The 230,686-nt window shown below is 72.5% G+C and carries 189 protein-coding genes, 3 tRNA genes and 2 riboswitches (2 of these 194 running past the window's edge); of the genes, 129 read left to right on the top strand and 63 right to left on the bottom strand.

Going from position 1 to position 230,686, the window contains the following annotated elements; all coding sequences use genetic code 11:
• The 16 genes from EV292_RS13930 to EV292_RS14000 form a co-directional block, all read left to right on the top strand.
• On the top strand, positions 1-13 hold the end of the coding sequence (locus EV292_RS13930) for a DUF6127 family protein (RefSeq protein ID WP_132909844.1). It extends 326 nt beyond the left edge of the window; 13 of the gene's 339 nt are visible here — the last part of the coding sequence; its start codon lies off the left edge, out of view; its stop codon occupies positions 11-13.
• Positions 10-597, top strand: a complete 588-nt coding sequence (locus EV292_RS23455; protein ID WP_347812595.1) for an HK97 family phage prohead protease — start codon at positions 10-12, stop codon at positions 595-597. The genes EV292_RS13930 and EV292_RS23455 overlap by 4 nt, the downstream gene beginning before the upstream one ends.
• A 247-nt stretch (positions 598-844) precedes the next feature.
• Positions 845-1,849, top strand: a complete 1,005-nt coding sequence (locus tag EV292_RS13940; RefSeq protein WP_132909845.1) for a phage major capsid protein — start codon at positions 845-847, stop codon at positions 1,847-1,849.
• Positions 1,850-2,038: 189 nt separating this feature from the next.
• Positions 2,039-2,560: a phage gp6-like head-tail connector protein gene (locus EV292_RS13945; protein WP_132909846.1), complete on the top strand. Its 522-nt coding sequence runs from the start codon at positions 2,039-2,041 to the stop codon at positions 2,558-2,560.
• Positions 2,557-2,745 (top strand): hypothetical protein, encoded by a 189-nt coding sequence (locus tag EV292_RS22680; protein WP_165927116.1) that lies wholly within the window; start codon positions 2,557-2,559, stop codon positions 2,743-2,745. The genes EV292_RS13945 and EV292_RS22680 overlap by 4 nt, the downstream gene beginning before the upstream one ends.
• A complete protein-coding gene (locus tag EV292_RS13950) occupies positions 2,733-3,137 on the top strand; it encodes a DUF3168 domain-containing protein (protein ID WP_243693778.1) in 405 nt (134 codons plus the stop codon). Before EV292_RS22680 ends, EV292_RS13950 begins: the two co-directional genes overlap by 13 nt.
• A gap of 128 nt (positions 3,138-3,265) precedes the next feature.
• Positions 3,266-3,667 (top strand): phage major tail protein, TP901-1 family, encoded by a 402-nt coding sequence (locus EV292_RS13955; RefSeq protein ID WP_132909847.1) that lies wholly within the window; start codon positions 3,266-3,268, stop codon positions 3,665-3,667.
• Entirely contained in the window at positions 3,664-4,008 is a 345-nt protein-coding gene (locus EV292_RS13960) for a GTA-gp10 family protein (RefSeq protein ID WP_132909848.1), read from the top strand. The genes EV292_RS13955 and EV292_RS13960 overlap by 4 nt, the downstream gene beginning before the upstream one ends.
• Positions 4,005-4,232 carry a phage tail assembly chaperone gene (locus EV292_RS13965; protein WP_132909849.1) on the top strand — a complete coding sequence of 76 codons (228 nt, stop codon included), beginning with the start codon at positions 4,005-4,007 and terminating at the stop codon, positions 4,230-4,232. Before EV292_RS13960 ends, EV292_RS13965 begins: the two co-directional genes overlap by 4 nt.
• Entirely contained in the window at positions 4,225-4,803 is a 579-nt protein-coding gene (locus EV292_RS13970) for a tail tape measure protein (RefSeq protein WP_132909850.1), read from the top strand. The genes EV292_RS13965 and EV292_RS13970 overlap by 8 nt, the downstream gene beginning before the upstream one ends.
• Positions 4,803-7,082, top strand: coding sequence for a DUF2460 domain-containing protein (locus EV292_RS13975; RefSeq protein WP_132909851.1), 2,280 nt, complete (start codon positions 4,803-4,805; stop codon positions 7,080-7,082). The genes EV292_RS13970 and EV292_RS13975 overlap by 1 nt, the downstream gene beginning before the upstream one ends.
• Entirely contained in the window at positions 7,079-7,906 is an 828-nt protein-coding gene (locus EV292_RS13980; protein WP_132909852.1) for a DUF2163 domain-containing protein, read from the top strand. The genes EV292_RS13975 and EV292_RS13980 overlap by 4 nt, the downstream gene beginning before the upstream one ends.
• The gene (locus EV292_RS13985; protein ID WP_132909853.1) at positions 7,903-8,304 is read left to right on the top strand and encodes a peptidoglycan endopeptidase; all 402 of its coding nucleotides are present in this window, start codon (positions 7,903-7,905) and stop codon (positions 8,302-8,304) included. Before EV292_RS13980 ends, EV292_RS13985 begins: the two co-directional genes overlap by 4 nt.
• Before the next feature lie 528 nt (positions 8,305-8,832).
• Entirely contained in the window at positions 8,833-10,929 is a 2,097-nt protein-coding gene (locus EV292_RS13990) for a phage tail protein (protein ID WP_132909854.1), read from the top strand.
• 144 nt (positions 10,930-11,073) lie between these two features.
• On the top strand, positions 11,074-11,574 hold the full coding sequence (locus EV292_RS13995; protein WP_132909855.1) for a DUF2793 domain-containing protein: 501 nt from the start codon (positions 11,074-11,076) through the stop codon (positions 11,572-11,574).
• A gap of 121 nt (positions 11,575-11,695) precedes the next feature.
• Positions 11,696-12,814, top strand: coding sequence for an OmpA family protein (locus EV292_RS14000; protein WP_132909856.1), 1,119 nt, complete (start codon positions 11,696-11,698; stop codon positions 12,812-12,814).
• 267 nt (positions 12,815-13,081) lie between these two features.
• On the opposite strand, the gene EV292_RS14005 is transcribed toward EV292_RS14000, so the two are convergent.
• Positions 13,082-13,822 carry a folate-binding protein YgfZ gene (locus EV292_RS14005; protein ID WP_132909857.1) on the bottom strand — a complete coding sequence of 247 codons (741 nt, stop codon included), beginning with the start codon at positions 13,820-13,822 and terminating at the stop codon, positions 13,082-13,084.
• A gap of 54 nt (positions 13,823-13,876) precedes the next feature.
• Here EV292_RS14005 and EV292_RS14010 point away from each other — a divergent pair, with 54 nt between their 5' ends.
• Complete coding sequence (locus tag EV292_RS14010) at positions 13,877-15,211, top strand: dihydroorotase (protein ID WP_132909858.1); 1,335 nt, start codon at positions 13,877-13,879, stop codon at positions 15,209-15,211.
• A 19-nt stretch (positions 15,212-15,230) separates the two neighbouring features.
• Here the strand turns inward: EV292_RS14010 and EV292_RS14015 are convergent, their stop codons facing one another.
• Positions 15,231-15,494, bottom strand: a complete 264-nt coding sequence (locus tag EV292_RS14015; RefSeq protein ID WP_132909859.1) for a hypothetical protein — start codon at positions 15,492-15,494, stop codon at positions 15,231-15,233.
• Positions 15,495-15,644: 150 nt separating this feature from the next.
• A riboswitch (glycine riboswitch) is annotated at positions 15,645-15,747 on the top strand.
• Positions 15,748-15,859, top strand: a riboswitch (glycine riboswitch).
• Positions 15,860-15,911: 52 nt separating this feature from the next.
• Between EV292_RS14015 and gcvT the strand changes: the two genes are divergently transcribed.
• From gcvT to gcvPB, 4 genes are all read left to right on the top strand, one after another.
• Positions 15,912-17,072 carry a glycine cleavage system aminomethyltransferase GcvT gene (gene gcvT / locus EV292_RS14020; protein WP_132909860.1) on the top strand — a complete coding sequence of 387 codons (1,161 nt, stop codon included), beginning with the start codon at positions 15,912-15,914 and terminating at the stop codon, positions 17,070-17,072.
• A 1-nt stretch (position 17,073) separates the two neighbouring features.
• Positions 17,074-17,445 (top strand): glycine cleavage system protein GcvH, encoded by a 372-nt coding sequence (gene gcvH / locus EV292_RS14025; RefSeq protein WP_132909861.1) that lies wholly within the window; start codon positions 17,074-17,076, stop codon positions 17,443-17,445.
• Between the two features lie 66 nt (positions 17,446-17,511).
• On the top strand, positions 17,512-18,870 hold the full coding sequence (gene gcvPA, locus EV292_RS14030) for an aminomethyl-transferring glycine dehydrogenase subunit GcvPA (protein WP_132909862.1): 1,359 nt from the start codon (positions 17,512-17,514) through the stop codon (positions 18,868-18,870).
• Positions 18,867-20,441, top strand: coding sequence for an aminomethyl-transferring glycine dehydrogenase subunit GcvPB (gene gcvPB, locus EV292_RS14035; protein WP_132909863.1), 1,575 nt, complete (start codon positions 18,867-18,869; stop codon positions 20,439-20,441). Before gcvPA ends, gcvPB begins: the two co-directional genes overlap by 4 nt.
• A gap of 86 nt (positions 20,442-20,527) precedes the next feature.
• On the opposite strand, the gene EV292_RS14040 is transcribed toward gcvPB, so the two are convergent.
• Entirely contained in the window at positions 20,528-21,433 is a 906-nt protein-coding gene (locus EV292_RS14040; RefSeq protein WP_132909864.1) for a DMT family transporter, read from the bottom strand.
• A 118-nt stretch (positions 21,434-21,551) separates the two neighbouring features.
• On the opposite strand from EV292_RS14040, the gene EV292_RS14045 reads away from it, so the two are divergent.
• From EV292_RS14045 to EV292_RS14055, 3 genes are all read left to right on the top strand, one after another.
• Positions 21,552-22,991: an MATE family efflux transporter gene (locus EV292_RS14045; RefSeq protein ID WP_132909865.1), complete on the top strand. Its 1,440-nt coding sequence runs from the start codon at positions 21,552-21,554 to the stop codon at positions 22,989-22,991.
• Between the two features lie 130 nt (positions 22,992-23,121).
• Positions 23,122-24,474, top strand: a complete 1,353-nt coding sequence (locus tag EV292_RS14050; protein WP_132909866.1) for a DUF6683 family protein — start codon at positions 23,122-23,124, stop codon at positions 24,472-24,474.
• Between the two features lie 52 nt (positions 24,475-24,526).
• Complete coding sequence (locus EV292_RS14055; protein ID WP_132909867.1) at positions 24,527-26,059, top strand: aminoacyl--tRNA ligase-related protein; 1,533 nt, start codon at positions 24,527-24,529, stop codon at positions 26,057-26,059.
• Positions 26,060-26,105: 46 nt separating this feature from the next.
• On the opposite strand, the gene EV292_RS14060 is transcribed toward EV292_RS14055, so the two are convergent.
• The 8 genes from EV292_RS14060 to EV292_RS14095 form a co-directional block, all read right to left on the bottom strand.
• Positions 26,106-26,297, bottom strand: a complete 192-nt coding sequence (locus EV292_RS14060) for a hypothetical protein (protein ID WP_132909868.1) — start codon at positions 26,295-26,297, stop codon at positions 26,106-26,108.
• A 98-nt stretch (positions 26,298-26,395) separates the two neighbouring features.
• Positions 26,396-27,739 carry a transporter gene (locus EV292_RS14065; RefSeq protein ID WP_132909869.1) on the bottom strand — a complete coding sequence of 448 codons (1,344 nt, stop codon included), beginning with the start codon at positions 27,737-27,739 and terminating at the stop codon, positions 26,396-26,398.
• On the bottom strand, positions 27,739-28,425 hold the full coding sequence (locus EV292_RS14070) for a hypothetical protein (protein WP_132909870.1): 687 nt from the start codon (positions 28,423-28,425) through the stop codon (positions 27,739-27,741). Before EV292_RS14070 ends, EV292_RS14065 begins: the two co-directional genes overlap by 1 nt.
• On the bottom strand, positions 28,422-29,150 hold the full coding sequence (locus EV292_RS14075) for a C39 family peptidase (RefSeq protein ID WP_132909871.1): 729 nt from the start codon (positions 29,148-29,150) through the stop codon (positions 28,422-28,424). Before EV292_RS14075 ends, EV292_RS14070 begins: the two co-directional genes overlap by 4 nt.
• Positions 29,147-29,527 (bottom strand): hypothetical protein, encoded by a 381-nt coding sequence (locus EV292_RS14080; RefSeq protein ID WP_132909872.1) that lies wholly within the window; start codon positions 29,525-29,527, stop codon positions 29,147-29,149. The genes EV292_RS14075 and EV292_RS14080 overlap by 4 nt, the downstream gene beginning before the upstream one ends.
• Before the next feature lie 60 nt (positions 29,528-29,587).
• Positions 29,588-31,000, bottom strand: a complete 1,413-nt coding sequence (locus tag EV292_RS14085; protein ID WP_132909873.1) for a hypothetical protein — start codon at positions 30,998-31,000, stop codon at positions 29,588-29,590.
• Positions 31,001-31,198: 198 nt separating this feature from the next.
• Entirely contained in the window at positions 31,199-32,353 is a 1,155-nt protein-coding gene (locus EV292_RS14090) for a response regulator transcription factor (RefSeq protein WP_132909874.1), read from the bottom strand.
• A 415-nt stretch (positions 32,354-32,768) separates the two neighbouring features.
• Complete coding sequence (locus EV292_RS14095) at positions 32,769-33,656, bottom strand: SGNH/GDSL hydrolase family protein (protein ID WP_132909875.1); 888 nt, start codon at positions 33,654-33,656, stop codon at positions 32,769-32,771.
• A 346-nt stretch (positions 33,657-34,002) separates the two neighbouring features.
• On the opposite strand from EV292_RS14095, the gene EV292_RS14100 reads away from it, so the two are divergent.
• The 6 genes from EV292_RS14100 to EV292_RS14125 all read left to right on the top strand — a co-directional run bounded on the left by EV292_RS14100 (position 34,003) and on the right by EV292_RS14125 (position 39,645).
• On the top strand, positions 34,003-35,229 hold the full coding sequence (locus EV292_RS14100) for a DUF1996 domain-containing protein (RefSeq protein ID WP_165927117.1): 1,227 nt from the start codon (positions 34,003-34,005) through the stop codon (positions 35,227-35,229).
• Between the two features lie 283 nt (positions 35,230-35,512).
• Positions 35,513-36,424 carry an alpha-L-glutamate ligase gene (locus EV292_RS14105; RefSeq protein WP_132909877.1) on the top strand — a complete coding sequence of 304 codons (912 nt, stop codon included), beginning with the start codon at positions 35,513-35,515 and terminating at the stop codon, positions 36,422-36,424.
• Positions 36,421-37,440 (top strand): LLM class flavin-dependent oxidoreductase, encoded by a 1,020-nt coding sequence (locus EV292_RS14110; protein WP_132909878.1) that lies wholly within the window; start codon positions 36,421-36,423, stop codon positions 37,438-37,440. Before EV292_RS14105 ends, EV292_RS14110 begins: the two co-directional genes overlap by 4 nt.
• Positions 37,437-38,165, top strand: coding sequence for an ATP-binding cassette domain-containing protein (locus tag EV292_RS14115; RefSeq protein ID WP_132909879.1), 729 nt, complete (start codon positions 37,437-37,439; stop codon positions 38,163-38,165). The genes EV292_RS14110 and EV292_RS14115 overlap by 4 nt, the downstream gene beginning before the upstream one ends.
• On the top strand, positions 38,162-38,827 hold the full coding sequence (locus EV292_RS14120) for a methionine ABC transporter permease (protein ID WP_132909880.1): 666 nt from the start codon (positions 38,162-38,164) through the stop codon (positions 38,825-38,827). The genes EV292_RS14115 and EV292_RS14120 overlap by 4 nt, the downstream gene beginning before the upstream one ends.
• 8 nt (positions 38,828-38,835) lie before the next feature.
• On the top strand, positions 38,836-39,645 hold the full coding sequence (locus EV292_RS14125) for a MetQ/NlpA family ABC transporter substrate-binding protein (protein ID WP_132909881.1): 810 nt from the start codon (positions 38,836-38,838) through the stop codon (positions 39,643-39,645).
• Here the strand turns inward: EV292_RS14125 and EV292_RS14130 are convergent.
• From EV292_RS14130 to EV292_RS14140, 3 genes are all read right to left on the bottom strand, one after another.
• Positions 39,615-40,340 carry a YafY family protein gene (locus EV292_RS14130; RefSeq protein WP_132909882.1) on the bottom strand — a complete coding sequence of 242 codons (726 nt, stop codon included), beginning with the start codon at positions 40,338-40,340 and terminating at the stop codon, positions 39,615-39,617. The two genes, EV292_RS14125 and EV292_RS14130, sit on opposite strands and share 31 nt — an antisense overlap.
• Positions 40,341-40,441: 101 nt before the next feature.
• A complete protein-coding gene (locus EV292_RS14135; protein ID WP_132909883.1) occupies positions 40,442-41,032 on the bottom strand; it encodes a glutathione S-transferase in 591 nt (196 codons plus the stop codon).
• A gap of 326 nt (positions 41,033-41,358) precedes the next feature.
• Positions 41,359-41,541: a hypothetical protein gene (locus EV292_RS14140; protein WP_165927118.1), complete on the bottom strand. Its 183-nt coding sequence runs from the start codon at positions 41,539-41,541 to the stop codon at positions 41,359-41,361.
• An 81-nt stretch (positions 41,542-41,622) separates the two neighbouring features.
• Here EV292_RS14140 and EV292_RS14145 point away from each other — a divergent pair, with 81 nt between their 5' ends.
• From EV292_RS14145 to EV292_RS14155, 3 genes are all read left to right on the top strand, one after another.
• Positions 41,623-42,564 (top strand): AraC family transcriptional regulator, encoded by a 942-nt coding sequence (locus EV292_RS14145; protein ID WP_243693779.1) that lies wholly within the window; start codon positions 41,623-41,625, stop codon positions 42,562-42,564.
• A gap of 142 nt (positions 42,565-42,706) precedes the next feature.
• Positions 42,707-43,654 (top strand): SDR family oxidoreductase, encoded by a 948-nt coding sequence (locus tag EV292_RS14150; RefSeq protein ID WP_132909885.1) that lies wholly within the window; start codon positions 42,707-42,709, stop codon positions 43,652-43,654.
• Between the two features lie 29 nt (positions 43,655-43,683).
• The gene (locus tag EV292_RS14155; RefSeq protein ID WP_132909886.1) at positions 43,684-45,000 is read left to right on the top strand and encodes an MFS transporter; all 1,317 of its coding nucleotides are present in this window, start codon (positions 43,684-43,686) and stop codon (positions 44,998-45,000) included.
• Here EV292_RS14155 and EV292_RS14160 read toward each other — a convergent pair.
• Positions 44,995-45,915, bottom strand: coding sequence for a LysR family transcriptional regulator (locus tag EV292_RS14160; RefSeq protein WP_132909887.1), 921 nt, complete (start codon positions 45,913-45,915; stop codon positions 44,995-44,997). The two genes, EV292_RS14155 and EV292_RS14160, sit on opposite strands and share 6 nt — an antisense overlap.
• Positions 45,916-46,004: 89 nt before the next feature.
• Between EV292_RS14160 and EV292_RS14165 the strand changes: the two genes are divergently transcribed.
• Positions 46,005-46,826 carry an SDR family oxidoreductase gene (locus tag EV292_RS14165; RefSeq protein WP_132909888.1) on the top strand — a complete coding sequence of 274 codons (822 nt, stop codon included), beginning with the start codon at positions 46,005-46,007 and terminating at the stop codon, positions 46,824-46,826.
• Positions 46,823-47,341: a lipocalin-like domain-containing protein gene (locus EV292_RS14170; RefSeq protein ID WP_132909889.1), complete on the top strand. Its 519-nt coding sequence runs from the start codon at positions 46,823-46,825 to the stop codon at positions 47,339-47,341. The genes EV292_RS14165 and EV292_RS14170 overlap by 4 nt, the downstream gene beginning before the upstream one ends.
• 51 nt (positions 47,342-47,392) lie before the next feature.
• Here EV292_RS14170 and EV292_RS22915 read toward each other — a convergent pair whose 3' ends face one another.
• Positions 47,393-48,562 carry a hypothetical protein gene (locus tag EV292_RS22915; RefSeq protein ID WP_207913434.1) on the bottom strand — a complete coding sequence of 390 codons (1,170 nt, stop codon included), beginning with the start codon at positions 48,560-48,562 and terminating at the stop codon, positions 47,393-47,395.
• 288 nt (positions 48,563-48,850) lie between these two features.
• Between EV292_RS22915 and rpoB the strand changes: the two genes are divergently transcribed.
• From rpoB to EV292_RS23355, 6 genes are all read left to right on the top strand, one after another.
• Positions 48,851-53,032, top strand: coding sequence for a DNA-directed RNA polymerase subunit beta (gene rpoB, locus EV292_RS14180; protein ID WP_132909890.1), 4,182 nt, complete (start codon positions 48,851-48,853; stop codon positions 53,030-53,032).
• Between the two features lie 160 nt (positions 53,033-53,192).
• A complete protein-coding gene (gene rpoC, locus EV292_RS14185; protein WP_132909891.1) occupies positions 53,193-57,482 on the top strand; it encodes a DNA-directed RNA polymerase subunit beta' in 4,290 nt (1,429 codons plus the stop codon).
• A gap of 149 nt (positions 57,483-57,631) precedes the next feature.
• Positions 57,632-57,910, top strand: a complete 279-nt coding sequence (locus EV292_RS14190; RefSeq protein WP_207913435.1) for a hypothetical protein — start codon at positions 57,632-57,634, stop codon at positions 57,908-57,910.
• Between the two features lie 6 nt (positions 57,911-57,916).
• Positions 57,917-58,300 carry a DUF2645 family protein gene (locus EV292_RS14195; protein ID WP_132909892.1) on the top strand — a complete coding sequence of 128 codons (384 nt, stop codon included), beginning with the start codon at positions 57,917-57,919 and terminating at the stop codon, positions 58,298-58,300.
• 193 nt (positions 58,301-58,493) lie between these two features.
• Positions 58,494-59,606 (top strand): hypothetical protein, encoded by a 1,113-nt coding sequence (locus EV292_RS14200; RefSeq protein WP_132909893.1) that lies wholly within the window; start codon positions 58,494-58,496, stop codon positions 59,604-59,606.
• A 34-nt stretch (positions 59,607-59,640) separates the two neighbouring features.
• On the top strand, positions 59,641-59,769 hold the full coding sequence (locus EV292_RS23355; RefSeq protein ID WP_279432429.1) for a hypothetical protein: 129 nt from the start codon (positions 59,641-59,643) through the stop codon (positions 59,767-59,769).
• Here the strand turns inward: EV292_RS23355 and EV292_RS14205 are convergent.
• The 3 genes from EV292_RS14205 to rplJ form a co-directional block, all read right to left on the bottom strand.
• Positions 59,751-60,614: an ATP-grasp fold amidoligase family protein gene (locus tag EV292_RS14205; protein ID WP_243693780.1), complete on the bottom strand. Its 864-nt coding sequence runs from the start codon at positions 60,612-60,614 to the stop codon at positions 59,751-59,753. The genes EV292_RS23355 and EV292_RS14205 overlap by 19 nt on opposite strands.
• Positions 60,615-60,812: 198 nt before the next feature.
• The gene (gene rplL / locus EV292_RS14210; protein ID WP_132909894.1) at positions 60,813-61,193 is read right to left on the bottom strand and encodes a 50S ribosomal protein L7/L12; all 381 of its coding nucleotides are present in this window, start codon (positions 61,191-61,193) and stop codon (positions 60,813-60,815) included.
• Positions 61,194-61,261: 68 nt separating this feature from the next.
• A complete protein-coding gene (rplJ, locus tag EV292_RS14215) occupies positions 61,262-61,777 on the bottom strand; it encodes a 50S ribosomal protein L10 (protein ID WP_132909895.1) in 516 nt (171 codons plus the stop codon).
• 402 nt (positions 61,778-62,179) lie between these two features.
• Between rplJ and EV292_RS14220 the strand changes: the two genes are divergently transcribed.
• Positions 62,180-64,705, top strand: a complete 2,526-nt coding sequence (locus tag EV292_RS14220) for a PhoX family phosphatase (RefSeq protein ID WP_132909896.1) — start codon at positions 62,180-62,182, stop codon at positions 64,703-64,705.
• 101 nt (positions 64,706-64,806) lie between these two features.
• Here EV292_RS14220 and EV292_RS14225 read toward each other — a convergent pair whose 3' ends face one another.
• On the bottom strand, positions 64,807-65,265 hold the full coding sequence (locus EV292_RS14225) for a TM2 domain-containing protein (RefSeq protein WP_132909897.1): 459 nt from the start codon (positions 65,263-65,265) through the stop codon (positions 64,807-64,809).
• Between the two features lie 141 nt (positions 65,266-65,406).
• On the opposite strand from EV292_RS14225, the gene ptsP reads away from it, so the two are divergent.
• From ptsP to ftsH, 5 genes are all read left to right on the top strand, one after another.
• Positions 65,407-67,674: a phosphoenolpyruvate--protein phosphotransferase gene (gene ptsP, locus EV292_RS14230; protein ID WP_132909898.1), complete on the top strand. Its 2,268-nt coding sequence runs from the start codon at positions 65,407-65,409 to the stop codon at positions 67,672-67,674.
• Positions 67,675-67,788: 114 nt separating this feature from the next.
• Positions 67,789-68,679, top strand: coding sequence for a helix-turn-helix domain-containing protein (locus tag EV292_RS14235; protein ID WP_132909899.1), 891 nt, complete (start codon positions 67,789-67,791; stop codon positions 68,677-68,679).
• Positions 68,680-68,978: 299 nt separating this feature from the next.
• Positions 68,979-69,860 carry a YbgF trimerization domain-containing protein gene (locus tag EV292_RS14240; RefSeq protein WP_132909900.1) on the top strand — a complete coding sequence of 294 codons (882 nt, stop codon included), beginning with the start codon at positions 68,979-68,981 and terminating at the stop codon, positions 69,858-69,860.
• 7 nt (positions 69,861-69,867) lie between these two features.
• Positions 69,868-70,860, top strand: coding sequence for a tRNA lysidine(34) synthetase TilS (gene tilS, locus EV292_RS14245; protein WP_243693781.1), 993 nt, complete (start codon positions 69,868-69,870; stop codon positions 70,858-70,860).
• A gap of 64 nt (positions 70,861-70,924) precedes the next feature.
• Positions 70,925-72,907, top strand: a complete 1,983-nt coding sequence (gene ftsH / locus EV292_RS14250) for an ATP-dependent zinc metalloprotease FtsH (RefSeq protein ID WP_132909902.1) — start codon at positions 70,925-70,927, stop codon at positions 72,905-72,907.
• Between the two features lie 88 nt (positions 72,908-72,995).
• On the opposite strand, the gene EV292_RS14255 is transcribed toward ftsH, so the two are convergent.
• The 6 genes from EV292_RS14255 to EV292_RS14280 form a co-directional block, all read right to left on the bottom strand.
• The gene (locus tag EV292_RS14255) at positions 72,996-74,963 is read right to left on the bottom strand and encodes a sialate O-acetylesterase (RefSeq protein ID WP_132909903.1); all 1,968 of its coding nucleotides are present in this window, start codon (positions 74,961-74,963) and stop codon (positions 72,996-72,998) included.
• 86 nt (positions 74,964-75,049) lie between these two features.
• Entirely contained in the window at positions 75,050-76,051 is a 1,002-nt protein-coding gene (locus EV292_RS14260; RefSeq protein WP_132909904.1) for a DUF2891 domain-containing protein, read from the bottom strand.
• Positions 76,048-76,947: a DUF979 family protein gene (locus EV292_RS14265; RefSeq protein WP_132909905.1), complete on the bottom strand. Its 900-nt coding sequence runs from the start codon at positions 76,945-76,947 to the stop codon at positions 76,048-76,050. The genes EV292_RS14260 and EV292_RS14265 overlap by 4 nt, the downstream gene beginning before the upstream one ends.
• On the bottom strand, positions 76,944-77,597 hold the full coding sequence (locus EV292_RS14270; RefSeq protein WP_132909906.1) for a DUF969 family protein: 654 nt from the start codon (positions 77,595-77,597) through the stop codon (positions 76,944-76,946). The genes EV292_RS14265 and EV292_RS14270 overlap by 4 nt, the downstream gene beginning before the upstream one ends.
• Positions 77,598-78,459: 862 nt before the next feature.
• Positions 78,460-82,020, bottom strand: a complete 3,561-nt coding sequence (locus EV292_RS14275; protein ID WP_243693782.1) for a hydantoinase B/oxoprolinase family protein — start codon at positions 82,018-82,020, stop codon at positions 78,460-78,462.
• A 144-nt stretch (positions 82,021-82,164) separates the two neighbouring features.
• Complete coding sequence (locus EV292_RS14280) at positions 82,165-83,598, bottom strand: hypothetical protein (RefSeq protein WP_132909907.1); 1,434 nt, start codon at positions 83,596-83,598, stop codon at positions 82,165-82,167.
• Between the two features lie 162 nt (positions 83,599-83,760).
• On the opposite strand from EV292_RS14280, the gene EV292_RS14285 reads away from it, so the two are divergent.
• Positions 83,761-84,213: a carboxymuconolactone decarboxylase family protein gene (locus EV292_RS14285; RefSeq protein ID WP_132909908.1), complete on the top strand. Its 453-nt coding sequence runs from the start codon at positions 83,761-83,763 to the stop codon at positions 84,211-84,213.
• Positions 84,214-84,231: 18 nt separating this feature from the next.
• Here the strand turns inward: EV292_RS14285 and EV292_RS14290 are convergent, their stop codons facing one another.
• A complete protein-coding gene (locus EV292_RS14290; RefSeq protein ID WP_132909909.1) occupies positions 84,232-85,395 on the bottom strand; it encodes an MFS transporter in 1,164 nt (387 codons plus the stop codon).
• Between the two features lie 13 nt (positions 85,396-85,408).
• Positions 85,409-86,443 carry an aldo/keto reductase gene (locus tag EV292_RS14295; RefSeq protein ID WP_132909910.1) on the bottom strand — a complete coding sequence of 345 codons (1,035 nt, stop codon included), beginning with the start codon at positions 86,441-86,443 and terminating at the stop codon, positions 85,409-85,411.
• Between the two features lie 89 nt (positions 86,444-86,532).
• Between EV292_RS14295 and EV292_RS14300 the strand changes: the two genes are divergently transcribed.
• The 10 genes from EV292_RS14300 (at position 86,533) to EV292_RS14345 (ending at position 102,610) form a co-directional block, all read left to right on the top strand.
• Positions 86,533-87,468 (top strand): LysR family transcriptional regulator, encoded by a 936-nt coding sequence (locus EV292_RS14300; RefSeq protein WP_132909911.1) that lies wholly within the window; start codon positions 86,533-86,535, stop codon positions 87,466-87,468.
• Positions 87,469-87,572: 104 nt separating this feature from the next.
• Positions 87,573-90,893: a hypothetical protein gene (locus EV292_RS23360; RefSeq protein ID WP_132909912.1), complete on the top strand. Its 3,321-nt coding sequence runs from the start codon at positions 87,573-87,575 to the stop codon at positions 90,891-90,893.
• 199 nt (positions 90,894-91,092) lie between these two features.
• A complete protein-coding gene (locus EV292_RS14310) occupies positions 91,093-91,845 on the top strand; it encodes a response regulator (protein WP_132909913.1) in 753 nt (250 codons plus the stop codon).
• Complete coding sequence (locus tag EV292_RS14315; protein ID WP_132909914.1) at positions 91,842-92,795, top strand: cytochrome c peroxidase; 954 nt, start codon at positions 91,842-91,844, stop codon at positions 92,793-92,795. The genes EV292_RS14310 and EV292_RS14315 overlap by 4 nt, the downstream gene beginning before the upstream one ends.
• Positions 92,792-95,173, top strand: coding sequence for a DAHL domain-containing protein (locus tag EV292_RS14320; RefSeq protein ID WP_132909915.1), 2,382 nt, complete (start codon positions 92,792-92,794; stop codon positions 95,171-95,173). The genes EV292_RS14315 and EV292_RS14320 overlap by 4 nt, the downstream gene beginning before the upstream one ends.
• A gap of 156 nt (positions 95,174-95,329) precedes the next feature.
• Positions 95,330-96,673 (top strand): type VI secretion system baseplate subunit TssK, encoded by a 1,344-nt coding sequence (gene tssK, locus EV292_RS14325; RefSeq protein ID WP_132909916.1) that lies wholly within the window; start codon positions 95,330-95,332, stop codon positions 96,671-96,673.
• Positions 96,649-97,989, top strand: a complete 1,341-nt coding sequence (gene icmH, locus EV292_RS14330; protein WP_243693783.1) for a type IVB secretion system protein IcmH/DotU — start codon at positions 96,649-96,651, stop codon at positions 97,987-97,989. Before tssK ends, icmH begins: the two co-directional genes overlap by 25 nt.
• A gap of 3 nt (positions 97,990-97,992) precedes the next feature.
• Positions 97,993-101,391, top strand: coding sequence for a type VI secretion system membrane subunit TssM (gene tssM, locus EV292_RS14335; RefSeq protein ID WP_132909917.1), 3,399 nt, complete (start codon positions 97,993-97,995; stop codon positions 101,389-101,391).
• Complete coding sequence (tagF, locus tag EV292_RS14340; protein ID WP_165927119.1) at positions 101,388-101,867, top strand: type VI secretion system-associated protein TagF; 480 nt, start codon at positions 101,388-101,390, stop codon at positions 101,865-101,867. The genes tssM and tagF overlap by 4 nt, the downstream gene beginning before the upstream one ends.
• Positions 101,864-102,610: a protein phosphatase 2C domain-containing protein gene (locus tag EV292_RS14345; RefSeq protein WP_243693784.1), complete on the top strand. Its 747-nt coding sequence runs from the start codon at positions 101,864-101,866 to the stop codon at positions 102,608-102,610. The genes tagF and EV292_RS14345 overlap by 4 nt, the downstream gene beginning before the upstream one ends.
• A 14-nt stretch (positions 102,611-102,624) precedes the next feature.
• Here EV292_RS14345 and tagH read toward each other — a convergent pair whose 3' ends face one another.
• From tagH to tssI, 3 genes are read right to left on the bottom strand one after another with little or no spacing between them, the layout of a single operon-like run.
• Positions 102,625-104,052 (bottom strand): type VI secretion system-associated FHA domain protein TagH, encoded by a 1,428-nt coding sequence (tagH, locus tag EV292_RS14350; RefSeq protein WP_132909919.1) that lies wholly within the window; start codon positions 104,050-104,052, stop codon positions 102,625-102,627.
• Positions 104,052-104,606: a hypothetical protein gene (locus EV292_RS14355; RefSeq protein ID WP_132909920.1), complete on the bottom strand. Its 555-nt coding sequence runs from the start codon at positions 104,604-104,606 to the stop codon at positions 104,052-104,054. The genes tagH and EV292_RS14355 overlap by 1 nt, the downstream gene beginning before the upstream one ends.
• Positions 104,603-106,525, bottom strand: coding sequence for a type VI secretion system tip protein TssI/VgrG (gene tssI / locus EV292_RS14360; RefSeq protein ID WP_243693785.1), 1,923 nt, complete (start codon positions 106,523-106,525; stop codon positions 104,603-104,605). Before tssI ends, EV292_RS14355 begins: the two co-directional genes overlap by 4 nt.
• A 116-nt stretch (positions 106,526-106,641) precedes the next feature.
• On the opposite strand from tssI, the gene EV292_RS14365 reads away from it, so the two are divergent.
• The 11 genes from EV292_RS14365 (at position 106,642) to EV292_RS14415 (ending at position 121,213) form a co-directional block, all read left to right on the top strand.
• Positions 106,642-107,640: a type VI secretion system ImpA family N-terminal domain-containing protein gene (locus EV292_RS14365; RefSeq protein WP_132909921.1), complete on the top strand. Its 999-nt coding sequence runs from the start codon at positions 106,642-106,644 to the stop codon at positions 107,638-107,640.
• 313 nt (positions 107,641-107,953) lie between these two features.
• The gene (tssB, locus tag EV292_RS14370) at positions 107,954-108,493 is read left to right on the top strand and encodes a type VI secretion system contractile sheath small subunit (RefSeq protein WP_132909922.1); all 540 of its coding nucleotides are present in this window, start codon (positions 107,954-107,956) and stop codon (positions 108,491-108,493) included.
• A 25-nt stretch (positions 108,494-108,518) separates the two neighbouring features.
• Positions 108,519-110,012 carry a type VI secretion system contractile sheath large subunit gene (gene tssC, locus EV292_RS14375; RefSeq protein WP_132909923.1) on the top strand — a complete coding sequence of 498 codons (1,494 nt, stop codon included), beginning with the start codon at positions 108,519-108,521 and terminating at the stop codon, positions 110,010-110,012.
• A 63-nt stretch (positions 110,013-110,075) separates the two neighbouring features.
• The gene (locus EV292_RS14380; protein WP_132909924.1) at positions 110,076-110,561 is read left to right on the top strand and encodes a type VI secretion system tube protein Hcp; all 486 of its coding nucleotides are present in this window, start codon (positions 110,076-110,078) and stop codon (positions 110,559-110,561) included.
• Positions 110,562-110,593: 32 nt separating this feature from the next.
• Positions 110,594-111,400: a type VI secretion system accessory protein TagJ gene (locus tag EV292_RS14385; RefSeq protein ID WP_243693786.1), complete on the top strand. Its 807-nt coding sequence runs from the start codon at positions 110,594-110,596 to the stop codon at positions 111,398-111,400.
• The gene (tssE, locus tag EV292_RS14390; protein ID WP_132909925.1) at positions 111,397-111,906 is read left to right on the top strand and encodes a type VI secretion system baseplate subunit TssE; all 510 of its coding nucleotides are present in this window, start codon (positions 111,397-111,399) and stop codon (positions 111,904-111,906) included. The genes EV292_RS14385 and tssE overlap by 4 nt, the downstream gene beginning before the upstream one ends.
• Positions 111,906-113,780 (top strand): type VI secretion system baseplate subunit TssF, encoded by a 1,875-nt coding sequence (gene tssF, locus EV292_RS14395; protein WP_132909926.1) that lies wholly within the window; start codon positions 111,906-111,908, stop codon positions 113,778-113,780. Before tssE ends, tssF begins: the two co-directional genes overlap by 1 nt.
• Positions 113,744-114,787: a type VI secretion system baseplate subunit TssG gene (gene tssG, locus EV292_RS14400; protein WP_132909927.1), complete on the top strand. Its 1,044-nt coding sequence runs from the start codon at positions 113,744-113,746 to the stop codon at positions 114,785-114,787. Before tssF ends, tssG begins: the two co-directional genes overlap by 37 nt.
• Complete coding sequence (gene tssH, locus EV292_RS14405) at positions 114,784-117,447, top strand: type VI secretion system ATPase TssH (RefSeq protein WP_132909928.1); 2,664 nt, start codon at positions 114,784-114,786, stop codon at positions 117,445-117,447. Before tssG ends, tssH begins: the two co-directional genes overlap by 4 nt.
• Positions 117,448-117,460: 13 nt before the next feature.
• Positions 117,461-119,569, top strand: coding sequence for a serine/threonine-protein kinase (locus EV292_RS14410; RefSeq protein WP_165927120.1), 2,109 nt, complete (start codon positions 117,461-117,463; stop codon positions 119,567-119,569).
• Between the two features lie 141 nt (positions 119,570-119,710).
• Complete coding sequence (locus EV292_RS14415) at positions 119,711-121,213, top strand: nucleoside hydrolase-like domain-containing protein (RefSeq protein ID WP_132909930.1); 1,503 nt, start codon at positions 119,711-119,713, stop codon at positions 121,211-121,213.
• Between the two features lie 30 nt (positions 121,214-121,243).
• On the opposite strand, the gene EV292_RS14420 is transcribed toward EV292_RS14415, so the two are convergent.
• Positions 121,244-122,782 carry an alpha-L-fucosidase gene (locus tag EV292_RS14420; RefSeq protein ID WP_132909931.1) on the bottom strand — a complete coding sequence of 513 codons (1,539 nt, stop codon included), beginning with the start codon at positions 122,780-122,782 and terminating at the stop codon, positions 121,244-121,246.
• A gap of 153 nt (positions 122,783-122,935) precedes the next feature.
• Between EV292_RS14420 and EV292_RS14425 the strand changes: the two genes are divergently transcribed.
• The 3 genes from EV292_RS14425 (at position 122,936) to EV292_RS14435 (ending at position 125,501) form a co-directional block, all read left to right on the top strand.
• Positions 122,936-123,709 (top strand): IclR family transcriptional regulator, encoded by a 774-nt coding sequence (locus EV292_RS14425; RefSeq protein ID WP_132909932.1) that lies wholly within the window; start codon positions 122,936-122,938, stop codon positions 123,707-123,709.
• A 66-nt stretch (positions 123,710-123,775) separates the two neighbouring features.
• Positions 123,776-124,795: a zinc-binding alcohol dehydrogenase family protein gene (locus EV292_RS14430; protein WP_165927121.1), complete on the top strand. Its 1,020-nt coding sequence runs from the start codon at positions 123,776-123,778 to the stop codon at positions 124,793-124,795.
• 262 nt (positions 124,796-125,057) lie between these two features.
• The gene (locus EV292_RS14435) at positions 125,058-125,501 is read left to right on the top strand and encodes a GntR family transcriptional regulator (protein ID WP_243693787.1); all 444 of its coding nucleotides are present in this window, start codon (positions 125,058-125,060) and stop codon (positions 125,499-125,501) included.
• Between the two features lie 6 nt (positions 125,502-125,507).
• Here EV292_RS14435 and EV292_RS14440 read toward each other — a convergent pair whose 3' ends face one another.
• Entirely contained in the window at positions 125,508-126,206 is a 699-nt protein-coding gene (locus tag EV292_RS14440) for an FCD domain-containing protein (protein WP_132909933.1), read from the bottom strand.
• A 107-nt stretch (positions 126,207-126,313) separates the two neighbouring features.
• On the opposite strand from EV292_RS14440, the gene EV292_RS14445 reads away from it, so the two are divergent.
• Genes EV292_RS14445 through EV292_RS14460 form a run of 4 tightly spaced genes read left to right on the top strand, consistent with a single transcriptional unit; the run spans position 126,314 to position 130,820 of the window.
• On the top strand, positions 126,314-128,287 hold the full coding sequence (locus EV292_RS14445) for an FUSC family protein (protein WP_132909934.1): 1,974 nt from the start codon (positions 126,314-126,316) through the stop codon (positions 128,285-128,287).
• Positions 128,281-128,475, top strand: a complete 195-nt coding sequence (locus EV292_RS14450) for a DUF1656 domain-containing protein (protein ID WP_132909935.1) — start codon at positions 128,281-128,283, stop codon at positions 128,473-128,475. The genes EV292_RS14445 and EV292_RS14450 overlap by 7 nt, the downstream gene beginning before the upstream one ends.
• 9 nt (positions 128,476-128,484) lie before the next feature.
• Positions 128,485-129,402 carry an efflux RND transporter periplasmic adaptor subunit gene (locus tag EV292_RS14455; protein WP_207913436.1) on the top strand — a complete coding sequence of 306 codons (918 nt, stop codon included), beginning with the start codon at positions 128,485-128,487 and terminating at the stop codon, positions 129,400-129,402.
• On the top strand, positions 129,402-130,820 hold the full coding sequence (locus EV292_RS14460) for an efflux transporter outer membrane subunit (RefSeq protein WP_132909937.1): 1,419 nt from the start codon (positions 129,402-129,404) through the stop codon (positions 130,818-130,820). Before EV292_RS14455 ends, EV292_RS14460 begins: the two co-directional genes overlap by 1 nt.
• A gap of 180 nt (positions 130,821-131,000) precedes the next feature.
• On the opposite strand, the gene EV292_RS14465 is transcribed toward EV292_RS14460, so the two are convergent.
• Positions 131,001-131,075 (bottom strand) — tRNA-Thr (locus tag EV292_RS14465).
• Positions 131,076-131,161: 86 nt separating this feature from the next.
• Between EV292_RS14465 and EV292_RS22685 the strand changes: the two genes are divergently transcribed.
• On the top strand, positions 131,162-131,311 hold the full coding sequence (locus tag EV292_RS22685) for a hypothetical protein (protein ID WP_165927122.1): 150 nt from the start codon (positions 131,162-131,164) through the stop codon (positions 131,309-131,311).
• Between the two features lie 271 nt (positions 131,312-131,582).
• On the opposite strand, the gene EV292_RS14470 is transcribed toward EV292_RS22685, so the two are convergent.
• A complete protein-coding gene (locus EV292_RS14470) occupies positions 131,583-132,068 on the bottom strand; it encodes a DUF6438 domain-containing protein (RefSeq protein WP_132909938.1) in 486 nt (161 codons plus the stop codon).
• Between the two features lie 84 nt (positions 132,069-132,152).
• Between EV292_RS14470 and rph the strand changes: the two genes are divergently transcribed.
• Positions 132,153-132,866 carry a ribonuclease PH gene (rph, locus tag EV292_RS14475; protein ID WP_132909939.1) on the top strand — a complete coding sequence of 238 codons (714 nt, stop codon included), beginning with the start codon at positions 132,153-132,155 and terminating at the stop codon, positions 132,864-132,866.
• Positions 132,863-133,489 carry an RdgB/HAM1 family non-canonical purine NTP pyrophosphatase gene (rdgB, locus tag EV292_RS14480; RefSeq protein WP_132909940.1) on the top strand — a complete coding sequence of 209 codons (627 nt, stop codon included), beginning with the start codon at positions 132,863-132,865 and terminating at the stop codon, positions 133,487-133,489. Before rph ends, rdgB begins: the two co-directional genes overlap by 4 nt.
• A 108-nt stretch (positions 133,490-133,597) precedes the next feature.
• On the opposite strand, the gene EV292_RS14485 is transcribed toward rdgB, so the two are convergent.
• The 5 genes from EV292_RS14485 to EV292_RS14505 all read right to left on the bottom strand — a co-directional run bounded on the left by EV292_RS14485 (position 133,598) and on the right by EV292_RS14505 (position 136,784).
• Positions 133,598-134,197 carry a CAP domain-containing protein gene (locus tag EV292_RS14485; protein WP_243693788.1) on the bottom strand — a complete coding sequence of 200 codons (600 nt, stop codon included), beginning with the start codon at positions 134,195-134,197 and terminating at the stop codon, positions 133,598-133,600.
• A 259-nt stretch (positions 134,198-134,456) separates the two neighbouring features.
• The gene (locus EV292_RS14490) at positions 134,457-135,740 is read right to left on the bottom strand and encodes a hypothetical protein (RefSeq protein ID WP_132909942.1); all 1,284 of its coding nucleotides are present in this window, start codon (positions 135,738-135,740) and stop codon (positions 134,457-134,459) included.
• Positions 135,737-136,093 (bottom strand): hypothetical protein, encoded by a 357-nt coding sequence (locus tag EV292_RS14495; RefSeq protein WP_132909943.1) that lies wholly within the window; start codon positions 136,091-136,093, stop codon positions 135,737-135,739. Before EV292_RS14495 ends, EV292_RS14490 begins: the two co-directional genes overlap by 4 nt.
• A gap of 159 nt (positions 136,094-136,252) precedes the next feature.
• Entirely contained in the window at positions 136,253-136,567 is a 315-nt protein-coding gene (locus tag EV292_RS22690) for a hypothetical protein (RefSeq protein WP_165927123.1), read from the bottom strand.
• Positions 136,568-136,697: 130 nt separating this feature from the next.
• Positions 136,698-136,784, bottom strand: a tRNA-Leu gene (locus EV292_RS14505).
• Between the two features lie 155 nt (positions 136,785-136,939).
• Here EV292_RS14505 and EV292_RS14510 point away from each other — a divergent pair.
• The 6 genes from EV292_RS14510 (at position 136,940) to gltB (ending at position 145,782) form a co-directional block, all read left to right on the top strand.
• Positions 136,940-137,869: a complex I NDUFA9 subunit family protein gene (locus tag EV292_RS14510; protein WP_132909945.1), complete on the top strand. Its 930-nt coding sequence runs from the start codon at positions 136,940-136,942 to the stop codon at positions 137,867-137,869.
• Positions 137,870-137,914: 45 nt separating this feature from the next.
• Positions 137,915-138,724: an undecaprenyl-diphosphate phosphatase gene (locus EV292_RS14515; RefSeq protein ID WP_132909946.1), complete on the top strand. Its 810-nt coding sequence runs from the start codon at positions 137,915-137,917 to the stop codon at positions 138,722-138,724.
• A 152-nt stretch (positions 138,725-138,876) separates the two neighbouring features.
• The gene (locus EV292_RS14520) at positions 138,877-140,316 is read left to right on the top strand and encodes an NAD(P)-dependent oxidoreductase (RefSeq protein ID WP_132909947.1); all 1,440 of its coding nucleotides are present in this window, start codon (positions 138,877-138,879) and stop codon (positions 140,314-140,316) included.
• Positions 140,313-140,900 (top strand): hypothetical protein, encoded by a 588-nt coding sequence (locus EV292_RS14525; RefSeq protein WP_132909948.1) that lies wholly within the window; start codon positions 140,313-140,315, stop codon positions 140,898-140,900. Before EV292_RS14520 ends, EV292_RS14525 begins: the two co-directional genes overlap by 4 nt.
• Positions 140,901-140,913: 13 nt before the next feature.
• Positions 140,914-141,063 carry a hypothetical protein gene (locus EV292_RS22695; RefSeq protein ID WP_165927124.1) on the top strand — a complete coding sequence of 50 codons (150 nt, stop codon included), beginning with the start codon at positions 140,914-140,916 and terminating at the stop codon, positions 141,061-141,063.
• A gap of 201 nt (positions 141,064-141,264) precedes the next feature.
• Complete coding sequence (gene gltB / locus EV292_RS14530; protein WP_132909949.1) at positions 141,265-145,782, top strand: glutamate synthase large subunit; 4,518 nt, start codon at positions 141,265-141,267, stop codon at positions 145,780-145,782.
• 9 nt (positions 145,783-145,791) lie between these two features.
• Here the strand turns inward: gltB and EV292_RS14535 are convergent, their stop codons facing one another.
• Positions 145,792-146,154 carry an STAS/SEC14 domain-containing protein gene (locus EV292_RS14535; protein ID WP_132909950.1) on the bottom strand — a complete coding sequence of 121 codons (363 nt, stop codon included), beginning with the start codon at positions 146,152-146,154 and terminating at the stop codon, positions 145,792-145,794.
• A gap of 75 nt (positions 146,155-146,229) precedes the next feature.
• On the opposite strand from EV292_RS14535, the gene hrcA reads away from it, so the two are divergent.
• The gene (gene hrcA, locus EV292_RS14540; RefSeq protein WP_132910068.1) at positions 146,230-147,282 is read left to right on the top strand and encodes a heat-inducible transcriptional repressor HrcA; all 1,053 of its coding nucleotides are present in this window, start codon (positions 146,230-146,232) and stop codon (positions 147,280-147,282) included.
• Between the two features lie 44 nt (positions 147,283-147,326).
• Positions 147,327-147,878, top strand: coding sequence for a nucleotide exchange factor GrpE (gene grpE / locus EV292_RS14545; protein ID WP_132909951.1), 552 nt, complete (start codon positions 147,327-147,329; stop codon positions 147,876-147,878).
• A 29-nt stretch (positions 147,879-147,907) separates the two neighbouring features.
• Here grpE and EV292_RS14550 read toward each other — a convergent pair whose 3' ends face one another.
• The 5 genes from EV292_RS14550 to EV292_RS14570 all read right to left on the bottom strand — a co-directional run bounded on the left by EV292_RS14550 (position 147,908) and on the right by EV292_RS14570 (position 156,597).
• Positions 147,908-149,086 (bottom strand): DUF885 family protein, encoded by a 1,179-nt coding sequence (locus EV292_RS14550; protein WP_132909952.1) that lies wholly within the window; start codon positions 149,084-149,086, stop codon positions 147,908-147,910.
• The gene (locus EV292_RS14555) at positions 149,083-152,880 is read right to left on the bottom strand and encodes a LamG-like jellyroll fold domain-containing protein (protein WP_132909953.1); all 3,798 of its coding nucleotides are present in this window, start codon (positions 152,878-152,880) and stop codon (positions 149,083-149,085) included. The genes EV292_RS14550 and EV292_RS14555 overlap by 4 nt, the downstream gene beginning before the upstream one ends.
• A gap of 14 nt (positions 152,881-152,894) precedes the next feature.
• Entirely contained in the window at positions 152,895-154,181 is a 1,287-nt protein-coding gene (locus EV292_RS14560; RefSeq protein WP_132909954.1) for an MFS transporter, read from the bottom strand.
• A gap of 44 nt (positions 154,182-154,225) precedes the next feature.
• Entirely contained in the window at positions 154,226-155,005 is a 780-nt protein-coding gene (locus tag EV292_RS14565; RefSeq protein WP_132909955.1) for a 2-keto-4-pentenoate hydratase, read from the bottom strand.
• Positions 155,006-155,118: 113 nt separating this feature from the next.
• Complete coding sequence (locus EV292_RS14570; RefSeq protein ID WP_132909956.1) at positions 155,119-156,597, bottom strand: altronate dehydratase family protein; 1,479 nt, start codon at positions 156,595-156,597, stop codon at positions 155,119-155,121.
• Between the two features lie 107 nt (positions 156,598-156,704).
• Here EV292_RS14570 and EV292_RS14575 point away from each other — a divergent pair, with 107 nt between their 5' ends.
• The 7 genes from EV292_RS14575 (at position 156,705) to EV292_RS14605 (ending at position 166,803) form a co-directional block, all read left to right on the top strand.
• Entirely contained in the window at positions 156,705-157,730 is a 1,026-nt protein-coding gene (locus EV292_RS14575) for a LacI family DNA-binding transcriptional regulator (protein WP_132909957.1), read from the top strand.
• 153 nt (positions 157,731-157,883) lie between these two features.
• On the top strand, positions 157,884-158,726 hold the full coding sequence (gene kduI, locus EV292_RS14580; RefSeq protein WP_132909958.1) for a 5-dehydro-4-deoxy-D-glucuronate isomerase: 843 nt from the start codon (positions 157,884-157,886) through the stop codon (positions 158,724-158,726).
• 8 nt (positions 158,727-158,734) lie between these two features.
• Positions 158,735-159,490 (top strand): 2-dehydro-3-deoxy-D-gluconate 5-dehydrogenase KduD, encoded by a 756-nt coding sequence (kduD, locus tag EV292_RS14585; RefSeq protein ID WP_132909959.1) that lies wholly within the window; start codon positions 158,735-158,737, stop codon positions 159,488-159,490.
• The gene (locus EV292_RS14590; RefSeq protein WP_243693789.1) at positions 159,487-161,034 is read left to right on the top strand and encodes a carboxylesterase/lipase family protein; all 1,548 of its coding nucleotides are present in this window, start codon (positions 159,487-159,489) and stop codon (positions 161,032-161,034) included. Before kduD ends, EV292_RS14590 begins: the two co-directional genes overlap by 4 nt.
• 229 nt (positions 161,035-161,263) lie before the next feature.
• Positions 161,264-164,236, top strand: coding sequence for a TonB-dependent receptor (locus EV292_RS14595; protein WP_132909961.1), 2,973 nt, complete (start codon positions 161,264-161,266; stop codon positions 164,234-164,236).
• Positions 164,237-164,245: 9 nt separating this feature from the next.
• Positions 164,246-165,244 (top strand): alpha/beta hydrolase, encoded by a 999-nt coding sequence (locus EV292_RS14600; protein WP_132909962.1) that lies wholly within the window; start codon positions 164,246-164,248, stop codon positions 165,242-165,244.
• Positions 165,241-166,803 (top strand): family 43 glycosylhydrolase, encoded by a 1,563-nt coding sequence (locus tag EV292_RS14605; protein WP_132909963.1) that lies wholly within the window; start codon positions 165,241-165,243, stop codon positions 166,801-166,803. Before EV292_RS14600 ends, EV292_RS14605 begins: the two co-directional genes overlap by 4 nt.
• 82 nt (positions 166,804-166,885) lie before the next feature.
• On the opposite strand, the gene EV292_RS14610 is transcribed toward EV292_RS14605, so the two are convergent.
• The 4 genes from EV292_RS14610 to EV292_RS14625 all read right to left on the bottom strand — a co-directional run bounded on the left by EV292_RS14610 (position 166,886) and on the right by EV292_RS14625 (position 174,001).
• Positions 166,886-170,017: a TonB-dependent receptor gene (locus EV292_RS14610; protein WP_243693790.1), complete on the bottom strand. Its 3,132-nt coding sequence runs from the start codon at positions 170,015-170,017 to the stop codon at positions 166,886-166,888.
• 200 nt (positions 170,018-170,217) lie between these two features.
• On the bottom strand, positions 170,218-171,210 hold the full coding sequence (locus EV292_RS14615; protein ID WP_132909964.1) for an MBL fold metallo-hydrolase: 993 nt from the start codon (positions 171,208-171,210) through the stop codon (positions 170,218-170,220).
• Positions 171,207-173,486 (bottom strand): PQQ-binding-like beta-propeller repeat protein, encoded by a 2,280-nt coding sequence (locus EV292_RS14620; RefSeq protein ID WP_132909965.1) that lies wholly within the window; start codon positions 173,484-173,486, stop codon positions 171,207-171,209. The genes EV292_RS14615 and EV292_RS14620 overlap by 4 nt, the downstream gene beginning before the upstream one ends.
• A 2-nt stretch (positions 173,487-173,488) precedes the next feature.
• A complete protein-coding gene (locus EV292_RS14625; RefSeq protein ID WP_132909966.1) occupies positions 173,489-174,001 on the bottom strand; it encodes a CHRD domain-containing protein in 513 nt (170 codons plus the stop codon).
• Between the two features lie 140 nt (positions 174,002-174,141).
• On the opposite strand from EV292_RS14625, the gene EV292_RS14630 reads away from it, so the two are divergent.
• The 7 genes from EV292_RS14630 to EV292_RS14655 all read left to right on the top strand — a co-directional run bounded on the left by EV292_RS14630 (position 174,142) and on the right by EV292_RS14655 (position 180,813).
• Positions 174,142-175,098 (top strand): cupin domain-containing protein, encoded by a 957-nt coding sequence (locus tag EV292_RS14630; protein WP_132909967.1) that lies wholly within the window; start codon positions 174,142-174,144, stop codon positions 175,096-175,098.
• A 23-nt stretch (positions 175,099-175,121) separates the two neighbouring features.
• A complete protein-coding gene (locus EV292_RS14635) occupies positions 175,122-176,990 on the top strand; it encodes a PQQ-binding-like beta-propeller repeat protein (protein ID WP_243693791.1) in 1,869 nt (622 codons plus the stop codon).
• The gene (locus EV292_RS23145; RefSeq protein ID WP_243693792.1) at positions 176,905-177,150 is read left to right on the top strand and encodes a hypothetical protein; all 246 of its coding nucleotides are present in this window, start codon (positions 176,905-176,907) and stop codon (positions 177,148-177,150) included. The genes EV292_RS14635 and EV292_RS23145 overlap by 86 nt, the downstream gene beginning before the upstream one ends.
• A 23-nt stretch (positions 177,151-177,173) precedes the next feature.
• On the top strand, positions 177,174-177,611 hold the full coding sequence (locus EV292_RS14640; RefSeq protein WP_132909968.1) for a cytochrome c: 438 nt from the start codon (positions 177,174-177,176) through the stop codon (positions 177,609-177,611).
• Between the two features lie 91 nt (positions 177,612-177,702).
• Positions 177,703-178,887: a CoA transferase gene (locus tag EV292_RS14645; RefSeq protein ID WP_132909969.1), complete on the top strand. Its 1,185-nt coding sequence runs from the start codon at positions 177,703-177,705 to the stop codon at positions 178,885-178,887.
• A complete protein-coding gene (locus EV292_RS14650; RefSeq protein ID WP_132909970.1) occupies positions 178,884-179,660 on the top strand; it encodes an enoyl-CoA hydratase in 777 nt (258 codons plus the stop codon). Before EV292_RS14645 ends, EV292_RS14650 begins: the two co-directional genes overlap by 4 nt.
• Before the next feature lie 7 nt (positions 179,661-179,667).
• Positions 179,668-180,813 (top strand): L-lactate dehydrogenase, encoded by a 1,146-nt coding sequence (locus EV292_RS14655; protein WP_132909971.1) that lies wholly within the window; start codon positions 179,668-179,670, stop codon positions 180,811-180,813.
• A gap of 154 nt (positions 180,814-180,967) precedes the next feature.
• Here EV292_RS14655 and EV292_RS14660 read toward each other — a convergent pair whose 3' ends face one another.
• Positions 180,968-181,540 carry a TetR family transcriptional regulator C-terminal domain-containing protein gene (locus tag EV292_RS14660; protein ID WP_132909972.1) on the bottom strand — a complete coding sequence of 191 codons (573 nt, stop codon included), beginning with the start codon at positions 181,538-181,540 and terminating at the stop codon, positions 180,968-180,970.
• Positions 181,541-181,588: 48 nt separating this feature from the next.
• On the opposite strand from EV292_RS14660, the gene EV292_RS14665 reads away from it, so the two are divergent.
• Both EV292_RS14665 and EV292_RS14670 read left to right on the top strand, forming a co-directional pair.
• Positions 181,589-182,764 carry an aromatic ring-hydroxylating dioxygenase subunit alpha gene (locus tag EV292_RS14665; RefSeq protein ID WP_207913437.1) on the top strand — a complete coding sequence of 392 codons (1,176 nt, stop codon included), beginning with the start codon at positions 181,589-181,591 and terminating at the stop codon, positions 182,762-182,764.
• A 177-nt stretch (positions 182,765-182,941) separates the two neighbouring features.
• Complete coding sequence (locus EV292_RS14670; RefSeq protein ID WP_132909973.1) at positions 182,942-184,555, top strand: NAD(P)/FAD-dependent oxidoreductase; 1,614 nt, start codon at positions 182,942-182,944, stop codon at positions 184,553-184,555.
• Here the strand turns inward: EV292_RS14670 and EV292_RS14675 are convergent.
• The gene (locus EV292_RS14675) at positions 184,527-185,837 is read right to left on the bottom strand and encodes an amino acid permease (protein ID WP_132909974.1); all 1,311 of its coding nucleotides are present in this window, start codon (positions 185,835-185,837) and stop codon (positions 184,527-184,529) included. The two genes, EV292_RS14670 and EV292_RS14675, sit on opposite strands and share 29 nt — an antisense overlap.
• On the opposite strand from EV292_RS14675, the gene EV292_RS14680 reads away from it, so the two are divergent.
• Positions 185,836-187,434 (top strand): sulfotransferase, encoded by a 1,599-nt coding sequence (locus tag EV292_RS14680; RefSeq protein ID WP_132909975.1) that lies wholly within the window; start codon positions 185,836-185,838, stop codon positions 187,432-187,434. The genes EV292_RS14675 and EV292_RS14680 overlap by 2 nt on opposite strands.
• Positions 187,435-187,441: 7 nt before the next feature.
• Here the strand turns inward: EV292_RS14680 and EV292_RS14685 are convergent, their stop codons facing one another.
• The gene (locus EV292_RS14685) at positions 187,442-189,094 is read right to left on the bottom strand and encodes an alkaline phosphatase family protein (RefSeq protein WP_132909976.1); all 1,653 of its coding nucleotides are present in this window, start codon (positions 189,092-189,094) and stop codon (positions 187,442-187,444) included.
• A gap of 49 nt (positions 189,095-189,143) precedes the next feature.
• Between EV292_RS14685 and EV292_RS14690 the strand changes: the two genes are divergently transcribed.
• From EV292_RS14690 to EV292_RS14705, 4 genes are all read left to right on the top strand, one after another.
• On the top strand, positions 189,144-191,168 hold the full coding sequence (locus EV292_RS14690) for a protein-disulfide reductase DsbD domain-containing protein (protein WP_132909977.1): 2,025 nt from the start codon (positions 189,144-189,146) through the stop codon (positions 191,166-191,168).
• 444 nt (positions 191,169-191,612) lie between these two features.
• A complete protein-coding gene (locus tag EV292_RS14695; RefSeq protein WP_132909978.1) occupies positions 191,613-193,115 on the top strand; it encodes a circularly permuted type 2 ATP-grasp protein in 1,503 nt (500 codons plus the stop codon).
• Positions 193,115-194,050, top strand: a complete 936-nt coding sequence (locus EV292_RS14700) for an alpha-E domain-containing protein (RefSeq protein WP_132909979.1) — start codon at positions 193,115-193,117, stop codon at positions 194,048-194,050. Before EV292_RS14695 ends, EV292_RS14700 begins: the two co-directional genes overlap by 1 nt.
• Entirely contained in the window at positions 194,050-194,850 is an 801-nt protein-coding gene (locus EV292_RS14705) for a transglutaminase N-terminal domain-containing protein (protein WP_132909980.1), read from the top strand. Before EV292_RS14700 ends, EV292_RS14705 begins: the two co-directional genes overlap by 1 nt.
• Positions 194,851-194,859: 9 nt before the next feature.
• Here the strand turns inward: EV292_RS14705 and thpR are convergent, their stop codons facing one another.
• Positions 194,860-195,405 (bottom strand): RNA 2',3'-cyclic phosphodiesterase, encoded by a 546-nt coding sequence (thpR, locus tag EV292_RS14710; RefSeq protein WP_132909981.1) that lies wholly within the window; start codon positions 195,403-195,405, stop codon positions 194,860-194,862.
• A gap of 122 nt (positions 195,406-195,527) precedes the next feature.
• On the opposite strand from thpR, the gene EV292_RS14715 reads away from it, so the two are divergent.
• The 4 genes from EV292_RS14715 (at position 195,528) to EV292_RS14730 (ending at position 198,669) form a co-directional block, all read left to right on the top strand.
• A complete protein-coding gene (locus EV292_RS14715) occupies positions 195,528-196,268 on the top strand; it encodes a Bax inhibitor-1/YccA family protein (protein WP_132909982.1) in 741 nt (246 codons plus the stop codon).
• 105 nt (positions 196,269-196,373) lie between these two features.
• Entirely contained in the window at positions 196,374-197,156 is a 783-nt protein-coding gene (locus EV292_RS14720) for a transglutaminase family protein (RefSeq protein WP_132909983.1), read from the top strand.
• Positions 197,157-197,228: 72 nt separating this feature from the next.
• Positions 197,229-197,522, top strand: a complete 294-nt coding sequence (locus EV292_RS14725; protein WP_132909984.1) for a hypothetical protein — start codon at positions 197,229-197,231, stop codon at positions 197,520-197,522.
• A gap of 595 nt (positions 197,523-198,117) precedes the next feature.
• The gene (locus tag EV292_RS14730; protein WP_132909985.1) at positions 198,118-198,669 is read left to right on the top strand and encodes a hypothetical protein; all 552 of its coding nucleotides are present in this window, start codon (positions 198,118-198,120) and stop codon (positions 198,667-198,669) included.
• Positions 198,670-198,849: 180 nt separating this feature from the next.
• Here the strand turns inward: EV292_RS14730 and EV292_RS14735 are convergent, their stop codons facing one another.
• The 3 genes from EV292_RS14735 to EV292_RS14745 all read right to left on the bottom strand — a co-directional run bounded on the left by EV292_RS14735 (position 198,850) and on the right by EV292_RS14745 (position 200,489).
• On the bottom strand, positions 198,850-199,551 hold the full coding sequence (locus EV292_RS14735; protein WP_243693793.1) for an extensin family protein: 702 nt from the start codon (positions 199,549-199,551) through the stop codon (positions 198,850-198,852).
• Between the two features lie 50 nt (positions 199,552-199,601).
• On the bottom strand, positions 199,602-200,372 hold the full coding sequence (locus EV292_RS14740) for an NUDIX domain-containing protein (RefSeq protein WP_132909987.1): 771 nt from the start codon (positions 200,370-200,372) through the stop codon (positions 199,602-199,604).
• 41 nt (positions 200,373-200,413) lie between these two features.
• Positions 200,414-200,489, bottom strand: a tRNA-Ala gene (locus tag EV292_RS14745).
• Positions 200,490-200,737: 248 nt separating this feature from the next.
• Between EV292_RS14745 and EV292_RS14750 the strand changes: the two genes are divergently transcribed.
• On the top strand, positions 200,738-202,033 hold the full coding sequence (locus tag EV292_RS14750; protein ID WP_132909988.1) for a DUF2171 domain-containing protein: 1,296 nt from the start codon (positions 200,738-200,740) through the stop codon (positions 202,031-202,033).
• A gap of 122 nt (positions 202,034-202,155) precedes the next feature.
• On the opposite strand, the gene EV292_RS14755 is transcribed toward EV292_RS14750, so the two are convergent.
• A complete protein-coding gene (locus EV292_RS14755; protein WP_165927125.1) occupies positions 202,156-203,913 on the bottom strand; it encodes a methyl-accepting chemotaxis protein in 1,758 nt (585 codons plus the stop codon).
• A 179-nt stretch (positions 203,914-204,092) separates the two neighbouring features.
• Here EV292_RS14755 and EV292_RS14760 point away from each other — a divergent pair, with 179 nt between their 5' ends.
• The 4 genes from EV292_RS14760 to EV292_RS14775 all read left to right on the top strand — a co-directional run bounded on the left by EV292_RS14760 (position 204,093) and on the right by EV292_RS14775 (position 209,669).
• Positions 204,093-205,883: a histidine kinase famiy protein gene (locus tag EV292_RS14760; RefSeq protein ID WP_207913438.1), complete on the top strand. Its 1,791-nt coding sequence runs from the start codon at positions 204,093-204,095 to the stop codon at positions 205,881-205,883.
• Between the two features lie 263 nt (positions 205,884-206,146).
• Positions 206,147-208,687, top strand: coding sequence for an EAL domain-containing protein (locus tag EV292_RS14765; RefSeq protein ID WP_132909990.1), 2,541 nt, complete (start codon positions 206,147-206,149; stop codon positions 208,685-208,687).
• Positions 208,688-208,815: 128 nt separating this feature from the next.
• Positions 208,816-209,226 (top strand): DUF805 domain-containing protein, encoded by a 411-nt coding sequence (locus tag EV292_RS14770; RefSeq protein ID WP_165927126.1) that lies wholly within the window; start codon positions 208,816-208,818, stop codon positions 209,224-209,226.
• A gap of 59 nt (positions 209,227-209,285) precedes the next feature.
• A complete protein-coding gene (locus EV292_RS14775) occupies positions 209,286-209,669 on the top strand; it encodes a DUF805 domain-containing protein (RefSeq protein WP_243693794.1) in 384 nt (127 codons plus the stop codon).
• Positions 209,670-209,676: 7 nt separating this feature from the next.
• Here the strand turns inward: EV292_RS14775 and EV292_RS14780 are convergent, their stop codons facing one another.
• Together EV292_RS14780 and EV292_RS14785 are read right to left on the bottom strand one after the other, a co-directional pair.
• Positions 209,677-210,627: an aldo/keto reductase gene (locus EV292_RS14780; RefSeq protein ID WP_132909992.1), complete on the bottom strand. Its 951-nt coding sequence runs from the start codon at positions 210,625-210,627 to the stop codon at positions 209,677-209,679.
• A gap of 64 nt (positions 210,628-210,691) precedes the next feature.
• Entirely contained in the window at positions 210,692-210,985 is a 294-nt protein-coding gene (locus EV292_RS14785) for a hypothetical protein (protein WP_132909993.1), read from the bottom strand.
• A gap of 288 nt (positions 210,986-211,273) precedes the next feature.
• Here EV292_RS14785 and EV292_RS14790 point away from each other — a divergent pair, with 288 nt between their 5' ends.
• From EV292_RS14790 to EV292_RS14815, 6 genes are all read left to right on the top strand, one after another.
• Positions 211,274-212,224, top strand: a complete 951-nt coding sequence (locus EV292_RS14790; protein WP_132909994.1) for a metalloregulator ArsR/SmtB family transcription factor — start codon at positions 211,274-211,276, stop codon at positions 212,222-212,224.
• A complete protein-coding gene (gene metF, locus EV292_RS14795) occupies positions 212,221-213,162 on the top strand; it encodes a methylenetetrahydrofolate reductase [NAD(P)H] (protein WP_132909995.1) in 942 nt (313 codons plus the stop codon). Before EV292_RS14790 ends, metF begins: the two co-directional genes overlap by 4 nt.
• A 248-nt stretch (positions 213,163-213,410) precedes the next feature.
• Positions 213,411-214,457, top strand: coding sequence for a homocysteine S-methyltransferase family protein (locus EV292_RS14800; protein ID WP_132909996.1), 1,047 nt, complete (start codon positions 213,411-213,413; stop codon positions 214,455-214,457).
• Positions 214,458-214,711: 254 nt separating this feature from the next.
• Complete coding sequence (gene metH / locus EV292_RS14805; RefSeq protein WP_132909997.1) at positions 214,712-217,405, top strand: methionine synthase; 2,694 nt, start codon at positions 214,712-214,714, stop codon at positions 217,403-217,405.
• A 105-nt stretch (positions 217,406-217,510) separates the two neighbouring features.
• Positions 217,511-220,885 carry an autotransporter domain-containing protein gene (locus tag EV292_RS14810; RefSeq protein WP_243693795.1) on the top strand — a complete coding sequence of 1,125 codons (3,375 nt, stop codon included), beginning with the start codon at positions 217,511-217,513 and terminating at the stop codon, positions 220,883-220,885.
• Positions 220,886-221,111: 226 nt separating this feature from the next.
• Positions 221,112-223,199: a catalase gene (locus tag EV292_RS14815; RefSeq protein ID WP_132909998.1), complete on the top strand. Its 2,088-nt coding sequence runs from the start codon at positions 221,112-221,114 to the stop codon at positions 223,197-223,199.
• A gap of 347 nt (positions 223,200-223,546) precedes the next feature.
• Here EV292_RS14815 and EV292_RS14820 read toward each other — a convergent pair whose 3' ends face one another.
• Entirely contained in the window at positions 223,547-223,693 is a 147-nt protein-coding gene (locus EV292_RS14820; protein ID WP_132909999.1) for a DUF2256 domain-containing protein, read from the bottom strand.
• 113 nt (positions 223,694-223,806) lie between these two features.
• Here EV292_RS14820 and EV292_RS14825 point away from each other — a divergent pair, with 113 nt between their 5' ends.
• The 4 genes from EV292_RS14825 (at position 223,807) to EV292_RS14840 (ending at position 226,674) form a co-directional block, all read left to right on the top strand.
• The gene (locus tag EV292_RS14825) at positions 223,807-224,877 is read left to right on the top strand and encodes a glycosyl hydrolase (RefSeq protein WP_132910000.1); all 1,071 of its coding nucleotides are present in this window, start codon (positions 223,807-223,809) and stop codon (positions 224,875-224,877) included.
• A gap of 155 nt (positions 224,878-225,032) precedes the next feature.
• The gene (locus EV292_RS14830; RefSeq protein ID WP_132910001.1) at positions 225,033-225,515 is read left to right on the top strand and encodes a glycine zipper 2TM domain-containing protein; all 483 of its coding nucleotides are present in this window, start codon (positions 225,033-225,035) and stop codon (positions 225,513-225,515) included.
• A gap of 192 nt (positions 225,516-225,707) precedes the next feature.
• On the top strand, positions 225,708-226,358 hold the full coding sequence (locus EV292_RS14835) for an SOS response-associated peptidase family protein (RefSeq protein WP_132910002.1): 651 nt from the start codon (positions 225,708-225,710) through the stop codon (positions 226,356-226,358).
• Between the two features lie 121 nt (positions 226,359-226,479).
• Positions 226,480-226,674 (top strand): hypothetical protein, encoded by a 195-nt coding sequence (locus EV292_RS14840; RefSeq protein ID WP_132910003.1) that lies wholly within the window; start codon positions 226,480-226,482, stop codon positions 226,672-226,674.
• 34 nt (positions 226,675-226,708) lie between these two features.
• Here EV292_RS14840 and EV292_RS14845 read toward each other — a convergent pair whose 3' ends face one another.
• A complete protein-coding gene (locus tag EV292_RS14845) occupies positions 226,709-227,389 on the bottom strand; it encodes a tRNA (guanine(46)-N(7))-methyltransferase TrmB (protein ID WP_132910004.1) in 681 nt (226 codons plus the stop codon).
• A 57-nt stretch (positions 227,390-227,446) separates the two neighbouring features.
• Here EV292_RS14845 and EV292_RS14850 point away from each other — a divergent pair, with 57 nt between their 5' ends.
• Together EV292_RS14850 and EV292_RS14855 are read left to right on the top strand one after the other, a co-directional pair.
• Positions 227,447-228,208, top strand: a complete 762-nt coding sequence (locus tag EV292_RS14850) for a hypothetical protein (RefSeq protein ID WP_132910005.1) — start codon at positions 227,447-227,449, stop codon at positions 228,206-228,208.
• A gap of 128 nt (positions 228,209-228,336) precedes the next feature.
• Complete coding sequence (locus EV292_RS14855) at positions 228,337-228,960, top strand: phosphatase PAP2 family protein (protein WP_165927128.1); 624 nt, start codon at positions 228,337-228,339, stop codon at positions 228,958-228,960.
• A gap of 75 nt (positions 228,961-229,035) precedes the next feature.
• Here the strand turns inward: EV292_RS14855 and EV292_RS14860 are convergent, their stop codons facing one another.
• Positions 229,036-230,686 carry the 3' portion of a TonB-dependent receptor gene (locus tag EV292_RS14860; RefSeq protein WP_132910007.1) on the bottom strand. It continues 959 nt past the right edge of the window, so 1,651 of the gene's 2,610 nt are visible here — the last part of the coding sequence; its start codon lies off the right edge, out of view — the gene reads right to left on this strand; it ends in the stop codon at positions 229,036-229,038.

Here is a 230,686-nt window from a genome sequence, read left to right on the forward strand (position 1 = left end):
GGACGGCAAGTGAGCGGCGGGCTGGGCTGCGGCGGCTATGCCGCGCTGTGGGACCGGGTCGACCGCGCCGGCGACGTGCTGCGCGCGGGCGTGTTCGACCCGGTCCGGCCGGTGCCGCTGCTGTGCCAGCATCGCGGCGGCGCGGTGGGCGTGCTGCGCCTGATCGCGGCGGACGCGCGCGGGCTGCTGGTGGAGGCGCGGGTCGACGACGCCGCGGTGGCGCGCGCGGTGCGGGGCGGCGCGCTGCCGGGCTTCTCGGTGGCGTATCGCGCGCGCCGCGTGCGCCAGGGCGCGCACCGCGCGATCGTCGCGGCCGAGCTGGTCGAGGTCAGCCTGGTGGCGGTGCCGATGCAGCCCGGGGCGCTGGTCGACTGGTGGGCGGACGAGCCGCCGGTGTCGACGGTCGATCAGGAGGTTCACGCGAAGACGCGAGGACGCGAAGCGGGCGCGCTCCGGGAACGGGTGCTGGCGCCGGATCGCGCCGGGCTGGATCGTGTTCCGGTGGACGCCGGAGCACATCGCTTGTTCGAGGACATGAACCGCAGCGCGAAGATGCGACGATGGCCACGCGCGGGCGCCGAGCGTCACGGCGCGTAGCGCCAGCAGGATGCTCGCGCGGAGGCGCGGAGGCGCGGAGGGTCACGGCGGCAACCGTCGCGCGCCCGCACCGCGGTGACACGAGGGAGCGCTGCCGCGCTCGACCCCTCTCCGCGCCTCCGCGCCTCCGCGTGAACAACCCTTCTTCTTCGCGTCGTCGCGTCTTCGCGTGAACCTTCCTCCACGCGGCGCGCGAGCGCGGCCCCGGCTGCCCCCCCCCTCACCCTTTCACCGAAGGAGACCGACCATGACCGACACCGTCGACGCGCGCCCGCTGCTGGAGGGCGCGCGGCCCGAGCGCGACGCCGGCTTCGCGCGCTACATCCGCAGCGGCGCCACGCTGGAGACCAAGGCCTTCACCGGCACCACCGGCGAGGGGGGCGGGGTGGCGATCCCGACCCAGCTCGACGACAGGATCGACGCGCAGCTCGTCGGCCTCAGCCCGATCCGTGCCATCGCCAACGTGGTGCAGGTCGGCAGCGCGGGCTATCGCAAGCTGATCACCAGCGGCGGCACGCCGTCCGGCTGGGCGGGGGAGACCGACCCGCGCCCCGTCACCGCGACGCCGACCTTCCACGAGCTGGTCCCGCCCGGGGGCGAGCTCTACGCCAATCCGAGCGCGAGCCAGGCGATGCTCGACGACGCGCTGTTCGACGCGGAGGCGTGGCTCGCCGCCGAGATCGCGACCGAGTTCGCCAAGGCCGAGGGCGCGGCCTTCGTCGACGGCAGCGGGGAGGGGCGGCCGCGCGGCTTCCTGCGCGCGCCGCTCGGTGCCGCGCCCGACGGGCGGCGCGCGTTCGGGACGCTGCAATATCTGCCCAGCGGCGCGGCGGGCGATTTCGCGGGGGATCCGGCGGAGCGGCTGATCGATCTGGTCCAGGCGCTGCGCGCGCCCTATCGCCAGGGGGCGTGCTTCGTGATGAACGCGGCCACCGCGGCGCGGGTGCGCAAGGTGAAGACGCGCGACGGCCAGTTCCTGTGGCAGCCCGGGCTGGCGGCGGCGCAGCCCGCCACCCTGCTCGGCTATCCGGTGGTGGAGGCGGAGGACATGCCCGACGTCGCGCCTGACAGCCCCGCGCTGGCGTTCGGCAACTTCCGGCTGGGCTATCTGATCGCGGATCGCGGCGAGACCGCGGTGCTGCGCGACCCGTACAGCAACAAGCCGTTCGTCACCTTCTACGCGACCCGCCGCGTCGCGGGCTGCGTCGCTGACAGCGATGCGATCAAGCTGCTGAAGTTCGCGGAGAAGTGAGGGGCTAGATCCTCCCCGCAAGGGGGGTGGCAGGCCGCAGGCCTGACGGAGGGGTGGCGCCGGTAGTGAGGTTATGGGCCCGCACCGATGGCGACACCCCTCCGTCGCGCTACGCGCGCCACCTCCCCTTGCAGGGGAGGATCGGCCGCATGGCGGACGCCCCGCCCAACAAACATCAGGAGACCCGTCATGCCGATCCTCAGCGGCGCGCCCGGCGCGGTGGCGCTGGGCGCCGCCGACCGCGCCGCCGCGCTCGCCGCGCTGCGTGCCGAGCTGCGCGCCGCCGCCACCGACGACGACGCGCTCGCCGTCGCGCTGATCGAGACCGCGCTCGGCGCCGCCGAGCTGTTCCTCGGCGAGGTCCTGATCGTGCGCGCGCTGGTCGTCGCGGTGCCGGGCGCGGCGCGTTGGCAGCCGCTGCCCGCGCGCCCGGTGCGCCAGCTGCTCGCCCCCGCCGACGCCGCGGTCGCGCTCGACATCGACGGCGACGCCACCGGCTGGGTCCGCACCGCGCGCGCCGCCGAGCTGACCGTCACCGCCGGGACCGCCGCCGATTGGGGCGCGCTGCCGCCCGCGCTGCGCCACGGTGTGGTGTTGCTCGCGGCCTATCTGTTCGCCGACCGCGGCGCCGCCGCGCCGCTGCCCGCCGCGGTGAGCGCGCTGTGGCGACCGCATCGCGCGCTGCGGCTGCTCGCCGGAGCGCATGCGTGAGCGCCGCGGTGGAGCGGATCGCGGCGCGCCGGGTCGACCGGGTCCGCGCACGCGTGGCGGCGCGGCTGGCGGCGCTGCTGCCCGGCGCGCGGGTCGAGCCGGTGGCGGAGGGCGTGGCGGTGAGCGCGCGCGGGCTGGTGCGCCGCTGGCTCGCCGACCCGCGGCTTGGCTGGTGGCGCCCGTGAGCGCGGCGGAGAGCGCCAACGCGGCGCTGCGCGCGGCCGCGCTGGCGGCGCTGCGCGACATCGGCGTGACGCGCGTGTTCGACGGTCCGCCGCCGCGCGCGGCGGTCCCCTACGCACTGCTGCGCGAGCTGGCGGCGACCGACTGGGGCAGCAAGACGCACGACGGGCGCGAGCTGCGGCTCGGCGTGACGATCCGCGACGAGGGCGAGAGCGGCGCGCGCGCCGAGCGGCTGGCCGCGGCGGCGGAGGCGGCGCTGCTCGCGCTGCCCGCGGCGGCGGGGGCGTGGCAGGTGGTGAGCGTCGCGCCGGTGCGGCTCGCGCTGGTGGCGGAGGCGCCGGCGCGCTGGAGCGCGCTGGTCGACGTCCGCGTGCGGATGCTGCGGTCGGGGTGACGCCGTGACCGAGATCCTCCCAGTGCCGGAGAGGATTTTGTCACCCCACCTCGAACCACCAGGTCGACAGCGCGCGCGGCCCGCCCGGCGGCGCCCCCTTTCCACCCTCATCAACCAGGAGAACCGACATGGCAGCGGAGAGAGGCAGCGCGTTCCTGCTCAAGGTCGCGGACGGCGGCGGCGGTTACCGTACCGTCGCGGGGCTGCGCACCACCCAGCTCAGCGTCAACGGCGAGGCGGTCGCCATCACCAACAAGGACTCGGGCGGGTGGCGCGAACTGCTCTCGGGCGCGGGCGTGCGCTCGGTCAGCGTCGCCGCCGCGGGGATCTTCACCGGCTCCGCCGCCGAGGCGCGCCTGCGCGCCAGCGCGCTCGCCGGGACGCTCGACGATTATCGGCTCACCTTCGAGAGCGGCGAGGCGATGCAAGGGCGCTTCCTCGTCACCAAGCTCGACTACGCCGGCGATTACAACGGCGAGCGCAGCTATACGCTGGCGCTGGAGAGCTCGGGCGCGGTGGTGGCGGCATGAGCGCTGCCGCGCACTCCGCGCCCGCCCATCCCGCGCCCGCCAATCCTGCGCGGGGCGAGGCGGCGATCCGCGTCGCGGGCGAGACCCTGGTGCTGCGCCCCAGCTTCGCCGCGCTGGTCGCCGCCGAGCAGGAGCTGGGGCCGCTGTTCGCGCTGGTCGAGCGCGCCGCGGCGGGGCAGCTCGCGCTCGCCGAGCTGGCGGCGCTGTTCTGGCATTGCCGCCACGACGCGCCGCCGGCGCTGACGCGCGACGCGCTCGGCGAGGCGCTGGTCGCGGGCGGGCTCGCCGCCGCCACCCCCGCGCTCCACGCGCTGCTCCGCCAGGTGCTGGCGGGGCGATGAGCGCCGCGCCCCCGCCCGCCGTGCCCGAGGCGGCGTGCTTCGCCGCCGCCGCGACGCGGCTCGCCGGACTGGCCACGCTCGCGCTGGGATGGCGGCCCGACGACTTCTGGCGCGCCACCCCCGCCGAGCTGGCCGCGCTGGGTGCGGCGCTCGCCCCCGGCGACGCCCCGCCCCCCGATGCGGCGCTGCGCCGCCGCCTGCAGGAGATGTTCCCCGATGGATGAGGAGATCGAGCGGCTGGTGATCGGCGTGCGCGCCGACACCGCGGGCTTCGCGCGCGACGTCGAGACGATGCGCGGCCAGATCGAAGGGCCGCTCGCCACGGGCGCGACCCGCGCCGCGCGCGGGCTGGAACAGGCGCTGGGCGAGGCGGTACGCCGCGGCAAGATCGGCTTCGACGAGCTGCGCGGCGTCGCGCTCTCGGCGATGGACGCGGTAGCGCGCGCGGCGCTGCGCGACGGCGTGCGCAGCGTCGTGGGCGGCGGCGTCGCGGGCGGGATGCTCACCGCTCTGCTCGGCGGGCTGCTCGGCCTGTCGGGGCACCGGCACGCGCACGCGTCGGGCGGCCGCGGCGCGGACGCGGGGGCGCCGCCGCGCTGGCCGGGGCCGGGCGGCGCTCTCCCCGGTGCGGACGGCAGCGACGGCGGCAACGGCGCGCGGGGCGTGGGTGCGCGCGGCGCGCTCCATCTCGCCATCTCGGTCCATGCCGCGGCGGGCGAGGCGCCGCGCGCGCTGGAACGGTCCGCGCGGCAGGTGGCGCGCGCGGTCCGCGCCGCGCTGGAGGAGGCCGAGTGATGCCCTTCTGGCTCGCGCGCGGCCGCGACGAACAGGAGGCCGACGTGCTCACGCGCTTCGACCCGCGCTTCTGGACGGTCAACTTCCCGCGCCCGATGATGGCGGCGGCGACCAACCCCGCGCCCGACGTGCTGCGCGTCGACGCGGTGTTCTATCGCCGCGACGATCTCGCCGGGATCATCTGGGAGAGCGTCGACCGCCACGATCATCCGCTGCTCGGCTATGACACCGCGCGCGACTATCGCGGCTGCACCCTGTCGTTCCGCTGGCGCTCGGCCGGGGTGCGCGCGCTCGACCAGGTCGACGGGCCGACGCTGACGATCGAGGGGCGCGACGCCGCGGGCCGCGCGCGCGCCTGGTACGTGCGGCTGTGGAACTATGCCGCGGGCGCGCCCGAGGATGCCGCGGTGACGCTCGACTTCGCCGCGCTCGACGGCGGCTTCGCGCTGCCGGGCGAGCGCGACCCGGTCTGGGCGGGCGACGTCGACCGGCTGTTCGTGTCGCTCGTCGCGCCCGGCTATGATCGCGGCACGGGCGCGCTCGACGCCCCCGCCGAGGGCTGGGCCGAGCTGAGCGCGATCCGCGTCGACGGGGTGGGCGCGGTGCTGGCGATCGGCGACGTGATGCTGCCCGCGCACGACCTGCGCGTCGCGAGCGGGTATGACGACCATTACCACCTCACCCCGGCGCGGCTGCTGCGCAACGCGCTCCAGCTCGGCTATCGCGGCGCGATCGACCATTTTGTCGGGATGAGCCATTATTTCCGGCTCGAGGCGGTGGCGGCGGGCGAGCGGACGCGCTGGCTGGTGAGCCGCCGCGGCGGCACGCTCAACGCCCCCTGCGCGGCGTGGCACGCCGATCTGGCGCGGCGCGCGGCGCGGCTCGGCTATGACCTGATCTGGTCGGTGTCGTTCGAGCTGCTCGACCAGCATTGCTGGGACGATTGGAAGCAGCGCGCCGCCGACGACAGCCCGGCGTTGACCGGCTGGGATCCGCCCTCCACCCTGCTGTCGCCGACGCATGCGGGGGCGATGGACTATCTCCAGGCGGTGGCGCGCGCCTTCGTCGCGATCGGCGCGGGCGCGGGGCTGGTGCCGCGCTTCCAGGTCGGCGAGCCGTGGTGGTGGATCACCGCCGACGCGCGCCCGTGCCTGTACGACGCGAGCGCGCGCGCCGCGCTCCAGCCGGTCGCGATCGCGTCGCTGCGCGCCGTCCCCGCCGCGGATCAGCGCGCGACGCTCGACCGCGCCGCGGCGGCGCTGGCGCGCGCCACCGCCGCGCTGGTGGCGGCGGTGCGCGGCGACTGGCCCGCGTGCGTCACCTATCTGCTGGTCTATCTGCCGACCGTGCTCGATCCCGCGATGCCGGGGGCGCGGCGGCTCAACCTCCCGGCGGACTGGGCGGCGCCCGCGTTCGACGTGCTCCAGCTCGAGGATTACGCCTGGGTCACCGCGGGCGACACCGCGGCGAGCGCGCACGGCGTCGCGCTGGCCACCGCGCTGCTCGGCTATCCGCCCGCGCGGCAGGAATATCTGGCGGGCTTCGTGCGCGACGCCGCGGCGCGCGCGGGCTGGGGCGCGATCGTCGCCGCGGCGGGCGCGGCGGCGCGGCGCGGGGTGGCGGCGCGCTATCTCTGGGCGCTGCCGCAGCTGCTGCGCGACGGGCTGGTCTATTGGCAGGGGGAGGATGCGGTGGAGGCGTTCGACGACGTGCTGTTCCCGCTCGCGCTCGGGCGCGAGGCGGAGGTGGTGCCGGGCTTCTCCACCGCGGTGACGGTGAGCGCGGGCGGGCACGAGACGCGCTGCGTCGAATGGGCCGAGGCGCGCACGCGCTACGACGTCGGCCCGGGGGTGCGCAGCGAGGCCGATATCGCGGCGCTGCTCGCCTTCTTCCGCGCGCGCCAGGGACCGGCGCGCGGCTTCCGGCTGCGCGACCCGTTCGACTGGCAGGCGCGCGACGTCCCGATCGGCACCGGCGACGGCGCGACGCGGACCTTCGCGCTGGTGACGCGCTATGACGCGGCGACGCGCCGGATCACGCGCCCGGTGGCGGGGACGCTGCGCCTGCGCGTCGCGGGCGTGGAGCGCGCGACCTTCGCGCTCGGGCCGCTCGGGCTGGTGACGTTCGACGAGGCGCCCGCCGCGGGCGCGGCGGTGACCGCGTCCTTCGACTTCGACGTGCCGGTGCGCTTCGCCGAGGACCGGCTCAGCGTCGCGCGCGCCACCTATCTGGCGGGCAGCGCGGCGAGCGTGCCGCTGGTGGAGCTGCGCGAGGCATGAGCGACCGGGTGATCGCGCTGGCGCTGTGCTGGCGGCTCGAGCGGCGCGACGGGGTGACGCTGGCGCTGACGTCGCACGACCGCGACCTGGTGGTGGTGCCGCCGGAGGGCGACCTCGCCGACGCGCTGGTGTATCGCGCCGCGCCGGGGCTGACGCCCTCGGCGGTGACGCTGGGGGAAGGGCTCGACGCCGATACGATGGAGGCCAGCGGCGCGCTCACCGCCGCCGCGATCGCGGCGCGCGACCTCGCCGACGGACGCTGGGACGGCGCGCGGCTGGTGTGCCTCGCGGTCGACTGGAGCGATCCCGCCGCACCCGCGCGGCTGCTGGGCAGCGGGCGGATCGGGGCGGTGAGCGTGCGCGAGCATGATTTCACCGCCGAGTGGCTCGGCGAGCAGGCGCGGCTCGACCGGCCCGCGGTGGAGACGACCTCGCCGACCTGCCGCGCCGCGCTGGGCGACGCGCGCTGCCGCGTGATGATGGCGGGGCGGCGGCGCTACGCGCGCGTGGTCGCGAGCGCGGGGGAGGTGGTGACGCTGGACATGGCCGAGCCCGAGTCGGGCGCTTATGGCGGCGGCACGCTGCGCTGGTGCGACGGCGCCGCCGCGGGGTCGCGCGTCGCGCTGCTGGCCTCGGCGGGCGCGACCGTGACGCTGGCCGAGCCGCCGCCGCACCCGGTGGCGGCGGGGACGCTGGTGGAGCTGGTGGAGGGCTGCGACAAGCGGCTCGCCACCTGCGCGCGGCGCTTCGGCAATGCGGTGAACTTCCGCGGCGAGCCGTTCGTGCCGGGCACCGACCTGCTGACGCGCTACCCGGCCGGATGAGCGCGGGCGCGGCGCCGGGGGCGCGGCTGGTCGCTGGCGCGCGCGCGGTCGTGGGGGCGCGGTTCCGCGCGCAGGGGCGCGACCCCGCGCTGGGGCTCGACTGCGTCGGGGTGGTGGCGGTGGCGGCGGCGCGCGCGGGAGCGCCCTTGGCCTTGCCGGGCGCGTACCGGCTGCGCTGCGGCGAGATGCCGCGGCCGGTGCTGCCGCCGGGCTGGCGCGGCTGCGACGGCGCGCGACCCGGCGACGTGCTGCTGCTGCGCGTGTCGGCGGCACAGCTCCACCTGGCGGTGCGCAGCGAGCGCGGCATCATCCACGCCGACGCCGCGGCGGGGCGCGTGGTGGAACGCCCCGGCGCCGCGCCCTGGCCGCTGCTCGCGGCGTGGCGGTGGGACGGGTGAGCGCCGTTGGGGGCGCTCGCTGCGCGTCGGTGGCGTGGCCCGAGCTGGATGGCCGCGGCGGCCACACTCGTCGTCCCGGCCCCTTCGACGCCGCCTGCGGCGTGGCTCAGGACAGGCTTGCGCCGGGATCCATGGGTCCGGACTCAAAAGCGGCTGGCGGCTGGCTGGTCTCAGCTGTCGCCGATCCGCAAGCGGATTATCCACCGCCATGACGGACAGCCCCTCACCGTCATCCCGGCCTCGAGCCGGGATCCATACCTCCGCGAGCGCAACGCCGGTGTTCCTCGCGGCACCATGGATCCCGGGTCGAGCCCGGGATGACGGTGGGGCGAGCGGCGAGCCTGTGTTCCACCCATTTTGAACCAGCGGAGTGCTCCTGCGGACGCAGGAGCACGGGGTCATGCGGGGTGGATCAGACTCCAGCGCGACCTTGGAACCTTTGGGTCCGGATGCGCAACCGGGGCGACCGCCTAGGCCGCCCCCGACGTGCTTTCCCCGCCCTCGCTCCCACAAGCACCGGAGGCAGTCATGGCCACGCTCGTCCTCTCCACCCTGGGCCGCGCGGTTGGCGGGCCGATCGGGCGCGCGATCGGCGGCGTGATCGGGCATCAGATCGACCGCGCGCTCTTCGCCCCGCGCCGCCGCGCCGGGCCGCGGCTGTCGGACCTGCGCGTGCCCGACGCCTCCTATGCCGCGCCGCTGCCGCTGCTGTTCGGCACCACGCGCGTCGGCGGCACGGTCATCTGGTCGACCGAGCCGGTCGCGACGCACCATCGCGCGCACGGCAAGGCGGGCGGCGCGGGCGAGAGCTATGCGGTCTCTTTCGCGGTGGCGCTGTCGGCGCGCGCGATCGTCGATGTCGCGCGGATCTGGGCCGACGGGCAGCTGCTCCGCGGCGCCGCGGGCGACTGGAAATGTGCCACCGGCTTCCGCCTCCACCGCGGCGCCGAGGACCAGCCGCCCGACCCGCTGATCGCCGCGCTCGAGCGCGACGCGCCCGCCTTTCGCGGCATCGCCTACGCGGTGTTCGAGCAGCTGCCGCTCGCCCCGTTCGGCCATCGCCTGCCCGCGCTGTCGTTCGAGGTGATCGCGGACGCGGCGCCGGTGCGCGTCGGCGACGTCGCGCGCGCGATCGGCGCGGGTGCGATCGTCGGCGCCGGCCCGGACGCCACCGTCGACGGTTATGCCGCCGCGGGCGACAGCGTCGCGGGCGCGCTCCAGCCGCTGGCGGCACTGTGCGGCGGCTGGTTCGTCGCGGTGCCCGGCGGAGTCGCGCTGGCGGACCGCTGCGGCGCGGCGCGCGTGATCGACGATCCGGTCGCGCGCACCGCGCTGCGCCGCCCGATCGAGACCGTGCCGCGCGTGGTGACGGTGGCGCATTACGACCCCGCGCGCGACCATCAGCTCGGCGCGCAGCGCGCGCGGCGCGAGGGCGCGGGCTGGCGCGAGGACATGATGGAACTGCCCGCGGTGCTGGGCGCCGGGCGCGCCGCGACGCTGGCGCGCGACACGTTGCGCCGCGCCGTCGCCGCGCGCGTCACGCGCACCGTGACGTGCGACGCGCGCGCGCTCGACGTGCGCCCGGGCGACGCGGTGCGGCTCGCGGACGAGGCGGCGGCGTGGCGCGTCGCGCGCACGCGCTTCGAACGCCACGCGGTGACGCTGGAGCTGGCCGCGCTCGACCGCGCGCCCGCGGTCGCGGCGGCGGGCGACGCGGGGGCGGCGCGGCGCGCGCCCGACCTGCCGCCGGGCACGACCGCGATCGTCGTGGCGGAGCTGCCGCCGCTCGACGACGCGCCGCCCGCGGGCGCGACCGTGACCTTGTTCGCCGCGGGCAGCGCACCGGGCTGGCGGCGGGCCGCGCTGCTGCTGAGCCGCGACGAGGGCGCCTCGTGGGACGACGTCGGCGACAGCGCGCCCGCGGCGACGATGGGGGTGCTGGTCGCGCCGCTGGCGCACGCGCCCGCGACGCTGGTGGATCGCGGCGGCGCGATCGAGCTGCTGCTCGCACATGACGCGATGACGCTCGAATCCTGTCCGCCGCGCGCGCTGGATCGCGGCGCGAACCTGGCGCTGCTCGGCGACGAGCTGATCCAGTTCGCGCAGGCGGTGCAACTCGCGCCCTGTCGCTGGCGGCTGACGCGGCTGGCGCGCGCGCGGCGCGGCAGCGCGGCGGCGGCGCATGCCGCGGGAACGCGCTTCGTGCTGGTCGAGCGCGCGCGGGCGGTGACGCTGGCGCTGCCGGGCGCGCGGGTCGGCGAGGCGGTGCGCGTGCTCGCGGCGGCGGCGGGCGACGCCGCACCGGTGGCCGCGCGCGTGACGCTCGACGGCGCCTCGCTCGCGCCGCCCGCGCCGGTGCATCTGCGCGCCAGCGCCACGCCGGACGGCGGCACCTCGCTGCGGTGGACGCGGCGCAGCCGCTACGGCTGGGACTGGGACGCGGGCGTCGCGCCAGTGCCGCTGGGCGAGGAGCGGGAGATCTATCGCGTGGCGCTCGATGACGCGCGCACGGTGACGGTGACGGTGCCGCGGCTGCTGCTGCCGCCGGGCCATGACGTGCGCCGCGTGGCGGTTCGGCAACAGGGCACGTTCGCGCTGTCGCGCGCGGCGGAGCTGGCGCTGTGACAGCGCCTGCCGGGCGCGCGGCGGCGACGCGGACGCGCTCGCGCCGTCGCTTTAGCGCCGGGCGCGCGGCGATCGGGCTGGGCGCGCCGGTCGCCCGCGGCGGCCGGGCCGGCGCGGCACTCCCTTCATCATCGGAGCGACGACATGGACGACGAGACGAGCGCGCGGCTGCGGCTGCCGCTGCTGGTGACCGGGCAGGCGCAGAAGGAGGAGACGCACAACGAGGCGCTCGCGCTGATCGACCTCGCGATCGGGGCGGCGGTGGAGGCGGTCGGGATCGACGTGCCGCCGGACGCGCCGCTGCCGGGGCAATGCTGGATCGTCGGCGCCGCGCCGCAGGGCGCGTGGGGCGGGCAGGCCGGCGCGCTGGCGGGCTGGACCGGCGCGGGCTGGTGCTTCCTGCCGCCGCGCGACGGGATGACGGCGTGGGACCGGGCGCGCCAGCTCGGCGTCGCGCGCGTCGCCGGAAGCTGGGAGAGCGGCGTGGTGCGCGCCGCGCGCGTGCTGGTCGGCGGGCAACAGGTGATCGGCGCGCGCGCGGCGGCGATCGCCGATCCGGGGCAAGGCGAGGGCGACGGCGCGGCGCGCGCGTGCCTCGCGCAAGTGCTGGCGGTGCTTCGCGCGCACGGCCTGATCGCGGGCTGAGCCACGCCGGCATCTGTGGCTTTCGCGCAACAGCGCCGACGATTTGTCAGCTTGTTCGGAAACCAACATGCCGATAGTGAGTTTGCGCTGTCCGTAGTGACACCATGGAAAGGGGATTATGATGCGTAAGCTTGCCATGATCATGGCGCTTGCCTCCACCGCCCTCGCCACGCCCGCGCTCGCGCGCGACAAGGCGTGGTATGTCGGCGTTGAGGGCGGCGCGATGATCGTCGAGGATATCGATTGGGATATCCGCGGCGCCACCACCTCGCTGACCGGCACCGGCACGACCGACCATGATTACGGTTGGGACGTCGACGGCATCATCGGTTACGACTTCGGCGCGTTCCGCCTGGAGACCGAGGTCGGCTATCGCCGCGCGACGGCCGACAGCTTCCGGACCACCGCGGGCGTGCCGATCAGCGGCACCGGCCAGCTGCCGGCGGGCACCTATGACGTCGGCGGCCGTACCTCGGCGCTGAGCTTCATGGTCAACGGCCTGCTCGACTTCGGCGAGGACGACGGCCTGCAGGGCTTCGTCGGCGGCGGCGCCGGCGTGGCGCGGGTCCAGGCGCGCCTGAACCCGACCAATTCGTACACGCTGATCGACGACTCGGACACGGTGTTCGCCTGGCAGGCGCTCGCGGGTATCCGCGCGCCGCTCAGCGACCACCTCGACGTCTCGCTGAAGTATCGCTTCTTCAACGCGGACAACGTCGAGCTGTTCGACGCGCGTGGCAGCGGGTACGAGGGCCGGTTCCGGTCGCACAGCCTGCTCGGCGGCGTGACCTACAACTTCGGCGCACCGGAGGAGGCTGCTCCGCCGCCGCCGCCGCCGCCGCCGCCGCCGCCTCCGCCCCCGCCGCCGCCGCCGCCGCCCGAGGTGGTCTGCTCGCCGGGTCCGTTCATCGTGTTCTTCGAGTGGGACAAGTCGGACATCACCCCGGAGGCCGCGTCGATCCTCGACAACGCCGTCACCCAGTATCAGAACTGCCAGAACGCGCAGGTCATGCTGGCGGGTCACGCCGACCGCTCGGGTTCGGCCAAGTACAACGTGGGGCTGTCGCAGCGCCGCGCGGACTCGGTCAAGGCGTACCTGACCTCGAAGGCGATCCCGGAGACCGTGATCAGCACCGAGGCGTTCGGCGAGAGCCGCCCGCGCGTCGACACCGCCGACGGTGTCCGCGAGGTGCAGAACCGCCGCGTGGAGATCACCTACGGTCCGGGTGCGGGCCAGTAAGGTCGATCGCTACGGCGAACGAGACGGGGAGGTCGGCGCGAGCCGGCCTCCCTTTCTTTTTGGGGTGAGTTGAGGCTGGTTCTGGGAGCTTCAGCGTCGCGGAGACGTCTTGCCTCGCCCGTCATCCCGGGTTGACCCGGGATCCATGGTGCGGCGCGCACCGCCGGCGTTACTCTGGCGGCAGAATGGATTCCGGCGCGAGGCCGGGATGACGGTGGAGACGTCGTCCCTTCACCGCGCGCGCTTACCCGCCCGCCGCCGCCGCGCTCACCCCTCCGCCGCCAGCGCCGCGTCCAGCCACGCCGGCCGCCGCGCGTCGCCGAGCGCCTCGACGCGGCGCAGCGTCACCATCAGCCCCAGTTCCGGATAGAGCGCGCGCGCCTTCGCCTCCTCCGCGGCGAGCGGCGCCACCACCAGCCGGCGGTTGACCTTGCTGCGATGGTGCATCCGCGCGGTATTCTCCTGCCCGACATAGCAGCCCTTGGTGAAGCTCACCCCGCCCAGCTCGCGCGCGTTCGCCTCGAGCCACAGCGTCTCGCCGTCGCCCAGCTCGGCGCGGCCCTCCGCCACGCCGAGCGCCAGGCGATGCGCGCGCCATCGCGTCGAGGCGTCGCCGCCGTCGACCGGCGCGAGCCAGCGCCAGCCCAGCGCGGCGAGCCGCGGGTCGTGCACCGCGTCGACGTCCGCGGGCCGCTCCGGCGACCAATGGACCGCGCGCGTCTCCTCCGGCGCGATCGTGATCGCGCGGCGCAGCCGGTACATCGTCAGCCGCCGCGCCAGCGCGTCGCGCGCGTCGCGCTCGACGTCGAGCAGCAGGTCGGCGCCGTCGGCCCAGACGAGGAAGTCGAACAAAGCCTTGCCCTGCGGCGACAGCAGCCCCGCCCAGCACGGCAGCGCGCCCGCCATGTCGTTGGTGACGAGCCCTTGCAGGAAGCCGCGCGGGTCGTCGCCGGAGAGCCGCAGCAGCGCGCGGTCGGCGAGCAGGGTGGCCGGTCTGGTATCGCTCATGCCGGCAAGGTAGGGAGGCGCCACACACGGTGAAAGACCCGGAAAGGACGGACCATGGCGAGCTACGATCTCCTGCTGAGCGGCGGCACCGTCCACACGCCCGGCGGCCCGGTGCGGGCCGACGTGGGCGTGAGCGACGGCCGCATCATCGCGATCGGTGCGAGCGGCGACGCGGGGCGGCGGATCGACTGCACCGGGCTCGACATCCTGCCCGGCGTGATCGACACCCAGGTGCATTTCCGCGAGCCCGGGCTGGAGCATAAGGAGGATCTCGCGAGCGGCAGCGAGGCCGCGGTGCGCGGCGGCGTCGTGGCGGTGTTCGAGATGCCCAACACCAAGCCCAACACCGACTCGGCCGAGGCGATCGCCGACAAGCTGGCGCGCGCGCAGGGGCGGATGTGGTGCGACCACGCCTTCTACGTCGGCGCCACCAACCACAATGCGCGCGAGCTGGCGGAGCTGGAGCGGCTGCCCGGCACCGCGGGGGTGAAGATCTTCATGGGCGCCTCCACCGGCGACCTGCTGGTGAGCGAGGATTCGCGCCTCGCCGAGGTGCTGGCGCACGGCGTCCGCCGAGTCGCGATCCACGCCGAGGACGAGGACCGCATGAACGCGCGCGCCGGCGAGCGCATCGCGGGTGATCCCTCATCGCACCCGGTGTGGCGCGACGACGAGAGCGCGATGCTGGCGACCACCCGCATCCTGCGGCTGGCGCGCGCGGCGCGGCGGCGCATCCACGTGCTCCACGTCACCACGCCGGCCGAGCTCGAACTGCTCGGGCGCAACAAGGACATCGCGACCTGCGAAGTGACGCCGCAGCATCTCACGCTGGCGGGCGAGGAAGCCTATCCGCGGCTCGGCACGCTGGCGCAGATGAACCCGCCGATCCGCTCGGGCGCGCATCGCGACGGGCTGTGGCATTGGCTCAACCAGGGCGTGCCCGACGTGATCGGCTCGGATCACGCGCCGCACACGCTGGAGGAGAAAGGCAAGGAATATCCGGCGAGCCCGAGCGGCATGCCCGGCGTGCAGACCTTGCTGCCGCTGCTGCTCGACCATGCCGCCAACGGCCGGCTGTCGCTCCAGCGCGTGATCGAGCTGACCAGCGCGGGTGCGCAGCGCATCTTCGGGCTGGTCGGCAAGGGGCGGATCGCGCGCGGCTATGACGCCGACTTCACGGTGGTCGATCTGCGCAAGCGCTGGACGATCGGGGACGAGTGGCTGGCGTCGCGCGCGGGCTGGTCGCCCTTCACCGGCATGGAACTGACCGGCAAGCCGATCGGCACGATCATCCGCGGCGAGGTGGCGATGTGGGAGGACGAGCTCGGCACCGCGCCGCAGGGCCAGCCGCTGCGCTTCGAGGCCAGCGAGTTCCCGGGCACGCGCTGACCCGCGCCGCGGCGGCGGGTCACATGACGATGCCGGGCCTGGCCTCCTCGATCGCGGCGAGCACCATCCGCTCCCAGATCGCGACGTCGCCCGCCGCCGCCATCGCGGGGCTGGGCGCGCGCAGCGTGTGGAGCACCGCGATCGCGTCGTCGCGATAGTCCCGCCAGGTCGCGGCGACCTGCGCCGAGGCGGATTCGGACTCGCCATGGCCGTTGGCGCTGAGATGCTGGCCGGCGAGCACCCGCGCGATCCGGTCGACGGCGGGCGAGGTGGCGGTGTCCATGCGTGGCTCCTTTTCTCCTGCGCGGTCAACGTCCCGCACGCCGCGCGGCTCCGCGCCTCGCCACCGGGCCGGCGCGGCGCGCCGCGAACGCGATTGACTCGCGCCGCGCTTGCCGTAGAGCGGCGACACGTCGATGCCGGGCGACCGGCATGGGCAGGCGCGGGAGAGTGCGGCGGGCCTTGCAGGCCCGGAACCGCCGCCGAAGGAGCAACCACCCCGGAATCTCTCAGGCAGCAGGGACCGCGCCGGCCTGTATCGACACTCTGGAAAGCGGCGGCGCATGCCTCGGGCAGGCGCCTCCCACCGAAGGGGTAACCCGCGCGTGCGCGGGGAAAGCTCTCAGGTCCCGTGACAGAGGGGGAAACGGATCAGGCCGGGCGACCGGCGCGATTCGCCCTCGCACGTACGGACATGATGATGAGCGACTCCGTTCCCCCATCGACCGACCTCCCGATCGACGACGAGCTCGAACCGATCGAGATCCTCACGCTGCCGCTCGACGCCTGGCACCGCCAGCGCGGCGCGCGCATGGTCGAGTTCGCCGGCTATCACATGCCCGTCCAATATGAGGGCATCATGGCCGAGCATCTGTGGACGCGCGAGCATGCCGGGCTGTTCGACGTCAGCCATATGGGCCAGCTCGGCATTACCGGGCCGAACGTCGCGACCGCGCTCGAGGCGCTGATGCCCGCGGCGATCAGCGACGCGCCGCGCAACAAGGCGCGCTACTCGCTGCTGCTCGACGATCAGGGCGGCGTGCTCGACGACCTGATGCTGACGCCGCAGGGCGAGGACCGCGTCTATATGGTCGTCAACGGCGCGACCAAGTATGACGACGTCGCGCATATGATCGAGCGGCTGCCCGACGACATCACGCTCAACCTGATGGAGGAGCATGCGCTGCTCGCGGTGCAGGGGCCGGAGGCGGTCGTCGCGGTGGCGCGGCTGATCCCCGGCGTCGATGCTTTGGTGTTCATGCAGGCGGGCGCGTTCGACTGGCAGGGCCACAAGCTGTGGATCAGCCGCTCGGGCTATACCGGCGAGGATGGCGTCGAGATCTCGGTGCCGGCCGAGGCGGCGGTGGCGCTGGCCGACGCGCTCGTCGCGCAGCCCGAGATCAAGCCGATCGGCCTCGGCGCGCGCGACTCGCTGCGGCTGGAGGCGGGGCTGCCGCTCTACGGCCATGACCTCGATCCCACCACCACGCCGGTGATGGCCGACCTCGGCTTCGCACTGGCCAAGCGCCGCCGCGAGGCCGCCGACTTCCCCGGCGCCGCGCGCGTGCTCGCCGAGCGCGAGGGCGGGCCGGCGCTGCGCCGCGTCGGGCTGCTCGTCGAGGGGCGCCAGCCGGTGCGCGAGGGCGCCACCGTGGTCGACGCCAGCGGCGCCACCATCGGCCGCGTCACCAGCGGCGGCTTCGCGCCGAGCGTCGGGGCGCCGATCGCGATGGCCTATGTTCCCGCGGCACTCGCCGCCCCCGGCACCGGCGTGACGCTGTCGCAGCGCGGCAAGCCGCACCGCGCGACGGTCACCGCGATGCCGTTCGTTCCCCACCGTTACTTCCGAGGAGTGAAGTGAGATGAGCCGCTATTTCACCGAGGACCACGAGTGGATCGAGGTCGAGGGCCAGACCGGCACGGTCGGCATCAGCGACTATGCGCAGGGCCAGCTCGGCGACATCGTCTTCGTCGAGGCGCCGGACTCGGGCCGTAGCCTGAGCAAGGGCGACGAGGCCGCGGTGGTCGAGAGCGTCAAGGCAGCGTCGGACGTCTATGCGCCGGTGTCGGGCACGGTGACCGAGGGCAATCCCGCGCTCGCCGACGAGCCGTCGCTGGTCAACTCGGACCCGGAGGGCGAGGGCTGGTTCTTCAAGCTGACGCTCAGCGACCCGAGCGAGCTCGAGACGCTGATGGACGAGACCGCCTACGCCGCCTTCGTCGCCAAATTGTGATGTGACGCCCCTCCCGCGCGGGAGGGGCGGAACCCCTCCCTGAGGGGAGGCGGGAGAGACCAGATCATGCGCTACCTTCCCCTCACGCCGGCCGACCGCAGCGACATGCTCGCGGTGATCGGCGCTTCCTCGATCGACGAGCTGTTCGTCGACGTGCCCGAGTCCGCGCGGCTCGACGGTCCGGTGCGCGACCTGCCGCTCCACGCCAGCGAGCTGGCGGTCGAGCGCCACATGACCGCGCTGGCGCGCAGGAACACCGTCGCGGGCGAGGTGCCCTTCTTCCTCGGCGCCGGCGCCTATCGCCACCACGTGCCCGCCTCGGTCGATCATCTGATCCAGCGCGGCGAGTTCCTCACCGCCTACACGCCCTATCAGCCCGAGATCGCGCAGGGCACGCTGCAGATGCTGTTCGAGTTCCAGACGCAGGTCGCGCGCCTGCTCGGGACCGACGTGGCCAATGCCAGCATGTACGACGGCTCGACCGCCTGCTGGGAGGCGATCGGCATGGCGCGGCGGATCACGCGGCGCGGCAAGGCGCTGCTCTCGTCCGGGCTGCACCCGCATTACGTGTCGGTCGCCAAGACCATGGCACGCTACACCGGCGACCTGCTCGAGACCGGCGCGCCCGCGCTGAGCGCCGAGACCGACGTCGACCAGCTGATCGCCGCGATCGACGCCGACACGTCGTGCGTCGTCGTGCAATATCCCGACATCCTCGGGCGCGTCGCCGACCTGACGCCGCTCGCCGAGGCATGCCAGGCGAACAAGGCGCTGCTGATCGCGGTGGTGACCGAGCCGGTCGCGCTGGGGGCGCTGCGCGCGCCGGGCGAGATGGGCGCCGACATCGTCGTCGGCGAGGGCCAGTCGCTCGGCGTCGGGCTCCAGTTCGGCGGGCCGTATGTCGGGCTGTTCGGCTGCAAGGACAAGTACGTCCGCCAGATGCCCGGCCGGCTGTGCGGCGAGACGGTCGACGCCGACGGGCGCCGCGGCTTCGTGCTGACGCTGTCGACGCGCGAGCAGCATATCCGCCGCGAGAAGGCCACCAGCAACATCTGCACCAACTCGGGGCTGTGTGCGCTGGCCTTCTCGATCCACATGACCCTGCTGGGCGAGGCGGGGCTGCGCCGGCTCGCCGGGATCAACCACGCGATGGCGTGCCGCGCCGCCGACCGGCTCGCGCAGGTGCCCGGCGTGCGCGTGGTCAATGACGCCTTCTTCAACGAGTTCACGCTCGACCTCGGGCAGGAGGCGCGCCCGGTGGTGCGCACGCTGGCGGAGCGCGGCGTGCTCGCGGGCGTGTCGCTCGGGCGGCTCTACCCGGGCGAGCCGGCGCTGGCGAACGGGCTGGTGGTGGCGGTGACCGAGACGGTGACCGACGAGGATATCGAGGCGCTGGCGACGGCGCTGACGGAGGTGCTGGCATGACGATCAACCAGAGCGGCTGGAAGCCGACCGCGCCGGCGGACCGCGGCGACGCGGCGGGCGCGACCTTCACCGGCAACAAGGCGCTGATGCTGGAGGAGCCGCTGATCTTCGAGATCGGCGACGACCAGACCACCGGCGTCGACTTCGCCGCGGGCGATGTCGCGGGCTCGCGGCTGGGCGGCCTCAGCCGCAAGGATCCGATCGGGCTGCCCGGCCTGTCGGAGCCCGAGACGGTGCGCCATTACACCCGCCTCAGCCGGCAGAATTACGCGATCGACCTCGGCCTCTTCCCGCTCGGCTCGTGCACGATGAAGCACAACCCGCGGCTCAACGAGAAGATGGCGCGGTTGCCGGGCTTCGCCGACGTCCACCCGCTCCAGCCGATCGACACGGTGCAGGGCGCGCTGGCGGTGATCCACCAGCTCGCGCACTGGCTGGTCACGCTCACCGGCATGCACTCGGTGGCGATGAGCCCCAAGGCCGGCGCGCACGGCGAATTGTGCGGTATCCTCGCGATCAAGGCGGCGCTGGCGAAGCGCGGCGAGGGGCATCGCAAGGTGATCCTCGTCCCCGAATCGGCGCACGGCACCAACCCCGCCACCGCGGCCTTCGCGGGCTTCAGCGTGGAGGACATCCCCGCCACCGCCGAGGGGCGCGTCGACACCGCGGCGCTCACCGCGCGGCTGGGACCGGACGTGGCCGGGGTGATGATCACCAACCCCAACACCTGCGGCCTGTTCGAGCGCGACCTCAAGGCGATCTCGGACGCGGTCCATGCGGCGGGCGGCTACGTCTATTGCGACGGCGCCAATTTCAACGCGATCGTCGGCCGGGTGCGCCCGGGCGACCTCGGCGTCGACGCGATGCACATCAACCTGCACAAGACCTTCTCCACCCCGCATGGCGGCGGCGGGCCGGGCTCGGGGCCGGTGGTGTTCTCCGAGGCGCTGACCCCGTTCGCGCCGCTGCCCTTCGTCGAGCGCGACGGCGACCAGTTCCGTCTGGTCGAGGAGGAGAATGCCGAGGAGCATCACGCCGACAGCTTCGGCCGCATGGTCGCCTTCCACGGCCAGATGGGGATGTTCACGCGCGCGCTGACCTATATCCTCAGCCACGGCGCCGACGGGCTGCGCCAGGTCGCCGAGGATGCGGTGCTCAACGCCAATTACGTGCTGCGCCGGCTGGAGGACACGCTCGACGCGCCGTTCGCCGGCTCGGGGCCGTGCATGCACGAGGCGATCTTCTCCGACCGCGGTCTGGCGCCGGGCTTCTCCACGATCGACATCGCCAAGGCGCTGATCGACGAGGGCTATCACCCGATGACCATGTATTTCCCGCTGGTCGTCCACGGCGCCATGCTGGTGGAGCCGACCGAGACCGAGAGCAAGGCGGCGCTGGACCAGTTCATCGGCGCGCTGCGCTCGGTGGCGGAGCGCGCCAAGGCGGGCGACGCCGCGCTCAAGACCGCGCCGCATTTCGCCCCGCGCGCGCGGCTCGACGAGACGCTGGCGGCGCGCAAGCCGGTGCTGGTGTGGAAGCCGACCGCGGCCGAGGCGCAGGCGGCGGAATAGCCGGCACGTCGCGGCCGGGCTTCGACACGCTCAGCCCCTCCCCGGCACGAACGGAGACTGCCCCGCTCCGTTCGTGCCGCGGCGTCTCACCCGATGCCCTGTGCCATCGCCTGGCGCGTCTCCTCGCGGCGACGGACGTGCTCGCGCCAGACGATGTACAGCCCCGCGGCGACGATCACCGGCGCGCCGACCCAGGTCGCGCGATCGGGCAGATGGTCGAACACCAGCCAGCCGAGCAAGGTCGCCCACAGCAGCGACGTGTAATCCATCGGCACCACCGCCGACACCGGGCCGAAGCTCAGCGAGCCCGTCATCGCCACCTGCGCCGCGCCGCCGAACAGGCCGCACGTCACCAGCACGAGCCAGAGCCACGGCGTGTGCGGCTGTGCCCAGATCGCATAGGCGATGCCGAGCGGCACCAGCGAGAGCGTCGAGAACCAGAAGACGGTGGTGAGCGGCTTCTCGGTGCGTCCGATCGTGCGCAGCAGAATCGTCACCACCGCGGTCAGCACCGCCGCGACCAGTCCGCTGAGCGCGCCGTGGAGCGGCACCTGATGCCCGCCCGGCTGCGCGACGATCACCACCCCTGCGAAGCCCACCGCTACCGCCGCCCAGCGGCGCCATCCGGTCGGCTCCTTGAGCACCAGCGCGCCCAGGACCGTGGCGAAGATCGGCATCGAGAAACCGATCGTGGTCGCTTCCGCCAGCGGCAGCACGGTGAGCGCGTAGAAGGTGAAGGCCATCGAGATCAGCCCCACCACCGCGCGCGCCAGATGTGCGCCGAAGCGCCGCGTCGGCAGCGTCGCGAAGCCCGGCCCCACCCATACCACCGCGGTGACGAGCAGGGCGGCGCCGCACTGGCGCCAGAACAGGATCTCGGCGAGGTGCGCGCCGCCCGCCTCGGCGAGCTTGATGCAGGTGTTCATCAGCGCGAACAGCGCCACCGAGGTGAGCCGCAGCGCGACGGCGAGCAGGATGCGATCGGGAACCACCCGCGTGCCTTAGCCGCATTTCGCGCCGCGTGGGGCGCGAAGCGTGCCCCGCCGCGACGAAAGGTAGGAAGCCGCGCCGTTCCGGCCTACAGCGCGGCGATCCGCAGGGGAGAGGCCGATGGCGCGCGCGCCGCAACGTGATCTGACCGAGGGACCGATCGGGCGCACGCTGTTGCTGTTCGCGCTGCCGACGCTCGCCTCCAGCGTGCTCCAGTCGCTCAACGGATCGATCAACGCGATCTGGATCGGGCAATTCCTCGGCGAGCGCGCGCTGGCCGCGACCACCAACGCCAACATCATCATGTTCCTGCTGGTCGCCGCGGTGTTCGGCTTCGGCATGGCGGCGACGATCCTGATCGGGCAGAACATGGGGCGGCGCGACATGGACGCGGTGCGGCGCGTGCTCGGCACCTCGGTCGGGCTGTTCGCGCTGCTGTCGCTCGCGACCACGGGGGTGGGGTGGCTCGCCGCCCCCGCGATCCTGCGGCTGCTCGCCACACCGGCGGAAGTCTATCCGCTCGCGCTCGCTTATCTGCGCGTGATCTTCGTGGCGATGCCGCCGGGCTTCCTGTCGGTGCTGCTTACCATGGCGCTGCGCGGCACCGGCGACTCGATCACCCCGCTCAAGTTCATGGCGCTCGCCGCGCTGCTCGACGTCGCGCTCAACCCGCTGCTGATCCGCGGGCTGGGGCCGGTGCCGGCGCTGGGGATCGCGGGGTCGGCGCTGGCGACGCTGCTCGCCAATGGCGTGTCGCTGCTCGCGCTGCTGGCCTTCATCTATCGCCGCGACCTGCCGATCCGGCTGCGCGGCGCGGAGCTGCGCTACGTCCTGCCCGATCCGGCGCTGCTGCGCACGATCGTCGTCAAGGGCGTGCCGATCGGGTTGCAGATGCTGGTTGTCTCGGGCTCGGCGCTGGCGATGGTGGGGCTGGTCAACCGCCACGGCACCGCCACCACCGCGGCCTATGGCGCGGCCAACCAATTGTGGACCTATGTCCAGATGCCCGCGATGGCGGTGGGTGCCGCGGTCAGCGCGATGGCGGCGCAGAATATCGGGGCGGGCCGCTGGGACCGCGTCGGCCGGATCACGCGCGTCGGCATCCTCACCAATGTCGCGCTGACGGGCGCGCTGGTCGCGCTGCTGGCGGTGCTCGACCGGCCGCTGCTGGGGCTGTTCCTCGGCCAGGACGGCGGCGCGATCGAGATCGCCGCGCGGATCAACCTGATCGCGGGGTGGAGCTTCGTGCTGTTTGGCGTGTCGATGGTGCTGTCGGCGACGGTGCGCGCCAATGGCGCGGTGGTCGGCCCGCTGCTGATCCTGGCGGTGGCGATGTTCCCGCTGCGGCTGGGGATCGCGGCCGGGCTGGCGCCGCGCTGGGGCGCGGACGCGATCTGGTGGAGCTTTCCCGCGGGGTCGATCGGGTCGATGCTGCTGATGATCGGCTATCATGCGCACGGCGGCTGGCGGCGGATCGGGCTGCCGGTGGCGCCGCACGAGGCCGGGGAGAAAGCGCTCGCCGGGTGCGAGCCCACCGCCAAGTCGATGCCGCTCGGCTGAGCGCGCGTCGGCTCGGCCCGTCGCGACGGGCGAACCGCGCGCCGCGTCGCGTCGATCCTGCGCCTTGCGCGCCGCGCGCGCTGCGCCACGCTGCGGGCGAAGTTGGCGGGGCGACGAGCGGGAGCGGCGGATGCGGATCGGGCGGGGCGCCGGGCTGGCGATGGGCATGGTGCTGGCGGCGACGATGTCCGCGGCGGCCGCGACGCCGCAGCGGCCGGGTGCGAGCGACGCGGGCGCGACCGCCACCCGCTTCACGCGCGACCCCGCGCGGTTCGAGGCCAACAAGCGCAAGCTGATCGCGGCCTATCGCCGCCAGTCGCCCGCGCTCGGCGCCGCGCTGGAGCCGTCCTTCAAGCAGGACCTGCTGACGCTGCTGGCCCCCGAGTTCCGCCGGCTGGGGATCCGCCCCGACGATGTCGCGGACATGACCGCGGCCTATTGGGTCACCGCCTGGGAGGCGACGAACAACATCGTCGGGCGCCAGACCGATCCCGCGCTGGTGCGCGGTGCGGCGCGGCAGATCGCGGCGAAGCTCGGCCCCGGCGTGGCGCGGCTCAGCGATGCCGAGAAGCAGGACATGGCCGACATGATGCTGCTCCAGACGCTGGTCGCCGACGCGCGGATGAAGGCGGTGGCGAGCGGCGGCGCGGCGGCGCGGCAGCGGATGAGCGACGCGATCGCGGCGGAGGCGGCGGAGCTGCTCCACGTCGACCTGCGCCAGGTCGAGCTCGGCGCGGCGGGCTTCACCCCGCGCGGCGGTGCGGCGGGCGGCGCGGGGGCGCCGGCGGGGGCGGCCGCCCCCGCGCCGCCGGCCGCGCCCGCGACGCCGGGCGCGCACGCCGCCAATTGGGCGCAGGTGGAGGGGGTGTACTTCAAATCCTTCACCAGCTTCGGCGTCGGCGGGGTGGTGACCCAGGATTTCGAGCCGATCGTGCTGTTCCGCGACGGGCGCTATTACGAGGTGGAGGGGCCTGCGCTGGAGGACGTCGATCTCGCCGCCAGCCGCGCGCGCAGCCCGCGCGCCTGGGGGCAGTGGAAGCGCCAGGGCGACACCTTCCTGCTCACCGACGAGCGCGGGCGGGTCAGCGACCATCGGCTGCAGCAGGGCAGCTTCTTCAAGGCCTTCCCCGCCGAGGCCGCGGGCGGCGCGCTGGAGCGGCCGTACAAGCGCGTGTCGGGCGGCGGCAATTCGGCGCTGGGCGGCACGATGGCGATCGCGGCGCAGACCAACATCGCCTTCACCCGCGACGGGCGCTTCTCCAACCGCTCGAGCGCGGGCGCGAGCGGGGCGAATGTCGCCGCCTACAGCCGCCGCCCCGCCACGGGCGGGCGCTATCGCGTCGCGCGCCACACGATCAGCTTCACCGACGCGGGTGGCCGGACGCGGCGCGAGTTCTTCGCGCTGGGCTCGGAGGGCACGCCGGCGCGGTTCGACACCGATCTGATCTTCATCGGCGACCGCGTCTTCGTGAAGGACGATTGAGCCCGCGTCGCGACGGTTTACGCACGCCCGGCTTCGCGTGTACGGGCGCGCGATGATCAAGCACGCTCTCCCCGTCACGCGCGAGGCGGATTTCGCCGCCTGGTACCAGTCCGTCATCGCCGAGGCCGACATGGCCGAGGAATCGGGGGTGCGCGGCTGCATGGTGATCCGGCCCTGGGGCTATGGCATCTGGGAGCGGATCCAGCGCCTGCTCGACGATCGCATCAAGGCGACCGGGCACGAGAATTGCTATTTCCCCGTCTTCATCCCGCTCTCCTATTTCGAGCAGGAGGCCGCGCACGTCGAGGGCTTCGCCAAGGAGATGGCGGTGGTCACCCATCATCGCCTGATCGCCGACGGCAAGGGCGGGCTGGTGCCCGATCCCGAGGCCAAGCTGGAGGAGCCGCTGGTGGTCCGGCCGACCTCGGAGACGGTGATCGGCCATGCCTTCGCGCGCTGGGTGCAGTCGTGGCGCGACCTGCCGGTGCTGATCAACCAATGGGCCAACGTGGTCCGCTGGGAGATGCGCACGCGCATGTTCCTGCGCACCGCCGAGTTCCTGTGGCAGGAGGGCCATACCGCGCACGCCTCCGCGGACGAGGCGCGCGCGGAGACGCTGCGGATGCTGGAAGTGTACCGCGACTTCGCCGAGAGCGACCTCGCGCTGCCGGTGGTGGCGGGCGAGAAGCCCGAGAACGAGCGCTTCCCCGGCGCGGTCGCGACCTATTCGATCGAGGCGATGATGCAGGACGGCAAGGCGCTCCAGGCGGGCACCTCGCACTTCCTCGGCACCAATTTCGCCAGCGCGCAGAACATCCGCTTCCAGAACAACGCGGGCGAGCTGGAGCTGGCCAACACGACGAGCTGGGGCGTGTCGACCCGCACGATCGGCGCGCTGATCATGGTCCACGGCGACGACGACGGGATGCGCGTGCCGCCGCGCGTCGCGCCGTGGCAGGTGGTGATCGTGCCGATGCTGCGCGACACGCCCGAGGACGAGGCGCTGGTGACCTATTGCCGCGAACTGCAGCAGGCGCTGGCGCGGCAGAGCGCGCTGGGCGAGCCGCTGCGCGCCTTGCTCGATCTCAAGCCGGTGAAGTCGACCACCAAGCGCTGGGGCTGGGTGAAGAAGGGCGCGCCGCTGGTGATCGAGGTGGGCGGGCGTGACATGGCGGCGGGCAATGTCTCGCTAATCCGCCGCGACCGGCTGTACCGCGCCGACGGCAAGCTCGACAGCGTGGCGATGCCGCGCGACGCGCTCGTCGCCGAGGCGCCCGCTCTGCTCGAGGCGGTCCAGCAGGCGCTGTACGACGAGGCCGCGGCGCGGCTGCGCGCGGGGATCACCCCGGCGCGCGACTGGGCCGCGGTGGCGGCGCATTTCGCGCCCGAGGCGCGCAACCCGGGCTGGCTCGAGGTGCAATGGGCGCGGCCCACGGGGGCGGCGCTCGACGCGGTGGTGGAGAAGCTCAAGGCGCTCAAGCTGACGCTGCGCAACGCGCCGAGCGATCAGGCGCCGGCGGACGGCGCCTGCGTCTTCACCGGCGACCCTGCGGTGGAGCGCGTGCTGGTCGGCCGCGCTTATTGAGCGACGGCGGGCGTCCCCTCTCCCTTCGGAGCGGGAGCGGCTGCCCTCAGTGGCGCGCCATCAGGCGGCGCGTCTGCGGCGACAGGCCGGCGCGCGGCGCGGCCGCGGGGCGGGGCAGCCGCGCGCGCTGAGTCTCCGCCACCCGCGCCACCAGCCAGCCGCCGGCCAGCAGCGCGAGCACGAGCAGACAGACGCCCGTCACCGGCGCGGCGACATGGAACCAATGGGGGTCGGTCACGCTGGCCTCTCGTTCGACGCGCCGCGTGGGCGCAGGGAACCCCCGCGATAGCGCGTCGCGGTTAACGTGACGTCTCCGCGGCGCCGCGGCGCGCGCGCTCAGCCGCCGGTCAGCAGCACGATCGGCACGCGCAGCACGGTGCGCAGGTCGGTGGCGTCCTCGGTGGCGCCGACCTCGACCGACCAGTTGAGGCTGGCGCGATCGGTCACGCGATAGGTCACGCCGAACAGGAAGCGCCCGATCTGGAGATCGCGCGAGATCGTCTCGCGCTCGCCCGGCCAGGCCGCGGTCGGCTCGATCAGCATCGTGCGCGTGCGCGTGCCGAACGACCAGGTGTGCGCATAGCCGAAATTGACCGTGGTGCGCTGGTTGAGCGAGATGCCGATCCCCGCCGAGCCCGAGATCGCGTCGCCCGGATCGACATAGGTGATGACCACCGGCGGGATCCGCGTGTCGACGTGGCGCGGCAGGTTGAACGTATAGCCCAGCGTGCCGAACAGCACGACCGGGTCGCTCGGCAGGATCGCGGTGACGCTGGGCGCGATCCCCCAGAAGCCCGCGCCCGTCGCCGCGCGGGTCGGGCGGCCCAGATCGTCGCGGCGGATCGCGAAGGGGTTGGTGCCGGTCGGGATCACGCCCTGGAGGTTGCCGATCAGGAAGGGCCGGCCGTTGCCGCCGCTGAGCAACTGGTAGCGCGCGGTCAGCTCGATGTCGCCGATCCCGGTGCCCTTGACCGAGCTGTCGATCGTCGCGGCCTGGTCGTTGTTGGTGCTCCCCGCGATCGGCGCGATGATCGAGGAATCGGCGCGGTGGATGAACGGCGTGCGGATGCCCAGCTCGAACCGGTCGGTCAGCCCGTAGCGCAGCGCCGCCGAGGCGGTGATGACGTCCTGGCGGCTCTCGTTGATGTCGAACACGCCGACCAGCACCGCCTCGACCAGCTCGACCCCGCGGAACACCGCGCGGCTGCGGTCGGCGCGCGCGTAATCGACCTGGAGCTCGCCGGTGAGCTGGCCCTTGCGCGTCACCACGCTGGCCTGGCTGTCGAGCACCGCGAGCTGGATCGGCTGCTCGGCGTCCTCGGGCGCCTGGCCGACGCGCTCGAGCGGCGGCTGGAGCACCCCGGCGGGATCGCCCGGCGCGCCCGGCGCCGCGCCCTGCGCCGCGCTGACCGCGGGCGCGCGCGGCGGCGCGGCGGCGAGCTGGGGCAGCGGCGCCGCCTCCGCCCGCGCCATCGCCTGCGCCTGGTCGTCGAGCCGGCGGCGCAGCTCGGCCAGCTCGGCCGCCTGCGCGTCGAGCCGCGCGCGCTGCGCCTCGATCAGCCCCAGCGCCTGGTCGAGCTGGCGCTGCAGCGGCGGTCGCTTGCGCGGCTGCGCGGGGGCGGGCAGGGCCGCGGTCGCGACGATGGTGGAGGCGAGCAGCGCGAGCGCGGCGCGCCGCATCACTGCGCCCTCATCGCGGTGGCCGCGCCCGCGACCTCGCCGACGCGCAGCAGCGCCGAGCCGGCGAGCAGCTCCGCCCCCGCGGCGCCCAGGTCGATCGCGACGCTGGTCTGCGTGTCGATGGTGCGGTCGCTGCCCGCATTGGCGATCGCCGAGCCGAAGGCATGGCCCGCCAGATGCGTCACCGTCAGATCGCTGCCGCTCAGTTGCACCGTCCGTACACCCCCCTCTCCCCCCTGTGTGATGACGCCATGGTCGGTCGCGCCCCCCGCGACCGCCTCCAGCCCCGCGGGCAGCGCCGCCGCCGCGGCGGTGCCGACCCCCGCGGCGAGCGCGGGCGCCCCGCTGCCGGGCGTGACCTGGAGCCCGTTGCGCGAGTCATAGGTGACGGTCGGCGCGCTCGCCGCGCCGCCGCGCGCGGCGATCACCGGCGCGGCGGCGACCGTCTCGCCCGCGCGCGGGGCATAGACGGTCAGCGTCGGCGCGCCCTGGCTCGCCTGGAACACGGTGCGCAGCACCACCGCGCCGTCCACCGCGGTCTGCGTCTGGACCGTGAGCGCGACGTCGATCCCGCCGGGCAGCATGAAGCCGCCGCGCTCGCCCGCCAGCGTCGCGTCGGGCACCGGCGCGATCGCGCCGAACAGCGCCTGACCCAGCCCCGCCAGCAGCAGCGCCACCCCGCTCATGATATGTCTCCATAGGACGGCGCGGTGATCGCCAGCGCCTGCTGGCTCACCGGATCCGAGAAGCGCCCGCCGATCGGCGCGCGCGCATAGGCGAGCCATTGCGCGTCGCGGTTGAAGCGCGACCGCGCCAGCGCCTGATCGTCGGCCAGCACGAAATAGATGCCGTTCCACACGCGCTCGAACGCGGCGCGCGGCATCACGCTGACCCCGCTGGACGGATCGCCGAGCAGCACCTCGCTCGCGCTGACCCCCTTCACCACGACGAAATGGCGATAGTTGCGCACCGAGATCAGCGCGATCCCGGGAACGCCGGTCTGGCGCACCTTCTCCAGCGGTACCTTGTACCCGTCCGCGCGGAGCCCGCGGCTGGCGAGCCAGCGCTTCATGTCGAGCAGCGAGAAGCCGAGCCGGCGGATCTGCTGCTGGTCGCCGCGCAGCCACATGCCGCGGAACGCCAGGTCCTCGCGCACGTCGAAATCATAGTGGAAGCGCAGCAGCGTCGCGAGCGCGGCCGAGCCGCAGCTGAAATCGAAGCGCTGGCGCACGATGCCGTCGAAACGCCGCTCCGCCATCGAGCGCACCGGCACGCTATAGTCGCCCACCGGCCCCGCGCCCGCGCCCCCGACAAAGCGCGACGTGCGGGAGACATCGCCCCCGCACGCCGCAGTGGCGTGGACCAGCGTCGCGGCCACGCCGAGAGACACGAGGCGCGCGCGCCGGCTCATGGGGCCGGCGCGAGCGCGATGGTGACGTTCATCGCCGCGTTGATCGCGACGTTGTTGCCGGTGTTGACGCTCAGCACCGACAGGCCGGACATGTTCTGGAACGCCTGGCCGTCGATCCGCGCGTCACCGGTGCGGACATTGTCGCCCACGCTGTTGTGCGCGACGCCCGCATTCTGCTCGGCGAGCGCGCTCTGGCGCGTGTCCGCGCGTCCCGCGATCGCGCCCAGCGCCGCCTCGTCGAGCGTGTCGGCGTCGAACGGCGCGGCCGCCGCGGTCTGCGCCGCGGCGGGCGCGGCCAGCGCGAGCGGCGACGCCAGCGCCACCACCACCAGCAGCAGCAGCGCCGAGCGCGGGGGGATCAGAGAAAGGCGGGGCATATTGTGGCTCCTCGCATCGGGGAAGCGGGCCGGCGAGGGTGCCGCCGGCCCGCCCGTTCGTCAGAAGGCGACGTCGCCGGTCGACACCGCGACCGACACGCTCGCGTTCTGCGAGGCGCCGACGCCGGTGTTCTGGTTGAGCGCCTGCATGCCCGCATAGTTCTGGAAGGCGCCGCCGCTGTTGCTCAGCTGGTTGGCCGCGCCGGGCGTGCCATCCTCGCCGCCGCGGAAGTTGACCGAGACGCCGGTGACGTAGCTCGACAGCGTCGAGCTGGCGACGATCGCGCTGTCGCCGAACACGTTCGAGTTGGACGCCGTCGCGGTCGAGCCCGAGCTGCCGCTCAGCACGATCGAATGATCGGAGCTGTCGTTGTTGCTGTGACGCACCGAATTGTCGGTCGAATTGTCCGAATTGTCGTTGTTGCTGTCCGTCGCCGAATTGTCGGAGCTGTCGTTGTTGCTGTCGTTGACGGAATTGTCGGAATTGTCGTTGTTGCTGTCGTTCACCGAGCTGTTCGAGTTGTCGTTGTTGCTGTCGGCGGTGTTGGTCGAGTTGTTGGAATTGTCGGTGGTCGAGTTGTTCGAGCTGTCGGACGTCGAATTGTTCGAGCTGTCCGAGGTCGAGTTGTTCGAGTTGTCGGTGTTCGTGGTCGACGAGTTGTCGTTGTTGCTGTCGGCCGTGTTGATCGAGTTGTTGGAGTTGTCGGTCGTCGAATTGTCCGAGCTGTCGTTGTTGCTGTCGGCGGTGTTGACCGAGTTGTTCGAGTTGTCGGTCATCGAGTTGTTCGAGCTGTCCGACGTGGAATTGTCGGAGCTGTCGTTGTTGCTGTCGGCGGTATTGACCGAATTGTTCGAATTGTCGGTGGTCGAATTGTTCGAGCTGTCCGACATCGACGAATTGTCGTTGTTGCTGTCGGCGGTGTTGGTCGAGTTGTTGCTGTTGTCGGTGGTCGAGCTGTTCGAATTGTCCGTGGTGGAATTGTTCGAGCTGTCCGACATCGACGAATTGTCGTTGTTGCTGTCAGCCGTATTGACCGAATTATTGGAGTTGTCGGTCACGGAATTGTTCGAATTGTCCGCCATCTGCGAATTATCATTGTTGCTGTCGGCGGTGTTGGTCGAATTGTTAGACGCATCCGTGGTCGAGTTGTTCGAGCTGTCGTTGTTGCTGTCGGCGGTGTTCACCGAGTTGTTCGACGCGTCGGTGGTCGAGTTGTTCGAGCTGTCCGAGCTGTTGGTGGAGTTGTTCGACCAGTCATTGGTCGAGCTGTTCGACGCATCGTGGGTCGAGCTGTCGGTGTTGCCCCCGTTGTAGCTGTCGGTGACCGACTGGTCGCTGCTCGCGGTCGATCCGCCCGCGGCGGCATTCTGGCCACCGCCCGCGCTGTTGGTGGGGTCGGCGGTCTGCGCCATGGCGGGCGCCGCGATCAGCAGCGCGGCGACGGAGCAGGAACGGAACAATTGAGCTTTCATGACGGCCATCCTCGCTAAGATGTGATCGCCACGCCCCCTGTTGGTCCGTGCGACGGGTCTGCCGGCGGAGGAGCGGTGCGGCACCGTATCGTTCGGTACCCCTCGGGTATGATGGTAACCCTTTCTTAACTCTGCCCCGACTTAAGGGATTCCCGTGCCCCGGAACGGGGATTCCGGCTCCCCTCGTTCAGGGGTTGTTCAGACGAACGACGTGCGGCACGCGGGCGCGGTCCGCACCGCGCTCTTCAGCATCAGCCACACCAGCTCGGCCTGGCGGTTGGTGTCGGTCTTGAGGAAGATCTGCTTGAGATAGGAGCGCGCGGTTTGCTCGCGCACGTGCATCGCGCCGGCCGCCTCGGCCAGGCTGGTGCCGTCCGCCAACAGGCTGGCGAGTCGCGTCTCCACTGGCGACAGGCCGTACATCTTGCACGCGGGCTCGATCAGCCGGCGCAGGTCCTGCTCGGGATCGAACACATAGGCGATCGCGGCGCAATCCTCGGCGCCGCGCGGCGCGGTGTCGCTCGCGACGATCGCGACCAGCAGCGGGCGGCGGTCGGCGCGCGCCAGCGCCATCACCGGCGCGGTCGGCGCGACCTCGTTGCGCGCCCTGATCGGGCTGCCCCCGATGACATGGTCGAGCGCGGCCTGGAGCCGCAGCGTGTCGGGCAAGCGGCTCGCGCTGAGCAAGGTGCCGCTGCGGCGCAGCCCGTCATTCTGCTCCATCAGCGCCTCCGCCACCGCATTGGCGAACATCAACTGCCCGCGCGTGTTGACCAGCAGAACGCCGACGTCGCTGTTGTTGACCGCGTCGGTCAGCCCGCGCACCTGCGCCAGCGCGCGGGCGCGCTGCGCCCATAGCCCGAAGACGGGGTGGAGCAGCGGCAGCAGCCGCGCCGCGGCGTCACGCGCGCGCGTGCGCGCCCCGTCGCCGAGGCGGTGGAACAGCGAGGTGACGGTGATGACGCCCTGCGTCGTGGGAATGTCCGCGGTCAGCACCGCGCCGGCGGCGGCGTCGCCCGGGACGCCAGGGCTGACCCAGCCGACCGGCGACTCGCCCGGGTGGCCGCGCCCCGCCAGCGCGGTGACCAGCGCCTCGATCTGCTCGCGCGAGTCGCACGCGCCCGCGGCGTAGAGCGCGACCGGGCGTGCGCCGGGCGTCGCGCTCCAGGTGACGAGCACGCCGTCGGCCTCGAGCAGGCGCGCGACCTCGCGCGCGACCTGCGCGACCGGGTCGCCGTCGTCGCGCGGCGGCAGATGATGGTCGAGATGGGGAGGCGCGGCGGCGGCGCAGGTCTGGACGTAACTCCGCTCGGCCATCGGAACGATGGCCGAGGTATGCAGGACGCTGACCATGGTTCTCTCCTGTTATCCGGCCGGTTTTTCCGGTCCGCCCCGCGTTCGATGCGGTGGTTGTCGCTCGTCTATGTGGTTCGGTGCGTCGTTCATCCCGTGATTGGATCGGGTCGGGCCAGCAGCATGAGCCAATATCGCACCGCGGCAAGCTGCTGCATGCCCGTGCGGCTTCCCGAAACGGGACGTGTCAACGCGAGTCGCGGCCGTCCCTGACCAGATCGAGCCTGCGCCGACTCGCCGTGCCAACGGAATGGAAAACCACGGATTGTTCCATTTCTGAACGCCGCGGCCGGCGCTGCCGGGCGGGTCGTCGGCACCGCCGCGCGCGGCGCGATCGGCGCGGCCCGCGCGCGATGCGTCGCTTGCGCGCGGCGGGGCGCCCCCTACAACCGCCGCCCCGCGCGGCAACAGCGGCTCAGCGCAGCAGCGGCTCCACCGCGCGGGTGTAGATCGCGGCCATCCGTTTCTGCCCCGCGTCGGTCGGGTGGAGGCCGTCGCCGAACCAGCTCTTGTCGCAGGCGGCGGCGTCGGGACCGATCACGGGATCGGCGGCGAGGTCGAACACGCCGTCGATCCTGGTGCCGACCGAGGCGCGGATCTCGGCATTGGCGATCGGGCGCCGCTCCATGTGGCGGCGGTGATAATCGGCGAACTGCGGCAGGCAGATCGGCAGCACCGTGCCCACCACCACCTTGGCGCCGGTCGCCTTCACCGCGGCGACATAGGACCAGAGATCGTCGAGCCAGCCGCCCGCGCCGACATAGCCGCTGCCGCCCAGATCGTTGGCGCCGATCAGGATGGTGACGATCGCGGGCTTCTCCGCGACGAGCTGGGGCAGGCGCTGGACCAGGCCGTTGCCGTTGCGCGCGTCGGTGATCTGCGCGCCGCCGACCGCATTGCCGTGGAACGTCACCTTGGGATGCGCCGCGGCGAACAGCCCGGTGTACGAGCCCGCCCAGAACACCGAGATCGAGTCACCTTCCGCGACGATGCCGCTCAGCCCCGCCGCAGTGGGGGGCGGGGTCGGGGTGGGGCTGGGAGTGGGGCTGGGGCTCGGCGTGGGCGACGGGCTCGGCGCGGGGCTCGGGGTCGGTGAGGGGGTCGGGCTGGGCGCGGGGGTCGGCGTCGCCGCGGCGGCGGCGGGGACTACCGCGACCGCGCCCGACGGGCCGCCGTCGCGCGCCGCGGCGTCGCCGCACGCGGGGAAGCACAGCAGCACCGCGCCGGTGAACAGGTGGCGGAGCGCCGCGCGCGGGAACCGGCGCGGAGCGGCGGGGCGGATCGGGTCAGGGAAGGACGTCATGCACGCATGTCCCGCTGGGCCGACGCCGCGCCGCGCGGGGCGGCCGACGGCGCGGCGATGACTGATGGCGAGTGTCGATGAGCCATTAAGGTTAAGCAAGGATGAAGCCACGCGCGGCGCGCACGGGCGCGCCGCGTATCAAGATTACTCCGGCCCCGATCGGTTCGCCCCGGTCACCCGGTTCCGATCACCCGGCCCCGATCGGTCCGGGGCCGAGCGGCCCGGGTCCGGCCTCGAGCGGCCGCCACGCTATCGTCGCGCGCGACTGTCCCGCGTCGCGGCCGCGCGGCGTTTGTCGTGGCGGCGGCGCGGCGGTATAGCGCGACGGTCCCTGGGAGCAGAATTCGTGTATCGTCGCCTCCTCTTCGGTCTCCTGCTGGTCGCCAGCGCGACGGCGGTGGCGCAGCGCGACTCGGGGCTGCGCGCCGACGAGGCGGTGTACGAGCTGCGCGGCCCCGCGCCGCGCACCGCCGCGCTGACCGATCCCGCCTCCGACACCGCGGTGGCAGGCGGCACGCCGCACGGCGACCTGGTCCGCGCGCGCCCGACCGAGGACGTGCTGCGCGTCCCCGCCGCGGTCGCCTCGACGGTGCGCCCGCGCGCCTTGCTCGAGCCGACCGCGGGAACCGGGGTGATCCCGCCCTCGGCCGCGCCCGACGTGGCGGGGGCGTTCCGCTTCATCTGCCAGCCGGGGCAGGTGAGCTACGACGACCCGATCGTCTTCCCCGGCCAGCCCGGCAAGAGCCACCTCCACCAATGGTTCGGCAACACCGCCGCGGACGCGCACTCGACCTATGAGAGCCTGCGCCGCAGCGGCGAGAGCACGTGCATGAACGTCGCCAATCGCTCGGCCTATTGGATGCCCGCGATGCTCGACGGCAAGGGGCATGTCGTCCGCCCGGACTACGTCACCATCTATTACAAGCGACTGGCGCGCCCGGAGGATTGCGCGCGGATGGCGGCGCGCGGCTGTGCGGCGCTGCCGCGCGGGCTGCGGATCATCTTCGGCTATGACATGGTCGCGCATCGCGCCACCGAACATGCCGCTTACTTCAACTGCGACGGCCCCGGCGCGCAGTCGGGCCATTACGACACGATCACCGAGGCGGCGGCGCATTGTCCCGCCGGCGCGCGGCTGGGCGCGGTGATCGTCGCGCCCGATTGCTGGGACGGTCAGCGGCTCGACAGCGCCAACCACCGCGATCACATGGCGCGTCCCGGCTATGGCAGCAACGGGGTGCATCGCTGCCCCTCGACCCATCCTTATGCGGTGCCGACCTTCACCATGGGTGCCTGGTATTCGGTCGACCAGGCGGGCGCGGCGGACTGGTATCTGTCGTCGGACGAGATGCCGGGGATGAAGCGGATGCCCGCGGGCTCCACCTTCCACGCCGATTGGTTCGGCGCCTGGGACGATGAGGTGATGGCGATGTGGACCGACCATTGCATCGCCAAGCTGCTCAATTGCAGCGGCGGCGACCTGGGCAATGGCATGACGCTGAAACAGGTCGGGCCGTTCGACTGGAAGACCAAGCGGCGGCTGGTGGCGGTGCCGCCGCGCCCGAAGAGCTGAGCGCGCCGCCTCGATAAAAGGGCCGTGCGTCGTGGTGAACCAAGGGAGTTCCGCACGGCCCAGTGCCGCCATGACGGCGCGGCGTTCATATCCGATGATACCGTCTGAACGAACGGCGAATCGGCGGCGCTGCGCCGCGCGCGTGTCGATGTGGGACAAAGCCGCGGGCCGGGCGCCGGCGCGCCCGCGTCCATAGCTGCCCTAAGCGGCGGCGAAGGCGAAGTGCGCTCCCCAGCCGCGCGCGACGCGGCTAGCAGGCGCGCTTGTCCCGCGCAGGAGCCGCATGACCGATCTCGCCATCCTCTATGAACATCCGCGCTGGTTCGCGCCGCTGTTCGCCGCGCTCGACCGGCGCGGGGTCGATTATGTCGCGCTGCCCGCGGACGGACTCGCGGTCGATCCCGCGGCGCCGCCACCGGCGCGCGTCGTGTTCAACCGAATCGCGATGTCGAGCTTCCTGCGCGCGCCCGAGCATCCGATCTTCCACGCGGCCGCGGTGCTGGCGCAATGGCAGGCGCGCGGCGCGCGCGTGCTCAACGGCGCCGGGGCGCTCGCGCTCGATTCGTCCAAGGCGCGCCAGCTCGCGCTGATCGCCGGGCTGGGCCATGCCATCCCCGCGACGCGGTCGGTGCATCGCGCCGCCGATCTGCCCGCCGCGGCGGCGGGGCTGCGCTTCCCGATCGTGGTCAAGGCCAATATCGGCGGCTCGGGCGCGGGGATCACGCGCTACGACACGCCCGAGGCGCTGACCGCGGCGGTGGCCGGGGGCAGCGTGCCCGACAGCATCGACCGCGTGCTGCTGGCGCAGGAATATGTCCCGGTGCGCGGCGGCGCGATCACGCGGATCGAGACGCTGGCGGGGCGCTTCCTCTACGCCATCGCGGTGGACGGCGGCGGCAGCTTCGACCTGTGCCCCGCGGACGCCTGCGCGCTGCCCGGCGGCGCGGCGATCACGATGAGCCGCGTCGAGCCCGCCCCCGCGCTGGTCGAGGCGGCCGAGGCGATCGTCGCGGCGGCGGGGATCGACGTCGGCGGGGTCGAGGTGCTGGTCGACGATCGCGACGGCATCGCGCGCTTCTACGACATCAACGCCTTGTCCAATTTCGTCGCCGACCCGTTGACCGTGCTCGGCTGGGACCCGCACGAGCGGCTGGTCGACTGGCTGGTGGCGGTGATCGACGAGGCGCGCGCGTGAGATACGGTTTCTGGATGCCCGTGTTCGGCGGCTGGCTGCGCAACGTCCGCGACGAGGGGATGAGCGCGAGCTGGGATTATGCGCGGCGGCTGACGCGCGACGCTGAGCGCTGGGGCTATGACCTGACGCTGATCGCCGAGCTGAACCTCAACGACATCAAGGGCATCGACCAGCCAGCGCTCGACGCCTGGTCGACCGCCGCGGCGCTGGCCGCGGTGACCGAGCGGATCGAGCTGATGGTGGCGGTGCGGCCCAATTTCCACCATCCCGCGCTATTCGCCAAGGCCGCCGCCAATATCGACCGGATCGCCGGCGGGCGGCTGTCGCTCAACGTCGTGTCGAGCTGGTGGGCCGACGAGGCGAAGCAATACGGCCTCCCATTCGACCAGCACGACGATCGCTACGCGCGCACCGCCGAGTGGCTGGCGGTGGTGGACGGGCTGTGGCGCGAGGACCGGTTCAGCTTCGACGGTCGCTTCTATCGCACCGAGGCGGCGATCTGCGCGCCCAAGCCGGTGGCGCGCCCGATCGTCTACGCCGGGGGCGAGAGCGAGACGGCCAAGACGATGATCGCGACGCAGTGCGACGCTTATGTGATGCACGGCGATCCGGTCGCGGCGATCGCGCCCAAGATCGCGGACATGCGCGCGCGCCGCGCGCGGGTGGAGGGCGCCGCGCCGATGCGTTTCGGCATGGCGGCCTATGCGATCGTGCGCGACAGCGAGGCCGAGGCGCAGCGCGAGCTGGAGCGGATCACCACCGTCACCGATCTGCCCGCGGGCTACGACAATTTCGACCAGTGGCTGTCGGGCACCCAGCTCGAGCGCGAGCTCAAGCTGCAGGAATATTCGGTGTCCAACCGCGGATTGCGCCCGCGGCTGGTGGGCACGCCCGAGCAGCTGCGGCAGCGGATCGCGGACTATGAGGGCGCCGGGCTCGACCTGCTGCTGCTCCAGATGAGCCCGCAGGCGGAGGAGATGGAGCGGTTCGCCGCGCAGGTGATGGGCACCGCATGATCGCGCTGGACCGCGTCTCCAAATTCTACCCCGACGGCACCGCGGCGCTGGACGCGGTGTCGCTGGAGGTGCCGCGCGGGTCGGTGTTCGGCGTGATCGGGCGGTCGGGCGCGGGCAAGTCGACGCTGCTGCGCCTCATCAACGGGCTGGAGCGGCCGAGCGCGGGCGAGGTGCGCGTCGACGGCATCGCGCTGGCGCAGGCCGACGCGCGCGCGCTGCGGCGGCTGCGGCGGCGCGTCGGCATGATCTTCCAGTCGTTCGGGCTGCTGGCGCACCGCACCGTGGCGGCGAACGTGGCGTTGCCGCTCGAGCTCGCCGGGGTGGCGCGCGACGAGCGCGCGGCGCGCGTCGCGGCGCTGCTCGCGCGCGTCGGGCTGAGCGAGCGCGCCGACGCCTATCCCGCGCGGCTGTCGGGCGGGCAGCGCCAGCGCGTCGGCATCGCGCGCGCGCTCGCCACCGCGCCCGATATCCTGCTGTGCGACGAGGCCACCAGCGCGCTCGACCCCGAGACGACGCGCGCGGTGCTGGCGCTGCTGGGCGAGCTCAACCGCGAGCTGGGGCTGACGATCGTGCTGATCACGCACGAGATGGAGGTGGTGCGCGCGGTGTGCGACCGGGTGGCGGTGCTCGACCGCGGGCGGCTGGTGGAGAGCGGCGCGGTGGACACGGTGTTCGCCGACGCGCGCCTCGCCGCGACGCTGGCGCTGCTGGGGGATGCGGCATGAGCGGCTTCTTCGCCAACATCGTCTGGGGTGACATCCTGGTCGCGACGCGCGACACGCTGGTGATGCTGGGCGGGTCGCTGGCGCTGACGATCGCGCTGGGCGTGCCGCTCGGCGTGCTGCTGCATCTCACCGCGCCGGGGCAGCTCGCCGCGCGCGGCGGGCTTCACCGCGCGCTGGGCGTGGTGGTCAACGTGCTGCGCTCGATCCCCTTCGTGATCCTGCTGATCGTGATGATCCCGCTGACGATGCTGCTGGTCGGCACCTCGCTGGGGGTGGCGGGGGCGATCCCGCCGCTGGTGGTGGGGGCGGCGCCCTTCTACGCGCGGCTGGTCGAGCAGGCGCTGCGCGAGGTGCCGCGCAGCACGGTCGAGGCGGTGCAGGCGATGGGGGCGACGCGCTGGCAGATCGTCACGCGCGCGCTGCTGCCCGAGGCGCTGCCTGGGCTGGTGTCGGGCGCGACCGTCACCGCGGTGGCGCTGGTGTCGTTCACCGCGATGGCGGGGGTGGTCGGCGCGGGCGGGCTGGGCGACCTGGCGATCCGCTACGGCTATCAGCGCTTCCAGACCGACGTGATGCTGGTCACCGTCGCGCTGCTCGTGCTGCTCGTGCAGCTGCTACAATATGCCGGCGACCGGCTCGCGCGCCGGCTCGACCATCGTTGAGGAAGGCCATGATCCTGCGTCGTCATCTCGCCCGCTTCGTGCCGGCGCTGCTGCTCCCCGCGCTGCTGCTGTCGGCGTGCGGCGGCGGCCGGAGTGACCCGAACCGGCTGACCGTCGCCGCCACCGCGGTGCCGCACGCCGAGATCCTGGCGCAGGTCGCGCCGGAGCTGGCGAAACAGGGGGTGACGCTCGACGTCCGCGTCTTCAACGATTACGTCCAGCCCAACCTCCAGGTCGATCAGGGGCAGATCGACGTCAACTACTTCCAGACCAAGCCCTATCTCGACCAGTTCAACCGCGAGCGCGGCACCAGGCTGGTGCCGCTGGCGGGGGTGCATGTCGAGCCGCTGGGCGCCTATTCGCGCCGCTGGAAGGCTCTGGCGCAGCTGCCGCAGGGGGCCAGCGTGGCGATCCCCAACGAGCCGAGCAACGGCGGGCGCGCGCTCCAGCTGCTCCAGAAAGCGGGGCTGATCCGGCTGCGCGCCCCCGCCGACCCGCTCGCGACGCTGCGCGACATCGCCGCCAACCCCAGGGGCTTGCAGTTCCGCGAGCTCGAGGCGGCGACGCTGCCGCGCGTGCTGGGCGAGGTGGACCTGGCGCTGATCAACACCAATTACGCGCTCGACGCCAAGCTCAGCCCGGTCCGCGACGCGCTCGCGATCGAGGACAAGGACTCGCCCTATGTCAATTATCTGGTCGGGCGCCCCGGCAGCGCCGACGACCCGCGCGTGCGCAAGCTGATCGCGGCGCTGCGCAGCCCGGCGACGCGCGCCTATATCGAGAAGACCTACGCCGGCGCGGTGCTGCCCGCCTTCTGAGCCGCGGCGCGGCGCTCCGCCATCATCGTCAGCCAGCGGCGACGGAGCACCGCGCGCCGCTCGGGATAGCGTTCGTCGAGGAAGTCGACGCGCGCCAGCCGGTCGGTGCGGAACATGCGGAAGCCCGCGCGCAGCTCGCACCAGCCGATCAGCACGCGCTTGCCGTCCATATAGCCGACCAGGAAGGGCCAGATCGTCCGCTCGCTCGGCGCGCCGCCCGCGTCGGCATAAGCGATCCGCAGCTTGCGCCCCTGGAGGCTCCACGCGCGCAACCGCGCGACATCCACCCCCGCGTCGCCGCGCTCGCTCCACGCCGGCGGGGTGATGACCGCGGGCTCGTCGATCGCGGCGCGCAGCCGCTCGGGCACCACCGCGGCGATCTTGGCGAGCACGTCCGCGGCGGCGCGCGCGAGCCCGTCGTCGGCATGGACGACCACCCATTGCGCGCCGAGCACCACCGCCTCCACCTCGTCCGAGGTGAGCATCAGCGGCGGCATGTCGAAGCCGCGATCGAGCACATAGCCGATCCCCGCCTCGCCGCGGATCGGCACGCGCTGCGCCACCAGCGCGGCGATGTCGCGATAGACCGAGCGGCGGCTGGTCTCGAGCTCGGCGGCGATCGCGTCGGCGGTGAGCGGCGCGCGCGCGCGGCGGAGCAGCTGGACGATCTCGAACAGGCGGTCGGCGCGGCGCATCGCGCTCTTCTAGCCCGCCACCCCCGCGCCGGCGAGCGGCAGCAGCAGCCACAGCGCGGTGGCGGTGAAGCCGAGCGCGCCGAGCCACAGGTCGCGCCGCGTCATGCCACGGGCACCGCGTCGCGCGCGGCGGCGCGCGCGAAGGCGGGGCGCGCGGCGAGCCGCGCGGCATAGGCCGCGATCGCGCCGTCCTGCGGCAGCAGGTGGCGCGCCCAGCCGAGCGTGCCGCCCAGCATCACGTCGGCGGCGCTGAACCGCTCGCCCAGCAGGAACGGGCCGGCGGCGAGCGCGGCGTCGAGCCGGCGCAGCGCCGCGGCGAAGGCGGCGGGGGCGGGGCCGTCGGGGCTGGCCATGCGCGCGAAGATGGCGGGGCCGAACTCGCCCTCGATCCAGCTCAGCCAGGTCAGATAGGCGCCGCGGTCCGCGTCGCCGATCGCGGGGGCGAGCGCGGCGGCGGGGAAACGATCGGCGACATAGGTCGCGACCGCGGCGCTCTCGGTCACCAGCGCGGCGTCGTCGCGCAGCGCGGGGACCTTGGCGTCGGGGTGCGGGTTGGCGGGATCGGGGCCGTCGCCGCTGCCGTCGCCGTAGCGGATCGAGACGTAGCGGAGCTGATAGGGCGCGCCGAGCTCCTCGAGCAGCCAGACGATCCGGCTCGAGCGGGAGCGGGGGGCGTGGAAGAGCGTGAGCATCGGTGATCTCCGCGGCCGGGATGGCCGTCAGGCAAGCGGTAGCGGGGGGCTGCTGCCAGCGTGGTGGCAGCAGCGTGACGACGGCGACCGGCTCCCCGACGAGGAGACGCCGGAGCCCGGAGGAGGTGTGGCGAGAGGCTGGGCGACCGCGCTTGGACCACGACGGTGCTCCTGCGGACGCAGGAGCCCAGCGCCACGAACCTTATCCTCGCGGCCCTGGGCTCCGGCGTTCGCCGGAGCACGCCGCTGATCCACACCGCGGCTCTTCACGACGGGTAGCGCGATCGCCGCCTTGCGGGATCAATGATCGGCGTGGCCGGCGCCGATCAGCGCGGCGTCGCCAGTGTCGCCTGCTGCCATCGCTCGGCATCGAACAATGGCGACAGAAGAACGAAGCGCGGATAGACATAGGCCAGCCGCCATATGTCTGTATTGTTGCTGAGTGATCGTCGCGCCGGCCGGGACGATGATGCGGAAACATCTGTTGACGTCTTCGTCAGACGTGACATAGTCGAACCTCTTCGCTTGATCTGGCACGCTCAAGCTAGAAGGGATGGTCGATGACCAGAATGGCGAATACCGCAGAAATCTTGCCTTTTCCTCCGAGCCGCGACGGGCGGCGCCACACGCCCCCCGCGTTGATGGCCGCGGCGCTGGAGCTGATGGAGTCGCGCGGCGGCGGGCAGGGACGGTTCGATACCGGCATGGCCGGCGTGCTGCTGGTGCGCTCGTTCCAGACGATCATGCCCGTGCCGAACGTCTACAAGCCGTCGCTCTGCATCGTCCTGAAGGGCGCGAAGCAGATCATGTTCGGCGACAGCTCGCTCGATTACGGCGAGATGGAATGCCTGATCGTCAACGTCGAGGTGCCCGCGAGCGGGCGGATGGTCGGCGCCACGCCCGACACGCCCTATCTCGGCATGACGATCGAGTTCGACACCGCGATCCTGCGCGAGCTGCTCCAGCAGGTGCCCGCGCCGCCGCGGAGCGCCGCCGCGACGCCCTCGATCTTCGTCGGCCAGGTCGACGAGCAGCTCGCCGAATGCCTCACGCGGCTCGTCCGGCTGATGGGCAATCCCGGCGCGATCCCGGTGCTGAGCCCCGCCTTGCTGCGCGAGATCCATTATTGGCTGCTCACCGGCCCCTATGGCGCCGAGATCGCCAAGCTGGCCGCGCCCGAGACGCATGCCGAGCGGGTCGCGCGCGCGATCCATTACGTGCGCGATCATTTCGCCGAGCCGCTGCGGGTCGAGCAACTGGCCGAGGTGGCGAACATGAGCCCCTCGTCCTTCCACCACCATTTCAAGACGATGACCTCGATGTCCCCGGTCCAGTACCAGAAGCAGCTGCGGCTGGTGGAGGCGCGCCGGCTGATGCTGTCCGAGGCCGCGAACGTGTCGGAGGCGGCCTATCATGTCGGCTATGAGAGCGCGTCGCAGTTCAGCCGCGAATATACGCGCTCGTTCGGGATCGCGCCCAAGCGCGACGTCATGATGTTCAAGGAGTTGCTCGCGCAGGCGACCGCGCGCTGAGGGGTCGCCGGCGCGCGCGCCGGTCGGACGTGCTGTCTCGGAGGATCGGGCAGATAATCCCCGGCTTCGGGCATGGTGATCGCCCGGCACGGGCATAGGTTGGCCGTCGACGCCCTCGCAACGACCTCGACGGAGACTTCCCATGACCCGCTGGACCATGTCCGACATCGTTCCGCAGCACGGCCGCGTCGCTTTGGTGACGGGCACCGGCGGACTGGGGCTGGAGGCAGCGCTCGCGCTGGCGCGCGCGGGCTGCGACGCGATCGTCGCGGGGCGCGATCCGCGCAAGGGCGCCGCCGCGGTCGCGCACATCCGCGCCGCGGCGCCGCGCGCGAGCGTGCGGTTCGAGCAATGCGATCTCGCCGATCTCGGCTCGGTCGCGGCCTGTGCCGAGCGCGTCGCCGCGCGCGACGACCGGCTCGACATCCTCGTCAACAATGCCGCGGTGATGGTGCCGCCCGTGCGGCGGCTCACCGCCGACGGATACGAGCTGCAGTTCGGCACCAACCATCTCGGCCATGTCGCGCTGACCGCGCACCTGCTGCCGCTGCTCCGCCGCGCCCCCGCGGCGCGGGTGGTGGCGGTGTCGAGCATCGCGGCGACGCGCGGGCGGATCGACTTCGACGATCTGCAGGCGGAGCGCGACTATCGTCCGATGGCCAGCTACGCCCAGTCGAAGCTCGCCTGCCTGATGTTCGCGCGCGAGTTCGAGCGGCGCAGCCGCGCCGCGGGCTGGGGCGTCAGCGCGATCGCGGCGCATCCCGGGATCGCGCGCACCGACCTGATCCACAATGGCGCGGGGCCGCGCAGCGTGCAGGGGCTGGTGCGCACCTATCTGCCCTTCCTGTTCCAGCCGGTCGCGCGCGGCGCGCTGCCGACGCTGTTCGCGGCGACCGCGCCGGGGGCGGAGCCCGGCGGCTATTACGGGCCGGACGGCCTCGCCGAGCTGCGCGGCTATCCCGCGGCGGCGCGCGTCCCCGCCGCGGCGACGCAGGAGGCGGTGGCGGCGCGCCTGTGGGACGAATCGGAGCGGCTCGCCGGGATCCGCTTCGCCGTGCCGCGCGCGATCCCCGCGCCGGCCTACGCCTGATCCTCCCTCACCGCGCGAGCGCCAGAGCCATGACACGCACCGACACGCCGGACCCGAGCGCGGCGCGCGCGACGATCGACCCCGCCGCCGGCCCCGCGCCGTTCGCGGGGCGCCGCGCCGCGCTGCTGCTCGGCGCGCTCTTCCTGGTGAGCCTGATCGCGCAGATCGACCGCATGCTGCCCTTCATCCTCGCCGAGGCGATCCGCGCCGATCTGTCGCTCAGCGACACGCAGATCGGGCTGATGACGGGGATCGCCTTCGCCTTGTGCTACGCGCTGCTGTCGCTGCCGATGGCGCGGCTCGCCGATCGCGGCTCGCCGCGCGGGGTGCTGCTGGCCTGCGCGACGGTGTGGAGCGCGATGACCGCGCTGGGCGGGCTGGCGACCGGCTTCGCGACGCTCGCCGCCAGCCGCTTCGGCGTCGCGCTGGGCGAGGCGGGGGCGATGCCGTCGAGCCACGCGCTGATCGCGCGGCGGCTGCCGCCCGCGCGGCGCGGGCTCGCGATCGGGATCTTCTCGATGGGGATCCCGCTGGGCACGATGATCGGCTTCGGCGCGGGGGGTGCGCTGAGCGAGGCGCACGGCTGGCGCGCGGTGCTGCTGGGCGCGGGCGCGCTGGGCGCGATCGTCGGGCTGCTGGCCTATGTCGCGGCGGGACCGGCGCCGCGCGTCGCGCGCACCGTCGCGGGCGCGCCGGGGGCGGGATCGAGCCGCGCGCTCGTCGCGCTGCCCGCCTTTCGCGCGATCCTGGTCGCGGCGGTGTGCATCGGCTTCGCCTCGGCCCCCTTCTACGCCTTCGCCGCGACCTTCCTGATCCGCGCGCACGGACTGAGCGCGACCCAGGCGGGGCTCGCCTTCGGGTTGCTGCAGGGCGGGCTGGGGATCGTCGGGACGCTGCTGGGCGGGCGCGGTTTCGACGCCGCGGTGCGCGCCGGGGCGCCGACGCTGCTGCGCGCGCCCGCGCTCGCCTTCTTCCTGGCCGCGGGGGCGACCGCCGCCGCGCTGTTCGTTCCCGACCGCCGCCTCGCCATCCTGCTGCTCACCCCCGCGATGTTCGCGTTCGCCTTCACGCTGCCGTTCGCCTTCGGTGCGGCGCATCGCGTCGCGGGCGCGGGGAGCGAGGCGATGGCGTCGAGTCTCGCGCTGGTCGCCTCGGGGCTGCTCGGCCCCGCGCTGGGGCCGCTGATCGTCGGCGCGGTGAGCGATCGCGCGCGCGACGCCGGCGTGGCGAACGGGCTCGGCGTCGCGCTGCTCGTCGTCCCGCTCGCCTGCGCGGCCACCGCGGTCGCCTGTCTCGGGGTCGATCGGCGGCTCGCGGCGGCGCGAAGGCGCGCGGTGGCGCTATAGCGGCGGCGCGGCCGTGTCGGCGGCGGCGTCGCACGCGCGCACCACCGCGACGAAGGCGCGCAGCGTCGCGGGCGTCTGGCGGTTGCGCGCATAATAGAGGCACAGCCCGCCGATCCGCGGCGACCAATCGTCGAGCACCACCGCCAGCCGCCCCGCGCGCACCGCCTCCGCCGCATAGGGCGTCGGGACGAAGGCGATCCCGAGCCCGTCCGTCGCCGCTTCCACCATCAGCCCGCTGTGATCGAGCGTCAGCGCGCCCGGCACGTCCACCGCGACGTCCTCGCCGGCGCGCGCGAACTCCCAGCGATAGGCCTTGCCGCTCGGCAGGCGCTGGCGGATGCAGCGATGCTGCGCCAGCGCGGCGGGCGTGTCGGGGGCGCCGTGCGCGGCGAGATAGGCGGGCGCGGCCACCGCGACGAAGCGCGTGTCGCCCCCGAACGGCACCGCCACCATGTCCTGCGGCACCGCCTCGCGCAGCCGCACGCCGGCGTCGAACCCCGCCGCGACCACGTCCACCAGCCGGCCGTCGGTGGCGAGGTCGAGCGCGACGCGCGGGTGGCGCGCCAGGAAGGCGGGCACCGCGTGGCGCAGCAGCCAGCGCGCGCCGCCCTCGTTGGCGTTGATCCGCAGCGTGCCGCTGATCCCGTCCCGGTCGGGGCCGACCGCGCCGAGCATCTCGTCGAGGTCGGTCAGCGCGGGGGCGAGCCGCGCGAGCAGCCGCTCGCCCGCCTCGGTCAGCGCGACGCTGCGCGTGGTGCGATGGAGCAACCGCGCGCCGAGCCGCTGTTCCAGCCCGCGCAGCGCGTGGCTCAGCGTCGGACGCGCCACCCCGGCGACGTCCGCGGCGCGGCGGAAGCTGCGGTGCTGCGCCACCAGCACGAAGGCGCGGAGCTCGGTGAGGCTGACGTCCGCCATTGGTGCCCTTTCTTCACCAAGCCGTTGCGATTGGGCGGCCTTATACCACAGATCGCGACGCCGTATCTGCTGGCGTGAAGGAGATCGCCATGAAGAGATGGTTCATCACGGGTGCCTCGTCGGGGCTGGGCTATGGCATGACCGAGCGGCTGCTCGCGCGCGGCGACGCGGTGGTCGCGACCGCGCGGCGCGTCGCGGCGCTGGACGCGTTGCGTGCCGCCTACCCAGAGCGGCTGACCGTCGCGGCGCTGGACGTGACCGACACCGACGCGCTGCGGCGCACGGTCGACCGAGCCTTCGCTGCGGCGCCGATCGACGTGGTGGTCAGCAACGCGGGCTATGGCCTGTTCGGCGCGGCAGAGGAGCTGTCCGACGCGCAGATCGCGCGCCAGATCGCCACCAATCTGACCGCGCCGATCCAGCTCGTCCGCGCGGTGCTGCCGCACCTGCGCGCGCGCGGCGGCGGGCGCGTGCTCCAGGTCTCGTCCGAGGGCGGGCAGACGACCTATCCCGGCTTCAGCCTGTATCACGCGAGCAAATGGGGGATCGAGGGCTTCGTCGAGGCGGTGGCGGACGAGGTGGCGCCGTTCGGGATCGCCTTCACGCTGATCGAGCCGGGGCCGACCGGGACCAACTTCGGTGCGGCGCTCGACCAGGCGCCGGCGAGCGCGGCCTATGCGTCGAGCCCCGCGGGGGCGATGCGCACCGCGATCACCACCGGCGCGTTCGAGCTGACCGGCGACGCCAACCGCACGGTCGCGGCGATGATCGCGGCCGGGGACGCCGCGACGCCGCCGCGACGGCTGGCGCTGGGCAGCACCGCTTACGTCAACATCGAGCGCGCGCTGGACGCGCGGCTCGCGGCGCTGCGCGCGCAGCGCGACGTCGCCTACGCCGCGGACCGGTCGTGATCGCGCGGCCGGCGCTGCTCGCCGCCGCGCTGGCGGGGGTGGCGGGGAGCGCGGCGCCGTACCCGGATGCGCGGGTCGCGCCGCCGCGCAACGCGGTGCTCGGCACGTGGCGGATGGTCGCGGCGACGCTCGAGCAGGATGGCCGGGTGACGCATCCTTATGGCCCGCGTCCCGCGGGGATGCTGGTGTTCACCGCCGACCGGCATTTCGTCGAGGTGCTGACCGATCCGGCGACGCCGCGCTTCGCCTCGGACCGGCGCGGCGGCGGGTCGGACGCGGAGAACCGCCGCGCGATGGCGGCGGGGATCGGCTTCTTCGGCACCTATGCGGTGGACCGTGACGGCCGGTTCGCGGGCAATCGCGTGGAGGGCGCGACCTTCCCCAACTGGGTCGGCGCGGTGCGCGATGCGCGCGCGCTGCGGCTGGAGGTGGCGGGCGATCGCATGACCGAGACCTTCACCCGGCCCGACGGCGGACGGCTGCGCGCGGTCTTCCGCCGCGTGACCCAGCCGTAGCGCGCGGGGGGGACGGGGATCGGGGATCGGGTCGGCTTCCCGCCCGCGCGCTCAGCGGCGGATCGGCGCGCCGTGCGGGCGCGCGCCGAGCGTCTCGTGCATGCGCGGCGCATCGAGCCAGAAGGGCGCGAGCTTGTCCGCGCCGGCGCGCTCGACCCCGATCGCATAGGCCGCGGCGGTCTGCGCCGCGAGCGTGCCGCTGCGGTAGCGCGCGTCCACCGCGGCGACGGGGACGAACATCGCGCGCCCGCCGGCGTCGAGCGGCACGATCGCCGCGCGCGGCAACGTCAGCAGCAGCGGCACGACGCGCCGCTCGCCGGGGGCGAGCGCGAAGGGCGCCACCGCGGCGCGCGACGGCGGCTGCGCGAACAGCGCGGCGAGCTCGGCCTGCTGGTCGCGGTGCGCGCTGAGCAGCCAGGCGCCGAGCTGGATCGCCTCGGCGGGGGCGTCGCCCTCGTTGACCAGCTCCAGCTCGGCGTCGAGCGTCGCGGTGAGCAGGTTGATCCCGCCGCGGCGCGGCCGGAGCGCGAGCGCGAGCCACGCGCGCGGGCTGTCGACGGTCGGTGCGGCGGGCGCGGGGCGCGGGGCCGGCGGGGTGACCGGCGTGGCCGCGGGCGACGGTGCGGGGGGCGCCGCCGCAGGCGTCGGCGCAACTTCCGCTGAACGTGTAGCGGCGCGGCGGCGCGCCCAGACGAGGGCGCCGATCGCGACGATCAGCGCGAGCAGCCCCGCGAGCGGCCACAGCGATGATCGCGGGGGCGCGGGCGCTGCTGCGGTGGGCGCGGGCGGCGACGCGGGGGAAGCCGGTGCGATGGGGGGCGTTGCGGCTGTCGGCGAGCGCTCAGGGGCCGATGTCGGGGTCGCGCGCGGGGACTGCCGCGGCGCGGGTGTCGTTGCGGCCGCGGACGGCGGGGCGCTCGGGGTGACGCGCGGTGTCGGGGTGGTGCGCGGCGTCGGCGTCGCGCGCGGCGTCGCGGTGGCGCGCGGTGTCGGAGTCGCACTCGGCGTCGGCGCGACGCGCACCGGCGCGACCACCGCGGGGCGCGCGTTCGGCCCGGGCGGCAGCGACCAGCTGATCGGCGGAGGCACCGCCGAGTCGGCCGGAGGGACGGCCGTGACGGGTGGCGGCGTCGCCGGCGGCGGGGTCACGGGCGGCGCCTGCTGCGCCACCGCGGGCGCGGCGCCCGCGAGCGCGAGCAGCGCCGCCAGGGGGATACGCATGAACATCGCGCATCCCGCTACCGCGCCCGCGGCGCAGGTCAACCGCCGCGCCGCGCCGCGGCGCCGCGCCCCCGCCCGGTTGACGCTCCGACACGACGAGCCTATATCCCGCGCTCTTCCTTCGGGTCCGGGACATGACACGCCGTCGCGCAGCGGGTCATACGTATGGGGTCGAGGGGTTCAGGACGCTGAAGGTCGCCGTCTCCCGCCCGCCGGGATCAGACGCGCGGCCTTTCGCCGTTCGGTCCCATGCGCCCGTATATTCTGGCTGACGAGGCACACGCTCCTATGGCAACCAAGGCGATCGACGCGGGCTCCGCGCGCTCCGACCGGCTCAGCGGCACGCGCAAGCGGCGCATCCGCAAGGTCTTCGGCAACATCCACGAAGTCGTGCAGATGCCGAACCTGATCGAGGTCCAGCGCGAGAGCTACGAGCAGTTCCTGCGCTCGGATCCCTCGATTGGCTATGTCTCGGGTCTCGAGAAGACGCTGCGCAGCGTGTTCCCGATCCGCGACTTCGCCGGCACCGCCGAGCTCGACTTCGTCACCTACGAGCTCGAGCCGCCGAAGTTCGACGTCGAGGAGTGCCGCCAGCGCGGCATCACCTACGCCGCGCCGATGCGCGTCACGCTGCGCCTGATCGTGTTCGAGGTGGATCCCGATACGGAGACCCGCTCGGTGCTCGATATCAAGGAGCAGGACGTCTACATGGGCGACATGCCGCTCATGACCGAGAACGGCACCTTCTTCATCAACGGCACCGAGCGCGTCATCGTCTCGCAGATGCACCGCTCGCCGGGCGTGCTGTTCGACCACGACCGTGGCAAGACCCACGCGAGCGGCAAGTACCTCTTCGCCGCGCGCGTCATCCCCTATCGCGGCTCGTGGCTCGACTTCGAGTTCGACGCCAAGGATATCGTCAACGTCCGCATCGACCGGAAGCGCAAGCTGCCGGTCACGGCGCTGCTGTACGCGCTGGGCCTCAACTCGGAAGAGATCCTCAACCACTTCTACAACCGCGTCACCTATGTGCGCGGCGAGGGTGGCTGGCAGATCCCGTTCGCGCCCGAGAACTGGCGCGGCGTGAAGCCGACCTTCGACCTGATTGACGCCGCCTCGGGCGAGGTGGTGTTCGCCGCGGGCACCAAGGTGACCCCGCGCGCCGCCAACAAGGCGGGCAAGGACGGGCTGCAGACGCTGCTGATCCCCACCGAGGAGATCTACGGCCGCTATTCCGCCTATGACCTGATCAACGAGACCACCGGCGAGATCTACGTCGAGGCCGGTGACGAGCTCGGGCCGGAGAGCCTGGAGAAGCTCGACAAGGCCGGGATCGACCGGATCGAGCTGCTCGACATCGACCATGTCACCACGGGCCCGTGGATCCGCAACACGCTCAAGGCCGACAAGGCCGAGGAGCGCGAGCAGGCGCTGTCCGACATCTATCGCGTGATGCGCCCCGGCGAGCCGCCGACGCTGGAGACCGCGGAGTCGCTGTTCGCCGGCCTGTTCTTCGATCCGGACCGCTACGACCTGTCGGCGGTGGGCCGCGTCAAGCTCAACATGCGCCTCGACCTCGACGCCGAGGACACGGTGACGACGCTGCGCACCGAGGACATCCTCGCGGTGGTCAAGACGCTGGTCGACCTCAAGGACGGCAAGGGCGAGATCGACGACATCGACAATCTCGGCAACCGCCGCGTCCGCTCGGTGGGCGAGCTGCTCGAGAACCAGTATCGCGTCGGCCTGCTGCGCATGGAGCGCGCGGTGAAGGAGCGCATGTCGTCGGTCGACGTGTCGACGGTGATGCCGAACGACCTGATCAACGCCAAGCCCGCGGTCGCCGCGGTGCGTGAGTTCTTCGGCTCGTCGCAGCTGTCGCAGTTCATGGACCAGACCAACCCGCTCTCCGAGGTGACGCACAAGCGTCGCGTCTCGGCGCTCGGGCCGGGCGGCCTCACCCGCGAGCGCGCGGGCTTCGAGGTCCGCGACGTCCACCCGACGCACTATGGCCGCATCTGCCCGATCGAGACGCCGGAAGGCCCGAACATCGGTCTGATCAACTCGCTCGCGAGCTTCAGCCGCGTCAACAAATACGGCTTCATCGAGACGCCGTACCGCAAGGTCGTCGACAACAAGGTCACCGGCGAGGTGGTCTATCTGTCGGCGATGGAGGAGGCCAAGCACACGATCGCGCAGGCCTCGGCGGACCTCGACGCGGACGGCCGACTGACCGAGGAGCTGGTCTCGGCGCGCCAGGCGGGCGAGTTCCTGATGGCGTTGCCCGAGACGATCACGCTGATGGACGTCAGCCCCAAGCAGCTCGTGTCGGTCGCGGCGTCGCTGATCCCGTTCCTCGAGAACGACGACGCCAACCGCGCGCTGATGGGCTCGAACATGCAGCGCCAGGCGGTGCCGCTGGTCAAGGCCGAGGCGCCGTTCGTCGGCACCGGCATGGAAGAGACCGTCGCGCGCGATTCGGGCGCGGCGATCGCCGCCAAGCGGGCGGGCGTGGTCGACCAGGTCGATGCCAGCCGCATCGTGATCCGCGCCACGGGTGACGTCAGCGCGACCGAGTCGGGCGTCGACATCTACACGCTGATGAAGTTCCAGCGCTCGAACCAGTCGACCTGCATCAACCAGCGCCCGCTGGTGAAGGTGGGCGACGTGGTTAACGTCGGCGACGTCATCGCGGACGGCCCGTCGACCGAGTTCGGCGAGCTGGCGCTGGGCCGCAACGCGCTCGTCGCGTTCATGCCGTGGAACGGGTATAACTACGAGGACTCGATCCTCATCTCCGAGCGGATCGTGAAGGACGACGTGTTCACGTCGATCCACATCGACGAGTTCGAGGTGATGGCGCGCGACACCAAGCTCGGGCCGGAGGACATCACCCGCGACATCCCGAACGTCGGCGAGGAAGCGCTGCGCAACCTCGACGAGGCGGGCATCGTCTACATCGGCGCCGAGGTGGAGCCGGGCGACATCCTGGTCGGCAAGATCACGCCGAAGGGCGAGAGCCCGATGACGCCGGAGGAGAAGCTGCTCCGCGCCATCTTCGGCGAGAAGGCCAGCGACGTGCGCGACACCTCGCTGCGCCTGCCGCCGGGCGTCGCCGGGACGATCGTCGACGTGCGCGTGTTCAATCGCCACGGCATCGACAAGGACGAGCGCGCGATGGCGATCGAGCGCGAGGAGATCGAGCGCCTGAAGAAGGACTCGGACGACGAGCGCACGATCCTCAACCGCGCCACCTGGTCGCGCCTGCGCGAGATGCTGCTCGACCAGGTCGCCACGGCGGTGCCGAAGGGCCTGAAGAAGGGCGCCACGATCGACATGGACCTGCTCGACAGCGTCGACCGCCACGAGTGGTGGAAGTTCGCGGTGCAGGACGACGCGGTCCAGGCCAATCTGGAAGCGGTCAAGGCGCAGTATGACGAGGCCGCCAAGAAGATCCGCGACAAGTTCGAGGATCGCCGCGAGAAGCTGGAGCGCGGCGACGAGCTGCCGCCGGGCGTGCTCAAGATGGTCAAGGTGTTCGTCGCGGTGAAGCGCAAGCTGCAGCCGGGCGACAAGATGGCCGGCCGCCACGGCAACAAGGGCGTGATCAGCCGCATCCTGCCGGTGGAGGACATGCCGTTCCTCGCCGACGGGACGCCGGTGGACCTCGTGCTCAACCCGCTGGGCGTGCCGTCGCGCATGAACGTCGGGCAGATCTTCGAGACCCACCTCGGCTGGGCCGCGCGCGGCCTGGGGCAGCAGATCTCGCACGCGCTGGAGGACTGGCGCGAGGCCAACCCCGACGCCACGGCGGGCGAGATGCCCGCGGCGGTGAAGGAGCGGCTCGAGACCGTCTATGGCGAGCATTATCTCGACGACATCCGCGCCCGCGACGGCAACGAGATCGTCGAGCTGGCGCAGAACCTGAAGGCGGGCGTGCCGATGGCGACCCCGGTGTTCGACGGCGCGGTGGAAGCCGATGTCGCCGAGATGCTGGAGCTCGCCGGGCTCGATCGCTCGGGCCAGTCGGACCTGTTCGACGGGCGCACCGGCGACCAGTTCGACCGCAAGGTGACGGTGGGCATCATCTACATGCTCAAGCTGCACCACCTCGTGGACGACAAGATCCACGCGCGCTCGATCGGCCCCTACTCGCTCGTCACCCAGCAGCCGCTGGGCGGCAAGGCGCAGTTCGGCGGCCAGCGCTTCGGCGAGATGGAGGTGTGGGCGCTCCAGGCCTATGGCGCCGCCTACACGCTGCAGGAGATGCTGACGGTGAAGTCCGACGACGTCGTCGGCCGCACCAAGGTCTACGAGGCGATCGTCAAGGGCGACGACACGTTCGAGGCCGGCATCCCCGAGAGCTTCAACGTGCTCGTCAAGGAGATGCGCTCGCTGGGTCTCAACGTCGATCTCAAGACGATGGAAGAATCGTCGGACGACGACGGCATCGCGATCGCGGCCGAGTGAGCAGATAACACCGTTCGTCCTGAGGAGCCGCTGAGCGAAGTCGAAGCGGCGCCTCGACGGACTGAGGCCGGGCAAGCCCTTCGAGACGGGCCTTCGCCTCGGCTCAGTCCCTCCTCAGGGCGAACGGATGTGGTTTTTCCCTCCCTGTGAGGAAAGCAAGATGAACGAACTGACCAATTTCGCCAATCCGCTCGCCAAGCCGGAGACGTTCGACCAGATCCAGATCGGGATCGCGTCGCCGGACAAGATCCGCAGCTGGTCGTTCGGCGAGATCAAGAAGCCCGAGACGATCAACTATCGCACGTTCAAGCCCGAGCGTGACGGCCTGTTCTGCGCGCGCATCTTCGGTCCGATCAAGGATTATGAGTGCCTGTGCGGCAAGTACAAGCGCATGAAGTACAAGGGCATCGTCTGCGAGAAGTGCGGCGTCGAGGTGACCGTCTCGAAGGTCCGCCGCGAGCGCATGGGCCATATCGAGCTGGCCGCCCCGGTCGCGCACATCTGGTTCCTCAAGTCGCTGCCGTCGCGTATCGGCCTGCTGCTCGACATGCAGCTCAAGCAGCTCGAGCGCGTGCTGTACTTCGAGGCCTATATCGTGATCGAGCCGGGCCTGACCCCGCTCGAGAAGTATCAGCTGCTCACCGAGGACGAGCTGCTCGAGGCGCAGGACGAATATGGCGAGGACGCCTTCTCGGCCGGCATCGGCGCCGAGGCGGTCCGCATCATGCTCGAGAGCCTCGACCTCGAGGGTGAGAAGGTCGCGCTGCTCGAGGAGCTGGCGACGACCAAGTCGGAGCTGAAGCCGAAGAAGATCATCAAGCGGCTCAAGGTCGTCGAGAGCTTCCTCGAGTCGGGCAACCGGCCCGAGTGGATGATCCTCGAGGTCGTGCCGGTGATCCCGCCCGAGCTGCGCCCGCTGGTGCCGCTCGACGGTGGCCGCTTCGCGACGTCGGATCTCAACGACCTGTACCGCCGCGTCATCAACCGCAACAACCGCCTCAAGCGCCTCATGGAGCTGCGCGCGCCGGACATCATCGTCCGCAACGAGAAGCGCATGCTGCAGGAGGCGGTCGACGCGCTGTTCGACAACGGCCGTCGCGGCCGGACGATCACGGGCGCCAACAAGCGTCCGCTCAAGTCGCTGTCCGATATGCTGAAGGGCAAGCAGGGCCGCTTCCGCCAGAACCTGCTCGGCAAGCGCGTCGACTATTCGGGCCGCTCGGTGATCGTGACCGGTCCGGAGCTCAAGCTGCACCAGTGCGGCCTGCCCAAGAAGATGGCGCTCGAGCTGTTCAAGCCGTTCATCTACGCACGCCTCGACGCCAAGGGTCTGTCCATGACCCTGAAGCAGGCGAAGAAGTGGGTCGAGAAGGAGCGCAAGGAAGTCTGGGACATCCTGGACGAGGTGATCCGCGAGCATCCGGTGCTGCTCAACCGCGCGCCGACGCTCCACCGGCTCGGCATCCAGGCGTTCGAGCCGGTGCTGATCGAGGGCAAGGCGATCCAGCTCCACCCGCTGGTCTGCTCCGCGTTCAACGCCGACTTCGACGGCGACCAGATGGCCGTGCACGTCCCGCTGTCGCTGGAAGCGCAGCTGGAAGCGCGCGTGCTGATGATGTCGACCAACAACATCCTCAGCCCGGCGAACGGCAAGCCGATCATCGTGCCCTCGCAGGACATGGTGCTGGGCCTCTATTATCTGTCGATGGAGAAGCAGGGCGAGCCCGGCGAGGGCATGCTGCTCGGCGACATGGCCGAGGTGCACCAGGCGCTCTACGCCGGCGCGGTGACGCTCCACTCGAAGATCATCAGCCGCGTGCCGCAGACCGACGAGAACGGTAAGCAGTATCTCAAGCGCTTCGAGACCACCCCGGGCCGCATGCTGCTGGGCGAGACGCTGCCGAAGAGCCACAAGGTGCCCTTCGACGTCGTCAACCGGCTGCTGACCAAGAAGGACGTCGGCGACGTCATCGACGAGGTGTATCGTCACACCGGGCAGAAGGAGACCGTGCTGTTCGCCGACGCGATCATGGCGCTCGGCTTCCGCCACGCGTTCCGCGCCGGCATCTCCTTCGGCAAGGATGACATGATCATCCCGGGCGACAAGGAGCAGCTGGTCGACGAGACGCGCGACCAGGTGAAGGACTATGAGCAGCAGTATCAGGACGGCCTGATCACGCAGCAGGAGAAGTACAACAAGGTGATCGACGCCTGGAGCCGCTGCGGCGACCAGGTGGCGGCCTCGATGATGAACGAGATCAAGGCGGTGAAGGTCGACCCGGAGACGGGCCGCGAGAAGCCGATCAACTCGATCTACATGATGGCGCACTCGGGTGCGCGTGGCTCGCAGGCGCAGATCAAGCAGCTGGCGGGTATGCGCGGCCTGATGGCCAAGCCCTCGGGCGAGATCATCGAGACGCCGATCATCTCGAACTTCAAGGAAGGCCTGACCGTCCTCGAATACTTCAACTCGACCCACGGCGCCCGTAAGGGCCTGGCGGACACCGCGCTGAAGACCGCCAACTCGGGCTATCTCACCCGCCGCCTCGTCGACGTGTCGCAGGACTGCGTCATCATCGAGGAGGATTGCGGCACCGAGCGCGCGCTCGAGATGAAGGCGATCGTGCAGGGCGGCTCGACCATCGCGTCGCTCGGCGAGCGCATCCTCGGCCGCACCACGGCCGAGGACGTGGTCGACGCCAAGACGGGCAAGGTGGCGATCCCGGTCGGCACCTTGCTCGACGAGCCGATGGTCGCGCAGATCGAGGCGCTGGGCATCCCGTCGATGAAGATCCGCTCGCCGCTGGTCTGCGAGAGCAAGGTCGGCGTCTGCGGCAAGTGCTACGGGCGTGACCTCGCGCGCGGCACCCCGGTCAACATCGGCGAGGCGGTCGGCGTGATCGCGGCGCAGTCGATCGGCGAGCCGGGCACGCAGCTGACGATGCGGACCTTCCACATCGGCGGCGCGGCGCAGCTCAACGAGCAGTCGAACCTCGAGGCGCCGGTCGACGGCACCGTCGAGTTCCGCGACGTGCGCGTGATCGAGGACCAGCGCGGCCGTCGCGTCGTGCTCAGCCGCTCGGCCGAGATCGCGATCGTCGACATGGACGGGCGCGAGTTGGCCGTGCACAAGATCCCGTACGGCGCGTACGTGATGTTCGACGACGGCCATATCGTCTCCAAGGGCGACCGCATGGCCGAGTGGGATCCGTTCACCATGCCGGTGATCACGGAGACCGGCGGTACCGTGAAGTTCCAGGACCTGATCGAGGGCAAGACGCTCACCGAGCAGGTCGACGAGGCGACCGGTATCGCGCAGCGCGTGGTGACCGAATATCGCGCGACCACCAAGTCGAAGGAGGATCTGCGCCCGCGCATGACCCTGCTCGACGAGGGCTCGGGCGAGGCGGCGCGCTACCTGCTGGCGCCGGGCGCGGTGCTGTCGGTGGAGGACAATGCCACCGTGCAGGCGGGCGACGTGCTCGCCCGTGTCGCGCGCGAGTCCGCCAAGACGCGCGACATCACCGGCGGTCTGCCGCGCGTCGCCGAGCTGTTCGAGGCGCGCAAGCCCAAGGAGAATGCGATCATCGCCAAGGTCTCGGGCCGGGTCGTGTTCGGCAAGGACTATAAGGCGAAGCGCAAGATCGGCATCCAGCCCGAGGACGGCGGCGAGGTCGTCGAGTATCTCGTGCCCAAGTCGAAGGTGATCGACGTCCAGGAAGGCGACTACGTCAAGCGTGGCGACAATCTGATCGGCGGCAGCCCCGACCCGCACGACATCCTCGAGGTGCTCGGCATCGAGCCGCTGGCGGAATATCTCGTGTCGGAGATCCAGGAGGTCTATCGTCTCCAGGGTGTGAAGATCAACGACAAGCACATCGAGACGATCGTCCGCCAGATGCTCCAGAAGGTCGAGATCACCGAGAGCGGCGACACCACGCTGCTGGTCGGTGAGCAGGTCGACCGCGAGGAGATGGACGCGATCAACGAGAAGCTGGAGGAGGGCCAGGCGCGCGCCGCGGGCAAGCCCATCCTGCTCGGCATCACCAAGGCGTCGCTGCAGACCCGCAGCTTCATCTCGGCGGCGTCGTTCCAGGAGACCACCCGCGTCCTCACCGAGGCGGCGGTCCAGGGCAAGCAGGACACGCTGATGGGCCTCAAGGAGAACGTGATCGTCGGCCGGCTGATCCCGGCGGGCACCGGCGCGGGCATGAACCGCCTGCGCGTGGCGGCCTCGTCGCGTGACGCCGCGCTGCGCGTCCAGCAGCGCAAGCTGCAGGAGGCGATGATCGCGGCGGGCTCGGCCGGCACGGCGTCGCAGACCCGCGCCGCCGAGGAGGCACGCAGCCCGCGCGACGATGCCGGCACCGGCAGCGATCCGCTGGCGGCGGTGGTGCCCTCGGGCACCGGTACCGACGCCGATGCGGGCGAGTATCTCAACGAGGAGTGAGTTGCCGGGCGGCGGAGCGATCCGCCCCCGCCGACCTGAGACAGCCGCCGCCCGGGATGCCGGGCGGCGGCTTCTTTTTTGTGCCCCGTCGCGGTGGCCGCAGGAAGGAGCGTCCTAGGAAGAGAGGGTTATACCTGGGAGGCGAGACCATGACCGATCAGCCGCGCGTTCCCGTGCGCCCCGAGCACGTCCTGCCCGACGGCGACGACACCGTCCCGCTCGCTGATGGCGGCGTCGCGCGCAAGGGGACGATCGCCGCCTTCCTGCGCAACGCGCAGCGCTGGGCCGAGCCGGCGATCGCGCCCGAGGAGCGCGCGCTGCTGACCGAGGCGACCGCGGAGGCGGTGCCCGCGCTGCGGGCGCTGGGGCTGTTCGCGGTGCTCGAGGTGCGCGACCCGGCGCTGCGCGCGCTGGTCGACGCCTGCTGACGCACGATGCGGCCGATCGGCGGCGACCGCGACCGCCACCGCGCGGCGGCGCGGTCGCGGTGGCGCGCGGCGCGCCGGCGTCGCGCCACCAAGCGGCTGGTCCATGCCGTGTCTGCCGCCGCGGCCGCGTTGACGATCGTGGTGCTCTCGGTCGAACCCTATGAGTGGATGATCGGCGCGCAGGAGCCGGGACGCGTGGTGACGCGCTGCGACCTGCTCGCGCTGCGGGATCCGGCGCGCCCGCTGCTGGCGGCGCTGCTGCTCGTGCCGGTGGCGGTGCTGCTGGTCGGGGCGTGGCGGCGGCCGCGCTCGCGGCTGTGCCTCCTGCTCAGCAGCGCGCTGGCGGTGCTGTGGCTCTACCGCTTCCACCTGCGCTTCGCGGCATGTTAGCTGTTTGCTCCACGCCGGTCGAGCCGTGCTCCGGTGAACGCTGGGCACCTGCGTTCGCAGGAGCATTGTGCCCGTCCACACGAGATGGCCGACCGTCGGCCCGCGCCGGGCGATCGATCGCGTAGCGCCGCGCGGATGGCGGCGCACCCCGAGCGGAGACCGCGCCTTAACCATCGTCGGTGCAGGAGGGCGCATGTTCGCTCGCCGCCTCCACCGGAACGGCCCCATTGCGCCGAACCGGCGCGCGGGCGTGGCGTGGCTGGCGGCGCTGCTGATCCTCGTCACGCTCGGTCTGGCCACGCCTGCCGCGCCCGCGCCGCCGGCAGCGCCCAGCGCAAGCGGCGATGCCGCGCTGTACCGCGCGATCGATCGGCGGGTGCGCGCTGGCGAGGGCTATTATGCCGCCGCCGCGGACGAGCAGCGCCGCCGCGACTTTCCGCTGCGCCCGTTCGTCACGGTACGACTGCCGACCCGCGCCTGGATCTATGCCGCGCTGGGGCCGGGGGCGGCCCTGCTCCTGCTGCGCGCGCTGGCGCTGCTGACCTTGCTCGCCACCGTGCGGCGCCTGCTCGGCGCGACCGTCGCCACGCCGCTGGCCGGTGCGGCGGCCGTGCTCGCCGCGGCGTCGATCCTGCCGCTCGCGACACCGGTCGTGGCGCTCTGGCCGGAATGCTGGGCCGGTCTGCTGGTGGCACTGTCGCTCGCGGTGCGCGGCGCACGCGGCTGGCGGCTCGCCGCGTTGCTCGGGCTGGCGGCGGCGCTCTTCCGCGAGTTCGCGCTGGTCTATCTGGCGATGATGGCCGTGGCCGCGCTGACCGAGCGCCGCCGCGGCGAGGCGCTCGGCTGGTTGGCGGCCGGCGGCGTCGCCGGGATCGCGCTCGCCGCGCATGCGCTCGCGGTGGCGGACGTGGTGCGCGCGGGCGACGCGGCCTCGCCGGGGTGGGTCCGCGCGGGCGGCTGGGGGTTCGATCTCGCCATGGCGCGGGCGACCACCCCGCTGGCGCTGCTCCCCGCCGCGGCGGCGGCGCTGCTGGTCCCGCTCGCGCTCTACGGCTGGGCGAGCGCGGCGGGGGGCTATGCGCGGCGGGTGACGCTGACGCTGCTGGCGTGGTTGCTGGCGGGGCTGATCGTCGGGCGCGCCGAGAATGCCTATTGGGGGCTGATGCTCGCGCCGCTGTGGCTGGCCGGGCTGCCGCTCGCGCTGGCACCGTTGCTGCGCACGGCAGCGCGCGATTGCACATGGCGCATCGACGATCGCGGAGCTTGCAATTGCGCGCTTACCGCGCGTTCACCAGATCGCCCTTAGTGCTGCACCGCAACATCAGCACGCAGGGGTTCGCATGTTCTCGCTTCTTTATCTGATCGTCAGCCACCGCCGTGCCGCGCGCGCGCAGGTCGCCGCGCCGCTCCCGCTCGCCCCGGTCGCCGCGCCCGAGGCGGTCGACGCGCCCTATCGCCTCGCGGCCTGATCGCCGCCGGACCGCTGATCGGCCCAATAGGAGCCGAAATGCAGGTCCCAGCTGCGCGGGCGGAAGCGGTCCAGCCCTGACCCCGGATAGAGCGTGAACTCGCCGAAATAGGGGCGGCCACCGACATCGTAGAGGTCGACGCGCGCGAAATCGTGCGGCGCCGCCAGCGCCTCCGCCGCCGCGATCATCCGCGCGAGCGAGGCCGGCGGCGCCACCGCGCGTGCATCGGGCGGGAATTCGAACGCGCAGTCCAACCGCCGCCACGCGCGATCGAACATGACGCGGCGGTGGCGGTGCTCGCGGTCGAGGTCGACCTGGACGAACTCCACCCGCCCCCCGAACACGAAGAACTTATAGTCGACCGGCAGCACCCGGCCGCAGCCGATCAGCGGCTCGACCAGCAGTTGCGGCGTGATCCGCGAGTAGAGCCACTCGTGCAGCAACGGCGCATAGGGCCGGCGCAGCCAGCGCGCCGCGCGCCGCGACGTCGCGCGCCAGTCGAGCGGATCGCCCGCGCGCACGAAGATCGTCTGCTGGCTGGCGTGCGAGGATTTGAGCACGAACGGGCGCGGCCACGGCGGCGACGCGGGCAGCGCGGTGCCATGCCACAGCGTCGGGATCACCCACTCGGCGCCGAGCGTCGCGCTCACCTGCGCCTTGACCGCGACCTTGTCGGCCAGCTCGGGCCAGCGTGCGTCGCGCTCGTACAGCTTGCGCGCGGTCACCAGCTCGCTGAAGCGCCGCGGTGCCGCGAGATCGGGCCAGCGCCCGAAGCGCCAGAGATAGAGCAGCCGCGGCAGCACGGTGGCGGCACGGTGCGGGCGTGATGGCTCGACGGGTGGCACGCTCGATCCCGGCTGCGGCAGCTCGGCGCGCGGTAGCCAGCCGCGCCGCGCGCCGCAAGCCGGCAGTGACGATGCGGGGCGCGTCGCGGCTGCGCGGCATCCCCCCAACGCGAACGGGGCGACCTTCCGCCAGGAAGGCCGCCCCGCTGCTGCTGAGCCCGTGCCCCGCGGGCGAACCCGCGGGATCCGGATATCGGCTTACTTGAGCTCGACGGTCGCGCCGGCTTCCTCGAGCTGCTTCTTGACCTTCTCGGCCTCGTCCTTGCTCACGCCTTCCTTGACCGGCTTCGGCGCGCCCTCGACGAGCGCCTTCGCCTCGGTCAGGCCGAGCCCGGTGATCGCGCGGACCTCCTTGATGACGTTGATCTTCTTGCCACCGTCGCCGGTCAGGATCACGTCGAACTCGGTCTTCTCCTCGGCGGCCGGCGCACCCGCGCCCGCGCCACCGGCGGCCGGGGCAGCGGCGACGGCCGCGGCGGCCGAGACGCCCCACTTCTCTTCGAGCAGCTTCGAGAGCTCGGCGGCCTCGAGGACGGTCAGCTCGCTCAGCTGGTCAACCAGCGCGTTCAGGTCTGCCATGATTGTACTTCCTATCAAGCGGGGACAGGTGCCCCATGTTCACAAACAAATGCCGGTCAGCTGCCCGATCAGGCGGCTTCCTTCTCCGCGTGCGCGGCGAGGACGCGCGCGATCTGCGCGGCCGGTGCCTGGGCGATCGTGGCGATCTTCGTGGCCGGGGCCACGATGAGGCCGACGATCTTGGCGCGCAGCTCGTCCAGCGACGGGAGCGTCGCCAGTGCCTGCACGCCGGCCAGGTCGAGCGCGGTCGCGCCCATCGCGCCGCCGACGATCTCGAACTTGTCGGTCGTCTTGGCGAAATCGACCGCCACCTTGGCCGCCGCGACCGGGTCGGTCGAGGACGCCAGGCCGACCGGACCCGTCAGCAATTCGCTGAGCGAGCCATAGTCCGTGCCGTCGAGCGCGATCCTGGCAAGCTTGTTCTTCGAGACCTTGTAGCTCGCGCCGGCGTCCCGCATCCGGTTGCGCAAGTCGGTCGACTGCGCCACCGTCATCCCGAGGTTGCGGGTGACGACCACCACGCCGACCTTCGAGAAGGTATCGTTCAGCTCGGCGACGGCCGCGGTCTTCTGACTACGATCCATGCCATTCTCCACGTTGGGACAGAAGGCCGAGGCCGCCTGTCCGGGTACGAACCGCCGCGCGCAGAGCGCCCGGCGGCAGTGTCCAGCGATGGGGAATGGGAGCCCGTGCGGGCAGCGGCAGCGCGCGCCTCTGAGGGCACGCCGCGGCCGCGTTGGTCCTGTCCCCGTCTCGGCGGGGAATTAAGGCCCTGGGGCCACCCGCTGTCTCGGACGGTGCGTCATCGCCCGGGGGCGGGACGCGCGGGGCGGCTCATAGCGGATCGCGCGCGCCAGTCAAGCGGGCGGCGCGCTGTCACGCAGGCGTAACGCTCACGTCATTCCGCTCTCATCAAACTGTCGCGGCGGTGCCTTGGAGCGCGGCCAAAAGGCCTGGGTACAAGCACATCGCGCCCAGGGAGCGTCATGACCGACCAGCAGCTCAGCATCCTCGCCCCGTCCTATGACGACGGCGACGTCGACACCAACCCGACCCGCAACCCGCATCTCGCCGACCTCGTCGCGCGCCGCTACTCGCGCCGCCAGCTGATGGGCGGGATGAGCGCGATGACCACCGCGGTGTTCGGCGGCGCGCTGCTCACCGGCTGCGACGACGACGACCGGCAGGACATCATCACCGTCTCCGACGGCGTCAACGTCCAGACGCAGGGCGGCCGCGTCGTCACGCTCACCGCGACGGCGACCGACAATGCCACCACCACCGCCTTCACCCAGGTCAGCGGCCCGACCGTGGCGGTGATCGCGAGCGGCAATTCGATCACCTTCACCGCGCCCAATGTCGCCCAGTCGACCGCGCTGGTGTTCGAGTTCACCGCCAGCGGCGGCAGCGGCTCGAGCAGCGCGCGCTCCACCGTCACCGTGCTGCCCGCGACGCTCGCCTTCACCGCGGTGGCGAAGAACCTCAACGACGTCGTCACCGTGCCGTCGGACTATCGCGTCACCGTGCTGTACCGGCTCGGCGACCCGATCGCGGCGAGCGTCGCGGCCTATGCCAACAACGGCACCGACGGCGACTTCGCGCAGCGCGCGGGCGACCACCATGACGGCATGTCCTATTTCGGCCTGGCCGCGAGCGGCAACGCGCCCGACGCGTCGAACAACACGCGCGGCCTGCTGGTGCTCAACCACGAGAACATCACCCAGGCCTATCTCCACGCCAACGGCCCGTCGCCGTCGCCGCGCCCCGAGGCCGAGGCGATCAAGGAGATCGAGGCGCACGGCGTCTCGGTGGTCGAGGTGACGCGCGCGAGCAACACCGGCGCGTGGAGCTACGTGCAGGGCGGTGCGCTCAACCGCCGCGTCACGCCCAACACGCCGATGCAGTTCAACGGCCCCGCGCGCGGCAGTGCCGCGCTGCGCACGCGCTATTCGACCGACGGCACCGCCGGGCGCGGCACGATCAACAATTGCGCCAACGGCTACATGCCCTGGGGCACCTACCTCACCAACGAGGAGAATTGGGCGGGCTATTTCCGCCGCACCGCGGGTGACGCCGCGGTCCGCACCGCCGCGGGCAACGCCAGGCAGAACGTCTCGCTGGCGCGCTACGGCATCGGCGAGGGGCGGTCGGGCAATTACGGCTGGACCACGGTGACCCCCGCCGATGCCGCGAGCACGGTGTTCGCGCGCTGGGACGCCACCGCGTCGGCCAGCGCTGCCGCGGACGGCACCGCCGACTTTCGCAACGAGCCGTTCCAGTTCGGCTGGGTGGTCGAGATCGATCCCTATACCCAGACGTCGACCCCGCGGAAGCGCACCGCGCTCGGCCGGATGAACCATGAAGGCTGCATGGCGGGCCGGGTGATCGCCGGCGTGCGCCCCGCCTTCTACATGGGCGACGACGCGCAGAACGAATATATCTACAAGTTCGTCTCCGCCACGCCCTGGGTCGCCGCCGACGCCACGCCGGGCGACCGGCTCGCGACGGGTGACAAATATCTCGACAGCGGCACGCTCTACGTCGCGCGCTTCGACGCGGACGGTACCGGCACCTGGCTGCCGCTGACCTTCGGGCAGAACGGGCTGACCGCCGCCAACGCGACCTATGCCTTCGCCGATCAGGCCGACGTGCTGATCAACACCCGCCTCGCCGCCGACGTGCTGGGCGCGACGCGGATGGACCGGCCCGAATGGACCGCGGTCAACCCGGTCAATGGCGAGATGTACTGCACGCTGACCAACAATTCGTCGCGCACGCCCGCGACCACCGACGCGGCCAACCCGCGCGCCTACACCGATCCCAAGCTGCCGCAGGGCGACACGGTCAACGCCGATCCGCCCACCAGCGCGCAGGCGACCCGCGGCAACGCCAACGGCCATGTGATCCGGCTGCGCGAGGCGGGCGACACGTCGGAGGCGACCCGCTTCACCTGGGACATCTACGCCTTCGGCGCGGGCAGCGACCTCGATCCCACCAACATCAACCTGTCGGGGCTCGACGCGAGCAACGATTTCTCCTCGCCCGACGGGCTGTGGTTCGGGCTGCCGAGCAACGCCAGCGGCCAGGTTTCGCCGGTGCTGTGGATCGAGACCGATGACGGCGCCTATACCGACGTCACCAACTGCATGTTGCTCGCGGCGATGCCGGGGCAGGTCGGCGACGGCGGGACGCGCACGGTCAACAATACGCTGACCACCGCGGCCAACGCCACCACCACCAGCACCACCACGACGCGGATCGGCGCGGCGCCGGGCAGCAAGCTCAAGCGCTTCCTGGTCGGGCCGAAGGAGTGCGAGATCACCGGCATCACCTCGACGCCGGATGGCCGCTCGCTGTTCGTCAACATCCAGCACCCGGGCGAGAACGGCGGGCCGACCAACATCACGTCGAGCTGGCCGGCGAACCAGGCGGGGGCGGTGACCACCCCGACGCGCCCGCGCTCGGCGACGATCGTCATCACCAAGATCGACGGCGGCGTCGTCGGTCTCTGACCGCGCTGCCGGCCCCGCGTCCCGCCCGGCCGAGGGCGGCGGGACGCGGGCGCGTCCCTCCCGGCCGCGCGCCGGGAGTCACGCTCGCGCGGACACGTCGCTCACCCCCGCGGGTAGCGCGCGGCGAACTCGCGGTCGGACATCATCAGATAGCGCACCATGTCGATCAGCGAGAGCGGAAGGGTGACCAGCAAGCCGATCAGGGTGAAGGTCAGCACCGTCATCACGATCCCCGACGTGACGCGCCCGAGATAGAAACGGTGGATGCCGAAGACGCCGAACAGGAAGGCGAGCGCCGCCGCGACATATTTGTTGCGGTCGCTCACCGGCGCCGGCACCGGCACCGCCGCCACGCGCGCCGGGGGGGTGCCCGCGGGGGCGGGGACGGGGAAGACGTTGCGCGCATGGCTGCCCGCCGCCTCGAAATCCACCATCTGGCCGTGGCTCGGCTCGCCGTGCTGCGCCCAGTCCTGCGGCGTGAAGGTGTAGCGCTGCCCGTCCTCGCCCGCGACCACGCCCTCGCCGCTGCGCACGTCCATCCCGAGTATCTGCCCGCGCATCCGTCACTCCCGGCACCGCTGTGCGCGTCTGTTCCCGCAGCCCCGCGGCTTTTGCAAGCGCCGCCACGACCCGCGATGCACGCGCCGCATCCAAGAAAATGCTGCGTGGCACCCAAGCCATCGGTCTGATAGCCACGCCTCATGCCCGTCTCTGCCGCCCGCTCCGCCCGCGAGATCCTGGTCAACCTCCACGATGTGATGGCGGCGCGCTCGAACGCGCAGGCCAAGCTCAACTCGGTGGTGGAGATCATCGGCGAGGCGCTGGATAGCGAGGTCTGCTCGATCTACCTGCTGCGCGAGGGCGTGCTCGAGCTGTTCGCCACGCGCGGCCTGTCGCCCGAGGCGGTCCACGTCACCAAGCTGGCGCTGGGCGAAGGGCTGGTCGGCACGATCGCCAAGAACAACGAGGTGCTCAACCTCGACGAGGCCGCCAGCCACCCCGATTTCGCCTACAAGCCCGAGACCGGCGAGGATCGCTACCACAGTTTCGCGGGCGTCCCGATCATTCGCCGCGAGCGCGCGGTGGGCGTGCTCGCGGTGCAGCACGCCGATCCGCGCAAATACGAGGACGTCGAGATCGAGGCGCTGCAGACGGTGGCGATGGTGCTGTCCGAGCTGATCGCCAACGCCGGGCTGATCGACCAGGGCGGGCCGAGCGACCGGCCGCAATCGACCGGCTCGACGCGGATCGCGGGGCAGAAACTGGTCGACGGCATGGCCGGGGGCTGCGCCGTCTTCCACCAGCCGCGCATCCATATCGAGCATACCGTCGCGGAGGACACCGAGGCCGAGCGCCACCGCGTCTATGCCGCCTTCGACAAGATGCGCGAGCAGATCGACCGGATCGCGCGCGAGGCCGAGTTCGGCGTCGGTGACGAGCATCAGGAGGTCATCGCGACCTACAAGATGTTCGCCTATGACGAGGGCTGGGCGCGCCGCATCAACGAGGCGATCGACAGCGGGCTCACCGCCGAGGCGGCGATCGAGCGCGTGCAGCAGCGCACCCGCCAGCGCATGCGCGAGATCGACGACCCGCTACTCGCCGACCGGATGCACGACCTGGAGGATCTGTCCAACCGGCTGCTGCGCATCGTCTCGGGCCAGATGGGCACCGCGGCGCAACTCGGGCTGCGGCAGGACACGATCCTGATCGCGCGCAACCTCGGGCCGGCCGAGCTGCTCGAGTACGATCGCCGCCGGCTCAAGGGCGTGGTGCTGGAGGAGGGATCGCTCACCGCGCACGTCACGATCGTGGCGCGCGCGATGGGGGTGCCCGTGCTCGGCCGCGTGCGCGACGTGCGCCGGCTGATCGCCGAGGGCGACTTCCTGCTGCTCGACGTCACCGAGGGCACGCTGACGGTGCGCCCCACCGCGGCGATGGAGGAGGCGTTCGAGGCCAAGCTCGCCGCGCGGCAGAAGCGCAAGGCCGCCTATGCCGCGCTGCGCGACCTCGCGCCCGAGACGCGCGACGGTCACCGCGTGACCGTGATGGTCAACGCCGGGCTGCGCGACGACGTCGCCGTGCTCGACCTGACGGGGGCGGACGGGATCGGGCTGTTCCGCACCGAGTTCCAGTTCCTCGTCTCCGCCACGCTGCCGCAGCGCGAGCGCCAGCAGCGGCTGTACCGCGAGGTGCTCGACGCCTCGGGCTCGCGCCCGGTGATCTTCCGCACGGTCGACATCGGCGGCGACAAGGCGTTGCCCTATCTGACTCACACCGGCGAGGAGGAGAATCCGGCGATGGGCTGGCGCGCGCTGCGGCTCGCGCTGGAGCGCGACGGGCTGATGAAGGCGCAGGCGCGCGCGCTGCTGGAGGCGGGCGCGGGGCGCACGCTCAACGTGATGTTCCCGATGGTGTCCGAGCCATGGGAGTTCGACGAGGCCAAGGCCTTGTTCGAGGCGCAGCGCGCCTTCCTCCACCAGCGCAACAAGCGCCTGCCGCTGGAGGTGCGCTACGGCGCGATGCTGGAGGTGCCCGCGCTCGCCTATCAGCTCGACGTGCTGCTGCCCAACATCGACTTCCTGTCGATCGGGACGAACGACCTCACCCAGTTCCTGTTCGCCGCCGACCGCGCCAATCCCAAGCTGGCGGACCGCTACGACTGGCTGTCGGGCTCGATCCTGCGGTTCCTGCGCCGCGTGATCGTGCCCGCGCGCGAGGCCGGCGTGCCGGTGGCGGTGTGCGGCGAGATGGGCGGGCGGCCGCTGGAGGCGATGGCGCTGATCGGGATCGGGCTCGACCGGCTCTCGATCACCCCGGCGGCGGTGGGGCCGGTCAAGGCGATGATCCGCACGCTCGATCGCGCTGCGCTGACCGCCTTCATGGACGAGCTGCTGGTCCGCCCGCCGCGCGACATGCGCGGCGCGCTCGCCGCCTGGGCGACCGAGCGCGGGGTTGAGCTGGCGTGAGGTCGCGACGAATCGAGTCGAATCGGGTGAAGCCCCTCTGTTGACACTGTTGCTCGTGTTTGAAACACGAACGCACGCCCGCAAGAACGCTGCGGGCGCGGGGCGGAGAGAAGAATGAGCGACGGCGAGCTACCCGCACAGGCACCGACGCCCGGCTCGGTCGGCGCGCGGCTGCGCGCGGCGCGCGAGGCGCAGGGGCTGTCGCTGGCCGAGGTGGCGGCGCGCACGCGCGTGACGCAGCGCTTCCTCGAGGCGCTCGAGATGGACCGGCTCGACCTGCTGCCCTCGCCGACCTACGCCTCCGGTTTCGCGCGCGCTTATGCCCGTGCGGTCGGGCTCGACCAGGCCGATGTCGGCCGCGCCATCCGCGGCGAGCTCGCGCGCGGCGCGATGCCGCTGCGCCAGCACCATATCGAGGAGATCGCCGACCCGTCGCGCGCGCCCTCGCGCGGTTTGGTGATCGTCGCCGCTGGGCTCGCGCTGGCGGTGCTGGTGCTGGGCGTGCTGTGGCTCTCCACCGGCATGTTCCGCGGCACCGCCGAGCAGGCGCCCGAGGCGACGCCGAGCGCGCAGGTCGCCTCCAGCAAGGAGGTGCCGCCGCCCGCGCCGACCCCGGCCGGCACCGGCAAGGTGGTGCTGACCGCGCGCACCGAGGTGTGGATGCGCGTCTACGACGGCGCCAAGCAGCGCCTGTTCGAGGGCACGATGCAGCCGGGTCAGTCGTTCGAGGTGCCAGCCGGTACCGATCGTCCCATGATCAACGTCGGCCGCCCCGACCAGCTCACCGTGACGGTCGACGGCCGCGAGGTCGCGCCGCTGGGCGACGGCAAGCGCGCGATCCGCGATGTCGGCATCAGCGCCGAGGCGCTCGCCGCGCGCGGCCTGCCCGCGCCGGCGCCGAGCGCGAGCGCGACGCCGCCGGCGACCGCGGCGGCGGCACCGGCACCGGCACCGGCACCGGGCGACGCGGGGCAGCTCGCCGCGTTCCGCGACGTGGCGCGGTGAGGTGTGGTACCATGCTCCGACGGGCCGAGGGTCGGATTGGCATGTCGCGGCTCTTGGCCGCCCTTTCGTCACCCCGGACTTGATCTGGGGTCCATGGTGCCGCGCACACCACCACCGTGGCGGTCGCGGACAGATGGATCCCGGATCAAGTCCGGGATGACGGTTGGGTGATGACGGAGACGACGCGTGCACGCAGCGTCGGCCGGCGCTCTCGCGACTCAGACCACGCCGCGCTTCACCGTGGCGACAGCTCGCTTCTATAGAGAGGTGCGACAGGTGCGCACCGGGGACGGACGATGATGACCAAGTGGATGGCAGGCGCCGCGCTGGCGCTGGTGGTGGCGACGCCGGCGGCGGCGCAGATCGAGGGCCGCGTCGGCAAGCTCGAGGCGGAGATGCGCGCGGTGCAGCGCAAGGTCTTCCCCGGCGGCGCCGGCGCGATGGTGGAGCCGCAGATCGCGCCGACCACCGCGCCGGTCGACGCCGCGGGCGTCCCGGCCACCAGCGCGCTGACCGACATCACCGCGCGCGTCACCTCGCTCGAGCAGCAGATGGCGAGCATGACCGGGCAGATCGAGCAGACCCAGTACAAGCTGCGCCAGCTCGAGCAGCAGTTCGAGGACTATCGCAAGGCCACCGACGCGCGGCTGGCGCCCCCCGCCGCGCCGGCGCCGGCGCCGGGGTTCGGCGGCGAGGGCGGGCCGGCGGTCACCGTGCCCCAGGCCCCGGTGCCCGCGGGCGCGGTCGCGGCGGCGGGGGACACCGCCGCGATCGACCGGCCGAGCAGCGGCGACCCCGCGGAGGACGCTTACCTCGCGGGGTATCGCCTGTGGCAGGCGAAGGACTATCCCGCCGCCGAGGCGCAGCTCAAGAAGGTGGTCGCCACCTATCCCAAGCACCGCCGCGCCAGCTTCGCGCAGAACCTGCTGGGCCGCTCCTATCTCGACGAGGGCAAGCCCAGCCTCGCCTCGATCGCCTTCTACGACAATTACAAGAAGTTCCCTGACGGCGAGCGCGCGCCCGACAGCCTCTATTATCTCGGCACCGCGCTGCTCAAGCTCGACAAGCCTGCGGACGCCTGCAAGGTCTATGGCGAGCTGACCGACGTCTATGGCAGCAAGATCTCGCCCGGGCTCAAGGCCGATGTCGCCAAGGCGCGTACCGCCGCCAAGTGCAAGTGAGCTGAGCGTGGCGCCGCTGCCCGCGGCGGCGGTGGCGCGCTTCGCCGACGAGCTGCGCCGCGGGCTCGCGCGCGCCGACGCGGCGTTGACGGGGGCGCCGCGGCTGGGCGTGGCGGTCTCGGGCGGACCCGATTCGGTCGCGCTGCTGCTGCTCGCCGCGGCGGCCTTCCCGGGCGCGGTGGTCGCGGCGACGGTCGACCACCGGCTCCGCCCCGCCGGCGCCGAGGAGGCGGCGATGGTGGCGACGCTATGCGCGCGGCTCGGCGTGGCGCACGCCACGCTCGTCCCGGACGCGCCGATCGCGGGCAGCTCGCTCCAGCGCCGCGCGCGCGCGGCGCGTTACGCGCTGCTGACCGACTGGGCCGCGCGCGAGCGGGTCGACGCGCTGCTGACCGCGCACCACGCCGACGACCAGGCCGAGACGTTGCTGATGCGGCTCAACCGTGCCTCGGGGCTGGCCGGGCTGAGCGCGATCCGCGCGGCGCGCCGGGAGGGCGGGGCGCTGCTGCTGCGCCCGCTGCTGGCGTGGCGCCGCGCCGAGCTGCGCGCGCTGGTGGAGGCGGCGGGGGCGCGCTTCGTCGACGACCCGTCGAATCGCGATCCGCGCCACGATCGCACCCGCGTCCGCGCCCTGCTCGCCGCGGCGCCCGCGCTCGACCCCGCCGCGCTCGCCGCCTCCGCGGCCTTCCTCGCCGAGGCGGAGGAGGTGATCGCGCGGTTGACCGAGCGGCTGTGGATCGAGCAATGGCGAGGACCAGACAGGCCTCTCGCCGTGACCGGGCAGCCGCGCGAACTGCGCCGTCGACTCCTCCGCCGCGCGCTCCACGCGACTCGGGCGCGGCACGCGATCGAGCTGCCCGCCTTCACCGATTCGTCCAATATCGAGCCGCTGCTCGACGCGCTCGAGGCACGCCGCGGCGCGACCCACGCCGGCGTTAAGGTAGAAGTCCACGAGGAAAGCTGGATTTTTCGCCCAGCACCGCCGCGTCGATCACTCTGACCGACGCTGTTCCATTGCCATTAACCCGTCGTGGCTTACATTGTGTTCGTTGGAAAGGTACCCGATGAACGACAACGACAGGCAGCGCGGGAACGGCGGCGGCGACAATGGCGGCGGCGGCACCCCTAACCCCTGGATGAAGAGCCTGCTGATCTGGGTCGGCGTGCTGCTCTCGCTGGCGGTCGTGGTGACGTTGCTCGACGGTCGCACGTCGACGGCGCAGGGCAATACCGTGGCCTATTCCACCTTCCTCGACAAGGTCGACGAGGGCACGGTCAAGGACGTCAACGTCAGCCGCGACATCATCACCGGCAGCTTCTCGAACGGCGACAAGTTCCGCACCTATCCGGTGCAGGACTCGGGCCTGATCGAGCGGCTGCGCAAGGCGGGCGTCGAGGTGGCGGGCAAGCCGGAGGAGGGCCCGTCGATCTGGATGGTGCTGCTCTACCAGTCGCTGCCGTTCCTGCTGTTCCTCGGCATCGCCTTCTTCGTGCTGCGCCAGATGCAGAAGGGCGGCGGCGCGGGCGGCGCGATGGGCTTCGGCAAGAGCCGCGCGCGCATGCTGACGCAGAAGGAAGGCAAGGTCACCTTCGACGATGTCGCCGGCATCGACGAGGCGCGCGCCGAGCTCACCGAGATCGTCGACTTCCTCAAGGATCCCACCAAGTTCGCGCGCCTGGGCGGCAAGATCCCCAAGGGCGCGCTGCTGGTCGGCTCGCCGGGCACCGGCAAGACGCTGCTGGCGCGCGCCATCGCGGGCGAGGCGGGCGTGCCCTTCTTCACCATCTCGGGCTCGGACTTCGTCGAGATGTTCGTCGGCGTCGGCGCCAGCCGCGTGCGCGACATGTTCGAGCAGGCCAAGAAGTCGGCGCCGTGCATCGTCTTCATCGACGAGATCGACGCGGTGGGTCGCCACCGCGGCGCCGGGCTGGGCAACGGCAACGACGAGCGCGAGCAGACGCTCAACCAGCTGCTGGTCGAGATGGACGGCTTCGAGGCCAATGAGGGGATCATCATCGTCGCGGCGACCAACCGCCCCGACGTGCTCGACCCCGCGCTGCTGCGCCCGGGCCGCTTCGACCGCCAGGTGGTGGTGCCGCGTCCGGACATCGACGGCCGCGTGAAGATCCTCGAGGTCCATATGAAGAAGGTGCCGCTGGCGCCCGACGTCGACGCGCGGGTGATCGCGCGCGGCACGCCGGGCTTCTCGGGCGCCGACCTCGCCAATCTCGTCAACGAGGCCGCGCTGATGGCGGCGCGCAAGGGCAAGCGCCTGGTCGCGATGGCCGAGTTCGAGGAGGCCAAGGACAAGGTCATGATGGGCGCCGAGCGCCGCTCGATGGTGATGACCGAGGACGAGAAGCGCATGACCGCCTATCACGAGGCGGGCCACGCGATCGTCGCGCTGCACGAGCCGGCGTCGGACCCGATCCACAAGGCGACGATCATCCCGCGCGGTCGCGCTTTGGGCATGGTGATGCGTTTGCCCGAGCGTGACAGCTACAGCTACCACCGCGACAAGATGTACGCGAACCTCGCGGTGGCGATGGGCGGCCGCGTCGCCGAGGAAGTGATCTTCGGCTATGACAAGGTGTCGAGCGGCGCGAGCGGCGACATCCAGTACGCCACCGGGCTGGCGCGCGACATGGTCACGAAGTGGGGCATGTCGGACAAGGTCGGGCCGGTCGAGTACGCCCAGCCCGAGGGCGAGAGCTTCCTCGGCTATTCGTCGAGCCAGCCGGTGCGGATGTCCAACTCCACCGCGCAGCTGATCGACGACGAGATCAAGGCGATCGTCGAGGGTGGTCTGCACCGCGCCAAGCAGGTGTTGACCGACCATCTCGACCAGCTCCACTCGCTCGCCGGCGCGCTGCTGGAATATGAGACGCTGAGCGGCGAGGAGATCAAGCGCCTGATCGCGGGTGAGGATCTCGGCCGGCCGGATCAGGGGCCGAAGGCGCCCGCGGTGCCCGCGGCGGGCACGTCGATCCCCAAGACCAAGCGCCCGTCGGGGCCGTTCGGAAGCGCCTCGCCCGCCGGAGCGTGACGTCGCACCGGATCACCGGCTGGGATGAGGGAGGGGCGGCCTGCGGGTCGCCCCTCTTCTTTCGCACGGGGCAGCGCAGGCCGCGCGGTCACGCCCCCGGCGCGGCATCCTCCGTCACCGGGACGTCGAACGTGCCGACGGGCAGCTGCGCCGCGTCGAACAGGTTGACCGTCGGCGTCTCCGCCCAGGCGTAGCGGACATGCGTCACCGGCTGGCCGTCGCCCGGCAGCGTCACGCGGTCCCCCGCCACCGTCCCCGCGGCGAAGCGGCACGTCCCCGCCGCCGCGCCGCATAGCTCGAAGCCGACCGCCTGCGCCGCCCCGCGCGCGCTCAGCGCGCCGGTGACGCCGGAGAAGCGCAGCACCGCGCCCCCGTCCGCGCCGCGCCGCGCCGTCGCGATCGCGGGGCCGGCCGGGGCGACCGGCTCGCCGTAGCGCGCCGCGCGCATCGCGCGCGCGAGCCGCAGCCCGACCTCGCGCTTCTCGCCCGGGTGGATGTCGAGCGCGTCGCCCAGGTCGAGCGTCACCGCCAGACCGGCATGCGGATCGGCCGCCACGACCCGGCGCTGCGCGTCGCGCACCACGCCCCAGCCGCTCTCCGCCGGCGCCGCCGCGCGCGGGCCATAAGCGGAGAGCTGGACCACCGCCGCGGCGGTCTCGGGTGTCCCCATCCGCGCGCGCCAGTCCGCGAACAGCGCGGCGAGCCGGCGGTCATAGCCCGGCAGACCGGTGTCGGATTCACCCTGGTACCAGGCGATCCCCGCGAGCTGGATCGGCGCGAGCGGCGCCACCATGGCATGGTCGAGCATCCCCGCGCCGTTGATGTCGTCCCACGGCACGCGCGGCGCCGCGCCGGCGACCCGCCCGGCGCGCGCATAGCGCCAGCCGGTGTCGAGCGCGACGCTGCTGCCGTCCGCGAAGGTCAGCCGCATCCGCTCGGCGGGGCCGGTCATCCCGCCGAAGGCATAGACGTCGTCGTCGCTCACCGTGATGACGTTGCGCCCCGCGCGCAGCGTCCCGGCGGGCAGCGCATAGACGCGCGACTGGGTCGCCAGGCTCGTCGCGCCGACCCCGATGCCATTGACCCAGCTATAGTCGGCGTCGTCGATCGTGCCGAGCGACAGCGTCGCCGGTCCGCGCGCCTGCGCCGCGGTCAGCTCCACCTCGCGGCGATACCAGACGATGCCGTTGTAGTCGGCGAGCTCGGGAACGCCCCAGGTTTCGAAGGCGGTCAGCGACGGCACCGGGCGCCAGTCGAGCGCGGCGTCGGGCTGCCACGGCTCGCGCCCGCGCGCGTCGCCGCTCGCGCCGCGCCACCATTGCTCCCACGCCCCCACCGCGCGTCGCACCGCGGTGGCGGGATCGCGCGCGTAGAGCGCGCGCTGCGCCGCCGCCTCGCCCTCGCCGCCGGCGCGCAGCGCGGCGTCGCTCATCCACGCGCTGATGCGGGATCCGCCCCAGCTCGCGTGGATCGCGCCGATCGGCACCTTGGCGGTGCGGCGCAGCGACTGGACCATGTAGAAACAGGCCGCGGAGAAGCTTGGCGCGCTGTCCGGCCCGGCGAGCTGCCAGCGCGGCGGAGTGCCGAGCCGGTCGAGCGGGGTGACGCTCGACGCCTTGGGGATGGTCAGCAGCCGCAGCTGCGCGTCGACCGGCGGGCGCGCGTCGCCGAACTGCGCCTGCGCGTCGCTGACCGTCATCTCCATGTTGCTCTGGCCCGAGCACAGAAAGACGTCGCCGACCAGCAGGTCGCTGACCAGCGTCGCGCCGCTGGGCGCGGCGACGGTCAGCTCGTACGGCCCGCCCGCGGCGAGCGCCGGCAGCGTCGCGGCGAAGCGACCGTCGCGCGCCGCGGTCACCGTGACGCTGCGCCCCGCGAGCCCGATCATCACCGTCTCGCCCGGGGCGGCGGTGCCGCGCAGCGCGATCGGCCGGTCGCGCTGGATCACGCCATGGTCCGCGATCGCGCCGTCGAGCCGCGGCGCCGCGAGCGCGGCGGGCGCCGCCAGCGCGCCGGCGAGCAGGAGCGGGAGGAGGCGCGCTGGTCGATGGGGCATCGTCGGGGGAGATCCGCTGCGGGAGGAGGAAGCGCCAGCCTGCGCCAGCCCGCGGCGCGACGCAATCGCCGCGCGCGACCCCGGGCTCAGCGTTCCGGTGGCAGCACCGCCAGTAGCGCGAAGGTGGCGAGCCAATGGCCGCCCATATAATCGTCGTCGAGATGCGGCAGGCTGGCGGCGAGATGCGCCTCGGCGACGTGCAGCATCGCCGCCGCGGCGGGATGGCGTGCGCCGAGCGCGACGGCGAGCTGGCGCCAGCACCAGGCGCGGCTGAGGTTGAGCCCGTCGAGATGCGCGATCTTGCCGTCGCTCCGGTCCGACACATGCGCCGGGCGGAACAGCGTGGCCGGCTCGCCGCGCGCGACATCGGGGAGGAAGGCGTCGAACCACGCCGCGAATGCGCCGGCGGGCAGCACGCGGCTCATCAGCAGCGCCTCGCACAAGGCCGAGGAGAGGAAGTCGTCGCCCGACGGTTCCCACGCCTGGCAGGCACGGTCCGCGCCGAACCAGCCGCGCGCGCGCGCGTCGATCAGCTCGACCAGCGCGGGGTCGTGGCGCAGCGCCCAGTCGCGCGCGAGCACCAGCGCGAAGCTGGTGTTGAAATGCGTGCCGACGCGCACCGCATAGGTCAGCTTGGGCAGGTAGGCCGCGAAGCGCGCGGCGAAGGCGCGCGCCAGCGGTTCGAGCGCCTTGCCCCAAGGCGCGGCATGCCGGTCCGCCTCGCCGTGGAGCGCGAGCAGCCACGCCCAGCCATAGGGGCGCTCGAACCCGCCGCTGGTCGGCCGGTCGAGATAGGCGAGCTCGCCCGCGACCTTGGCCGGGACCAGCATGGTGTCGGCGCGCGCGCGGATCGCCTCCGCCTCCGCCAGCGCCGGGAAGAGGCGGCGGATCGTCAGCAGCTGCCACCAGCCGTGGACGCAGCTGTGCCAGTCGAAGCTGCCGTGGAAGATCGGGTGGAGCGTCGCCGGCGGCACCGCGTCGTGCGCGCCGGTGAGGACATGGTCGAGCTTGTACGGATATGCGCGCCCGACATGGTCGAGCGTGATGCGCGCGAAGCGCGCGGCGAGCGCGGGGTCGAGCCTGGTCATCGGATCACCCACCATAGCAGCAGCACGTTGAACAGGAGCAGCGGCAGCGCGGTCGCCGCCTGCGCGCGGATCACGCCATAGCGGTCGCGCAGCTCGAGCAACGCGGCAGGGACGATGTTGAAGTTGGCCGCCATCGGGGTGAGCAAGGTGCCGCAGAAGCCCGCCAGCATGCCGATCGCCGCGACCGCCGCCGGGTCCCCGCCATACTGGCGCACCAGCAGCGGCATGCCCACCGCCGCCGCCATCACCGGGAAGGCGGCGAAGGCATTGCCCATCACGATCGTGAACAGCGCCATGCCGAGGCCATAGGCGATCGCGGCGCCGAGCACGCTTCCCGCCGGAATCGCGCCGCCGACCAGCCCGCCGACCACGTCGCCGACGCCCGCGAGCGCGAACACCGCGCCCAGGCTGGCGAGCAGCTGCGGCATGATCGCGGCCCAGCCGATCTCGTCGAGCAGCCGCCGCCCCGCGCGCACCCCCGCGAGCGGCGGCGCGCGCAGACGCCAGTGGCCGAGCGCGAGCGCGACGAGCACGCCGAGCGTCAGCGCCACCAAAGTGGCCTGCTGCGAGTCGACCAGCGTCGGCAGGCGCTTGAACAGCAAGGTGCCGCCGAGCGCGGCGGCGGGGATCACCAGCGCCAGCGCGAGCAGGGGCCCGCGCGGTTCGCTCGCCGTCTCGGGCTCGCCGCGGTGCATCCGGCCCGAGGTGGCGGTGGCGACCAAGGCGAGCACGAGCACGCCGTTGCCGAGATCGCCGATCGCGTCGCCCGCGAAGAAGGAGAGCGCGAGCAAGGCGTGGAACAGCGCGTTGGCCCAGCGCCGATCGGCCGCGCCGAGCAGCGCGCAGGCGGCGAAGAAGAGGCCGGCGACCGCGTAGACGAGGTTGAGCCCGATCATCGCGCGCGCCGCCTCAGCCGACGGTCGAGCCACCACAGCCGCGCGCCATGGACGAGGAAGGCGGCGAGCGCGGTCGGGATCGCCCAGACCGAGAGCTGGAACGGCTCGACGCGCACGCCATAGCCCTCGAGCACGCCGCGCATCAGCAGGATCGAGCCGATCGCGATGAAGACGTCCTCGCCGAAGAACAGGCCGATATTGTCGGTCGCGGCGGCGAGCGCGCGGATCGGCTCGCCGTCCTGTTCGCCCTGTTGGGCGGCGGCAGCCTCGGCCATGGGCGCGACGAGCGGCCGCACTGTCTGCGCCGGCCCTGCGACCGCGTTGAGCCCGAGCGCGGCGGAGAGCTGGCGGAACAGCAGATAGCCCGCGAGCAGCCGCCCCACGGTGAGCCCGCGCAACCCGCCGACGAGCGCGCGCGCGCGCTGCTGCAGCCCGGCGCGTTCGAGCAGGCCGATCACGGGAAGCACGATGTAGATCGCGGTGACGTAGCGGCTCTGGTTGAAGGCGTGGCCGAATTTAGCGAGCACGGCGAGCGGGTCGAGCCCGGCGGCCAGCCCGGTCACCGCGGCGGCGACGACGATCACCAGCAGCGGGTTGAAGCGCAGCAGGAAGCCCAGCGCGATCACAGCGACGCCGGCGAGGACGAGCATCAGCGGCGGGTCCGTGAGGTGAGGGGCGACGAAAGTGGGACCTCTGAAACGCGGCCTTGCCTCGACGCGCGACCACCCCGGCGCACGCCGGGGTCCAGGTGGGAAGGCCGATGTGAGACTCTCTGGCGTTCCCCGACTGGACTCCCGCGTCTGCCGGGGTGCGGGCTCGGGGAACCAGATGACGGACCCATCACCCCGCCGCCCCGGCGAAGGCGAGACCTTTGCCAAACCCCTTCCGTCATCCCGGACTTGGTCCGGGATCCACTGTGCCGCACACTCATCGCGCTATTCTTGCGGAGGAGTGGATCCCGGACCAAGTCCGGGATGACGGTGGAGAAGGAGCGTTCCGCGACTTCCGCAAAGGTCGCGCGAGGGCCCGGGTGACGGCTTGAGGGATGCGGCAACGGACCCAGCACCCCGCCCCGGCGGAGGCCAGCGCCTAGTCGGGAAGGCTGGTGTGAGGTCGACCAACGCCCCCCAACTGGACCCCGGCGTCCGCCGGGGTGCGGGCTCGGGGAACCAGATGACGCACCCGTCACCCCGCCGCCCCGGCGAAGGCGGTACCTTTGCCAAACCCCTTCCGTCATCCCGGACTTGGTCCGGGATCCACCGTGCCGCACACTCATCGTGCGATGCTCTTGAGGAAGAGTGGATCCCGGGCCAAGCCCGGGATGACGAGGAAGTTTCGCAGAGGTCTCGCGGAGGCCGGGGCCCAGTCGGGATAGCTCCCGCGGCTCACGCGAGCGGCGCTTCACTGGACCCAGGCCTGCGCCGGGGTACGCGCTCGATGGAAGAGGCGGTGCTGCCACGATCCCGCCACCCCGGCCCGCACTTCTGAGACGACACCGAAAGCCACCCCCGCTCACGCCGCACCCCCATAGCCACCGCCGCCGGGCGTCTCGATCACGAACACGTCGCCTGCCGCCAGCTCCACCGACGCGGTCGCACCGAGCGCCTCGACGCGCCCGTCCGCGCGCTCGACGCGGTTCGCCCCGACCGCCCCGTCGCCGCCCCCGGCTAGACCGAACGGCGCCACGACGCGATGGTTGGACAAGATGTTGGCCCGCATCGGCGCTCGGAAGCGCACGCGCCGCACCGCGCCGTCACCGCCTGCCCAGCGCCCCGCGCCGCCCGAGCCGCGCCGGATCGCGAACGCCTCCAGCAGCACCGGGAAGCGGGTCTCCAGCACCTCGGGGTCCGTCAACCGGCTGTTGGTCATGTGCGTCTGCACCGCGCTCGCGCCCGCGAAGCCGTCGCCCGCGCCCGCGCCGCCCGCGATCGTCTCATAATATTGGTGGGTGGCGTCGCCGAAGGTGAAGTTGTTCATCGTCCCCTGCGACGCCGCCATCGCGCCCAGCGCCCCCATCAAAGCGTCGGTGACGACCTGGCTGGTCTCGACATTGCCCGCCACCACCGCCGCGGGATAGCGCGGGTTGAGCATCGAGCCCTCGGGCACGATCAGCGTCACCGGGCGCAGGAAGCCGTCGTTGAGCGGCGTGTCCTCACCCACCAGAGTCCGCAGCACGTAGAGCACCGCGGCGCGCGTCACCGCCAGCGGCGCGTTGGTGTTGCCCGGCCGCTGCGCGCTGGTGCCGGCGAAGTCGACCGTCAGCGCCCCGGCATCGCGGTCGACCCGCACCGCGACGCGCACCTCGGCGCCCTCGTCGGTGGCATAGGCGAAGGCCCCGTCGGACAGCGAGCGTACCGCGCCGCGCGCCAGCGTCTCGGCGTGCGCCTGGACGTGCTCCATATAGGCCGCCACCACCTCGCGCCCCTGCTCGGCGACGAGCCGCTCCAGCCCCGTCGCGCCGCGTGCGCAGGCGGCGAGCTGCGCGGCGAGGTCAGCCATGTTCTGGTCGATCGCGCGCGCCGGGTGCGGCCCGCTGGCGAACAGGGCGCGGAGCTCGGCCTCGCGCAGCCGGCCCTCGGCCACCACCAGCACGTCGTCGAGCACCACGCCCTCGTCGGCGAGCGTGCGGCTGTCCGCGGGCATCGAGCCCGGGCTGGTGCCGCCGACGTCGGCATGGTGCCCGCGCGCGGCGACGAAGAAAGCGGGCGCGTCGCCGCCCGCGAACACCGGCTGGACGACGGTGATGTCGGGCAGATGCGTGCCGCCGCGATAGGGGTCGTTGACCGCATAAGCGTCGCCCGGGCGCATCCCGCGCCCGTCGCTGCCGCGGCTGGCGATCAGGTGGCGGACGCAGTCGCCCATCGAGCCGAGATGCACCGGGATGTGCGGCGCATTGGCGACGAGGTGCCCGCCCGCGTCGAACAGCGCGCAGGAGAAATCGAGCCGCTCGCGGATGTTGACCGAGGCGGCGCTGTGCTGGAGCGCCGAGCCCATCTCCTCCGCCAGCCCCATGAACAGCCCGGCGAAGATCGCCAGCCGCACCGGGTCGACCGCGGCGTCGCCCGCCGCCGTCGCGCGGGCCGCGACGCGGGTGAGCCGCAGCGTGCCGTCGTCCAGCACCGCCGCTTCCCAGCCGGGCTCGACCGCGACGGTGGAGGTGGCATCCACCAGCAGCGCCGGCCCGGCGACGCGCGCGCCCGCGCCGAGCGTCTCGCGGCGGTGCAGCGGCGTGCGATGACACGCGCCCGCCATCGTCACCTCGACCGTCTCGGACGCGGACGCCGCCGCCGCGGGCGCCGCCATCGCCGGCGCCGCGCTGGCGCGCACCGCCTCGACCTGGAGCCGCTCGACGATCAGCGCGTCGTCGGCGGTGAAGCCGAAGCGCTCGCGGTGCGCCGCCTCGAACGCGGCGCGCATCGCCGCGGCGTCCGCGACCGCCACCTCGATCCCCTGATCGGTGCGCGCGTAGCGCAGCGTCGCCACCGCCTCGGTCCCAGCCTCGCCGCCCAGTTCGTCGCGCGCCGCTGCGGCGAGCTGGTCCAGCGTCGCGCGCCACGCGCCCGCGTCGAGCGGCGCGGCGACGGTGCGCTGGCGCACCGCGCGCCGGTCGGCCAGCGCGATCCCCCAGGCCGAGAGCACGCCGGCGAGCGGGTGGATCAGCACGTCGCGCATCCCGAGCGCGTCGGCGACGAGACAGGCGTGCTGCCCGCCCGCGCCGCCGAAGCTCATCAGCGCGTAGCTCGCCGGATCATGCCCGCGCGCGACCGACACCGACTTGATCGCCTTGGCCATGTTGGCGACCGCGATCGCCACCAGCCCCTCCGCCGCGGCGAGCGCATCGGGGCGCGTGCCGGTCGCGGCCTCCACCGCGTCGAGCAGCGCCGCGAGCCGGTCGGACGCGGCGGCGGGATCGAGCGGCTGGTCGCGCTCGGGGCCGAACACCGCCGGGAAATGCTCGGGCACGATCTTGCCGAGCAGGAGGTTGCAGTCGGTCACCGTTAGCGGCCCGCCGCGGCGATAGCAGGCGGGGCCGGGATCGGCGCCGGCGCTCTCCGGCCCAACGGTGAAGCGGCCGCCGTCGAAGCCGCAGATCGACCCGCCCCCAGCCGCGACCGTGTCGATCCGCAGCATCGGCGCGGCGACGCGGACGCCGCCGATCACCGCCTCCTGGCGCCGCTCGAACGTCCCCGCCCACAGCGACACGTCGGTCGAGGTGCCGCCCATGTCGAAGCCGATCACGCGCTCGACCCCGGCGGCGCGCGCCGCCGCGGCCATGCCGACGATCCCGCCCGCGGGGCCGGAGAGAAGCGCGTCCTTGCCGCTCACCGCGCGCGCCGCGGCGAGCCCGCCCGAGGATTGCATGAACAGCGGCGCGCCGCCGAACGCCGCCTCCAGCCCGTCGACGTAGCGGCGCAGCACCGGCGAGAGATAGGCGTCGGCCGCGGTGGTATCACCGCGCGCGACCAGCCGGATCAGCGGCGCGACGCGGTGGCTCACCGATATCTGGGTGAAGCCGATCGCGCGCGCCAGCTCCGCCAGCGCCGCCTCGTGCGCGGGATAGCGCCAGCCGTGCATCAGCACGATCGCGATCGCGCGCAGCCCGGCGTCGTATCCGGCGCGCAGGTCGCGCTCCGCCGCGGCGAGGTCGAGCGCGCGCACCACCGCGCCGTCGACGTCGACGCGCTCGTCGATCTCGACCACGCGCTCGGGCAGCGGCGGCGGGCGCAGAATCGCGCGCGCGAAGATGTCGGGCCGATCCTGGTAACCGATCGCCAGCGCGTCGCCGAAGCCGCGCGTGATCGCGAGCAGCACCGGCTCGCCGCGGCGCTCGAGCAAGGCGTTGGTCGCCACCGTGGTGCCGATGCGCACGTCGAGCGGGGGCAGCGCGCCGTCGCGCACGCCGGTCAGCCGCCGCACCGCTTCCACCGCGGCGTCGTCGTAGCGGCCGGGATCGACCGAGAGCAGCTTGACCACCTCGACGCTGCCGTCCTCGCGCTCGGCGACCACGTCGGTGAAGGTACCGCCGCGGTCGATCGCGATGCGGCGGAGCGGGGCGGGGGACGCGGTCGACACAGGGGTAAGCTATCGCAGCGGCGCGGCTTCCTGTCGACGGGCGGTGTGGCGCCGCGTCGCGCCGACGGGGACGGTCACCGCGTCCGGCGGCTCGGCTTCCGCCGTGGTCGACCGGGTCGCGCGCGCGATCACCGGCGCGTCGCGTCAGCTGGAAGGCGACGCCGCGATGTCGGAGGGCGGACGCAGCCGCGCGCGTGACAGGTCGAGCGAGTCGGTCAGCACGCTGGGCGCCGCGTCGCGGTCGCGCTCCAGCCCGGGATAGCGCGTCCAGTAATGCGCATGGGCGAGCCAGCCGCCGCGGACGCGCGTGGTGACGGCGCGGTCCCACACGCCCCAGCCGAACGCAGGCGCCACCGCGCCGCCGATCGGGTCGCCGCGCCACCAGCCGCGCGCGGGAAAATAGAGGTTGGTCCACACCGTCACCCCGAACACCGCGGCATGGTCGACGACGCGGACGCGGGGGCGGCGGCGCCCCTGCGGCGGCGCGCGGCGCTCATAGGAGAAATGCGCGCCGTCCTCGCGCAGCGGCGGCGCCACGGGCAGCTCGCGTCGTGCCACGCGCCGCGCCCAATCGTCCGCGCCGCGCGCGAGCAACAGCGACGCATGCGCCAGCGGGCTGCCCAGCGTGACCAGATCGGTGACGAGCCAGCGCGCGCCGATTCGCCGCTGCTCGTAATGGAGGTCGCGCACTGCCTGCCGCCATGCCGCGCCGTCGCCCGCGCCGGCGGCGGCCTCGGCCCGCGCGAGCCGGGGCTGGGTCGGGTCCGCCGCGGGGCCGACCGCCTCCAGCCGCCGACGCAGCGCCTCGCTCTCCCGCTGCCACGCGAAGCCGAGCAGGTCGTACCCGATCACCGAGCCCAGACTATGCCCCACCACCATGATGCGGTCGTAGCGCCCGTCGGCGTGGAGCCGCTCGAGCAGCGCCACCCCGGCGGCGCGGATGCGGTTGCGCGCCTCCACCGTCCGCGGGTGCGGGTTGAGATAGATCGCAGCGTCGCCGACCGAGCCGCGCACCGCCAGCCCCAACGCGGCGAGCGCCGCGGCGGCGATCCCGGTGAGCTTGGGCGCGCCCGGCACGGGCAGCGCGAGCCCGAGCAGCGGCGCGACCAGCCCCGACAGCGCCGCGGCGGCGAGCGCGACCGTGACCAGCCAGCACAACCACCACAAGGGCGCGAAGCGCGCGGGCACCTCGCCGCGCGGCCGGCGCATCAGCAGCCACAGCCACGACAGCACGAAGCGCCAACCAGCGACCGGCATCAGATGCTGCCAGTAGAATTCGATGAAGTCGCTGTCGGCGTCGGCGGAGAAGGCGCGGTAGCGGCGTTGCTCGAACCCGCCGGCATTGGGGTCGGGCTTGCTGTAGAACAGCCGCTCGCCTGACGCGCCCAGCTCGGTGCCGAGCACGCCGAGCACGAAGCCGGTGAGCGTGTCCATCGGGCGCTGCTCGCCGATGCCGTGGATCACGATCACCGCCTGGCGCGGCTTGCCGCGCGCGATCGGCGGTGTCGTCGCCGACGGGGGCGTGGCCGCGCCCGGCTCGGCCGGCGCGTGGGGTCGCCGAGGGGTGTCGCTCGCCATGGCTCTCCTCCCGCCGCGCCCGCGGCGTGGCGCGCGCCCCGCGCTACCATGCGCCGCGCCGCGCGGCCACGGTGCGCCGCCGTGGCATGGCGGATGTCACGATCGGCGCACCCGTCTCGTCAGGGGGGGCGGGCGCGAACGACCGCGCCGAGGAGATTCCGCATGACCCCCCGTATCCAGGAACCGCACGCGCTCGCGCCCGAGGCGATCAAGGCGATGATGACGCTGGAACAGGCGATCGCGCACGCCGGACTCGACCCTGTGCTGCTCGAGCTGGTCAAGTTGCGCGTGTCGCAGCTCAACGGCTGCGCCTTCTGCCTGCACATGCACGCCACCGACCTGCGCCGCCGCGGCGAGCCCGAGTTGCGCCTGTATCTGCTCAGCGCGTGGCGCGAGTCGACGCTGTACAGCGCGCGCGAGCGCGCCGCGCTCGGCTGGGCCGAGTCGCTGACGCTGCTGCCCGAGCGCCAGGCGTCCGACGCCGATTATGCCGCGCTGAGCGCGCATTTCGATGAGCGCGAGCGCGTCTGGCTGACGATGGCGATCGGCGCGATCAACGTGTGGAACCGCTTGCAGGTCGGGTTCCGCGTGGCGCATCCCGGCGGCGCCGGCTGAACCGCGGGTCGCCGCGCGTCACGCCGCGCAGGCGGCGACGCGCGGCTGACGCGACGCCAGCAGCAGCAGCGCCAGCGCCGCCGCCGCCATCGCCGCGCCCGCCAGCGCCACCGCGGGCAGGCCGAGCCCGGCGGCGATCACCCCGCCGCCCAGCGCCGCGCCGATCGCGTTGCCGAGGTTGAACGCGCCGATGTTCATCGCCGAGGCGAGGTTGGGCGCCTCGCCCGCCGCGGCCATCACCTGCATCTGCAACGGCGGCACGGTGGCGAAGCTGGCGATGCCCCAGACCAGGATCGCGGCCGCCGCGGCGAGCGGCGCGTGCATCAGCCAGGCGAGGGCGAGCATCACCAGCGTCAGCAGCCCGAGCATCGCGGCGAGCGCGCGCGTCACCGACCGGTCGGCGAGCCGGCCGCCGAGCATGTTGCCGATCGTCGCGCCGACGCCGAACAGCATCAGCGACACGGTGACCAGAGCGGTCGAGGCATGGGCGACGTCGCGCAGGATCGGCACGATATAGGTGAAGACGGTGAACACCCCGCCGAAGCCGAGTGTGGTCAACGCCAGCGCGAGCAGCACGCGCGGGCGGCCGAGCACGCGCAGCTCGGCGGCGAGGTCCGCCCCCGCCGGCGCGGGCAGCGGCGGCAGCGCGAGGCGCAGTGCCACGATCGCCACTGCGCCGATCGCGGCGATGCCGGCGAAGGCGGGGCGCCAGCCGATCGCCTCGCCCGCCCAGGTGGCGAGCGGCACGCCGCCGATCGTCGCCACGGTCAGCCCGGTGAACATCGCCGCGACCGCGCCGGCGCGCCGCTCGGGCGGCACCAGCCCCGCCGCGACCACCGCGCCGACGCCGAAGAAGGCCCCGTGGTTGAACGCGGTGACGACGCGCGCGGCCATCAGCCAGGCATAGCCACCGGCGAGCGCCGACAGCGCGTTGCCGAGCGTGAAGATCGCCATCAGCGCGATCAGCAAGGTGCGGCGGTCGAGCCGCGCCGTGGTCAGCGTCATCAGCGGCGCGCCGATCAGCACGCCGAGCGCATAGGCGCTGACCAGCAGGCCGGCGGAGGGGATCGAGACGCGCAGGTCGGCGGCGATCACGGGCAACATGCCCATCGGCGCGAACTCGGTGACGCCGATGCCGAAGGCGCCGATCGCCAGCGCGAGGAGGCCGGGATTGCGTTTCATGACGGGTCTCCGCTCAGACCAGCCGCGGCGCGAGGCGGGCGAAGCCCTCCTGCTGGCGATAGGGCGTGTGGGGGTAAGGTGGGAGCTGCTCGCTGGCGGCGTCGAGCGTCGCGATCTGCTCGGGGTTGAGCGCCCAGCCGACCGCGCCGAGATTGTCGCGCAACTGCGCCTCGTCGCGCGCGCCGATGATCACCGAGGCGACCGTCGGCCGCCGCAACAGCCAGTTGAGCGCGATCTGCGGCACGGTCCGCCCGGTCTCGGCGGCGACCGCCTCGAGCGCGTCGACGACGCGGTAGAGATGCTCGTCCGCGACCGGCGGCGCGAACCGGGCGGTGTCATGCAGCCGGCTGCCCGGCGGGATCGGCCGCCCCCGCCCGATCTTCCCGGTCAGCCGACCCCAGCCGAGCGGGCTCCACACCAGCGCGCCGACGCCCTGGTCCTGCGCGAGCGGCATCAGCTCCCACTCATAGTCACGGCCGATCAGCGAGTAATAGACCTGGTGCGCGACCAGCCGCGGCCAGCCGTGGCGGTCCGCGGCCGCTTGCGCCTTCATCAGCTGCCAGCCGGGATAGTTGGAGACGCCGGCATAGCGGACCTTGCCCGCGGCGATCAGCCGGTCGAGCGTCGCCATCAGCTCCTCGACCGGGGTGTGTGCGTCATAGGCGTGGAGCTGGAGCAGGTCGATGTGGTTAGTGCCGAGCCGGCGCAGCGAATCCTCCACCGCGCGGATCAGCCGCGCGCGCGAGGCGCCCCAGTCCTGCGGACCGTCGCCCACCGGCAGCCCGGTCTTGGTCGACACCAGCACCGCGTCGCGCCGGCCCTTGATGGCGGCGCCGAGCACCTCCTCCGACGCGCCGTCCGAATAGACGTCGGCGGTGTCGAACAGCGTCACGCCCGCGTCGAGGCAGATGTCGAGCAGGCGGCGCGCCGCGCTCGCGTCGCTCTGCCCCCAGGCGCCGAACAGCGGCCCCTTGCCGCCGAACGTGCCGGTGCCGAACGACAGCGCGGGAACGCGCAGTCCCGATGCGCCCAATTGCCGATAGTCCATCACTCACCTTTTGCGATCCGTTCCGAAGCGGCTAGGTGGCAAGCGAGGCCGCGGGAGAGAACCGCCGCGGCGCGCGAAGGATCTGTGCGATGGACGCAAAGCTGGCAGTGGGCGGCGACCGGGCGCGCGCGCTCGCGCTGTTCGCCACCGTGGTCGAGGCGGGGAGCTTCTCCGCCGCCGCGCGCACGCTGGCGCTGACCCCCTCGGCGGTGGCGCGCGCGGTCGACCGGATCGAGGCGCGGCTCGGCGTGCGGCTGCTGCTGCGCTCCACCCGCGCGCTGACGCTGACCGCGGAAGGGCAGGCCTATCTGCTCGCGGCGCGGCGCATCCTCGCCGACCTCGACGACGTCGAACAGCAGATCGCGGATCAGGGCAGCCCGCGCGGGCGGCTGCGCGTGTCCGCCGCGCTGTCGCATGGTCGGCTGTGCGTGGTGCCGCTGCTCGGCGACTTCGCGCGGCGCTACCCGCATATCCTGATCGACCTCGCGCTGACCGACACGCTGGTCGACGTCGCGGCGGGGCAGGCCGACGTCGCGGTGCGCTTCGGCCCGCTTCCCGACAGCGCGCTCACCGCGCGCAGGCTGGGCGAGAGCCGCCGCGTGATCGTCGCCTCACCCGATTATCTCGCGCGCCACGGCACGCCGCTGGTGCCCGAGGATCTGCACGCGCACAATTGCCTCAACTTCAACTTCCGTCGCGCCGAGCCGATCTGGCCGTTCCGCCACGACGGCCGCGACGTCACCTTGTGCGTCGAGGGCGGGATCGTCGCCAACAACGGCGAGACGCTCGGGCAGCTCGCCGCGGCGGGGGTCGGGGTGACGCGGGTCGGCCGCTTCAGCGTCGCGGCCGAGATCGCCGACGGCCGGCTGGTGCCGCTGCTCGAGGAGTATAATCCCGGCGACATCGAGCTGATCCACGCGGTGTTCGTCGGCGGCGCGCATCTGCCCGCGCGCGTGCGCGTGTTCGTCGACTTCCTCGCCGAGCGGCTCGGCCCGCGCGTCGCCCCGCCGCGGCGCGACGACTGAGCGCGCGCGCTGCGGCGGGGCGCCCCGTGGCGGCGTCGAGCCGCGCCGCGGCACCAGGCGCCTGCCCGCACGGCTCCGTCCTGTGATCGAGGAGGACGTGCATCATGAGCCTTGTTCGTATCATCGGGAATGTCGGGACGCGCGGGCGTAACGCCGCCGCCAACCAGGGCATCGCCACCGACGGTGGGATCGGCGAGACCATCCATGCCGAGAATGGCGGGATCGATCAGCGGCTGGTGCGCGCCGACGCGGTCGGCGGCGCGGGCGGGCGCGGCGGCAATGGCAGCGCCGCCGCATCCGGTGGCGACGGGGGTGCCGGCGGTGACGCCAGCGCGAGCGCCGCGGCCTATAGCGCGTCGCTCCGCGCGATCGAGGCGCAGGCCAATGCGACGGGCGGACGCGGCGGTGCCGCCGGCGCGCGCGGGGCGGACGGCGGCGCGGGCGGCGACGTCAGCGAGGTGAGCGCGGTGGCGGTGAGCGATCGCGTCGACGACCGCTCGCAGGTGGTCGCGCAGGCGATCGGCAGCGGCGGCGCGGGCGGGGCGGGCAATGGCGTCGGCCAGGCGGGCGGCGACGGCGGCGCCGTCGCCACGGTCACCGCCAGCGCGTCGCTCGCCGGACCGGGCGTGGCCGACGCGGCGGCGCTGGCGATCGCGATCAACGCGGGCGGGGCCGGCGGCGCGGGGAGCAACGGCGCCGACGGCGGGCGCGGCGCCGACGCGACGATCGTCGACGCCGCTTATGCGGTGACCGACGGCGGCCAGTCGATCCGCGACCAGCGCGCGATCGGCGGCGACGGCGGCAGCAGCGACACCGGGCGCGCGGGCGCGGGCGGCGACGCGCGCGCGACATTGGGCTTCGATGATTTCACCAACGTGACGCAGAGCCGCGAGGCGATCGGCAGCGTCCTCGCGCAGGGTGGTGCGGGCGGCGCGCAGCTGGGCGACGGCATCGGCGGCGCGGGCGGCTCCGCCACCACGGCGATGGCGATCACCGCCGCGGCGACGCGCAGCGGCACCTTCGCCTATGGCGGGCGCGGCGGTGACGGCGCGCGCGGCGGCGGGCAGGGCGGCGACGCGGGCGCGGAGGTGATCGGCGAGGTCCGCGTCGGGCGCGCCGACCTCTTCGCCCCCAAGAACGTGGGCGCCGAGGCCTATGCCGGCGCCGGGGGCGACAGCCTGGGCGCGGGCAACGGCGGCGTGGGCGGCGACGCGCGCGTCACCACCGCGCACATGACCTCCGACAGCTTCTATTCGTCCTCCGCCACCGCGATCAGCCGCGGCGGTGACGGCGGCGCGGGAACGGGCATCGGCTTCCACGGCGCCGACGGGCGCGACAGCGGTCAGGTGTTCGCCTCGGTGCGCGGCGCGGGCAGCAGCGTGCTCGCGCGCGCCGAGGCGCAGGCAGGCGACGGCGGCGCGGGCCGCGCCGGTGCGGACGCGGGCCATGGCGGTCGCGCGACGATCGAGGGTTCGGTGCTCGCCACCAACGACGGCGGCAATGTCCTGCTCGACACCAGCGCGATCGGCGGTGACGGCGGCGTGGCCGAGGGCGGCGGCGACGGCGGCGCGGGCGGCACCGCCCGCGCGGCGCTCGACTATGACACGCGGCTCTGGGCGCGCGACGCGACCGAGGCGAGCGTCACCACTGCCGCCTTCGCGGGCAGCGGCGGCGCGGCGAGCGGCGCGGGCGCGGCGGCCGGGGCCGGCGCGGCGGCGCAGGCGCAGGCGACCGGACGCAGCCACGTCGACGGCGGGGTGAGCGCCGACGCGCGCGGTGGCGCGGGCGGCGCGGCGATCGACGGCGCCACGGTGGCGGCGGGCGGCGCGGCGCACGCCACCGCGGTGTCGATCGCGGTCGACCGCAGCATCGCCAACGTCCGCGCCGACGGCGGCACCGGGGGCGCGAGCGACGCCGCGGGGCTGGCCGGCACGGGCGGGATCGCGAGCGGCACCGTCGCCGCGATCGGCGACCTGGCCAATGCCGCGATCGACCTCCACGGCGGTGACGGCGGCGAGGCGAGCGGCGCGGGCGCGCGCGGCGGCGACGGCGCCGCGATCGGCCTCGCGCGCGCGCAGGCGAGCGGCGTGACGCGCGCCGGCGCGGGCGTCACCGCCGGCGGCGGCTCGGGCGGCGATGGCTATGACGGCGCCGACGGCGGGCGCGGCGCCGCGATCCATCTGGTCGACGCGGTCGCGGGCAGCAGCGTCGGCGGCGAGCTCGCGCTGACGCAGCGCGCGCAGGCGGGCGACGGCGGCGACAGCGTGGGCGGGCTCGCCGCCGACGGCGCCGACGCTTCCTCGACGCTCACCCATGACGCGCGCGCCGGCGCCGCGCTCGACACCGCGCTGACGATCGACGTCGAGGCGCGCGGCGGCGCCGGCGGCACGCAGTTCGGCGCGGGCGAGGCGGGCCGCGGCGGCGACGGCAGCGCGACCGCGACGCTGGGAGCCGACGCCGGCGTCGCGATCGACGCGACCGTCACCGCCTGGGGCGGCTGGGGCGGTGGCGGCGCGGCGCCCGGCGCGGGCGGCGACGCGCGCGCGACGCTGGACGTGGAGGGCGGCGCGATCGACGTGGCCACCGTCGCGATCGCGGGCGCGGGCACGATCCGCAGCGGCCTCGCCGAGGCGGTCACCGCGGTGAACGCCAGCGCGGGAAGCGCCGCGGCCAACGCGCGCGCTGGGCTCGACGGCTCGGCGGTGAGCGTGCTCGGCGGCGCCGCGGTCTCGGTCGCGGGCGAGGCGCTGCTCGTCGCACGCGCACAGGCGGGGGACGCCGCCGCGCTCCAGCCCGATCGCGCCGCGGACGCTTATGCCATCGTCCACGGCGACATCACCGACGCCGCGCTGACGACGATCCTGCGCGACAATGACGCGGTGCGCGGCGCCTTCGGCGACGACGTCGAGATCGCCTCCACCGCGCTGCTCGGCGGCGCCAAGGCGGCGGGCACGGGCGCGCAGACGATCACCAACACCATGACGCTGGACATCACGCTCGCCGAGCTGGACGCGGTGGGGCGCAGCATGATCGGGCTGGTGGACGGCACCGTGTTGGGCGCCGGGTTCGACGACCTGCGGCTGGACGTCGCGGTGGACGGGTTCGACACCGCCGCGCTCTACTCGCGCCGCTTCGACGACGAGGCCAGCGCCGACGCCTTCTTCGACGACGCGGCGATCGATCTCGGCGACCTCAGCGCCTATGACAATGGCTTCGGCGTGGTGACGATCAACGTCACGCTCACCACCACCGCGTCCGAACGCGGCGGCGGGTTCGCCGCGGCGCTGCTGTTCGGCGACATCGGCGGCGTGTCGGTCGAGGATCCGGGCGAGGGCCCGGTGTTCACCGCGGCGGAAGTGTTCGACGCCGATGCCAGTGCGGCGGGCTGGTCGACCGCTTATCAGCATGACTGGATGATCGCCTGAGCGGCCGAGTCGGCGGGGCGACGCGCGTCCCGCCGGCGCGCGGCGCGGTGTCGCGCAGCGGCTTCGTCGCGAGCCAGCCTCGGCCGGTCGCCTAGCGACATCAAACCGTTACCAATGTCACACGACGGCATTTTTGGTTCCGGTTGCGCGACATTAAGTGAAACACGACGCCCGTGCGAGGGCGATCGGGAGGGTTGCCGTGACCTATATTGATACAAACGAGTTCGCGACTCATACCAAGGCCGCGCGCATTCTGGTGGTGGACGACGATCCCGCGATGCAGCGGATGATCGTCGGCTATCTGATCGAACACGGGCTGCGCGCCGCCGCGGTGGGCGGGCGCAAGGGCCTGTTCCACGCGCTGTCGGTGCGCGAGCCCGATCTGGTGGTGCTCGACCTCCACCTCGGCGAGGACGACGGGCTGGAGATCCTGCGCGAGCTGCGCGCCAAGAGCGTCGTCCCCGTGATCCTGGTCACCGGCAACCGCCGCGAGGAGATCGACCGCGTGCTCGGGCTGGAGCTGGGCGCGGACGATTATCTCACCAAGCCGTTCGGGCTGCGCGAGCTGCTCGCGCGCGTCCGCGCCACGCTGCGCCGCCGCACGATGGACCGGATGAGCCCGGCGCGGCCGCACGAATGCACCTTCCGCTTCGCCGGCTGGTCGTTCGACCAGCGCCGCCGCGAGTTGACCTCGCCGACGCGCGAGACCGTGGCGCTGACCAAGGGCGAGTTCGCGCTGCTCAGCGCCTTCGTGCAGGCGCCGCACCGCGCGCTGTCGCGCGAGCATCTGCTCCAGGCGACGCGCGTCCACGAGGACGTCTATGATCGCAGCATCGACGTCCAGATCCTTCGCCTGCGCCGCAAGCTGGAGGAGACGCCGAGCGCGCCGCGCTTCATCCGCACCGAGCGCGGCGTGGGCTATAAGTTCGACGTCGACGTCGAGATGGTATGAGCCGAGCCGCGGCGGCGGTCGCGCTGGCCGCGCTGTCGCTCGCGGGGGCCGCCGCGCTGGCGCGCGCGCAGCCCGGCGAGTCGCCGCACGCGCGCCACGCGCTCTCGCCGCTGCCGCGCCCGCCCGCGGGTGACGCGCGCAAGATCGCGCTGGGGCGCGACCTGTTCGCCGACCGGCGGCTGTCGCGCTCGGGGCGGCTCGCCTGCGCCTCGTGCCACGATCTCGCCAGCAACGGCGCCTCGCGGTTGGCGCGCGACCGCGGCGAACGCGGCGCGCTCGCGTTCAACACGCCGACCGTGTTCAACAGCGGCCTCAACTACCGGCTCGGCTGGCAGGGGCGGTTCCACGGCCTGGGCGACATGACGCTGGCGACGCTGCGCAGCGATCAACTGATGGGCGGCGGCGCCTCGGCGCGCCGGCTCGCCGCCGATGCCGCGCTACAGCGCCGGTTCCGCGCGATCTACGGCGCCGCGCCCGACGATCGCGCGGCGGCCGACGCGATCGCGGCCTTTGTCGTGACGCTCGTCACCCCCGACGCGCCGTTCGACCGCTGGCTGCGCGGCGACGGCGCCGCGCTGACGCCCCAGCAGGTTCGCGGCTATACGCGCTTCAAGGTGCTGGGCTGCGCGAGCTGTCACCAGGGCGCCAATGTCGGGGGCAATCTGTTTCAGCGGCGCGGCATCTTCCATCCCCTCGGCGACGCGACGCCGCGCTACCTGCGCGTGCCGAGCCTGCGCAACGTCGGCGTCACCGCGCCCTATTTCCACGACGGCAGCGTCGCCACCGTGCCCGAGGCGATCCGCCAGATGGCGCGCGCGCAGCTCGACCTCACGATCGGGCGCCGCGACGTCGCCGATATCAGCGCCTTCCTCGATTCGCTCACCGGCCGATACAAAGGGCGTCCGCTTCGCGCGCCCGCCGCTCCCGCCCCGCCGGCGCCGCGGCGATGATGCTGGTCGCGCTGCGCTGTGCCACGATGCTCGCCTTCGTCGCCAGCATCGTGCTGGGCGCCGCCAGTCTCAGCAACCTCAGCGAGAACCGCCGCTGGGTGGTCGACGCGAGCAACGCGGCGATGGCCTATTCGCTGGCCGAGCGCGCGCTCCAGCTCGATCTGCTCAACGCGCGCGCGGGGATCCTGCGCAACTACGACCCGATCAACGCCGATCTCGCCGCCGAGCGGCGCAGCTTCGCCGACCTCCAGCGGCTGCCGCTGCGCCCGCGCGCGCGCCGCCTGCTGGCGCAGCTGATGACGGTGGCCGCGCGACAGGCGCAGCTGGTGGAACAGTTCAAGAGCGACAACGCGCTGTTGCAGAACTCGCTGACCCGCTTCGCCGCGGAGGGCAGCGCGATGGCGGAGGGGCATGACGTGCTGTCGTCGCGCATCTTCAAGCTGACGCTCGACACCAGCCCGCCTACGGTGGCCGAGGCCGCCGCGGCGCTGCGCCGCGCGCCGCCCGCGCGCGAGGGCACGCCCGCGGCGCAGCTCGTCGCGCACGCGCGGCTGCTGGTGCGGATCCTGCCGCAGATCGACGGCTTGCTCCACCAGATCCGCGCGATGCAGATGGAGCGTCGCATCGGCGCGCTCGAGCAGGAGCTGCGGGCCGAGACCCGTCGCCGCGCCGAGGCGGCGCGCCACCTCCAGATCGCGCTGGCGGCGACGATCATCGTGCTGATCGCCAGCGTGGTGGCGCTGATCATCGAGCAGCGGCTGCGCACCCGCGAGCTGCGCGCGCAGGCGGTCAACGAGCGGCTCAGCGCCGCGATCGCGGTGCCGTTGATCGACACTGGTCCCGCCGACTTCATCGCGCGGGTGCAGGACGCGGTGGCGCGGCTGGCGCAGCATATCGGCGCGCGGCGGCTCCAGCTCGTCATCCCCGGCCAGCCTGACGTGGCGCATTTCTCCTGGCCCGACGCGCAGGTCGACCCCGGCTGGCTGCGCACGCTGGCGAGCGCCGCCGAGGCCGACGGCGCGTGGGACGGCGACCGGCTGTTCGCCTCGCTCGACGCGCGCGGTGTGCGCCGCCACCTGCGCCGCGCGATGGTGTTGACCGACACCGCCGACCTGGTGCTGCTGCGCACCGCGCAGCCGCATCGCGTGATGCTGGGCTTCGAGCCCGAGAAGCTCGCGGTGGCGCAGCGGCGCGACTATCTGGCGGGGCTCCAGTCCGCCATCGTCGCGATCGCGCATGGCGCGCGGCGCGAGGCGATGCAGCGCGAGCGCGCGCGGCTCGAACGCACGCTGGCGCGCGCGCGCCGGATGGAGGCGATCGGCGCGATGGCGAGCGGGGTCGCGCACAATTTCAACAATATCATCGCGGCGATCGGCGGCTTCGCCGAGATGGGGCAGGAACGCAGCGCGCCCGGCTCAGCGGCGCGCTACCGCTTCGACGAGATCCGCGACGCGGTGGAGCGCGCGCGCGAGCTGGTCGACGATATCCTCAACTTCGCCAAACAGGGCCGCTCCGCCAAGCGCCCGCTCAACCTGGTCGAGGTGCTCGATCAGGCGGTGCGGCTGCTGCTCGCGGTGGCGCGCGACGAGGCGGCGTTCCGGCTCGTCGCGGTCGACCGGCGGCTCCCCGTGTTCGGCGCGGCGGGCGAGCTCCAGCAGGTGATCCTCAACATCTGCCGCAACGCCGCGCAGGCGAGCGACGGGCGCGCGGTGACGATCGAGGCGCGGCGCACGACGCTGGCCGCCGAGACGCATCTGAGCCACGGCAGCCTCGCCGCGGGTGGCTATGTCGTGGTGGCGGTGAGCGACAGCGGGCCGGGCGTGTCCGAGAGCGTGCGGCGTCGGCTGTTCGACCCCTTCTTCACCAGCAAGGCGGGGGGCACCGGGCTGGGCCTGTCGACCGCCTGGGAGATCGTGCAGGACCATGGCGGCACGATCGACGTGCAGAGCGGCGACGCGGGCGGCGCGCGGTTCAGCGTGTGGTTGCCGGTGATGCGCGTCGACCCCGGCGCGCCGGTGGTGGGGGACGGCGCGCGCGTGCTGTTGCTGACCGAGCCCGACCAGCTCGCCGCCGAGGAGGAGCTGCTCGCCGAGATCGGGTTCGAGCCGCTCGGCTTCGCGCTGGCGACCGATCCCGCGGTGCTGCACGAGGTGATCGGCAGCTGCGACGCGGTGGTGGTGGCCGCACGCGACGCCCCGCGCGCCGCCGCTTCGGTGGCGGCGTTGGGCGCGGCGCTGGGCGACCGGCAGCTGCTGGTCGCCACCGTGGGCGCGATCCCCGCGGGCGCGACGCCGCTGCGCTACCCGCTGCGCGCCGACGAGCTGGCGCCGCTGCTGATGGGGATGAACGACGCGCGCGAGACCGCGGCCGCCGACTGAGCGGGGGCGGGGTTACAGGCGTAGCGCGACCGCGCCGCCGCGACACCGCGCTGACATGCGCGCCCGTGTACGGCGCGGGTTCCGCTGGATATCGATCGGAGCCGCCGATGCCCGGGCCGTCGCCCACCCCGTTCCTGCTCGCGGACGCGCGCGGCGATGCTCGCTGAGGGGCGCGTCGCCTGGCGCGAGGGGCTGTTCCTGCGCCAGCAGCATTTCCAGCAGCAGGACCGCCATCTCGACGCGCTGCTCGGCGCGCGCGCGCGCACCGCGCGCCCCTATCCCTGGGGCGTCACCGAGCTGGTGGTGAACCAGGATCTCGCCGCGCTCGGCAAGTTCGGGGTGGAGCGGCTCGCCGGCGTGCTGCCCGATGGCATGCCCTTCGCGATCCCGGGCGACCTGCCCCCGCCCGCGCCGATCGACCTGCCCGCGACGACGCGCGACGCGGTGGTGCATCTGACGCTGCCCGCGCATCAGCCCGGCGCGGTCGCCTATCGCGTCGCGGGCGAGCCGGGCGCGGCGGAGGCACGCTTCCTGGTCGAGGTGGCCGAGGTGCCCGACGTCTTCGCCGAGGAGCGCGCGCGCGAGCCGGTCGAGATCGCGCGCCCCAACCTCGCCTTCGGGGTGACGCGCGACCAGACCTACGGCCGCGTGCTGCTCGGGCTGGCGCGCGTGCGCGAGACGAACAACGGCGCGCTGGTGTTCGACGACCGCTATGTGCCGCCCGCGATCGATGTCGCGGCGAGCCCGCGGCTCACCGGCTTCCTCGCCGACATCCTCGGCCGCGCCGAGCAGCGGATCGACGAGCTCGCGCTGCGCGCGGTCGAGGCGGCCGACGCGGGCACCGAGACGATCGCCAATTTCCTGCTGCTCCAGACGCTCAACCGCTGCCAGGCGCAGCTCGCGCATCTCGCCGCGCTGCCGATGCTCCATCCCGAGCGGCTGTACGAGGCGCTGCTCGCACTCGCGGGCGAGCTGGCGACGCTGACCAGCGCCGAGCGCCGCCCGGGCGCGCTGCCGCGCTACGCGCACGACCGGCTCCAGCAATGTTTCGAGCCGGTGGTGGAGCGGATCCAGGTCGCGCTGTCGGCGATCTACGACCGCGCCGCGACGATGCTGCCGCTGGTGGAGGCAGCGCCCGGCGCCTATACCGCGCGGATCGCAGACCCGGCGTTGCTGGGTTCCTCCTACCTGTTCCTCGCCGCGAGCGCGCGCGCCCCGCTCGACGAGGTGCGCGCGCGCTTTCCCTCGGTGGCCAAGATCGGGCCGGTGCAGAAGATGCGCCAGATCGTCGACAGCGCGCTCGCCGGGGTGCCGCTGCGCCACGCGCCGACCCCGCCGCCGCAGATCCGCGCCATCCCGGGCTATGTCTATTTCGAGCTGGACCGCTCGTCGGAGCAATGGGCCGCGCTCGCCGACGCGCCCGCGCTGGGGCTTCACGTCGCGGGGGACTGGCCCGAGCTGCGGCTCGAGCTCTGGTGCGTGCGGCGGGCGGCGCGGTGACGACGCGCGTCGACGATCCCGCGGGCGAGCACACCGTCTTCCAGCCCGCGCGCTCGACGCCGCGCGCCGCGCCGCCCGCGCCGCCCAGCGCGCGGCGGCCCGACCCCGGCGTGGCGGACGACGATCTGCCTGATGCTCCGCCGCGCGCGCGCCCGCGCAACGCGATGGTGGAGGCGGCGGCGCCGCTGCTCGCGCTCGCCGCCGCGGTGCGCGCCGCGGGGGCGAGCGACCTGCCCGCGCTGCACCGACGCGCGGTCGCCGCCGCGGCGCGCTTCGACGCCGCGCTCGCCGCGGGCGGCTATGACGAGGAGACGCGGCGCCGCGCGCGCTACGCGGTGTTCGCGACGATCGACGACGTCGCGCAGAACCTGCCCGGCAGCGCGCGCGACGGCGCCGAATGGGCGCGCCGCAGCCTGGTGGTGCGCGGCTTCGGCGAGAATGTCGGCGGCGAGCGCTTCTGGCAGTTGCTCGGCGAGATGCTCGCGCGGCCCGCCGAGCATCTCGCGCTGATCGAGCTGTATCACGCCTGCCTCGCCGCGGGGTTCGAGGGGCGCTACCGCCACGCCGATCCCGGCGGGCGGCTGCGCGCGGCGCAGCACAGCGCCTATGCCGCGCTGGGCCACGTCCGCGCGCTGTCCGAGCTGGAGCTGGTGCCCGCGTGGCGCGGGCGGCCGGTGCCGCGCCGCCAGGCGGGGCTGCGCACGCGCGTGACGCTCGTCGCCAGCCTCGTCGCCGCGGCGCTGCTGCTGCTCGTGCTCGGGCTGCGGCTGATCCTGATCCAGACCGGCCAGCCCGCGATGGCGGCGATGCTGGCGCTCAACCCGGCCACGCCGCTGCGGCTGTCGCGCGCCGCCCCCGCGCTCGCCGCACCCGCGGACGCGCAGTCGCGGCGGGTCGGCGGCTTCCTCGCCCCCGAGATCGCGGCGCGGCTGGTGGTGGTGGAGCAGGATCCGCGCAGCCTGCGGGTCCGCACCACGGTGGGCACGCTGTTCCGCTCGGGCTCGGACGCGCTCGTGCCCGGGCGCGAGGCGTTGTTCGCGCGCATCGCCGCGGCGGCGCAGCGCGAGCCCGGCGCGATCCGCATCGAGGGCCATGCCGACAGCGACCCGGTCGCCAGCCTCACCTTCCCCGACAATGTCGCGCTGTCGCGCGCGCGCGCCGAGCGGGTCGCGGCGCTGTTCCGCGCGCGGCTCGACGATCCCGAGCGGGTCAGCGCGGCGGGGCTGGGCGCGGCGCAGCCGGTCGCCAGCAACGCGACCGCGGCGGGCAAGGCGCTCAACCGCCGCGTCGAGATCGTCATCCCGCGGAGCGAGTGAGCCATGGACAAGGTGATGCGCCATTGGTGGACGCTGGCCGGCACCGCCGCGGCGGTGCTCGCGCTGCTCGGTGCCGTCGGGCTGCCGATCCTGTTCCCCGCGCTGCGCGCGAACGGCGTGCGGCTATCGCTGGTCGCGCTGGTCGCGGCCGGGCTGGTCGGCGCGGCGGCGTGGCGGCGGTGGCGCGGTCGGCGCGGCGCCGCGGCGCTGGCGGACGGGATCGCCGACGAGGTGGACGCGGCCGACGCCGAACAGGCCGTGCTGGGCCAGCGGATGCGCGACGCGCTGGCGCACCTCCGGCGCGAGGCGGGCGGGCGGCGCGACTATCTCTACGCGCGCCCGTGGTACGTCATCATCGGCCCGCCGGGCGCGGGCAAGACCACCGCGCTGCTGCGGTCGGGCGTGCGCTTCCCCGCGCACGATGCCGCGCTGGCGGGGGTGGGCGGCACGCGCGATCTCGATTTCTGGTTCGCCGACGAGGCGGTGCTGGTCGACACCGCGGGGCGCTACACCACGCAGGATTCGGATCGCGCGGTCGATGCCGCGGGGTGGGCGCGTTTCCTCCGGCTGCTCCGGCGCACGCGCCCGGCCGAGCCGATCAACGGCGTCATCGTCGCGCTCGCGCTCGACACGCTGATCGCCGCCGACCGCGCCGAGCTCGACGCGCAGATCGGCGCGATCCGGCGCCGGCTGGAGGAGCTGGCGCGCGCGCTGCAGGTCGAGGCGCCGGTGTATCTGCTGCTCACCAAGGCCGATCTGGTGGCGGGCTTCACCGAATTCTTCGCCGACCTCGCGGCGGAGGGGCGCCGCGCCGCGCTGGGCACGACGCTCGACCCCGATCGCCCCGCCGACGCCGCCGCGCTGATCGCGGGCTATGACGCGATGGTCGAGGCGCTGGCGGCGCGCACCGCCAAGCGGCTGCACGAGGAGCCCGACCAGCGCGCGCGCGGGCTGATCCTGGGCTTCCCGGGGCAATGGCTCGCGCTGCGCCGCCGGCTCCATTATCTCGCCGACGGGATCCTCGCCGCCGGCACCATGGGGGCGGGCGTGCGGGGCCTGTACCTGACGAGCGGGACGCAGGAGGGCGCGCCGCTCGACCGCGTGCTGCACGCGATGGCCGCCACCTATCACGCCCCGGCCGCGGCGCCGCGCTCGGGGCAGGGCCGCGCCTATTTCCTCCACCGCCCGCTGACGGAGGTGATCTTCGCCGAGGCGGGGCGCGTGCGCCTCGCCCCCGCGGCGCGGCGTCGGCGGCGGTTCGCGCTGGCGGGGGCGGGGACGGCGCTGGCGCTGGCCGCGCTCACGCTCGCCGCGCTGGAGGTCAACGCCTTCGCGCGGAACAAGGCGCTTCAGGTCGCGCTGCTGCGCGAGGCGGACGCGGCGGGGGTGCAGGCGCGCCGCGAGGGGATCGACCTGGTCGAGGTGCGCGACAGCGACCCCGATCTGGAACAGGCGCTGCCGCTGCTCGACCGGCTGGCCGCGCTGCCGCGCGGGCACGACGATCAAGCGCGCGGCGCGCCGGCGGTGACGATGCGGCTGGGCCTGTACCAATCGGGTCACGCCGACACCGCGCGGCTCGCCTACGGCGAGACGGTCCAGCGCGTGCTGCTGCCGCGGCTGCTGCTGCGCGCCGAACGCGTGCTGCGCGAGGGCCAGGCCGATCCGGTGCGGCTCTACGCCCCGCTCAAGGCCTATCTGATGCTCGGCGGGGCGGGGCCGCTCGACGCGCGCGCGGTGCGCGCCTGGGTGGTCGACGACTGGCGCGATGCCGCGCTGCCCGGCGCCGATCGCGCCGAGGTCCGCGCGCGGCTCGCCGCGCATCTCGACGCGCTGCTCGCCGACCCCGATCTCGGCCGCGTCTGGCCGCAGCGCCGCGCGCCGCTCGACGCCGCGCTGATCGCGAGCAGCCGTGCCGCGCTCGCCACGCTGCCGCTGGCCGATCGCGCCTATGCGGTGCTGCGCGCGCGCGCCGATGCGACCGGCCGGCCCGACTGGCGCGCCGACGCGGTGCTCGCCAGCGGCGATCGGCGCGCCTTCCGCAACGGCGACGCGGTGCTGGGCGCGACCATCCCGTGGTTCCTGACGCGAGCGGGCTATGCGGCGGCCTATCGCCCGGGGCTGCGATCGGTCCGCGCCGAGCTCGACCGCGACCTGTGGGTGTTCGGCCCCGATGCGGCGACGCGCTCGATCCGCGACCAGCTCCCGACGCTGCGCGGCGCGATCGCGGCGCGCTACGCCAGCGCCTATATCGCGGCGTGGGACGCGCTGCTGGCGCTGCCGCAGCCGGCGGATTATTTCGGCGACCGCGCCGCGCTGGGCGCGATCGCGCGCGATCCCTCGCCGCTCAAGACGCTGCTGATCGAGGCGCGGCGCCAAACGATGCTGGGCGGGGCGGCGACCGGGGCGGCGCGCGACGACGCGGCGGCGACGATCCGCGCGCATTTCGCCCCCGTGGCGGATTTCGCCGTGGGCGGGAGCGGGGGTGAGGGCGGGGGCAGCGCCGCTCCGGTCGACGCGCTGCTCGCCGCGGTGCGTCAGGCCGCCGCGGCGGATGCGGCCAGCCGCGCGCCCGGTGCGGCGCTGAGCGGGGGCGCGGTGCAGGGGCAGCTCGCCACCGCGCTCGGCACGCTGGCGACCGCCGGCGTGAGCGCGCCACCGCAGCTCAAGCCCTTCGTCGACGGCGCCGCGCGCAGCGGCGCGGGGGCGGCGACCCGCGCGGCGCGCGGCGCGCTCGAGCGCGACTATGCGGCGCAGGTCCTGCCCGCGTGCCGCGCCGCCAGCGACGTCCGCTACCCCTTCGTCGCCGCGGCGCGCCAGGACGCTGATCCCGCCGAGCTGCACCGCGTCTATGGGATCAACGGCGTCGCCGACCAGTTCGCGCGCGACCGGCTGGCGCCGGTGCTCGATACCGGCGCGGCGGCGTGGCGCTGGCGGCGCGACGATCCGGTCGCGGCGGGGTTCGCCGCGTCGAGCGCGGCGCAATGGCAGCGCGCCGCGGCGCTGCGCGACCTGCTCGCGCGCGGGCTCGCGCTCGACGTCGCGCTCGCGGACGTCGGCGGCGAGGTCACCGCGGTGGAGCTGGCCGCGGGCGGGGTGAGCTATCGGCTCGACCCCGGCGCGGCGGGGCAACGCCCGCTGCTGTGGAACCTCGCGACGCTGCCCGCGGCGCGGCTGGTGCTGTTCGCCGGCGCGCGCGAGGCGCGGCGGTTCGAGGCGCGCGGTGCCTTCGCCTTGTTCCGCCTGCTCGACGCCGCGCGCGTCGAGAATGCCGGGCCGGACCGGATCCGCGCGACCTTCGGCGAGGGCGCGCAGGCCGCGACGCTCGCGATCGACCTGCCGCCGGGCAGCAACCCGTTCAGCCGCGGTGGCCCGTTCGCCTTCCGCTGCCCGGCGCGGCTGTGAGCGGGAGCGGCTTCCTCTTCGGCAAGCTGCCGGGGCACGGCGATTTCGTCACGCGCGGGCTCACCCCTTGGCGGCGCGGCTGGTGGGACGCCTGGTTCAGCGCCACGCTGGACGCCGCGCGCGTCCGGCATGGCGACGGCTTCGCGGCGGCCTGGGCCGCGACGCCGCCGCATCACGTGCTGGTGGCGCCGCCCGAGGGGGTGGACGTGGGTTGGTGCGCCGGCTGCGTCCTCGCCTCGCGCGATCGCGTCGGACGCGCCTTCCCGCTCGTGCTCGGCTGGCGCACGCGCGCGCGGCTCGACCAGGCGGAAGCGACCGCGATCGCCGCGCGGCTCGCCGCCTGCGCGATCGCGGCGCCGCGTGACGCCGACGCACTGCTCGCCGCGGCCGGGCACGCCGCGCGCGACCCCGGTGCCGCGGGCTGCGCCACCTACGCGCTCGCGCCCGGACGCACCGACTGGATCGGCGCGCGGTGATCGCGGGCGCGCTCCGCTTCGAACAGGGCAGCCGCACCGACGTCGGCTGCGTCCGCACCGTCAACGAGGATGCGTGTCTCGCGCGCGCCGACGCCGGGCTGTGGGCGGTCGCCGACGGGATGGGCGGTCACGCGCGCGGGCGCTGGGCGGCGACACGGATCGCCGCGTCGCTCGACGCCGCGCTGCTGCCCGACGCGCTCGACCCCGCGGTGGCCGCGGTCCATGCCGCGCTCGATCGCGCCAACGCGCAGATCGTGCGCGCGGGTGCGGCCGAGCGACGCGTGATCGGCTCGACCGTCGCCGCGCTGGTGGTCCGCGCGCGGCGCTGTGTCGTGCTCTGGGCGGGGGACAGCCGGGTCTATCGGCTGCGCGACGGCGCGCTGGCGCCGCTCACCACCGATCACTCGCCGGTGGCGCAGATGGTCGCGGCGGGGTTGCTCAGCCGAGCCGAGGCGGCGGATCACCCGATGGGGCACATGCTCGCGCGCGCGGTCGGGGTGCAGCCCGCGCTGGCGCTGGAGCGCCGCGACGCCGACGTGCTGCCCGGCGACACCTTCCTGCTGTGCAGCGACGGGCTGACGCGGATGCTCGACGAGACCGCGATCGCGGCGTTGCTCCAGCGCGAGCGCCCGCATCGCTGCGCCGACGCGCTGGTCGATCTCGCGGTGGCGCGCGGCGCGGCGGACAATGTCACCGCGGTGGTGGTCGGCTGCGACGAGACCACCCAGGTCCTGGCGCGGTGAGCCCGCGCTGAGCCTCAGTCGGCGGTGTCGCGGCGGCGCTTCATGGCCGCGATCTGGCGATCGTAGTGCAGCCGGAACTCCTTGGCGAACAGGTCCATGAACGCCTCGTTCGCGCCGCGCACCACGCCCTCGAACGCGCGCTCATAGGCGTCCCACTGGCGCGCGCGGTGGAGCAGCGACCAGCGGCGCGCCAGCCGGCCCGGCGCGCGCGTCGACGCGCGGATCGCGGCGGGCGAGACGCGCGCCAGCGTCCCCTCCAGCGCGCCGCGCATCGCCGCCAGCGTCGCCATCTGATGCGCCTGGAGATCCTGGAAGGCGTCCTCCACCGCGCGCTCGGCGTGCATGAAGCCGGTGGCGGGGGCGTCGAGCAGCTGGAGCAAGGCCCGCTCGGGAGACCGGACGAACTTGAGCGGGTTGTTCCCATCAAGCTCGAGCCCGGTGGCCTGGACGCCGAGCTGCGCCTTGGCGCGCGCGCGCGCGTCGATCATCAGCATCAGCCCGCCGACGAGCTGGCGCAGCACCGCGCCCGCCGCGGCGAGTACCTCGGCGGGGGCGCGCGCGAGCCGGTCCGCGGGGATCCCGCTGGCACGGACGAAGCGCGCCCAATCGTCCGTGTCGTCCGCGCGGGGCGCCGGATCGGGCACGGGTGCGGGGTCGGGCGCGGGTGTCGTGGGTGCCGGTTCGGGCGCGTCGCGCGCGGGGACCGAGACGAAGTCGCCGCGCGACCAGTCCACCTCGCTCTCGCGCGCCAGCCGCCCCCAGACGTCGTCGGCGGTCGGGCCGCCGGCGGCGGGCGCGCTCGACCAGGCCGAGGGGTGGGCGATCGGCGCAGGCAGGTCCCAGGTCCCCGCGGCGCGCGCGGGAGCGGGGGGCGGCTGGCGCCAGCGTGACGCGGCACCGTCAGGCTCGGCCCAGCCCGAGGGCGCGGACGGCTCGGCCCAGTCCGCGGCGGCGGGCGGCTCGGCCCAGTCCGCGGCGGCGGACGACTCGCCCCAGTCCGCGGCGGCGGACGACTCGCCCCAATCCGCGGCGGGGAGCGCGTCCCAGCCGCTGGCGGGCGGCGCGTCCGCGTTCGCGGGAGGGGCGCCGGGAAGTGCGGTCGCGCCCGCGTCGCCCGCCGAGGCGGCGTCGCCGAGCCGCGCCAGCACCGCATAGGGACCGATCGCGAGCCGGTCGCCGTCCGCGATGGCGTGGGCGCGGTCGAGCCGCTCGCTCGCGCCGTTGAGATAGGTGCCGTTGGTGCTGTGATCGGTCAGCAGGTAGCGGCCGTCGCGATAGCTGATCTCGCAGTGGCGCGACGAGATATGGTGGCGCGGATCGGGCAGGCTCCAGTCGGCCTGCGGCGAGCGGCCGATCACCGCGCCGTGGCGGTCGAGCGCGAGCCGCGCGGGCTCGCCGTTGTCGAGCGTGTCGTGCCCGACGATCGTGAGGATGAGCGACATCAGTCCGGTCTCCTGGCGGGGATCGCGCGCGCGGCGCCCGCGTCGAGCGCGCGGTCGAGCGCCGCGGCGGGGTCGATCGCCGCGGCGGTGCAGAGCAGCACCCCCGCGGCGACGAACTGCGCGGCGGCATGTTTGGGCGCGGGGGTGGCGGGAAACGCGTCGGGCGCGAGCGACCCGCCCGAGAACATCACCGCCGCCGCGCACAATTTGGCGGGATCCTCGGCGGGGAGCGGCAGCGCGCAGTCGAAGGCGGCGCGGCGGCCCGCGTCGTCGGGCGCGCGCAGCCAGGCGTCGATCGCGGCGAGCGACGCGCGGTCGGCGGCGGGCGCCTCGGCCGCGATCGTCGCGCGCAGCCAGCCGATCGCGCCCATCCGCGGCAGCGCGTGCGCGAGGAAGCGCGCCGCGTCGATCCCGCGCCCGGCGGCGCGCAGCGTGGCGAAGAAGGCGTCGGGCGCGGCGGTGTCGCCGGGCTCGCGCGGCCAGTCCTGCGGCGCGGTGACCTGCCACGCCTCGGTCCACACCACGCCCTCCCACGGGATCGTCGCGCCGGTCATAGCGGCAGCGGCATCCACGGCCCCACCGCCTTGGGCAGGATCACCGTGGCGGCGTGGCGGATCGTCATCATCTGCCCCTGCAGCAGCGTCATCGCCGCGTCGGTCTGGAGCATCTCCATGCGGACGCTCATCGTCAGCCCGCGCGCGGTGAGCATCGCCGGGGTGAGGTCGAGCCGCGTCGGCCCCGAGGTGGCGTGGATCCCGGCGGCGTCGATCACGATCGTGTTGCCGCCGACGCGCAGCGTGAGCCGCCGCGCCGCCTCGATCGTGACGTCGCCGCGCCGCGCGGTGAGCGTCGAGTCGCCCGTCTCCACCACGGTGTCGTCGTCGCGATAGACGGTGGTGCTGCGATCGCGCTGGACGCGTGCCTCGTCGTCGAGCAGCACCTCGGTCAGGCGATTGCGTTGCGCGCGCAGATACACCTGCTCGGCGCCGCCCTCGTCGTCGAACATCAGCTCGTTGTAGCCGGGGCCGCGCGGCGTCGCGCGCGCGCCGGCATAGCTGCCGGTGCGCCCGATCGTGCGCGAGCGATAGACCGAGCGCGAGCGATGGCGCGGCAGGCCGTAGGGCGGGGCGTGGCGTGAATTGTAGACGCGCCCGGTGACGATCGGACGATCGGGGTTGCCGTCGAGGAAGTCGACGATCACCTCCTCGTCGGTGCGCGGCAGCGTGACATGGCCGAACCCCGCCCCCGCCGACGGATAGGAGAGCCGCAGCCAGCACGAGCGCGCCGCCTCCGGCGCCTCGTCGGCGCGCCCCCACAGGAAGCGCACGCGGACGCGCCCGAGCCGGTCGACATGGCTGTCGTCGGCGCCGCCCGCGACGACCACCGCGGTCTCCGGTCCGGCGTGCGGCGCGGGCGTGGCGATGGCGGAGCGCCAGCGCGTGTCGCTGGTCACCGCCTCCAGCACGACGCGGCGCGGCGCGGCGGTCGCGCCCGAGCGGAACGGCTCGGCCTCCACCGTATAGTCCAGCGCGGTGACGACGAACTCGTCGCCGCGCCCGAACGCATCGTCCGAATCGAGCCGGAAGCGCGCGCCGCAGCTCAGCCCGATCGCGTCGCCCGTCCCCGAATAGACCCGTCGCCGCGCGCGCGACGCCTCCAGCGCGACGCGCGCCCAATGCTGCGCGAGCGCGGGTTCGACGAAATCGCCGCTGTAGTCGTACACCTCCTGCGTGTCGGCCGGGATCGTCGCGCCGCCATCGGCCGCGCCCTGGCGCGTGCTGCTGGTCTCATGGTCGAAGCTGCGCAGCAGGAAGCGGCGCTCGCCGTCGGCGCGGACATGTTCGTGCCAGTTCCACAAGGCCCCCGCGAGCCCGCCACCCGCGACGCGATCGGGGCGCAGCCTGATCGCCTCATGGCCCGGCGCGGGGCGGTGCGCGGCGGGTGCATCGCACAGCACCAGCACGTGTTCGTCGCGGCGGTGCTCGAAGAAGTAGTAGATCCCCTCGCGCTCCATCACGCGCGAGACGAAGGCGAAGTCGCTCTCGCGATATTGCGTGGTGTAGGGGCGCGGGCGGTAGCGGCCCGAGAGCCGGCCATAATCGACGCGCCGGCCCTGGTCGGCGAGCACCTGCTTGACGATGTCGAGCCCGGTCATGTCCTCGAACACGCGATAGGCGCGGTTGTGCGCGAGCGCGTAGAGCCAGGGGCGCAGCGTGAGCGCATAGTGATAGCCCTGGTCCTCCTCGGCGAGGAAATGCGCCTCGGTCAGCAAGGCATGGAACCGGCGTACCGGCTTGCCGAGGTCGAAAACCTCGATCATTGCCCGCTTGCCGAGGCTCTTCGCCAAGTCCACGCGCGCGGCGGCGATGATCTCGGCCTCGATCTCGAACAATTCGCCCAGCCGTTCGCGGCTGCGGAACGCGACAAGATCGATGTCGCAGCCGATGCTGATCTCTATGGTGGCCTGACGCATCAGCGGCTGTTCCTCGAACTTGTTTCAATCGTCGCACAAGCCGCGTTGAGCGCGGCGCGGCGGGCCGGTACGATCGCGGCGACAGCGACGCTCGCCGCGATACGGAGCCTGCCCCCATGACCCTCGACCTCGACCGCCTGCTGGCGCCCGTCTCCGCGGACGATCCCACCGGCCCCGACCTGGCCTATGACCCGCAACGCCACGCGATCGAGCAGGCGTTCGACGCCCCCGTCTCGATCGACGCCAACGGCGAGGCGGGCGCGGAGGGCGAGACCGACTGGCGCCGGATCGTCGACGCGATCGACGCGCAGAGCGCGCGGACCAAGGACGTGTGGCTCGCGGTGTATCTGTGCCGCGCCGGCGCGCGCGCGGGGGTGCTCGACCTGGTCGGCACCGGCGCGGCCTATCTCGCCGGGCTGATCGAGCGCTATTGGGACGCGGTTCACCCGCGGCTGGAGGAATATGGCGTCGAGGGGCGCACCGGCGCGTGCGACACGCTGGTGCATTTCGCCGCCTTCACCGGCCCGCTGCGCCATGTCGCGCTGCTCGACCATCCGCGCCACGGCCGCTTCACCGGCGCCGATCTGCACCGCTTCCAGCAGCACGGCGAGGCGGAACCGGGTTATGGCGCCTTCCGCGCGACGCTCGACGAGCCCGAGAGCCTGGAGCGGCTCGCCGCGGCGGCGGCGCAGCTCGACACGATCGCCGCGCATTTCCACGCGATCGACGCCGCGCTGGCGCAGCGGGCGGGGGCGGGCGCGGGGACCAGCTTCGCCCCGCTCCATGCCGCGGTGGCGGAGATCGGCGCGGCCGCGCGCGGCTTTCTCCCCGCCGCGCCGGTCGACGCCGCCGAGCCCGCGGCGGCGGAGGACGCGGCACCGGTGGCGACGCGCGGGGTCGGCGGCACGGTGCGCTCGCGCGACGACGTGGTGCGCGCGATCGACCTCGCGATCGATTATTACCGCCGCGCCGAGCCGCACAGCCCGGTGCCGCTGCTGCTCGGGCGCGCGCGCGAGTGGGTCCATCGCGACTTCCTGGAGGTGCTGGAGGATATCGCCCCCAACGCGCTCGGCGACGCGCGCCAGCTCCTGCATTTCCGCGGCGGGGCGGGCTGAGCCGCGCGCGCGCGCCGTGCCGCGGCATGGCGATGGCGGGCGGGGGCAGAGCGGCGGCGGGGTCATGGCGGGAGACGATCTTCGTTCGGGCGGATGATGTCGGCGACCGTGCCGGCGCTGTGCTTCGATACGATGGCGAAGGTGTTGCGATCGTAACCTGCCGGCTTCGTCCCGCCTCCGCCCAGTCGAGGGCGTGACAATCGTAACGCTCGCACCGGACTTTGACATCAGCCGGACAGGCACGACCCGCACAAGCAAGATCGAACGGCGCGCCCGACGTGTCGTCCTCTATCACCAGCGCAGCGAGGTCATCATGGTGTCGGCGAAAGGCGGTCAGCGCTTCATCAAGGAAAATCGCGCACCACGCGTCCACATCGAATATGAGGTGGAAACCTATGGCGCGCGGCAGAAGATCGAGCTGCCGTTCGTGATGGGCGTGATGTCCGACCTGTCGGGCAAGTCGCTGGTCGAGAAGAAGTCGCTCCCCGATCGCGATTTCGTCGAGTTCGACATGGACAATTTCGACGAGCGCATGGAGCGGATCGCGCCGCGCGTCGCCTTCGCGGTGGAGAATACGCTCACCGGCGAGGGGCGGCTCGGGGTCGATCTCGGCTTCGAGACGCTGGAAGATTTCAACCCCGGGCGGATCGCGCGCCGCGTCCCCGCGCTGGCGCGGCTGCTGGAGGCGCGCGAGCAGCTCAACGACCTGATGCTCTACATGGACGGCAAGGCGGGCGCGCAGGCGCTGCTCGACCAGCTGCTGCGCGACCCCGCGCTGCTGGAGACGCTCGCGGCCGAGCGCGCCGCGGCGGCGCCGGAGCCGGCGCCCGCCGACGCCGACCGCGACGACTGACCCCCTTTCCGCCCAGGAGACGATGATGGCCGAGCACGCCCTCCAGTCCGCCCCGACCGCCGCGCCCGCGACGATCGGCGACACCGACGATTTCGCGCTGCTGCTCCAGAAGGAGTTCCGCCCCGGCAGCGATGCCAAGCAGGATCGCATCGAGCAGGCAGTGCGGACGCTGGCGCAGCGCGCGCTGGAAGACGCCGCGGTGATCGGCGACGACGTCTATATGACGGTGGACGCGCTCAAGGCCGCGATCGACCGCAAGCTGTCCGTCCAGATCAACGCGATCCTCCACCACCCCGAGTTCCAGGCGATGGAATCGGCGTGGCGCGGGCTGTGGTATCTGGTCGGCAACACCTCGACCGGCAAGGATCTCAAGATCCGCGTGCTCAACGTCTCCAAGGAGGAGATGCGGCGCCAGTTCCGCCAGTATCGCGACGCCGCCTGGGACCAGAGCCCGCTGTTCAAGAAGGTCTATGAGGCGGAGTTCGGCCAGCTCGGCGGCCAGCCCTATGGCGCGATCGTGTGCGACTATACGTTCGATCACGGCGGCCCCGACATCGAGGTGATGAAGGGCCTGTCCAAGATCGGCGCGGCCGCGCACGCGCCGTTCATCGCCGCGGCCGGCCCCAAGCTGATCGGCATGGACAGCTGGCGCGAGCTCGCCAACCCGCGCGATCTGGCCAAGCAGTTCGAGGCGACCGATTACATGGCGTGGCGCTCGTTCCGCGCCTCCAACGACAGCCGCTACATGGCGCTGACGCTGCCGCGCTTCCTCGGGCGCCCGCTCTACGGCGCCGAGTCCGATCCGGTGGAGGATTTCGCCTTCGAGGAAGAGGCCGCGGGCGAGCACGACCGCTATCTGTGGCTCAACGCCTCCTACGCGCTGGGCGTGCGGATCACCGAGGCGTTCAAGACCTACGGCTGGTGTACCCGCATCCGCGGCGTGGAATCGGGTGGCACGGTGGAGGACCTGCCCACCGCCTTGTTCCCCACCGACGAGGGCGGCGTGGACGCCAAATGCCCGACCGAGATCGCCATCTCGGACCGGCGCGAGGCCGAATTGTCCAAGGTCGGGCTGATGGCGCTGGTGCATCGCAAGAACACCGACCATGCCACCTTCATCGGCGCGCAGACGCTCCACGCGCCCAAGGCCTATGAGGATCCCAACGCCACCGCCAACGCCAATCTGTCGGCGCGGCTGCCCTATATCTTCGCGAGCTGCCGCTTCGCGCATTACCTGAAATGCATGGTGCGCGACTGGATCGGCGGCACCCGCGAGGCGCCCCAGCTCGAGCGCGACCTGCAGAGCTGGATCATGCAATATGTCGATCTCCAGCCCGAACATTCAGACGAGAACACCAAGGCGCGCAAGCCGCTGAAACAGGCCGCGGTGGAGGTCATCCCCGACCCCGAGAACCCGGGTTATTATCGCGGGCTGTTCCGCATGGTGCCGCACTACCAGCTGGAGGGCATGGACGTGTCGCTCAGCATGGTCTCGCGGCTGCCCAAGGCGCCGAACTGAGCGCGCAGCCGCGCCGCCCCCGCATCATCGATCCCATGAGCGCAACGCGCAGAGGAGTGAACCGTGGCAGTTGAAATGTTCCTGAAGCTCGCCGGCTGTGACGGCGAGTCGATCGCGACCGGGCACGAGGGCGAGATCGAGTTGCTCGGCTGGAACTGGGGCGTCAGCAACCAGGGCAGCTCGAGCATGGGCGGCGGCTCGGGCACGGGCAAGGCGTCGTTCCACGATCTCAGCATCACCAAATATGTCGACAAGGCGACCGCGACGATCCTGAGCAATTGCGCCAAGGGCAATCACTTCACCACCGGCACGCTGATCTGCCGCAAGGTCGGCGGCGACACGCCGCTGGAATATATGAAGATCGACATGGACCAGGTGTTCGTGAGCGGGGTGCAGCACAGCGGCAATCCGGGCGACGAGCTAACGGTCGAGAGCGTCACGCTCAACTTCGCCAAGGTCGACGTGACCTACCAGCCGCAGGGCGCGCAGGGTCGCGCGGCGGGCAGCGTCCCGTTCAAATGGGACATCCGCAAGAACCAGTCGGCCTGACCGCGGCGACGCGATCGGACGGAGGAGCAGGCATGGCGGTCGAGACCGACACCCGCGAGATCACCGCCGACGCGCAGCTGCGCGCGGGCGAGGTGGACGGTGCGACCGCCACGTTGCGCGCGCGGCTGCGGCTGCGCCCCGACGACCGTCGCGCGCGGATGTTCCTGTTCCAGCTGCTGTGCGTCGCGGGCGACTGGGACCGTGCGCGCGCGCAACTGGATCTGCTGGCGCAGCTCGCGCCCGAGACGCGGATGCTCGCCACCGCTTATGGTCAGGCGATCGGCGGCGAGATCGCGCGCGCCGCGGCGATGCGCGGCGAGGATCCCGCGCCGCTGCTGCGCGCCTCGCCCGGCTGGGCGCTCGACCTCGCCAACGCCTTCGCCGCCGACGCGCGCGGCGCCGCCGAGATGCGCGCGCGCGCCTTCGCCGCGGCGCCCGACCTGCCCGGCACGATCGACGGGCGCGCCTTCTCCTATCTCTACGACGGCGACGGCCGCTTCGGCCCGACGTTCGAGGCGATCGTCGCCGGGCGCTGGGGGCTGCTGCCCTTCTGCGTCGTCGAGGAGATCCGTACCGAGGGGCCGGTCGACCTGCGCGACCTCGTCTGGCTTCCCGCCGAGATCCGGCTGCGCGACGGCGGCGCGGTCGCGGCCTTGCTCCCCGCGCGCTATCCCGGCAGCGAGCGCGCGGAGGACGACCGGCTGCGGCTCGCGCGCCGCACCGACTGGTCCGGCGCGGGCGACGCGCGCGGCATCGGCCAGCGGGTGTGGACCACCGACCGCGGCGAGGAGATCGGGCTGCTCGGCTTCCGCCACCTGCGCTTCGCCCCGCTGTCGTGACCCAGCGGATCAACCCGACCCTGTTCGACAAGCTGGTCGCCGACCGCGCCGCCGAGGACGCGGCCGCGGCGCCGGACGAGGGCGCGCGCTTCCACGTCGTGCCGCGGATCGAGCGGTTCAACGAGACCGCGCTGCGCGCGACGCTGCTGCGCGAGCTCGCCTGGTTGCTCAACACCACGGGGCTCGCCGCGGTGCAGGACCTCTCCGCCGCGCCCGAGGTGATGACCTCGACGCTCAACTACGGACTGGGCGATCTCAGCGGCACGCTGCTGACCCGCCCCGGCGTGCAGGCGCGCGCGCGCGACATGCGCGAGGCGATCGCGCGCTACGAACCGCGCATCGCGCGCGGCTCGCTCGAGGTCGAGCCCGCCGCCGCGGCGCCGCGGCCCAACAGCGTCGGCTTCGTGATCCGCGGCGACGTCTCCGCCGCGGTGCAGACGCTGCCGGTCGAGATCCGCACCGAGGTCGACGTCGACACCGGCGCGGCGCGCGTCGGGGAGGGCTGATGGACCCCCGGCTGCTCGACGCGTATAACGACGAACTGGTCCACCTGCGCGAGACCGCGCGACGGTTCGGCGAGGAGCATCCCGCGGTGGCGGGGCGGCTCGGGCTGGGCGCGGGGGCGGACGTCGACCCGCACGTCGAGCGGCTGCTCGAGGGCGTCGCCTTCCTCGGCGCGCGCGTCCAGCTCAAGCTGCGCGACCAGTTCCCCGACTTCACCCAGCATCTGCTCCAGCTGATCCAGCCGCATTATCTCGCGCCGATGCCGTCGATCTGCATCGTCGGCTTCGAGCCGCGCGAGGGCGACGCCGCGCTGGCGGAGGGGGTGACGATCGCGCGCCACACCCGGCTCCACGCCACCGCCGCCGACCGCGACGGCACGCCGGTGACCTTCCGCACCGGGCAGGACGTGACGCTGTGGCCGATCCGCGTCGCGGCGGTGGACTATCTCGCCACGCGCACCGCGGTGGCGCCCTATCTGGGCGCGATGCCGGCGGGCGAGACGATCGAGGCGGCGGTGCGGCTGCGCGTGGAGACCACCACGGGCGCGCCGCTCGCCGCGCTGCCGCTCGACACGCTGCCGCTGTATCTGGACGGGGCGGGCGTGGTCCCGGGCGAACTCTACCGCCAGCTCATCGGCGATGCCGCCGCCGCCTTCGCGCTGCCGGTCGACGCGGCGCCGGGCGCGTGCGGCGCGGTGCCGCTGCCGCTGCCCGCGCAGCACGGGTTCGACGCGGCCTGCGCGCTGCTGCCCGACGAGCCGCGCGCCGGGCGCGGCTATCGCCTCCTGTCCGAATATGCCGCCTGTGCCGAGCGTTTCCTGTTCGTGCGCTTCGACGGGCTGCGTCGCGGCTTCGCCGCGCTGGGCGAGGCGCCGGCGTGCGACCTGATCGTGCCGCTGCGCCGCAGCGTTCCCGCGCTCGCCGGGGCGCTCGGCGCGGCGCATCTGCGCCCGTTCGCCACGCCCGCGATCAACCTGTTCGAGAAGCAGCTCGACCGCGTCCCGATCGGCGCGCTCGACCATGAGCGCCAGGTGATCGCGGATCGCGCGCGCCCGCTCGATTTCGAGGTGTATCGCCTGCTCTCGGTCACCGCGCACGGGCGCGACCCGCAGGACGCGCGCGCGGTGGCGCCGCTCTACGATCATGCCGGGCAGCTCCATGACTGGAGCGAGGCGCTGTTCTACGTGACGCGGCTGCGCCACCGCCGGCTGTCGACGCGCGAGCGGCGGATGCGGCGACGCGACGATTATGTCGGCACCGAGACCTGGCTCAGCCTCACCGCACCCGGCCGCCCCGACCGGCTCGGCGAGGTGACCGAGGTGTCCGCGCGCGCGCTGGTGACCAACCGCGAGCTGGCGGGCACGATCCGTACCGCCGGCGCCGCGCTGGTGGCGGAGGGCGTGCCCGCGCGCGCGATCACGCTGCTGCGCGCGCCGACCCGCCCGCGCCCGCCGCTCGGCATCGGCGACGCGGCCTGGCGCGTGGTCGCGCATCTGACGCCCAATTACACCGGCTTCGCGAGCGATCCCGCGGGTGACCCGGCGGTGCTGCGCCAGCATCTCGCGCTGTACGCGCGGATCGACGATCCCGCGTCGCGGCGCGCGGCCGACGGCGTCCGCTCGGTCCATGCCGCGCTGGTGTCGCGCCGCCTGCCCGATCGCGCGCGCCCCGCCTTCGTGCGCGGCACCCGGCTCACCGTCACGCTCGACGACGCCAGCTACGAGAACGGGCGGCTGTTCCTGTTCGGCGCGGTGCTGGAGCGCTTTCTCGCCGAATTCGCCAGCGTCAACGGCTTCGTCGAGACCGTCATCGAGACCGCGCAAGAGGGGAGGATCGCGACATGGCCAGCGCGGCTCGGCCAGCGCCCGACCATCTGAGCCATCTCGCGCACGCCGCGACGGCGGTCGCGCGGGTCGAGCCGCTCGCGCTGCTGCGCGGGGTGGAGGCGCGCGCGCCCGCGCTGCCGCGGATCGGCGAGGCGCGGCGGCCCGAGGACGATCTGGTCGCGCTGGTCCATGCGCCCGCGCTCGCCTTTCCCGCCGCGACGCTCACCGCGATCCAGGTCGCCGGCGCGCACGCGACGGTGGAGGGCCAGTGGCTCGGGCTGACCGGGCCGATGGGGCCGCTGCCGCTCCACCTCAGCGAATATGCCGCGGACGAGCGCCGTCACGCGCGCCGGCAGCCGTTCGGCGGTTTCCTCGACGTGCTGTCGGGGCGGATGCTGCAGCTCTTCTATCGCGCCTGGGCCGCCGCGGTGCCCGCCGCCAGCGCCGACCGCCCCGACGACGATCGCCTCGCCGGCCAGATCGCGGCGCTGACCGGCGCCACCGATGGCGCCGCGGCGGCGCAGGCCTTTCCCGCGGCGGCGCGGCTCCGCTACGCCGCGCTGTTCGCCTCGCCGCGCAGCCCGGGCGGGATCGCGGGCGCGCTGTCGGACCTGCTGCGCGTGCCGGTGCGGATCGTCGAACATGTCGAGCGCTGGCGCGACGTCGCGCGCGACGAGCAGAGCGCGCTCGCTGGCGGCCATGCCGCGCTGGGCGGCGGCGCGCTGGCGGGCGCGCGCGTCTGCACCGCGGACGAGGCGTTCAAGGTGGTGATCGCGGTGCGCAGCCGCGACGAGCATCGCGCGCTGCTGCCCGGCGGCGCGCGCTACGCGCTGCTGGTCGAGGCGCTCGACGCCTTCGCGCCGCCGCAGCTCGAATGGGAGATCGAGCTGGCGGTCGCCCCCGCCGCCGTGAGCCCCGCGCGGCTGGGCGGCACGGCGCGGCTCGGCTGGGACAGTTACACCGGCGCCGCCGCACCCGGGCGCGTCCGCGCCGAGGCGCGGCTCGGCGCGCAGGCGCGCCGGCTCGCGCGCCAACGATCGCAGGAGACCGCCGCATGACCGACATCAGCCGCACCGCCCTTTTCGGCCGGCTCCACCCCGTCGCGCTGCGCGCGATCGAGACCGCGACCGGCTTCTGCCGGCTGCGCGGCAACGCTTATGTCGAGCTGGCGCACTGGCTCCACGTGCTGGTGGGCGACGCGCGCAGCGACGTGGCCGCGATCCATGCCGCCGCAGGGATCGACGGCGCGCGCCTCGCCGCCGACCTCACCGCGGCGCTCGACCGGCTGCCGCGCGGGGCCAGCGCGGTGAGCGACTTCGCGCCGCAGGTGGAGGAAGCGATCGAGCGCGGCTGGATGTACGCCTCGCTGCTGTTCGCGGCGCCGCGGGTGCGATCGGGGCATCTGCTGTTCGCGATGCTCAAGACGCCGGTGCTGCGCGGGCTGCTGCTCCAGCTCTCGGGCGAGTGGCGCCACCTCTCGGCCGACCGGATCGGTGCCGACTTCGCCGCGCTCACCGCCGGCTCGGACGAAGATGACGCCCCCGCCGACGCCGTGCCCGCACCCGCCGCGGCGGGGCCGGGCGGCGAGGGCGCCGACGCGCTGGCGCGCTATGCCGTGGACCTCACCGCGCGCGCGCGCGCCGGCGCGATCGACCCGATCGTCGGGCGCGACGCCGAGATCCGCCAGGTCATCGACGTGCTGCTGCGCCGTCGCCAGAACAACCCGATCCTCACCGGCGAGGCGGGGGTGGGCAAGACCGCGATCGTCGAGGGGCTGGCGCGGCGCATCGCCGACGGCGACGTGCCCCCCGCGCTCGCGACCGTGAGCCTCCACGCGCTCGACGTCGGGCTGCTCCAGGCGGGGGCGGGGGTGAAGGGCGAGTTCGAGAAACGGCTGCGCCAGATCGTCGACGCGGTGGAGCGGTCGCCGCACCCGATCATCCTGTTCATCGACGAGGCGCACACGCTGATCGGCGCGGGCGGACAGGCGGGCACGAGTGACGCGGCAAACCTGCTCAAGCCGGTGCTGGCGCGCGGGCTGGTGCGCACCATCGCGGCGACGACCTGGGGTGAATATCGCCAATATGTCGAGAAGGACCCGGCGCTGGCGCGGCGGTTCCAGCCGATCGCGGTGGCCGAACCCGATCCCGCCGCCGCCGCCGACATGCTGCGCGCGCTCAAGGCCGCGGTGGAGGCGCACCATCGCGTCACCGTGCTCGACGAGGCGGTGCAGGCCGCGGTCAGGCTGTCGCAGCGCTATATCCCGTCGCGCCAGCTCCCCGACAAGGCGGTGAGCCTGCTCGACACCGCGGCGGCGCGCGTCGCGGTGTCGCAGCACGCCACGCCCGCGCCGGTGGAGGATGCGCGCCGCCGCATCGAGGCGCTGACGCTCGAGCGCGACATCGCCGCGCGCGAGGCGGAGCGCGGCTATGTCGGGGCGGGGGCCGGGGCCGGCGCAGGGCGCGTCGCGACGCTCGACGCCGCGCTCGCCGAGGCGACGCACGCGCGTGACGCGCTGGAAGCGCGCTGGCAGGCCGAGCGCGACGCGGTGGCGCAGGTTGCCGCGCTGCGCGCCAGCGGCGGCGACGGGCTGGACGCGGCGATCCGCGCGGCAGCGCGCGTGCGCGGCGAGGCGCCGATGGTGTTCGGCGAGGTCGACGCCGACACGGTCGCGGCGGTGGTGGCCGATTGGACCGGCATCCCCACGGGGCGGATGGTGCGCGACGAACTGGCCGCGACGCTGACGATCGAGCAGCGGCTCAAGCGCCGCGTCGTCGGGCAGGATTCGGCGATCGCCGCGATCGCGCGCCGGCTCCGCACCGCGCGCGCGGGGCTCGGCCATCCCGACCGGCCGGTCGGGGTCTTCCTCCTGTGCGGCCCCTCGGGAGTGGGCAAGACCGAGACCGCGCACGCGCTCGCTGAGCTGCTCTATGCCGGCGAGGACAGCCTGGTCACGATCAACATGAGCGAGTTCCAGGAGGCGCACAGCGTCTCGACGCTGAAGGGCGCGCCCGCGGGCTATGTCGGCTTCGGCCAGGGCGGGGTGCTGACCGAGGCGGTGCGACGCCGCCCCTATTCGGTGGTGCTGCTCGACGAGATCGAGAAAGCGCACCGCGACGTCCACGAGATGTTCTTCCAGGTGTTCGACAAGGGCTATATGGAGGATGCCGAGGGGCGCTTCATCGACTTCCGCAACACGCTGATCCTGCTCACCTCCAACGTCGGGTCCGAGCTGGTGACCGCGCTGGCGGACGAGGCCGCGGCCGAGGGGGAGCCGCTGGCGGGCGCGGGTGTCGCCGCCGCGCTCCGCCCCGCGCTGCTCGAGGTGTTCCCGCCCGCGCTGCTCGGCCGGCTGGTGGTGCTGCCCTATCAGCCGCTCTCGCCCGCGGTGCTGCGCGGGATCGTCGCGCTCCAGCTCGACCGGATCGTCCGCCGCGTCGCCGATCACCACGCGGTGACGCTCGGCTATGACGAGGACGCGGTGGCGCTGATCGTGTCGCGCTGCGAGGAGGTCGCCTCGGGCGGGCGGATGATCGACGCGATCCTCACCAACACCCTGCTGCCCGAGCTGTCGGTGATGCTGATCGAGCGCCAGATCGGCGGTCGACCGCTCGCCGCGATCCGCGTCGGGGCGGACGCGGCGGGCTTCACCTATGACGTCGTCGAGGTCGCGGAGGTCGCGGAGGCTGGGCCGCGCGCGATCGAGGCGGCGGCATGACGCGCCGCGCGCGATGAGCGATCCCGCCGAACCCACCGTCTTCGCGGGCGCGCCCGACCCGCGCGCGCGCGACCGCGCCGCCACCCTGGTCGCGGGCGACCTGCTCAACGGCATCTACCGCGTCGATCGTTTCATCGCGCGCGGCGGGATGGGCGAGGTGTTCGAGGGCGTCAACGTCGAGACCGAGGAGCGCGTCGCGATCAAGGCGATCCGCAGCCATCTGGCGAGCGATCCCGGCGTCGTCGCGCTGTTCCGCAAGGAGGCGCGCGTGCTCACGCAATTCGCGCATCCCGCGATCGTGCAATATCGCGTGTTCGCGCGCGATCCTGTGCTCGACCTGCCCTATATCGTCACCGACTTCATCGACGGCGCGCCGATCACCGCGCATCTGGACGGGCAGCCGCGCGCGCTCGCCGAGGTGGTGATGCTGGCCCGGCGGCTCGCCGCCGGGCTGGAGGTGGCGCACGACCATGGCGCGATCCACCGCGACATGGCGCCCGACAATGTGCTGCTGCCCGACGGTCGGCTGGAGCGCGCCAAGATCATCGACTTCGGCATCGCCAAGAGCCTGACTCCGACCACCGAGACGGTGGTGGGCGACGGCTTCGCGGGCAAGCTGGGCTATGTCGCGCCCGAGCAGTTCGGCGACTTCGGGCGCCAGATCGGGCCGTGGACCGACGTCTACAGCATGGCGCTGGTGCTGCTGGCGGTGGCGCGGGGGCGCGCGCCCGCGATGGGGACGACGCTGTCCGAGGCGGTGGAGCGGCGCCGGCTCGGCCTCGCGGTGACCGACCTGCCCGTGGCGCTGGCGCCGGTGCTGGAGCGGATGCTCGTGCCCGATCCCGCGGCGCGGCTGCGCTCGATGCGCGAGGTGCTCGCCGGGCTCGACGCGATCCGCCTGCCCGACGCGCGCGCGATCACGCCAGCGCCGCGCCGCGTCGTCGCGCCGGCACCCCCCGCGGCGCCGTCGGTGACCGCCGCCGTCGACGCACCGACCACCTTCATGCCCGTCGTCGCCCCATCGCCCGCGCCGCGGACGCCGCTGAGCCGCTGGCGCGGTACGGGGCGCTGGGGCTGGGTGCCGCTGGTGGCGGGCGCGGCGGTGGCGGGGGGAGCATGGCTCCAGCGTCCCGCACCGCCCGAGCGTGCCGCGCCGCGCCCGACCGTCGCGCCGCCCGCGCCGCGCGCGGCGGCGGCGTCGGCAGCCGTGGCGCCCGCGCCCGCGCCCGATCGCGTCACGCGCGCCGCGGCGCTGCTCGACGCGCTGCCCTGCACATGGGCGAGCGCGACGTTCGACGCGCGCGGCGATGCGACGCTCGCCGGCGCGACCGCGGACCCGGCGGCGCTGGCGGCGCGGCTCGGCCGGCCGGGCACGATCGACGCGTCGCGTCTGGCCGCGCTCGCGCCCGCGCAATGCGCCGCGCTGGCGGCGCTGCGGCCGTATCGGGTGCCCGGTGCGGCGCGACTGCGGTTCACGCCGCGGACGCGGGCGGACTGTCCCGGCGGCGCGATCCTCGTCGCCGCGCCGGCGCGCCGCGACACCGCGCTGCTCGCGCTCGATCCGGGCGGGCGGCTGCGCGCGCTGGGCGGCGCGCGCGGACGCTATTGCGTCGCGGCCGGGGGGATCGCCGGCTTCTTCCTGGTAGAGGGCGCGCCCGTGGGGATCGCGACGCGCGACGGTGCGCTCGTCCGCGACTGGCGCGCGCGGCTCGCCGCGGCGCCGCGCGCGCCGCGCGTCACCGCCGCCTTCGTGCGCGTCGACCCGGCACCCGCGGTCGCGCCCGCGGTGCTCGGCGCGATGCTCGATCCCGCGGCGGCGCCGCTCCCCGCGCCGGCGCGCGGCGACGACACCGCCGACGCCAACCGCCATGAGCGCGACCGGCTCGAGCGGCTGCGCAGCGAGACCGGGCCGGACGTCGCGGCGTGCCAGACGTTCGACGGGCGCTGGCGCGCGATCGGCCACCTGTCGCTGCGCAGTTGCGTCGCCGAGGCGCTGGCGTCGCGCTGCACCGCCACCTTCGCGCAGCACGGCGCGGTGATGTTCCGCCGCAACGGGCGCTACCTCCAGCAGCAGCGCGGCACCGCCTGGCGCAACCTCGCGCGCGACCGCTGCGACCGCTGAGCCGGTCGCCGTGGTCGGCGGCTCCGGGGCCGATCACGTCGACGCGGCGGACAGGGCGAGTCACGGTAATGCGTGTCCCGTCGGGAGCCGGCGGCGCGCCGGTGCTGGCCAGACGCACGCCGCCGTGCGAGGCTCGCGCCGATGACGACCGCGCGCCTCCTGTTCGCCACGATGGCCGCCGCGATCGGTGGCATCGTCGCCTCGCCCGCCGCGCCGCGGGACGCGCCCGCCGCGCCGGTCGCGCAGCCGCCCGATCGCGCGCGCCTGTTCGTGCTGACCGATATCGGCAACGAGCCGGACGACCAGATGTCGCTCGTCCGGCTGCTGCTCTATTCCAATGCGATCGACATCGAGGGGCTGGCGGCGGTCACCTCGACCTGGCTGCGCAGCACCACCAACGCGGCGACGCTGCGCGCGATCATCGCCGATTACGGCGCGGTGCGTCCGCAACTGCTGCGCCACGCCGAGGGCTGGCCGACCGCGGACGCGCTGCGCGACCGTGTCGTCGCTGGCCTTCCGCGCTACGGCATGGACGGGGTGGGCGAGGGACGCGGGTCGGCGGCGTCGCGCGCGATCATCGCCGCGGCCGACCGCGCCGACGCGCGACCGCTGTGGATCAGCGTGTGGGGCGGCGCCAACGCGCTGGCGCAGGCGCTCTACGATGTGCGGCGGACGCGATCGCCCGACGCGACCCGCGCGTTCGTCTCGCGGCTGCGCGTCTATGCCATCGCCGATCAGGACGATGCGGGCGCGTGGATCCGGCGCGAGTTCCCCGCGCTGTTCGTCATCGTCACGCCCTCGTCGCAGGACAGCGGCGACTATGCCGCGGCGACCTGGACCGGGATCAGCGGCGACGCTTTCTATCGCAACGGCGCGGGGGCCGACGCGCGCACGATCGGCCATGACTGGCTCGATCGCCATATCCGCGGCGACCGGCCGCTGGCGCGGCGCTATCTGCGGCACGACTATATCATGGAGGGCGACACGCCCGCCTTTCTCGGGCTGATCCCCAACGGGCTCAACCGCCAGGACCAGCCCGACTGGGGCGGCTGGGGCGGGCGGTACGTGCTGCGTCGCCCCGCGGGCGAGAGCCGCGCGATCTGGACGCAGGGGGGCGAGGACACGCTGCGGCTGAGCTCGCGCGACACGGTGATCGGCACGGACGGCCGGCCCCATGTCTCCGACCAGGCGACGATCTGGCGGTGGCGCACCGCCTTCCAGCATGATTTCGCGGCGCGCATGGCCTGGACGCATCGCCCCTGGGCAGGCGCCAACCACGCCCCGCTCGTCGCGGTCGACGGCGCCGCCGGCACCGCCACGGTGCGGCGCGAGGTCCGCCTGGGCGAGACGCTTCGGCTCGACGCGCGCGCCAGCCGCGACCCCGACGGCCAGCGGCTGCGCTATCGCTGGTACGCTTATCCCGAGGCGGGTCAGCCGGCGGGCCAGCGCTCCGCGGTGGTGACGCTCGCGGGGGCGGAGCGGCCGGTCGTCGCCATCACCCCCACGAAACTCTGCGACACGCCATGGCCGACGCGCGCGGCGCGCTGCGACCGCGGCACGGTCCATGTGGTGCTGGAAGTCACCGATGACGGCGCCCCGAGCCTGACGAGCTACCGCCGGATCATCCTGTCGGTGACGCGCTGACCGCGCGCCGCCGCGCCGCCGGACGGAGGATCAGGCGAAGCCGATCGCGAAGACGCTGCCGTGCCGCGTCGGCAGTCGCTCGGGTCGCTCGATCACCAGGGCGCGGTCGGTCTGGCGGAAGGCGACCGTGCCGCCATGGCCGAGCAGCCGCACGCGCCGCACGCGCCGCGCTTCGTGCGGGTTGCCCGCGGCGAGCGCGGTGATCGCCACCTCGCGTCCGGGCGGCGCCAGCGTGATCGCGTGGAGCGTGTCGCCGCGCGTGGTGAAGCGGATATCCTCCGCGCGATAGTCGCCGCTCTCCTTGAAATTGCCCGCGGCGGCGGTGGTCGGCCCTTCGCCATAGATCTTCCATGGCCGCGACCCGTGGATCGCGCCGCCATTGACCGCCATCCACGCCGCCAGCTCGTCGAGCAGCTCGACCGACTCGGCGGGCAGGCTGCCGTCGGCGCGGAGCGCGACGTTGAGCAGCAGGTTGCCGTTCTTGCTGACGATATCGGCCAGCATCGCGATCACCTGCGCGGGGGTCTTGTAGCGATCGTTCTCCTTCTCGAACCAGTCGCCGTTGGACGTGTCGGTCTGCCACGGCAGCGGGTTGATCCCCTCGAGCACGCCGCGCTCGACGTCCTGCACGCCCCATTCGCGGTGGAACTCGCCCGAGCCCAGGTTCTTGGACGCATAGACCGCCTCGAGCCGGCCATGCCGCGCGATGCTGCTGTTGTAGAGATGCGCGACCAGCGCGCGCCCGACCGCACCGAACGGCAGCCCACCGTCCGAGTAGAGCAGGTCGGGCTCGTAGGAATCGACCAGGTCACGGATGCGCGCGAACCATCGCGCGTGATAGGCCGGGTTGCGGGTGTACCAGGTGTCGGGCCGGTCGAGGAACGGCTCGTCGCGATTGTCGTGATAGAGGTCGGCGAAGCGCGGGTCGGCGCCGTCGTAGCTGACCCCGAGCTTGGGCCAGAACTGATCGTAGAGATGATTGGGATGCCACCAATTGTAGCTCGCGCCGAGATGCTCCGACACGCCGAAGCGCAGACCGCGCCGCCGCGCCGCGCGGCGCCACTCGCCGACGATGTCGCGCTTCGGTCCCATCGCCACCGCGTTCCAGCGGTGATGCCGCGAGCGCCACAGGTCGAAATTGTCGTGATGCACCCCCATCGACACGAAATATTTCGCGCCCGCCGCGGCGTAGCGCGCCATCAGCGCCTCGGGATCGAACGCCGCCGCGGTCCACAGCGGGATGATGTCCTTGTAGCCGAACTCGGACGGGTGGCCGTAGGTCTTGACGTGGTGCGCGTAATGCGGGTGGCCCGGGCAATACATGAAGCGCGCGTACCAGTCGCCCTGGCGTGGCACCGCCTGCGGTCCCCAATGCGCCCAGATGCCGAACTTGGCGTCGCGGAACCAGGCGGGGGCCTGATAGCCCAGCAGCGACTCGACCGTCGGGCCGAAACGCCCCGGCGCGATCGCCGGCGTGACGGCGGCAGGATCGGCCGCGCGCGCCGGAACGGGAGCGGCGACGGCGCCCAGCGACGCCGCCATGAATTCGCGCTTGTTCCAGCCCGCCATCGTCTCTCCTTTAACGCGATGTCATCCTTGCAAGCTCATTTTCATTTGGCAAGGTTGGCGTCGTATCGGCGCGCGGCGGGGGCGACGCGTCGGGTTTGACAGCGCGGCGGCGCTTTCCCATGGCATCGCAACGGCGAGCGGGGAGGATAGGGCATGGCGGCGGGAGCAAAGGCGACCTATGCGGCGCCAGCGGTCCAGAAGACCTTCGAGATACTGGAGTTGCTCGAGGCGCATCCCGCCGGGCTGCTGGTCAGCGAGATGGCGGTGCTGCTGGGGCGATCGGTCGGCGAATTGTTCCGCATCGTGATCGTCGTCGAACAGCTGGGCTATCTGCGCAAGTCGCTGAAGGACGATCGCTACAGCGTGGCGTACAAGTTGCTCGACCTCGCCTATCGCGCGACCCCGGCGCACGATCTGGTCGACGCCGCGCGCCCGGTCATGCGGCGCCTCGCGGTGGACACCGGCCAGTCGTGCCACCTCGTCGTGCTCAACGAGGGCAGCGGACTGGTGATCGCGCGCGAGCACAATCCCGGCACGCGCGGGTTCGCGCTGCGGCTGGGCGCGACGGTGGACCTGCTCGCCAGCTGCTCCGGCAAGGTGCTGCTGGCCTTCGCGGCGGCGGAGACGCGCACCGCGGCGATCGCGCGCGCGGTCGCCGAGGGCCATGCGGTGGAGCGCGGCACGCTGGAACGCCAGCTGGCGCAGATCCGCACCGCCGGCCACGCGCAGCGCAAGAGCCCGATCACCCTGGGGGTAACCGACATCAGTTACCCGGTGTTCGGCTTCGACGGGCTGGTCGCCGCGGCGCTGACGATCCCGTTCCTGCGGCTGATCGACGGGTCGCAGCAGGTCGATATCGACGCGGCGCGGGCGCTGTTGGCGGATGCCGCCGCCGCCGTGACCCGCACATTGACTTCCGCCGATTGATCGATTGCACCGTATGCAATTGTATTTCATATATGCAAGGAGTGGTGTGAGAGAAGGGCCGGCGCCGTGTTGACGATCATCTGCGACGAGCCGCTGGTGCTGCGCGCCGCCGAGCGCGCGCCGCCGGTGCGCCGTGCCGACGATCTGCTGGTGCGGATCCGGCGCGTCGGCCTGTGCGGCACCGACTATCACATCTTCGCGGGCGATCAGCCCTTCCTCGATTACCCGCGCGTGATGGGCCACGAACTGGCGGGGGAGGTGGTGGAGGCACCGGCGGGATCGGCGTTCCGCGTCGGCCAGCTCGTGACGATCAACCCCTATCTGGCCTGCGGCGCGTGCGTCGCCTGTCGCGCGGGCAAGCCCAATTGCTGCGCCGCGGTCGCCGTGCTCGGCGTCCATGTCGACGGCGGCCTGGCCGAGTTGATCGCGGTGCCCGAGCGCGCCGCGATCGACGCCGAGGGGCTCAGCCTTGATCAGGCCGCGATGGTCGAGTTCCTCGCGATCGGCGCGCATGCGGTGGCGCGCGCGCGACTGCGACCGGGCCGTCGCGCGCTGGTGAAGGGGGTCGGACCGATCGGGCTGGCGGTGGCATTGTTCGCGCGGCTCGACGGCGCGGCGGTGACCTTGTGCGACGCGCGCGCGCCGCGGCTGGAGCGCGCCGCGCGCGACTTCGGCTTCGACTCGCTGGTGCGCGCCGACGAGACCGCGCAGGAGCGGTTCGCGGCGCTGACCGACGGGGATTTCTTCGAGACGGTGTTCGACGCCACGGGCAACCTCGCCGCGATGCGCGACGGGCTGAACCAGGTGGCGCATGGCGGCAGCTACGTGCTGGTGAGCGTGGTCAAGGGCGACCTGACCTTCGCCGACCCCGAGTTCCACAAGCGCGAGACGACGCTGCTCGCCAGCCGCAATGCGCTCGCGGCCGACTTCGCGCGCGTGATCGCGGCGATCCGCGACGGCACGATCGACACGGCGGCGCTCCACACCGATAGCGTGGCGGCGCGCGACCTGCCGGCGCGCTTCCCCGAGCTGATCGCGCGGGCCGACACGGTGCTGAAGGCGATCGTCGACTTCGACGCGCGCTAAGCGTGTGAATAAGCGGGGGTGCTCCTGCGGACGCGGGAGCCCAGAGCCACGAAGGGCACGCGCGCGGCACCAGGCTGCTGCGTCCGCAGGAGCACGGTTCAACCAAAGCGAATGAGACTTCATCCGCGCGGACAGCCTGAGAGGCGCCGGTCGGATCGGCTGGAGGCGCTGAGCGCCGCTTGGCCCGTGCCGTCGGCTTCAGCCTCGTCGCAGCGTCGACCTCCGCCTATTGCGACCGGGTCGCATCTTCCATATAGATAGGATGATTGGATCAACCATCCGGATCGGTCACATGGATGTCGCCGGCTTCTCTCTCTTCGATTGTCGTGACTTTCCGGTGGTGCGCTTCATCGGCACGCCGGAGGAGGGCTATGCCGCATCATGGTGCGCGGAGATGGACCGACTGCTGGCGCGCGAGTCGCCGTTCGTGCTGATCTACCCGCCGCGCCCGGACGAGGAGGCGCACGCCGATCGCGTCAGCCGCGGCCAGTGGCTCAAGCGCAACAAGGCGGCGCTGGCGGCACGGTGTCTGGCGCTGATCGTGATCGAGCCCGACGCGCGGCGCCGCGCCGAGATCGAGGCGATCTTCCCCGATCTGGTCAAGGCGTTCGGCGCGCCGCAGGCGACCCGCGCCAGCGCCGCCGAGGCCGAGGCGCTTGCCCGCCATCTGATCGGCGGCGGAGCGCTGTCCGATGGTGCCGCCTGAGCGGCGTCACGCGCGATCGAGCGCCGCCAGCGCGGCGATGACCGGAGCGACCAGCGCGTGCGCGGCCTCGGCGGCCGCCTCGCCGTCGCCGGCGCGGATCGCGTCGAGCACGCGGCGGTGCGCGAGGAAACCCGGCTCGGGAAGGTCGATCGCGCCGAACACCGTGGCGATGTTCTGCCGGACCGAGACGGCGAAGAAGCGGTAGAGTTCGGCGAGCGCGACATTGTGCGTCGCCTGCGCGATGGCGAGGTGGAAGGCGGCGTCGCGCTCGACGAAGCCATCGACGTCGCCGTCCGCGGGCACGTCGCCGCGGCGATCGAGCAGGTCGCTCAGCCGCGCCAGATCCTCGTCGGTGCGGCGCAGCGCCGCGGCGCGCGCGGCCTCGGTCTCGAGCATCGCGCGCAGCTCGAAATGGTCGCGCAGGCTGGCATGGGTCACCCGCCGCATCACCTCGGCGGGGTCGACGCTCAGCCGGACATAGGTGCCGTCTCCCTGGCGCACGTCGAGCACGCGCGCGTGCGACAGCACCCGCACCGCCTCGCGCACGGTGTTGCGGCCGACCTTCAGCATCTCGGCGAGCTCGGCTTCCTTGGGGATGCGTTCGCCGACCTGCCAGCGTCCCTCCTCGATCTGCGTGCGCATCAGCTCGATGGTGACGTCGACGAGCGAGCGCCGCGGTGCAGACGGGAGCGAGGAAGAGGGCATGACGCTGCCCTTAGCAGAATTGGTGATTCATCCCACCTTGTTGCTCGCCATCCGCCCCTCCGGTCTATACATAGGATGATAGTATCTGACCCGTGGGAGGTGCTCGCATGATCGACGTGCTGGCGCGACGAGCTGCGTCCCTGTCCGCCATTCTGTGGCGGCGCATCGCCGCGATCGATCCGGCGACGCCGCAATGGCAGTTCGTCGCGCGCTCGGTGCTCGCGGCCGGGCTGGCGCTCGCCGCTGGTTTCGCGCTGCAGGTGGAGGCACCCTTCTCCGCCGCCTCGACCGTGCTGCTGGTGACCAACCCCAATCAGGGAGCGGTACTGGCCAAGGGGGGCTGGCGACTGATCGGCACGCTGATCGGCGGGGTCGGCGCGACGCTGCTGATGGCGTTCTTCATCCAGACGCCGGCGCTGTTCCTGCTCGGCTTCGGCCTGTGGCTGGGGGTGTGCGGGGGGGCGGCGACGGTGCTGCGCCATTTCCGCGCCTCGGGCGCGGCGGTGGCGGGCTACACCGTGGGACTGGCGACCTATGGCGCGCTCGAGCGGCCGGAGCGCGCGCTCGATGCGGTGCTCGGGCGCACCGCCACGGTCGCGCTGGGGGTGGTCTGCCTCGGGGGCGTCACCGCCTTGCTGTCGCGACGCGCGACGCGCACGCGGCTGGAGGCGGCCTATGCGGCGCAGCTCGCCAAGGTCGGGCGCCTGCTGAGCGATGTGCTGGCGGGTGACCGTGCGGCAGCGCGCGGCGCGCCCGAACTGGCGGCGGGCCTGTTCGCGATCGACGACCTGCTCGAACTGAGCCGCACCGAGTCGCCCGACGTCGCGGTGCGGGCCGGAGCGGTGCGCGAGGGGCTGGCCGCGCTGTTCGGCGCGACGCTCGGCGCGGCCGAATGGACCGCGCGGCGGCTGGACGATCCGGCTCTCGCCCCGGCGCGCGCCGAGATCGCACGGCGGCTGCCGGTCGCGATCGGCGCGATCGAGCGCGACGCGCTGGCGGAGGCGCGCGTCGAACTGACCGCGTTGCGCCACCGGCTCCACGCCGAGGCCGAGGCGGATCACCCGCCCGCCGCGCTGATCGCGCTCGATCGCCTGCTGGAGACGATCGAGGATGTCGAGAGCGCGCTGCTGGGATTGATGCGGCTGCGCGCGCGCGCGGTGCATCGCGGCCGTGGCTTCCGTTATCATCGCGACTGGGGCGGGGCGTGGCGCAACGGACTGCGCGCGCTGCTCGCGATCCTCGCGGGCGGGGCGATCGGGATCGCGACCGGGTGGAGTGAATGGTCGCTGCTGCCGCTGATCCTCGCGCCCTATGTCGTGTTGCTGGCGCTGGTCGGTAACCCGGAAGCGGGCGCGATCGCGTTCGTCAAGGGCACCGTGGTGGCGGTGCCGGCGGCGTGGCTGTGCGGTTTCGTGCTGCTGCCGCGCGTGACCGAGCTGCCGCTGCTGCTCGCCGCGATCGCGCCCTTCTGGATCGCCGGCCTCTATCTGCTGACCATCGCGAAGCGCGCGCCGGCCGCGCTGGCCTATCTCGTGGCGTTCAACACGCTGGTCGGCGCGACCAATCCGATGGCATGGGACGCGGCGGCCTTCCTCAACGCGGCGTTCGGCTGGGTCGTGGCGGTGCTGGTGACCTGGCTCGTCTTCCGGCTGCTCCCGCATCAGCCGCACCGACAGGCGCGACGGATCGCCGCGGCGCTGCGGCGCGACGTGGTCGCCGCGATGCAGGGCAGAGCGCGGGGCGGACGCAGTCGCTGGGAGCATCTCCAGCACCACCGGCTGGTCCGCATCGCGCAGAGCCTCGTCGGGGATCCGCCGATGCGGACGCGGTTGCTCGCGGAGGGACTGGACGAGGTGCACCTCGGCTGCGCGGCGCTGCGGCTGCACGCCGCGCTCGATGCCGCCCCGATCGACGATCCGGCCGGCGCGGCGCTGGCGCTGGCGGTGACGTCGCCGGGCACCGCCGCGCCTGCGCTGCGCGCCGCCGCCCGTACCACCGACCTGCCGCACCGCATCGCCGCCGGGCTGACCGACATCGCCGATCTGCTCGACCGGCGCAGCGCGCGGGCGGCGTCATGCTGAGCGAGGTGCCGGTGGCGGGCATCTACCTGCCGCCCCTGCTGTTCTACCTCGCCGCCGCGCTGCCGCTGTTCGTGGCGCTGCGCGCGCTGCTCACCCGCGCGGGCGTGCTGCACTTCGTCTGGCACCCTGCCTTGTTCGAGCTCGCCGTGCTGCTCGCGCTGGTCGCGCTCCTCATCCTCTTCGTCTGAGGGTCATCGATGTCGCTATCACCCATGTTCCGCGCCGCCCTCCGCCCCACCGTGACGCTCGCTGTGGGCGCCGCGGCGATCCTGCTGATGGTCGCGCTGTGGCGCGCCTATATGCTCGCGCCCTGGACGCCCGACGGGCGGGTCGGCGCGGACGTCGTCCAGGTCATGCCCGACGTCTCCGGCCGGATCGCGGCGGTGCGCGTCGTCGACAACCAGCCGGTGCGTCACGGCGACGTCCTCTACATCATCGACCGCGCCCGCTTTCAGCTCGCGGTCGACGCGGCCGAAGCGACGCTGCGCGCGCGCCGCGCCGAACTCGCGCTCAGGTCCGCGACCGCGCGGCGCCGCTCCCGGCTCGGCGCGGACATCGTCGCGGCGGAGACGATCGATCAGGCCGCGGGCGAGCTACGGATGGCGCAGGCCGCCTATGACGCCGCCGCGGTCGCGCTCGCCACGGCGCGGCTCGACCTGGCGCGCACCACGGTGACCGCGCCGGTCGACGGCTATGCCACCAACCTGCGGCTCCGCCCCGGCGATTATGCGATCGCCGGCGCGACCCGCGTCGCGATCGTCGACTCGCGGCGCGTCTGGGTCACGGGCTATTTCGAGGAAACCAAGCTCGCGCACATCGCCACCGGCGCGCCGGCCGAGGTGACGCTGATGGGCTATGACGCTCCGCTCAGCGGCCATGTCGAGAGCATCGGCCGCGGCATCGCGGATCGCAACGACAGCCCGGACGGACGCGGGCTGCCCAACGTCGATCCGGTCTTCAGCTGGGTGCGGCTGGCGCAGCGCATCCCGGTGCGCATCCGGATCGACCGGGTGCCCGCAGGGATCACGCTCGCCGCGGGCATGACGTGCAGCGTCGCGATCGGCGACGGCGCGGCGCACGGCCGGCTGATCGATGCGACGCGGACGCTGCTGTGATGCGGGGCCGCTCGTCCACGCTGCTGGCGCTGCTGCTCGCCGGCTGCGCCACGCCGCCCGTCGCGCGCTATGTCAGCCCCACGCCGGTGCTGCCGTCGCACTGGACCGCGCCGCAGCCCGGCGCCACCGACACCGTCGACCTGCGCCGCTGGTGGAGCGGGTTCCGCGATCCCGCGCTCGACCGGATCGTCGCGCGCGCGATCGCGGGCAATCTCGACCTGCGGATCGCGTCGCAGCACCTGCTCGCCGCCCGCGCCGAGCGCGACGCGGCGGCGGCGGCGCGCCACCCCTTCATCGGCGTCAGCGGCGGCGCTGCATCGGCCCGATCGAGCACGCGGCTCGATTACCCACCGGGGATCGGTCGGGCCGTCGCGCTGTCGGCGGGGCTCGATGCCAGTTGGGAACCCGACCTGTTCGGCCGCCTGCGCCGGTCGGTCGACGCCGCCGAGGCCGAGGCCGGCGTGGTCGAGGAAGACCGGCGCGCGCTCCTCGTCAGCCTGATCGCCGAGGTCGCGCTCGACTATATCGACCTGCGCTCGGCGCAGGAGCGCGAGACGATCGCCGCCCGCGATGTCGCGCGGCGCAAGACGACACTCGATGTCAGCGAGCGGCTGCACCGCGCCGGTCTCGCCAGCGGTGCGAGCGTGGCCGAGGCGCGCGCGCAGTGGCGGCTCGCACAGGCGCGACTCCCCGCCTTCGCCGAGCAGATCGCGCGTGACCGTCACGCGCTCGCGACGCTGACCGGCGGCTTTCCGGGCGACGCGGTCGCGGAGGTCGACACCATCGCGCCGCTTCCCTCCGCGCCTGAGCTACCCGCCTCGGTGCCGTCGCACCTGCTGCGCGACCGGCCCGACATCCGCGCCGCCGAACGCCGCCTCGCCGGCGCTGCCGCGCGCGCGCAGGTCGCGGCGGCGGACCTGCTGCCGCGCTTCCATATCCCGCTGACGCTCGGCACCGCGGCGAGCGGGCTCGGCGGCCTGGTGGCGCCGGGCGCGATCGTCTGGAGCCTCGCGGCGGGCGGCGCGCAGACGCTGTCCGACAAGGGCCAGCGCGCCGCCCGTCTGCGCACCGCACAGGCGCTGACCGAGGCGCAGCGGCTCGACTATGAGCGCAGCATCCGCGCCGCGATGCGCGACGTCGAGGACGTGCTCGCCGCACGCCAGGAAGAGGCGCTGCGCCACGATGCGCTGGTCGCGGCGCTGACGGCGAGCCGCGCCGCCGTCGCGCGCGCGACGCGCGAACGCCGGGCGGGCACGATCCTCACGCTCGACCTGATGACCATTCAACATGCGCTCTACGCGATCGAGGACGCGCTCGCCGTCAGCCGCGCCGACCGGCTGCGCCAGATCGTGACGCTGGCCAAGTCGCTCGGCGGCGGCTGGCAGGACGACTATCCGGACGCCCCGCCGGCAGGGTGAGGGAGCGACGACGGCGGCTCGTCTTCTTAGCGGCCGCGGTGCCACTTCCCGGCGCCGCCCGATCATGGCGGTGTTGGCAGCGTCGCATCGTCGGAGGGGGCGCGGCGCTTCCACCGCCGTGGCCCGGTCGCGGCGCGCGTCCCGCGGGAGCGCGCAAGCCGTTGACCTGTCTCCAGAAAATGGTGCTGCCGGTGAGGATTGAACTCACGACCTCAGCCTTACCAAGGATGCGCTCTACCACTGAGCTACGGCAGCACTTCCGACCGCGTCGGGCGGAGGGCGCCTAAGAGACGAGGTGCAGGCGATTGTCAAGGTGCCTCGCGCGGTCTAGCGCACTTTCGATGAGCGACAGTGACGATCGCGCCGCGCGACGGGCCGAGCAGTTGCGCGCCAACCTGCGGCGCCGCAAGGCGCAGGCGCGGGCCGCGCGCGACTCGGACGCCACCGCGATCGCCCTCCCGCCGCGCGCGGACGACCCCGGCACGCGCTAGCGGCCGACTCGGCAGAGCCCACCCGTCCTCCCGTACAAGCGGGCGCCCGGCGCGACAGGCCGCGGCGTCGGTGACCCTGGGCGCCGGCGTTCGCCGGAGCACGCTGCCGCTTCAGACGAGCCGGAAAAGACCCTGACGGCCGCTTCATCGACACAGCGGTGTTTGCCACCGCCGATCATAGCGAGAAGGCCTGAGCGGCGTGGAAGCGGCGTCCGCGCCACGCGGCCTCTCGCCCGCGCGGTGCCGTGGCGCCGCCGGCCGCCGCGCCGCCTCAGCGCCCGATCAGCCGTGCGATCGGCAGCGCCGCGGGTACCGCGTCGAGCGCCGCCGCCAGCGCCTCGTTGCCGCGTCGGCAGCCGCGATAGAAGCGCAGGTGACGCTCGCCCGCGCGGTCGTACCACCACAGGTCGACGCTCGGCATGTCCGTGGGCGGGTTGGCGCAATCGACGCTGCCCGGCACCACCAGCCGCTCACCCGCGGGCCGATACGGTGAGATCGCGGCAGCGACGCGACGGTAGGTCTCGGGCGTCGCCGCGACCTCGCGCGTCCCGGTCACCGCGGTGAAGCGCTCGCCCACGAAGGTGACGCGCCCGTCGGGGCGCACCGTCACGTCATAGACCGGGCAGGTGCCGAAACAGGCCGCGGTGGCATAGCGGATCACCGGCGCGTCCGCCGTGACCAGCGGCGCGCGCGCGGTGGCGCATCCCGCCAGCGCGATCGCGGCGACCACGGCCAGCCTGCCATATTCTCGTCGCATCGCTCGCTCCCTCGTCCGCAACCCGCTGGCGCCACGGCATCAACGCGGCTAGTGCCTGCCTCACCCCACCTTGAGGAGAGTTGAATGCGCCCCAGCGGCCGCGCCCCCGACCAGATGCGCGCGATCACGATCGAGCCGCGCTTCACGCGCCACGCCGAGGGATCGGTGCTGATCGGCTTCGGCGACACCAAGGTGCTGGTCACCGCCTCGGTCGAGGAGCGCGTGCCGCCCTTCCTCCGCGGCAAGGGCCAGGGCTGGGTCACCGCCGAATACGGCATGCTGCCGCGCGCCACGCACACGCGCAGCAGCCGCGAGGCCGCCAAGGGCAAGCAGTCGGGCCGCACCCAGGAGATCCAGCGGCTGATCGGCCGCTCCTTGCGCGCCGTCACCGACATGGCGCTGCTCGGCGAGCGCCAGATCACGCTCGACTGCGATGTGATCCAGGCCGATGGCGGCACGCGCACCGCCTCGATCTCGGGCGCCTGGGTGGCGCTGCGGCTCGCGGTGGACGCGCTGCTGCGCGACGGCAAGCTCGCCGCCGACCCGATCCGCCAGAAGGTGGCGGCGGTGTCATGCGGCATCTACCAGGGCAACCCCGTGCTCGACCTCGACTATGACGAGGATTCGAACGCCGACGCCGACGCCAATTTCGTGCTGCTCGAGAACGGCCATATCGCCGAGGCGCAGGCCACCGCCGAGCACGCCACCTATGACGAGGAGGCGCTGCTGCGCCTGCTGCGGCTGGCCCGGATCGGCTGCACCGACATCTTCGCCGCGCAGGCGAAGGCGGTCGCGTGAGCGGCGAGGGCAAGGAGCCGCAGGCGATCCGCAAGCTCGCCCCGGGAAAGCTGGTGATCGCCAGCCACAACCAGGGCAAGGTGCGCGAGATCGCCGCCCTGCTCGAGGGACGCGGGCTCGACGTCGTCTCCGCGGGCGAGCTCGACCTGCCCGAGCCCGAGGAGACCGGCACCACCTTCGTGATGAACGCCGAGCTCAAGGCGCGCGCGGCGGCGGACCTGTCGGGGCTGCCCGCGTTGGCCGACGACAGCGGGCTGTGCGTCGACGCGCTGGGCGGCGACCCGGGCATCTTCTCGGCGCGCTGGGGCGGCGAGAACAAGGACTTCGGCCACGCGATGCGGCTGGTCGAGGACAAGCTGGCGGCGCTGCCCGACGCGCCGCGCACCGCGCATTTCGTCTGCGCGCTGGCGCTGGCCTGGCCCGACGGCCATGTCGAGTGGTTCGAGGGCCGCGTCGACGGGACGCTGGTGTGGCCGCCGCGCGGCGACAAGGGCCACGGCTACGACCCGGTGTTCCGGCCCGACGGGCACGACGTCACCTTCGGCGAGATGGACGAGCCCGCCAAGAACGAGATCAGCCACCGCGGCGACGCCTTCCGGCAGCTGGTGGCCGCGGTCTTCTAGGACGCGCGCGGGCGGGGCGGCGCTCGCTCGCCGCGGTGCTCGTGCGCCCGTCGTGAGGATGGCGGCTCCGCCGCACCTCCGCGCGCAGGCGGTGCCGCTCCGCGCGCCTCAATAAGCGGTCTCTCCGATCGCGCCGCCGGCGGGCGCGTAGCGGCAGACGAGCACGTCGTCGCGACGTCCGCTCGCCAGCGCACAGCCGAGCCGCGCGGTGCCGCGCCAGACGATCTGCGCATAATGGATCGCGTCCTGCCAGCGCCCGGTGCGGCTGAAGCGCGGCGAGGGCGCGTTGACATAGGCGCGCCCCTCGTCGAGCCACTCGCGCACCATCGCGGCATAATCATAAGCGTCGCGCGTGCCGGCGAAGAGATTCTCGCCCTGACGCTGGCTCCCGCGCGGTTGCGACGCATGCGCCAGCCGACCGGTGCGCGCCAGCGCGCGCGCGGAGCGATCGGCGGCGCGCGCGAGCCTCTCGTCCCAGGCGAGCGGCGGCAGTGCCAGCGCGGCGCGCGCGCGGTTATGCTCGTCGAGCATCGCCTGGCGCAGCAGCGTGGCCCCGCGCGGCGCCGGGTCGACGCGTTGTCGCCACTCGATCGCGCCCGCGCGCGGCGGCGGCGGCAGCCGCGCCGGCTCGGCATGAGCGGGGAGGTCGACGGAGGAGCGCGCGAGCAATGCGGCGGCGAGCAGGACGACGGTTCGTTGCGATGACACAACGAGCGCTCGTAGCGCCCGCGATTCGCGGTGCAATGCGGCGTGGCGGCGGAGGCGCGCGCGCGGCTGTGCTAGAGCGGGACGGGGCGATCGGCAGTGGTGCCCCATGGCGCCTGCGCGCAGCGTAGCACGGCGGCGTGGCGGGCGCCGCGCGGTCTCTCCGCGACCATCCGCCCCGACCGCCTGCCCCGTCCCTTCTGCGCGCGCCTTCAGGAGCTCGGCAATCTCGGAGGTTCGCCGGCTCCCCGCGCGGACATCGTCACCCGATCTGCCGCGGCACGGAGACGCGGGGCGGGAGGCCGGCGCGCGCGCGGCGCAGGGTCGCGGGCGCATCCACCACCGGCGCCGCGCCCGCCAGCGCCTCCAGCAGCTTGAAGTCGCGCGGGATGGCGCGGACGGCATCGGCGTCGGTGGTGAAATCGGGCGCGATCACGTCGAAGGCGGCGATCAGCTCGGCGAGCGACGCCGGCGGCAGCGCGTGCAGCGTCGCCGTGAGCCGCCGCAACCCGTCGTCGTCGACGCCGGGCTCGATCTCCTCGTCACCGCAGCGCTCGAGCAGCAAGGTGAAGACCGTCACGATATGCGCCGCCACCGCCGCGATCGGCGAGATGGCCGCGAGATCGCAGCGCGCGCGCTGGTACGCGATCCCGGCCGCGAGCCGCGCCGGGACGGTGTCGCGGTCGGGCAGGCCATGGCTCTCCGCGATCCCGCGGACGATCGCCGCCTCCTCGGGGCCGAGCGTGGCGGCCAGCGCGGCGAGGGCGGCGATCAGGGCCGGCGTCTGCTCGCGCTCGAGATGGTCGAGCGCGTGTCCGATATATTCCCCCAGCGTGACGTTGGCGTCGAGGTCGAGCCGTTCCTCGCCGGTCTGCTCAAGGAAGATGTAGGCCGCGGCATAGACACGCGCGAGTTCCGCCACGGTGAGCGCCCCGCAGCGGGCGTTGCGATCGGGCTCGCGCGCCCGGTCCATGCCGGTCGCGCGCAGCCCGTAGCGGGTTGGGATCGCCGTGACCTGCCACGCCTCGGCGTCGAACGCCGGCGCGACGAAGGCGAAGGCGGCGATCAGCCGGTCGAGCGGGGCGCGGTCGAGCCGTTCGAGCCCCGCGATGAGGCACCACACCGCCCGCGCGCGGGCGGCCGGCGCGACCACCTCCTCCGATGCGCCCTGGAGCAGCAGCAGATAGGTCGCCACCAGTCGCGCCAGCGCCGCGGCGAGCGGGTCGATTCCCGCCGCCAGCGCGCGCGCGCGGTCCGCCTCGATCGGCTCGACCGGTTCCGGAAACGCCGCGCCCGCGCCGACGTGGAGCGCGAAACCGTCCGCCACCGAGCGGACCAAAGCCGCCGCCGCGCCGCCGACCTCCTGCGCGACCGCGTCGAGCGCCACGACCAGCGCGCCATCGGACAAATAGCTCAGCGCGCGCAGGGAGGGGCAGAGATACTCGGCGACCTTCACCGCATAATCGAGATCGAGCTGCGCCTCGTCGGTCTGCTCGAGGAACAGCACCATCGTGGCGACCAGCCGTGCGACCGGCACCAGCGTCACGGCCGCACCACCCGTATCCGGATCCGTCGCACCTCGGCGCGCGCGAGCATCGCCGCGGCGAGCGCGCGCTCCGCCTCGCTCGGCACTTCCCAGGTGGCGTGGCACCGCGCCTGCGCCAGCGCCTCGGCCTGGCGCATGAGCTGCATACGCGATCGTGGGAGATCGACGACGCGCAGCTTGCGATCGATCAGATAGTCGCCGTCGATCCCGTCGAAGCGGACGCGTCGTGACCGGCCGTCGGCGGTGGCGAGCGTCAGCGTGGGCACCTCGTCCGGCCGCGCCCCGGTCGCGCGGTCATAGCCGCGCCACGTGCTCGACCCATCGTCGTCGCTCGGCTCATTGCTCGTCGTCACTGCCGCGGTCCGGCGCCAGGAGGAGAGAAACCGCCGCCATGCCGACCACATTCCCGCTGCTCCGTCGCGATCACACGAGGAACATGCTGGCAACATCGTCGCCGGACAAGCCGATGCCGGCCCTCATTCGCCGCCGCGGGTCAGCGTGCGGCGCCCGCATCAACGCGGCGGCGGCGCGCCCACCCGTTCCTCACGACGGATCAGATAAGAGCCGCCGATCTGGCTCGGTCGCACGACGACGATCTGGGTCAGCCTCGGATCGCTCGCGAAGATCGCGTCAACCACGCGCCAGAAGCGGGTGGGTCGCTCGAGCGTGGTCACGTAAGCGACGTCGCCGATCTGCGCCGTCACGCTGAGTCCCTCCGCCGCGTCCGATGGCACCGGCAGCGCTGCGGCAGGGGTACTGGTCGAGGCGGATGCCGCCTGCTCGCCGAGCGGTGCGGCTCGGCCAGTGTGGGGAAGAGCGCTGTCCATCGTCGCCGCCGACCTCGTCGCTGATCGCACGAGGAGTGCGCTCCGCCTGCCGCCGCGGCAAGACGCGATTCGCGCCCGCTCGCCGCCGCGGGTCAGCGCGCGCGACACATCGATCGGTTCTGCAGAAAAATGGTGCCCAGAAGAGGACTCGAACCTCCACGACCTTGCGATCGCCAGCACCTGAAGCTGGTGCGTCTACCAATTCCGCCATCTGGGCACGGGGTAGGCCGGCGCCTCTAGGGGGTGGTCGCCGCCCTTGTCAACACGCATTTTCACGAACCTCGCCGCACTGCCGCATCCGGCCTTGTCATCGGCCGGCGCGGCGGGCAGAGCGGCGCGCGTAGCGGAAAGGCGTTCGAGATGAAGGACGGCATGAACGACAGACTGGTCACGCTGATCGGCGGCGGGGGGTTCCTCGGCCGCTACGTCGCGCAGGCCCTGCTCAAGACCGGCGCGCGCGTCCGCGTGGCGCAGCGCGACCCGCGCCAGGCCTTCTTCATCAAGCCGCTCGGCGGGCTGGGGCAGACCCAGTTCGTCGCCGCCGATATCGCGCGGCCCGAGACGATCCAGCGCGCGGTCGCGGGCACGGACGCGGTGGTCAACCTGGTCGGCACCTTCGCGGGCAACCTCCAGCGCGTCCACGTCGACGGCGCGCGCATCGTCGCCGAGGCGGCGCGCGACGCGGGCGCGGCGCTGGTCCATGTCTCCGCGATCGGCGCCGACGCGGACGGCGACTCGGTCTATGCGCGCACCAAGGGCGCGGGCGAGCAGGCGGTGCGCCAGGCCGATCCGTCCGCGACGATCCTGCGCCCGTCCACCGTGTTCGGGCGCGAGGACCAGTTCCTCAACCGCTTCGCCGGGATGATCGCGCGGCTGCCGGTGGTGCCGGTGCTGCGTCCCGCGGCGCGCTTCCAGCCGGTCTATGTCGTCGACGTCGCGCAGGCGGTGTTCGCCGCCATCGCCGACCGCGACGCGCACGCCGGCCACACCTATGAGCTGGGCGGGCCCGAGGTGCTGACGATGCTCGAGCTCAACCGCCGCGTCGCCGAGCATATCGGCCGCCGCCCGCACTTCGTCACCGTGCCCGACGGCGCGGGCGCGCTGCTCGCCGCGCTGCCGCTGACGCCGATCTCGGGCGACCAGTGGAAGCTGCTCGGCCACGACAGCGTCGTCGGCCAGGGCGCCGCGGGGCTGGCCGCGCTCGGCGTCGAGCCGACCCCGATCGACGCCGTCGCGCCCAACTGGCTGGTGCGCTACCGCAAGGCGGGGCGCTTCAGCATGATCAACCAGACCGCGGGCTGATCGGCGCGCGGGAGACGCGCCGGTGAGTTCGGGGGGAGAAAGACATTGAACGACCTGCTGATCACCATCCTCCTCGGCATCGTCGAGGGGGTCACCGAGTTCCTGCCCGTCTCCTCCACCGGGCATCTCGTGCTCGCCGGCGCGCTGCTGGGGCTGAAGGAGGCCGACGCCACCTTCGACATCGTCATCCAGCTCGGCGCGATCCTTGCGGTGATCGTGCTGTTCTGGCGGCGCTTCCTGAAGGTCGGCGAAGGGCTGCTGCGGCGCGATCCGGCGGCGATCCGCTTCACCCGCAACGTGCTGCTCGGCTTCCTCCCCTCCGCGGTGGTGGGCGCGATCGCTTATTCCTCGATCCGCAAGGTGCTCGAGGCGCCCGGCATCGGGCCGACGGTGGTGGCGGTGGCGCTGATCGTCGGCGGCATCGCGATCCTGTTCATCGAGCGCACCGTCCCCCCGGCCCCCAAGAGCGAGGTGGAGACGATGTCGTGGCGCGTCGCGCTCGGCATCGGCGTGGTGCAATGCATCTCGATGATCCCGGGGGTCAGCCGCTCGGGCGCGACGATCATGGGCGCGCGCGCGATGCGCGTCGACCAGGAGACCGCCGCCGAGTACAGCTTCTTCCTCGCCATCCCGACGATGCTCGGCGCCACCACGCTGGCCTTGTGGAAGAGCCGCGATCTGCCCGGCCACGTCGATTACGGCGCGATCGCGATCGGCTTCGTCGTCGCCTTCATCGTCGCGCTGCTGGTGATCCGCTGGTTCATGGGCGTAGTGACCAAGCACGGTTTCGCGCCCTTCGCCTGGTATCGCATCGTCGCGGGCACGCTCGCGCTCATCCTGCTCGCGCTGCATTGATCCGAAGCGGACCTTCTTCTCGCGTCCGAGTGGAAGGACGCTGCGCGAGCGCGCAACAATCGAAGTTTTTACGGCAGCTTTACTGACGTATCGGCCAGAAAGTGCGTGACTCACCTATGTCGGTGTGAGACGTCGGCCATCGGAGGACACCGATGGCCGACATGCTCAAGTTCGTGGATCGCGCGCAATCCTATCCCGCCAAGCGCGGGGCGGCCGACCGCGCCGACGATTTCCGCGAAATTGCCGAGCGCTATGCCACCTCCGCGGCGGAGGACCAGGCCGGGCGCTGCTCGCAGTGCGGCGTGCCTTATTGCTCGGTTCACTGCCCGCTCCACAACCATATCCCCGACTGGCTGCGGCTCACCGCCGAGGGCCGGCTGCGCGAGGCCTATGAGCTGAGCAACGCCACCTCGACCATGCCCGAGATCTGCGGCCGCATCTGCCCGCAGGACCGGCTGTGCGAGGGCAATTGCGTGATCGAGTTCAGCGGCCACGGCGCGGTGACGATCGGCTCGGTCGAGAAGTTCATCACCGACACAGCCTGGGAAGAGGGCTGGGTCGAGCCGCTCGTCCCCGGCCCCGCGCGCGGCCAGTCGGTCGGCGTGATCGGCGCCGGCCCGGCCGGACTCACCGCGGCGGAATATCTGCGCGGCCACGGCTATGAGGTCCATGTCTACGACCGCCACGACCGCGCCGGCGGGCTGCTGACCTACGGCATCCCCGGCTTCAAGCTGGAGAAGCCGGTGGTGATGCGCCGGGTCGAGCGGCTCAAGGCGGGCGGGATCGTCTTCCACGAGGGGTTCGAGGTCGGCCGCGACGCGACGCTGGACGAGCTGCGCGCGCGCCACGATTCGCTGCTGATCGCCACCGGCGTTTATCAGGCGCGCGCGATCGATCTCGCCGGCAACGACCTGGCGGGCGTCGTTCCCGCGCTCGATTTCCTTACCGCGTCGAACCGCAAGGGCTTCGGCGACCATGTCCCCGCCTTCGAGGACGGCTCGCTCAACGCCGCCGGGCGCGACGTGGTGGTGATCGGCGGCGGCGACACCGCGATGGACTGCGTGCGCACCGCGATCCGCCAGGGCGCCAACAGCGTGAAGTGCCTCTACCGCCGCGACCGCGCCAACATGCCCGGCTCGCAGCGCGAGGTCGCCAACGCGGAGGAGGAGGGCGTCGAGTTCGTCTGGCTCGCCGCGCCCGCCAGGTTCAGCGGCGCCGAGGGCAAGGTCAGCGCGGTCGAGGTCAACCGCATGCGGCTCGGCGCGCCCGACGCGAGCGGTCGGCGCGCCCCCGAGGTCGCTCCGGGCGGCGCCGAGACGATGGCGGCGGACCTGGTGATCAAGGCGCTCGGCTTCGACGCCGAGGAACTGCCGCGGCTGTGGGACGCGGCCGAGCTGGGCGTCACGCGCTGGGGCACGGTGCTGGTGGACTCGAAGACGCTGATGACCAGCCTCGACGGCGTGTTCGCGGCGGGCGACATCGTCCGCGGCGCCAGCCTGGTGGTGTGGGCGATCCGCGACGGCCGCGACGTGGCGGCGACGATGCACCAGTATCTGAAGGCGAAGGCGAAGAGCGAGAAGGTCGCGGCGTGATCGCGCGGCCGTTTCTCCTCGCCGCACTGGCGCTGGCCGCCGCGCCGGCCGCGGCGCAGACCGGCGCGCCCGGCCCGGGTGCCATCGCCGCGCCCGAGCCGGCGCGGCTCGCCGCCGCGCGGCGCGTGCTCGACCGGCTGATGCCGCCCGCGACCCGCGCGGCGACCGTCTCCGCGATGGTCGCGCCGATGATGGCGAACATGCGCGAGGGCATGGCGCAGAGCCCGCAGCTGGGTGCGATGCTGCGCGAGAACGCCAAGATGAAGGCAGTGTTCGATCGCTTCATGGACGCGCAGGAGCAGCGCTCGCTGACGCTGATCCGTGATTCGATGCCGGGGATGGTGGAAGCGATGGCGCGCGCCTATGCGCGCCGCTTCGACGTGACGCAGCTCGGCGAGATCGAGCGCTTCTTCGCCACGCCGACCGGCGCCGCCTATGCCCAGGCGTCGATGTCGGTGATGAGCGATCCCGACGTCGCCGCCTTCCAGCGCCAGATGATGGCGGACGCGATGCGCCAGGCACAGGCGAGCACCGGCGATCTCGCCAAGGAGATCGCCGCGGTGCAGGCGGAGGCGCGGCAGTGACGCGGCACGCGCGATGAGGCTGCCGCCCGACTATGTCGCGGCGATCAAGCAGGCCGCACGCGAGGCGTTCGGCGAGGGCGCGGTGGTGCGCCTGTTTACGCGGAAGTTCGATCCCTCAGCGCGCGATCGTGCTCCGGCGATCGCCGGCGCCCCGGGGCCGTGAGCGTAACGTGCGCGGCCCTGGGCTCCTGCCTGCGCAGGAGCACTGCCGTTCAACACGGGCGCACGGCACGCCGGCGCACGATTACCCCACCCGAGTCGCGGCGCAGGCCGAGCGCGCCAATCTCGCCTCTCTCGACCTGCCCGATCTGATCGCCGGCACGCGCCGGACCCTCTCTCACCTGCGCTCCGAGGAGCTGATCCCATGACCGACACGCTCGACGCCCGCCGCCAGCACCTCGCCACCCACGGCATGTACCGCCCGGAATTCGAGGGCGACGCGTGCGGCGTCGGCCTCGTCGCGGCGACCGACGGGCGCGCCTCGCGCCGCGTCGTCCAGTCCGCGATCGACGCGCTCAAGGCGGTGTGGCACCGCGGCGCGGTCGACGCCGACGGCAAGACCGGCGACGGCGCGGGCCTCCACGTCGACCTGCCGGTGCGCTTCTTCGACGATTGCGTCGCCGCCAGCGGGCACAAGCTGCTGCCCAACCGCCTCGCGGTCGGCATGGTGTTCCTGCCGCGCACCGATCTCGGCGCGCAGGAGACCTGCCGCACCATCGTCGAGAGCGCGATCATCGAGGCGGGCTACACCATCTACGGCTGGCGCCAGGTGCCGGTGGACGTGTCGGTGATCGGGCTCAAGGCGCAGTCGACCCGCCCCGAGATCGAGCAGATCATGATCGCCGGCCCGCTGCCCGACCAGGTCTCGGCCGAGGAGTTCGAGAAGAACCTGTACCTCGTCCGCCGCCGCATCGAGAAGCGCGTGATCGCGGCGCAGATCCAGGGCTTCTACGTCTGCTCGCTGAGCTGCCGCTCGATCATCTACAAGGGGCTGTTCCTCGCGGAGAGCCTGTCGGTCTTCTACCCCGACCTGCAGGACCAGCGCTTCGAGAGCCGCGTCGCGATCTTCCACCAGCGCTATTCCACCAACACCTTCCCGCAATGGTGGCTGGCCCAGCCGTTCCGCTGCCTCGCCCACAACGGCGAGATCAACACCGTGCGCGGCAACAAGAACTGGATGCTCAGCCACGAGATCCGCATGGCCTCGATCGCGTTCGGCGAGCATTCGGAGGACATCAAGCCGGTGATCCCCGCCGGCGCGTCGGACACCGCCGCGCTCGACGCCACGTTCGAGGCGATCTGCCGCTCCGGCCGCGACGCGCCCACCGCCAAGCTGATGCTGGTGCCCGAGGCCTATTCGGACGACATGCCGCCGGCGCACCACGCGATGTACCAGTATCTCGCCTCGGTGATGGAGCCGTGGGACGGCCCCGCCGCGCTGGCGATGACCGACGGGCGCTGGGCGGTCGGCGGGGTCGACCGCAACGCGCTGCGCCCGCTGCGCTTCACCGAGACCGCCGACGGCCTGCTGATCGTCGGCTCGGAGGCGGGCATGGTGGTGGTGCCCGAGAGCACGGTGATCGCCAAGGGCCGGCTCGGGCCGGGGCAGATGATCGCGGTCGACCTGCACGAGGGCCGCGTGCTGCGCGACCGCGAGGTGAAGGACCGGATCGCCGCCGAGCAGGACTATGCCGCGATGATCGGCGAGTTCTCCACCATGGCCGACCTGCCCCCCGCGCCCGTGGACACGCTGACGCGCTACGCCCGCGCCGACCTCACGCGGCGCCAGGTGGCCGCCGGCCAGACGATCGAGGACATGGAGCTGATCCTGTCGCCGATGGTGGAGAGCGGCAAGGAGGCGATCGGCTCGATGGGCGACGACACGCCGCTCGCGGTGATCTCGGACAAGCCGCGCCTGATCAGCCAGTTCTTCCGCCAGAACTTCAGCCAAGTGACCAACCCGCCGATCGATCCCTTGCGCGAGCGCTACGTGATGTCGCTGCGCACCCGCTTCGGCAACCTCGCCAACATCCTCGACACCGAGGACCGGCGCGAGCGCGTGCTGGTGCTCGACAGCCCGGTGCTGACCTCGACCGACTGGGCGCGGCTCAAGGGCTATTTCGGCCAGGCCGCGGCCGACATCGACTGCACCTTCGAGGCGGGCGGCGGCCCCGAGAAGCTGCGCGCCGCGATCCAGCGCATCCGCAACCAGGCCGAGCAGGCGGTGCGCGAGGGCAAGAGCGAGCTGTTCCTCACCGACGAGCATATCAGCGAGGACCGCGTCGCCATCCCGGGCGTGCTCGCCGCCGCGGCGGTGCACACGCATCTCGTCCGCCGCGGCCTGCGCTCCTACGCCTCGGTCAACGTGCGCGCGGCGGAATGCCTCGACACGCATTATTACGCGGTGCTGATCGGTGTCGGTGCCACCACGGTGAACGCCTATCTCGCCGAGGCCGCGATCGCCGACCGCCACGCACGCGGGCTGTTCGGCAAATTGTCACTCGAGGAGTGCCTCGCGCGGCACAAGAAGGCGATCGAGGAGGGTCTGCTCAAGATCCTCAGCAAGATGGGGATCTCGGTGATCTCCAGCTATCGCGGCGGCTATAATTTCGAGGCGGTCGGGCTCAGCCGCAGCCTCGTCAACGATCTGTTCCCGGGCATGCCGGCGAAGATCTCGGGCGAGGGCTATGCCTCGCTCCACGTCAACGCCACCGAGCGGCACGAGGCGGCGTACGATCAGGCGGTGGCGACGCTGCCGATCGGCGGCTTCTACCGCCAGCGCCACAGCGGCGAGGCGCACGCCTATTCGGCGCAGCTGATGCACCTGCTGCAGACCGCGGTGGCGACCGACAGCTACTCGAGCTACCTGCAGTTCTCGCGCGGCGTCGCCGACCTGCCGCCGATCTACCTGCGCGACCTGCTCCAGTTCAACTTCCCCAGCGAGGGCGTGCCGGTCGACCAGGTCGAGGCGATCACCGAGATCCGCAAGCGCTTCGTCACCCCGGGCATGTCGCTCGGCGCGCTCTCGCCCGAGGCGCACGAGACGCTGGCGATCGCGATGAACCGGATCGGTGCCAAGGCGGTGTCGGGCGAGGGCGGCGAGGACAAGGCGCGCTACACGCCCTATGCCAACGGCGACAACGCCAACTCGGTGATCAAGCAGATCGCCAGCGGGCGCTTCGGCGTGACGGCGGAATATCTCAACGCCTGCGACGAGATCGAGATCAAGGTCGCGCAGGGCGCCAAGCCCGGCGAGGGCGGGCAGCTGCCCGGCTTCAAGGTGACCGAGTTCATCGCCAAGCTGCGCCACGCCACCCCGGGCGTGACGCTGATCAGCCCGCCGCCGCACCACGACATCTACTCGATCGAGGATCTGGCGCAGCTGATCTACGACCTGAAGCAGATCAACCCGCGCGCGCGCGTCTGCGTCAAGCTGGTCAGCTCGGCGGGGATCGGCACGGTCGCGGCGGGCGTGGCCAAGGCGCATGCCGACGTGATCCTCGTCTCGGGCCATGTCGGCGGCACCGGCGCTTCCCCGCAGACCAGCATCAAATATGCCGGCACGCCGTGGGAGATGGGCCTCTCCGAGGTCAATCAGGTGCTCACGCTCAACGGTCTGCGCGGGCGGATCAAGCTGCGCGCCGACGGCGGGCTCAAGACCGGGCGCGACATCGTGGTCGCCGCGATCCTGGGCGCGGAGGAGTTCGGCATCGGCACGCTCAGCCTGGTGGCGATGGGCTGCATCATGGTGCGCCAGTGCCACTCGAACACCTGCCCGGTCGGCGTCTGCACGCAGGACGAGGCGCTGCGCCAGAAGTTCGTCGGCACGCCCGAGAAGGTGATCAACCTGATGACCTTCATCGCGGAGGAGGTGCGCGACATCCTCGCCCGGCTCGGGGTGCGCAGCCTCGACGAGGTGATCGGCCGCACCGAACTGCTGCGCCAGGTCAGCCGCGGCGCCGAGCATCTCGACGATCTCGACCTCAACCCGATCCTCGCCAAGGTCGACGCCACCGACGCCGAGCGCCGCTTCTCGCTCAGCACCTTCCGCAACGAGGTGCCCGACAGCCTCGACGCGCAGATCATCAAGGACGGCGCGCCGGTGTTCTCGCGCGGCGAGAAGATGCAGCTCACCTATTCGGTGCGCAACACGCACCGCGCGGTGGGCACGCGCCTCTCCAGCGAGATCACGCGCAAGTTCGGCATGTCGACGCTGGCAGAGGGGCACGTGACGATCCGGCTGCGCGGCTCGGCGGGCCAGTCGCTCGGCGCCTTCCTGTGCCAGGGCATCACGCTCGAGGTGTTCGGCGACGCCAACGACTATGTCGGCAAGGGGCTGTCGGGCGGCACCATCGTCGTCCGCCCGGCGGTGTCCTCGCCGCTGCGCAGCCAAGAGAACACCATCCTCGGCAACACCGTGCTGTACGGCGCCACCTCGGGCAAATTGTTCGCGGCGGGCCAGGCCGGGGAGCGCTTCGCGGTGCGCAACTCGGGCGCGACCGTGGTGGTGGAGGGCTGCGGCGCCAACGGCTGCGAATATATGACCGGCGGCGTCGCGGTGGTGCTGGGCGCGGTCGGCGCCAACTTCGGCGCGGGCATGACCGGGGGCATGGCCTTCGTCTACGACGCCGACGGCAGCTTCGCGCGCTCCGCCAACCCGGAGAACATCACGTGGCAGCGAGTCGCCGCGGTGCACTGGGAGGAGCAGCTGCGCTCGCTCATCGCCGAGCATGCGGTGGCGACCGACAGCCGCTGGTCGCGCGGGCTGCTCGACGACTGGGAGCGCACGATCGGCTCGATCTGGCAGGTGGTGCCGCGCGAGATGCTGACGCGGCTGGCGCACCCGCTCGACGACGCGGAGACGCTGGTGGCGGCGGAGTGAGGGGGGCCGTCAGTCCGCCGCGCCGGTGAGCCAGGCGCGCGCGGCGGCGGCATGGTCGAACAGGCGGAGATAGGGCTGGGTCATCACGCGCGTCACCTGCCGGCGCTGGACCGCACCGGTGGCGACGATCGCGATCCGGCTCGCCTTGGGGAACAGCCGCATGTTGTCGCGAAAGGCGGCGAGCGTCTCCTGCGGCTGCGGCCCGCCGCATCCTGCCATGTCGATCAGCAGCCGATAGCCGGGGCGAAACTTCTCGGCGAGGAAGCGCGCCGTGATGTCGTGCGTATAGGCAGCGACCTCGGCCGGGGTGAAGAGCCGGTGCCAGGCGATGTCGAGCAACTGGTGGTCGTGGTGGAAGCGAGCGGTGTACATGACGCGCGACCCTGCCACCCAAGCCTTGCAGAAGACTGAAGCTTGGCCGTTGAGCCGATCGGCGCGCCGGCCTACATGACGGAGGTGGCCGCCTCGCCTCCGATCGCCGAACTGACCGACCGCGCGCGCGACATCTTCCGCCGCGTCGTCGACGGCTATCTTCACAGCGGTCAGCCGGTCGGCTCCAAGGCGCTGGCGCAGGCGGGGCTCAACCTCTCGCCCGCGTCGATCCGCAACGTGCTGGCGCAGCTCGAGGCGGCCGGGCTGCTCGCGGCGCCGCACACCTCGGCGGGGCGGATGCCGACCGAGCGCGGGCTGCGGCTGTTCGTCGACGGCATGATGCAGGCGCGCGAACCCTCGATCGAGGAGCGCGCGCAGATCGAGTCGCGCGCCGCCGCGGCCGGGCCGGTGGAGGAAGCGCTCGCCGCCACCACCGCGGCGCTGTCGGGCCTGTCCGCCTGCGCCGGGCTGGTGATGGTGCCCAAGCGCGAGGCGGTGCTGCGCTCGATCGGCTTCGTCCCGCTCGGCCCGGCGCAGGCGCTGGCGGTGCTGGTCGGCGAGGACGGCGGCGTGGAGAATCGCGTCGTCGATCTGCCCGCGGGGGTCGATGCCTCGGCGCTGGTCGAGGCGGGCAATTACATGACCGCGACGCTGGGCGGTCTGACGCTGGCGGAGGCGCGCGCGCGCGTCGAGCGCGAACTCGCCGACGGGCGCAGCGCGCTCGACACCGCCGCGCGCGCGCTGGTGGAGCGCGGGCTGGCGGTGTGGAGCGAGGATGGCGCGCGGCGCCCGGTGCTGATCGTGCGCGGGCAGGGGCGGCTGCTCGACGATGCCGCCACCGCCGATCTGGAGCGCGTGCGCGGGCTGCTCGACGATCTGGAGGGCAAGCAGGAGGTCGCGGCTCTGCTCGACTCGGCGCGCGCGGGCGACGCGACGCGGATCTTCATCGGCGCGGAGAACAAGCTGTTCGCGCTCTCGGGCTCGTCGGTGATCGCCAAGCCGTTCCGCGGGAACGACGGGCGCGTGGTCGGCGTGGTCGGGGTGATCGGCCCGACGCGGTTGAACTATGCGCGGGTCGTGCCCATGGTGGATTTCACCGCCGCGACGCTCGCCCGCCTGCTCGGGTGACGCGCGCGCCCGTGATCGACGATGCCTCAGAAGACAGGGACAGAATGAGCGACCAACCGACTTCCGACGACGATCTGCGCGAGACCACCGCCGAGGCCGCGCCCGAGGTGGCCGAGCATGACGCGCAGGCCGAGCGCATCGCCGAGCTGGAGAACCAGCTCGCCACCGCGCGCCAGGAGACGCTGTACGCGCAGGCCGACATCCAGAACGTTCGCCGCCGCGCCGAGAAGGACGCCGCCGACGCGCGCGCCTATGCCGCGACGAATTTCGCGCGCGACGTGCTGTCGGTGAACGACAATCTCGAGCGCGCGCTGGCCGCCATCCCGGCCGAGCTGCGCGAGGACGAGAAAATGAAGGGGCTGGTGACCGGGCTCGAAGCGACCGGGCGCGAGCTGGCGAGCGTGTTCGGCCGCCACGGGCTGACGCGGATCGAGGCACTGGGCCAGCCGCTCGACCCCAATCGCCACCAGGCGATGGTGGAGATGCCGAGCGACGCCGAGCCGGGCACGGTGGTGCAGGAGATGCAGTCGGGCTGGATGATCAAGGACCGGCTGCTGCGCCCCGCGCTGGTGGGAGTCGCGAAGAAGCCCGACTGAGACCGGCGCCCGCGCGCGCCGGGTCGCCGCTACGCCAGCGCCGCGATCTGCTCGGTGCGGACGCGCCCCCAGCGGAGCAGCCGCGCGTGATAGCGCGGCCAGTCCGCGCGCGCCCGCGGTCGCGCGGCGGCGAGGCGGAGCGGCAGCCACGCCTCCGCCGCGCGCAGTCCCGGCGTCGCGGCGGTGCGCGCCAGGTCGCTCGCGAAGGGCGCGAAATAGACCGCCTCGCCCATCAGCGCCCGCTGGTCCGCCAGCACCGCCGACTCGCTCCGGCCCTCCAGGTGGAGCGCGACGTCGCCCAGCCCGCGCAGCACGCGGAACAGCATCCAGTGCAGATGGCCGAGCGCGTCACGCGGGTCCGCGAACAGCCCCGCGGCATCGGCGAGCGTCTCGGCATAGCTGCCCCAGCCCTCGACGAAGGCGGCGGCGTAGCGCAGCCGCAGCGGGTGCGGCGCGGCGAGCGCCTCGAGCGGCAGCTGCGCCATATGGCCGGGCAACAGCTCGTGCGCGACCACGCTGGGCAGCGTCCAGCGCGGCCGCCGTCGGATCTCACGCAGGTCGACGACATAGCCGCCGCGCTGCCCCGGCGCGGGCAGCACGCGATGCCCGCCGGTCCCCGCGGCGATCTCGGCGGCATCGAGCGCGCGCAGCTCGAGGTCGCGGCAGATGGGCGGCAGCGCGCCGAGGAGCGCGGGGACGCGCGAGGTGATCGCGTCCAGCGTCGCGCGCATGCCCGCCACCGCGGCGGCGCGTCCCGCGGCATCGTCGGCGAACGGCCCGGCGGGGTCGCACCACATCGCCTCATAGCGCGCACCCAGCGTCGCCGGCGCGACCCCCAACGAGTCGAACAGCCGCGTCGCACGCGCGACATAACGGTCGCGCGCCACCGCCAGCGCGCGCGCCACCGCATCGGGGGCGGCATCGTCGCCCGCGGCACGGCGCAGCCCGAGCGCGAAGCGTTCCGCCGGGCGCGTCGCCGCGGCGAGCGCGCGGTCGACGCGCAGTCCCGCGCGCGCCGCGTCGAGGTCGAGCCGCACCCCCGTCGCGGTGCCCCGTGCGCTCACCCCCGCGAGCCGGCGCAACGCCGCGTCGGGCGCGAGCGTCGCCGCCGCGTCGAGCGCCGCCCGGAGCGCGGCGTCGGCGCCGGTCGGCGGCACGATCGCGGCGGCGCCGAGCGCGGCGAGGACGCGGCGGCGCGCGACGATCATCGCGGCGCCAGCGCGACGCGGTTGTTGCGCCGGGTCACCTCGGGGGCGTCGTCGGGCAGCGCCACCTCGACCGACGCGGCGCGCGCGCGCGGCACCGTCAGCCGCACGATCGCGGTGCGCGGGCGCAGGTCGGCCGGCGCCTCCAGCGGCGGGATCGGCGCCTCGGCGAGCACCGCCCCCGCGGCGTCGCGCACGGTCAGCCGCCCGCCGGCGCTCGCGCGCGCGCCGAGGCCGTGGACCGTCACCGCGAGCCGGTCGCCGCGCCACGCCACGTCGTCCGCGCCGATGCCGAGGTCGGGCCGCTGCTCGACCGGATCGGTCGGGGTGACGAGCGCGAGATCGTAGACGGTGGTGGTGTGCGGCGCGAAGACGAGCGCGGCGTCGCTGCCGCGCTCCAGCGCGACGCTCGACTCGCCCGCGTCGGGCAGCAGCGTGCGGCCCCCGTCGGTGCTGGTGGCGCGGCGGATGGTCCAGCGCCCCGCGGTGACGTTCCACGCGGTCATGGTCGCGCGCTGCGGCGTGTCGGTGCGATTATAGGCGATCACGCGGACGCGCTCGCGCGTCGCGCCGGGCAGCAGGAGCGCGACCTGCTCGGCCGCGCCGGGGGTGTCGAAGCGCCAGCTCACGCTATGTCCCGGCCAGGTCTGGTTGCGCCGCAACGCGATGCCGCCGAGCCGCTCGCGCTGGAGGATCTCGCTGGGCTGCTCGACCCGGTCGGACCACCAATGACCCTCGGTGTACATATATTCGTGCTGCGCCTTGTCGGCGATCGCCTCGGCGTGGAGCGCCTCGAGCGGGGTGGGGTCGCCGGTCGCGTCCCATGCCGCCCAGCGCGCGAACGGGTCGGTCTTGCCGGCCGCGGCCATGCCCGCGCGCAACGCGGCGCCGTCGGGCAGCGCGGTGAAGCCATTCTCGTTGAACTCGACCAGCGCGCCCGGCCCCGCCTGCGCGAGCCGTGACTCGATCGGGCGGAGATAGCGCGCGTCGCCGGTGAAGCGCCACGCGCTCCACGCGCTCTGCAACGGGGTGGTGACCCCGCCGCCGTCGCCGCTGCGCTCGGCGTCGCTGTCCCAGTGGATCTCGTTGGGATAGGTCCAGCGTCCGTCGGCGCCGCGGCGCGCGTGCGCCATCCAGCCGTCGACCACCCCCGTCACCAGCCCGCGCGCCGCCGCGCTGCCGTTGTAGAGGCCGAGCAGGATCGGCCCGTGCATCACGGTGAAGCTGTACGGCTTCTGCCACGCCCAGGCGGGATCGCGGTAGATCGTCCGGCCGCCATACCAGTTGGAGGAGAAATGCAGGTGCCCGGCCGGGTTGCGCCGGATCACCCGCTGCAGCGCGCGCGTCGTCTCCATCAGCCGCTCGAGCGCCTTGGGTTCGCCCCAGTTGAGGTACAGCCGCTGCGCGTCCGAGTTGAGCCCTTCCTCATAGGCGTGGAGCTCGTCGGTGGTGATCGTCCCCAGGCCGTCGGTCTTCATGCCATTGGCGTAGACCGCGTCGGACAGAGCGCGCAGCGAGGCGTTGATCTTGTCGGGCTCGACCCCCATCAGCGCCAGCCCGGGCCATTGCTGGGTGAGGTCGGTGTCGTCGGAGAGGCCCCCGCCGAAATCGCCGTAGGGTACCTGGCGCCGGTCGATCCACCAGTCGACGAAGCGCCGCACGTAGCGCAGGTCCTCGAGCTGACGGAACGCCCACAGCGGCTCCCCCGCGCGCGGCATCGGCTGGGTGAAGGCGGGCAGGTTCTCGGGACGATAATCGATGTCGGCCCAGTAAGCGCGCGCCTGTTCGTGATCGGGCGCGACGCGCAGCAGGTCGGTGATGTCGGCGAACAGGCGGCGGTACAGTGCCATCCGCTGGGAGGCGGTATGTTCCTCGACCAGGAAGCCCCAATTGTCCTTCACCTGGTTGAACCGGTCGGCGACATGCTCGGCCAGCGCCTCGGCGCGCGGCTTGAACACCAGCCGCACGCGCGCACCGTCGAGGCTGGTCGCGGAGAAGCCGGGGTCGGACGCGGCGACCGTCAGATACAGGCTGTCGTGCGACAGCAGCCGGTCGCGAAGATCGAGCCACACGGTACGCGGCTCACCTGGCCGAACGCTGACCGACAGGTCGATCAGGTCGCGCTCGGGCCAGAGCGGGTCCTTGACCCGGATCGCCAGCGCGACCGGCGCGCTGCCGGTCAGCGCGGGCAGATCGAGCGCGATTCCGTCGAGCCCGTCGTGGAGGTTCTGCCAGCCATAGTCAAACGCGCGCGCGACCGGCCGGTCGGGGTCGGCGTCGCCGAGGCTGGCGGGGATCAGCACATGGACCAGCGGTGCGAGCCCGGCGGGGCGCACCGCCGCTCCCCCGCCGCCCGCCGCGCCGGCGCCGACCGCGGCGCGCACCCCCGCGGTCGGCATCGCCACCACGGTGGCGCGCTCCTCGGGGGCGTAGCGCCCCGCGATGAACGCGTTGAGCGGCGCCAGCGCGGCGAGCGTCGGCGCCACGGCGGCGCGGACGGTATAGTCGAGCGTCAGGCTCCCCGCGGGCACGGTGCCGGCGCCGACGTCATAGGCCCAGATCTCCTGGATCGGCTGCTCCGGCATCGCGTTGGTGAAATGAAGCACGCCGCCCTGCCGCGGCGCGACCGCGTCGACGCTGCGCACCACGCCGCGCGCGCGCGTCGCGAGCGCGGTCTCCTTCGCACCGGGCGCGGCGCTCCAGCCCAGCGTGCCATAGGCCGCGCCGCGCAGCTCGATCCGGTTGAAGCGCTCGCCCGCGGGGACGGTCAGGTCGTAGCGGCGCCCCCCCTCGACATAGGTGTTCCAGTCGGGCAGCTCGAAATAATCGTCGCGCCCCGGCAAGCGCGAGCGATTGTAGACGCCCGGCCAGGTCGTCTCGGCGATGCCGTCGACGCCTTTCCACATCCATTGTTTCAGGTCTTTGGCATCGGCGAACTCGACCTTGCGCACGCGCGTGACCGGCGCGGTGAGCAGCGGCGGGCGCTGCCGGTCCCAGCCATAGCGATGCAGCCAGGCGGCGCGCACGGCGGCGGGGTCGGGCGCGGGAAGCGGGCCGGGCTCCTGCCGCGCCGCCAGTCGCGCGACGTTGCCGGGCGCGAGCGCGCGGTCGTAGACGCGGATCTCGTCCAGGTCGGAGCCGCGCATGAAATTGTAGCGGCTCTGCACCTGATGCGGCGCCATCACGCGCCCCGCCAGGCCGAACTGGTCGAGCCCCGAGTCGAGATCGGCGCGCTGGTCGCGACGCGCCACCTCGCGCCCGTCGACATACAGGCGCACGCCCAGCGTCTCGTCCCAGGCGAAGGCGATATGCTGCCACGCGGTCGCCGCGGGCGGCTGGGGCATCCGCCACGAGACGCGCAGCCGCGACAGATTGGCGTCTGTGACGAAGGCGTCGAAGCCGTGGCCGTTCCAGTCGATCCGCAGGAACGCCGCGTCCCAGCTGCTGTGATCGCCGAAGCCGGCGCGGAAGATCACGAAGGGGACGGTGCCGAGCGGCGCGCGCGCGCGCCAGAAGAAGGCCAGCGTTCCGCGCGCCGCGCGCATGTTGCCGGGCGCGCGCCAGGCGACATAGCCGTCGTCGGCCCAGCGTGCCGCACCGCCGATCGCGCCGTCGCGGACGATGTCGACCTTGGCGCGGAAATTGGGGACGGGATCGCCGCCCGCGATCTCGGCGGTCAGGTCGGTGTCCACCGAGGCGCGGAACAGCAGCCCGTCGCGCGCCGGCTGCGACCGCGCCGCCCCCGCGGCGAGCGCGGCGGCGAGCGCGAGCGTGGCGCGGAAGGCGCGGCGGCGCATCGTCCGGCGCGCGGTCAGAGCGCGTCGACCCGCGCCAGCCGCGGGCTGAGCAGATGCACCACCGCGACCGCGATCAGATAGACGCTGCCCGCCACCGCGAAGATGATCGAGTAGCTGCCCGTGGTCTGCAGGATATAGCCGGTGAACTTGGCCATCATCATGCCGCCGATCGCGCCCATCGTCCCGCCGATCCCCACCACCGAGCCGACCGCGCCGCGCGGGAACATGTCCGACGGGATGGTGTAGAGGTTCGCCGAGAAGGCCTGATGCGCCGCGGTGGCGAGCCCGACGATCGCGACCGCGAGCCACAGATTGTCGACATATTGCGCGAAGAAGATCGGGGTGACGAGGAAGGCGCACACCAGCATCGTCCACTTGCGCGCGGCATTGGCGGTGAAGCCGCGCCGCATCAGCCGCGACGAGGACCAGCCCCCCGCGACGCTGCCCAGATCCGAGATCAGATAGATCACCACCAGCGGCGGCCCGAAGCTGACCAGATCGAGATGATAGGTCTTGGCGAGGAAGTCGGGCGTCCAGAACAGGAAGAGCCACCAGACCGGGTCGATCAGGAACTTGCCCAGCGCATAGGCCCAGGTCTCGCGATAGCCGAGCAGCCGCAGCCAGCCGATCCGCTCCACCGTGTCGGCGGGGTCGCTCTCGATATGCGCGAGCTCGGCGGCGGAGACGCGCCGGCTCTCGCGCGGGCGGCGGTACAAGGCGACCCAGGCGACCAGCCACACCAGGCTGACCACGCCGGTGACGATGAAGGCCATCCGCCAGCCGAAGGCGAGCGTGATCGCGGGCACGATCAGCGGGGTGATGACCGCGCCGACATTGGCGCCCGCGTTGAACACCCCGGTCGCGAGCGCGCGCTCGCGCGCCGGGAACCACTCGGTCACCGCCTTGAGCCCGGCGGGGAAGTTGCCGCTCTCGCCGATCCCCAGCACGAACCGCGCGACCGAGAACTGGAAGGCGGTGCCGACGAAGCCGCACAGGGTGTGCCCGATCGTCCAGATCACGAAGGCGATCGAATAGCCCAGCCGCGCGCCGACCAGGTCGACGATCCGACCGAAGCTGAGATAGCCGATCGCATAGGCCGCCTGGAACCAGAAGATGACGTCGGCATAGGTCGTCTCCGACCAGCCGAGCTCGGCCGAGATGGTCGGCTTGAGCACGCCGATCATCTGGCGGTCGACATAGTTGATCGCGGTCGCCGCGAACAGCAGCGCGCAGATCACCCAGCGATAGCGCCCGACGCTCGCGCTGGCGCCGGCGACCGCCGGCGGGTCGATCTGGGCCATCGGTCCTCCTCTCTCCCGCGCGGCCGGTTGATCCGGCCGTCGCGTCATTGTGCGGCGATCATGCAGCCGATCGTCCATCGTCCGTCGAAGCGCGCCGCGACGCTGTCCCCGACCGCCACGGGATGTACCCCCGTCACCGCGCCCGTCGAGATCCATTGTCCCGGTTCCGCCGCGATCCCGCGCGAAGCGAGATGCTCGAACAGGAAGCGCGCCGCGCCGAACGGGCCGTCGAGCATCGTTGCGGCGGTGCCGGTGCCGATCACCGACCCGTTGATCCGCAGCTCGACCGGCCAGTCGTTGAGTTCGAGGTCGCGCCAGTCGGGGATCGCGGCGCCAACGACCAATCCGTTGTTGTTGCCGAAGTCGGCGATCGTCACGGTGGGGCCGTGATCGTTGATCCCGGGGAAAGGCGAGCTGGCGATCTCGATCCCGACATGGACCGCATCGATCAGCGCGCGCGCCGCGTCGAGCGTGAACAGCCGCTGTTCGGGATCGGGCGCGTGCCCGATGCGGAGCAGGAACTCGGCCTCGGCGGCGCCGAACCCGCCCGCGAAGATCGGCATCGCGGCGCCGTCGCCGACCACCACCTGATCGGCGAAGATCGGTCCGGCGAGTCGGTCCTTGCCCTCGCGTGGCGGGTTGATGCGCCCGACCTTCCACCCGGCGACTCGCCGGCCATCGAGCGCGAGGGCGGCATCCTGCACCGCATAAGCCGGGCCGAGCGCGGGTGGCACCGCGCCGGGGAAGGCGGGCAGCGCGACGGCGCGGCGCCGCGCCTCCACGAAGGCGCGCGCGATCTGCTGAGTCTCGCTGTCCGACCCCACCTATGCCCCTCCCGCCCGGTTCTTCTCTCCTCGCCGGCGTATGGGAAACCGGTGTCATTGGCAAGGGCGGGATATGACAGGCGCTGCCGTTACGGCTCAGCCGGCCGCCGAGATCACAATGTCACGCCGCGCTTCCAGATCGCGATCTCGCGCTCGCCGTTGCGCTCGGCGGCGGTGGGATCGCCCGCGGCGATCGCGAGCAGCCGCGTCAGCAGCGCGTCGGTCGCCTCGGCGAAGCCCTGCGTCAGCACCGCGCCCGCGTCGAAATCGATCCAGCCCGGCTTGCGCGCCGCCAGCCCGCTGTTCGACGCGATCTTCACCGTGGGCACGGGGAAGCCGAGCGGGGTGCCGCGCCCGGTGGTGAACAGGATCACCGTCGCTCCCGCCGCCGCCAGCGCGGTGGACGAGACCGCGTCATTGCCCGGTGCCTCCAGCAGCGTCAGCCCGCGCCCGCGCGCCGCTGCGCCATAGCCGATCACGTCGCTGACCGGGGCACGGCCCGCCTTCTGCACCGCGCCGAGCGATTTCTCCTCCAGCGTGGTGATCCCGCCCGCGACGTTGCCGGGCGAGGGATTCTCCGACACCGGCTCGCCGTGATCGAGGAAATAGCGTTTGAAGCCGTTGACCAGCCCGGTGATGTCCTCGAACACGCGCCGGTCGGCGGCGCGGTCCATCAGCATCTGCTCGGCGCCGAAGATCTCGGGGATCTCGGTGAAGATCACGCTGCCGCCCGCCGCCACCACGCGGTCGCTGATCCGGCCCACCAGCGGGTTGGCGGTGAGCCCCGACAGGCCGTCGGATCCGCCGCACTTAACCCCCAGCACCAGCTCGTCGAGCGCGCAGGGCACGCGCGGCGCGCGCGCCCGCTCGGCCAGGTCGGCGACGATCGCGACGCCCTCGGCGACCTCGTCCGCGCTCGACTGCGCGGTCAGCGCGCGGACGCGGTCGCGCGCGGCGGCCGGGATCGCCTCGATCAGCGCGGCGACCTGATTCTCCTCGCAGCCGAGCCCGACGATCAGCACGCCGCCCGCGTTGGGATGCGCCGCCAGCGCGGCGAGGATCGCGCGCGTCCCGCCCAGATCCTGCCCGAGCTGCGAACAGCCGTGCGGGTGGGTGAAGGCGTGGACGCCATCGACCGCATCGCCGACCAGCGCCGCGGCGCGCGCCGCGATCCGCTCGGCGGTACGCGCGACGCAGCCGACCGTCGGCAGCACCCAGATCTCGTTGCGCGTCGCCACGCGTCCGTCGGCACGGCGATAGCCGAGGAAGGAGGCGGCGGGGGCGCGCTCCAGCGTCGCGGCGGGGGCGGGCGCGTAGCGATAGTCGAGCGTGGCGTCGAGCGCGGTGGCGAGATTGTGCGCGTGGACATGCTCGCCCGGGCGGATCGCGGCGGTGGCATGGCCGATCGGATAGCCGTATTTGATCACCGCCTCGCCCGGCGCGAGCGCGGTCACCGCGACCTTGTGCCCGCGCGCGACGTCCTGCGCGAGCGTCACGACCGCGTCGCCCAGCGTCACCGCCTCGCCCGCGTGCGCGTCGTCGATCAGGGTGGCGACGCTGTCGCCGGGCGCGATCTTGAGGGCGCTGGCCATGTCACCTCCGGGCTCGTGCTGGGAACCGGTGGCAGCCACGGCGAACCGGTGACATTCCCGGTAGCGCAAGGCTGGCCGCGGCGCCAGTGCGGCTCTACACGAGGGTGATGCAGAAGACCGGGCAACCGACGATCAACGACGTGGCACGGATCGCGGGCGTGTCGAAGAAGACCGTCAGCCGCGTCATCAACCGCTCGCCGCTGCTCAACGAGGAGACCCGCCGCCGCGTCGAGGAGGTGGTGGCGGACCTGGGCTATATCCCCAACCCGCAGGCGCGCGCGCTGGCGCTGCGGCGCAATTTCCTGGTCGGCCTGGTGCATGACAATCCCAACGCGCAGACGGTCATGAACGTCCAGCAGGGGATGCTGGAGGCGCTCCACGGCACCGAGTTCGAGATGGTGGTGCGCCCGCTCGACCGCGGGTCGGCGACGATGCTCGACGACCTGCGCCACTTCCTCGAGCGCCAGCGCCTGTTCGGCGTGCTGCTGATGCCGCCGATCAGCGAGAACGACAGCGTCGCCGCGCTGTGCGACGACATCGGCTGCCGCTACGTGCGGATGGGCTCGGCCGCGCTCGACGACGCGCAGCATATGGTCGCCTCCAACGATCGCGAGGCGGTGCGCGGCGCGACCGGCTATCTGATCGAGCAGGGGCATCGCCGCATCGGGCTGGTCGGCGGCCCGCACGGCTTCCGCTCGGCGCGCGAGCGGCGGCTCGGCTTCGAGGAAGCGCTGGCCGCGGCGGGGATCGCGCTGCCGCGCTCGATGATCGCGGACGGCAATTACACGTTCGACTCGGGGCTGGTCGCGGCCGAGCGGCTGCTCGACCTGGTGCCGCGGCCGACCGCGATCTTCTCCTCCAACGACGAGATGGCCGCGGGCGTGATCCACGCCGCGCGCCAGCGCGGGCTGGAGATACCGCGCGACCTGTCGATCATCGGCTTCGACGACACGCCGATCGCCGCGCATGTCTGGCCGCCGCTCACCACGGTGCGCTGGCCGATCGCCTCGATGGCGCGGTCGGCCGCGCTCAAGCTGATCGCGGGCGTGGAGGAGGAGGCGGTGGTGGAGGAGCCCTCCTTGTTCCTCTCGACGCTGATCCGCCGCGGCTCGGTCGCGCCGCCGCGCGACTGAGCAGGGTTGCGCGTCGGTCTGACACCGGTTACCAATCCGGCGAGGCGCGACATGCGCGGGGAGAGGTGGCGGCGGCGCGCGGGTGCGTCTTGCCGCGGCATCGGCTAGCCCAGCCCCGCGCGTGCGCCGCGCGCTACGCCACGGGAGCCCAGCATGTACGATCGCACCTATTACGCCACCCACCCCGACATGATGGCGTGCGTGTCGAACGAGGAGTTGCGCGACCGCTATCTCGTCTCGGGCTTGTTCCGGGCGGGCGAGTGCGTGCTCAACTATACCCATGCCGACCGGTTCGTGATCGGCGGAGTCGCGGTGGCGGGCGACGACGTGGTGCTGCCCGCGCAGCAGGAGCCCGCCGCCGCGGCGGGTCATCCGTTCCTTGAGCGGCGCGAGTTGGCGATCGTCAACGTCGGCGCGGTCGCGGGGGCGGTCACCGTCGACGGCGAGCGTTTCGAGCTGGGCAACAAGGATTGCCTGTACGTCACGATGGGCGCGCGCGACGTCGTCTTCTCGGGCGAGGGGGCGCGCTTCTATCTCGCCTCCTGCCCGGCGCATCGCGCCTTCGCGACGCGCAAGCTGGGGATCGCCGATGCCAATGCGCTGGAGCGCGGCAGCCTCGCCGAGTCGAACGAGCGCACGATCTTCCAGCTCGTCATCCCCGGCGTGTGCGACAGCGCGCAGCTGGTGATGGGGCTGACGGTGCTCAAGCCGGGCAGCGTGTGGAACACGATGCCGCCGCACGTCCACGAGCGCCGCAGCGAGATCTATTTCTACTTCGAGCTCGACGATCTCGCGACCGACCGCGTCATGCACTTCATGGGCGAGGGCGCCGCGACCCGCCACATCGTGATGCAGAACGAGGAAGCGGTGATCTCGCCGCCCTGGTCGATCCACATGGGGGCGGGCACCAAGAGCTACGCCTTCATCTGGGCGATGGCGGGCGAGAACCAGGATTACACCGACATGACCGTCCTCGACATCTGCCAGCTGGCGTGAGCGCGACCATGACGCACCCCTTCGACCTCACCGGGCGCGTCGCGCTGGTCACCGGCGCCAACACCGGGATCGGTCAGGCGATCGCGCTGGCCCTGGCGCGCGCGGGCGCGGACGTCGCCTGCGCGGGGCGCACCCCCGCGGAGGAGACCGAGGCGCTGGTTCGCGCCGCGGGGCGCCGCGCCGCGCTGATCGCCGCCGACCTGTCGACGATCGAGCCGGTCGCGCGCGTCGTCGACGAGACCGTCGCGGCGCTGGGCGGGCTCGACATCCTCGTCAACAACGCCGGGATCATCCGGCGCGCCGACGCGGTCGACTTCACCGAGGCCGATTGGGACGCGGTGATCGACACCAACCTGAAGAGCGTGTTCTTCCTCAGCCAGGCGGCGGGGCGTCACATGATCGCGCAGCGGCGCGGCCGGATCATCAACATCGCCTCGATGCTGACCTTCCAGGGCGGGATCCGCGTGCCGAGCTACACCGCGTCCAAGTCGGGGGTGGGCGGGCTGACCAAGCTGCTCGCCAACGAATGGGCGCGCCACGGCGTCACCGTGAACGCGATCGCGCCGGGCTATATCGCCACCAACAACACCGCCGCGCTCCAGGCGGACGCCACGCGCAACGCCGCGATCCTCGACCGCATCCCCGCCGGGCGCTGGGGCGATCCCGCCGATCTGGGCGGGGCGGCGGTGTTCCTCGCCTCCGACGCGGCCGCCTATGTCCAGGGGCATGTCCTCGCGGTGGACGGCGGGTGGCTGGCGCGGTGAGCGGCTGGACGCGGCGCGGCGCGATCGGCGCCGGCGCCGCGCTGCTGCTGGGGACGCGCGCGGGCGCGGCCGATCGCGCGGTGCGCACCGCCTCGGGCGACCTGACCGGCACGCGCGAGCGCGGGGTGCGCGTGTTCCGCGGCATCCGCTACGGGATCGCGCCGCGGTTCCGCGCGCCGCGCGCTTACGCCGCGCACGGCGAGCCGCGGGCGGCCGATAGGTTCGGCCCGGTCTGCCCGCAACGCGGACCTTATGGTCCGCAGGACGAGCAATGCCTGTACCTCAACGTCTGGACCGCGGAGGCCGACGCGCGCGCGCGGCGCCCCGTGATGGTCTACATCCACGGCGGCGCCTATTCGAACGGCAGCGTCACCGACCCGCTCAACGACGGCGCGGCGCTGGCGGCGCGCGGCGATGTGGTGGTGGTCACGGTCAATCATCGGCTCAACGCACTCGGCTATCTGTATCTCGCCCGGTTCGACCCGCGGTTCGCGGACAGTGGCAATCTCGGCCAGCTCGACCTGATCCTCGCGCTGCGCTGGGTGCGCGATCATATCGCCGGCTTCGGCGGCGACCCGGCGCGCGTGATGGTCTTCGGCCAGTCGGGCGGGGGCGCCAAGATCGCGACGCTGATGGGGATGGAGGCCGCGCACGGCCTGTTCCAGCGCGCCGCGACGATGAGCGGGCAGCAGGTGACCGCCTCGGGGCCGCTCCACGCCACCGAGCGCGCGCGCGCCTATCTGGCGGCGCTGCGCGTCGACGAATGCGACCTCGCGCCGCTGCTCGCGCTGCCGGCGGCGCGGCTGGTGGAGGCGCTCGACACGCGCGACCCGATCCTGGGGGGCGGCCTCTATTTCGGGCCGGTGCTCGACATGCGCTGGCTGTCGCGCCACCCCTTCTGGCCCGACGCGCACCCGCTGGGCCGCGCGGTGCCGATGATCCTGGGCAACACGCGCGACGAGACGCGTGCGTTCATCGCGCCCGACTCGCCGACGTTGCGCGGGCTGACCTGGGACAATCTGGCGGCGCGCCTCGCCACCGAGCTCAAGATCGACATCCTGCCCGAATGGGTGGTGGCGCAGTATCGCGCGCGCTTCCCGGCTTCCACGCCGCTCGACGTCTTCTACGACGCCACCACCGCGGGGCGGAGCTGGCGCGGGCAGGTGATCGAGGCCGAGGCGCGCGCCGCCGCGGGGGTGCCGGCCTACGTCTATCAGCTCGATTTCGCCTCGCGCACCGATCCCCGCCGCGGCGCCTTCCACACGATGGACATCCCGCTGGTGTTCGGCACGCTCGACGCCGCCGGGTCGCAGACCGGGACCGGCGCGGACGCACGCGCCGCGAGCGCCACGCTCCAGAACGCCTTCGCCGCCTTCGCCGCGTCGGGGCGACCCGATCATCGCGGGGCGCCCGACTGGCCGCGTTATACGCTGGAGCGGCGCGCGACGCTGATCGTCGATGCGCGATCGCGGGTGGAGGACGACCCGCGCCGCTGGCAGCGCGAGCTGTTCGCGCGCGTGCCCTATATCCAGCCGGGCAGCTGATCCTCTCCGCTCAAAGCGGGTTGACACCGGTTACCACTCTGAACGACAACGTGGCACGGCAGAACCGGGCGACAACCCGGCGCCGCGGGGAGGATCACGGACGCACGCGCGTGGAGCGTGCGCCAGAGACCTCCTCGGCAGCGATCCGGCGACCGGCGCTCACCCGCGACCGTAACCGGTGTCAAAACAGCGATCGGGGTAGCGCCCGGGGCGTGAGGGGAGAGGTGAGATGATCGAGGTAATCGCGATTCGCGAGCGCAGCCGATGGCGGCGCGGCGCCTCGCCGGTGGCGGTGGCGCTCGCGCTGCTGCTCCCCACGCCGGTGCTGGCGCAGGCGGCGGCCGTCCCCGCGAGCCCGGCCCCCGGCGACCCGACGCATCAGGATCCCTCACCCGCGCAGACCGCGGTCGCGCCGCAGGACGGCGCGCCCGACCCCGCCGCCACTACTGCGGCGCCGCTGGACGAGGGCGCCGCCTCCGACATCATCGTCACCGGCTTCCGCCGCTCGCTCGACGCCGCGCTCAACGTCAAGCGCGAGTCGATCGGCGCGGTGGACGCGATCGTCGCCGAGGATATCGCCAAATTCCCCGACCAGAATCTGGCCGAGTCGCTCCAGCGCATCCCCGGCATCTCGATCCAGCGCGACGCCGGCGAGGGACGCGCGATCACGGTGCGCGGGCTCGGCGCGCAGTTCACGCGCGTCCGCGTCAACGGCATGGAGACGGTCGCCACCTCCACTGACGGTGCCAGCTCCAACCGCGACCGCGCCTTCGACTTCAACGTCTTCGCGTCCGAGCTGTTCAACTCGATCGTGGTCCACAAGACCGCGGAGGCGTCGCTCGACGAGGGATCGCTCGGCGCGGTGGTGGATCTCAACACCGGCAACCCGTTGGGCGGCAAGGCGGGGGTGACGCTCGTCGGCTCGGTACAGGGCAGCTACAACGATCTGTCGGAGAAGCTGCGTCCGCGCGTCGCTGGGCTGCTGTCGTGGAAGAACGAGGCGGGGACGTTCGGCGCCGCGGTCTCGGCGGCGTACAGCAAGACCAACATCCTCGAGCTCGGCAACAACACGGTGCGCTGGGCGCAGGCGCGCTTCGACTCGGTCGACGGCACGCCGTGCTTCTACAACAGCGCCACCGGCACCACCCCGGTGCGCAACAGCGGCGGCACCTATCGTCCCAGCGCGGCGTGCGACCAGGCCGCGCTCGCCTTCCACCCGCGTATCCCGCGCTACGGCGAGGTGCTGCACGACCGCGAGCGGCTCGGCGTCACCGGCAGCGTCCAGTTCGCGCCGAGCGAGGCGACCAAGATCTCGATCGACGGGCTCTACTCGCGCTTCCGCGAGGATCGCGAGGAGAAATGGGGCGAGGTGCTGCTGCGCTCCAACGAACGCTCGATCGACCTGCTCGGCCCGACCTACGACGATCGCGGCAACATGGTCTCGGCCACGCTCAACGACGCCTGGGTGCGGACCGAACATTATTTCCGCAAGTCGCAGACCGAATTCTACCAGATCGGCGGCAGCTGGGACCAGGACATCGGCGACCGCTTCCGCTTCACCGTGCTGGGCGGCATCTCGCAGTCGGACGCGACGATCCCGGTCGAGACCACCTTCGTGTTCGACGATCGCACCGCGCAGAACTACAGCTACGATTACACCGACATGCGACGGCCGCAGCTGACGTTCGGCACCAGCGTGACCGATCCGTCACGCTTCCAGCTCGCCGAGGTGCGTGACCGGCCCTCCACCGTGGTCAACAAGTTCCGCACCGCGCAGCTGCGCACCGAATGGGACGTGACCGACGATTTCACCGCCAAGGCGGGCGGGGTGTGGCGGCGCTTCTCGTTCGACTCGGTCGCCTATACGCGCGACGCCACCGTCTGCCCGACCCGGACCACCGCGGCGCCCGACGTGGTGCTGGGCAGCGTCACCTGCTCGCCCTCGTCGCAGGTGTTCGCGCCGGGCGCGGTGTACGGCCTGCCCGCGTTCGATCTCGGCGAGATCTTCGAGCTCGGCAAGGCGGGGCAGCCCTCGGGCACGACCACCAGCTTCCTGATCCCCAACATCGCCGCGGCGGCAGACTATACCGGCCTGTACGACCGCGCGCTCGCGCCCGATGTCGGCAATATCCGCAACGTCGTCGAGGAAGTGACCGGCGGCTATCTCGAGTTCGACATCAAGGGCGAGCTGCTCGGGCTGCGCTATGCCGCCAACGCCGGGATGCGCTTCGTCCATACCGCGCAGACCTCGACCGGGCTCAACAACGGTACCGCGGTGACGGTGCGGCGCGGCTATGACGACTGGCTGCCCGCGCTCAACGTCGCGCTGTTCCCGACCGAGGAGATCATCCTGCGCGGCGCGGTGTCCAAGGTGATGACGCGCCCGACGCTCGGCAATCTGACCCCCGGCGGCTCGGTCGACGGCTTCAACTATCGCATCAGCTTCGGCAACCCGCAGCTCGATCCGTTCCGCGCCACCTCCTTCGACCTCGCCGCGGAATGGTATTTCGCGCCGCAGTCGATCCTGTCGGTGGCGCTGTTCAAGAAGACGGTGGACAGTTTCCCGGTGTCGGTCACCACCTCGGGGACCTATGCCTCGACCGGGCTGCCGACCGGGATCATCCCGCCGAGCTCGCCCGCCGCCTCCAATCCGGAGGGGCAATTGTGGCAGATCACCTCGGTGGTGAACGGCACCGGCGCCTCGCTCAAGGGCATGGAGCTGTCGTTCCAGACCGCGCTGCGCTTCCTGCCGGGGTTCCTGCGCAACTTCGGCGTGATCGCCAACGCCACCTTCATCGGGTCCGACGCGGCCTATACCCAGAGCGGGCCGGCGGTGACGCCCGGCGGCGCGCTCGTCCCGGTGACGCGCACCGAGACGCTCTACGGCCTGTCCAAGCGCGCCTATAACGGCACGCTCTATTACGAGGATGCGCGGTTCAGCGCGCGCGGCTCGGTCAGCTATCGCGGCCCGTACATCGATGGCGGCTCCGGCACGGGCAATGTGTTCGAGGGCTATAATTCCTCGCTCAACGTCGATGCCTCGGTGCGTTACAAGCTGACCCCCAACGTCGAGCTGTCGCTGGAGGGGACCAACCTCACCGACAATTACCGCAACCGCTACACCGATTTGGATGCCAACCGGAACTACGAGTATAATCACTTCGGGCGCACCCTGCTGGTCGGCGCGCGCTTCAAGATGTGAGGGGAAGGGATGAGGCTGATCGATCGCCGCCACGCGCTGGTCGGCTCGGTCGCGGCCGGGATCGGCGCCGCCGCGACCGCGCAGACCCCGCCCCCGGCCGTCGCGGGACAGCGCCCGCCCGGCGTGCCCGACCCCGAGGAAACGATCGATCTGTGGCCGGGCGCCGCCCCCGGGCTTCCCGCGCGCGCGCCGGTGGAGAAGGTGGTGGAGCGCAGCACCGACCCGCGCGCGAGCGACCGGGCGGTCCATGGCATCGCGCGCCCGCGGCTGGCGGTGTTCCGGCCCGCCGTCCCCAACGGTGCGGCGGTGCTGGTGACGCCGGGCGGCGGCTATCGCTGGGTGGTGATCGACAAGGAGGGCTATGAGGTCGGGAGGTGGCTCTCGGCGCGCGGCTATACCGTGTTCGTCCTCTTCTATCGGTTGCCGGGCGAGGGCTGGGCCGCCGGACCCGATGTCGCGCTGTCCGACGCGCAGCGCGCGATGCGGCTGATCCGCGCGCGCGCCGCGCATTATGCGATCCGTCCCGATCGCGTCGCGGCGATGGGCTTCTCCGCCGGGGGGCATGTCTGCGGCGATCTGGCGACGCGCTTCGCCGCCACGACGTACGCGCCGGTCGACGCCGCCGATCGGCTGTCGGCGCGGCCCGACCTCGCCGCCCCGATCTACGCGGTCCAGTCGATGAGCGCGCCGCTCGCGCATCCGGGCTCGCGCACCTTGCTGATCGGGCGCGACGCCGACCCCGCGCGCGAGCGCGCGCACACGCCCGCGCTCCACGTGACGCGCGACACGCCGCCCTGTTTCCTGGTCCATGCCGAGGACGACGCCACGGTGCCGGTCGACAACAGCCTCGCGATGCGCGCCGCGCTGCGCGCCGCGGGCGTGGCGGTGGAGACGCATCTGTTCGCCGAGGGCGGCCATGGCTTCGGCCTGCGCCGCGTCGCGGACAAACCCGCCGGGGCGTGGATCGAGCTGTTCCGGCGCTGGGCGCAGACGCGGGGGCTGGGATGACGGTGAACCGCCGCGCGCTGCTGGCCGGCACGCTCGCGGGGGCGGCGCTGCCCGCCGCGGCGCCCGCGGCGCCACGCGGCGGCTACGAGGGCCAGCGCGTGCCCGATCTGGGCGACGGGCGTTTCCTCAACCCGATCCTGGCGGGCGACCACCCCGATCCCGCGATCCTGCGCGACGGCGCAGACTATTACATGACCTTCTCCAGCTTCGACAGCTATCCGGGGTTGACGATCTGGCACAGCCGCGACCTGGTGAACTGGACCCCGCGCGCCGCCGCGCTGACGCGCAACATCGGCTCGGTCTGGGCGGTCAGCCTCGAGAAGCACGCGGGCCGCTATTTCCTCTACGTGCCGGTCAAGGCGTCCCCCAACACGATCTACGTGCTGTGGGCGGACCATATCGACGGGCCGTGGAGCGACCCGATCGACCTCGGGCTGCACCGTCATATCGATCCGTGTCACGCGGTCGGCGAGGACGGCTCGCGCTGGCTCTTCCTCTCGGGCGGCGACCGCGTCCGGCTCGCCGCGGACGGGCTGTCGCTCGCGGGCGCGGTGGAGCATGTCTACGATCCGTGGCGTTATCCCGACGATTGGGACGTGGAGGGCTTCTCGCCCGAAGGCCCCAAGATCGTGCGCCACGGCGGCTGGTTCTACATGATCACCGCGGTGGGTGGCACCGCCGGGCCGCCGACCGGCCATATGGTGATCGCGGCGCGGTCGCGATCGATCCACGGGCCATGGGAGAACGATCCCGCCAACCCGCTGGTGCGCACCACCAGCACCGCCGAGCGCTGGTGGTCGCGCGGCCACGCCAGCCTGGTCGAGGCGCCCGACGGCGGCTGGTGGTCGGTCTATCACGGCTATGAGAACGGCTATTGGACGCTCGGGCGCCAGGCCCTGCTCGACCCGATCCGCTGGACCGCCGACGGCTGGTTCCGCATGACCGGGGGCGACCTGTCGCGCGCGATCGCCAAGCCGCGCGGCGGCGTCGCGGTGCCGCACGGCCAGCCGCTGTCCGACGACTTCGCGACGCTGGCGCTCGGCCGCAAATGGAATTTCTTCCGGCCCGCGGCGGACGAGGCGCGGCGCGCGCGGGTCGGGGGCGGTACGCTGACGCTCGCCGCGCGCGGCACCGCGCCGCACGATTCGGCGCCGCTGCTGCTCACCGCGGGCGACCAGGCCTATGCGATCGAGTGCGACGTCGAGGTCGATCCCGCGACGGTCGCCGGGCTGCTGCTCTTCTACGACGACCGGCTGTATTGCGGGCTGGGGTTCGACCCCGCGCGCTTCGTCACGCATCAATATGGGTTGGAGCGCGCGCGGCCCGCCAACCCGCACGGCGCGCGGATGCGGCTGCGCGTCACCAACCGGCGCCACATCGTCTCCTTCCACACCAGCGGCGACGGCGGGCGGACGTGGACGCGCTTCGACCGCGGCATGGAGGTCTCGGGCTATCACCACAATGTGCGCGGCGGCTTCCTGATGCTGCGCCCCGGCCTCTATGCGGCGGGCAGGGGTAGCGCGCGCTTCCGCGACTTCACCTATCGCGCGCTGGCGTGACGCGCCGCGGCGGCGGCGCGCCCAGAAAAATGGCCCCCGGAGCGACGCTCCGGGAGCCAGGATAAGGCCAGGGGGAGGCGGCCTAGAGGTTGAGGCGCAGGCCGACGCGGAAGGTGCGGCCGAGGACGTCGTACAGCACCGGGTTGAAGCCGTAGGTCACGCCGTTCTGCGGCGACGGCTCGGGTGCCTCGTTGAACAGGTTGTCGACCTTGAAATAGGCCGAGATCGTCTTGCTCACGTTCCACGAACCGCCGAGATCGACGTAGAAGGCGCCCGGCATGGTGTTGTCGTTGATCGTCGCGATGTTGCCGGTGGGATCCGGGGCAGGGCAGCTGCCGGGGTCGCACTGGACATACTCGTTCGAATAGACGCCGTCCGAGAACCAGCGCTCCGCCACCGAGAGCGAGAAGGCGTCCGTGTCCCAGCTCTGGATCGCGAAGACCTTCCAGTCGGGGATGTTGCCGCGGTTGTTGCCGGCCTGCTCGCTCGGGATCGTGCCCGGCAGACCCGAGGTCTCGGTGTAATGCAGCGTGCGCGTGGCGAGCCCGCGGATCGTGAACGAGCCCGGCAGCCCCAGCCCGCTCAGCGGCCGGCGATAGCTCGCCTCGATGTCGAAGCCGTTGGTGCGGACGCGGGCGAAGTTGAACAGCTGCTCGTTGACGAACAGCGCCCCCGCCGAGGCGTCGAGATTGAAGGAGCCGCAGAACTGCGCGAGGTTCTGCAGGAAGCATTGGTTGATCGCCGACTGTCCGCTGAACGGCGTGATGATGCCCTTCACCTTGATGTTGTAATAGTCGAACGACAGGTTGAAGCCCGGCAGGAAGCCCGCCTGCGCGCCGTCGAAGACGAAGCCGGCGGTGGTGTTGCGCGAGGTTTCCGGCTTCAGGTCGGTGTTGCCGATCGTGTTCGACGGCGCCTGGACGAACTGCCCCGCGGTCGGCGAGGTGCCGGGCGCGCGCGGATCGAGGAAGGTCGCGTTGGCGAAGGTCGGCGTGCGGAACAGCTCGGACAAGTTGGGCGCACGCACGTCGCGCGAGGTCACGCCGCGCAGGCGCAGGCCGGTCAGCGGCGTGTCCCAGGTGGCGCCGACCTTCCAGCTCGTGATCCAGCCGGAGGTGCTGTAATGCGTCTCGCGGACGCCCGCGTTGAGGTTGGCGCGGCCGATCTGGTCCTCGTTCGAGATCGGGATGTCGAGCTCGAGGAAGCCCTCGTGGACGTTGTAGCGGCCGGTGCCGTTCTTGTAGTTGCCGGCGTACCAATTGCCGCCGGTCAGCGTGTTCTGGGTCGGATCGGCGGGGTAATCCGCGGTGTTCGGATTGGCCGCGGTGACGCCGTTGCCGTACGGATCGGCCTTGGTGCGATACCATTCGCGGCGATATTCATAGCCGAGCGCGACCGAGAGCGGCCCCGCCCAGGTCGACACCGGCTGGCCGTTGAGGCTGACCGCGCCGGCATTCTGCGTCGACCAGGTGTGCTGATACGGCCCGATCGCGGGCTTGACGTAGTTGAGCGCCGCCTCGGTGACGCCGCCGTCGCCGATGATGTTGAGCGGGACGCAGCCCGCCGCGCGCGCCGCCGCATTGGCGCAGCCGATCGCGCCGTTGGGCAGGCGGATCGCCTGATAGGCGGCGCGGAAGCGCGAGATGTTGAGCATGTTGTCGACGTGCAGGTCGGTGTAGTTCCGCCCGTACTGGTAATAAGCGTCGTAGCTCCACTCGGTGCCCAGGCCGTTGAACTTGCCGTTGGCGCCGACGACGTAGCGCAGGCTGGTCCGCACCGGCTTCACCTCGATGAAGTCGCCGAGCTGCGCCAGCGCCGAACCGTACTGGAACTGGGTGATCCCCGCGTTGGTGCAGGCCTGCTGGATCGCCTGCGGCACGAACGGGTTGGCGTTGACGTTGTTGACGCCGCACTGGATCGTCAGGTTGGCCTGTTGCGCGTAACCGGGGTTGGGCGAATTCTCCGAGCTCACCCGCGAGCCGTTGAAGGTGAAATACACCTCGTTGTTGGGCGCGAAGTCGAAGCCGACGCGCGAATAGTAATTGTAGCGCTCGAGCTTGGAAGCGAGGCTGGTGCCCGCGCCGACCACGCCGCTGGTGTCGCCGCCCGAGCAGAAGGACGGCGTACAGCCGCGCACCGCGCCCGTGCCGGTGGGAACGCCGTTGGAGCCATATTGGAACTGATACGGCTGGCCGTTGGCGCCGAAGGCGATGCCCTGGAGCGGGCCAGAGGTGATCAGGCCGAACTTGGAATATTGATATTGCTGCGCGTTCTGGATGTAGAAGATGCGCGGCTGGCCGGCGGGGGTATTGGTCACGCCGGTCTGGATGAAGGCGGGCGAATTGTACCAGTCACGCCCGTTCGCGCCGACGATGCCGAAGCCCGGATTGGGCACGCCGCCCTGATAGCCATATTCGCCGCTGACCACGACGTGGAGGCGATCCTCGTAATAGCTGTTGCCCCAGGCGACCTGCGCGGTGACGCCCTCGTCGTCGCCATAGGTGGTGATGCTGCCCTGGACGTTCGCCTTGAAGCCCTTGAAGCGCTTGTCGGTGATGAAGTTGACCACGCCGCCGACCGCGTCCGACCCGTAGGAGGCCGAGGCGCCGCCATTGACCACGTCGACGCGCTGGACGAGCAGCTGCGGGAACTGGCTGACATCGGGCACGCCCGAGTAATTGGCGCCGACGAAGCGCTGGCCGTCGAGCAGCGTCAGCGTGCGGATCGCGCCGAGGCCGCGCAGCGAGAAGGAGCTGAGCCCCTGGATGCCGCTCGACGTGCTGCCCACCGAGGTGGCGCGGCCGGTCGATCCCTGCAGCGACGGCAGCTGCGTCACCGCGTTGAAGATGTTGGGCTGCGCCAGCCGCTGCAGGTCGGCCGCGCCGATCACCTGGGTCGGCGTCGGGGCGTTGAACCCGCTCGAGGTGATGCGCGATCCGGTGACGATGATGTCGCTGCCGGTCGGCACGGTATCGGGGTCGGGCTGGTCGACCGTGGCGACGCTGTCGGCGGTGGCGGGATCGGCGCCCGAGGGCGTCGCCGCGGCCGAGCCCGGCTGGGTGGTCGCCGGCGGCACGGTCTGTGCCGCGGGCTCGGTCTGCGCCTGCGCCGGCATCGCCAGCGCCATCGCGAGCGCGGCGCCGCTCGCCGCGATCAACGCGCCGCGGCGGCACGCCGCCAGGCCCCGCCCCAGCTCCATCTCGAATGTCGTCATATCCAGACCCCTCCTCCCGTTAGCGGAGAGGCTGGTCACGCTCGTGCGGCGCATCGGCGACCCCGATGAATCCGGCGGTTGTTCCGCTCGGACGCGCTGCCGGCGAGCGTCGCCGACCTGTTCCTCTCCTGTCGGCATAGTTGTCGGACAGATTTGCGCGATTGTCGACATAAATCTTGCAGTGTGTGCAAGGGGGTTTTTTACATCTCGCCGTTGCGCGCGATCCACAGCCGCGTGCACTGCTCCTGCACCTGCATGTAGCGCCGGTAGCGATCGCGCCCGAGCACGAACGGATTGGCCTGACCGGGCTGACGATAGCGCAGGATCTCGAGTCGCTCGAGTGCCTCATAATGGAGCGGGTGGTTGCCGATCTGGCTGTCCACGCCGGCGGCGCGGGTCAGCCCGATCCATCGCCGGATCGACCCGACCTGCGCGGCGCGCAATTCGGGTGTCCAGGGCAGGCCCGAGCCGCCGTAGAAGCCGACCACGTGGCGCTTTCCGCGATCGTGCACCGGGAAGATCGTCGAGAGCGTGCCGCGCGTGTGACCGGGGGTGACGTGGAAGCGGATCGGCACGCCGCCGATCACGCGCGACTCGCCATCCGCCACCGCGATGTCGCGGCGCGGCGGCGGTCCCCAGCCGCGCACCTCGAGTCGCTGCGGCGACTCCATCTCGTCCCAGTCGGCGGCGGAGGCGATCACGCGCGCGCCATAGGCCTGCTGGAAGTGCGCCGCGCCGCCGTAATGGTCGCCGTGCGCGTGGCTGAGGATGACGTAGCGGACGTCGCGCGGGTCGAGTCCCATCGCGCGCAAATTGGGCTCGATCAGCGTGCGCGCCTCGTCGGCGTTGTTGAGCGAGTCGAACAGCACGATGCCGTCGCGCGTGCGCAGCGCCCAGGCCGACACCGCCATCTGCCCGACTGAGAACAGCTCGTCGAACGCGGCGAAGGGCTCGACCACGCCGTTATATTGCTCGCCCTGTGTGCGCGGCTTGTAGCGCGCGTCGAGGATGCAGCGGTGCGCGAAGTCGACGAACAGGTCGTCGCGCGCGATCCGCCGCGCGGCGTCGAACGCGCGCGCCGCGGCGGCGCGATTCTCCTTCGGGAAGGTGAGCGGGCGCGGATAGTCGGCCACGCTGGGCGTAGGAGCCGGGGTGGCGGCGAGCAGCGCGGCGAGCCAGGCGGTGAGGGTCATTTCTCCTCCGGCAGCCCGAAGACATAGACCGCATAGCCGGTGATCGGGCGATGCACCTCGGTCAGCATCGTCCCCGGCTTGAGCTGCGGGCTGCCGCCGCCCAGCGCGGTGGTGACCGCGACATATTGCTGGCCGTCGACCGCGAAGGAGACGGGGAAGCCCTGCACCGTCGTGCCCAGCCGCGTCTTCCACAGGGTCTCGCCGGTGCGCACATCGACCGCGCGGAAGACGCGGTCGAAATCGCCGACGAAGGCGAGGTTGCCCGCGGTCGACACCACCGAGGTGAGGAAGGGCGCGCGCTGCTGCACGGTCCACAGCGGCGCGCGGTCGCGGGCGCGATAGGCGGAGAGCCGGCCGAGCTGCCCGCCGGTGCCGGGCATCTCGTAATAGACCTGACTGCCGTTGCCGAGCATCAGCACGCAGCTCTGGCTGAGCGGGATCACCAAAGCGTCGCTCGGCTGGTGATAGCTCATCGCCTGCCAATTGTGCCCGCCCTCGGGCCCGGGGCAGGAGGCGAGCCACTGGTCGGACTGCTGCTTGACCACGTCGTCGCGGTAGCTCGGCCGGCCGGTCACCGGGTCGATCCGCGTGAAGACGTTCTGGAACACGGTCTCGGTGGCGCCGAGGAACTTGCCGTTCGTCCGATCGAGCTGCCATAGGATCCCGGCCTTGCCGATCGTGTAGAGCGACTTGCGCTCGCCGTGATCGACCAGCACGCGCTCGAACACCTCGTCGAGGTCGAAGGTCTCGCCCGGCGCGTGGTTGAACCACCAGCGCAGCTTGCCCGTGCCGGGGTCTAGCGCCAGCGTCGAGTTGGCGTAGTCGGTCGCGCCGGTGGCGGAGCCGCGCTCGTCGCGGCGCCACGGCTTGCCCTGCGCGGTGCCCCAATAGGTGGTGTCGAGCGCGGGATCGTAGGTGCCCGCGATCCAGGTCTCCGATCCCTTGCGCTCGTCGTCGGGCAGCGCGCCCCAGCTGTCGCCGCCGGGCTGGCCGGTCAGCGCGACGGTGGCGAAGGTCCAGTCGCGCTTCCCCGTCGCGGCGTCATAGGCGCTGATATAGCAATGGTCGGGCGTGCCCTTGCGCCCGCAATTGGTCATGCCGACGATCACCTTGCCCTTGATGATGATCAGCCCGCCGGTGGAGCGGCCGACGCCGGGCTTCTCGTCGGTGATGTGCGTCTTCCACACTTCCTCGCCGCTGCGCGCGTCGAGCGCATAGACCCAGCCCTCGGGCGTGTTGACGTAGAGGTTGGTGCCCCACAGCCCCATCGCGCGCGTCTCCACCGAGGACGGGCCGGGGCCGGCGCTGGTGGGGAAGGGGCCGAGCCGGTTTTCCCACAGCAGCTCGCCGTCGCGCGCGTCGAGCGCCTGGATGACGTTGCCGACGCCCCACATGTACATGATCCCGTCATGGACGATGGGGGTGTCCTCCATCGTGCCGTTCTCGGGCATCGACCACATCCACTTGAGCTGGAGCTTCGCCACGTTGCCGGTGTCGATCTGCGCCAGCGGGCTGTAGCTCCACCCCTGATAGTTGCGGCGGAACATCAGCCAGTCGCCCGGTGGCGGGTCGCGCAGCATCGCGTCGGTGACGGGGCGATAGCCGGCGATCGCGCCCCTGAGGCTCAGCCCCGGCTTGCTCGGCAGCACGAAGCGGCCGGGATCGGCGTACTTCACCTTCTGCCCCGGCGCGGCGAAGCCCGCCGAGGTGGCGGGCGCGGCGGCGCCGCCGGGGCCGTCGGCGGGAGCGGACTCCTTGGCGCCGCCGATCTGTGCCTCCTGCGAGGCGGTGCTGCCGGCGGGCGCGCCGGTCGCGGCGGTGGCCTGGGGGTCGGCGAAGGCGTCGGCGGGGGGCTTGCCGCTCGCCACCGCGCCGAGCAGCGTCGTCGCGTTCCGATCGAGCGGCGTGTCGCCCGCGGGCGCGCCATTGGCGTAGAGGATATAGGCAACGATCGCGTCATAGGTCGCGTCGTCGAGGCTGGCGCCGCGACCGTACGGCATCGAGGCGTGGATCTTGCTATAGAGCGCCGCGATCGCGCGCTTGCCCCACACCGCGTTGAACGAGGCGCCGGTCAGCGCCGGCGCGTCGGTGGCGCCGGCGAGGTCGCTCTGATGGCAGGCGGCGCATTGCTCGGCATAGGCGCTGCGTCCCGCGGCGACCTGCGCGCGGGTGAAGAAACCGCCGGGCTGCTGCGCGACCGCGATCGTGCCGGCGAGCGCGGCACCGGCGGCGGCGAGCAGGAGCGCGGCGCGGGGGCGAAGGGCAAAGTGTCGCATGGTCAGCGCCGCGGTGTGTCGAGCTGCGGCAGGAACCAGCCGCCGCGCTGCGGCACGCCGGGGGTGGCGCGCGCGTGCGCGGGGAGCAGCCAGCCCCACAAGGTCCCCTTCGGTCCCCAGCTATAGCCCGGCGGCGCCTTCTCGCTGTCGATCTGGACGTACAGCCGCCCGGTGCGCAGCGCGGCGGCCTGTGCCCTGCTCAGCCGGTAGCTACCCGCGATCGTGCCGTCGGTGTCGCCGCTCACCGTCAGCGTCAGCGCCTTGCTGCCCGGCACGCCGATGGCGGCGCCGATCAGCAGGTGCGCCGCGGTGGCGCGCGAGGGCAAGCCGCGGAAGCGCCCGCTGACCGTCAGCCGCGTGCCGTCGAGCCGCGCGTCCGCCTCGCCGCGCCCCGCGATCACCGCCTTGGTCTCGTCGTCGAGCGGCATCGGACCGAGATCGGCCTGATAGTCGGCGGCGGGCAGCGGGGCGGCGAGGATCGCGGTCAATAACAGCCCCGCCAGCGTCCAGCGCATCCCGATCCTCCCCGAAGCGCCAGCACCGGTTGACGAGGATCATCGTCCGCGCGCTTGACGTCGTTCGAGATCGCATACAAGATTGTGCTTGTCCATACAAACGGCGCGCCCACGGGCAGCGTCGCAAAAAGGAGAGTGGGATGAAAGGGTTGCTGTACCTGGGCGGCGCGGTCGTGGCGCTCGCCGGTGGCGTCGCCGCCTCCGCCCAATTCTCCGGGCGCGAGGATCCGATGCCGGTGACCCAGCCCAAGATGCCCGGCGAATATTGGGCGCCCAAGCCGACGCAGCCGACCGCTTACAGTGCCCCCAACAAGGTCCACTGGAAGCTCGCCGACATCCGCGCGGCGCATCGCGGCCAGAGCGACTGGGTCCATCCCGTGGTGCGCAACCCCGAGCAGGACGCGGACTATGTCTCGCTCGGCGCCGGCAAGAAGACCAAGCCGCGCTTCTTCGCGGACGACCGCATCATGTTCATCGTGTGGGACGGCAGCCTGCGCGTGACGATCGACGGCGCCGAGCCCTTCACCGCGACCAAGGGCTTCATGGTCAGCGTGCCGTTCCGCCACGTCTATTCGGTCGAGAATGTCGGGCAGCAGCCCGCCGTCTGGTTCGAGGTGCGCCAGGCCGGCACCGCGCCGCTCTATCCCCCCAGCGAGACCCCCGACCCGGTCAAGGGCCGCACCTATGTCAAGGTGACGGGCAACCCCGGCCCGGCGAAGGATCGCGACACCAACCCGATCTACGTCGACTTCTTCAAGACGATCGCGGTCGGCGACAAGCCGTACAACGGCAAGTTCGTGTGGGACGATCACTGGACCTCGAACATCCTGCGCGGCAAGGCAGCCGACGCGGTGCCGCCCGACACCAACAAGGGCCATTTCCACACCGAATGGACCGAGTTCTGGTTCATCATGGAAGGCAAGATCGGCTACAAGATCGAGGGCTATCCCTATTTCACCTCGGAGCCAGGTGACGTGGTGACCGCGGCGCGCGGGCGCTGGCACCGCGCCGGCAACGATCCCAGCGCCCCGATGTCGACCCGCATCCCGATCAACCCCCGCCCCGTCATCCTGCACAATTTCGAGCCGGCGCACTGAGGCCGCCGGCAGGGGACCGCGCGATGCGCTTCACCCGACGCGCGCTGCTGGCGCTGCCGCCGCTGACGTTGCTGGCGCTGCGCGCGCCCTTCGCGGCGGCGCAGGTCAGCGCGCGGCAGCGTGCCCCGGGCGACACCGACTGGCTGCACTATGCCAACGATCTGGCGAGCACGCGCTACGCCGCGCTCGACCAGATCAACGCGGCGAATTTCGACAGCCTCGAGGTGGCGTGGCGCTTCCGCACCGACTCGCTCGGCACGCGTCCCGACTATCAGCTCGAGGCGACCCCGCTGGTGGTCAACGGCGTGATCTACTCCACCGCCGGGTCGCGCCGCGACGTGGTCGCGCTCGACGCCGCGACCGGCGAGCTGTTGTGGATCCATCGCGAGGACGAGGGCGAGCGCGCGCGCAAGGCGCCGCGCCAGCTCTCCGGGCGCGGCGTGTCCTACTGGACCGACGGCAAAGAGGAGCGGCTGCTCTACGTCACGATCGGCTATCGGCTGATCGCGCTCGACCCGCGCACCGGCCAGCGCATCCCCGGCTTCGGCAGCGACGGCGTGGTCGACCTCAAGACCGAGTTCGACCAGGAGATCGACCTGATCGAGAGCGACGTCGGGCTCAACTCGACCCCGCTCGTCGCCAAGGACACGGTCGTGGTCGGCGCCGCGCACACCGCGGGCAACGTGCCCAAGACGCGCGACAACGTCCGCGGCTACGTGCGCGGCTATGACGCGCGCACCGGTCGGCGGAAGTGGATCTTCCACACCATCCCGCGCCCCGGCGAGTTCGGCTATGACACCTGGCTCGACGGCACCGCGGCCATCGGCAACGCCGGCATGTGGTGCCAGATCTCGGCCGATCCCGCGCTCAACCTCGCCTATCTCGGCATCGAGCTGCCGACCGGCGACGTCGGCGGCCAGTATCGTCGCGGCCCCGGCCTGTTCGGCGAGAGCATCGTCGCGGTCGACCTCGATAGCGGCGAGCGCAAATGGCACTACCAGCTCGTCCACCACGGGCTGTGGGACTATGACATCCCCTGCGCCGCGATGCTGCTCGACGTGCCGGTCGGCGGGCGCACGCGGCAATTGCTCGCGCAGCCGACCAAGCAGGGCTTCCTCTACGTGCTCGACCGCGCGACGGGGAAGCCGATCTGGCCGATCCCCGAGCGCAAGGTGCCCAAGGGCGACGTGCCCGGCGAATGGTACGCGCCGACCCAGCCGATCCCGTCGCGTCCCGCCGCCTATGACGTCCAGGGCGTCGGCGACGACGACCTGATCGACTTCACGCCGGAGCTTCGCGCCAAGGCGCTGGCGGTCGCGAAGAACTATCGCCGCGGCCCGCTCTTCACTCCGGCCTCGATGTTCGACCGCGAGGGCACCTGGGGCACGCTCACCGCGCCCAACCTGACCGGCGGCACCAACTGGCCCGGCGGCGGCGCCGACCCCGAGACGGGCGTGGTCTACGTCTATTCCAAGACCGTGGCCGATGTGATGAGCGAGCTGCCCAACGACGATCCGAAGCGCTCCGACTTCGCGGTCATCGAAGCGCTCCGACTTCGCGGTCATCAACGTGCGCGGCATGCCCGACGCGCCGCGCCGCGGCGACCATACGTACGGCGCGCTGACGGTGGAGGGGCTGCCGCTGCTCAAGCCGCCTTATGGTCGTATCACCGCGATCGACCTCAAGCGCGGCGCGCATCTGTGGCAGGTGGCGCACGGCGAGACCCCCGACACGGTGCGCAACCATCCCAAGCTCAAGGGCCTGACCATCCCCAAGACGGGGCGCTCGGGCAATGTCGGGCCGCTGGTGACCAAGACGCTGGTGATCTGCGGCGAGCCCGGCGTCTTCACGCTGCCCGACGGGCGCCGCGGCGCGATGCTGTGCGCCTATGACAAGGCCAGCGGCGAGCAGAAGGGCGCGGTCTACATGCCCGCGGGCCAGACCGGCGCGCCGATGACCTACATGCTCGATCAGCGCCAGTACATCGTCATCGCGATCGGCGGCGGCGCGTACAGCAGCGAGCTGGTCGCCTACCGTCTCCCCGCCGCGTGAGCGGCTTGTCCCCAGAGGTGCGCATGCCCCATCCGTCGCTCCGCCCGTTGCTCGCCGTCGCGCTGGTCGCACTGCCCGCGGTGGCGCTGTCACAGGCCGCGCCGAGGAGCGTGTGGGGCGGCGTCTATAGCGCGGCGCAGGTGCAGCGCGGCGCCGCGGTCTATGCCGCCCACTGCGCGAGCTGCCACGGCGACGCGCTCGGCGGCAACGACCAGGCGCCGGCGCTCGCGGGCGGCGGCTTCCTCGCCAATTGGAACGGCCAGACTGCCGCGGCGCTGTTCACGCGGATCAAGACGACCATGCCGCTCGACAATCCGAACTCGCTCGGCGCCGCCAAGGTGGCCGACGTCGAGGCGATGATCCTGTCGAAGAACGGCTTCCCCGCGGGCAGCGCGGACCTGCCCAGCGACGCGGGGGCGCTGGGCACGATCGCGATCACGCAGGACAAGCCGGGCGCGTGAGCGCGCGCCGGCCCTTGCCGCCGCTCGCGGAAGTTGTATGCAAGCTGCATAAGATGAATACACTTGAGTGCCGAGGGGCGGGGCGGGGATGATGACGGGCGATCAGCCACTGGCGGGGATCCGCGTGCTCGACGTGTCGCAGGTGATGGCGGGGCCGTTCTGCTGCATGCTGCTGGGCGACATGGGCGCCGACGTCATCAAGGTGGAGCCGCCGCACGTCGGCGACAGCTCGCGCCGCTCGATGGGCTTCCGGCTCAAGGGCGAGGACAGCCCCGGCTTCCTCGCGCTCAACCGCAACAAGCGCAGCATCGTCCTCGATCTCAAGGACGCGGCCGATCGCGAGACCTTCTACGCCCTGGTCGACACCGCCGACGTGCTGGTGGAGAACGGCCGCCCCGGCGTCGCGGCGCGGCTGGGCATGGGGTATGAGACGCTGCGCGCGCGCAACCCGCGGCTGATCTACGCCAGCATCTCGGGCTTCGGCGCGAGCGGACCCTGGGCGACTCGCCCCGGCTATGACCTGATCGCGCAGGCGATGTCGGGGCTGATCAGCGCGGTCGGCCTCCCCGACGCCGAGCCGGTCAAGAACACCACGCCGGTGGGCGATCTCGGCTCGGCGCTGTTCGCGGCCTATGGCATCCTGTCCGCGCTGTTCGTGCGCGAGCGCACCGGCGAGGGGCAGCTCGTCACCGCCTCGCTGTTCGAGGCCGCGCTCGGCCTGTCGGTGTGGGAGACCGCGGAGCTGTGGGGCACCGGCAAGAGCCCGCGCCCGCTCGGCAGCGCCAACCGCATGTCCGCGCCCTATCAGGCGGTGGAGGCGGCGGACGGCTGGTTCGTCTTCGCCGCCGCCAACCAGAAGCTGTGGCTCGCGCTGCTCGGCGTGATCGATCGCGCCGAGCTGGCGGACGACCCGCGCTTCGTCGACAACAGCGCGCGCGTCGGCAACGCGCGCGAGCTGATCGAGCTGCTGCGCCCCAGCTTCCGCGCGCGCAGCGTCGCCGACTGGGTCGACGCGCTGCTCGCCGCGGGCGTGCCGGCGGGGCCGATCCTGGATTACGCGCAGTCGACCACCAGTGAGCACGCGCAGGCGCGCGCGATGGTGCAGGACATCCCGCACCCGGTGGAGGGCAGCATCAAGGCGCTGGGCTTCCCGGTGAAGCTGTCGGCGACGCCGCAGCAGGTGCGCTACCCGCCGCCGCTGCTCGACGAGCACGGCGACGAGATCCGCGGCGAGCTGCGCGCGGCGGGCCGGCTGGCGCAGGGCGCGACGGCGTGAGCGCTGGCGTCACCCGCTACGAGAAGCAGGGTGCGGTCGCGCGCATCACCTTCGACCGCCCCGCCGCCTATAACGCGCTGACCTGGGACATGTGGCGCGGGCTGGGCGACGCCTGCGCCGCGATCGCCGCCGACCGTGAGGTGCGCGTCGTCACGCTGCGCGGCGCGGGCGGCAAGGCGTTCGTCTCGGGCACCGACATTGCCGGCTTCCGCGACTTCACCGGCGGCGACCAGGGCGTCGCGTACGAGGCGGAGATGGACGGCTATGTCGGCGCGGTCGAGGCGCTGCCGCAGCCGGTGATCGCGATCGTCGACGGCTGGGCGGTCGGCGGCGGGCTTGCGCTGGCGTTCGCGAGCGACTTCCGTGTCGCCGCCGCGGGCGCGCGGTTCGGCTCGCCGCTGGCAAGGACGATCGGCAACTGCCTGTCCGCGCGCGGCTATGGCCGGCTGGTCCAGCATGCCGGCGTGGCGATGGCGAAGCGGCTGCTGCTCGGCGCCGAGATCGTCGACGCGGCCGAGCTGCACGCGCTCGGGCTGGTCAACGCCGTGGTCGCGCCCGCGGAGATCGACGCCACCGTCGCCGCGCTGGTCGATCGGCTGCTCGCGCACGCGCCGCTGACGATGGCGGTGAGCAAGGAGGCGATCCGCCGCGCCGCCGTCGCCGCGCAGCCCGACATCGCCGACCTGATCGCGCGCGTCTACGGCAGCGCCGACTTCGCCGAGGGCGTGCGCGCGTTCCTCGCCAAGGACACGCCGCAGTGGCGCGGCGCGTGAGCGGGCGATGATCGCCGCCTCGGTCGACGATTTCCGCGCGATGGCGCGGCGGCGCCTGCCCGACTTTCTGTTCGAATATATCGACGGCGGCTCCTATGCCGAGGAGACGCTGCGCGCCAACACCGCCGATCTCGCCGCGCTGAAGCTGCGGCAGCGCGTGATGCGCGACGTCGACGGGCTCACCCTCGCCACGACACTGATGGGGCAGGCGGCCGACTTCCCGGTGGCGCTCGCGCCGATCGGGCTCGCCGGCCTGTACGCGCGGCGCGGCGAGGTCCAGGCGGCGCGTGCGGCGGCGGCGGCGGGTGTGCCGTTCATCCTCTCCTCCTCGTCGTGCTGCGGGATCGAGGAGGTGGCCGCGGCGGCGCCGCTGATGCTCCAGCTCTACATCATCAAGGACCGCGGCTTCATGGAGGACCTGCTCGCGCGCACCGCCGCGCTGGGGGTCGAGACGCTGGTGCTGACGGTCGACCTGATCGTCCACAGCCCGCGGCGCCGCGACGTGCGCACCAGCCTGACCGGCGACCAGGGCGCGGCGGCGCGGCTGCGGCGCGCGGTCGAGATCGCGCGGCACCCGGCGTGGGCGTGGGACGTCGGCGTGCGCGGGCGGCCGCACACGCTCGGCAACTACGCCGCCAAGATGCCGGGCGGCGCGGGGCTGGCCGAGTTCACCGCCTGGGTCAGCCGCAACTTCGACGCCTCGGTCACCTGGGCCGACCTCGAGTGGTTGCGCCGGCACTGGCGCGGGCGGCTCGTCATCAAGGGCGTGCTCGACGCCGAGGACGCGCGCGACGCGGTCGCGGCCGGGGCGGAGTCGATCATCGTCTCCAACCACGGCGGTCGCCAGCTCGACGGCGCGCCCTCCGCGGTCGCGGCGCTGCCGCGCGTGGTGGAGGCGGTCGATGGCCGCGCCGAGGTGCTGATGGACGGCGGCATCCGCTCGGGGACCGACATCCTGCGCGCGCTCGCGCTCGGCGCGCGCGGCGTGCTGCTCGGGCGCGCCTGGGCCTATGCGCTCGGCGCGCAGGGCGGGGCGGGGGTGACGCGGTTGCTCGCGCTGCTGCGCCACGAACTGGCGGTGGCGATGGCGCTGGCGGGGCAGCGCGACGTGACCGCGGTGGGGCGCGACGTGCTGGTCGCCCCGCCGCGCTGAGCGGGTCGCGTCGGCTCGGCGCGCGTCTACCGGCCCGCGAGCGTAGGATCCATCCTTGTTCGAACCAGCAACGTGCTCCTGCGTTCGCAGGAGCACGGTTCGACCGAGGTGGATCAGCCGCCCCGCGCCGGTCGGCGGCATCATCCGCCCTGCGTCATAGCGCCGCGACATAACCGGCGACGATCGCGCGCGCCTCGTCCGCGGTGAAGCTGCCCGGCGACAGGCACAGTTCCAGCCACAGCCCGTCCACCAGCGCGGTGAGCCCGACCGCGGCGAGCCGCCGTCGCGGTGCCGTCACGCCCACCTCTGCCAGCAATTCCTCCAGGCGCGCGCGATAGCCGGCATAATGGCGCTCGTGGCTCGCCTGCATCGCGCCGCCACCCTGTGCCAGGCTCCAGAAGGCGATCCACGTCGCCAGCAGCGTGGGGTCGGCGATCGGCGGCGCGAAACTGGCGTCGAGATAGGCCTCGAGCCGTGCGCGCGGCGCGGTCTCCGCGGCGACCGCGCGCTCCAGCGCCGCGCCGACCTGCGCCGCGAGGCGGTCATAGGTCGCCTCGACCATCCGTTCCACGCCGCCGAAATGATGCGTCACCAGCCCCGGCGACACCCCCGCCGCCGCGGCGATGACGCGTACCGACGTCCCCGCCGCGCCGCGCGCCGCCAGAACCCTCGCCGTGGCATCGATCAACTCGGCGCGGCGCGCCGCGGGGGACGAGCGCTTGCTCATCGGACAGCGTTGTTATACGGTCGTGCAATAACCACCGTTGAGGGCTCCGTGCATCGTTCGTCCGATCTGCCTTACGCCGATCCCGACGCGGATTGGAGCCTGCCCGGCTGGCTCTATACCGACGCCGAATATTTCGAGCTGGAATGCGCGCGCGTGATCCTCCCGTCGTGGCAGATCGTCTGCCACGAGAGCGATCTCGCCGAGCCGGGCGCGTGGCGGACGCTCTCCTATCTCGGCGAGCAGCTCGTCGCCGTGCGCGGCACCGACGGCGTGATCCGCGGCTTTCACAACGTCTGCCGCCATCGCGCGATGCGGCTGGTGGAGGGGGCGAGCGGCTGCGCCCGCAAGCTCGTCTGTCCGTATCATGCCTGGGTGTACGAGCTCGACGGGCGCCTGTCGGGCGTGCCGATGAAGCGCGACTATCCCGCACTGCGGCTCGAGGAGAACGGGCTCGCCAGCGTCGCGGTCGAGATCTGGCGCGGCTTCGTCTTCGTGCGGCTGGAGGACGATGGCGGGCCGAGCGTCGCGACGATGATGGCGCCCTATGACGCCGAGGTGGCGCCCTATCGCTTCGAGGAGATGCGCCGCCTCTCCGACGTGCGCGAGCGCGAGCGGCGGGTGAACTGGAAGAATGTCGGCGACAATTACTCGGACAACCTCCACATCCCGGTCGCGCACGACGGGCTGACGCGATTGTTCGGCAAGAGCTACGCGATCGAGGCGGCAGGCTGGGTCGATCGCATGTCGGGCGAGTTGGTGGACCGGCCGTCGAGCGACTGGTGGGAGCGCTTCTACCAGACGCATCTGCCGCGCGTCGACCATCTGCCCGAGGCGAACCAGCGGCGCTGGCTCTACTACAAGCTGTGGCCCAACATGGCGTTCGACATCTACGCCGACCAGATCGACTTCATGCAATGGCTGCCGCTGACGCCGACCACCAGCCTGTTGCGCGAGATGAGCTTCGCTTTGCCCGACGCGCGGCGCGAGATGCGGCTGGTGCGCTACGCCAACTGGCGGATCAACCGCACCGTCAACGCCGAGGACACCTGGCTGATCGAGCGCGTGCAGGAGGGGATGGCGTCGTCGAGCTACACCGCCGGCCCGATCGGCGCGAGCGAGGTGTGCCTGCGCAGCTTCGCCGCCAAGATCCGCGAGCGCATCCCCGAGGCACGCCAGCACCGCGCCCCGCCCCCGGGCTGGTCGCGGCGGGTGCGCGGGGTGTGAGGGGTGGCGGTAGGTTGGCGTAGCGACGAGACGCCGCCGTTGTCCGTCATCCCGGCCTTGAGCCGGGATCCATTGGGCCGCGTACACCGCAGTCGTCACTCTCGCGGCACCATGGATCCCGGCTCTAGGCCGGGATGACGGATCAGACTTGGACGAGAAGAAGCAGATGGGGGCATCATGACGCAGCGCTACGACGCGATCATCATCGGCGGGGGGCACAACGGCCTGGTCTGCGCTTTCTACCTCGCGCGCGCGGGCCTCAAGGTGCGCGTGCTCGAGCGCCGCCACGTCGTCGGCGGCGCGGCGGTGACCGAGGAGTTCCACCCCGGCTTCCGCAACTCCACCGCCAGCTACACCGTCAGCCTGCTGCGCCCCAAGGTGATCGCGGACATGAAGCTGCACGATCGCGGCTATCGCATCATCGAGCGCACGATCAGCAATTTCTTCCCCTTCCCGGACACCTATCTGACGCTCGGCGGGGGGGCGCAGCGCACCCAGGCGCAGTTCGCGCGCTTCAGCCAGCGCGACGCCGACGCTTACCCCGCCTATGACGCCGCGCTGGAGCGCGTCGCGCAGGTGCTGCGCGACCTCGCGCTCGAGATCCCGCCCAACGCGGGCGGCGGGCTGCTCGAGCTGGTCAGCGCGGCGCGCCAGGCCTGGCCGCTCGCCAAGCTCGACATCGCGGCGCAGCGCGACCTGCTCGACGTCTTCACCAAATCGGCGCGCGACTTCCTCGACGGCTGGTACGAGGACGATCACGTCAAGACCGCCTTCGCCTTCGACGCGGTGGTGGGCAATTACGCCGGCGTGTCGACGCCGGGCTCGGCCTATGTCCTGCTCCACCACGTCTTCGGCGAGGTGAACGGCAAGTACGGCGCCTGGGGCCATTCGGTCGGCGGCATGGGCGCGATCACCCAGGCGATGGCGGCGGCGTGCGTCGCCGAGGGCGTCGAGATCAGCGTCGAGGCGCCGGTCGCGCGCGTGCTGGTCGACGGCGGGCGCGCCGCGGGCGTGGTGCTGGAGAGCGGGCAGGAGATCGTCGCGCCGATCGTGGCGGCCAACGTCGGGCCGGCGATGCTGTACCGCCAGATGGTCGCGGGGCACGAGCTGCCCGAGGATTTCCGCCGCCGGATCGCCGGGTTCAAGACCGGCTCGGGCACGTTCCGGATGAACGTGGCGCTGAGCGAGCTGCCCGATTTCTCCGTGCTGCCCGGGCGCGAGCGCGCCGAGCATCACACTGCCGGGATCATCATCGCGCCGGGCACGGACTATATGGACCGCGCCTATGACGACGCGCGCGTCCACGGCTGGTCGCGCCAGCCGATCGTCGAGATGAAGATCCCCAGCACGGTCGACGACAGCCTCGCCCCGCCGGGGCAGCACGTCGCCAGCCTGTTCTGTCAGCAGTTCGCGCCCGAGCTGCCGGACGGACGGAGCTGGGACGAGGTGCGCGAGGAGGTCGCCGATCACATCATCGACACGGTCACCGCGCACGCGCCCAACTTCAAGGCCAGCGTGATCGCGCGCCAGATCCACTCGCCGCTCGACCTCGAGCGCAAGTTCGGGCTGATCGGCGGCGACATCTTCCACGGGCGGATGAGCCTCGACCAGCTCTGGTCGGCGCGCCCGGTGCTCGGCCACGGCGACTATCGCGCGCCGATCCGCGGGCTCTACATGTGCGGCTCGGGCGCGCATCCGGGTGGCGGCGTGACCGGCGCGCCCGGCCACAATGCCGCGCACGCCATCCTTGCCGACCGCAAACTCAGCGCGCGCTGGCGCCGCCGCGCCTGACCGCGAGATAGACCGGCACCCCGGCGAGCAGCAGCACCAGCGCCCAGCCGTTCGCCTCGGCGCCGAGCCCGTAGGAGAGCCAGCCGACGAACACCGCCGCGATCACGCCGACGACGCGCGCGGCGGGGTCGTCGCGCAGCAGCTTCACCGCGGCGAGCGCGCTGGCGAGATAGGCCAGCATGCCCGCGGCGAGCGACACCGAGGCGACGAAGGCGAACAGGTCGCCCATGCCGCGGGTGAAATTGGCGAGCGTCACCGCGGTGACGAGCAGCCCGGCGACGACATGCGCGCGCGCCGGCGTGCCCTGCGCGGTCTCGCGCGCGAACCAGCGCGGGAACACGCCGCCCTGCGCCATCGCGCGCGGCACCTCGCCCTGCAGCAGCACGAAGCCGTTGAGCGCGCCGAGCGCGCTGACCGCGGCGAACAGCGCGACCACCTGCGCGACGCCGCTGCCGAAGGCGATGCCGAGGAACGCCGCGATCGGTGCGGGCGAGGCGGCGACCGCGGCGCGTGGCATCAGCGCGGTGATCGCGCTCGACACGATAAGGTAGATCACCCCTACAGCGGCGGTGCCGACCAGCGTCGCGCGCGGCACGGTGCGGCGCGCGTCGGCGACGCGGTCGGCCGGCACCGTCGCCGACTCGACCCCGAGAAAGCCCCAGAAGGTCAGCGCCGCCGCGCCCGCGGTGCCCGTCACCGTCAGTGGCACCGCGACGTCATGCGCCACCGCGCCGGCGCCGCGCGTCAGCAGCAGCCAGCCGGCGAGCAGCACCACCGCGGCGAGCGGCACCAGCTTGATCACCATCGTCGTCATCTGCAGCTTCACCGCGAGATCGACGCCGCGGATGTTGACCAGCACCGCCACCCACACCAGCACCACCGCGGCGATCGCGGCGTGCGGCGCGAGCGCGGGGAAGGCGAGGCTGAGCGCGCTCACCACCGCCACCGCCACCGCGCCGTTGCCCGCCCAGACGAGCGTCCAATAGCTCCAGGCGGTGGCGAAGCCGATCACCGGCCCGAACGCGGCATCGGCATAGGCGTAAGGCCCGCCCGCGCGCGGGATCGCGGCGGCGAGGCGCGCGAACACGAACGACAGCGTCATCGCCCCCGCGATCGTCACCACCCAGCCGAGCGTGGCGTTCGCCCCCAGCGGCGCCAGCGTGGCGGGCAGCAGGTAGATGCCCGAGCCGATCAGATTGCCCATCACCAGCGCCAGCAGACCCCAGAAGGTGAGCGCGCGGCTTGATCGCGCGGCCTCGGCGTGATTGTCTCGCTCTTCCATGTCCCTCGTGTCTGTCCGCGAACCCCGGCGTCTGCCGCCCCTGCTAGTCGACGCGGCGCTGGCGCTCCACGACAATCGCCTGGAGGTCGCCGAGCCGCTGCTCCGTGGCTATCTTAAGCGGGATCCGTTCGACGCGCGCGCGATCCGCATGCTGGCCGAGCTGGCGGGGCGGCTCGGGCGCAACCGCGACGCCGAGACGCTGCTGCGCCGCGCGCTCGAGCTGGCGCCCGGCTTCACCGCGGCGCGCGCCAATCTCGCGATCGTGCTCTATCGCCAGAACCGGCCGACCGAGGCGCTGGCCGAGCTCGACGCTTTGCTCGCGGTCGAGCCCGAGCATCTCGGCCACGCCAATCTCAAGGCCGCGGCGCTGGGGCGGCTCGGCGGCTTCGACGAGGCGATCGCTTTGTACGAGCGCGTGCTCGCCGCCGCGCCCGCGCAGCCCAAGGTGTGGATGAGCTTCGGCCATATGCTCAAGACGGTGGGGCGGCAGGCCGAGGGGGTCGCGGCCTATCGCCGCGCCATCGCGCTGCGGCCGGTGCTGGGCGAGGCGTGGTGGAGCCTCGCCAACCTCAAGACGGTGCGCTTCGACGACGATGACGTCGCGGCGATGGAGCGCGCGTTGATCGAGGCCGGCGAGGACGAGGATCGCTTCCACCTCGACTTCGCGCTCGGCAAGGCGTGGGAGGAGCGCGGCGACGCCGACCGCGCCTTCGCGCATTACGCCGCGGGCAACGCGCGGCGGCGGCGCGGCATCGTCTACGACGCCGACGCGACCGAGGCGTTCGTCGACGCGAGCGTCGCGCTCGCCACCCCCGACTTCTTCGCCGCGCGCAGCGGCTGGGGCTGTCCGGCGCGCGACCCGATCTTCGTGCTCGGCATGCCGCGCGCGGGCTCGACGCTGGTCGAGCAGATCCTCGCCTCGCACAGCCAGGTCGAGGGGACGACCGAGCTGCCCGACCTGCCCGCGATCGCGCGGCGGATCGGCGATTATCCGCAGGGCCTCGCCTCGCTCACCGCCGAGCGCGCGCGCGAGCTGGGCGAGGATTATCTGCGCCGCGCCGCGGTGCAGCGGCGCACCGACCGGCCCTACTTCGTCGACAAACTGCCCAACAACTGGGCGCACGTGCTGCTGATCCGGCTGATCCTGCCCAACGCCACGATCATCGACGCGCGCCGCGACCCGCGCGCCTGCTGCTTCTCCAACTACAAGCAGCATTTCGCGCGCGGGCAGGGGTTCAGCTACGACCTCACCGACATGGGGCGCTACTATCGCGACTATGTCCGGCTGATGGCGCGCGTCGACGCGGTCCAGCCCGGCGCGGTGCATCGCGTGATCCACGAGGGATTGGTCGACTCGCCCGAGCCGCAGATCCGCGCGCTGCTGGCGGCGTGCGGGCTGGCGTTCGAGGCGGCGTGCCTCAACTTCCACGCGACCGAGCGCGCGGTGCGCACCGCCTCGTCCGAGCAGGTGCGCCAGCCGCTCTTCCGCGGCGGCGACCGCGCCTGGCGTCCGTTCGCCGCGCATCTCGCGCCGCTCGAGGCGGCGCTGGGCGAGGTGGCGAGCGTCTATCCGGCGGTGCCGGCGACGCTCGCCTGAGCCACGATCAGCGCGCGCAGGTGTCGCCCGCACCGGCGTCAAGGTCGAGGCAGCGGCCGTCGAGGCCGCTCACCGGCAGCCCGATCGTCGCCGCCAGCGTCGGCGCGATATCGACCGTCTCCACCGACAGCGGCTGCTCGAACCCGGCCATCCCCTTGCGCCAGAACAGGATCGGCACGCGGCGGTCATAGTCCCACGGGCTGCCATGGGTCTCGACATAGCCCGGTCCCGGCGCCTTGATCGTGGTGACGCGCGGGCGCAGCAGCACGGTCAGGTCGCCCGACCGCTCCGGATCGAACGAGGCGCGTGCGCGCTCGATCAGCGTCCAGGTCTCGGGCGGGGTGGTCGCCATGCGGGTGGCGGCGAGCTCGTCGCGGGTGAAGGCGGCGGCGACCTGCGGCTGCGCGAGGAAGCGCTTCTTCGCTTCCGCCAGCACCGGCGCACGCTTCGCCGCGGGCACCGAATCGGCGAGATAGACGTCGCCCTCCGGCCCGAGCAGCACCGGACCGGCGATGCCGAGATCGCGTCCGATCGCGGCGCCGATCGTCGTCGCCGAGGCCTCGGGCGCGACATGCTGCTCCATCGGCATCGCGCGCTGCTGCTGGCGCTCGGTCATGTCGTGCGCGCCGTGATCGGCGGTGAGCACCACCTCATAGTCGATGCCGGTGCGATCGAGTTCGGCGAGGAAGCCGCCGATCGACTCGTCGAGCTGCGCCATCTGGATGCACATCTCCGACCCCTGCGTGCCGAGCGAGTGGCCGACATAGTCGGTCGCCGAGGCACCGACCGCGATCAGGTCGGTGGCGGGGCCGCGGCCGAGCTTCATGTCCTCGATCATCGCCGCGGCGAGCGCGAACACCGCGCCGTCGAGCGCGGGCGAGGCGCGGAACGCCTTGGCGTCGCCCGCGGCGCGCTCGAACCGCCCGGTGCCGAGCGTCTGGCCGCCGACCGCGATCGGGCGCGCCAGCGTCTTGCAATAGCCGGGCAGCGGCAGCGCCTCCTGCGGCCTGGCGAGCAGCGCGCCCACCGCGGCGTTGGCGCGCGTGACCACCGCCGGCTCCTGCCGCCCCGTCAGCGAGATGAACTTCTGCCCGCCCCAGAACCAGATCTGGTCGGTGGTGTGGCCGCCCATCATGATCGCGGCGCGGTCCTTGCCCGCCACCGCGACGACGCGCGACCGCGGGTCGGCGCGCTTCATCATGTCGCCGAGCGTCGGCACCTTCAGGTGGAGGTCGGAGGGCGTGTAATGTTCGTGGTCGCCGCCGGCGCGCTCGTCCTCGGCGCAATAGACCGTCTTGTCGGCGCGGCCGACCTTCTGGTCGAGCCAGTTGTTGGCGATGATCCCGGTATGCGCCGGGCGCATGCCCGTCAGGATGGTCGAGTGGCCCGGGCAGGTCTCGGTCGCGGCATGGCTCTGATAGCCCGAGGGGAACACCGCGCCGGTCAGCAGCCGCGCCATGCCGTCGGTGTAATGGCGGCGATATTGCGCGAACAGATCGGCGGAGAATTGGTCGACCGAGATCGCCACGATCAGCTTGGGCGGCGTGCGCGGGGCGTCGGCGGGCGCGGCGGGCGGGGCGGACGGGGAGGGCGGGGCGGACTGGGCGGTCGCGGGCACCGCGGCGACGGTGGCGAGCAGAGCGAGCAAGAGCGATTTCATGGCCAACCTTGATGCATGCGGGGGCGACCGCGGCTATGATACGCGTCCGATGGTCAGGCAAGCTGTGCGCGCGGCGCTTTTCATCCTCGTGACACTGCTGGCCGGGAGCGGCGCGTCGGCGCAGCCCGCGCGCCACGTCGCGCTGACCTTGGTGGCGGAGAGCGACCGACCCGCCGCCGGCGGCGAGGTGGCGCTGGCGTTCCGCGCCGTGCCGCAGCCGGGGTGGCACGGCTATTGGCGCAACCCCGGCGACGCGGGCGTGCCGACTCGCGTGACCTGGACGCTGCCCGCCGGCGCGCGCGCGGGCGAGCTCGACTATCCGGTGCCGTCGCGGCTGCTGATCGCGGGGCTGATGAACTATGTCTACGAGAAGCCCTGGGCGCTGCTGACGACGCTGCGCGTGCCCGCGGGACTGGCGCCGGGCACGCGGCTGCCGCTGGTCGCCAAGCTCGACTATCTCGTCTGCACCGCGGAGATCTGCGTCCCCGAGACGCAGACGCTCACGCTCGACCTGACGGTGGGGGACGGCGCGATCGATCCCGCGCGTCGCTCCGCCTTCGACGGCTGGCGCCGCGCGCTCCCGCGCCCGCTCTCCACGCCCGCGACGTGGCAGCGCGCCGGTGACCGCTTCCGGCTGGCGGTGCCCTTCCCGGCGGACGCGCCCGCGAGCGGCGTGTGGTTCTATCCGGCGGGCGGCGGCGCGATCGACTATGCCGCGCCGCAGACGGTCACGCGCGACGGCGACACGCTGACGGTGGAGACCAAGGCCGCGGCCGAGCCGCTGACGGGCGAGATCGCGGGCGTGCTCGCCACGGGCGCGGGCGGCGGGCTGGCGCTGACCGCGCGGCCGGGCACGGTCGCGCCGCCGCGCGGCGGCGAGGGGATGCTCGCGACCGCGCTGGTCGCTTTCGCCGGCGCGGTGCTGGGCGGGCTGCTGCTCAACGTGATGCCCTGCGTCTTCCCGATTCTCAGCCTCAAGGCGCTCGGCCTCGCGCGCTCGGGCGAGAGCGCGGCGCACGCGCGGCGCGAGGCCTTGGCCTATACCGCGGGCGTGCTGCTGGTGTGCGTCGGGCTCGGCGCCGGGCTGCTGGCCTTGCGCGCGGCGGGATCGAGCGCGGGCTGGGCGTTCCAGCTGCAGGACCCGCGCGTGATCGGCGCGCTGCTGCTGCTCGTCACCGCGATCGCGCTCAACCTCGCCGGGCTGTTCGAGCTGCCGACGCCGCAGTTCGCCGCCAGGAGCGGGGCGGCGGGGGCGTTCGCGACCGGCGCGCTGGCGGCTTTCGTCGCGACGCCCTGCACCGGACCGTTCATGGGGGCCGCGCTCGGCGCCGCGCTGGTGCTGCCCGCCGCGGCGGCGCTGGCGGTGTTCGCGGGGCTGGGGCTGGGGATCGCTTTGCCCTTCCTGCTGATCGGCTTCGTGCCCGCGCTGCGCGCCCGGCTGCCGCGGCCGGGGGCGTGGATGACGCGGCTGCGGCGTATCCTGTCGCTGCCGATGTGGCTGACCGCGCTCGCGCTTGCCTGGGTGCTGGGGCGCCAGGCCGGGGTGGACGGGATGACGCTCGGCCTCGCCGCGACCCTGCTCGCCGCGGTCGGCCTGTGGTGGACCGGGCTGCGCCAGCACGCCGGGCGCGACGCGGCGTGGTGGCCCGCCGGCGTCGCGCTGCTGCTCGCGCTCGGTGGGGTGGCGCTGGTGCGGCCGGCGGCGAGCGGCGCCAGCGCGGTGGCGGGGCTGCCCGGCGCGGAGCCGTTCAGCGAGGCACGACTCGCCGCGCTGCGGGCGGAAGGGCGGCCGGTGTTCGCCTATTTCACCGCGGACTGGTGCCTCACCTGCAAGGTCAACGAGAAGGCCGCGATCGAGACCGCCACCACCGCGGCCGCGTTCAAAGAGGGCAAGGTGGCGGTGCTGGTCGGCGACTGGACCGACGGCGACCCGGTGCTCGGCCGCTTCATCGAGGCGCACAACCGCGCCGGCGTGCCGCTCTACCTCTGGTACAAGCCCGGTGCCGCCACGCCGCGCGTGCTGCCGCAGGTGCTCACCAGCGGGATGCTCGCCGCGCTGCCCGCGGATCGCTGAGTCGGCCACGCCCGTGCTCCTGCGAACGCAGGAACCCGGAGTCACAGAGGGTGACGCCCGCGGTTCTGGGCTCCCGCATTCGCGAGACCTTGCAAAACCCCCCTCCGTCATCCCGGACTTGGTCCGGGATCCACTGTGCCGCACACTCATGTCGCGCTGTTCTTGCGGAGGAGTGGATCCCGGAACAGGTCCGGGATGACGGAAGAGGAGGAGCGTTGCGCGACGTTGGCAAAGGTCTCGCCCTCGCAGGAGCGCGCGTGGTTTCGTCTCACCGGCGTGTTCCTGCGGACGCAGGAACCCAGCGCCACGCAGGACAAAACCCGCGACCCTGGGCTCCTGCGTCCGCAGGAGCGCACTGAACCAAAATCACTCCACCCGCTTGTGCAGCGCAACCAACTCCGCCAGCATGGGTCGAAATCTCGGCTCGTGAGTTGACGGGGGTAGATGGGGACAGCGGCGTTCGACGAGATCATGGGGGCGGCCGATCGCGACGGTGCCCGCCCCGAGCTGGCGGACCTGTGTCGCTGGCTCGACGAGACGCCGTCCGACGAGCTCCGCCGCCGCCAGCGCTCCGCCGAGGTCACCTTCCGCCAGCTCGGCATCACCTTCGCGGTCTATGGCGAGAGCGAGGCGAGCGAGCGCATCATCCCGTTCGACATCGTGCCGCGCGTCTTCCTCGCCGACGAATGGGCGCGCCTGTCCGAGGGGCTGGTGCAGCGGGTCGAGGCGATCAACGCCTTCCTGGTCGACATCTACGGCGAGCGCCGCATCCTCAAGGAAGGCGTGCTTCCCGCCGACCTGATCCTCGGCAACCCGCAGTTCCGCCCCGAGATCGCCGGCATCCGCCCGCCACACGACGTCTGGGCGCACATCTGCGGCATCGACCTGGTGCGCACCGGGCCGGATCAGTTCTACGTGCTCGAGGACAATGCGCGGACGCCCTCGGGAGTGAGCTACATGCTCGAGAACCGCGAGGCGATGGTGCGGCTGTGCCCCGAGCTGTTCGCCAAGTTCCGCGTCGCGGCGGTCGACAGCTATCCCGACATGCTGCTCGAGACGATGAAGTCGGTCGCGCCGCGCGGCAGCGGGCAGCATCCCAATTGCGTGCTGCTGACGCCGGGCCACTATAATTCGGCCTATTACGAGCACAGCTTCCTCGCCGACTCGATGGGGATCGAGCTGGTCGAGGCGGCCGACCTCGTCGTCGACGACGATCTCGTCTACATGCGCACGATCGCCGGGCGCGTGAAGGTCGACGTGATCTATCGCCGCGTCGACGACGACTTCCTCGATCCGCTGGTGTTCCGCCCCGAGTCGCTGCTCGGCGTGCCCGGGCTGATCGCCGCTTACGCCGCCGGCAACGTCGCGATCATCAACGCGCCCGGCAACGGCATCGCCGACGACAAGGCGATCTACAGCTACATGCCCGAGATCGTGCGCTTCTACTCGGGCGGGGAGGCCAAGCTGCCGATCGTCGAGACGTGGCGCTGCCGCGAGCCCGAGGCGCTGCGCTACGTGCTCGACCATCTCGACGAGCTGGTGGTCAAGCTGGTCGACGGCTCGGGCGGCTACGGTATGCTGGTCGGGCCGACCGCCTCCAAGAGCGAGATTGAGCGCTTCCGCGCCGCGCTGGTGGCCGAGCCGCACCGTTACATCGCGCAGCCGACGCTGGCACTCTCCACCGTGCCGACGCTGGTGGAGCAGGGGGTGGCGCCGCGCCACGTCGACTTCCGGCCCTTCGTGCTGAGCGGCGCACGCGGGGTGCAGGTGGTGCCGGGCGGACTGACCCGAGTCGCGCTGCGCGAGGGCTCGTTGGTGGTCAATTCGTCGCAGGGCGGCGGCACCAAGGACAGTTTCGTGCTGATGCCCGGCGCGCCGACGATGTCCCAGTCGGCCGGTACGCAGACGATGGGCGGCATGACCCAGACGCTCGGCGGGCAGGGCTGATGCTCAGCCGCACCGCCGCCTCGCTCTACTGGCTCGGCCGCTACGTCGAGCGTGCCGACTTCATCGCGCGACTGGTCGAGGCGACGCTGCGGCTCGACGTGCTCTCCACCCGTCCCGCGGGCGAGGACGCGTGGCGCTCGGCGCTGGCGGTGACCGAGACCGAGCCCGCCTTCGCCGCGGTCGGCGGTGAGCTGACCCGCGAGGAGGTGGCGCGCTTCCTGCTCGCCGACGCCGGCCACCCCGGCTCGATCCTGCGCTGCGTCGGCATGGCGCGCGACAACGCCCGCGCGGTGCGCACCGCGCTCAGCCGCGAGGCGTGGCAGGCGATCAACGGCGCCTGGCTGCTGTTCGACCAGCGCGTCGCGCGGCTCGATCCCGCGACGACGCTGGCGCTGGTCGATTCGGTCAAGGCGGAGACGCGCGGTTTCGAGGGCGCGGTTCACCGCATGCTGCGCAACCAGACGACCCTGTTCATCCGGCTCGGCCAGGCGGTGGAGCGGACCGACAACACCGCGCGGCTGCTCGACGTCAAATACCATCTGCTGTTGCCCGCGGGCGAGCCGGTCGGCGGCACGGTCGACCGCGACCAATGGACCACGATCCTCCAGACGGTGTCGGCGGTGACCGCTTACCGCTGGCTCTACAGCGACGGGCTCGCCCCGGCGAACGTGATTGATCTGCTGCTCAGCCGCGGCGAGCTGCCGCGCAGCGTCGCCGCCGCGACCGAGGAGACCGTCACCGCGCTCACCGGCCTGGCGCGCTCGAGCGGCACCCAGGGGGAGGCGGACCGGATGGCACGCACGCGCTCGGCGCGGATCGCGCGCACGCGCACCAGCGACGTCATCAGCGCCGGGCTGCACCAGCATCTCCGGGCCGTGATCGCCGAGAACGCGCATCTGCACGTCGCGATCGGCCGGCAGTTCAAGTTCCACTGATGCGTCTCTCGATCGAGCATCGCACGAGCTATCGCTTCACCGCCCCGCAGGCGCGGGTCGTCCAGCTGCTGCGCATGACGCCGCGCAACAGCCACGACCAGACCGTCGCCGAGTGGCATATCTCGGTCGACTGCGACGCGCGATTGCGCGAGCACCGCGACGGCTTCGGCAACCGCACCACGATGCTCTACGCCGAGGGGCCGCTCGACGGCATCGAGATCGCGGTGGCGGGCGAGGTGGTGACGAGTACGTCCCGAGGCGTGCTGCACGGCACGTTCGAGCCGCTGCCGCCCGCGCTCTACCTGCGTGCGACGCCGACGACTTCGGCGGACGCGGCGATCGAGGACTTCGCGCGCGCGGCGGTCGGTGACGCCGCGCCGATCCCTGCGCTGCACGCGCTCAACCGCGCGCTGCACGAGCGTTTCGCCGTCTCGTCGGAGCGCCCCGATCCGGGCCTCACCGCGGCCGACGCCTTCGCGCGCGCGAGCGCGACCCCGCGCGACCTGGCGCAGCTGTTCGTGGCGGCGGCGCGCGCGCTGGCGGTGCCGGCGCGCTACGTCACGGGCTATTGCGACCTGCAGGACGGCCGCCGCGCCACGCCGCACGGCTGGGCCGAGGCGTGGGTCGACGATCTCGGCTGGGTCGGCTTCGACCCGACGCTGGGCGAGTCGCCCGAGGAGCATCACGTCCGCGTCGCGGTCGCGCTGGATGCGACCGGCTCGTCGCCGGTGGCGGGATCGCGGCTCGGCGAGGGGCGCGAGTGTCTCGAGGTCGAGGTGCAGGTCAGCGCGCAGGAGTAGAGCGGCGGCTCACCCCAGCGGCCAGCGCGCCACCGCCTCGTAGCGCGCGCCCGCGCTCGTGAGGTGGCTCTCGTACAGCAGCAGGTGTTCGAGCCTGAAGTCGGGCGTGGCGAGCGCCGCATGCGCCTCGGTCCAGCGTGCCACCGCGGCCGGATCGGCGCTGCGGCGCGCCAGCCGCGCCAGCGTGATATGCGGCAGGTAGCGACGCTGGTCGGGCGCCACTGCGGCGCGGCGCAGCGCCTGATCGACCTTGCGGTGGAGCGCGGCGAGCGGCTCGGCGGGCACGACCCGTGCCCATAAGGTATCGACCCGACCGCGCTGGTCGAACGCGCCGACGCCCTCGACCCGTACCGTCGGCACCGGCGCCATCACGCCGGCGAGCGCGGCGGCGACGTCCTCCGCCTGTGTCCGTTCGACCTCGCCGATGAAGCGCAGCGTCAGGTGCAACTGCTCGTCGTCCTGCCAGCGCACGCCCGCGGCGCCGTCGCCCGTGGCGGCGAGCAGCGCGGCACGGATCGCCGGCGGGGGGCGCAGGGCGACGAACAGACGGTGCATGAAATCTCTGTAACGAACGGTTGCTGTCGTCGGAACGGGGAGCCCGTTCCTTGAAAAGGAAACGGCGCGCGGCGATATTCGACGCATCCGGCATGAGTGCCGGGCGAAGGAGTTTTGAGACAATGGCCAACTGGTCCGATCCCCGGCCCTCCGCCGCCGCGTTCGGCGGAACCGCTTCGGGCACCCGCGACGCGGCGTTCGACGCCGGGCTGCGGTCGTACATGCTGTCCGTCTACAATTACATGGCGTCGGGCGTGCTGCTCACCGGCATCGTCGCGCTGGCGTTCGCGCTCTCGGGCTATGCCCAGGCCGCGTTCCAGTCGCCGCTGCGCTGGGTGATCGCGCTGCTGCCGCTCGGCTTCGTCTTCGCGATGAGCTTCGGCCAGGGCAAGTTCACCACCTCGACGCTCAAGGCGATGTTCTGGGGCTTCGCGGTGGCGATGGGTCTGTCGCTGTCGTCGATCTTTTTCGTCTACTCGCCGATCGCGATCGCGCAGGCGTTCGCCGCGACCGCGGCGGGCTTCGCCGCGCTGAGCCTGTATGGCTACACCACCAAGCGCGACCTGTCGGCGTTCGGCGCGTTCCTGATCATCGGTCTGGTCGGCCTGATCGTCGCCAGCCTGATCAACCTGTTCGTGAACTCGGGCCCGCTCGGGCTGGTGATCTCGATCGTCGGCGTGCTGCTGTTCGCTGGCCTCACCGCCTATGACACGCAGCGCACCAAGAGCCTGTACTTCCAGGTCGCGGGCCATGGCGCCGAGATGGTCGGCAAGGCGGTGGTGATGTCGGCGCTGAGCCTCTACCTCGATTTCATCAACATGTTCCTCTTCATCCTGCGGCTGTTCGGCGGCAATCGCGACTGAGCCGCATAGCCGATCCTCGATCGGCGGCGTTAGGAAGGGGCTCGGCGGGTGACCGCCGGGCCTCTTTTCTTATGGGTTCGCGGTAGCGGGCCGGAGACCCAAGCCATGCGCCTCTCGATCCAGGTCCTGCTCGACTATGGCTTCCCCGAGCCCGCCGACGTGCTGCTCCAGATCGAGGCCGCGGCGCTGCCCGCGCAGCGGCTCGAGACGCAGGCGTTGGTGATCGAGTCGGACCATCCGATCCGCGCGGTCGCGGGCGAGGAGGGGGTGGGGCAGCGCTGCTGGGCGCGCGGCGAGGGCCGGCTCGTGGCGCGCTACGAGGCGGTCGTCGCGATCGATCGTGCCGCGCTCGATCTCGCCATGCTGCCCGCGACTCCGGTCACCTCGCTGCCCGCGGCGACGATCCCGTATCTGCTGCCGAGCCGCTATTGTGAGTCGGATCGGTTCGAGCACCTCGTCCGCCGCCGCTTCGAGCGGCTGAGCGGCGGCGCGCTGGCGCTCGCGCTCGCCGACTTCGTGCGAACTCACCTCCGCTACGACGGCGCCGACACCGACGCGCGCACCACGGCGATGGAGACGTTCGCGTCGGGACGGGGCGTCTGCCGCGACTATGCGCATCTGCTCGTCGCGCTCGCGCGCGCCGCCGAGATCCCGGCGCGCTGCGTCGCGGTCTATGCTCCCGGCGTCGACCCGCCCGACTTCCACGCGGTCGCCGAACTGTGGCTCGACGGCAGCTGGCACCTCGTCGACGCCACCGGCATGGCGCGCGCCGACGAGATGGCGGTGGTGACGGTCGGCCGCGACGCCACCGACATCGCCTTCATGACCGTGTTCGGCACCGCCAACCTGTGGACGCAGACCGTGCGCGTCGAGCGGCTGGCGGATTGATCGCGCAGGAACGCGCGCCCTGGGCGCGGCGTTGGGCGTGTCAGACTATTGCCAGCATCGCAGGAGAGAGACATGACCGACCAGAGCCCGATCGACGACCGCGCGCTCGACAGCCTCTCGGTGGCGCCCGAGGCCGGCAACGCGGGCGGATCCAAGGACCCGCGGCAGGACGCCGGGCAGGACCGTTCGATCGAGAAAAGGCTGCAGAAGCACCCCGACAGTGCCGACGCGAAGGTCGACCAGGGCTTGGACGAGTCGATGGACGCTTCCGACCCGGTGTCGGCGACCCAGCCGGGCCGCGACGATCCCGCACCCTCGTCGGGCTTCGACGAGGCCGAGGAAGCGGAGCGCCAGCGCGACGCGTGAGGAACCGCGCGACGCGGAGGTGCGCGCGTGGATCATCGTCACGCCGGCGTTCGGGGCGTCTGCGCGGAAGCGTGTGATCGATCTGGCGTGAATCATCGGGGTGCTCCTGCGAACGCAGGAGCCCAGAGCCACAAGCGTCGCCGTCCGCGGCACTGGGCTCCTGCGTCCGCAGGAGCACGGCTCAAGGAGGGTAGATCAGATCCTCATCGAACGCCGTCACCCGCAAGGCGGCTTGTACCTGCGGTGGTTGGACCTGCCGCTTGTCTCTGACGCGCGTGCAGGGTTGCGATCACAGAGGGCCCCGCGAGAGCAACAGCGGCGCCGCTTGCGGCACCATGGATCCCGGGGCGAGCCCGGGATGACGGGTACGGCCGTCCGCCACTTCGGGTAACCACGCGCTACGATCGAATGTTGCCCAAAAGCCGCGCCCGCGGCGGCTTTTCCACCATGATACAACTGCTGGTCGCATCCATGTTGCGGTGCGGCAGGGTTCGTGATGGATTGATGACAATCGGAAGGCACGCGCGTTAAGGGCTGCGTTAACCCTTTTCGCGCATGATCCTCCCGGTTGAAACGCTGGGGCGGGGTACGGATCATGGGTGCCAGAAGGAAGCCGGCCGAGGGCGCGATGACATTGGCCGAGATGAAGGAATTCGCCAGCTTCGCGGCGGCGACGCAGCGCTACGTGCGCCGCAGCCTCGACGTCGGACTCGATCGCGAGGACGCGATGGTGCGCTGGTCGCGCGACGTCGTCGAGGCGGCGAGCATCCGCGCGCAGGCGCATCATTACCGCCGCCTTCCCGCGATCCGCGCGCTGGTACCCGATGACAGCGGGCTCGAGGCGGCCGAGCAATTGCTCGCGCCGTTGATCACGCTCTCCGCCTTCGATCTGGGGCAGGGGCGGATCACCACCTTCTCGGCCTATCGCTTCCTCTACGAGCGGCTGGTCGGCGCGCAGGTGCGGCCGTGGCTGCCCTCGGCCTTCTGCGCCGCGGCGGCGATGCCGCATCTTCACCCCGAGCTGCGCCGCGCGCTGCTCCAGTCGATCAGCGAGGCGGCGGCGACCGCCTCGGGCTGGTCGTCGCGCCAGCCCGCCTTCTTCCCGGCCTGGGTCGAGAAGGTCGACGTCACCGCGCTGCCGCACTGAGGCGCGCCGCGACCGCGTCGGGGGGCGCGGTCGCGAGCGGTGGATCACTCGCCGCGGGTGGCGGCGGGCAGGGGGCTTGGACCGAGGCGGGCCGGATCGCCCGCCTGTCAGCGCGCGCGGGGGCGCGCAGACTTCTCGGGCACGACGATCCGGCGCCGCTCGGCCGCGGCGCGCCGGGTCTCACCGGCACGCGCGCCAGCCGGTCGCGCCGCGCGCGGCCTGGTCGAGGTGCAGATGGTCGCGGTGCGCCGCATTATAGTCGGGCGACAGCACCGTGGCGAAGACGCGACACGCCCCGTCGCGCACCTCGCGCAGGAAGGCGGCCTTGGCCGCCGCGCCGTCCCAGTCGCGCAGCACGCTCACGCGCGTCCCGTCGGCGAGCCGGAAGCCCGCGACGTCGAGCGCGTTGGCGGTGGCATGTTCGCTCCACCCGCCGCTGCTGCGGCCGTACATTCGCCGGCAGGAATAGCTGCCGAGATGCTCGATCCGCACCACGCGCGCGCCGAAGTGGCGCTGCGCCGCGGGGGCGACCACGTCCCATTCCCACAGCGCCAGCGCCGCCGCGACCGGACAGGCGAGCGCGACGCGATCGGGCGCCAGCGCGATGCGCCGCGCGCCGCCCGCCTCCAGCCGCACCGCGGCGTCATAGCCACAGCGCGCCTCGGCGGGGCGTCGCGGCGGCACCGCGACATAGCGGACCCCCGCGCGGTCGAGCAGCGCGGCGCAGCGCGCGGGCGAGTCGCCCAGCGCGGCCAGCTTGCGCCCGGTGAACAGCCCGACGGGCTCGCCGAGGTCGAGCGGGGTCCAGGGCAGGTCCTGCGGCCGCCCGCGCGCGTAGCGCCACGCCAGCAGCGCGGCGGCGGCGAGCAGCGCGAGCAGCACCGCGGTCGCGATCAGTCGCCGCGCCGCGCGCAGCCAGCGCGCCCCTGCGCTCAGCCGCGTCGCGCCGCGTCGACCGGCTCGGCGGTGACGGGATAGCCGAGATCGTCGGGGATGCAGAGGTGGTCGACTCCCGCGCGCGTCTCGATCCATGGCGTGATCCGCCGCAGCGGGGTCGCGCGCGCCTGCGCCACCGCCTCGTCATGGCTGGCAAACTGCGCGAGCCGCTCGAGGTTGCGCCGCGTCGGGAAGATCAGCGTGCGCGTGCCCCGCGCGGCGGCGTCGAGCGTCGCGCGCGCGCTGGCCCATTCCACCCGCACGTTCTCGGTCGCGTCGACCGTCGGCTCGGGCGCCCCCTCCGGCCAGCGCGCGAGATAGAAGAGCGTGTCGAACACGCGCGCGTGGCGTTCCGCGGGGCGCCAGTGCGCGAAGGGGACGAGCCGCTCCAGGTCGAGCGCGGCGCCGTCGAGCGCGGCCGCGAGCGGTGCGCCGGCGCGGAGCCGCTCGCGGATCGCGGCGACGCGGCTCGGATCGGCGAGGCCGATCGCCACGCCCGTCTCCTCGATCGTCTCGCGCACCGCGGCGATCCGCGCGGCGGCCCCATCGCGGTCGCGCGCGCCCAGCGTCGCGGCGAGCGCATGGTCGCCCGGGTCGATCCGCCCGCCCGGGAAGACGGTGGCCCCCGCGGCGAAGGCGAGCCGCGGCGACCGTTCGACCAGCAGCAACTCGGGCGCGGCGCCCGCGCGGTCGCGCATCACGATCAGCGTCGCGGCGGGGATCGCCGCGGGCAAGGCGGCGTCGTCGATCGGGGAGCCGGAAGGCATCACCGCCGCGGCAGCAGACGGCGCGGACGGGATCGGGCGGGTGGTGGAGCTGAGGGGAATCGAACCCCTGACCTCTGCAGTGCGATTGCAGCGCTCTCCCATCTGAGCTACAGCCCCGCCCGCCTTCCCCGGCACCGCCGGGGAGCGCCGCCCTTAGCGGCCCCCGCGGACGCTGGCAACACGAAAACCACGAAAAGGCGACGCCCGCGCGAAATGTCGGGCGCTGGCGAGGCGGTGGCGCGGTGCGACGAGACGCTGGTTGCGCGCCCGCAACGGTCGGAACGAACGGCGCGCTAGATCCTTGTCAGCCTGTCCGCTCGCGACGACGCCAAGCGCCGCGCGACGTGTCACGCAGGAGAAGACTCATGGGCTACGAACGCTATCCGCGCGGTACCAATCCGCAGGGCGACTATTACGGCCGCAGCGAGACTCAGGATTACGGCCGCGACTATGGATCGGGCCGCTACGGCAGCTACTCGAGCGCACGCGATTATCAGGCCGCCGGCGCGTTCGATCGCGACGACGACCGCGGCTCGTCCGGCCGTCGCGACGAGGAGCGCGGCGGCTACGGGCGGCGCGATTATGGTCAGGCGGGCTATGCCCGCGGCTATCGCGACGACGGCCGCGACTATGGTGATCGCGGCTATGGCGAGGGCGGCTTCGGCGACGGTGGCGAGCGCGCGCGCTATGGCGCGGGCTCTTACGGCGGATCGCGCTACGGCCAGGACCGCGAGCGCTTCCAGCGACAGGATTACGGCAACCAGAATTATGGCAGCCGCGACGCCGGGCGGCAGGGTTATGGCCAGCAGGGCTATGGTCAGCAGGGCTATGGCAGCGACTATCACGGCAGCTACGCCTCGGACGGGCGCCGCTTCGAGGATGTCGGCTCCTATCGCCACGCCGACGACGATAATCGTGCGCGCCGCGAGCCGCGCGGGCGCGACTATGGTCGTCAGCCGCAGGGCTATGACTATGACGAGCGCGGGTTCCTCGCCCGCGCGGGCGACGAGGTCCGCAGCTGGTTCGGTGACGAGGACGCCGAGCGCCGCCGCGAGGCCGACAGCCGCTACGACGAGCGCTTCTACCAGCAGCGCGGCGACAGCCATCGCGACGGCGACTATCACAGCTGGCGGTCGAGCCAGATCGCCTCGTTCGACCGCGATTACGACGAATATCGCCAGGAGAACCGCACCAAGTTCCACAATGAGTTCGCGTCGTGGCGCACCGAGCGCCAGGGCCAGCGCGACTCGCTCGACAAGGTGCAGGAGCATGACGAGGTGGTCGGCTCGGACGGCAGCCACGTCGGCACGGTCGACAAGGTGCGCGGCGATCGCATCCTGCTGACCAAGAACGACGCCGACGCGGGTGGCCAGCACCATTCGATCCCGTCGCGCTGGATCCAGTCGGTGGCGGACAAGAAGGTGACGCTGTCCAAGACCGCCGACGAGGCCAAGCAGCACTGGCGCACCGAGGAGAGGAACCAGGCGATGTTCGGCTATGGTGACCGCGGCAGCGACGATCAGCGTCGCCGCGACACCGGGTTGAACCGCGGTACGGGCAGCAGCACGGGCAGCGCCACCGCGGCCGGCACCACCGGGTCGTCGAGCGACGACACGGGCGGGTCGACCAATCTCAACCGGAGCTTCTCGGGCACCTATTGAGCGGTGACCGGGTGAGGCGCGGGCCGGCGGCCCGCGTCGCGCGAGGCCCCGGGCGGCGACGCCCGGGGCCTCGTCGCGTGTAGGCGTTCAGCGCGACAGGCGCGAGGTGCCGCCGGCCCCGGTCAGGCGGCGAGCGCGCGCCGGGGCGCCGCCACCGGGGCCGCGGGCGCCGTGCCCGCCAGCACGAAGCGCGCCACCTCGTGCGTCAGCGTGTCCGCCTCGCCCTCCAGCGCGCGCGCCACCGCGGTGACTTCCTCCACCATCGCGGCATTCTGCTGGGTCACCCCGTCGATCTGGTTGAGCGCGGTGTCGATCTGGTCGAGCCCGCTCGCCTGCGCGCGCGCCGAGGTGGCGATCTCCGCGACCAGCCCGCCGATGTCGCCGATCTGCCCGGTGATGCGGTCGAGCGCCGCGCCGGTCTGGTTGACCAGCCGCACGCTCGCGTCGACCTGCTCCCCGCTCTGCGTGATGCGCTGGCGCACGTCGGTGGCGGCGTCGGCGCAGCGCGCGGCGAGTGCGCGCACCTCGTTGGCGACCACCGCGAAGCCCTTGCCCGCGTCGCCCGCGCGCGCCGCCTCGACGCCGGCGTTGAGCGCGAGCAGGTTGGTCTGGAACGCGATCGCGTCGATCACCGCGATGATGTCGGCGATCTCGCCCGACGCCTGTTCGAGCCGGTTCATCGCCGCCACCGCGTCGCGCACCACCGCGCCGCCGCGCTGGGCCTCGTCATGCACCTGCTCCATCGCCTCGTGCGCCTTGGTCGCGCCGTCGGCGGCCTGGCGCATCGTACCCGCGATCTCGCTCATCGCCGCCGAGGTTTCCTCGAGGCTCGCGGCCTGGTGCTCGGTGCGGCGCGACAGGTCGTCCGACGCTTGGCTCAGCTCGCTGGTATGGCCGTGGACCGCGACGCTGCCGTCGCGGATCGCCGCGATCGCGCCGTGGATCTCGTCGAGCGCGTTGTTGTAATCCTGGCGCAGCCGCTCGTAGCTGGCGGGGAAGGCGCCGTCGATCCGCGCGGTCAGTCGCCCCTCGGCGAGCGCGGCGAGGTGGCGTGCCAGCGTCTCCACCACGTCGCGCTGCTCCTCGTCGGCGCGCGCCTTGGCGATGGCGCCCTCGCGGAACACCTGGACCGATTGGGCCATCGTCCCGATCTCGTCGCCGCGATCGAGCCCGGGGACGGTGAGGTCGAGCGCGCCGCGCGCGAGCTGTTCCATCGCGCCGCGCATCTCGGACAGCGGGCGAAACATGCGCCGCGTCACCGCGAGGCACAGCAGCGCCGCCGCCACCGTCACGATCAGCGCGGCGAGCGCGATGCTGAGCTGGACCTGGTGGAGATCGGCGAGGAAGTCCGCCGCCGGGATGCCGACGTACAGCACGCCGATCACCTTGCCCTGCGCGTCGGTGATCGGGTCATAGGCGGTGAAGAAGGCGGTGCCGAGGATGTCGGCGCGGCCGCGATAGGGCTTGCCGTCGCGCAGCACGGTGTCGCGGACCGGCTGGCTGGTGAGCGTGGTGCCGACCGCGCGGCTGCCGTCCGGATTCTTGACGTTGGTCGCGACGCGCGTGTCGCCGCGGAAGATCGTGGCGGTGCCGCCGACCAGCGCCTTGACGCGATCGACCGACCCATTGTCGCCGTTGAGCGCATGGTCCCCGATCAGCAAGGTGTCGCCGTCGAGCCGCGCGTCCTTGCCGAAGCCGTGGAGCACGTCCCAGGCGACGCGCATGTTCGCTTCCTGGCGCTCGGTGGCGCGGTGCTCGGCATTGGCGCCGAGGATCGTCGCGGTCACCCCGGCGGTGACCAGGGCCAGCATGCCCAGCGACAGCACGATCAACATCGTCACCTTGGCGGACAGGCTGCGGCCCGCCAGCGTCTTCGCCACCATTCGCATCAATCAACCCGATCTTGATTCACCATGGGCGCGCCGCGCCCTCACACCGGGTTCCTGAGCGAAAATACTTAAATTACAGCTACCAAGTTCGGGGCGCGGGCGTCCGTCCCTGGCACGCCGCGTTCGGCGATCTCTTGCCGGTGTCGAGCGAAAACGGCTACCGCGCTAACATGCCTAATGATTCTGTCCCGTCCGATCCGGCCAACCGCGACGACGTCGATCCCACGGGGCTCGCCGCCGGCAAACAGGCCGAGGGCACGATGGACACCGGCGCCAACGAGCCGATCGAGCGCAGCGGTCTGCATCACTGGCGCGAGAGCACGATCACCGATCCCGATCTGAACGACCGCGGCGGCGTCTTCTTCGCCGCGATCGAGATGACGCGGATGCCGATGATCCTCACCGATCCCAACCTGGACGACAATCCCATCGTCTTCGCCAACAAGGCGTTCCTCGACCTGACCGGCTACGAGGAAGAGGAGATCCTCGGGCGCAACTGTCGCTTCCTCCAGGGCTCGCAGACCGATCGCAACGCGGTGGCGGAGCTGCGCCACGCGGTCGAGAACAAGTCCGCGGTGGCGCTCGAACTGCTCAACTATCGCCGCGACGGCACACCCTTCTGGAACGCGGTGTTCGTCGGCCCGGTCTATGACACCGGCGGGACGCTGCGCTATTTCTTCGCCAGTCAGCTCGACGTCACGCGCCGGCGCAACACCGAGCAATCCTACCGCCAGGCACAGAAGATGGAGTCGATCGGCCAGCTCACCGCGGGGCTGGCGCACGACTTCAACAACCTGCTCCAGGTGGTCAACGGCAACCTCGAGCTGGTCGCCACCGCCAAGGATCCCGCGCGCGCACAGCGCTACGTCGCCGCGGCGCAGTCGGCGGCCGAGCGCGGCGCCAAGCTGACGCGCCAATTGCTCGCCTTCGCGCGCAAGACCCGGCTGGAGCCGCGCCCGCTCGACCTGACCCAGCTCGTCTCCGAGTTCAGCGACCTGATCGAGAGCTCGGTCAACAAGCAGGTCGAGATCCATCTCAGCCTGCGCCGCGGGCTCGCGCCGGTGGTGGTCGATCCCGACCAGCTCGAGATGGCGCTGCTCAACATCGTCAACAACGCGCGCGACGCCATGCCCGAGGGCGGGCTGGTGACGATTGCGACCCGCCCGCTCAAGCTGGAGGCGACCGAGGGCGGCGATGGCGCGGGCGGCACCGCGATGCGCGACGGGGTCGAACTGGCCGCGGGCGACTATGTCGTGCTCGAGGTGCAGGACGAGGGGCATGGCATGGCCCCCGAGGTGATCGAGCGCGCCGCCGAGCCCTTCTTCACCACCAAGGGCGTGGGCAGCGGCACCGGACTGGGGCTGGCGATGGCGAGCGGCTTCGTGCGCCAGTCGGGCGGGCGGCTCGAGATCGAGAGCCAGCCGGGGCAGGGCACCACCGTGCGCATGCTGTTCCCCAGCGGTCGCCGCGAGCAGCGCGAGCCCGCTACGGTCGAGGAGCATGTGCCCGCCGGCGCCATCGTCGACACGGGCGAGGCGCGGCATATCCTGGTGGTGGAGGACAGCGAGGAAGTGCTGGCGATCGCGCGCGAGATCCTGGAGAGCGCGGGCTATCACGTTTCCACCGCGATGAACGGCGAGCAGGCGCTGCGCCTGTTCGAGGCGACCCATCCGAGCGATCGCATCGACCTGCTGTTCACCGATCTGGTCATGCCCGGCGGCATGAACGGGCTGGTGCTGGCGGACGCGGTGGTGGAGCGCGATCCCTCGGTGTCGGTGCTGATGACCACGGGCTACAACGAGGAGCTGGTGATCAACGGCCCGCGCGCGCGCGCCACCGACGTGCTGAGCAAGCCCTATCGCCGCACCGAATTGCTCGATCGTGTCAGCCAGGCGCTCAACCGGCGCGGCGAGCGCGGTGAGCGGCGGCGGCGATCGGACTTCGGCGCCGCGCAGATGTGATCCGGGCGCGGATCTTGTGAAGTTTACTTAATCGCGATCAATATAAATTGGGACAGGTGTGTCACCGGCGAGTGGAAAGCCGGTGCGGCAAGCTACCGCGACGGGGCGCGTAACGGTGGCATCGGCGTCGCTACACGACCAACCTTGATGGTTGCTTCCGCGCCACCGATGATTTTCCCGCAGCTTACCCGAAGTGGGAAAAATCGTCGCCGAGGCGGCGGCGTTGCTATGGTTTCGTAAACTCTCGGTGCGATTACCGCGCGATGACGCCGGAATCGTCCACCGCCGACAGGATCGATCGCGAGCGCCAGCGCCTCGAGGCGCTGGCGCGTCTCCAGATCCTCGACACGCCGCCCGAGGCAATGTTCGACGAGATCACGCGGGTCGCCGCGCTCGCGCTCGGCGCGCAGCATAGCGCGGTAACGTTGATCGACGACCGGCGTGCCTGGTTCAAGTCGCACCACGCCTTCCCCGCCGGTGAAGTGGAGCGCGACGATTCGTTCTGCCGCCTGACTTTGGGGTCGCGCGACCTGCTCGTCATCCCCGACCTGGCCGGCGACGACCGCTTCGTCGATCATCCGATGGTGTGCGGCGAGCTCGGGCTGCGGTTCTACGCGGGCGCACCGCTGGTCAGCGCGGACGGCCATCATCTCGGCGCGTTGTGCGTGCTCGACACGCGGCGGCGCGCCGGCCTGTCGCTGGGCGAGCGCCAGATCCTGCGCGGGCTCGCCGCCACCGTCGTGGAGCTGATCGAGGCGCGCCGGTTGCGCACCGTGGGCGCGATCGCGAGCCAGGTGGTGGAGAGCGCGCCCAACGCGGTGATCTGCACCGATCACGACGGCACGATCCTGTTCGCCAATACGCGGGCTGCGTCGATGTTCGGCATCGCGCTCGACGCGCTGCTCGGCGCCGCGGTGGCGCGCTTCATCCCGGGCTGGGACGAGGCGACCCGTGCCGCGGCGGAGAATGGCGGACGGCTCGCCGGCCAGCCGCTGGAGGCGCGCCGCGCCTCGGGCGAAGGGGTGCCGGTCGAGCTGACGCTCGGGCGCTGCGGCTTCGGCGCGCCCTCGGGCTATGCGGTGATCGTCAGCGACGATCGCGCGCGCCGAGCGCTGGAGCGCGAGAACGAGGCGGCGCAGGCGTTTCTCGAGGCGGTGATCGAGCATCTGCCCGCGATGCTGTTCGTCAAGGATGCGGCGACCGGACGCTACCTGCTCACCAACCGCGCCGGCGAGCAACTGTCCGGACGCCCGCGCGAGGAACTGATCGGCCGCACCGCGCGCGAGCTCTACCCCTGGCTGGGCGATCATTACGAGGCGCAGGACCGCGCCGCGCTCGCCAACCCCGACGAGGCGCAGCGGTTCGAGAACGACTTCATCCGCTGCGACGGAACCCGGGTGAGCCTGCGCACGACGCGGATGGTGCTCGACGGGCCGGACCGGCCGCGGCAATATATCCTGGGCCTGTCCGAGGACGTCACCGAGGTACGCCGCGCCGAGGCCGAGGTGCTCAAGCTGGCGCATTTCGACTCGCTCACGGGGCTGGTCAACCGCCACAGCTACGTCGATCGGCTCAACGATCTGGTCGCCGCGGGCACCAGCTTCGCGCTGCTCGCGGTCGACCTCGACCGGTTCAAGTCGGTCAACGATCAGTTCGGCCATGTCGTCGGCGACCTGGTGCTGGCGCAGGTGGGCGAGCGGTTGCAGGGGCTCGTCACCGCGACCGACCTGGTCGCGCGCGTCGGCGGCGACGAGTTCGTGATCCTGCTGATCGAGGATGATCCCGCGGCGCGCGCGCGCGGTGTCGCCGAGGCGACGGTGGCGGCGCTGGCACAGCCGTTCGTCACCGCGATGGGCACCGCGTTCCTGGGCGCGAGCGTCGGCATCGTGCTCGCGCCGTCGCACGCCGCGACCACCGCCGAGCTGCGCCACTGCGGCGATCTCGCGCTGTATCGCGCCAAGGCGACGCCGCATGCCTCGATCTGCCTCTACCATCCCGCGATGGAGGCGGCGGCGCGCGACCGCCGCGCGCTGGAGATCGACCTGCGCGACGCGCTCGCGCGCGGCGAGATCACGCTCCACTATCAGCCGGTGCTCAAGGTCGACACGGGCGAGATCGTCACCGTCGAGGCACTGGCGCGCTGGACCCATCCGACGCGCGGGCCGGTGCGTCCCGACGTGTTCATCGCCATCGCGGAGGAGAGCGGGCTGATCGTCCCGCTCGGCGCCGCGCTGCTGCGCCAGGCGTGCCGCGACGCGATGGGCTGGCCCGACCGGATCAGCGTCGCGGTCAACCTGTCGCCGATCCAGTTCCACGCCGGTGACGTCTACACGACGGTGATGGACGCGCTGGCCGTGACCGGATTGCCGCCGCACCGCCTCAAGCTGGAGATCACCGAGGGCGTGCTGATCCGCGACGTCGAGCGGACCTTCGTCGAGCTGGAGCGGCTGCGTGCGCAGGGGATCAAGATCCTGATGGACGATTTCGGCACGGGCTATTCCTCGCTGAGCTATTTCGAGCGCTTCCCGTTCGACAAGGTGAAGATCGACCAATCGTTCGTGCGCGGGCTGGACAGCACGCGCGCGGCGGGGGCGATCATCAAGGCGATCGTCGGGCTGGGCGAGGCGCTGGGGATCAGCATCGTCGCCGAAGGCGTGGAGACCTGCGCGCAGCGCGACGCGCTGGTGCTGGCGGGCTGCACGCACCTCCAGGGCTATCTGTTCAGCCGCCCCGTCAGCGCGGAGCGGATCGCCGCGCTCACCGGCCCCGGCGGTCCGCGCGACCTGCGCGCGATCGCGGCGTAGCGCACGGGGCGGCGCGGGATTCGATTTCGCGCCGCGCGGGCCGAATTTGATCGTGCCGATGCCACGCTCCGTCGCGTGGTGCGCCTATGATGGGGCGTGACCCGCCGTCGCGGCGGGTGGGGACGGGCATGGACGAGTGGATCAGGCCGTGGCGGCGCTATGCCGAGACGCACGGGCGCGCCTCGCGGCGCGAGTATCTCGCCTTTCACGCGGGCGCGGCGCTGGTCCTCGCGGTCGCGGTGGTCGTGGCGCATCTGGCCGAGGACGCCGCCGCCTGGCTGATCGCGACGCTGCGGCTCGGTGAGAGCAACGCCGCGGCGCTGCTGCTGTTCGCGCTGATGCTGCTGCCGCTGCTGGTGGCGTTGCTGCTGCTGATACCGAGCCTCGCGGTCAGCCTGCGCCGGCTCCGCGATCTCGGGCGCTCGCCGCGCTGGCTCGTGCTGCTCGCGCTGCCGTTCGGCGGGATCGCGCTGGCCCTCGCGCTCGCGCTGCTGCCGAGCCCGCGCGGTGCGGCCCCGACCGCGACCGCGGCGGCGTGACACCGGTCGGCGCACCGCGAGCGCCACACTCCCCCTGCGCATCCGATGAGAGGGAAGCCATGATCGACTATCTCACGCGACCGTTCCGGCTCTACGCGTCGTTCGGCGGGCGCTCGACGCGGCGCGAATATTGGCTGTTCGTTCTGGTCGTGCTCGCCGGACTGGTTGTGGCGGGCGCGCTGATGGAGGTCGGCCGCGCGCCGGGGAGCAAGGATCCCAGCACGTTGGGCATCGCGGCGGCCGCGCTGTGGCTGTGCGCCATGCTGCTGCCCGGGCTCGCGGTGCGGGTGCGGCGGCTGCACGACTTCGATCTGTCGGGCTGGTGGGTGATCGCGACGCTGGTGCCGTTCATCGGCTTCCTCGTCGCCATCTTCATCGGGCTGCGCGCGGGCGAAGCGACCGAGAACCGCTTCGGCCCCGACCCGCGCCGCGTCGCCGGCTGAGCGCGGGTCAGGCGCCCGCGTCGGTCAGGCGCGCGCGCTGCTCGGGCGACAGCGTCAGCGTCATCGCGCCGAGCAGGTCTTCCGCCTGCGCGGCCGAGGTGGCGCTGGCGATCGGCGCGGTGACGCCCGGCTGCGCGATCAGCCAGGCGAGCGACACCTGCGCCAGCGTCGCACCCGTCTCCGCCGCGACCGCGTCGAGCGCGGACAGGATCGCGGCGCCATTGCCCTCGAGCAGCTCGGCCATCTGCCCGCCGCGCACGCTCTTCGTCAGATCGTCGCGGGTGCGGTATTTGCCGGTCAGGAAGCCGCGCGCGAGCCCGAGATAGGGCAGCACGCCGATATTCTCGGTGACGCAATAATCCTGCAGCTCGCCCTCGAACCTGTGGCGGCTGACCAGATTATATTCGGGCTGGAGCACCTGATAGTGCGGCAGTCCGGCGGCGCGGGCGCCCTCCACCGCCGATTTGAGCCGCGCCGCGTGGAAGTTGGAGGCGCCGAGCACGCGCACCTTGCCCGCCTCGACCAGTCGCGCGAACGCGTCGGCGACCGCCTCCTGCGGCTGCGTCTCGTCGTCGCGGTGCGCGTAATAGAGGTCGATGCGGTCGGTGCCGAGCCGGCGCAGCGACGCCTCGCACGCCGCCGCGATCCGCGCGGGGGCCAGCCCCTCGCCTCCTTCGCCGGGGAGCATCCCCATCTTGGTGGCGATCAGCACGCGGTCGCGCTGGCCGCTCGCGCGCAGCCACTCGCCGATCAACGTCTCCGACTCGCCGCCGCTATGGCCGTCGACCCAGGCGGAATAAGCGTCGGCGGTGTCGATCATCGTGCCCCCGCCCGCGACGAAGGCGTCGAGCACCGCGAAGCTGGCGGCGCGGTCGGCGGTCCAGCCGAACACGTTGCCGCCGAGCACCAGCGGCGCGATCTTGAGGTCGGAGGCGCCGAGGCGGCGAAGGTCGGTCATGATGTCATCTCGGACGGGCGACCGCCGCCGCCACGCGGGCGCGCGGCGGCGGTCTCGGTCAGGCTTAGCGGTCGCGCAGGCTCTCGCCGGCGCGCACCATCGCGTTGCCGGTGGCGTCGGCGGCGCGGTCGCCCGAGTTGCTCAGCGCGGCACCGGTGCGGTCGAGGCTGTTCTCGGCCGAGTTGAGCGCGCGATCGGTCGCGGCATCGACGTCGTCGACCGCGTTGGAGGTGGTGGCGGCGGTGTCCGCGGCGATCGTGTTCGCGGCGGCGGCGGACTGGTCCTGCGCCTTCTCGCTGCAGGCGGCGAGCCCCAGCGCGGTGGTGGCGGCGAGGGCGGCGATCAGCGTGCGCTTCATGGACATATCTCCCCTGTCGTTACGCCGGCACAATAGCCGGGGGTGGGGCGCGAACGCGGCAGCAGGGGGAAAGGGTCCAAAGGAGGGGGCGGGTCCAAGCGAAGGGAGGGGGCGCTACTCCCTCCCCTTCAGGGGAGGGCCGGGGTGGGGCCTGTCCACGAGCGCGGCATTCGCGGAGAGCCCCCACCCCCGACCCCTCCCCTGAAGGGGAGGGGAGATGAACGCGTTTGCTCCCCCGCCATCCATCGTTTGACCTCATATAAAGATATCTTTATATCTGCTCGCCGGATGAAACACGCCCTCGCCATCTTCAGCGCGCTCGCCGACTCCTCACGGCTGCGCATCGTCGCGCTGCTCGGCGCGATGGAGCTGTCGGTCGGCGAGCTGGCGCAGGTGCTGGGGCAGAGCCAGCCGCGCGTGTCGCGCCACGTCAAGATCCTGTGCGACGCCGGTCTGGCCGAGCGGCGCAAGGAGGGCAGCTGGGTGTTCGTCGCGCTCGGCGACCGCGCGCGGCTCGGGCCGGTGCTGGCCGCGCTCGACTCGCTCGGCGTCACCGAGGAGGCCGCGGCGGACCTCGCGCGGCTGGCGGCGGTGCGCGCCGACCGCGCCGCGGCGGCGGCGGGCTGGTTCGAGGCGAACGCCGCCGAGTGGGACGCGATCCGATCGCTCCACGTCGCCGAGGAGCAGGTCGAGGCGGCGATGCGCGACGTGCTCGCCGACGCGCCGCTCGGGCGGCTGATCGACATCGGCACCGGCACCGGGCGGATGATCGAGCTGTTCGCGCCCGCCGCCACGCACGCGCTGGGGATCGACAAGAGCAGCGAGATGCTGCGGCTGGCGCGCGCCAAGCTGGGCGAGCAGGGGCTCGCCAACGCCGAGCTGCGCCAGGCCGATCTCTACGCGCTGCCGCTCGGCGACGGCGCGGCGGACGTCGCGATCCTGCACCACGTGCTGCATTTCGCGCAGCAGCCCGGCGCCGCGATCGCCGAGGCGGCGCGCGTGCTGGCGACGGGCGGGCGGCTGCTGATCGCGGACTTCGCGCCGCACGACCGCGAGGAGCTGCGCGCGCGCGACGCGCACACGCGGCTGGGCTTCGCCGACGCGCAGATCGAGCGCTGGTTCGCCGCCGCCGGGCTGCTGCCGGCGCGGACCGAGACGCTCGAGGGCGGCGAACTGACGGTGAAATTGTGGCTCGGCCGGAAGGCCGGCGAGCCGTGGCGAGAGGTGAAGGCGGCATGACATTCTCGGTCAACCAGCTCGAGGAGGCGCGCCGCGCCTTGGACGCGCCGCTCTACGCCGACGTCGGCGGCGACGTGGACGTCAGCTTCGAATTCTCGCCGCCCAAGAGCGAGAAGTCGGAGGAGACGCTGTGGCAGTCGATCGAGACGCTCTGCCCGCTTGGGCCGCGCTTCCTCTCGGTCACCTATGGCGCGGGCGGGTCGACGCGTGACCGCACCCACGCCACCGTCGCGCGGATCGCGCGCGAGACCGCCGTGCCCGCCGCGGCGCACCTCACCTGCGTCGAGGCGACGCGCGAGGAGATCGACGCGGTCGCGCAGGAATATTGGGCCGCGGGGGTGCGCCACATCGTGGCGCTGCGCGGCGACCCGCCCGCGGGCGCGGCGGACTATGCGCCGCACCCCGGCGGCTATGAGAATGCCGCCGCGCTGGTGGCGGGGCTGCGCCGGCTCCATCCGTTCGAGATCTCGGTGGCGGCCTATCCCGAATGCCACCCCAGCTCGGCCGATCTCGCCGGCGACCTCGACAATCTCAAGCGCAAGCTCGACGCCGGCGCCAACCGCGCGATCACGCAGTTCTTCTTCGAGGCGGAGACCTTCTTCCGCTACCGCGACGCGGCGGCGGCGGCGGGGATCACGGCCGAGATCGTGCCCGGCATCATGCCGATCGGCAGCTTCGCGGGGGTGCAGCGGATGGCGGCGATGTGCCGCACCGACGTGCCGGGCTGGCTGGTGCGGCTGTTCGAGGGACTCGACGACCTGCCCGCCGCGCGCCAGCTGGTGGCGGCGACGGTGGCCGCCGAGCTGTGCCGCAAGCTCTACGCCGGCGGGGTCAAGCAGCTCCACTTCTACACGATGAACAAGGCCGAGCTGAGCTACGCGATCTGCCACCTGCTGGGCGTGCGGGCGGCACCGCGGCGAGCGGTAGCGGCGGCGTGACCTTCGAGCCTCCACTGCAAGGCGGGGCTGTTGCTTATGGCTCGGCGCGCACCGAACGCTTGTGCCCCACCGTCATCCCGGCCTTGAGCCGGGATCCATGGCTCCGCGGGAACGATGGCTCGGGCGTGCGCGGCACCATGGATCCCGGCTCAAGGCCGGGATGACGGACCAGGTCTGATGCGCGGAAGCTGCACGAATTGACTTACGCGATACTCCTCCCCGCCACGCGGGGAGGATCGGAGATTGAGATGACCCCACGTGACACCTTCCTCGCCGAGGCGGCGAAGCGGATCCTGATCACCGACGGCGCCTTCGGCACCGAGATCCAGAACTGGAAGCTCTCCGAGGCGGACTATGCCGGCGCGCTGACGCTGGGCCACGACCAGAAGGGCAACAACGACATCCTCGCGCTGACCAAGCCCGAGGTGCCCGAGTCGATCCACCGCGCCTATTTCGCGGCGGGCGCGGACATCGCCGAGACCAACACCTTCTCCGCCAACCGCATCAGCCAGGCCGATTACGGCGCCGAGGGGCTGGTGCGCGAGATCAACGTCGAGAGCGCGCGCCTCGCCCGCCGCCTCGCCGACGAGTTTCAGGCGAAGGATGGCCGCCCGCGCTTCGTCGCCGGCGCGATCGGGCCGACCAACAAGACGCTGTCGCTCAGCCCCGACGTCAACGATCCGGGCTATCGCGAGATCGACTTCGATTACCTCAAGGACGTCTACCGCGAGCAGATCGACGCCTTGGTCGAGGGCGGCGCCGACTTCGTGCTGATCGAGACGGTGTTCGACACGCTCAACGCCAAGGCCGGCGTCATGGCGGCGATCGAGGCGGGCGAGGCGCTCGGGCGCGACCTGCCGATCATGCTGTCGATGACGCTGACCGACCTCTCCGGGCGCAACCTCTCGGGGCATACGGTGGAGGCGTTCTGGCACGCGATCCGTCATGCCAGGCCGCTGACGATCGGGCTCAACTGCTCGTTCGGCGCGGAGCAGCTGCGCCCGCACGTGCGCACGCTGAGCGGCATCTGCGACACGCTGATCATGGTCTATCCCAACGCCGGCCTGCCCAACGAGCTCGGCGCCTATGACGAGGCGCCCGCGACCACCGCGGGGCTGGTGGCGGAATGGGCCGAGGCGGGGCAGGTCAACGTGCTGGGCGGCTGCTGCGGCTCGACCCCGGCGCATATCGCCGCGATCGCCGAGCGCGTCCGCGGCGTCGCCCCGCGCGCGATCCCCGCGCCGCCGGTGCAGACGCGGCTCGCCGGGCTGGAGCCGTTCACCATGGCGGCGTGACGGGCTAAGGGGGGCGGCGCCGCAGCCGCGCCCTCAATCCTCCCCGGCACGGGGAGGGGGACCGCTCGCCGCAGGCGAGTGGTGGAGGGGGCTCTCCACGCACGCTATACTCGGTAGGTTGCGACGCGCCCCATCAAGATGACCGCCGCGGAGGGGGCTCTCCACCGGCGCCAGCCTACGCGGAGAGCCCCCTCCACCCCGCGCTGCGCGCGCGGTCCCCCTCCCCGCGAGCGGGGAGGATTTGAGAGAATGACATGACCGCTTCCTCCACCCGCTTCGTCAACGTCGGCGAGCGCACCAACGTCACCGGTTCGGCGGCGTTCAAGAAGATGATCATGGCGGGTGACTACACCCGCGCGGTCGAGGTCGCGCGCCAGCAGGTCGAGAACGGCGCGCAGGTGGTCGACGTCAACATGGACGAGGGGCTGCTCGACGCGCACCACGCCATGACCACCTTCCTCAAGCTGATCGCCGCCGAGCCCGATATCGCGCGCGTGCCGATCATGATCGACAGCTCGAAGTGGAGCGTGATCGAGGCCGGGCTCAAGTGCGTGTCGGGCAAGCCGATCGTCAACTCGATCAGCATGAAGGAGGGCGAGGAGCAGTTCCTCCACCACGCCCGGCTGTGCCGCAACTACGGCGCCGCGGTGGTGGTGATGGCGTTCGACGAGGTCGGCCAGGCCGACACGCAGGCGCGCAAGGTCGAGATCTGCGCGCGCGCCTATGACCTGCTCACCGGCATCGGCTTCCCGCCCGAGGACATCATCTTCGATCCCAACGTGTTCGCGGTGGCGACCGGGATCGAGGAGCATAACAATTACGCGGTCGATTTCATCGAGGCGTGCCGCGAGATCAAGGCGCGCTGCCCGCACGTCCATATCTCGGGCGGGCTCTCCAACCTGAGCTTCTCGTTCCGCGGCAACGAGCCGGTGCGCCGCGCGATGCACTCGGTGTTCCTGTACCACGCCATCCCCGCGGGCATGGACATGGCGATCGTCAACGCCGGCCAGCTCGACGTGTACGACGCGATCGACCCCGAGCTGCGCACCGCCTGCGAGGACGTCATCCTCAACCGCGACCCCGAGGCGGGCGAGCGGCTGGTCGCGCTGGCCGAGCGCTTCCGCGGCACTGACGCGGTGGCCGAGAAGGCGGCGCAGGAGTGGCGCGGCTGGGACGTGGTCAAGCGGCTCGAGCACGCGCTGGTGAAGGGGATCGACGCGCACGTCGTCGACGACACCGAGGAGGCGCGCGCCGAGATCGCGGCGCGCGGCGGCCGCCCGATCGAGGTGATCGAGGGCCCGCTGATGCAGGGCATGAACGTGGTCGGCGACCTGTTCGGCTCGGGCAAGATGTTCCTGCCGCAGGTGGTGAAGAGCGCGCGCGTGATGAAGAAGGCGGTGGCGCACCTGCTGCCGTACATCGAAGCGGAGAAGGCCGCGGGCGGCGCCGAGCAGCGCGGCAAGGGCCGGATGGTGATCGCCACGGTGAAGGGCGACGTCCACGACATCGGCAAGAACATCGTCGGCGTCGTGCTCCAGTGCAACGGCTTCGAGGTGATCGACCTCGGCGTGATGGTGCCCTGGTCCAAGATCCTCGAGACCGCGCGCGCGCAGGACGCCGACATGATCGGCCTCTCCGGCCTGATCACCCCCTCGCTCGACGAGATGGTGACGGTGGCGGAGGAGATGCAGCGCGCCGGCATGACGATGCCGCTGATGATCGGCGGCGCGACCACCTCCAAGGTCCATACCGCGCTGCGCATCGCGCCGGCGTACACCGGACCGGTGGTGCACGTGCTCGACGCCAGCCGCGCGGTCGGGGTCGCCACCGCGCTGGTGTCGGAGACGCAGGCGGAGGGCTTCGTCGCCGGCGTCGCCGCGGAATATCAGGCGGTGCGCGACGCGCGCGAGGGCAAGGGCGCCAACGCGCTGCTGCCGCTGGAGGAAGCGCGCAAGCGCGGCTTCGCGGCGGACATGGCGCTCAAGGCGCCCCCGGCGAAGAAGCCCGGCGTCCATGTCTACGACGCCTGGGACCTCGCCGATCTCGCCGACTACATCGACTGGACGCCCTTCTTCCGCGCCTGGGAGCTGGCGGGCAATTACCCCGCGATCCTCGACGACGCGGTGGTGGGCGAGAGCGCGCGCTCGCTCTACGCCGACGCGCGTGCGATGCTCGACCGCATCGTCGCGGAGAAGTGGCTGACCGCGCGCGGCGTCGCCGGGCTGTGGCCGTGCCACCGCCACGACGACGACGTCTGGGTCTATGACCGCCACAGCGTCGACACGCGGACGCCCGACGGTGGCGGCGTGCCCGCCGGGCTCAACCTGCCCGACCTCGACCGCCGCAACGAACATTCGACGCGGCTGCCGTTCCTGCGCCAGCAGATCGCCAAGCGCGAGGGGCGGGCGAACATGTGCCTCGCCGACTTCGTCGACCCCGCGGGCGACTGGATCGGTGGCTTCGCGGTCGGCATCCACGGCATCGACGCGCATCTCGCGCGCTACAAGCAGGACAACGACGACTATAACGACATCCTGCTCAAGGCGCTCGCGGACCGGCTGGCGGAGGCGTTCGCCGAGCGGCTCCACGCGCACGTCCGCACCGATCTGTGGGGCTATGCCCCCGACGAGCAGCTTACCAACGAGGCGATGATCCGCGAGCAATATCGCGGCATCCGCCCCGCGCCGGGCTATCCCGCCTGCCCCGAGCACAGCCTCAAGCGCACGTTGTTCGACCTGCTCGAGGCGGAGAAGAACGTCGGGCTGGAGCTGACCGAGAGCTACGCCATGCTGCCGACCGCGGCGGTGAGCGGCTTCTATTTCGGCCACGCCCAGGCGGAATATTTCGGCGTGGCGCGGATCGGCGAGGACCAGGTCGCGGACTATGCGCAGCGGCTCGGCGTCGACGTGCGGCAGGCGACGCGGCTGCTGCGGCCCAATCTCGACTGAGAACCGCGCCAGCATGAGTAACCCGAACGGCGTCGTCCGACGTCGTCGCCGGCGATCCTCCTATCCTTTCCCTAAAGCCAATCGGGCGGTGAAGGGGGAAGGTATATGTCGGTCAACGGGGTGCGGAGTGCGCGCGGGTTGCTGCTGCTGGGCAGCGCGCTGGGCAGCATCGCCGCCACGGCGGCGGCGCAGGGCCATGCGTTCGATCCGATAACGATGCCGGCGCAGGGCCGTGCGTCCGACCCGATCACGATGCCGGCGCAGGGCCATGCGTCCGATCCGATAACGAGGCCGGCGATCATCATCTCGCAACCGGGCACGCCGGATAGCGCGCTGGACCCGTCCGACGTCAACGGCGTCGGCCAGATGGTCGTGGATCTCGGCGGCGGCTATCTCGGCCTCTGCACCGGCACCCTGATCAACCCGCGCACGGTCCTGTTCGCCGCGCATTGCGTCAACGAGAGCATGGCGGGCGGGGCGCAGGATCCCTCCGGCTATGGCACGAATGCGGGTCAGATACCGATCGCATTCGGGTTCAAGGCGGACAATCGCCGGGCCGCGTGGATCTGGTCGGGCTCGGGGAGCGGTCGTCACCGCACCGACACGACCAACGCCATCTATAACGTCAACCAGGTCGCCTATGATGCCGACTCGCTCAGGCTGGGGCTCGATCAGAACTTCTATCAGGCGGATGTCGCGGTGGCATCGCTGGACACGCCGGCCAAAGGCATTCCCACCTGGGCGTTGCTGTTCTCGCCGTTGCCGGCGCCCGGCGCCATCAGCGAGGATGACGGCACCGGCTATCACGTGACGATCACCGGTTACGGGCACAATGGCACCGGGATCACTGGATCCGTCGGCCCGATCGATTTTCGTCGCCGCGTCGCCGAGAACATGATCGGGATGCTGGGTTCGTTGGACGATCTGGACGTCGGCCTGTCCAATCCGCTCTCCGGCCTGCGGCAGCCGCTGTACCTTCTCGACTTCGACGATCCCCGGCGCGGCACGGACGCGGCCGATCCTGCCGATTACAACCTGACCAAGGACCGCGCGCTCCCCAAGGAGGGCATGATCGGACAGGGTGACTCCGGCGGCCCGCTGATCCTCGACCGGACCTTCGACGAGAAGGTGGTGATCGGCGTCCTCTCCGGGTTCCGCTATTATTCGGCGCAGCAGCTCGGCGGCTATGGCAACCTCGCCTTCTACCAGCCGCTCTATCTCTACTGGGACTTCATCGCCGCGAACAATCCCTATCGCTATGTCGGCGCCACTGGCGGCGACGGCAAATGGAGCGACCCCGCGCATTGGCAGACGCTGGTCGATCCAGCCTATCGCGTGATCGTGAACGGCAAGCTGGTCAATGGCGTGCCCACGACCGCCGGCGCCGGGATCGACGGGCGCGGCGGCAGTTTCGGCCAGGCGTGCGACCAGGAACCCGCCAACGGCTATGACGTCTGTTTCGACGTGAAAACACGGCGTTACTACGTCGGCGGCGTTGAACGGCCCGACCTGGGGACGCCGCCGGCGGACCAGGCGCCGGCGCCGGCTGCGCTCCCCGCGCCGACGCTCGCCAACGGCCTGCCCGGAGCGACCGGCTTCGTACCCGACAACATCGATCCCGATCCGGCCGCCCACCGCGCCGCGCGCTATTTCGACGTCACGCTGTCCGCCGCGGGCACCACGACGCTCGACACCGCCGCCACGATCGACAAGTTCACCGTCGCGGGCAGCGGGGCGCGCTTATCGGTCGCGGCGGCGGGCCGGCTGACGAGCCTGATCGAGATCGACCAGCTGTCGGGCTTCGTTCATGTCGACGGTCTCGTCTCCACGCCCGGTGATTATCTGCTGCTCGCCGGTCAGCTCTCCGGCAGCGGTCGGATCGACACGCCGTATCTCACCAGCGTCTCGGGCGTGATCGCGCCCGGGAAGGTTGGCACGATCGGGACGCTCCAGATCGGCGGCAACCTCATTCTCGCATCGAAGAACGTGCTGCTGGTCGACGTGGGCGCGAAAGGCGCCAGCGACCGGCTCTCGATCAGCGGCGTCGCCGATCTGGGCGGAACCGTCGCGCTAGCGCCGGTCGCGGGGCAGCGGATCCGGGCCGGGGACACCTACACCTTCCTCACCGCCGACGGCGGGTTCGCGCATGACGACGGCGGGCGCATCCACCATTTCGCCGCGGCGACGCCGCTGAGCGCGATCCTCACCCCCGTCCTGCTGTACGGCGACACGTCGGTGAGCGCGCGGATCGACGCCGGTCGCTACGCCGACGTGGTCGCCCCCACGCGCGCGCAGCGGGCCTATGCCGGGCTGCTCGATCGCGAGCGCGCGCGGCAGCAGCAGGCGCTCTCGGGGATCTACGACGTGCTCGACCTGCAGGACGCGCCGACGATCCGCCGCACGCTCGACGGGCTCGCGCCGCGCGCCGAGGGGCTCGACCGTGCCTTGGGCGCGCTCGCGCTCGACAATATGGCGCGCTTCTATCGCGCGCGGCTGGGTGCGGCCGATCCGCGCGCGGTGACCGACGGACAGCTCACGCTGGCCGGCGACCCGGTCCAGCTCGCCGCCGCCGAGCTGACGCGGCTGCCCGGGCAGCCGCCCGTCGCGAGCGACACCGCGGCCGTGACGACGCGCGCCGCCGCGCTGCCCGAGGACGTCGCGGGCTATGTCGCTGCGGGCTATCTCGACGGCAGCGCCACGCCGACTCCCAGCGCGCTCGGACGCCGCGGGCGCGACCCGATCTCCGGCTGGTATCTGGTCGGCGGGCTCGAGACGCGGGTGAGCGACGCGGCGCTGGTCGGGCTCGGGCTCTCCTACACGCGCGCGACCGGCACCACCGCGCTCGCCGGGCAGGGGGCTCGCGGCGAATTGTACCAGGGCACGCTCTACGGCAAGCTGGTGGGGGCAAGCGGGCTCTACCTCGACACGCAGGACAGCGCCGGATTGTGGCTCCACAGCACGCGCCGTGCCGCGGACCTCGCGGGTAGCCTGTCGACGTTGCGCAGCCGTGATCGCGCGCTGGCGATTTCGGCCGAGGTGGGAGCCGGCCGGGACTCGACGCTGGGGACGTTGCGGTTCGGGCCGCGCGTCGCGCTGCGCGCGAGCCAGATCGATCTCGGCACCAGCTTCGAGACGGGCGGGCCTGCCGCGCTGCGGCTCGACCGGCATCGCTACACCAGCGTGCAGGCACGGGCCGGGGTGCAACTCGCGGGAGCGGGCACGGTGCGGCCGTGGGGATCGCTCTATGCCGTCCATGATTTCCGCGATCCGACGCCGCTGCTCGACGCCAATTTCGCCGCGGGGCTCGGCCCCGACGCGCGGTTCGCGCTGCCGGGTCGCGACCGCGACTGGGGCGAGTTGGGTGCGGGCATCGCGGTGGACAGCGGGTCGGCGACGCTCTCGCTCGGCGCGGACACCACGCTGCGTCGTCGCGACGTGCGCGATCGTGCCTACCGCGCCTCGGTGCGGCTGCGCTTCTGAGCGCGGCGGTGGCCCTCCGTCATGCCGGCACGACGCCGGGATGTCGGAGGGAGGTACCGCCATCGCGCGCGCGCGGCGTCGCCGTCGCGCGGTTCGACGGCGACCATATAGATAATTGATCCCGGTCGCTCGCGCGGCGGGAACGTTCCGCCGCGCCCGCCGCTTCGATCCCGCACCCCGCCGCCCGCGTGCGCGTTGGCGGGGCATCGAAGCGAGGCCTCATCCCATGACCGACACGATCCTGCGCACCCCCGGCAACGGCGGCGAGACCCATCAGGCGAGCGACGCCGACCATCCGGTGCTCACCACCAACCACGGCATGCCGATCAGCGACAACCAGAACCAGCTGAAGGCGGGCGCGCGCGGCCCGGTGCTGCTGGAGGACGAGGTCTATCGCGAGAAGATCAATCACTTCGATCACGAGCGCATCCCCGAGCGGATCGTCCACGCGCGCGGCAGCGCGGCGCACGGCTATTTCGAAGTGACCGACAGCCTCGCCGACATCACCGCCGCCGACCTGTTCCAGAAGAAGGGCCAGCGCACCGACGTGTTCGTGCGCTTCTCCACCGTGGCGGGCGGCGCGGGCTCGATCGACACGCCGCGTGACGTGCGCGGCTTCGCGGTCAAATTCTACACGCGCCAGGGCAATTGGGACCTGGTCGGGAACAACATACCGGTCTTCTTCATCCAGGACGCGATCAAGTTCCCCGACCTGATCCACGCCGCCAAGATGGAGGCCGATCGCGGCTACCCCCAGGCGGCGACCGCACACGACACCTTCTGGGACTTCATCTCGCTGATGCCCGAGGCGACCCACATGATCATGTGGGCGATGTCGGACCGCACGCTGCCACGCAGCTTCGCGACGATGGAGGGGTTCGGCATCCACACCTTCCGCTTCGTCAGCAAGGAGGGGAAGAGCACCTTCGTCAAGTTCCACTGGAAGCCTCGCGCGGGCCTGGCCTCGACGATCTGGGACGAGACGGTGAAGATCGCCGGCGCCGACCCCGACTTCCAGCGCCGCGACCTGTTCGAGCGGATCCAGCGCGGCGACTATCCCGAGTGGGACCTCGGCGTGCAGCTGTTCGACGAGGAATTTGCCAACAGCCAGCCCTACGACGTGCTCGACGCCACCAAGATCATCCCCGAGGAGGTGCTGCCCGTCCGCATCGTCGGCAAGATGGTGCTCGATCGCTACCCCGATAATTTCTTCGCCGAGACCGAGCAGGTGGCCTTCTGCCCGAGCCACCTGGTGCCCGGCATCGACCACAGCAACGATCCGTTGCTGCAGGGCCGGCTGTTCAGCTACCAGGACACGCAGATCAAGCGGCTCGGCTCGACCAACTGGCATCAGCTCCCGATCAACCAGGCCAAGGGCCGCGCCGAGACCGGCGGCTGCCCGTTCATGAACATGCAGCGCGACGGCCATATGCAGATGCAGGTGCCCAAGGGCCGCGCCAATTACGAGCCCAACAGCCTCCACCTCGCCGGTGAGCCCGGCGGGCCGCGCGAGGATCCGGCCACCGGCTTCCACAGCTTCCCCGCCGAGGAGCAGGGTCCCAAGCTCCGCATCCGGCCGGAGAGCTTCGCCGACCATTATTCGCAGGCGCGGCTGTTCTGGCGCTCGATGGACCCGGCCGAGCAGGCGCATATCGCCTCCGCCTTCGTGTTCGAGCTGAGCAAGGTGTCGCTGCCGCACATCCGCACCGCCCAGCTCGCCAACCTGCGCAACGTCGACGAGGAGCTGGCGCGCCGCGTCGCCGAGGGGCTGGCGATCGACCTGCCCGCGGCGTCGCCGACCGCGACGCCGGTGCGGGACATGCCGATCTCACCCGCGCTGCGGATCGTGCGCGGCCCGCGCGAGAAGCACACGTTGGAGGGGCGCACTGTCGGCATCTTCTTCGCCGACGGCAGCGACCGCGAGGAATATGACTCGCTGATCGCCGCGGTGAAGGGGGCGGGCGGCCATCCGCTGACGATCGCGCCCAAGGTCGGCAAGGTGCCGCTGTCCGACGGCTCGACGGTGACCGCGGACGCGCAATTGTTCGGCCAGCCCTCGGTGACGGTCGACGCCTGCGCGGTGATCCTGTCCGCCGACGCCTGCGCCCGATTGGTGAAGGAAGGCGCCGCGGTGCAATGGGTGATGGACGCCTTCGGCCATCTCAAGGCGATCGGGCACAATGACGAGTCCAAGCCGTTGCTCGACAAGGCCGGGGTCGAGCCCGACGCGGGCGTGACCGACCTCGAGCGCTTCGTCGACGCCGCCAAGCAGCGCTACTGGGACCGCGAGCCGAAGGTGCGCACGCTGGCGTGAAGGAGGGGGTGCGCACGCCGGGTGCGCTCCACCGTCGCGATGCGCCGGAATGTTTCGAGGCGGTGCCCCGGCGCAGGCCGGGGCCCAGTTGGGACCGGCTGGTGTGTCTCACCTGGATCATCCCACGGGGCCCCGGCCTGCGCCGGGGCACGCCGGCAACTGACGTTCTCAACCACCTCATCTGAGCCAACGGCGTGCTCCGGCGAACGCCGGAGCCCGGAGTCACCGAAGCTACCGCCCGTGGCGCGGGGCAGCGTGGACGAACAGGTCTCTGGTAAGTCCTACCCCCGTATTCCCACCTGTACCGCGATCCGCGCCGGGGTGAGGGCGCGATCGGCGGCACTCTTTCACGCCTCGCGCGCGCCCACGCCGCGGCAGCGATCCGAGCAATAGCGCACCGCCTCCCAGTCGCGCGCCCATTTCTTGCGCCACGCGAACGGGCGATGACAGCTCGCGCAGATCTTCTCGGGCAGATGCGGCTTGTGATGCGCCATCACGCTGCAACCCGTGACCGCCGGAGTCGCTCCGCACCCTGCGGCTAACCGGATGACAACCTTGCTTCTCTACGGGCGATCCCTCCCTTCCCCGAGAGTGAGCGCACCGCCTCATGCCGCCCTTCCGTTCGATCGTGCCGCTCGCCGTCGCGCTCTCGCTCGCCGCCTGCGGGGGTGGTGAAGGCGGGGCCGGCACCGCAGGGGCGGCGGTGGTCGCGCCCTCCGCGCCCGTGACCGTCGTGCCGGCGCCCGCCGCCACGCCGACCCCGCTCCCCGCCGCGTCGCCGACCCCGGTGGCCGCGGTCACGCCGACCCCCAGCGTCGCGGCCACGCCCGCCGCGAGCGCGCGCGTCCAGTCCGTCGTCTATGTCGGCAACGACGTGCCCGATCTCGCCGCCTATGAGGCGTGGCTCGGCCGGTCCGCCGATGGCGTCCAGCTGTTCAGCGGGCGCGCGGGGTGGGACGATTGGTCCGACTCGATCGGCTGGCTCGCGCGGCGCTGGGCCGGGGTCGGGCGCACCGAATATTGGTCGATCCCGCTCTTCGCCGAGCAGGGGACGCTCGCCGCCGCCGCGGCGGGCGACTATGACACGCGCTGGCGCGGTGCCGCCGCCACGCTGGTCGCGGAACGCCCCGGCAGCGCGCCGATCCATGTCCGCACCGGCTGGGAGTTCAACGGCGACTGGCAGCCCTGGGCCGCGAAGGGCAAGGAGGCCGACTATCGCGCTGCGTTCCGCCGCTTCGTCGCCAGCTTCCGCGCCGTGTCCGACCGGTTCCGCTTCGAGTGGACGCCCAATGTCGGCGACTTCGGCACCAACCCGGAGGACAGCTATCCCGGGGACGATGTGGTGGATCTCATCGGCATGGATTTCTACTATAATCATCAATGGGATCCTGCTGATCCCGCGGCCGCGTTCCAGTATAAGGTGACGGAACGTTACGGGCTGGCGTGGCACCAGGACTTCGCGCGCCGCCACGCCAAGCCGACCGCTTACGCCGAATGGGGCGTCAGCCGCGACTCGGACGCGCCCTATGTCGCTTTGGCGCTGCGCTGGTTCGCCGAACATGAGGTGGTCTATGCCTCTTATTGGAACTCGAATGCCGCCTATCCGGGGAAATTGAGTGACGGCCAATATCCGGCCGTGGCGCAGGCCTATCGCGGCGCGATCGGTGGTTCCTTTTGATGTGTAACCACTTGCGAGCGGTTCGCCGAAAACTTCGGCGGTCGGGCTGAACCGCGGCTAACCGGAGCATTCAGCCGGCGCTCAACCGCGCGCTTCTATGACGAACCCGTCGCGACCGCCGAGGCCGTGACGGGCGAGTGACAGGAGCTGGAACAATGCTGGGGAAGATCTCGGTCGCGCTGGGTTCGGTCGCACTGGCGGCCACGACGCTCGCGCCGGTCGCGGCGCAGGCGCAGCGCTACCACGAGCGCGAGGTCTATGAGCGCGACTATGACCCGCGCGATTACGACGACGACAGCTATCGCGACCATGCGCGCGCCTATCGGCACGCCTATCGCGACGGCTGGAATCGCGAGCCGGTCTATGCCGAGGACGATCGCGATCTGGGGTACGAGCGGTACGAGCGGCGCGTCTATGACGATCGCGCGCGCTACGACGACCGGCGCTATCGTTACGCGCGCCGGTGCCAGAGCGGCACGACGGGGTCGATCGTCGGCGCGATCGCTGGCGGGCTGCTCGGCCGCACGGTCGATCGCCGCGGCGACCGGACGCTGGGGACGATCCTCGGGGCTGGCGCCGGCGCGCTCGCGGGCAATGCGGTGGAGCGCGCCGACAACGCCGATTATTGCCGCCGCTGATCGGAAGGTGGAAGGGGGCGGGCGCGGCGTCTGCCCCCTCCACGCCGCACCGGCGCGTCGTCGCGGCCGATGACGCGCGCGCCACGCCGGGACCATCGGGGCGGCGGGTGATGTGGCCGCGGCGGGCGCTGGCGCCGCTCGCGTGATCGCGGCGCGCTGGAGCGGGCGCGCGGAACATGGCACATCTGGCTGATGTGCAACCGCTTTCGCATGACCGAAGGGCAGATGGTCGCGCTCGCCGAGCGTTACGGCGTGCGCGCACCCTTTCCGCCCGATCTCAGCGTCCCCGCGCCCGAGCTGTTCCCCGACAAACCCGTCTATGTCGTGCGCCAGGAAGCGGGCGAGCGCCGGCTCGACGTGATGCGCTGGGGCTTTCCCCGCCGCGTCCCGGGCAAGCGCGTCGATCCGGCGACGGGGCGGCCCGTGCTGATCGACACCTTGGTCACCAACGTGCGCAACACCGACTCACCCTTCTGGCGCTCGGCGCTGGTCGATCCCGCGCGGCGCTGCCTCGTCCCGTTCACCAGCTTCAGCGAATATGGTCCCGGCGCCAAGGGGCACCGGCCGCTGCACTGGTTCGACGTGCCGAGTCTCCCGCTGTCCAGTTTCGCGGGCGTGTGGCGCCCTACCGCCGCGGGGCCGGTGGTCGCCTTCCTCACCACCGAGCCCAACCCGCTGGTGGCGCCGATCCATCCCCAGGCGATGCCGGTCCTGCTTGATCCCGAGGACGAGGCGCACTGGCTCACGGCGCCGGTCGAGGAGGCGCTCGTGCTGGCGCGCCCCTATCCCTCGCAGTTGATGCGCGCGACGCTGGCGGAGGATCCCAAGGAAGTCCTTACCTGACCGCGGATCGTCGACTCGAGGAGAACGTTACGGGACTGATACGATTGGCTGATTTAGGTTGAGTGTGGATTAACTATGCGTAGCATCCGCGGTGCCCGATGGTCGGGCCGGAGGATGTCCGATGCGTTCGCTCACTCTCGCCGTCGCCACGCTGACGCTGCTCGCGGGGACGGCCCCGGCGCTCGCCGCGCCGTGCAAGGATCCCAGGACGGGCAAGTTCGTCAAATGCCCGACCGCTCCCGCCAAGGCGACCAAGTGCAAGAACGCCAAGGGCCAGTTCGCCAAATGCGGCACGGCGGGTGCCAAGCCGGTGTGATCGCGCGTGCCGGGCGCCGCCGCCCGGCACCGGCTCAGCCGCGGATGTACCGGAAATACCAGACCTCATGCCCCTGGCGCCGCGCCTTGCGCTCGTAGCGCGTCTCGGGCCAGTCGGCGGGGCGGGTGAGGAAATCGGCGGGGTGCGCCGCGGTCCAGCCGAAATCGCGCCGCTGATCCATGATCATCATCGCCCAGCGGCAATAGGTCGGATCGTCGGTGCCGAGGCGGAACTCCGCGCCCGGCTTGAGCTTGCGCCCGATCAGGTCGAGCGGTCCATGGTTCATCATGCGCCGCTTGGCGTGGCGCGCCTTGGGCCAGGGATCGGGATGGAGCAGATAGACGCGGTCAAGCGACGCGTCGGGTAGCCGCTCCACCGCCTCCAGCGCGTCGCCCATATGGATGCGCACGTTCGTCAGCGAGCGATCGCGGACATGCCCCAGCGCGCCGACGACGCCGTTGAGGAAGGGCTCGCAGCCGATGAAGCCGGTGCCCGGCGCCGCCTCGGCCTGCGCCGCGAGATGCTCGCCCGCGCCGAAGCCGATCTCGAGCTGGAGCGGGCGGTCGTCGCCGAACAGCACGCGCGAGTCGAGCGCGCCCTGTTCGGGCAGCGCGAGGCGGGGCAGCATCTCCTCCACCAGCGCGGCCTGACCCGCGCGCAGCGCATGTCCCTGGCGGCGGCCGTAGAGGCGGCGGATCGTTGTGGGATCGTTCATGCAGCGCCGCCTATCGCCTCGCGCGTCAAAACGGAACGTGGGAAACGGAGGACGATGATGCGGGCGTGGGTGATCGGCGCGGTGGCGGCGGTGGCGCTGCCGGTGGCGGGCGGGGCGCAGTTGCGCTCGTCGGGCGCGATCTCGATGCAGCGCGTCGATGGCGCGTGGCGTCCCGCCGCCTTCCTGTGCGATTCGACCGATCACGACTGGGCGATCGCGCTGTCCGCGTCCGACGCGCAGGGGCGGGTGACGCTGACCAGTTATGCCAAGCCCGGGCTGGCAACGCATCGCGCCACGGTGCGGGTCGGTCCCGGCGACGCCGGCATGGGGCATGTCTGGTACACGCTCACCAATGTCGAGGGACGCGCGGTGGGCGCGGTGGAGACGGTCAACCCGCAGATGGTCGAGCCGGGCGCGACGACGCCGACGGTGGTGTCGCTGCGCTATGGGCCGACCACCAGCGGGTGCCGCTTCGCCGCCCAGACCCGCGTGCTGGGGATCACCGCGCGGCGATCGATCCAGGTGACCGGCAACGAGCGCGAGGGCTATCGCTATCGCAGCTACAATCACGACGCCGCGTTGGACGAGGTGCGCGCGCCCTGGGGCGGGCGCGACACGCGCGCCTCGGTCTCGGTCGACGGCGGTCGCGTGGTGGACAGCACGCGGTCGCGGCGCACCTTCCAGTTCGAGCGCGACGGCTATGTCTATCGCGTCGCGACCTCGCTCGACGCGACGCAGGCGGGCGGCTCGGTGCAGGTGTGGCGCGACGGGCGGATGCTGCTGGAGGAACCGTTCGCGGCCTATACCGCGGCGATGTGAGCCGCCCCGGGTCGCGGCCGCGTCGGCCGGTCTTGTCCGCCGGGGTCGCGCGCGCGATGGTGGCGCGCGCAACCCGCGTGCCCGCGCGACCGTTGCGGCTGCGACGCGGACGGGAAGGGAACGGGGCGATGGGCAAGAAGAAGGCGGTCAAGAAAGCGGCGGCACGCGAGCATGAGGCGCTCGCGCCGCTGCACCAGCTCGCCGGCAGCACCGCGGTGCGCGCGCTCACCCCGCTGGCCAAGGCGACCGACGAGCCGCCGCTGCTCGCGCTCGGTGTCGGCACGCTCGCGCTCGGCGTGCTGCTGCGCCGCCCCGCGATGACGCGCAGCGGCGCGCGGATGGTGGCGAGCCATCTCGTCGCGACGGGGCTCAAGACCCTGTCCAAGGCGAGCGTCGACCGCGTTCGCCCCAATGCCGCGGGCGACCGCCCGGCTTTGGGCAAGGGGCATGGCACCGACGACACCGATCGCAACGCCTTCCCCTCGGGCCACACCGCGGGGGCGGTCGCGGTGGCGGAGTCGATCCGTCACGAGGCGCCGGGGGCGAGCACGCCCGCGCGGCTCGCGGCGGGGGCGGCGGGCGCGCTCCAGGTCACGCGCGGCGCGCATTATGCCAGCGACGTGGTCGCGGGCGCCGCGATCGGCTTCCTGTCCGAGCGGCTGGCGAGCTGGGCGCTCGACGCCGCGGCGCGACGGGTCGAGCGCCAGCGCGACGCGCGCGCCGAGGCGGAGGCGGAGGCGCATCCGAGCTGATGCGCGGCCAGGTGCCGCGCCGCCACCCGGCAGCGGCAGCGGCGGCGCGGTCCCGTCGCCGCGCCGCCGACCGCGTCAGAAGGTGAGCAGCGCCTCCAGCCCGAAGGTGCGCGGCGCGTTGAAATTGCCGTAGTCGCCGAGCACGTCCTTGATGTCGCCGACCGTCACGCTCTTCTTGGGCGCGGCGGGCAGGCTGTTCGACGGGTCGCGGCGGAAGACATATTGTTCGTCGAACAGATTACGCCCCCACAAAGCCACCTCGAGCCGCTGCTTGCCCTCGCCCAGCGCGATGTCGGCGAGCGCCAGCCGCCCGTTGAAGATCAGCGAGGCGTCGTTGCGCGTCGCGAACTGGTCGAACGCCTGGGTCGATTGCGCGTAATTGCCGTCGAGGTGCAGGCGGAATGTGGTGCTGCCCTCGCCGACCGGCACGCGATAGTCGATCGCGCCGCTCGCCGCGTTGCGCGGGGTGAAGACGATGAAGAAGTCCTGCAGCACCTTGGTGGTCTGCCCGCCCGCGGTGGCGGTGATCAGCACCGGCGGTATCTTGGTATAGGTATAGGCATAGGAGCCGTTGAGCGTCAGCCCCTCCACCGGGTTGAGCGTCAGATCGGCCTCGATGCCCTTGATCTTGGTCTTACCCGGCGCGTTGATCGTCACCAGATTGTTGAAGTTGCTGTTGTTGAACGGCTGGATCGAGCTGATGTCGACCTGGCTGTCCTTGCGGTTCATCACATAGCCCGCGATGTTGAACCGCCCGCGATGCGCCCAGAAATCGGACTTGAGCCCGACCTCATAGGAAGTGATGTCCTCCGGCCCGAACGCCTGATAGTTCGCGGTGCGCGAGCTGGCGCCGCCGGCGCGATAGCCGGTGGCGTATTTGGCATAGGCATGGACGTCCTGGCTGAGGTCCGCCGCCAGCGTCAGCGCCGGGTTGAACCGCTCCCAGGCGCGATCCAGCGGCCGATAGCCCGCCGCCTTGGCCTTGGCCGAGTCGAGGTCGTAATTCACCCCGCGCGAGTAATGCAGCACGCCGCGCTTGGTATCGCGCGTGTAGCGCCCGCCCGCGGTGAGATGGAGCAGGTCGATCGGGTTCCAGGTGATCTGGCCATAAGCGGCATAGCTCTTCGACCAGACCTCCGACGCGCGGTCGAGCGAACGGCAGCCCGGCTGCGAACCGACCCCGCCCGAGCCGCGGCACGGGTCGAGCACGACGTAATTCGCACCGGTCACCTTGTTGTTGCCGTCGAGCACCGCGATCGCCCCGTTGGAATTGGGCGTGGCGGCGTCGTCGCTGACATGCTCGTTGAAATAATAGAGGCCCGCGACGTAGTCGAACTGGTCGATCGTGCCGACCGCCTGGAACTCCTGGCTGAACTGGTTCTGGCGCAGGTCGGCGAGGCTGTAGCGGCTGAAGGCGCAGGGCGATGCCGCGGTGCAGGCGGCGGTCAGGTCGACCACGGGCGTGCGATGCGCGCCGCCCGAATTGTCCCATTGCGTCGCGGTGACGCCGCGCCACGCGGTGATCGACCGCAGCTCGACCTCGGGCGACGCCTTGTATTTGAACAGGTTGGTGAAGCCGTGCGTCTGGTCGACGCTGGGCTGCTGCGGCACGCCGATATCGGCCACCTTCATCCGGCTGCGGCCGTTGATCCGCACGCCCGGGAGCGGCTTCTTCACCGTGCCGGAGAGCGTGTCGTATCGCGTGCCCGGCAGGTAGCAGTGCGGC

The sequence above is a fragment of the Sphingomonas sp. BK235 genome (assembly GCF_004345855.1).
GTDB lineage: Bacteria > Pseudomonadota > Alphaproteobacteria > Sphingomonadales > Sphingomonadaceae > Sphingomonas.

Bases quoted from the DNA above. Each gene is read 5' to 3' on its own strand.
- EV292_RS14550 (WP_132909952.1), bottom strand. From the start codon at position 149,086: ATGATCGTCGCGCGCCGCCGCGTCCTCGCCGCGCTCGGCGCCGCCGCG.
- EV292_RS14220 (WP_132909896.1), top strand. From the start codon at position 62,180: ATGACCGACCAGCAGCTCAGCATCCTCGCCCCGTCCTATGACGACGGC.
- EV292_RS14780 (WP_132909992.1), bottom strand. From the start codon at position 210,627: ATGACCGACCTTCGCCGCCTCGGCGCCTCCGACCTCAAGATCGCGCCG.
- EV292_RS14165 (WP_132909888.1), top strand. From the start codon at position 46,005: ATGAAGAGATGGTTCATCACGGGTGCCTCGTCGGGGCTGGGCTATGGC.
- EV292_RS14005 (WP_132909857.1), bottom strand. From the start codon at position 13,822: ATGAGCGATACCAGACCGGCCACCCTGCTCGCCGACCGCGCGCTGCTG.
- EV292_RS14075 (WP_132909871.1), bottom strand. From the start codon at position 29,150: ATGAGCCGGCGCGCGCGCCTCGTGTCTCTCGGCGTGGCCGCGACGCTG.
- EV292_RS14320 (WP_132909915.1), top strand. From the start codon at position 92,792: ATGATGCTGGTCGCGCTGCGCTGTGCCACGATGCTCGCCTTCGTCGCC.
- EV292_RS14445 (WP_132909934.1), top strand. From the start codon at position 126,314: ATGATCGACGTGCTGGCGCGACGAGCTGCGTCCCTGTCCGCCATTCTG.
- EV292_RS14625 (WP_132909966.1), bottom strand. From the start codon at position 174,001: ATGCGCTGGACGCTGGCGGGGCTGTTATTGACCGCGATCCTCGCCGCC.
- EV292_RS14630 (WP_132909967.1), top strand. From the start codon at position 174,142: ATGAAAGGGTTGCTGTACCTGGGCGGCGCGGTCGTGGCGCTCGCCGGT.
- EV292_RS14835 (WP_132910002.1), top strand. From the start codon at position 225,708: ATGTGCAACCGCTTTCGCATGACCGAAGGGCAGATGGTCGCGCTCGCC.
- EV292_RS14725 (WP_132909984.1), top strand. From the start codon at position 197,229: ATGACCGACCAGAGCCCGATCGACGACCGCGCGCTCGACAGCCTCTCG.
- tssG (WP_132909927.1), top strand. From the start codon at position 113,744: ATGGCCAGCGCGGCTCGGCCAGCGCCCGACCATCTGAGCCATCTCGCG.
- EV292_RS14410 (WP_165927120.1), top strand. From the start codon at position 117,461: ATGAGCGATCCCGCCGAACCCACCGTCTTCGCGGGCGCGCCCGACCCG.
- EV292_RS14825 (WP_132910000.1), top strand. From the start codon at position 223,807: ATGCCGCCCTTCCGTTCGATCGTGCCGCTCGCCGTCGCGCTCTCGCTC.
- metF (WP_132909995.1), top strand. From the start codon at position 212,221: ATGACATTCTCGGTCAACCAGCTCGAGGAGGCGCGCCGCGCCTTGGAC.
- EV292_RS14765 (WP_132909990.1), top strand. From the start codon at position 206,147: ATGACGCCGGAATCGTCCACCGCCGACAGGATCGATCGCGAGCGCCAG.
- EV292_RS14055 (WP_132909867.1), top strand. From the start codon at position 24,527: ATGATCAAGCACGCTCTCCCCGTCACGCGCGAGGCGGATTTCGCCGCC.
- EV292_RS14095 (WP_132909875.1), bottom strand. From the start codon at position 33,656: ATGACGTCCTTCCCTGACCCGATCCGCCCCGCCGCTCCGCGCCGGTTC.
- EV292_RS14690 (WP_132909977.1), top strand. From the start codon at position 189,144: ATGGTCAGGCAAGCTGTGCGCGCGGCGCTTTTCATCCTCGTGACACTG.
- EV292_RS14715 (WP_132909982.1), top strand. From the start codon at position 195,528: ATGGCCAACTGGTCCGATCCCCGGCCCTCCGCCGCCGCGTTCGGCGGA.
- EV292_RS14470 (WP_132909938.1), bottom strand. From the start codon at position 132,068: ATGCGACGAGAATATGGCAGGCTGGCCGTGGTCGCCGCGATCGCGCTG.
- EV292_RS14150 (WP_132909885.1), top strand. From the start codon at position 42,707: ATGACCCGCTGGACCATGTCCGACATCGTTCCGCAGCACGGCCGCGTC.
- EV292_RS14575 (WP_132909957.1), top strand. From the start codon at position 156,705: ATGCAGAAGACCGGGCAACCGACGATCAACGACGTGGCACGGATCGCG.
- EV292_RS14155 (WP_132909886.1), top strand. From the start codon at position 43,684: ATGACACGCACCGACACGCCGGACCCGAGCGCGGCGCGCGCGACGATC.
- EV292_RS13975 (WP_132909851.1), top strand. From the start codon at position 4,803: ATGCCCTTCTGGCTCGCGCGCGGCCGCGACGAACAGGAGGCCGACGTG.
- metH (WP_132909997.1), top strand. From the start codon at position 214,712: ATGACCGCTTCCTCCACCCGCTTCGTCAACGTCGGCGAGCGCACCAAC.
- EV292_RS14770 (WP_165927126.1), top strand. From the start codon at position 208,816: ATGGACGAGTGGATCAGGCCGTGGCGGCGCTATGCCGAGACGCACGGG.
- EV292_RS14855 (WP_165927128.1), top strand. From the start codon at position 228,337: ATGGGCAAGAAGAAGGCGGTCAAGAAAGCGGCGGCACGCGAGCATGAG.
- EV292_RS14130 (WP_132909882.1), bottom strand. From the start codon at position 40,340: ATGCGCCGCGCCGACCGCCTGTTCGAGATCGTCCAGCTGCTCCGCCGC.
- EV292_RS14280 (WP_132909907.1), bottom strand. From the start codon at position 83,598: ATGGCGAGCGACACCCCTCGGCGACCCCACGCGCCGGCCGAGCCGGGC.
- EV292_RS14610 (WP_243693790.1), bottom strand. From the start codon at position 170,017: ATGACGACATTCGAGATGGAGCTGGGGCGGGGCCTGGCGGCGTGCCGC.
- EV292_RS14720 (WP_132909983.1), top strand. From the start codon at position 196,374: ATGCGCCTCTCGATCCAGGTCCTGCTCGACTATGGCTTCCCCGAGCCC.
- EV292_RS13970 (WP_132909850.1), top strand. From the start codon at position 4,225: ATGGATGAGGAGATCGAGCGGCTGGTGATCGGCGTGCGCGCCGACACC.
- EV292_RS14570 (WP_132909956.1), bottom strand. From the start codon at position 156,597: ATGGCCAGCGCCCTCAAGATCGCGCCCGGCGACAGCGTCGCCACCCTG.
- EV292_RS14090 (WP_132909874.1), bottom strand. From the start codon at position 32,353: ATGGTCAGCGTCCTGCATACCTCGGCCATCGTTCCGATGGCCGAGCGG.
- EV292_RS14160 (WP_132909887.1), bottom strand. From the start codon at position 45,915: ATGGCGGACGTCAGCCTCACCGAGCTCCGCGCCTTCGTGCTGGTGGCG.
- tssB (WP_132909922.1), top strand. From the start codon at position 107,954: ATGGTGTCGGCGAAAGGCGGTCAGCGCTTCATCAAGGAAAATCGCGCA.
- EV292_RS14435 (WP_243693787.1), top strand. From the start codon at position 125,058: ATGATTGGATCAACCATCCGGATCGGTCACATGGATGTCGCCGGCTTC.
- EV292_RS14670 (WP_132909973.1), top strand. From the start codon at position 182,942: ATGACGCAGCGCTACGACGCGATCATCATCGGCGGGGGGCACAACGGC.
- gcvT (WP_132909860.1), top strand. From the start codon at position 15,912: ATGAGCGACTCCGTTCCCCCATCGACCGACCTCCCGATCGACGACGAG.
- ftsH (WP_132909902.1), top strand. From the start codon at position 70,925: ATGAACGACAACGACAGGCAGCGCGGGAACGGCGGCGGCGACAATGGC.
- EV292_RS14740 (WP_132909987.1), bottom strand. From the start codon at position 200,372: ATGCCTTCCGGCTCCCCGATCGACGACGCCGCCTTGCCCGCGGCGATC.
- EV292_RS14845 (WP_132910004.1), bottom strand. From the start codon at position 227,389: ATGAACGATCCCACAACGATCCGCCGCCTCTACGGCCGCCGCCAGGGA.
- EV292_RS14050 (WP_132909866.1), top strand. From the start codon at position 23,122: ATGCGGATCGGGCGGGGCGCCGGGCTGGCGATGGGCATGGTGCTGGCG.
- EV292_RS14535 (WP_132909950.1), bottom strand. From the start codon at position 146,154: ATGTACACCGCTCGCTTCCACCACGACCACCAGTTGCTCGACATCGCC.
- EV292_RS14685 (WP_132909976.1), bottom strand. From the start codon at position 189,094: ATGAAATCGCTCTTGCTCGCTCTGCTCGCCACCGTCGCCGCGGTGCCC.
- EV292_RS14460 (WP_132909937.1), top strand. From the start codon at position 129,402: ATGCGGGGCCGCTCGTCCACGCTGCTGGCGCTGCTGCTCGCCGGCTGC.
- hrcA (WP_132910068.1), top strand. From the start codon at position 146,230: ATGACGGAGGTGGCCGCCTCGCCTCCGATCGCCGAACTGACCGACCGC.
- EV292_RS14660 (WP_132909972.1), bottom strand. From the start codon at position 181,540: ATGAGCAAGCGCTCGTCCCCCGCGGCGCGCCGCGCCGAGTTGATCGAT.
- EV292_RS14620 (WP_132909965.1), bottom strand. From the start codon at position 173,486: ATGCGACACTTTGCCCTTCGCCCCCGCGCCGCGCTCCTGCTCGCCGCC.
- tssI (WP_243693785.1), bottom strand. From the start codon at position 106,525: ATGCGTCAGGCCACCATAGAGATCAGCATCGGCTGCGACATCGATCTT.
- EV292_RS14315 (WP_132909914.1), top strand. From the start codon at position 91,842: ATGAGCCGAGCCGCGGCGGCGGTCGCGCTGGCCGCGCTGTCGCTCGCG.
- EV292_RS13995 (WP_132909855.1), top strand. From the start codon at position 11,074: ATGGACGACGAGACGAGCGCGCGGCTGCGGCTGCCGCTGCTGGTGACC.
- EV292_RS14240 (WP_132909900.1), top strand. From the start codon at position 68,979: ATGACCAAGTGGATGGCAGGCGCCGCGCTGGCGCTGGTGGTGGCGACG.
- EV292_RS14775 (WP_243693794.1), top strand. From the start codon at position 209,286: ATGATCGACTATCTCACGCGACCGTTCCGGCTCTACGCGTCGTTCGGC.
- EV292_RS14125 (WP_132909881.1), top strand. From the start codon at position 38,836: ATGATCCTGCGTCGTCATCTCGCCCGCTTCGTGCCGGCGCTGCTGCTC.
- EV292_RS14705 (WP_132909980.1), top strand. From the start codon at position 194,050: ATGCGTCTCTCGATCGAGCATCGCACGAGCTATCGCTTCACCGCCCCG.
- EV292_RS14295 (WP_132909910.1), bottom strand. From the start codon at position 86,443: ATGGACTATCGGCAATTGGGCGCATCGGGACTGCGCGTTCCCGCGCTG.
- rph (WP_132909939.1), top strand. From the start codon at position 132,153: ATGCGCCCCAGCGGCCGCGCCCCCGACCAGATGCGCGCGATCACGATC.
- EV292_RS14365 (WP_132909921.1), top strand. From the start codon at position 106,642: ATGACCCTCGACCTCGACCGCCTGCTGGCGCCCGTCTCCGCGGACGAT.
- EV292_RS14645 (WP_132909969.1), top strand. From the start codon at position 177,703: ATGACGGGCGATCAGCCACTGGCGGGGATCCGCGTGCTCGACGTGTCG.
- rplJ (WP_132909895.1), bottom strand. From the start codon at position 61,777: ATGGATCGTAGTCAGAAGACCGCGGCCGTCGCCGAGCTGAACGATACC.
- EV292_RS22915 (WP_207913434.1), bottom strand. From the start codon at position 48,562: ATGCGTATCCCCCTGGCGGCGCTGCTCGCGCTCGCGGGCGCCGCGCCC.
- EV292_RS14300 (WP_132909911.1), top strand. From the start codon at position 86,533: ATGGACGCAAAGCTGGCAGTGGGCGGCGACCGGGCGCGCGCGCTCGCG.
- EV292_RS14440 (WP_132909933.1), bottom strand. From the start codon at position 126,206: ATGCCCTCTTCCTCGCTCCCGTCTGCACCGCGGCGCTCGCTCGTCGAC.
- EV292_RS14760 (WP_207913438.1), top strand. From the start codon at position 204,093: ATGCCTAATGATTCTGTCCCGTCCGATCCGGCCAACCGCGACGACGTC.
- EV292_RS14000 (WP_132909856.1), top strand. From the start codon at position 11,696: ATGCGTAAGCTTGCCATGATCATGGCGCTTGCCTCCACCGCCCTCGCC.
- EV292_RS13985 (WP_132909853.1), top strand. From the start codon at position 7,903: ATGAGCGCGGGCGCGGCGCCGGGGGCGCGGCTGGTCGCTGGCGCGCGC.
- EV292_RS14840 (WP_132910003.1), top strand. From the start codon at position 226,480: ATGCGTTCGCTCACTCTCGCCGTCGCCACGCTGACGCTGCTCGCGGGG.
- tssH (WP_132909928.1), top strand. From the start codon at position 114,784: ATGACCGACATCAGCCGCACCGCCCTTTTCGGCCGGCTCCACCCCGTC.
- EV292_RS14850 (WP_132910005.1), top strand. From the start codon at position 227,447: ATGCGGGCGTGGGTGATCGGCGCGGTGGCGGCGGTGGCGCTGCCGGTG.
- EV292_RS14015 (WP_132909859.1), bottom strand. From the start codon at position 15,494: ATGGACACCGCCACCTCGCCCGCCGTCGACCGGATCGCGCGGGTGCTC.
- EV292_RS14355 (WP_132909920.1), bottom strand. From the start codon at position 104,606: ATGACCGGCGCGACGATCCCGTGGGAGGGCGTGGTGTGGACCGAGGCG.
- EV292_RS14255 (WP_132909903.1), bottom strand. From the start codon at position 74,963: ATGCCCCATCGACCAGCGCGCCTCCTCCCGCTCCTGCTCGCCGGCGCG.
- EV292_RS14260 (WP_132909904.1), bottom strand. From the start codon at position 76,051: ATGACCAGGCTCGACCCCGCGCTCGCCGCGCGCTTCGCGCGCATCACG.
- EV292_RS13960 (WP_132909848.1), top strand. From the start codon at position 3,664: ATGAGCGCTGCCGCGCACTCCGCGCCCGCCCATCCCGCGCCCGCCAAT.
- kduD (WP_132909959.1), top strand. From the start codon at position 158,735: ATGACGCACCCCTTCGACCTCACCGGGCGCGTCGCGCTGGTCACCGGC.
- EV292_RS23355 (WP_279432429.1), top strand. From the start codon at position 59,641: ATGTTCTCGCTTCTTTATCTGATCGTCAGCCACCGCCGTGCCGCGCGC.
- EV292_RS22695 (WP_165927124.1), top strand. From the start codon at position 140,914: ATGAGGCTGCCGCCCGACTATGTCGCGGCGATCAAGCAGGCCGCACGC.
- EV292_RS14800 (WP_132909996.1), top strand. From the start codon at position 213,411: ATGACCCCACGTGACACCTTCCTCGCCGAGGCGGCGAAGCGGATCCTG.
- tssM (WP_132909917.1), top strand. From the start codon at position 97,993: ATGGACAAGGTGATGCGCCATTGGTGGACGCTGGCCGGCACCGCCGCG.
- EV292_RS14750 (WP_132909988.1), top strand. From the start codon at position 200,738: ATGGGCTACGAACGCTATCCGCGCGGTACCAATCCGCAGGGCGACTAT.
- EV292_RS14010 (WP_132909858.1), top strand. From the start codon at position 13,877: ATGGCGAGCTACGATCTCCTGCTGAGCGGCGGCACCGTCCACACGCCC.
- EV292_RS14120 (WP_132909880.1), top strand. From the start codon at position 38,162: ATGAGCGGCTTCTTCGCCAACATCGTCTGGGGTGACATCCTGGTCGCG.
- EV292_RS23360 (WP_132909912.1), top strand. From the start codon at position 87,573: ATGAGCCTTGTTCGTATCATCGGGAATGTCGGGACGCGCGGGCGTAAC.
- EV292_RS14675 (WP_132909974.1), bottom strand. From the start codon at position 185,837: ATGGAAGAGCGAGACAATCACGCCGAGGCCGCGCGATCAAGCCGCGCG.
- EV292_RS14450 (WP_132909935.1), top strand. From the start codon at position 128,281: ATGCTGAGCGAGGTGCCGGTGGCGGGCATCTACCTGCCGCCCCTGCTG.
- EV292_RS14270 (WP_132909906.1), bottom strand. From the start codon at position 77,597: ATGCTCGTCCTCGCCGGCGTCGCTGTGATCGCGCTGGGCTTCCTGCTG.
- EV292_RS14135 (WP_132909883.1), bottom strand. From the start codon at position 41,032: ATGCTCACGCTCTTCCACGCCCCCCGCTCCCGCTCGAGCCGGATCGTC.
- EV292_RS22685 (WP_165927122.1), top strand. From the start codon at position 131,162: ATGAGCGACAGTGACGATCGCGCCGCGCGACGGGCCGAGCAGTTGCGC.
- EV292_RS14225 (WP_132909897.1), bottom strand. From the start codon at position 65,265: ATGCGCGGGCAGATACTCGGGATGGACGTGCGCAGCGGCGAGGGCGTG.
- EV292_RS14415 (WP_132909930.1), top strand. From the start codon at position 119,711: ATGACGACCGCGCGCCTCCTGTTCGCCACGATGGCCGCCGCGATCGGT.
- EV292_RS14790 (WP_132909994.1), top strand. From the start codon at position 211,274: ATGAAACACGCCCTCGCCATCTTCAGCGCGCTCGCCGACTCCTCACGG.
- rplL (WP_132909894.1), bottom strand. From the start codon at position 61,193: ATGGCAGACCTGAACGCGCTGGTTGACCAGCTGAGCGAGCTGACCGTC.
- EV292_RS13980 (WP_132909852.1), top strand. From the start codon at position 7,079: ATGAGCGACCGGGTGATCGCGCTGGCGCTGTGCTGGCGGCTCGAGCGG.
- EV292_RS13955 (WP_132909847.1), top strand. From the start codon at position 3,266: ATGGCAGCGGAGAGAGGCAGCGCGTTCCTGCTCAAGGTCGCGGACGGC.
- EV292_RS14285 (WP_132909908.1), top strand. From the start codon at position 83,761: ATGACCCCCCGTATCCAGGAACCGCACGCGCTCGCGCCCGAGGCGATC.
- gcvH (WP_132909861.1), top strand. From the start codon at position 17,074: ATGAGCCGCTATTTCACCGAGGACCACGAGTGGATCGAGGTCGAGGGC.
- EV292_RS14425 (WP_132909932.1), top strand. From the start codon at position 122,936: ATGGCGGCGGGAGCAAAGGCGACCTATGCGGCGCCAGCGGTCCAGAAG.
- EV292_RS14115 (WP_132909879.1), top strand. From the start codon at position 37,437: ATGATCGCGCTGGACCGCGTCTCCAAATTCTACCCCGACGGCACCGCG.
- EV292_RS13990 (WP_132909854.1), top strand. From the start codon at position 8,833: ATGGCCACGCTCGTCCTCTCCACCCTGGGCCGCGCGGTTGGCGGGCCG.
- EV292_RS14700 (WP_132909979.1), top strand. From the start codon at position 193,115: ATGCTCAGCCGCACCGCCGCCTCGCTCTACTGGCTCGGCCGCTACGTC.
- tssC (WP_132909923.1), top strand. From the start codon at position 108,519: ATGGCCGAGCACGCCCTCCAGTCCGCCCCGACCGCCGCGCCCGCGACG.
- tssK (WP_132909916.1), top strand. From the start codon at position 95,330: ATGCTCGCTGAGGGGCGCGTCGCCTGGCGCGAGGGGCTGTTCCTGCGC.
- EV292_RS14420 (WP_132909931.1), bottom strand. From the start codon at position 122,782: ATGGCGGGCTGGAACAAGCGCGAATTCATGGCGGCGTCGCTGGGCGCC.
- EV292_RS14560 (WP_132909954.1), bottom strand. From the start codon at position 154,181: ATGGCCCAGATCGACCCGCCGGCGGTCGCCGGCGCCAGCGCGAGCGTC.
- EV292_RS14265 (WP_132909905.1), bottom strand. From the start codon at position 76,947: ATGATCGGGCTCAACCTCGTCTACGCGGTCGCCGGCCTCTTCTTCGCC.
- EV292_RS14640 (WP_132909968.1), top strand. From the start codon at position 177,174: ATGCCCCATCCGTCGCTCCGCCCGTTGCTCGCCGTCGCGCTGGTCGCA.
- EV292_RS14695 (WP_132909978.1), top strand. From the start codon at position 191,613: ATGGGGACAGCGGCGTTCGACGAGATCATGGGGGCGGCCGATCGCGAC.
- EV292_RS14195 (WP_132909892.1), top strand. From the start codon at position 57,917: ATGCGGCCGATCGGCGGCGACCGCGACCGCCACCGCGCGGCGGCGCGG.
- EV292_RS14085 (WP_132909873.1), bottom strand. From the start codon at position 31,000: ATGAAAGCTCAATTGTTCCGTTCCTGCTCCGTCGCCGCGCTGCTGATC.
- EV292_RS14680 (WP_132909975.1), top strand. From the start codon at position 185,836: ATGTCCCTCGTGTCTGTCCGCGAACCCCGGCGTCTGCCGCCCCTGCTA.
- gltB (WP_132909949.1), top strand. From the start codon at position 141,265: ATGACCGACACGCTCGACGCCCGCCGCCAGCACCTCGCCACCCACGGC.
- EV292_RS13945 (WP_132909846.1), top strand. From the start codon at position 2,039: ATGCCGATCCTCAGCGGCGCGCCCGGCGCGGTGGCGCTGGGCGCCGCC.
- EV292_RS22690 (WP_165927123.1), bottom strand. From the start codon at position 136,567: ATGGACAGCGCTCTTCCCCACACTGGCCGAGCCGCACCGCTCGGCGAG.
- gcvPA (WP_132909862.1), top strand. From the start codon at position 17,512: ATGCGCTACCTTCCCCTCACGCCGGCCGACCGCAGCGACATGCTCGCG.
- EV292_RS14190 (WP_207913435.1), top strand. From the start codon at position 57,632: ATGACCGATCAGCCGCGCGTTCCCGTGCGCCCCGAGCACGTCCTGCCC.
- EV292_RS14045 (WP_132909865.1), top strand. From the start codon at position 21,552: ATGGCGCGCGCGCCGCAACGTGATCTGACCGAGGGACCGATCGGGCGC.
- EV292_RS14830 (WP_132910001.1), top strand. From the start codon at position 225,033: ATGCTGGGGAAGATCTCGGTCGCGCTGGGTTCGGTCGCACTGGCGGCC.
- EV292_RS14510 (WP_132909945.1), top strand. From the start codon at position 136,940: ATGAACGACAGACTGGTCACGCTGATCGGCGGCGGGGGGTTCCTCGGC.
- EV292_RS13940 (WP_132909845.1), top strand. From the start codon at position 845: ATGACCGACACCGTCGACGCGCGCCCGCTGCTGGAGGGCGCGCGGCCC.
- EV292_RS14235 (WP_132909899.1), top strand. From the start codon at position 67,789: ATGAGCGACGGCGAGCTACCCGCACAGGCACCGACGCCCGGCTCGGTC.
- EV292_RS14455 (WP_207913436.1), top strand. From the start codon at position 128,485: ATGTCGCTATCACCCATGTTCCGCGCCGCCCTCCGCCCCACCGTGACG.
- kduI (WP_132909958.1), top strand. From the start codon at position 157,884: ATGTACGATCGCACCTATTACGCCACCCACCCCGACATGATGGCGTGC.
- EV292_RS14730 (WP_132909985.1), top strand. From the start codon at position 198,118: ATGGGTGCCAGAAGGAAGCCGGCCGAGGGCGCGATGACATTGGCCGAG.
- EV292_RS14080 (WP_132909872.1), bottom strand. From the start codon at position 29,527: ATGCCCCGCCTTTCTCTGATCCCCCCGCGCTCGGCGCTGCTGCTGCTG.
- EV292_RS13965 (WP_132909849.1), top strand. From the start codon at position 4,005: ATGAGCGCCGCGCCCCCGCCCGCCGTGCCCGAGGCGGCGTGCTTCGCC.
- EV292_RS14595 (WP_132909961.1), top strand. From the start codon at position 161,264: ATGATCGAGGTAATCGCGATTCGCGAGCGCAGCCGATGGCGGCGCGGC.
- EV292_RS14785 (WP_132909993.1), bottom strand. From the start codon at position 210,985: ATGAAGCGCACGCTGATCGCCGCCCTCGCCGCCACCACCGCGCTGGGG.
- EV292_RS14200 (WP_132909893.1), top strand. From the start codon at position 58,494: ATGTTCGCTCGCCGCCTCCACCGGAACGGCCCCATTGCGCCGAACCGG.
- EV292_RS14820 (WP_132909999.1), bottom strand. From the start codon at position 223,693: ATGGCGCATCACAAGCCGCATCTGCCCGAGAAGATCTGCGCGAGCTGT.
- EV292_RS14615 (WP_132909964.1), bottom strand. From the start codon at position 171,210: ATGACCCTCACCGCCTGGCTCGCCGCGCTGCTCGCCGCCACCCCGGCT.
- EV292_RS14070 (WP_132909870.1), bottom strand. From the start codon at position 28,425: ATGAGCGGGGTGGCGCTGCTGCTGGCGGGGCTGGGTCAGGCGCTGTTC.
- thpR (WP_132909981.1), bottom strand. From the start codon at position 195,405: ATGCACCGTCTGTTCGTCGCCCTGCGCCCCCCGCCGGCGATCCGTGCC.
- gcvPB (WP_132909863.1), top strand. From the start codon at position 18,867: ATGACGATCAACCAGAGCGGCTGGAAGCCGACCGCGCCGGCGGACCGC.
- EV292_RS14810 (WP_243693795.1), top strand. From the start codon at position 217,511: ATGTCGGTCAACGGGGTGCGGAGTGCGCGCGGGTTGCTGCTGCTGGGC.
- EV292_RS14655 (WP_132909971.1), top strand. From the start codon at position 179,668: ATGATCGCCGCCTCGGTCGACGATTTCCGCGCGATGGCGCGGCGGCGC.
- tssF (WP_132909926.1), top strand. From the start codon at position 111,906: ATGGACCCCCGGCTGCTCGACGCGTATAACGACGAACTGGTCCACCTG.
- ptsP (WP_132909898.1), top strand. From the start codon at position 65,407: ATGCCCGTCTCTGCCGCCCGCTCCGCCCGCGAGATCCTGGTCAACCTC.
- EV292_RS14635 (WP_243693791.1), top strand. From the start codon at position 175,122: ATGCGCTTCACCCGACGCGCGCTGCTGGCGCTGCCGCCGCTGACGTTG.
- EV292_RS14605 (WP_132909963.1), top strand. From the start codon at position 165,241: ATGACGGTGAACCGCCGCGCGCTGCTGGCCGGCACGCTCGCGGGGGCG.
- EV292_RS14815 (WP_132909998.1), top strand. From the start codon at position 221,112: ATGACCGACACGATCCTGCGCACCCCCGGCAACGGCGGCGAGACCCAT.
- EV292_RS14600 (WP_132909962.1), top strand. From the start codon at position 164,246: ATGAGGCTGATCGATCGCCGCCACGCGCTGGTCGGCTCGGTCGCGGCC.
- EV292_RS14290 (WP_132909909.1), bottom strand. From the start codon at position 85,395: ATGAAACGCAATCCCGGCCTCCTCGCGCTGGCGATCGGCGCCTTCGGC.
- rpoC (WP_132909891.1), top strand. From the start codon at position 53,193: ATGAACGAACTGACCAATTTCGCCAATCCGCTCGCCAAGCCGGAGACG.
- EV292_RS14065 (WP_132909869.1), bottom strand. From the start codon at position 27,739: ATGCGGCGCGCCGCGCTCGCGCTGCTCGCCTCCACCATCGTCGCGACC.
- EV292_RS14140 (WP_165927118.1), bottom strand. From the start codon at position 41,541: ATGTCACGTCTGACGAAGACGTCAACAGATGTTTCCGCATCATCGTCC.
- EV292_RS14555 (WP_132909953.1), bottom strand. From the start codon at position 152,880: ATGCGCCGCCGCGCCTTCCGCGCCACGCTCGCGCTCGCCGCCGCGCTC.
- EV292_RS14520 (WP_132909947.1), top strand. From the start codon at position 138,877: ATGGCCGACATGCTCAAGTTCGTGGATCGCGCGCAATCCTATCCCGCC.
- EV292_RS14385 (WP_243693786.1), top strand. From the start codon at position 110,594: ATGGCGGTCGAGACCGACACCCGCGAGATCACCGCCGACGCGCAGCTG.
- rpoB (WP_132909890.1), top strand. From the start codon at position 48,851: ATGGCAACCAAGGCGATCGACGCGGGCTCCGCGCGCTCCGACCGGCTC.
- tagH (WP_132909919.1), bottom strand. From the start codon at position 104,052: ATGTCGCTCATCCTCACGATCGTCGGGCACGACACGCTCGACAACGGC.
- EV292_RS14105 (WP_132909877.1), top strand. From the start codon at position 35,513: ATGACCGATCTCGCCATCCTCTATGAACATCCGCGCTGGTTCGCGCCG.
- grpE (WP_132909951.1), top strand. From the start codon at position 147,327: ATGAGCGACCAACCGACTTCCGACGACGATCTGCGCGAGACCACCGCC.